We start from the raw sequence: 230,686 nt of genomic DNA, 5'->3' as shown, positions 1-230,686 counted from the left end.
ACGAGACATAGAACTGGCAGAAATAAGATAGATACAAGTCCTACTATACGCTCTGAACTTTGCTCCGGGTATAATACTTTCAAGAAAAAGAATAAATTCCACAAGCCAAATGGAAAAGCTAGAATACCTATAAAGAAAACAAACAAGCCAGCATATCCTCCTGCTACCATGCCAGCAGCAAAAATAAGAACTATATGTAGAATTAAACTAATAATCAAATAGAGGAAAAATTTCCACAAATACACCGGTAAAGAAAATTGTTTCATAATACTGACTCACTAATCTTCAAAATGATCTGATAAATCAAGGGACTCAGCATTTTCCATTTGTTTAGCTATACGTAGCTGCTTACGTGCCTTTTTGATAGAATAGGCTAAGAAATAAAGGAAAGTATTGACTAGAAGACAAATGAATAATATTGGAATCATACTTTTCAAACTATTAAGCCAATTATTTAGGCCATCTTCATGAGAAATATTCAAAAAGAAAACAGAAACTGCAATAAAAAGCGGATGCATGAAAATAGATAGTAGCAAAACACTTTTTTTCAGAGATTGACTAATTGGCGGTGTAAATAGGAAGAAGAAAAAATTCAAAAAGCCATAACCAAAAATCATCATCCCTAGAAAAGACACTGTCAGACTAGTACCATAGTTAAACTTAAAGAGAAAAGCCAGAAGACCAAGTCCTCCAAAACTAACAATATATGACAGAATAATATAAAACAAGAACTTGAGTGCATACCATTTGATTGAAAATTTTTTCATAAAATCATTCTCTCCTCTTCATCTAGTAAAAAATCGGGAGTGCATCCCGAAATTTTCTATTTTATTAAGAATTACCAAAACCAGCCGTCTTTATCGTCTTCGATAGTTTCTGCTTCTTTTCGTTTGCGCGGGCCGGTTCCATACATTTCTTCTTCTATGTCTTCTTTATAGGGCATAACCATAGCCAGCAGGATATAGATGAGAATTCCCAAGCCGAAATTGACCACAGTAAAGATAATAAAGAGGAAGCGCACCAGACTCAGATCAAAATCAAATTTATCACACAGACCGGACAAGACACCGGAAATCAGTCGATTCTTTTTCAACTTATAGAATTTCACGTTCATGATAGAGACCTCAATGATCATATTTACTTTATTCTACCACATTTCACAGAAAAACAATCGGGCCAAAGGCTGATTATACCTTAGAAAATTCATTCTTTTGAAAAAAGAGAGTTCTTCAAGGAACTCTCTTGCTAATCTATCAAGCTTTCTCTGATAAACAGAGCTTGCCCATACAGCGTCCGCAACGGTATTTTTGAAGATTGACTCTGCGTCTGCGACGGATAAGTGCTCCGCAGCTCAGACATTCATAGATGAGAAGGGATTGCGAATCTGACAATGAGGGGGCGTAGCGCAGACCATCAACTAGCTTGAGCAGGTCTTTAAAATCTCGATCCCCATGGCGGTATCCTTTACCCTGATAATATAGGTGATAGTGAGCCAGCTCATGGCGAACAATTTTTCGAAAAGTCTCCAACCCAAAAGTTTCATAGATTTTTGGGTTAAAATCCAGATGTCCGTCTTTAGGAAAGAAGCGTCCCCCTGTAGTGCGGAGACGCTTGTTCCAATAAGCTTGGTGGCGGAATTCCCAGCCAAAATCCTCAGCTGAAACCCGCTTGACATAGTTAGTTAGATTCATTTGGTGCTATCAGAGAGAGGTTGACCTTCTCCCGCTCCACATCCAGTTTATCCACCCAGACTGTGACTAAATCGCCAACAGATAGGACCTGACTAGGATGCTTGATATAGTCAGTGCTCAGCTTGGAGATATGAATGAGACCGTCTTCGTGGATACCGATATCCACAAAGGCTCCGAAATCGACGACATTACGTACGACCCCTTCCAGCTTTTGACCGATACGCAGATCCTTGATATCCAAGACATCCTGCCGCAGAACTGGCGCATCAAAGGAATCACGCAAATCCCGACCAGGCTTGAGCAGATCAGCAATAATATCTTTGAGGGTTTCTTCTCCCAAGCCCAGCTCTGCAGCCAAACTAGCAACCCGAACAGCCTTTAATTTGGCTTGGGCCGCTTCATCCAAACTGCTGATTTCCAGACGCTTAAAGAGCTCCTCCACCGCCTTATAAGACTCTGGGTGAACGCCTGTATTGTCTAGCAGATTATCACTCTCGGGAATACGCAGGAAGCCGGCTGCCTGTTCAAAAGCTTTTGCACCCAGACGCGGCACTTTCTTGATGGCCTCGCGAGACCGAATCAAACCTTCTGTTTCCCGATACTTGACAATATTTTCTGAGATAGTTTTATTAAGACCAGCTACGTGGGCCAGCAGTGCAGGACTGGCGGTGTTGATATTAACTCCGACTTGGTTGACCACGGTATCAACGACAAAGCCCAGGCTTTCAGACAGCTTTTTCTGGCTGACATCATGCTGGTACTGGCCAACCCCGATAGACTTAGGATCTATCTTAACCAACTCTGCTAAAGGATCCTGCAGACGGCGGGCAATGGAAATAGCTGAGCGCTTTTCAATAGTCAAATCTGGAAATTCATGACGAGCTAGTTCACTAGCAGAGTAAACAGATGCTCCGCTTTCATTGACGATGACATAGCTGACAGTTGGATGGGATTTCAAAACTTCTGCTACAAAAGCTTCACTTTCTCGGCTGGCAGTTCCGTTTCCGATGGCAATGATTTCCACGCCAAACTGCTCAATCAGCTCCGATAACTCTTTCTTAGAAGCTTCAATCTGAGCTGGCTTTGCTGGCGCTACTGGATAAATAACATGAGTCGTCAGCATCTTACCTGTCGCATCAACAACAGCCAGCTTGGCTCCTGTCCGAAAGGCTGGGTCAAAGCCCAGTACTACGCGACCTTTGAGAGGAGCAATTAGGAGAAGATGACGGAGATTATCTGAAAAGAGCTGAATCGCTCCATCCTCAGCGGCCTCAGTCAGCTCGGTCCGAATACGGCGCTCCATGGCTGGAATGATTTTCTTTTTGACCGCTTGCTGAACAGCTTCAATAATATAGGCATTTTTCACCTTGAAACGTACTTCAAAGAAGCGCAAGATCTTCTCAAGATTGTGCTCAAAACCAACCTTGAGAATACCTTGCTTCTCACCACGGTTAAGGGCCAGTGTCCGGTAGCCTTGCATGGTCGCTACTTTTTCGGAAAAATCATAATAAATCTGGAAGACCTGCTTTTCATCCAAATCACCGTCTTTGAGACTGGATACGATAAAAGAATTGGTCTGCATCTCATGGTAGGTCCAAGCCCGCAGCTTAGTATCTTCGGAAATTGCTTCAGTCAGAATATCCACTGCTCCAGCAAGAGCAGCTTCTGCTGTCGGAAAGGCTTCACTAGTCAGTTTCTCAGCTTCTTCTTGCAAGTTAGCCGCATCCTGTAGGATGAGGCGGGCCAAAGGAAAGAGACCTGCTTCACGGGCAATAGTAGCCTTGGTACGGCGTTTCTCCTTATAAGGAAGATAAAGTTCTTCCACATCAGCCAGCTTTTCAGCAGCCTCAATCTCAGAGCGCAACGCATCCGTTAGTTTTCCCTGCTCCTCAATTTTAGCTAAGACCGTCGCTTTACGCTCTGCCAAAGCAGTCATGCTCTTATCTAAGTCGATGATCGCCTTAATCTCGACCTCATCCAGATTTCCTGTCATTTCCTTACGGTAACGAGCAATAAAAGGAATCGTATTCCCTTCAGCGGTCAAATCTAGGACCTGTGATACTTGGCTTTCTTTAAGGCCCAATTTCTGGGCAATTTTTTCAATATTTATATTTTCCATAACAATCCTATTATATCACAAGTGCTTTGAAAGATAGGCTATTTTAGAACTATTTAGTACTATTTGTACAAAAAAATTTAGGGTAAATCAGCGACAAGAAGTCCCTTATGTTTCAAAATTTCATTTTTTGATGATTGGTAGTATAATAGAATTATTATTTTAGAAATGAGGTGCCTTTATGGCTGTTAAATTTACTAGATCAGACGATTTGGACAAGATGTTCGAGGAGTTTGCTACCCTACCCAAGATGGAAAAGGTAGAATTCCCTGAGGAAGACAAGAAAAGATCTAAAAACGAGAAGGATAAGAAAGAATGAGCTTCTTCTCTCAGTTGCCGGCCAGTGTCCTGCAAGCCGGTGCCATCTTTCTCTCCATTATCATTGAGGCCCTGCCTTTTGTCTTGATTGGAAGTATCATTTCTGGCTTTATCGAGGTGTATGTCACGCCAGACAAGGTTTATCGTTTCCTACCCAAGAACAAATGGGCTCGGATTTTCTTTGGAAGCTTGGTTGGTTTTGTCTTCCCATCTTGCGAGTGCGGAATTGTTCCCATTATAAATCGGTTTTTGGAAAAGAAAGTTCCCAGTTACACGGCTGTGCCCTTTCTGGTAACGGCTCCGGTCATCAACCCCATTGTGCTCTTTGCGACCTACTCAGCCTTTGGTAATTCCTTCCGAATGGCTCTGCTTCGTGCTTTAGGTTCTATGGTAGTGGCTATTCTTTTAGGGATTTTTCTGGGCTTCTTTGCAGACAGCAATATCCAAAAAGAAAATCGCAAAGCAGTCCATGAGCATGACTTTTCACATCTCAGCAAGGGGCAAAAGTTTTTTCAGGTCTTTGTGCAGGCCATTGACGAATTTTTCGATACTGGTCGCTATCTGGTCTTTGGCTGTCTCTTCGCCAGCCTGGTTCAGGTCTATGTGCCAACCAGAATCTTGACCTCCATCAGCTCAACACCAGCTGTTGCTATTCTCCTGCTCATGCTGCTGTCCTTCCTGCTCTCACTTTGCAGCGAAGCTGATGCTTTCATCGGGAGCTCCTTGATTGCTAGCTTCGGCTTATCGCCAGTCTTAGCTTTCTTGGTCATTGGGCCTATGCTAGATGTCAAGAATCTGCTGATGATGAAAAACTACTTTAAGACACGCTTTATCTGGCAATTTATCAGCTTGGTTACCGTCGTCGTCTTTCTTTACTCTTGGCTCGTGGGGGTGGTGCTATGATTCGATTTCTAATCTTAGTCGGCTACTTTGAGATCACCATGTACCTACAGCTGACAGGCAAGCTCAACCAATATATCAATCTCCACTACTCCTATCTGGCCTACTTGTCTATGATTCTATCTTTTATCTTGGCAGTTGTGCAGCTCATCATCTGGATGAAGAAGATGGATGTCCACAGTCATTTAAATACTCGCTGGGCAAAACTGGGTAGCATACTGCTCCTTATCATCCCACTCTTTGTAGGAATTTTCTTTCCAACTGTTACCTTGGATTCAACAACAGTTTCTGCTAAAGGATTTCATTTTCCACTGGCTGAAGGAACTTCGACAGCTGTTCAGCAGGACGAAGGTACTACCAGTCAATACCTGAAGCCGGACACTAGCACCTACTTTACCAAAGGGGCTTATGAAAAAGAAATGCGAGCAGTTGCCAAGAAATATATCAAGCAAGATACCATTCAGGTCACGACTGAAAATTACATGGAAGTAATGGAAGTTATCTATGATTATCCAGATGAATTTGTTGGTAAAACACTTGAATTTACTGGTTTTGTCTACAATGACCCGAGCGATCAGAAAAGTCAATTTCTCTTTCGCTTTGGTATCATCCACTGTATTGCTGACTCTGGAGTCTATGGCCTCTTGACAACTGGAAATACCCAGCATTTCGAGAATAATACCTGGATTCATGCCAAGGGGAAAATTGCCATGCATTACCATAAAAGTCTGGGACAAAGCCTGCCAACTCTAGAAGTTGAAAGCTTTGATAAGGTAGAAAAACCGGAAAATCCTTACGTTTATCGGGTATTTGAATAAAGAAAACGAGGCTGGCACAATCGTGTCTTAGCCTCATTTTTTATCTTTGAATATGTTTCAAGCAGCGGTCAATTTCTTTCTATTTGTCTCCCTTTTCAGAAACCGAATTTCTGAATACAATCTTTAGAAAAATTGTGATAAAATAGAGACATCATTTAGAAAATAGGTATCAGGATGTCTTCAAAAGTTATTGTAACAATTTTCGGAGCCAGCGGTGACTTGGCCAAAAGAAAACTCTATCCATCCCTCTTCAGGCTCTATAAGTCTGGCAATCTTTCCAAGCATTTTGCAGTCATTGGAACAGCCCGCCGGCCTTGGAGCAAGGAGTATTTTGAGTCTGTCGTTGTCGAAGCAATCGCTGATTTAGCTGACAGTCCAGAGCAAGCCCAAGAGTTTGCCAGTCACTTCTACTATCAAAGTCATGATGTGCAGGATACCGAGCACTACATTGAACTGCGCAAGCTTCAAAACCGACTCAATGAGCAATACCAAGCTGAGCACAATAAACTCTTCTTCCTGTCCATGGCACCCCAATTTTTCGGTACCATTGCCAAACACCTCAAGTCTGAAAATATCGTAGACGGCAAAGGCTTTGAACGTTTGATTGTCGAAAAACCTTTCGGGACAGACTTGGCAACTGCCAGCCAACTTAACGAAGAACTCTTAGCGGCCTTTGATGAGGAGCAGATTTTCCGTATTGACCATTACCTAGGCAAGGAAATGATTCAGAGCATCTTCGCTATCCGCTTTGCCAATCTTCTCTTTGAAAACATCTGGAATCGTGACTACATTGACAATGTCCAGATTACTTTTGCTGAAAAGCTAGGTGTCGAAGAACGTGGCGGTTACTATGACCAGTCCGGTGCTCTACGAGATATGGTGCAGAATCATACTCTGCAACTCCTGTCACTCTTAGCTATGGACAAGCCGAAAAGCTTTAGCAAAGAGGACATTCGGGCAGAGAAAGTCAAAGTTTTTGAACGCTTGGTACAGCCCGATAAAAAAGACTTGAAACGCTTCTTTATCCGCGGTCAATATAAGTCTGGCACAGTCAAAGGCAAGAAATACATCTCCTACCGGAGCGAGCCTAATGTCAATCCTGACTCTATGACCGAAACCTTTGCTTCAGGAGCTTTCTTCGTAAATAGCGAGCGCTTCCGTGATGTTCCATTTTTCTTCCGAACTGGTAAACGCCTCACTGAAAAAGGCACTCTTGTCAATATCGTCTTTAAGCAAATGGAGTCTATCTTTGGTGAGGAATTAGCACCAAATGTTCTGACCATTCATATCCAGCCGACTGAGGGCTTCTCTCTCAGCATGAATGGCAAAGAGGTCGGCGAACGCTTCAGCTTAGCTCCCCTTTCTCTGGACTACCGGACAGACGCAACAGCTAGTGGTGCATCCCCTGATCCTTACGAAAAATTAATCTTTGACGTCCTTAACAATGACTCAACCAACTTCAGCCACTGGGATGAAGTCCGCTCCAGCTGGGAGCTGATCGATCAGATTGAAGAGCTCTGGCGTAGCAATGAAGTGCCTCTCCATGAGTATCCTGTCGGTTCTATGGGACCAGATGCTTCCTTTGAACTCCTTAGAGAATTTGGCGCTGACTGGCAGTGGTCTCCAAATAAGTAAGATTTAAAAATTGTTCATAAAAAACCAGTACTCGTACTGGTTTTTTTGTTTTATACCAAGCCTTCAAGCAGGCCTTTCATAAAGTTCTCTGAGTTAAACTCACCGATATCATCAATCTTTTCTCCAAAGCCAATCAGCTTCACTGGAATATCCAATTCCTGACGAATGGCTAGTACAACCCCGCCTCGAGCTGTTCCATCAATCTTTGTCAGTACAATTCCTGTGACTGGAGTTATTTTAGAAAATTCCTTGGCCTGAACCAGAGCATTCTGACCGGTTGAAGCATCGAGAGCTAAGAAAGTTTCATGTGGTGCTTCTGGATCCACCCGCTTAATAATGCGGCCAATTTTCTCCAGCTCAGCCATGAGGTTGTCCTTATTTTGCAGGCGGCCAGCCGTATCAATCATAAGAACATCAACCTGCTCTGCCTGAGCACGCTCCATTCCGTCATATACGACACTGGCAGGATCGCTCTTCTCAGGCCCCGTTACTACGGGAACATCTACGCGCCGACCCCATTCAGCCAGCTGAGCTACTGCTCCAGCTCGGAATGTATCTGCTGCTACCAACATGACCTTCTTGCCTTGTTGTTTGTACTTATAGGCTAGTTTACCGATAGAGGTAGTCTTGCCGACTCCGTTAACCCCGACAAAGAGCATGACAGTCAAACCGCTTTGGAAATTGATTTTTTCATTAAAGCGGCCATCTTTCTCATATATGTCCACCAATTTTTCAATAATCAGCTGACGCAGAGCAGCTGGTTTTTTAGCATTTTCCAGACGAGCTTCATAGCGTAGTTCCTCAGTCAGACTGGAAGCCACTTGAACCCCTACATCACTAGTGATGAGAAGCTCTTCCAAGTCTTCGAAGAACTCTTCATCTACTGAGCGGAAATTAGCAAAGAAGGCATTAAGCCGTGCTCCAAACCCTGTCCGAGTCTTCTTTAGGCTGCGGTCATATTTTTCCTGAGTGGATTCCTCTTGAGGAAGTTCTGCAGGCTCTTCTGTAGCTCCTGCTTCTGATTCTTCAGCAACATCAGCTGCTTGGTCTACCTGTTCTGATTCTGTTAGTGACTTAGCTTCTGTTTCTGGCTCGAACTCATTATTTGAATCAAATAGTACTTCGCCATTAGAAACAGCTTCATGTTCAACATGAGGTGATGCTTCATCCGATAGGTTTGTTTGTTCAACAAGTTCTTCTATCGTTTCGTCACTGCTTTCAGACTGGTGCTCTTCTAGAGTTTCTTCAGTCTGACTTGCTCCTTGAGCCATTTCTTGATTTTCTGCAATAATTTCTCTTTCATGCTCTGGCTCCTTGCTTTCTTCTTGGATGGCTTGAGATGCTGGCTCTTCAACATCAGCCAAACTATTTTTTGTATCCGAAATTTGGTCATCAAGTTGCTGCTCGCCTTGGTAGGACTGAACAGCTTCCGCTTCAAAATTTTCTCCTGCTTCTGGAACAGGCGCTGTTTCTTCTTCAAGCTCGTCAATGTTTTCCAATGCTTCCTTGACAACTTCTTCAATCGGCGGTTCTTGTTTTTTTCGGCCGAAAAGGCGGTCAAATAATCCCATCGGCTAATCCTCCTTTAGTACATATTCTTCAATAGCCCAAGCCACTGCATCCTCATCATTGGTCATAGGTGTCACCACATTGGCTGCTTCTTTGACGATGGCTACTGCATTCTGCATAGCCACTCCCAGACCAGCCCACTCAATCATAGACAGATCATTGGCTTCATCACCACAGGCCATGACTTGACTTCTCTCAATACCTAAATGGGCAATCAGTTTCTCCAAACCATTAGCCTTATGGACATTTTTAGGGGACCACTCCAGCAGCATTTCTCTAGATTTAAAAATCTCATAGCGCTCAAATAATTCCGGTGAAATTTGCTCAATAGCCGCATCCAGTGGTTCTTGAGCATAAGCAGTGACACATTTATTATAAGTCTGCTGGCTGGACAAATCACTAAAATCAATGGACTCAAAGGTCAGAGCTGGATTAAACTGAGCATAAAGCGAGTCTTGATCGGATTGAATCTGATAGACAAGTCCTTCGCAGATAGCATCAAGAGGGATATGGAGCTTGTCTGTTTCCTCATAAATCCGAACCACATCATCATAAGAAAAGACTGTTTTATCAAGAATTTCTCCAGTGTTGCGCTGAACAAGTCCCCCATTAAAAGTAATGGTGTACTCATCTTCTCGACCGTCTGTTCCCAGCTCATGCAGGAAAAAGTCCATAGCCTTAAGGGGACGGCCAGTAGTCAGAACTACCTTAACTCCCTTGGCCTGAGCTGTTTTTAAAGCTACTAAATTGCGCTCAGAAATCTTCTTGTCTGAAGTCAGAAGAGTTCCATCCAAGTCCAGAGCAATCAGTTTTATATCTGCCATTATAATCCCTCCATGTAAGTGATAACCGACTGAGCATCATGGTGGCCGATGACTTCCTTGGCCACTTCTAAAATCTCAGGGCGAGCATTTTCAGTCGCAATCGGATAGCCAGCCACCTGCATCATGTGCAAATCATTGAGATTATCACCAAAAACCATGACTTGAGAAAGATCTATGTCTAGCTTCTTGGCCAACTCGACAATGGCAACCCCCTTATCCACATGGTCCAGAACGATGTCAATCGACTTGTAGCCAGTTGTCATGGCCTTGACTCCGTCGATATTCTCATTGACCCAAGCTTCGCCAGCTGCGACTTGGTCCTCAGCAAAATTGGTCGTAAACTTGAAAATATCATCGTCGATGTCAGCCAAGCTCGCTACTTTTTGAATGTTTTCATTATAATGAGCACTGAAAGAAAGATAGGTCGGATCCACAGTCTCCAAGACATAGCAGGCACGTTTGCCCGTCAAAAGCAGCTCATTGACATTGACATAGGGTGATTCCTGCAGCTTGTCAAAAACCTTGAGGTAAAAGTCCCGAGGCATAGTTGCTTCATAGAGGTCCTCGCCATGAAATTCCACTAAACTGCCGTTTTCAGCAATAAAAATAATCTCATTGCGCACTTCCTCAAACAGCTTTTCCAGCGACAAGAGGCCGCGTCCGCTAGCCACGGCAAAATACATACCTTTTTCCTTGAAGCGAGTCAAAACTTGCTTGAGACGATCCATATCAAACTGACCTTTACTGTCTAAAAAGGTGCCATCCATATCCGTTGCTACTAATTTTATACTCATGTTACATACTTTCTAAATCTTTTAACTTGACCGAGACAATCTTGGAAACCCCAGACTCCTGCATGGTAACTCCGTAAATAGAGTCTGCAGCTGACATGGTTCCCTTACGGTGAGTGACCACGATGAACTGGCTGTCCTTGTCAAATCGATTGAGATAATCCCCAAAGCGTTTAACATTAGCCTCGTCCAGCGCTGCTTCTACCTCATCCAAGATGACAAAAGGAATGGTCTTAACACGGATGATAGAGAAAAGCAGAGCCAAAGCTGACAAGGCCTTCTCGCCACCGCTCATCAGATTGAGCGACTGGATCTTCTTGCCCGGTGGCTGTACGGAGATTTCTACACCTGCCGTCAGCAAGTCTCCCTCCGTCAATATCAGGTCTGCCGAACCACCGCCAAACATCTGACGGAAAGTCACCTTGAAGCTTTCACGAATGGCTTCAAAGGTTGATTTAAAGCGTTCCTTGACTTCGTCATTCATCTCTTCAATCGTCTCTAAGAGCAGATTTTTGGCTGATAGGACATCGTCTCGCTGTTCGTTGAGGAAGTTCAAACGATTGCTGACTTCTTCAAACTGCTCAACTGCTTCCAGATTGACTGGACCTAAAGCTCGAATGGCTTTTTCCAAATCCTTAACCTGGCTTTCAGCAGCTGGCAAACTTTCTAACGGACGAGCCTGGCTGCTTGCTTCTTCGAAACTCATCTGATAGTCATCTGTCAGATTGCTTGCCAGACGGCGCATGACATCCATGAGCTTATCCTTTTCTGCCTCTGCCTTGGCTTGCCGACGAATCAATTCTTCATTTTGATGGCGGGCTTGCTCCAAACGACTGGCAATATCATCAGACTGACCTTCCAGATCTTCAAGCTCAAATTTCAGACGAATCAGCCTTTGATCTAGCTCAGTCTTTTCTTGCTTGGCGGCCTCTAATTGCTCTTCCAGGATTGTAATATCGACCTTTTGCAGGCTGGACTGCTCCTTTTGCTCCATCAAGAGTTCCAAGGTCGCCTGCTCTTTTACAAGGCTAGCTTTTTCCTCGGACAGACGTTCCAAGTCATTCTTTTCAAAGCGTTGGTTGGAGGTCAGCTCTGTACGCTGGAGCTTGAGTTCAGCTAGACGAGAGGAAAGCTTGTCAAAACGAGCCTGAACTGCATCTTTGTTCGACTTAACCTGCTCTATTTCTGCAGTGATGTCTGCTTTTTCTTGCTCAATTTCGGTCAAGCGGGTCAGCAGTCGGTCTTTCTCTTCTGAAATATCCAAAGCAGATTGACAAGCCAACTCTTGCTCCTGTAGATTTTTCAGACTTGTGAGTTCTTCTACACGCTTGGCTAACTGTTCATAGGCCAGATTAGCCTTTTGCTCAGCCAAGCGGGCCTGCTCACCGTCTGTCTTGATTTGTTCCAATACCTGCTTAGCCTGACTTAGCTGGTTTTGCAGAATTTGCACCGCTTCTTCCTGCTCTTTCAAGCTGACATTTTTCTGCTTAATCTCCTCAAGCAAAGCATCTAGCTCCGGCTTGATAAAGATGGTATTGTTATTGCGGTTGGCACCACCGGCATAGGAACCGCCAGTCCGAAGCTCTGTTCCATCCAAAGTCACCATGCGAACCTGATAGCGCACTTGATGAGCCGCTGCTCGGGCATGCTCCACTGTATCAAAAATAGCGGTCGTTCCCAGCAGATTTTGAAAAATGCTGTCTAACGATGACTCATAGGTGACCAAAGAAGAAGCCAGTCCCAGAAAACCAGCACTTTTTTCAATCGTAGCACGGTTATGGTCAGGCAGCTGACGCGGCTTGATGGTTGTTAAAGGCAGGAAGGTTGCCCGGCCAGCTCGATTTTTCTTCAGAAATTCGATAGCCCGAGTCGCAGCCGCCTCATCTTCTACGATGATATTCTGACTGCTGGCTCCCAACGCAATTTCCAGCGCTGTCTGATAGTGGGGATCGAAGCTGAGTTTTTCGCTGACTGCTCCAACAATGCCACCCAGTCGGCCAGCTTCCTGCAGCACACTCTTGACCCCAGCATAGAAATTGCTGTGATTTTTGAGAATGGCTTCCAAACTATTAGAACGTGCCTGCTTGTTTTTGAGGTCGTCCAAAAGCTCAAACATCTTAGTCTGCTGATGCTTATAATCAGCCTCTAGCTTCTCTACCAACTGAACCTGACTTTGGTAGTCTGCTAGTAGATTCTTGAGGGCTTGGCGAGCAATTTCCAACTCCTCCAAACCAGCCTGCTCCTGAGTCTGACTAGCTTCCAAATCAGCCTGTAGCTTAGCATAGTCTGCTTTCTTGCTCTCAGCCAATTTAAGCTCGCTAGCCAGCTGGCTCTCCAGAGAAGTCAAGTCATTAGAAAGATTTGCCTCTTCCTGCATGAGCTTGACATACTGCTCACGCAGATGCTCAATCAGCTGATCCGGATCATCTGAAAAGTCTGCTAATTCTGCTTCCAAAGCAGCGATAGACTCCTCATTGTCAGTCAGTTGGGCAGCTATTTGGCTCAATTCAGCCTGCTTGTCTTCTATGTTGCTTTCTATCTGAGCCAGTTTTTCTGACAAAGCAGCCAAACGCTCTTCATTTTCCCGGCGGCTCGTCGCTGCCTGACTGGACTCCAACTTAGAAAGATCAATCTGACGCTCCAAATCACTGATTAAGCGGGTCAATTCCAGCAAACTAGCTTGATCATCAGACAAAGTTTGATTGAGCTCATGGCGCTTGGCCTTCAAGGTTTGGTTTTCAACTTCCAGCTCATCTCGCTTGCTGTAGTAGGCTGCCAGCTCCTGCTGGATATTCGTCAAATCTTCTTCAGCCTTGATCAACTTTTCCTTATTAGCTGTCAGCTGAGCGACCAAAACATCCAAGTAAAGCTCTCGGCGCTGGCCATCCAGACTCAAGAAGCGCTTAGCAGTTTCAGCCTGCTTCTCCAAGGGCTTGACCTGGCTCTCCAGCTCGTAGATAATGTCTTCCAGTCGATCCAGATTATCCTGAGTTTGACTAAGCTTGCTTTCCGTTTCCTTACGACGTGTCTTATACTTAAGCACTCCAGCAGCTTCTTCAAAGATTGCCCGACGTTCCTCTGGCTTGCTGTTGAAGATTTCCTCAACCTTCCCTTGGGAAATGATGGAGAAGGAATCTCGTCCCAGTCCAGTATCCATGAAGAGATCATGGACATCGCGCAGACGGACCTTTTTGCCGTCAATCTTATACTCACTATCACCGCTGCGGTAAATGTGACGCTCCACCCGAATCTCATTGGCAGCATCCTTGATAAATTGGTCACTGTTGTCCAGAACCACTACCACGGATGCGTAATTGAGTGGCTTGCGGGTTTCTGTTCCCGCAAAAATCACATCGGGCATCTTGCCGCCCCGCAGACTTTTCACACTGGACTCTCCCAAGGCCCAGCGCAGGCTCTCCGTAATATTGGACTTGCCGGAACCGTTTGGCCCAACAACCGCTGTCACTCCCTGATCAAAGACAACTTTAGTCTTATCAGCAAATGACTTGAAGCCCTGAATTTCAATTTCCTTTAAAAACATGAAGAACTTTCCTTTTCAAATGCGTTTTTAGCAGCTTCCTGCTCGGCCAGCTTTTTAGAACGCCCCTGGCCTTGACCGGACTTGCGGCCATTGATGAGAACAGCCACCTCGAAATTTTTGGCATGAGCCGGTCCTGTCTCGGAGATGACCTGATAGGTAATTTCCACATCACCATTAATCTGCAGCAACTCTTGCAGCTTGGTCTTATAGTCCGTCACCCGCTCAAAATCTCCCGCTTCCACCTTGGGAATCATGACTTGATAGAGAAAGCTTTTGACTGCTTCCACACCCTTATCTAAGAGCAAAGCGCCTAAAAAGGCCTCAAACAAATCTCCTAAAATCGTATCACGATTCCGGCCGCCAGACTTCTCCTCACCGCGTCCCAGCTTGATAAAATGATCAAACCGACAATCACGGGCAAAGCCTGCCAGGCTCTCTTCCCGAACAATCATGGAACGCAGCTTGGACAAGTCGCCCTCTGGTCTCTTAGGATATTTGGTATAAAGATACTCCGAAATAATCAGTTGCAGAACAGCGTCTCCTAAAAATTCCAAGCGTTCATTGTGTGAAATTTTTAAGAGGCGGTGCTCATTGGCATAGCTCGTATGGGTAAAAGCCGTTTCCAACAAGGTCTCATCAGCGAAAACCAAGTCAAACTGCTCCAGCAATGCTTTTTTCAAATTTTCCATTACTATTTTACATCATGCTGACTTCAGTCAGATAAGCAGCACGATACCTTTTCCTTTCCAAAGATATACAGTCTCTATTATAACAAAAAACAGGCGCAAACGCACCTGCTGACAATGATTTCTATTCCTTATCTGGAATTACTTTAAACAAATAATAGGTGATAAAAATGGTCAGACCCAACAGTCCAATCTTGACCCAAATAATAGGCGCTAGAAAAATGGAAATCCCCATCAAGATATAGATGGAAATAATAATCTTTTTCTTTCGCTCCTTGGCAATCGTTCCCGTCTCTCGAAAATCTGCCACATAGGTCTGATACATCTTTGTATGATAGAGCCAATTCTCAAAACGCTTGGAACTGCGTGAAAAGCAGGCAATGGACAAGAGAAGAAATGGTGTCGTCGGCAGGAGAGGAAGAAAAATTCCCAAAACACCTAACCCTAAAGATAATAGACCTATCACAAAGTAAATTGGTCGCATACAAGCTCCTTTGCAAAATAAAACCGTTACTTTTTAAATATATAATGGATATCGCACTAGAGCAATAAAACCAAACCTTTTGCTTTGATTTCTAAATACTCGTCAAAGGCGTTGCGGTATCAGGCGAGGTATCATAGACTTGGAAGTCGTGACCGACTGCCATATCGGCTTGAGCCAGCTGATTGACCATGGTCATGTGGGCCAATTCTTTGATATTATTTTCCTTACTGAGATGTCCTAGATAGATTCGCTTGGTGCGATTGCCCAGAGTCCGAATCATGGTCTCCGCTCCGTCTTCATTAGACAAGTGACCCATATCCGACAGAATTCGCTGCTTGAGACTCCAAGGATAGGCACCGCTGCGAAGAATTTCAATATCATGGTTGCTCTCAATCAAGTACCCGTCAGCATTTTCGATAATCCCAGCCATCCGGTCACTGACATAGCCCGTATCCGTCAGCATGACAAAGCTTTTGTCATCCTTCATGAAGCGGTAAAATTGTGGACAGGCTGCGTCATGACTGACACCAAAGCTCTCCACATCCAAGTCTCCAAAGGTCTTGGTCTTGCCCAATTCAAAGATATGCTTTTGACTAGCATTCAGCTTGCCCAAATCCTTTTCCATAGCCTTCCAAGTGGCCTCATTAGCATAAATATCCAGATGATACTTGCGGGCCAACACTCCAACGCCATGAATGTGGTCCTTGTGCTCATGAGTCACTAAAATGGCATCCAAATCCTCAGGCTTGCGGCCAATTTCGCTCAGCAAGCTCGTAATTTTCTTGCCTGATAAGCCAGCGTCAACCAGAATCCGCTTTTGGTCTGTTTCCAGATAGAAACAATTACCGCTTGATCCTGACGCCAAAATACTGTATTGAAATCCTTTAGTCATGTTTACTTTCTATATATCATCTTCATTATCCCAGTCGTCATCCCGGACGCCATCATTCTCATAAGGCAAGACAATGGTAAAGGTCGAGCCCACACCATACTCACTCTTAGCCCAGATAAAGCCCTGATGCTGCTTGATAATTTCCTTAGCAATGGCCAACCCCAGACCCGTTCCGCCCTGTGCGCGGCTGCGTGCCTTGTCCACTCGATAAAAGCGATCAAAAATCTTAGGCAGGTCCTGCTTGGGAATCCCCAGACCTTCATCCGCAATTGAGAGAATCAACTGCTCATCCGTTGTCTTGATGGAAACAGTAATGGTTCCACCATCTGGTGAATACTTGATGGCATTGTTCATGATATTATCAATGACCTGGGTCAGCTTATCTGTATCAATCTCCACCCAGATCGGTGTTATCGGATAATCACGGATAATCTCATATTTCTTAGTCTCGTCTTGGTTTTTTATCTTGTCAAAGCGATTGAGGATAAAGGTAATAAAAGCCGTGAAATTCGTCAGCTCCACTTCTAGATGACTGGTCTCATTGTCAATGCGTGACAAGCTGAGCAAGTCCGTCACCATCCGCATCATGCGGTTGGTTTCATTGAGCGATACCTTGACAAAGTCCGGTGCTACTGGCTCAGACAAGGCTCCCTCATCCAGGGCTTCCAGATAGGACTTAACACTGGTCAGCGGAGTCCGCAACTCATGGCTGACGTTGGAGACAAAGAGGCGACGCTCCCGCTCTTCCTTGTCCTGCTCGGTCGTATCATGCAAGACAGCTACCAAACCAGAAATGAAGCCCGACTCCCGCCTTACCAAGGCAAAGCGAACCCGCAAGCTCAAGTACTCACCATTTTCATCCTGAGAATCTATCGTCAGCTCAGGAACATTGGTAATCAGGTCCCTCAAATCATACTCGTCTGAAATCGAAAGCAGATCCAAAATACTCATATTTTGGACCTCATCTCTCTTAACTCCCAACTGCTTAGTTGCCATATCGTTGATAGTGATAATCTGTCCCCGGCGGTTGGTCGCAAGCACGCCATCTGTCATATAGGACAGGATACTGGAAAGGCGTTTTGTTTCTTGCTCAAGGTTTTCATGTGTCAGTCGAATGACCTCTGAAAGATCATTGATACTGTTGGTCATATCTGTGATTTCTGGACTTCCCTGCATATCCAGCACTTCAGAATAGTCCCCTGCAATCAAATCTTTAACCTTTTGATTAAGCTGTACAAGCTTTTGGTTATCACGGCGATTTTCCAATAAAAGCAAGGCCACAACTACAATGAAGCCGATAATAATGATTGCAAAGACAAAATCCGCAGAAATCACAAATTGTTTAATTGCTTCAATCATTATTTCTCATATAATAGCCAACTCCGCGGCGAGTCAAGATATACTCAGGTCGGCTTGGCGTATCTTCAATCTTTTCACGCAGGCGGCGAATGGTCACATCCACTGTACGGACATCGCCAAAATAGTCATAGCCCCATACTGTTTCCAGCAAGTGCTCACGTGTCATCACTTGACCGATATGTGTCGCCAAATGGTGAAGCAGTTCAAACTCACGGTGGGTCAGCTCCAGCTCCTTGCCATGCTTCTTAGCAACAAAAGCATCTGGCAAAATCTGCAGTTCTCCAATGGTCAACTCGTTCGGGCCACTTTCTTCTACTTGATTTTCCACAACAAGGTCTGCCCGACGAAGAAGTGCCTTGACACGCGCCTGCAGCTCACGATTTGAGAAAGGCTTGGTCACATAGTCATCTGCACCTATTTCAAGGCCGATAACCTTGTCAAACTCACTGTCCTTAGCGGACAATACAATAATCGGCACATTGCTGGTCTTGCGAATAGTCCTAGCAACTTCCAGTCCATCCACTTCTGGCAGCATCAAGTCCAGAATCAAGATATCTGGCTGTTCTGCTTCAAACATTTCCAAAGCTTCCTTACCATCAAAGGCAGTCAAAACCTCATAGCCTTCTTTAGCCATATTAAACTTAATAATATCTGAGATTGGTTTCTCATCATCTACAACTAATATTTTCTTCATATGTTCACCTTAACATAAGATTGGGATTGAATCAACTCCATGATAGAAAAGTTGTGACATAGTCAGCTAAGTCGTCCTGCATCAAAACGTGCAAAAGGCAATCTAGTTTGCCTAGCTAGACTCCCAATCCAATTTTATTTATTTATATAGTCTTATTATACCAAAGTTTTCTTAAAAAACACTAATTCAAGCCATTTTTATTCCACATTTGTAGAAAATGGACGATTCTCATCCAAAAAAATTTTTCTCAGAATAAAAATAGTCATTTTTATTCAATTTGACAGTTTATTTATTCTATGGTAAAATCTATGTCATATTATCTAACACAAAGGAGAAAGATATGGCTTTAGTTGAATTTAAAAATGTCGAAAAGTATTACGGAGACTACCATGCTCTGCGCAATATCAATCTCAGTTTTGAAAAAGGGCAAGTAGTTGTACTGCTGGGACCATCCGGCTCAGGAAAATCTACTCTTATCCGTACAATCAACGCTTTAGAAGGTATTGACCAGGGAAGTTTGATTGTCAATGGCCACGAGGTCGTGAACGCTGCTGCCAAAGATCTGGTCAACTTACGCAAAGAAGTCGGAATGGTCTTTCAACATTTTAATCTTTACCCCCACAAAACGGTGTTAGAAAATGTCACTTTGGCGCCTATTAAAGTTCTAGGAATGGATAAACAAGAGGCTAAAAAAATCGCTCAAAAATATCTAGAATTTGTCAACATGTGGGATAAGAAAGACTCTTACCCAGGCATGCTGTCCGGTGGACAAAAGCAAAGGATTGCCATTGCCCGTGGTTTAGCTATGCATCCTGAGCTCCTGCTCTTTGATGAACCAACTTCTGCCCTGGACCCTGAAACAATCGGGGATGTTCTGGCTGTTATGCAAAAATTAGCCAAAGACGGCATGAACATGATTGTGGTCACACACGAAATGGGATTTGCCCGTGAGGTAGCTGACCGCATTATCTTCATAGCAGATGGTGAAGTGTTAGTGGATACTACTGATGTTGATGCTTTCTTTGACAATCCTACCGAACCACGCGCTAAGCAGTTTCTCAGTAAAATTATCAACCATGAGAGTGATAACGTGCTTTCTTAAAAAGGAGAAGACCTATGAAATTACAAAAAATACTCATCAGCCTACTCTTACTCCTTCTGACTCTAGGCTTTATTAATGCTGTTCCTGCACAAGCCGATTCCAGTACCAGCCAACAGGTCAAGGCCATCCAAAAACGCGGTGTCCTCAATGTCGGTGTCAAGCAGGATGTACCTAACTTTGGTTACCTCAATCCTGATAGCAATACTTACAGCGGCTTAGAAATCGATATTGCAAAGAAAATTGCTAAGGAACTAGGCGTCAAAATCAACTACGTCCCAGTTACTGCACAAACACGCGGACCACTTCTGGACAATGGACAAGTTGACATGGTCATTGCGACCTTTACCATCACAGACGAGCGTAAGGAAATCTATAATTTCACAACCCCTTACTACACAGATGCTTCTGGTTTTTTGGTTAATAAATCCAGCAAAATTACAGACGTCAAGGACTTGAATAACAAGACTATCGGCGTCGTTCAAGGCTCTATCACTCAGACCTTGCTGGAAGAAATCGCCCAAGAGAAAAAACTCAACTTCAAATATGTGGAGTTAGGTTCTTATCCGGAACTTGCTGTTTCCTTGCGGGCTCACCGTATTGATGCCATTTCTGTTGACAAGTCCATCCTGACCGGCTATGTAAGCTCCAAGTCAAACATTTTGGATTACAGCTTCAAAAAAGCCGATTATGGTGTGGTAACAAAAAAATCCAATACTCAATTGAATGACTATGTAGATGGCCTAATCTCTAAATGGAAGGAAAACGGCAGTCTACAGAAACTTTATGACAAATATGATTTAAAACCATCTGCTTCAACAGATGATTAGAAAGGAGACCCCATGAGTTTTAGTATTTCTTCTTGGCAGTCCTACTTTGCGGACTTTGGCAAGTTTTTCCAAGGATTCCTCTTTACCTTGGCTATTTCTATTGGTGCCCTGATCTTGGCTCTTTTACTAGGGATTTTCTTTGGAGCTATCAGCACAGGTAAGCATAAAGTTCTACGTGGCCTAGCTCGTGTTTTTGTTGAGTTTTACCAGAATACACCACTCTTAGTGCAATTTGTAATTGTCTTTTACGGTCTTCCGCTAGTCAGCAATTACACCATCATGCCCTCAATCTATTGGACTGCGGTCCTTTGTGTAGGACTGTATCACGGTGCTTATATCGCTGAAGTCATCCGCTCAGGTATCCAGTCCATTCCTCGCGGACAGACCGAAGCTGCACTATCTCAGGGCTTTACCTATGTAGAAACCATGCGATACATCATCCTGCCCCAAGCTTTTCGGATTATCCTGCCACCGCTAATCAATCAGATCGTCAATCTGATAAAAAATACATCTACCGTCGCTATTATCTCTGGTATGGATCTGATGTTCGTGACCAAGTCCTGGTCTGCTCTGAACTCCAACTACATCCCAGCCTTTGCTGGAGCAGCTTTGCTCTACTTCCTCCTTTGCTTCCCAATCGCCAGCTGGGGACGTAGGGTAGAGGAAGCCAATAAACAAGCTTACAGCATCTAAGGAGGTCTCTATGGAAAATATTTTAAAAGTCTTAACCACAAACAACCTCCTCTTTATCCTTAAGGGGCTCTGGCTGACACTGCAAATTTCTTTCATTTCCATTGTCCTATCCACGATTTTTGGAACTATTCTAGCCGTCATGCGAAACGGAAAAAATAAACTGCTCAAGCTGATTGCCAGCATTTACATCGAATTTGTCCGTAACGTACCCAATCTGCTCTGGATCTTCACTATCTTTTTAGTCTTTCAGATTAAGTCAACGCCAGCCGGTATCATCAGCTTCACTGTCTTTACTTCTGCTGCTTTGGCAGAAATTATCCGGGGCGGTCTCAATGCCATTGACCCAGGTCAGACTGAAGCTGGCTTATCTCAAGGATTTACTCAGTTTCAAATTCTGCGTTATATCATCCTACCTCAGGCTATTCGGAAAATGCTGCCAGCCATCATTTCTCAGTTTGTCACAGTGATTAAGGATACCAGCCTTCTCTATTCTGTTATTGCGCTCCAAGAACTCTTTGGTTCTGCTCAAATTCTAATGGGACGCTATTTTGAAGCTGAACAGGTCTTCGCACTCTACCTACTAGTAGCAGCCATCTATTTCCTGATTAACTTCGCTATTTCCAGCTTCTCGCGCAAGCTATCCCAACGCTGGGCCCAAGCTGCAGAATAAGTAGCTCAGATACAGACCTACTGTGCAAAAGTTGAGTTTACCAACTCAGCTTTTTTATTTTTAATATTTGTGGTAGAATAATATCAAAGGATAGACAAGGAGAACGATATGAAAAAACTAACATGGCTTTTCATCACTTTCTTAACACTAATCTTTCTCAGTGCCTGCAGTCAGTACGCTAGCTTTCAGGGAAAATGGAAGGCTCAGAAAGCAAACGGCGAGGACATTGACATTGTCTTCAATGACAAGACCGGCAAGCTAGGTGATAAAGAATTTCACTATAAGATAGATAAGTCAGGCTATCAAGATAACACCAAATATTACAGTATCACTGTCAGCGATACCTATCACTACACCATCCTTTTCCCAGATGATGATATGAAAATAGCTACTCTTCTAGAACCTGATGACCCGTCTAGCGACCCTCTCTATGGGGAAATGCTCTATGCCATGAACTGAAATGAGTATCCTGATTTTGATGATTATGTGGATAAATACTTGAATTAAAATTAGAAAGACCACTGATGTAGTCAGCGGCCTTTTTATTATTCTTTTTTAAATAGTTTGTCAGCTAGAAAAACAGCATTTAGTACTCTAGGAAATCCAACGTAAGGGATGCACTGCAAAAAGCATTCTATAATCTTTTCGGGGGTTAAGCCAACATTTAAAGCCGCTTGAATATGTACTTCCAGCTGTGCTTCACAACCTCCCTGTGTCAAAAGGCTAGCAAGAGTGACGATTTCTCGCTCCTGTAGATTCAGTCCCTCACGACTATAGATATCACCAAAAGCAAATTCTACAATGTAGTCTCCTAGATCGGGAGCTATTTCTTTCAGAGAGGAAATGACCTTCTCACCGCCCTCACCATCAATCTGATTGAGTCTTTCTAATCCACGTTCAAATCGCTTATTTTTCATTTGCATTTACCTCCTTAAACGATTACAATGTCATTATAAATCTTAGACCATACTCTAAGTCAAGAAATCAAAGGAGGTTTTTTATGAAAATCGGTCTATTTGCCCAAAAAGTGAATTTATCAACGCATACGCTCCGATATTATGAGAAACGAGGATTGATTAAAGTTGATAGAGATCAAAGTGGTCAGCGTTTCTATGATGAGAACGATCTTGCTTGGGTTCAGTTTATCCAGCGTTTAAAAGATACGGGTATGCATTTGAAAGATATTCAGAGATATGCTGACTTGCGCTACCAGGGTGATGGCAGTCTGAAAGAACGCTTAGAAATGCTGCAGAAGCACCGCAGTTTTGTTCAAGAACAAATTAAAAATTGGCAAATGTCACTAAAAAAATTAGATAATAAAATTGAATGGTATCAAGCAGAAACCAGAAATCTTCCCAAATAGTCTATAAACGAAACCCGAGCCAATTACTCGGGTTTAATTGTTATCTAATAAATGCTACTTTTCAACGCGTGATTTGCTGGCAATGTCTGCTAAGATTTGCTCTACAAATTCATTTACTGGTATTGTATGTGTTTCTTTTTGACCGTAGCGGCGGACATTAACAGTACCGTCTTCTACTTCCTTGTCACCAACGATGAGCTGATAAGGAATCTTGCTAGTTTGTGAGGCACGAATCTTATACTGCATCTTTTCATTGCGCTCATCCACATCAGCACGGACACCCTTGTCACGCAGCTTCTTAGCTACTTGCCAAGCATAGTCAATATGTGCTTCGTTAGAAACAGGAATCAAAGTCACTTGATGCGGAGCCAGCCAGGTCGGGAAGGCACCCTTGTAATTTTCAATCAAAATGGCTGTGAAGCGCTCCATGGTTGAGATAACCCCACGGTGAATCATAACTGGGCGATGCTCTTCACCGTCTGCTCCGATATACTTGAGGTCAAAGCGCTCTGGCAAGAGAAAGTCCAGCTGGATAGTTGACAGGGTTTCTTCATTTCCTAGGGCTGTTTTGACCTGGATATCGAGTTTGGGACCGTAGAAGGCTGCTTCTCCTTCTGCCTCAAAGTAGTCCACACCCATTTCGTCCAAGGCTGCTCGCAGCATGGTTTGGGCATTTTCCCACATCTCATCGTTATCAAAATACTTATGCGTATCCTGAGGGTCACGAAGAGACAGACGGAAACGATATTCTGTCAAGTTGAAGTCAGCGTAAACGTCGATAATCAACTGCAGCGCCCGCTGGAATTCTTCCTGAATCTGCTCTGGCGTTACAAAGAGGTGACCATCGTTCAAGGACATTTCACGTACACGTTGAAGACCAGTCAGGGCACCAGATTTTTCGTAGCGGTGCATCATGCCAATCTCAGCAATACGGATTGGCAACTCACGGTAAGAGTGAACATGGTGTTTGTAGACTTGGATGTGGTGAGGGCAGTTCATCGGACGCAAAACAAACTCTTCCCCATCACCCATATCCATGGTTGGGAACATATCTTCTTGGTAGTGCTCCCAGTGACCAGAAGTCTTATAAAGCTCCACAGAAGCCAAAGGCGGAGTGTAGACGTGTTGGTAGCCTGAAGCCAACTCTTTATCAACGATGTAGCGCTCCAACTCGCGACGGACAGTCGCACCATTTGGCAGCCAGAATGGCAAACCTTGACCCACTTCTTGAGAAATCATGAAGAGATCCAGCTCTTTACCTAACTTACGATGGTCACGTTCTTTAGCTTCTTCCCGCATTTGCAGATATTTTTTCAGGTCTTTCTTATCAAACCAAGCAGTACCATAGACCCGCTGCATCATAGCATTGTCGCTGTTCCCGCGCCAGTATGCTCCAGCCACGTTCAAGAGGTGGAAGATTTGGATGCGACCTGTAGATGGAACGTGAGGACCACGGCAGAGATCCACATATTCACCCTGACGGTAGATGGTCAAACCGCCCTCATCTTCTGAGTGCTCTTCAATCAATTCCAACTTGTAAGGATCGTTTTTGAAAATTTCACGCGCCTCATCCTTGGTCACTTCCTCACGGATGGATGGGAAGTTTTCTTTGACGATTTTCTTCATTTCCTCTTCGATACGAGGCAGATCTTCATTTGAAATTTGCCCAGCTTCATTATCTGTATCGTAGTAGAAACCATCCTGAATGGCAGGACCAACACCCAAGTGAATATCTGGGAAAAGACGGCGAGCCGCTTGCGCAAACAAGTGAGCAGCAGAGTGACGCAAGATATCCAAAGCATCTTCGTGGTCAGGTGTCACAATTTCAATGGCACCATCTTCAGTGATGGCACGAGTTGTATCAATCAATTTACCGTTGAATTTACCAGCCAAAGCTTTTTTAGCTAGGGAATTGCTGATAGATTGAGCAATTTCAAAAGTTGTAACGCCAGATTCGAATTCACGAACAGCGCCATCTGGGAAAGTAATCTTAATCATGTATTTTCTCCTTTAATATTATATTGTTTCTGTTAAGCAATTTAAAGATTCGAGCAATCTCTTCCGCAGTCTGCTTTTCTGACTGACTACCATCTGTTATGAGACTAGAATAACCTAATTTCATCGCTTCCTTACGAACTATTTGGGTAAAAAGAATGTCTCGCTGCATCCAGTTTTCAAAAGCTTGCTCAGGATTGGTTGTTCCCTCTAAGACATAAGGAACCCATTCTCTCAGTCTATAATACTTTTTCTGAAAATCAGCTGTCGGAGTCAAGCATAGATAGGAAGACGCTGACCATTCAAGCTCCTTTACCAAGTGTGGCAAAAGTCCTGCCCCCTCAACCAAGAGTGGTCTATCTTGATTTTTTATCAAGTAAGATTTTACATAAGGAAAAATCTCTTCATAAAAACGCCATTCTTCATCTGCCATCTCTTCTGGATTTCTCATCCAGATTTGTTCCGGATTTCTGTCCTGTCTAAGAAGGCAAATCGGCTGTGAATCTGCACTTGCTTGATTCATCATCTCTTCTACCAAATCATCCAGCTTGATATGAAGTAGTTGATACTGTCTAGCAAGAAGTGAAGCAATTGTTGACTTCCCACTACAAGGCGATCCGCCAATCATATAAAGCACCATTCTTCCTCCTTCTGACAAAAGAAAAACGACATCCATAAAAGGACGTCGCAACGTGGTTCCACCTTCATTTATGCAAGTCAAAAGACTCACACCTCGAATCGGCTTTAACGTAGCCACCGTTTTATGTTTGCATAAAAGCTGATAGAGTAGTCCCAACTGCATCCTCTACGCGATTTCCAGCTCCACGCGCTCTCTAAAAGATTTCCTGCAGGTGATATGTCTCTAGAAAACATTATAGCACGATTGGAAAAATTTGCAAGAGCTATTAACCATCAAAACCAGAAAAACGATTTAGAGTCTCTTGACTCAAAGTGGCAGCTTGACGTTTTTTACGGTATTGCTCTGCCAACAGCATTCCTCCCAAAGAAAGGAATAACAAGACATGAATATCCCTAGCATTATAAAGCGTGGAAGTGATTGGATTATAAATCTTGTCTCCTGAGTAAAAAAGTCCGTCAAAAAAGTTTTTGAATAGATAATAATACTGAACCCCTGGAATCAAAAGAAGAAAGGGCAGTGAAAAACCTTGCATCCGAGTATTTATATAAACAATCACTGCACCAATCAAAGGAAGCAGCACAGCATAATAAAATAAATTAAGATTAGAAAGCCAGTTCAAATCGCTTCCCATACTTTCTGTATTATTTATAAAATATTGCCAAATTTGTTCCCAAATCAAGCCCGAACCAACGACAATGCCATAGAACAAAAGCAACAAAGGCAGCTGTTTGAGATATTTTTTCATAATATTTCTCCTCTATTTCTAAACAAAACCTTGCATAAATAGCTATTGCCGCAATGATGCAAGGCATGTTTCTATTCTAATAATTTAGTAATATTCCTGATTTTTTTCACTTGCTTAGTCGAAGCTTTGAGGATACGAACGGAGCCATTGATTGGTAGAGAAATGACTTTTCCAGGCAGATAGGCCACTGTCTTGGCCAGACGCTTGGCAGCACTTTCCTCTGGGCTAAGCTCGTTATGGAATTCCTTGGAAATGGTTAAATCTAGATAAAACTCATAGACTCTGCGGCCAAAATTCTCCGCTGAAATCTCGTAGAGCTTGTCTGCTAACTTCTGCTCATCCATATCAGGCGTCGCAATTATTGCCTCTAAAATAGCGCCTGATAAATCCCGCTCTTGATAATAAAGGGTTCCAAAAATCTTGTCACTGATAACATTATCCAAATAAGGATTGCCATGGGCAATAATCGGTGTACCGCTGGCTAAGCTTTCCAGATAAGTCAGACCTTGAGTCTCACTGGTTGAGGCAGAGATAAAGAAATCCGCAGCTTTATAGTAAAGGGCCGTATCACTAGGAGCAATCATCCCCGTAAAGATGACAGCTTCTTCAATCTGAAGCTTGGCAACCAGTTCTTTCAAGTCTTCCGCATAGGGACCGTCGCCGACAATGACCAACTTGACTTTGTCATTTTCTTCAAGGACGGCAGGCATCGCCTCAACGATAGCCTGGATATTCTTTTCATAAGAAATACGGGACAGACTGAGCAGCATAATCTCATCTTCAGCCAGTCCTAGCTTGAAACGGAGCTTCTTGATATCCTCACGCGAAATTTCCGGCCGCTCAAACTTCGCCAGCTCAATCCCTGTCGGAATCACCCGTTTTTCTGCTTCGATTTTATAATCAACCAAAAGGTCATAAACAATCTCGCTAGGGCAGATAACCCCATCCAAGTCACTCATGAAGCCACGGACGATGTACTTGACCATACTAGGACGGATGACCATCCCCTTGGCAATATAGTGCACATAATCCTCATACTGGGTATGATAGGTATGTACTACCGGAATCCGCAGCTCTTTGGCAATCCAAATCCCCAGCAGCCCTAGTGAAAACTCAGTCTGGGTATGGATAATATCCAGCCGGTACTGACGAGCAATTTCTAGCGCATGAGAAAAGCCTCGATAAGCCACTCTTCGGTCCTTAAAGGCAAAGAAAGGTACGCTGGGAATCCGAATAATCTGCCAATCCTCATAACGATTGACATCCTTGTCCGTCGTCGTAAAAATAAATACCGCGTGACCTAATTTTTCCAGCTCCGTCTTCAAAGTTCGAATACTGGTAGCAACCCCAGAGACCTGAGGAAAATAGGTATCTGTAAAAAGACCAATACGCATCTTACATCTCCAAAACTGTTTGATAAGCCTTAACTAACTGATCTGCAACATCGTCAATAGACCGGCTTTTAGCCACCTGATAGCCTGCTTCGCGCTTGTCCACCTTTTTATCTAAGACATTTCTCAGAGACTGGACAAACTCGTCTACGTTATGACAGAGCTCGGCTGAACGCTCATCCACCCAGCCCTGATAAACTGGAATATCGCGCAACACAACATTCTGCTCACTGGCCAAGGCTTCCAGGACAACAATTCCTTCAGTTTCCTCATAGGACGGGAAAAAGAAGGCATCTGCTCCAGACATTGCTCCCTGGAAAACAGCTCCCTTAAAATAGCCGGGAAATTCAACATTATCAGGATGGTCAAAGAGGACCAAACGGCGAATCTTACGCGGAATCAACCAGAGATTGATAGAGCCCAGCCAGATAAAGCGCACATCTGGCATCCTGCGGGCAACCTCTACAAAATCCTCAATCCCCTTGCGGCGGAAATAAAGTCCAGCACAGACGACCACCTTCTGTCCTTCTTCAATCTTAAAATACTTTTTAAAAACTTCTTCCTTGCGAGCATCTTTCTTATACTTAGGCAGGTCAATACCGTTTGACACAGCCACCATAGGCGTAGTGACCCCATAAGACTGGATCAGCTGCTTGGAATACTCCGATGGCGTGATAATGAAATCCGCCTTTTTATACATGTGAGTCAGATATTTACCAAAAAGCGGAGCAAAGAGATTGGATCCAATAAAGGAATTTTCAAAGTCCTCCTTGGTCGAATGCCCATGCATAATCACTTTTTTATTGCCCCTCTTGGCAGCATGCAGAAGAAGCAAGCTACGGGGACCATAGGTATTGATGTGGACCACATCATAATCTCCTAAAACGTCCGTCGTATAAGGAATCCCAGCCAAATCCAAGGCGTGCATCTGGTGCTGGAGGGCTCGGCCGATTCCTGATTTCTCCAAAACGGACTTTCCTTCAAGGTACAGTAATACTTTCATACTTCCTATTATACCGAAAATCAAATAAAAAGGAAAACCACAAGGGCAAATGAGGTAAAAAATCCATCCAAAGCCTGATAGCATATAGAAAACGCTCTAGCTGAACGGAAACACAAAAAAGCTGAGGTACTACACCTCAGCCTCGCTTCATAATCATGAAACTCTCTTAAAGCAGTCATTGACTTAGTCTCTTCAGACGCTTTTCAAGTTCAGAGAAGTTCCTAAGCAGACTGGCGGACACGGCTTATTTCCGAGTTGATTTACGCTCGCTAATGCTGTGAGCTAGGAGAACTTCGCGTTCTTCCAATTCTTCCTTATGCATAATCTTAGTCAGCATGCGCATACTGATAGCGCCGATGTCATAGAGGGGCTGACCGATTGTGGAGAGGTTAGGACGAGTGAAACGAGCGACTTGCGAATCATCACTGGTAATGATTTCAAAATCTTCTGGAACTTTGATACCTTGATCAGACAGACCATTTAAGAGGCCTGCCGCCAGTTCATCTCCTGTGACAAAAGCTGCAGTTGCTTTGGAAGCAATGACACGCTCCGCGAGGTGGTAGCCATCATCATAAGAATATTTAGATTCAAAAACCAAGCCTTCGCTGTATGAAAGTTTCTTGTTCTTCAAGCCATCTTTATAGCCTGATAGACGGATTTTCCCGTTGATATCATCTACAAGCGGTCCGCTGACAAAGGCAATTTTCTTATTGCGCTTAGCCAGTAATTCTACAGCATCAACCGTTGCTTGCTTGTAGTCAATATTAACGCTTGGAAGCTGATGCTCCACATCGACAGTACCCGCCAAAACGACCGGTGTGCGCGAACGTGAAAACTCTGAGCGAATTTTCTCCGTCAGATGATAGCCCATGAAAATAATGCCATCCACCTGTTTAGAAAAGAGAGTATTGACAACGGATACTTCCTTATCATCATCCTCATCACTGTTAGCCAAGACAATGTTGTATTTATACATTTCGGCAATATCATCAATCCCTTTTGCCAAGGTTGAGAAATAGCTATTGGTAATATTTGGAATGACAACGCCGACGGTTGTAGTCTTCTTGCTGGCTAATCCACGTGCCACTGCATTTGGACGATAGTCAAGACGATCAATGACCTCTAAAACTTTTTTACGTGTGTTTTCTTTGACGTTCTTGTTTCCATTCACTACTCGACTGACTGTCGCCATCGAAACTCCCGCTTCACGGGCGACATCATAAATCGTTACTGTGTCGTCTGTGTTCATATAGTTTCCTTTCTTCTATTGAAAATATCGTTTTCACTTTCCTACATTCACCATTTTATCACTTCTTGTAAACACTTTCAAGTATTTTGATAAGTTTTTGAAAAGTCTTGCTTTTTTTGACATTTTTTGCCAAAATAGAGGCATAGAAAGAAGGTTGTGACCATGACAAAAATCCAACAAATCACCCACTATCTCGAGAATGAGAAGCTAGATGCCGCTGTTCTGTCTGATCCAGTCACTATCAATTATCTGACTGGTTTTTACAGCGACCCGCATGAGCGGCAGATGTTTTTGTTTGTCTATCCTGACCATGAGCCCCTGCTCTTCGTGCCAGCTCTAGAGGTTGAGCGTGCTTCAGGAGCTGTTCCCTTTTCAGTCCTTGGCTATATGGACTCGGAAAATCCTTGGCAGAAGATTAAAGCTGCATTGCCGGCTCACTCCTTCAAGACTGTCGCTCTTGAGTTTGATAACTTGATTTTGACCAAATATCATGGATTGAAAACTGTCTTTGATAGTGCAGAATTTACCAACCTGACTCCTTACGTCAACCGCTTGCGCCTGATTAAGTCTGCCGATGAAATTCAGAAAATGCTGGTAGCTGGGCAATATGCTGATAAGGCTGTTAATATCGGTTTTGACAATATTTCACTGGACAATACCGAAACGGATATCATCGCTCAGATTGACTTTGCTATCAAGCGCGAAGGCTATGAGATGAGCTTTGAAACCATGGTCCTGACGGGAAATAATGCAGCTAATCCGCATGGCATTCCCGGAGCAAATAAAGTCGAAAATAACGCCCTCCTGCTCTTTGACCTTGGCTGCATGGTCAATGGCTATGCCAGTGATATGACACGGACCGTTGCTGTTGGCCAACCTGATCAGTTCAAAAAGGATATCTACCATCTGACATTGGAAGCCCAGCAAGCTGCTCTTGACTTTATCAAGCCAGGGGTCACAGCTCATGAAGTAGACCGCGCAGCACGACAGGTCATCGAAAAAGCTGGCTATGGTGAGTATTTCAATCACCGCCTCGGCCATGGTATCGGTATGGATGTTCACGAATTTCCATCCATCATGGAGGGCAACGACATGGTCATCGAAGAAGGCATGTGCTTCTCTGTTGAGCCTGGTATCTACATCCCTGGCAAGGTCGGTGTCCGCATCGAAGACTGCGGCTATGTCACTAAGAATGGTTTTGAACTCTTCACCGAGACTAGCAAGGACTTACTGTATTTTGAATAGAATTTTATCAGCATATATTATGTCTTGAATGATTATTGGACTTGGCAAAGGACTTCTGGTTATTTGAGCTATCATTGTTGTACATCGTTATAGCTGTCTTAGTCCTTAAGCATTTATAATTTCAAAAAACGATAGAAAATTTTCTGTCGTTTTTTCTTGTTTTCTAGTAATTATACCAAGTCATTTAGGTTCATCTGCTTTTCCTCCAATGAAGTCGTCTGTCAGAGACTTTCCGAAGAACTCTTTTGCTCCGCACTAAACAGTTTTTACACTAGCAAGATGATTTCATCATTGAGAAGAGAAAGAATCACAAATCCTTATCATATCAGAGGTTTTTATCCCTTCTTGCCCTTCTGATTTAAAAATGTTATAATTTTTTATGAAAAATTGTCTAAAAATTCTAATCTTTGCTGTTAAGGAGGTCTGGATGCTCTTTAAAAAGTCAGAAAATCACGGATTTTCTCGCTATATCTGCCTGCTCTTGCTTCTCGTCATTTTTCTGGCTTGTTCTCTCTTTTTAGCTGTCTCCTTGGGATCGGTCACTATTGATATACAAGACACTTACCAGATTATTTTCAGCAAACTCGGATTTCCCCTTGGCACAGGCAAACTATCTCCGTCCACAATCGCGATTGTTTGGAACATGCGGGTTCCAAGAGTGCTCTTGGGAATCCTAGCTGGTGCTGGCCTTTCTGTCTGTGGCAGCGTCATGCAATCTACTGTCAATAATCCCATCGCAGAGCCTTATATCCTGGGAATTTCAGCGGGTGCAACCTTCGGAGCCACACTGAGCATTATCTTAGGCCTCAAATCCATTACTGGCGCAGGCGCCTTTATAGGAGCCATTCTGGCATCGGCAGTGGTCCTTTTTATCGCATCCATGCAGGGAAAAATGACGACAAGCAGTCTGATTCTGTCAGGAACAGTTGTAAATGCCCTCTTTATCGCTTTTTCCAACTTTATCATTTCCGTCGGTGCCAATGCTGACAGCCTTATGACGATTAAGTTCTGGACTATGGGCTCACTGGCTGGAACTTCTTGGTCAGATTTAGCCTTGCCGGCTCTTGTTGTTGGTCTCTCCTTTTTGTTTTTCTGTTCCCAGTATCGTATTTTCAATACTATGATGATGGGGGACGAAGCTGCTTTGACACTGGGAGTCCCTCTGCGTTTTTACTGGTTCCTCTATATCACAGTTGTCGCAGTCATGACTGCGGTGCTAGTTGCCTGCTGCGGTATTATCGGCTTCATCGGACTAATCACTCCGCATATTGCTCGTAGATTAGTCGGTACCAATTACAAAAGGCTCTTTCCTATCGCTACCCTGCTCGGCTCTATCTTTCTTGTCTGGGCAGATGTTTTAGCTCGAATTTTGGTCAAAAATGCCGAGCTGCCGATTGGGATCTTCACCGCTTTAGTCGGCGCCCCCTTCTTCATCTACATTGTTGCCAAAAGCAGAAAGGAGGTAAGTAGCTGAAATGGATCTAACTTGCCAAAATATCCACTATGCTGTCGGCCAAAAAGAGATCTTAAAAGGAATTTCGCTCAAGGTCGAGGGAAATCAGTTTCACACCATTTTAGGGCCCAACGGAAGCGGCAAAACTAGTCTGCTCAAAACCATCTACCGCCAAATCAAACCTGACAGCGGGAACATTTATCTAGACGGAAGGCCACTTGAACAGATCCGCATAAAAAAAGCTGCCCAGAAAATAGCCGTTGTAACTCAGTTTAACCATCTCCAGTTTGACTGCACCGTCCAAGAAATCGTCATGCTGGGCAGGACGCCGCATCTGTCCCTTTTTCAAAAAGAGAGCGAAAAAGACTACGCCCTTGTCCGTCATGCCTTGAGTCAGGTAGACATGCTGTCCAAGAGAGATCGCACCTATTTATCCCTGTCTGGCGGTGAGAAGCAAAGAGTCCTGCTGGCACGCGCTTTGGCTCAACAGCCAAGCCTACTGCTCCTAGACGAGCCGACCAATCATCTGGATATCAAATACCAGCTGGATATGCTGCGTATCGTCAAAGACCTGAACATCAATGTTTTGGCTGTTTTACATGATATCCAACTGGCTTGTCGGTATTCAGACTATTTGTACCTCATGAAGGGAGGTGAGATTGCATACCAAGGCGCTCCAAAGGAGACCATCACTCATGATTCACTGCAAGCTGTTTACGGTATTCAGAGCAAAGTGATCTGGACCAAGGATCGACAGGCTATGATTCAATATCTATAAGAGTCTGTTTTCAGCTTTATCTATACAAGCTCCAAGCCCAAGAAAGGAAGGCAATATGAAAAAAACACTCAGTATCTTACTCGTCGCAACTGCTGCACTGACAATGGCAGCCTGCAATTCTTCATCTAAGGAAAGTACGAAAGAAAGCTCAACTTCGCAATCTTCCTCCAAAACAGAGAGCGCGAAAAAGAGCACAGCAGAGACAAAATATCCAGTGACAATCAAAACTTACGATGCCGAAGGCAAGGAGATTGATCAGATCTTTGAAAAGGCACCGGAAAAGGTCATCACCAATAACCTTTCGACGACCGAAATCTTGATTGAACTAGGATTGAAAGACAAGATCGCTGGTATGCTCAATCCAGACAACGATGTCACAGATAAATACAAGGCTGATATTGCCACCATTCCGCAAGTCGGCGACAAGAAAACCGTATCACAGGAAACTGTGCTATCTTATGAGCCAGACGCTCTTCTTGGCCGAAACATGATGTTTTCCGAGAAGTCTCTGGGAACAGTCAGTGCCTGGAATGAAAACAAAATCCCTGTCTACACACAGAAGGCTTCCCTGTCTAATACCAAGCAAGACCTAGGAAATATCGTTGAAGATGTCAAGAATATAGGAACCATCTTTAACGTTCAAGACAAGGCCAATCAGTATGCTGACCAGCTGCAGACAAGAATTGACACTGTCAAGAAGACCAATAAGGCTAGCCAAGGCGAAAAGAAAAAAGCACTCATCATGTGTGCCTACAACGATGAGACTTTCGGTGCTTATAAATCTGCCCTGCAGGAGAGCTTGCTTAACCAGCTCGGCTATACCAATGTAGCGACCGGAACCTCTGACTTGACCTTGGAAAATCTGGTCTCTATGGATCCAGAAGTCATCATCTACGTAACCAGCGACCGGAACAAGGCCATGGATGAACAAGCAGTTGATCTAATGAAAGCCAATCCCGTTCTGGAGGATGTCCCAGCGGTCAAAAATCAGAAAATCATGACCATCTCCTATGATGAGTTCATGGATTATGGTCCTACTGTAATCGACTCACTCGAGAAAATCAATGACTTTGTCAATAAATAAGACCTTTGTCTGGGATGGGATCACTGTCAATATTGCCCTGCCTCAGGATTATGACAAATCACGACCTTATCCAGCAATCTTACTAAATGATGGAAAGATAAACTACCTGAGCAGGCTTTCTTCATCGGTAATCTTGATTGGACTGATATCAAACAACAGGCTGGACGATTATACACCCTGGAAAGCCAATGCTCTAAAGCCTGGCAATCCTAATTTTGGCGGCGAAGCGAATAGCTATCATCAGAAACTATTCAACGATATATTAGCAGAAATCAGACAGCACTACCTACTGGATGACAAGAGAATTGCCTATGGTGGCTACTCTCTCGGTGGACTAGCAGCTGTTTACAGTCTCTATAGCGGCTGCGAGGTCCCCTGTGTTTTTTCTATCTGCGGTTCCTTTTGGTACCCAGGTTTTACCGACTATTGCCGAACACAGGACTTGAAAAATAAGGACTGTCTGGTTTATTTGCAGAATGGAAAGACTGAAGGCGCGAATCACTCAAACCGACTTTCCAAAGCTCCTTTTTATGCTGCAGAAATTCATCGCTTGATTCAGAAAGAAATCCTTGCCACATACTCCGTCTTTGATTCTTATGGGCATCATGAAGCCCTCAAAGAGCGCTATGCTGCCTTTGCCGACTGGCTGGCCACACAATGGCATATCGACTAATGGAAAACCCCCTTGTCAGCTGCTGTAAGTGACAAAGGGGATTTTTAGTTTATTAATGCAAGCAAAAAACTCTCACCAGTAAAATGATAAAAGTCTTGAGTAGAAAGATTTATTCAGTCTTCTCCCCCGCCTCCAACTTCAGTAGAAAGGATTTTTTATCAAGACCGCCTGCATAGCCGGTCAGCTTGCCGTCGCTTCCGACAATCCGGTGACAGGGAATCAGTAGTGAAATAGGATTATGGCCGATGGCACCACCGACTGCTCTAGCCGAGCCAATCTTACCGTACTCAGCTTGTAATTCTCGTAGAATGTCTGAATAGGTAGACGTTTGTCCATAAGGAATCTTCTGCAGCACTGTCAGAACCTTGCTTCTGAACTCAGTTACTTGAGGTGCCAATGGAATCTCATCTGTCGCAGGATTTTCTCCCTTAAAATAAGCATCCAACCAAGCAAAGACGCGTCGGCTGACTTCTGTCTCTCCCTGTTGCGCTTGCTCCAGATCATAGCCTGCTCCAAAATATTTCTGGCCCTCCAGCCAAAGCCCCAACAAGGCATTTCCGTCTGTCAAGATAAGAATCCGGCCAATCGGCGATGTATAATAAGTCTTGTACATATTTTTTCTTTCTTCTAGCTTCTTGATACGCCTTATTATACCACTCTTGTCTTAATTTTTGCCACAATCCCATCTGGGTCTGTGACTTCCAGCTCTTGGGAGCTAATCCATCGGACTGGTGCCTGCAAGTCCAGAGCATTTTCATAAATAGCTACTAGGTCTTCTTTTCCTTCTACTTGCGCCTCAAAATAGGCTAGTCCCAGTTGCTTCGGTTGGCGATGATTCAAGTGAGAACCTCCCCATTCATTGACGGCTAAATGATGATGGTAGTTCCCTGATGCCAGCCAGCTAGCAGAAGGTACAGAAAATTTGTCATCCAAGTCTAGAAGTTTTTGGTAAAAATGACTGGCTGCTCTGCTATTTTTCACAGACAGGTGGACATGGCCCATACGAGTGCCTTCAGCAATACTAAACGGCTGGATTTCCTGACCGAGTTCATAGATTTCTTGAGCCGCAAGTGCTTCCGTCACTCCGATAATGCGGCCATCTTCTCGAATATCCCAATCAGCCTGAGGTTTGTCCCGATAAAGCTCAATGCCATTGCCTTCTGGATCCTCCAGATAAATGGCTTCACTATAACCGTGGTCGGCTCCTCCGACCATAGGAACTTTATTTTCGGATAAATGCTTCAGGATATCCGCTAAGGCTTGACGGCTTGGAAGCAAAAGTGCCAGATGATAAAGGCCGTAAGCCGACTTTACGGACTGCTGGTCATTGGTCGCTAAGAGTCTCACCAGCACTTGTCCGTCCCTGCCCAAAGCCACCTGTCCGTCCTGCTCTTCCAAAAGTTCCAGCCCTAAAACTCGCTGATAAAAGTCCTTTTGTCTTGCTAAATCGGCCACATAAAGTGCCACCTCTCCTAGATAAATCTTGCTTTCATATTCAAAAGTCATGTACTTTCTCCTCTCTTAAATTTAAAATTTCAGCAGTTTTCCTGCTCAATCTTTTTTTTATTTCCTCAAAGCAGAGATAGATTCCCTGATATGGCTTTCCACATCTCCATTTGCTCCGAAGTCTTATTTTTATATTGTAATTATTTATATTACATCTATTAGTATAGCAGGTTTTAATGTAATGTCAATAATTACATCTCGTAAAATTCTTAACAAAAAACAATCTGCTCACTAGGAAACAGATTGTTCTTTAATTTCTTTTTCGGTCGCTGCGACAACTTCGTCAAGGCTGGTCTGAGCCAACTCCGCTTCCATGGCTGCCTGAATAGCCGCCAATCGGTCATCTAAGACATTGTGAATGTTCTTGCCGATAGGACAGTCTGGATTGGGCTTATCATGAAAACTAAAGAGCTGGCCGCTCTTGCCCAGACATTCAACCGCACTATAGACATCCAACAGGCTAATGTCTTTCAAATCTTTGGCAATCTCTGCTCCTCCGGTCCCACGAGCAACGGTAATCATCCCGGCATTCTTGAGCTGGGACAGGGTCTTGCGAATAATAACTGGATTGACGCCAACACTGCCAGCAAGGATATCACTTGTCAGTTTTTGTTTTTTTCCCTCCAAAGCCAGGACAATCAGCATATGGGTGGCAATGGTAAAACGACTAGAAATCTGCATTTTTCTCCTCCCTCATCATTTTCTCTCACTATTATATCCCAAAAAGGGTGTAACTTCAAGAGTTACGACTGGACTTTAAGAAAGCTGCGATCTCATCTGCGTAGCCTTCCCTCTCACTGATTTCCCGCAGCAGGTCGTGATTGTGAGTATGGTGGATACCATTGACCAAGCTCTCCCGATAAATCTCATAGTAAGGCAAGTGGAGCTCCCGCGCCAATCTCAGCTCCTGCTCCACATCGTAGGCCACGCGCCTCAGGTCGACATCAGCCAGACCCATCTCATCTATCTCTAAAATGGCATACTGGGCTCGCAAGTCCTGACGCAAAGCCGAATCTAGAAAGAATGGCTGACCAATAGAGCCGGGATTGATAATCAGCTGACCCTTAGTCCCATAACGAAGAAACTGCTGGTGAATATGACCATAAACAGCGATAGCGCAGTCATTCGCCTCAAAAAGGCGGTCGAAATCGCTCTGCTCGCCAATATGAATCAGCTCCCGCCCCCAATTCTTATCTGGCAGATGGTGGCTGACCGCAATCTTCAATCCCTCTACTTCTGTCAAGATCTGCAGAGGAAGTTCTTGCATGCGGTCAATCTCTTCAGGATGGATTTCCTCCAGGACAAAATGACAGAGCCGGGTCAGGTAGAGATGGCTGGGACGATCCAAATCCAGCTTTTGATGCAAAGCATGCCAGAGACTGTCTTCCCAATTCCCTCTGACCTGGAGGCTGATGTGCAGCTGCTCCATCCTATCTAAGATATTTCTGCGACCAGTTCCTGGCAGGAGCAAGTCCCCCAAAAACCAATAGTCTGTCACTTGCTGGCTTTCCGCATCCGCCAGCACTGCTTCCAAGGCTGAGCTATTCCCATGCACATCGGATAATAAGGCAATTTTTCGTGTCATCGTATGTCTTTCTCTTTCTTTACAAGGAATATTATATCAAAGTTCAAAAAAACTTCCACCTCACAAGCGAGGGAAAGCTTTGAAATGTTTTTTAAAATTAATCAACAGACTTGAGCGCTTCCAGCATATCCACCCTTCTGAGGCGGTAGTTTACAAAGAAGCCAAGCAAGGTCAGAATAAGAGTCACTGCTGTTAGAGGAAACAGATAGACTGAGGGACTTACTTGAGGGGTTAAGCTGATAATGCTAGGCGCAACCTTCTCAATCAAAAAACGATGCAGGAAGAAACCGCCTAGAAGCCCAACTGCCATCCCAATCACTGAAAGAATAATGGTCTCTCGATAGATATAGAGGGTCACTTCCTTATTATGGAAGCCCAAAACCTTGATAGTGGACAGCTCTCGAATCCGCTCGGCCACATTGATATTGGTCAGATTGTAGAGAATGACGACTGCTAAAAGAATAGAAATCAGCACTAAAATCATCATCGTATTATTAAGAGAATCAGCTAGGACGTTGAACTGCTTCACCATGCTTGCATTTTGGGAGACACTCTTGACAGATTTGAGGCTCATAAATTCATTGGCCTTATCAACAATATTTTTACTAGAAGAGTCCTTGAGCCGCACTAGATAAGCATTTTTCTCAGGCTTTTTCCCGTAAATCTTCTGGTAGTCAGTCGCCTTCATAAAAGCAAAATGGCCAAAATGATTCTCATTGACTGCTGCGAGCTTGACAGGCTTGCCACCCAGCTCTATACTGCCACCGGGGCTAACTCCAGCTATACGGGCCAATTTATCCGAAACAACTGCACCATCCTTCAGGGACAGCTTCTGTCGGCTGTCAGGACTTTCCATGGAAATAAAAGGTTCAAAATTTTCCTTGTCCGTAACCATTAAAGTGACTGATTCTGTCTCTTTTTTCCCTTTGTATTTCTCTGTTAGGGTTTCACTGTAGATCTCCTGATAATCAGCAATCGAGTCATCTGCCAGCAGCTTTTTCAGCTTGTCTTGTTCGGCTTGATTTTCCCCAGGATTGACAGCGACAATCAGGTCGTATCGCAGAATCTCCTCAAACTGGCGTTTGGGAATACCACCAATAGAAGATTGGAGTCCTAGTCCGGCAAAGAGCAAGGCAACAGAACCCGCCACACCAAAGATGGTCATAAACATCCGCTGCTTATAGCGAAAGATATTGCGTGCTGTGACCTTCTGAGTAAAGCTAAGACGTCGCCAGATAAGGGTCAGTCTTTCCAAGAAAATCTTGGAGCCCTTGACCGGTGGCTTGGGCAAAAGCAAGTGAGCTGCTTCCTCTGTCAGCTCCCGTCTTGCCACCAAATAGGCAGGGAGAACGCTGGAAAGAAGGGAAAGTCCAAGGGCCAGTAAACTATAGGAAACATAAAAATATGCATACGGGGCAGAGAGCACCATCCCTCTGGTAATAATAGAAGAAATCACTCCCGACAAGAAATAATGTCCCAGCAGAATCCCTATGAAAGTACCTAGACTCCCTGCCACCAAACCGTAAAGAGCAAACTTGCGAATGATATCTCGGCTATGATAGCCTAGAGCCTTAAAGACACCTGCATTTGTTCGCTCCTCATCAACAAAGCGCGTCATGGTGGTAAAGGTCACCATAGCTGCCACCAGATAGAGCACCACTGGGAAGATATTACCAATCGACGCAATACTATTCATGGAGTTTTTATACATATGATAGCCATTCCCACCTGGCAGAGACTTGCGGTCATAGCTATGATAGGCCGGCTCTTTCAAACGACTCAGATTTGCCTTAGCATCAGCTAGCTTGTCCTTGCTAGCTGATAAGTCTTTCTCTGCCTGAGCTAGCTCTGCTTTTTTCTGATTGAGCTGAGACTCAGCTTCCTGAATCTGCTGCTGACTCTGGCTGAGCTGTGCAGGAGCTAGGATAGAAGCGGATTGAGTTGCTGCTAGCTGGTTTTTTTGCTGGTCCAGCTGACTCTGAGCTTGCTCTAATTGCTTTTTACCTTGGGTCAGTTCGCTCTCAGCCTGACTAATCTTATCTTGACCCTTCTGAATGGTGCTTTTGGCATCTGCCTCTAATCGCTTAAAGCGAGCTGCTCCGTTATCTTCCAGGCTCTTGTCCAAAGCTGCCTGGTGTTGCTCCAAACGCTCCTGATAGCTTGCTGAAAAAGGAGCCAGCTTTTCTAAATCATGATAGCGCAGGCGGGCAATACTGTAAACATCTGTATCAAAGGCCTTAGGGCTGACTACAGCATAGGCTGATAAAGCCCCGCTGCCACTAGTCGCATTGCCTAGATTTCTATCAGACCAGAGCTCTGCCGAGTTGACAAATCCCACAATCTTATAGGTCTTGTTTTTCAGAACTGACCGGCTGCCGGCTTTTTCGGTCAGATCAATCTCCTGACCAAGCTTATATTTCTTGGACCAAAAGCTAGCCAGGGCAATTTCTTGCTCATTCTGAGGAAGACGACCGGAGGTCACTTGAAAGTTTGAAATATCCTTGGTATCCGAGAATACTCGGAGAGCCTCCTCGTCTACGGTGACATCTGTCAGATAGCCAAACTCGACATCAGCTCCCTTAATAGCTTCCAGCTCTTTCTGATCCTCCGCATCCAAACCATAGTCCGCCATAACAGACAAGTCCATGGTTCGCTGCTCTTTCAAGTAATCTGTTGCTGTTCTGCGCATATTGGGTGGAGCGACCTTGAGCCCCACGAGAGCTAGAGAACCCAGCATCATGAGGATTAAAATAGATAGGAAACGTCCTTTAGAGCTAGTGAAGGAGCGCAGAATATCTTTCCAATAAATCTTTCTCTTCATATCAATACTCCAATGTACTTATATCCTGAGGCTCTTCATTGACTGTAACACTCTTGACTCTCGCGTCGTGCATACGGATGACCCGGTCAGCAATGGGAGCCAAGGCAGCATTGTGGGTCACGATAATCACCGTCGCCCCTTGATTGCGGGACATATCCTGTAAGATTTGCAGCACTTGCTTACCGGTATTGTAGTCCAAAGCTCCTGTCGGCTCATCACAGAGCAAAATCTTGGGTTTCTTGGCCACAGCCCGAGCGATGGACACCCGCTGCTGCTCCCCACCTGATAGCTGCGCCGGAAAATTATTGAGGCGATTTTCCATACCAACCGCAGTTAGAACGGCCACTGGATCTTGAGCATCCTTGACAATCTCAGAAGCCAATTCGACATTTTCCTTGGCTGTCAGATTGGGCACCAAATTGTAAAACTGAAAGACAAAGCCCACATCATTTCGGCGATAGTCCGTCAGCTGGTGGGAATTGTAGTCAGCAATATTCTGGCCGTCTATCAGGATCTCTCCTTCATCATTGGTATCCATACCGCCGAGAATATTAAGCACTGTTGACTTACCAGCACCAGAAGCACCTAAGATAATGACCAGTTCCCCCTTTTCAATCTCAAAAGAAATATCATGATTGGCGACAATCTCCGTGTCACCTACCTGATAACGTTTAAAACTATGTTTCATTTCAATATAAGCCATGTCATCATCTCTCCTTTTCAAAACTCGTTTCCTTAAATCAACAAGGTGTTGATTCTAAATCACAGATATTATATAATGAGCTTAGACAAAAATCAATAACCAAAAATCAACAAAGTGTTGATTTAAGCAAAAAGGAAGAAAAATGGTCCAGAAACGAAAAACTAGCACTAAGGAAGACATCAAGGAAGCCTTGATTCAACTACTATCAGAGGAAAGGTTTGATAATATCTCCATCAGCAAACTCTGCAAACGGGCAGGGATTAATCGCGGCACCTTCTACCTCCACTACCAAGATAAATATCAGATGGTTGATAGTCTCAAAAACGACATTATTTCCCAACTTTCTAGTTATAGCATGTTTGAAGCGGAGAACGAATATCCCAAAAAGTTAATGATAGCAAAATTTCATATACTCCGTGCTAATGAACGTCTTATCAATGCCTTGACCAAGAGCCATTATATTGACTTTCGGGAGGCTATTCGGGAGTACATAACCAGTATCATTCTGAGTGATAAGCAAAAGGCTGCTACCCAGCGTTTTTTAGAGGAGAACTTTCACATCCCTCAGAAATACGCCTTGGAAATCTTCCTATCCAGTGTTGAGGGGATTATTTCTCTTTGGATAGCCGGCGGAGCTCAAGAAGAACCTGAAGAACTCACTGACATAATTTTGACGACTTATAACTATGATTATTTAAGATAAAGGCTCTAGCTTGAAGGCTAGCCTGGACAAAAGTCATTTTTTTCACCAAGAAAGGCCGAACATATTGCTCGGCCTTCTTTTTATTTTAGATTAGTTTTTCTTTGTTTTCTTCAAAAGGAAGAAGACTCCTGCTAGGATAATCAAACCTGCAAGGCTCATGATTGTGACTTGCTCCCCTGTTGATGGCAGGTCTTTTTTCTTGGCCTTGACGGACTGCTCATTTCGATACTGCACTTGGTAAACAGAGAAATGATTGGTCGTGAAGCTGATAGTCTGGTTTTGATTAACTGTTACATCAAATTTCTCAACCTGTTTGCCATTTTCATCCAGAGCATAGACAGCATCTACTGGCAGATCTTTGCGAACTGGAATCGTCACAAGAGTTGGACTGACCTGATGCACCGGCTGACCATTCGGATCGGTCAAGCTAATGTCATAGGTATCTGTCGGCTGAATCTTGCTTTCTAGTTTTTTCACTGACAGCTGATGACCGGCCTTGACCAAGTCAGCATTTTTCAAGCGAATGCCAGTTGCGACATCTACCAAGCTGTCATCTTCTACATTGACTTCCGTCCGTGTATCCGAACTGCTAGAAGTTGCTGAAGAGGAAGAACTTGACGAGTTTTGAGTTGATGAAGAGCTGCTAGAATCTTTGCTGGAGCTAGATGGAGTTGTTTTTGTTGCTTCCTTGATTTTAGCTTCCATTTCAGCTTCTAGCTCTTTCATTTCCTTAAAGACTTGCGCTGCTCGAGCTTGTGTTTCCTCTGTGACTTTTGCTGAAGAGTCTGGCAGAGCAGCATTGGCTGCATCCAGAGCATTTTGTTCCTCAATAAAGCGGGCTTCCAAGGCCTTCCATTTGTCTTGGACAGAAGTACCAAAGAGATCCTGATGCTTGGCCGCCATATCATAGATATGAGATGCTACCCAGTACCAAGAGTCTGGACTGTAGCTAGTTGTGTTGACCTGATAAGCATCGTAAGTATCTGTGATATTACCATTATAAGGCAGGTAAGGTGAGAAGCGAGGACTGCCTACCGCTAGCCACATAGTGCCTCCGCCCATATTGGCTGGAACGCCGTCTTTGAGCTGGAAGATATGAGCTTCCATGACATTTGGGTTGCCCAATGGATATTTGTAAACAGGGTCTGTCGTACCACGTTGTGGCAGCCCCTTACCATCTAGCTCCATTTGGTCCAGCGGTTTGAATTGAGTGCCCTCAAAGCGATTGCGCTGCATAGCCATAACATCTGCTACACTGATCTTTCTGTCTGTGGAGTGCATGAGATCAAAGTAAGAGTCGTTATAAGACACGGCCGCATTTGGATCTAGACTGGTGATACCTGCCCAGGCACGTGAACGATCTGCCTCTGCCATCGGCGGATTGTAGGACTGAGAAATGTGGAATTTGCCATCAATTTCTTTATAAGAATTAGCTTGTTTGGCAACATCCTGAACACCCTTTGAGGCGATAACATTTTCTGTATCATCAAAATCAACGCTGCCTAAGAAGAAAGTATTAGGAAAGACAGCATACTTGTCATCTGGGAATTTAATTGCAACATATTGGTGGCCAGATAGGATTTCCATATACCAGACACCAGTCTTGTCAGCAATAGTGATAATATTCCCCTCTGCTGCTCCCTGCTCTCTGACAATCTGCGCCATCAGCTCCACACCCTGACGGGCTGTCTGAACATGGGGCAGAACGACGGTTGTCAGGATAGACTCAGCCAAGCCATTTGCTACATAAGGATCCACCTTTTGGATGGCATCATTAGCCTTGGCAGAAACAGTCGCAGAAATAGAGACTCCGTACTCATTGAAGCCAACCTCGTCAAAAATACCTTGGGATGGGGTCACATCTGATACCGAAGTATACTTGTAGCTTTCTGCCGGCAGGGTCCATTCAAAGCCGTTGGTTTCATCGACCAGCTTGGCACCACTCGCATTGGTCTTTCTCGGATGAACCAGAAAGACCTTATTGTGATTAGGCTCTAAGTCCTCCGTCCGACCATAAAGCGTCGTGCCGTCTGCCGTCAGGTCTTTCCCGACAATAAATCCTGTGCAGGCTTCGACCACTTGGAAAGGAAAGAGGAAAATGGCCGAAAGAGCTAACAAGGAACGAAACAATATTTTTTTCATAAAAATATCTCCTTTGTTTTTTTGTAAAAAATTACAAAATTAAATACTATATTCAGTATAGCCTTTTACCTCAGGTTTTGCAAGCGATTTCAAGCTCTTGTTTGATATATCCCCTGAAAATTATTTAAATTTCTAAATCTATCTTTTTCTCCTTCAAAACCAGTCGGTAGACTTCTATAAAGGTAGCAACGAGAAAGGCAAATAAGAAACCGACAACGATGTTAATTCGATGCTCTGTTTCGAAGAAAGGAGAGTTCCAAATAAAGTGATTGGCAACGGTTGACACGACGCACCAGAGACCAAAGAGACGATATTTCTTGTAAGCCGTGGAGAACAGAAGATAAACCCCAACGGTCACCACTGCTGTATAGAGAGTATGTGAAGCCAATCCGCCAGCAATTCGGCCAACTGCTTCTAAGGAACCACTATATTGTTCTCCGAAAGTCACTCTGGATACATAGGCAATATCCTCTATGACTTGAAAGCCAAAGCCCGAACTCAGTCCAGCGATTAAGACAGACTGAATATCCTTGCGCCCCAAAATGTAGAGAGCGGCAAAGGCTGTCAGAGACTTGAAAAATTCCTCTGCAAAAGGAGCTGTCAGTGCATTGGTCCAATCATTGAAAACAACGGGATCCTTGATGAAGTTAGAGTTAATAATATCAATCAAGCTATTGCCCGCAAAACTGAGCCAGCCAGAGATAAAGGCACCTCCAAAGAGCGCTGTTCCTAGAACAATCGTCTCAACTGATAACTTTTTGGCGAGTTTTTTAATCAAGAAATAGAAAGGCAGGAAAAAGGCAGCTAAAACAGCTAAGTTCAGAACCAAGTCGCGGCCAGCTTCTAAGGTGACATCCTTCTCCGCCATGTCCCCAAGCTCAAACTGCAAGCCGATACCAGCTAGAACTAAGTAGATATAGAGAGCAATTCTTCTTGTTTTATTCATGACTGTCTGCTCCTTTTCTATTTTTTCCTTTGACAAGATAAATCGCTATTCCAATGACTGTCAGCACAAAGATACCTCCTGCAATAGCAATATCGTAGTCAAAATCTTCCAGACGAATTGTCTCCTCTGTGTCAGAGTCCTCTAACTCCTCAATCTCTTCTAAAGCACTTGTACCATATTCGGCCACGACCTTATCTTCAGCAATCTTCTGGATTTCCTTAAGGCGCTTAAAGACTGAATCCGCTCGCTCCATAGAATCTTTTGTTGCTTTCAGACTGGCTTGTTCTGGCTGTTCAGACAGACTAATCTGCTCGCTGTCATGAGCAGGCTGTTCCTCTATCCATTGACTTTCCATACGCTCAATTTCACTGCGAATAGAGCCATCTTCAAATAGTTCTGGGTATTTTGCAACCAAATCATTGATGCGGCTAACAGTCCAATACCAGGAATTTTCATTGTAGGCTGTACTCATTTCCTGATAAGGCTGAGAGGTATTGCTGATATTGCCATAGTAAGGGAGATATGGAGCATTGCGCGGACTTCCCATGGCTAGCCAGAGAATTCCTCCTCCAGTAGAGGCAGGTAAATTCTCCTTGAGCTGGAAAATATGGGCCTCCATGACATTTGGATTAGAAATAGGATATTTATAAACTGGGTCAGCTTTGGTTTTATCTGGAATCCCTTTTCCGTCTAGCTCCATCTGATCTTGCGGTTTGAAGTCTGTTCCTTCCAAGCGATTGCGCTGCAAGTTCATCGCATCACGCAGACTAAGCTTGTCGCTCGTTGAGTGCATGAGTTCAAAGTATTCATCGTCATATTGCACATCTGCATTGGGATCCAGCGCCTTGATACCAGACCAAACCCGAGAGCGGTCAGCTTCTGCCAGTGGCGGATTATAGGATTGGGCTACATGGAAGCTACCATTGATTTCCTTATAGGTGCCAGCATCCTGCGCTATCTTTTCAAGATCAGCTGATAAGATGGTATTTTCAGTATCATTCTTATCTACACTGCCTAGGAAAAATGTATTTGGAAAAACAGCGTATTTGTCATCTGGAAACTTGATGGCAGCGTATTGGTGGCCAGAAAGGATTTCCATATACCATACACCCGTCTTGTCGGCAATCGTCACGATATTGCCTTCGGCTGCACCTTTTTCTCTGACAATTTTGGCTAGTAGTTCTACTCCCTCTTTGGCTGTTTTCACATGAGGCAGGACTACAGAAGTTAAAGCTGATTCAGCAATACCGTCCTTGACATAAGGGTCTACTTTTTGAATATCATCATTAGCACTGGCCGAGACCGTCGCAGAGATAGAAACGCCTTCCTCATTAAAACCGGCCTCATCAAAAACGCCTTGCTCTGGTGTCACATCCGGTACCGCCGTATACTTGTAGCTAACAGCCGGCAAATCAAAGCTAAAGCCGTTGGTTTCATCTACAAATTTATCACCAGCCTTATTATACTTGCGCTCCCGCACCACAAAATTCTTGTTGTGGTTGGGTTCCAGGTCCTCTGTTCGACCATAGAGAGTCGAACCATCCGTCGTCAAATCCTTGCCGATAATAAAGCCGGTACAGGCTGAGACAGCCTGAAAAGGGAAGAGTGTAAGAAGCATCAAGGCTGGAATAGCCCAACTGAAAAATTTCTTTTTCATCAGTTTCTCCTTTGTATATTAATTGATAAAATATTTATCGCATATTTAGTATACTATTCCCTTGCTATGGTTGCAAGCGTTTCCAAAACCCCTTCTGCTAGCTAAAATGAATAAATTCCCCTAGGAAAAAATTACTCTAGCTGTATACCTAGCAGCCCCTCCAAACCTCTTGTATAAATTTCCATAGATTTATATCAAGCTGTATAAAAATTTTTTTGTAAAAGAAAAAAGCCAGATAAAATCTGACTTTAAAGACACGTGGCTGCAGAGGCACAACCCGCAGCCGCGCAAGTGTCGCAGGAAAGAGTGGATAGGAGAAAAGAACAAACTTTTCTCCTATTACCAAACTGGTTGTGCTTCATAGCTTAGATTATTTTACCGGCTTCTCTAGACAAGCAATCTTACCATACGCTGACCCGCTTATCTGGAGCCAGATACATGGCATCTCCTTCTTTGATTTCTGGATAGGTTTCATAGAAGGCCTCAACATTTTTGAGTTGCTGGTTGACCCGAAGCTCGGACGGAGCATGGACATCTACCTTCAGGAGAAGTTGGTTAAATTGCAGACTGGCCTTACTTCTCCAGATATTGGCATAGTTTTCAAAGTAATTCTTCAAGTCTGCATCTGGATATTTCTTTTTCACAACTTCGAGAGTGGCTGAAAGTCCACCCGCATCGGCTACATTTTCTGTTACCGTAAGCTTGCCATTGACCTTGCCACCGTAGATTTCAATACCATCCCACTGCTTGGTAACAGCTTCAATTTTCTTGTCAAAAGCTTTCTTATCTGCTTCAGTCCACCAATTGTTCAAATTTCCCTCTTCATCAAAGTTTGCACCGTTTGAGTCGAAGGCGTGAGTAATCTCGTGACCGATAACCATACCGATACCGCCATAGTTCTTTTCCATTTCTTGCTTAACATCAAAGAATGGATTCTGCAGGATTGCGGCTGGGAAGTTGATACTGTTATTTTCCTGTGAGTAGTAAGCGTTGATATCATAGGAAGGCATGACCCACTCGTCCTTGTCTACTGGCTCAGAGAAGTGCTCAACATCATATTGATGTTTTGCTTGACTCAAAGCAATTGCATTTTCAAAGAAGGATTTTTTATCGTCTACCTTCAAGGCCTTAGTCACTTCGCGAACTTTTTCAGGATAGCCGATATAGAGTTTCATAGTATCCAGCTTCTTGACTGCCTTCTGCTTGGTTTCTTCTGATAGCCATTCGTTTTTCAGCATACGTTCCCGATAGACTTCCTTGATATCCTTGACCATTTGGGTCACTTCTTGCTTGGCTTCTTCACCGAAATATTTGCGTCCATAGTAAAGACTGAAGACATCTGAAAAAGTTCCTGTTGTCAGATTGTAGGCTGCATCTTCTTTTGAAGTTGCTTCCTTAGTACCTTGCAAGGATTTTTGGTACTCTGCAAAAATCAGCCGATAGTCATCGGTTAGAAAACTAGATGCTGATGCGGCTTGCTTCACAAGCATCCAAGATTTGAGCTTGGCAAAGTTCTTGTCGTTGACTACCTTGGCAAAATTTTCATAATACTTAGGGTTAGGTACATTGACATCACCAGATTCCTGGCCTAGATAGTCATTGATAATATCGTGAAACTTAAAGGTATCAGAGTAGGCATTGATGTCTTCTGCCGTCTTAGGGTGGTGAAGATTTTTAATTTCCGAAGTTTCTTCATTACTTTGGGCATACTTGGCCAATTCTCCATCAAATTCTAAGGCTTCTTTGACAATCTTTTCGCTCTCTTTTTCACTGTAGCCCAGCTTTTGCATGGCTTCTTTGAATGCTTTTTCCAGCGGATCCATCATCCTTTTCTTAGCACCTTCATCTTCATAATAGCTCTTATCCGGCAGCATAAGACTTGGACTGGACAGATTCACTTGTTTCTGATTGGTATTTTCTAGGTTAGAACTAATTTCAAAGGTAAACGGCAGTGCTAGACCACGCTTTTCCCAGTCAACAGCCTTGACAGCTAGGTCCTTTAGATCGGACAAGTCTTCAATTTCCTTGAGATAGGACTTGAGAGGATCTAAGCCATCCTTTTCCCGCTGCTTGAAGTCAGTAGCTTGCTGGTAGTATTTGATAAACTCAGGCATGCCTTCAATCGTAGACTCTTCCTTACCAGAGACTAGATTTTTAACATCCGCCTTCATCTTGTCCTTGACCTGCTCGTTCAGTTCATAAAACACACCGTTAGACGGCTGATCGCTAGGAATCTCTGCCTTTTCCAGCCATTTTTTATTGATGGCCTGATAGTAATTGGTCCTCACTGTGGCATTCTTATCGATCGGTGTCTCCTGAGGGACAAAGGTCTTATAAGCCCAATAGCCACCGGCAGCCAAGATTAGGCCGGTCACAGTCAACGTAGAAGTTAGAATGATTTTGGTTCTTTTCTTCATGAGTTCCTCCTTGTATATTAAGTAAAATATAATTGACTTTTTTATTTTACTCATTTACTTTAACATATTCTTTTTTCCTCGTCAACAGAAAACTGAAAGTCTGGAAAAATTTGCCGCAAGAGGAGAAAATAAGGTCTTTCAGTCTGCTTTTAAAAGTGATCTGATCTAGAGTCACACTTAAAGAAAAACTAAAGTTTCTATCAGCTGTCCTGTTGCTTCCAGCTCTTTTCTCTCCCCCTTGCACTTTCTAGTATAGCCTCCAAACTTCAGATATTTCTCAAGAAATTCTAAAATATTTCTAAAGTTTTTTACTAAAATAAAGCTAGACTGAGACAAAAATGTCTCAGTCTAGCTTTATTATGTTCAAAAAATATTGTGGCTGAGACAATTTGAATTGTCTCCCAGACCTTTTAAACCAGAACCTCAAAATAAGTGGGCCAAGCTAAATTTTCAAAAATCAACTTCTGTCTTAGCATTTTCTACTGAACCTTTTTAGCCAGCATAGTCGCAAAGCGCAGCTGAATTCGATTGCCGTTTTCATCACGTCGATGGAGGTGACCAGGATTTTCATTGTACTTAACCAGCTCCCAGTCCTTGTAATACTTGGCAAGCTCGCCTTCCTTAAAAGTAAAAGGAAAGGGAACAGAGCATGGAAAGTCTTTTGTATCCATGGCACAGACGATGAGATTGTAGCCACCAAGCGCTGTGTGCTCTTGCATATTTCGGATAATATCCGGAATCCGCTCTGCCTGCAGGAACATAAGGACAACAGTGGAAACGATTAAATCATAAGTTTGGATCAGACTAGCTGAGTTGATATCGTAGGTACCCACTGGAAGATCTAAATCCTCCTGCTCCACAATGCTACGTAAGATCTCCAGTGCCAGCTCATTCTGATCTACAGCCGTCACTTCAAAGCCCTGCTTAGCCAGAAAAAGAGCATTGCGACCTTGACCACATCCTAGATCTAAAGCCCGTCCTGGCCGGACTGTTTGCATGGCTTCCAAAACCTCTGAATGCACTGGATTGCTGCCGTATTTCTTAGGGAAATAATCCTCAGGCCGACAGTAAAACTCCAAATACCACTCCAAATCATCTGTCAGGGCTTCGACCCGATGCCAAGCTTGGGGCTGGGCAAAAGGATTGTCCTGACCAGCCTCAAAGATGTGCTCATCCAGCTCCTCACCTTCCTCAGACATCTCGACAAACTTAAGGCGTCCCTTGAGAACAGTGATTTTTCCCCAAGTTCCCTCTTTGGTATTGTGCTTTCTCTTCACTGCCTCTGGCATGGTCTCAGCCGTCCACAGCGGCATACGTTTATAGGCTAGCAATTCTTCTGTCATAAAAAATCCTTTCTCTGAAAGCCAAGCTCCGAATAATTTAACTGTCTTTATCATACTCGAAAAGCACAGACTTGACAAGTGGAAAAGTGCTCAGAACTTTTCTGTTTAGTAAATTTGACAATAAACAATTTAAGATAGCTACTGTAGATGAAAATCACTAATATAAAACTAAAAAAGACCGGTCGCCCAGTCTTTCATCTTGTATTAAAGTTCTTCATCTGTCTTGCGATGTCGCGATTTTGCTCGCGGCGTTTGATGGACTCGCGCTTGTCGTAGTCGTGCTTCCCTTTAGCTAGGCCCAGGAGCAGCTTTGCATAGCCATCCTTGAGATAGACCTTGAGCGGCACCAACGTCATACCAGTTCCCTTGGTCTCCTGCTCCAGCTTTTGGATCTGCTTCTTATGCAGCAGCAGCTTTCTGCGGCGCTCAGGCTCTTGGTTCCAGATATTGCCCTCTTCATAAGGGGCGATATGGACATTGCTAAGCCAGGCCTCACCGTTCTTGATCTGGGCAAAGCCGTCTTTTAGATTGATACGGGCAGCGCGGACACTCTTGATTTCCGTCCCTGTCAGCACCATGCCAGCCTCGATGGTGTCTACGATGGTGTAGTCGTGTCTGGCCTTTTTATTTTGCGCGACGACCTTTCCTTCTCCCTTTGCCATGCTTGGCTCCTTTCTTGACTAGTTCCTTGTAAAATGCCTTCTGGCTCTTGCCTTTCTTGGACTTCTTATCTTTCTTATCTCTGTAGCCTTTTTCTTTGGAAGAATGGCTGCGCTTGTCATCCTCACGGCGTCTCTTTCTACCTGAATTGCCTCTGCCACTCTTGCTAGTCTTTTCTACCAGGTCAAATTCACTAGGCAGGTATTCAAAGTCAATCTCGCCCGTAGCCTTATCCGCTCGAACCAGCTTGATGCGAATCTGCTGACCGACCTTGAAGACCACGCCGGACTTTTCTCCTTGCAGGGTCATCGTCCGCTCATTGTAGCTGTAAAACTCTGGCAGGTTGGTAACATGAATCAAGCCTTCGACCGTATTGGGCAGTTCAACGAAGAGTCCAAACTTGACCACGCTTGAAACCACGCCGTCAAATTCTTCTCCAACAAATTCTTCCATGTACTCAGCCTTCTTCATGGCTTCGACTTCGCGCTCGGCCTCGATAGCCCGACGCTCCCGGCTGGAAGACTGACTGGCAATTTCTGGAATCACTTGCTCAAAATGCTCTGCTATTTCCTTAGACTTGCCATAATCCCGCACCATCCGGTGAACCAGAAGGTCCGGATAGCGGCGAATCGGACTGGTGAAATGCGTATAAAACTCCGCTGCCAGACCATAGTGGCCGTGACTGTGCTCAGAGTAGCGTGCCTGCTGCATGGAGCGCAGAAGCATCATAGACAGGACATCCTCATAAGGCTGGTCTTGGACCGCCTCCATAATATCCTGCAGAGCCTGCTGACTCATAGAGTTAGCAGTCCCGTATATCCGAATCCCAAAGCTAGAGGCGTAGTCGATAAACTTCTGCACCTTCTCCGCCTTAGGCTCCTCGTGAATCCGATAGATAAAGGGCATATTTAACCTAGCAAAATGCTCAGCCACCGTCTCATTAGCCGCTAGCATAAAGGACTCAATCATGCGCTCAGCAATTCCCCGCTGACGCAGGACAATATCCACTGGCCGTCCTTCTTTGTTGACCATGATTTTGGCTTCATTGGTGTCAAAGTTGAGCGCACCGCGTTTAAAGCGCATGCTTTCCAGAATCTCATGCAGCTGGACCATACTGTCAATACTAGGCACAATTTCCTTGAACTGCTCAGCTTTTTCCTGATTTCCAGCAATGATGTCGTTGACATCACTGTAGGTCATGCGGAAGGTCGTCTTGATGACAGTCTGAGTAATGGTATGCTTGACCACGCGCCCCTTGGCATCAATCTCCATGATAGCCGACTGGGTCAGCCGGTCCACATTGGGATTGAGAGAGCAGATTCCGTTTGACAAGCGCTCCGGCAGCATAGGCACCACGCGGTCAGTCACATAGACTGAAGTCGCCCGATTGAGGGCTTCCTTGTCCAGCTCAGAGCCTTCTTTGACATAGTAGGACACATCTGCGATATGGACGCCTAGCTCAAAGTTGCCATTTTTCAGGCGCTTGATATGGACAGCATCGTCCAAGTCCTTGGCATCCGCCCCATCGATGGTGAAGGTAATCTCTTCACGCAGGTCCAAACGTCCTTCCAAATCACTCTCTGTCGGTACATCCGGAACTCGCTCGGCCTCTTCCAAGACCTTTTCTGGAAATTCAGAGACAATGTCCATCGACTCCAGTACTTCCAGTACATCAATACCTGGATCGTTGACATGACCGACTACATCGACCAGGCTCGCCACGAAGAAATCGTGTTTCTTGGTCGGATATTTGTCAATAGCAACCTTGAGTACTTCTGTACCGTCCAGAACTAAGGCCGGTTTTTTGACATAAATAGGCTGGCTGATTTTCTGATTTTTCGAGCGGATGTAGCCCGCGTACTTGGGCTTTTCTTCATCCAGAACCAGCTGACCAACTGCTGACGTCAGGCTGTGCTCCAAAATATCGATAATCTTAGCCTCGGCTGACGTTCCCTTGATACGGTCTGCCACCTTGGTGATGACTACTTCCACCGTATCGCCATCAATGGCATGATTGACATCATTGCGGCCGACAAAGAGGTCATCCTCTTCCTCATTCAGGGTGACAAAGCCAAAGCCATTCTTGTGAGCATGAAAAACACCCTTGAGCGTCAGACGCTCCTGCTTTTTCTTCTCATAAAGCTCAATCCGCCCCTCGTTATCAAAGCGAATCTGATGCTTTCTTTCCATCTGGGAGATGGTCTTAACCAAGCTACTAAAATCCTTGGAAGACTCTTTCCCCAAAGCAGCCGCCAGCTCATCTACGCTAGCCTGCTGCCTGTCTTTTAAATATTCAATGATTTCTGATTTCATATTCCTCTTCTCTTAATGAGCGTTTTCTTCATCCTTGCTAAATCTCTTTAAAACTTAAAAAATAGGCCAAGACGAAGTCAGAGCCCATTTTATTTACTAGATAATACTGCTAATACCAATGCAATCAGTAGCCAGAAGAAAATCATGATTCCCGTCATACGCTGCATCACAGCTTCAAAACCTCGTGCCTTAGGACGTTCAAACAAGTCGTTGGCACTGGCATCAAAGACGTTGCTAGACTGATTTTTGGTTGGCTGCATGAAAATTGCAATGACAATAATAGCTGATAAAATGACTAAAATGGTTAATAATAGGTTGTACATAAATAAAAACTCCTTAAAATCCTATCTATTTTATCATAAAATCTACTTGGATTCAAGATGTAAAGTAACTTTTCTTTCCTTAGGACAATACTTTAAGACCTCAATTTTTTCCGGATGCGTTTTAGTATTTTTGCTGGTCAGATAGTTCTGACTGCCGCAGCTGGAACATTTTAAATTTATTTTAACGCGCACTAGATATCCTTCTTTTTAAATAAATTTCGAAAACTAAAGAGATTGGCCAACATACTGACGGCAACTAACCCTGCTGTTGCATAAAAGACTGAATGATAGCCATAGGCTGCCGCAATGACCGATCCAGACATAGGGCCGACCACCCCGCCCAGATAAAAGAAAATCTGATTATAGCTGAAAATCCTAGAGATTCCAAACTTGGGTGTTATCTTACTTAGCAAAGCATTGACACCTGGTATCAGCGCCCCTGTTCCTAGGCCAAATAAAAAGCGATAAAAGCCCAGCTGCATAGGGGAGCCAGCATTGGCACAGAGCAGATAAATCAGGATTGAATAGAACTGAGCCAGCACTAGAAGCCGGTGATTGCCGATACGGTCTCCTAAACGCCCCAGAATGCTGGAGCTCATCATGCTGGAAAGTCCCATGCTAGAAACGATGAGACCCGAAACAAAGATTAGATTGTCCTTTTGCCCCAACTCTCTGACATAGAGGGCAAGGATGGGGCTGATAGATTGAGCTGCAAACTGGATGACAAAGCTGGTCAGAAAGAGATTAATCAGCATCTTAGGATACCTGAGTTGGCGCAGCAATTCCTTAAAGCCTACCTCTTCTTGTCGGGTCACTGGCACAAAATCCTCCCGAATCAAGTAAAAGGTCATCAAGGCTGCCACTAGAAAGAAGCCGCCAATCAGGAGAAAGACATTGCGAATACCGAACATCTCCGCAATCAGACCTCCAATAAAGGGCCCCATAAGATTACCCGCAACAACACCGGTCGAGAGAGTTCCCAGAGCATAACCCGTTTTTTCCTTAGGAGCCTGACTGGCAATCAGAGCTGTGCTGTTGGGAACATAACCAGCGAAGACACCGTTTAGAAAGCGTAGGAGCAAGAGCCAGAAAATATTGGGTACAAAGGCAATGCCGCCCATTGTGAAAACCATGGCAGTAGCTGCACGTATCATCATAGGCTTACGGCCATATCGGTCGGCCAGACTTCCCCAGACAGGAGAGAGTAGCGCCGCTGAGATTGCAGATAGTGAAATCCCTAGCCCAGCGTAATACTCCACCTCATGACCTCTGGCACCCAACTGCTCCACGAAAAGTGGCATAAAAGGCGTCACCAGAGAAATGCTGGCACCTGTCAGGAAGTTCCCAAACCAAGCGACTTTCAGGTTATGTTTCCAGTTTACTTGTGTCGTGATAAATCATCTTCTTTCTAATTTCTGCAAAGCATCGCGAATCTGCTGTCGAGTTTCCTCAAGCGAGCCATTATTATCTATCAGCACATCCGCCCTCTTTCGTTTTTCTCGAAGAGATAGCTGAGCTGCTATGCGTTTTTCTGCCTCTTCCTGACTGAGAGCATTTCGAGTCATAAGACGACTGAGCTGAGTTTCCACCGTCACGTCCACCAGCCAGATCTGGTCAAACCAATCTTCATATTGTAACTCAAACAGCAAGGGAAGATCCATAAAAAAGATATCTTCCATCTCTGCCAGCAAATCTCGCCTGCCAGCCAATTCTTCGCGGATAATCTGGTTTTGTATTTGACTGGACTGGGCCAAGAGTTCGGGATTCCCAAAAATCATAGCTCCCAGCTTGGGCCGATCCAAGCGACCATCTTCCTGTAAGATAGCTGGACTAAAAGCGGATAAAAGAGCTTGATAAAGCCGTCCCCCCGGCTCTTGCAGCTCATGCACTTCCTGATCCGCATCAATGACCTGATAGCCCTGCTGCCTCAAAAACTCTGTCACTGTTGACTTACCCGAGGCAATGCCGCCAGTGATACCGATAATTCTTACCATGACAGCTACCTCGCTTTCTGGCAATGAGGACAGAGATGGGTACCGCGTCCGCCCAGCTTAATTTTCTCAATCGGGCTGCCGCATCTAGCACAAGGTTGACCGGTCTTTCCATAGACTTGCAGAAAATCCTGCATCGTGCCATCTTCACCCAGAGCATTGCGATAGGTCCGAATGGTCGATCCTCTCTTTTCAATCCCAAGCTGCAAAACTTCTATAATCTGCTCACGCAGTCGCTTCACTTCAGCAGGCTTCAGACTAGTTGCTGGCCTTGCCGGATGAATCCGCGCCCGCCAAAGGGCCTCATCTACATAGATATTGCCCAGACCAACGACCAAGGTCTGCTCTAGCAAATAGGGTTTGATGGGCTTCTTGGAACGACTCAAAGCTGCTGCAAAAGGCGACAAAAGAAAGTTCGCCTCTGTCGGCTCAGGACCAAGCTTTCTGGAAGCAAAATAAGCCTCCAGCTGATCCTTTCTCAACAGTTCCATGGTCCCAAACTTGCGGACATCCTCATAAACAAGCGTCCCACCATCTGTCATCTCAAAAAAGACATGGGCATGCTTGCGCTCAGGCACCGCATCAGGATAAAAAAGATACTTACCTTCCATTCGCAGATGGGAAACTAGCACTCCGCCTGTCAGGTAAAAGAGCAAATACTTGCCCCGACGGCCAATCCTTTCAATGGTCTGACCTGGCAAGTCGTGGACAAAGCTATCTACTCCCGTTCCAATCATCTTGGCATAGCGGACCCGCACCTGCCCAATCGTCTTGCCAACAACTAGACGCTCCAAACCTCGCCGAACCGTTTCCACTTCAGGTAATTCAGGCATAAAGCTCCTTTCTTAGTATTCTCAATATCAAAGCCCCATAGCAAAGCTGTCCGAAAAATACTCATCCAGCATCAGGCGGTGTTTATCCGATACATTTTCCAACTCTGCTATTTCTTCTTTAGAAAAAAAGCCTAAACGCAGTGTTTCCTCGTTGTGAAAATTGGAAATATCAAAATTCTCCAGTGCCTGCAATTCATACAGAAAGACAACCGTCTGAACTTTGTCACCATTAGGATAAGATTCGTCAAAATTAGTGTAAACATTCAGCAAGCGCTTGGCTTCAACAGCAATGCCTGTCTCTTCGTAAAATTCACGCACGGCTGATTGCAGAGAAGTCTCCCCGAGCTCCATAGCTCCACCAGGAATCGCCCATGTTTTCTTATCACCTCGCAACTGCAGAAGCACACGACCGTCCTCGTCTGCTACAATTCCACCAGCAAAATTCAGAATAACCTTATCATGCCCCACCTTGGAGCGAATATAGGAAATATAGTCCATATCAAAATCCCTTCAATTTCTCTGGAAAGGCAGCGTTTTGAAAGAAATAGCGCAGCAGCTGAATATGCGTATCCACATCACTAAAAAGCCAAGCATGCCCTTTGCCAGAATAATAGGCGCATTCAGACCTAGCATTTTTATGTGCCAACCTGCGGTGCCAGTCATGAATGGTTTCGGCTTCTTTCCCACCTGAGATAAAGAAAGCAGGATTATCAAACTGTAAGTCAAGTCTCAACAGATTTGCCTGTGACATCGCACGTCGAAACGAGCGCCGTTCAGCTCTTTGGAAATCTGCAACAAAGCGCTGAACGTCTTGGACAGGTGCTCCGTCCTCTTGCATCATCTTTGTCAGGAAATTGGCTACAAATTTAGTATTTTTCAAGAAAGAGATTAGATAGACAATGGCAATAATCTTGCGATAGCCCTTAATTGGCTGAGAGCTTGCCCCATCCACAATGACTCTATCTATAAGGCTAGAATGTTTTTCCAACAACTTAAGAATGAGAGAACCGCCTAATGAAAGCCCAACCAAGTGCGGCTTGCCATATGCTTTGCTTTTAATGATAACCACAATCATTTCCACGACATCATTAAAGTTTGTCCACTCAATATTATGACTGGCTCCGTGAACAGGTAAATCCACAAGAATGCAATGAAAATCTTGCTCAAGCGCAGCAACATGGTGTCGCCACATCTGACTGCTAGAGCCCGAAGCATGCAAAAAGATAATACTTTTTGGATTTTGCTGCCCTCTTTCATCAATGAATAATGACGGCATTTCCATCACCTCACTTACTAGCTTAGAAAACCTCAATACTCCTTCTTATTATAGCCAAAGTCCGCCAAGTCCAGCTTCTTGTCCCGCCAGTTTTTCTTGACCTTGACCCAGGTTTCTAGGAAGACCTTGTCCCCCAGCATGAGCTCAATATCGCGCCGAGCCATGGATCCGATTTTCTTCAGCATGGATCCGCCTTTACCAATGATAATGCCTTTTTGACTGTCACGTTCCACCATGATAGTCGCTCGGATATGGACCTTGTCCGTCTCCTCGTCTCGCTTCATGCTATCAACGACCACTGCGACTGAATGGGGGATTTCCTCCCGCGTCAGCATCAAAACCTTCTCCCGAATCATTTCTGACACCAGAAAGCGCTCCGGATGATCAGTAATCTGATCTTCTGGGAAATACTGGAAGCCTTCTTCCAGATTCTCACTGAGGATGTCAACCAGACGGGAAACATTATTACCCTGCAGGGCTGAAATCGGCACGATTTCTTTGAAGTCCATCTGCTGACGAAAATCATCAATTTGCGCTAAAAGCTGATCCGGATGGACTTTATCAATCTTATTAACTACCAAAATAACTGGTACTTTAGCCGCTTTCAGGCGTTCGATAATCATGTCATCGCCCTTGCCACGCGGCTCATCAGCCGGCACCATGAAGAGGACGGTATCCACCTCACGCAGGGTGCTGTAAGCTGCTTCCACCATAAAATCGCCTAGAGCCGTCTTAGGCTTATGGATTCCCGGCGTGTCGATAAAGACAATCTGCTCCTTATCCGTCGTGTAAATTCCCATAATTTTATTGCGTGTGGTCTGAGCCTTATCGCTCATGATGGCAATTTTTTGCCCCATAACATGATTTAAAAAAGTTGATTTCCCAACATTAGGACGTCCTAAAATAGCTACAAAACCTGATTTAAAAGTCATTATTCTACCTCTATTATATTTCCATAAAAACAGCAGAAAATCGGCAGTCTCCCCCGATTTTCAAGTCTTTAAAAAATCCAATCCCAAATCTTGGGAACAAAAATAATCAGTCCCGTCACAACAGCAAAGCCAGACACGACCAGAACAGCTCCCGCCGCCATGTCCTTGGCATTCTTTGCCCGCATAGAAAAGTGGTAATCGCTGGCCAGATCTACGACATTTTCAATGGCAGAATTGACAATCTCAAAGGCAATGACCAGAAAAATGCTCAAAAAGAGAAAGAGCCATTCTATAGCGGACAAGTCAAAAATCAGTCCCGCAACTATCACTGCCAGAGCCGAAAGAACATGCTTACGCAGATTGCGTTCCTCTTTAAAGGCTGTAAAAATACCGGTTAAAGCAAATTCCAGACTCGAGACGACATCTCGGTTTTTCCATTTGCGTTTGTTATTTCCTTGTGAGTCCATAAGCAGTTAAAATTTCTTCCTGTAAACCAAACATTTCTGCTTCTTCTTCCGGCGTATAGTGATCATAGCCGTTGATATGCAGAAAACCATGCACTGCCAAAAAGCCCATCTCCCGCTCAAAGCTGTGGCCGTATTCTTCAGCCTGCTCACGCGCCTTGTCCACTGAAATGAACAGCTCGCCGATATAGGCATCAAAATCCTCCAGCATCTCAGCTAGCTCAGGATGGTCCAGCAAATCCTCCTCGTCAACAGCGATGTCCAGCTCAGGCTTATACTCCAAGCTGATCACATCCGTCGGCCGATCCGTATCTCTATATTCCAAGTTGAGTTCATGACTGCGCTCATTGATGACAAAAGTCACAGCCATTTCCTTATTTTCCTTGCCCGTTTTCTGGGCCGCAAACTCCAAAATTTCCTGGGTCTGTTTAAGAATCTCTTCCGAAACCTGACCCGTTTCGTCTACCATTTCGATATACATATCTTACCCGCTTTGCTAGTATTACCTTATTATATCATATTTTAACTCACTTTAGGGAGCCGAGGGCAGGGTTTTGGAAAATAGCAGAGCAGATTTGTCAACCTCTCACCGCAAAGACAAAAGCAGCTATTTTTATTTTGTCCCTCCCCGAAACTTTGCTTTTCACTATTTGCTATCATTGACAAAAAGAAAAGGCTGGGAAAACCCAACCTTGTCCTACAATATGCTAATTGCCGGGATCGAACCGGCGACCTCATCCTTACCATGGATGCGCTCTGCCAACTGAGCTAAATCAGCGTACCTATCTAATATATCATGTAGATAGGTGCTTGTCAATATCCTTTCTCATTTTTTTGCAAAATAATCTTCCCTAGTCAGATAGTAATGCAACCGCGTTACAATGCGGCCTTTCTCATGCTTATCTAGTGACGCATAAGGCTCTTCATGGGAATATTTCATACCAGACTTGACCATAACTCGGCCAGATGCTGGATTATCCACATCGTGCAGCGCTACAAGTTTGTTCATCCCGATCTGCTCAAAAGCCAGCTTGATGACTGCGCGATTGGCCTCTGTCGTATAACCCAGATTCCAGTATTTTTTATTGATTACATAGCCGATAGCCGCTGTTTTCAAGTCCAGTCTGATCTTATGCAGGTCAATAGTCCCGATGAATTTGCCACTCTCCTTCACTTCTATTCCCCAGCGCCCCAGAGGATTAGCCAGATAAAAGAGAGCGATATTATTACGTGTTTCTTCAAGGCTTTTGTTTGTCTCAAAGGTATAGCGAGTATTTTCCTCATCCGAAGCGTACTCAAACATCGCCGGGGCATCTTCCAAGGTCACCGGGCGCAGAATCAACCGCTCAGTTTCCAGTCTGGTATGACGAGCCAGTTTGACATAGATATTTTCCATTAGGACCTCCTAGATTTTCTTAACAGAATAGCACAATTCACTAATGAAAGCAAACCACTCTGATTTTTTCTTGATTTTTAAAGCGTTTTCATATACAATAAAAACATCTTAAAAAAGGAGCATATTTTTTATGTTAATCGGTATTCCAAAAGAAATCAAAAACAATGAAAATCGTGTCGCTCTGACACCAGCTGGTGTTCATAGCCTCGTTGGTAAAGGCCATGAAGTTCTGATTGAGACAAATGCTGGGCTGGGATCTGGTTTTACAGATGCAGACTACCAAAAGCAAGGTGCAAAAATCGTCCCTACTGCTGCAGAAGCTTGGGCAGCTGAGCTAGTGGTCAAGGTCAAAGAACCTCTGGCAGCTGAATATGGATTCCTCCGTGATGACCTCTTGCTCTTTACCTACCTGCACATGGCTGCCGCTCCTGAGCTAGCAGATGCTATGACTAGTGCTAAGACAACCGGTCTGGCTTACGAAACTGTCCGCGATCAAGATGGACAACTGCCACTCTTGGTACCTATGAGTGAGGTGGCTGGTCGGATGGCGGTCCAAATCGGAGCCCACTTCCTGACTAAGCGTGAAGGCGGATCTGGCGTACTTCTCGGCGGTGTACCGGGCGTTCCAAAAGGAAAAGTTACCATAATTGGTGGCGGTGTCGTGGGAACTCATGCCGCTCGTATCGCTCTAGGACTGGGTGCTCAAGTGACTATTCTGGATATCAGCGCTAAGCGTCTGTCTGTCCTAGAAGACGTCTTTGGCCACCAAATCCAGACCCTTATGTCTAATCCGTTCAATATCGAAGCTAGCGTTCGAGAGGCAGATGTCGTGATTGGCGCTGTCCTCATTCCAGGTGCAAAGGCTCCGAAACTGGTAACAGACGATATGGTTAAGCAAATGCGTCCAGGCTCTGTCATTGTAGACGTAGCTGTTGACCAAGGAGGTGTCATTGAAACAGCTGACCGCGTAACGACTCACACTGAGCCTGTTTACGAAAAACATGGTGTTCTCCACTATGCAGTTGCAAATATCCCTGGCGCTGTAGCCCGCACTTCTACCATTGCCTTGACCAATGTTACCCTTCCTTATGTAGAGGCTTTGGCAGAAAAAGGCTTCAAACAAGCTATTGCAGATGACCAAGGACTGCGCCAAGGTGTCACAACTTACCAAGGTCACATCACTAGCCAGCCAGTTGCAGAAGGCCTCAACAAGAACTACACATCTATTGACGAACTCGTTTAGTTGAAAATTTCGACTTTAAAATCAATCTCACAAAAAAGAGCAGAAATAAATCTGCTCTTTTCGTATGTTATTCCATTTCTTCTGGCTCAGTTGCAGCCTCTTTAACAGGAGCTGGTTCATAAGCCCTGATAATCTGCGCCACCACTGGATGACGAACGACATCCTTAGCTGAGAAATGCACAAAATCGATCTGGGAGATGTTCTTCAATTTCTCCTGAGCATCAATGAGTCCTGATTTAACATTGCGAGGCAGGTCAATCTGGCTGATGTCTCCATTGACAATCATCTTGGACTGGAAACCGAGGCGTGTCAGAAACATCTTCATCTGCATGATGGTGGTATTTTGAGCCTCATCCAGAATCACAAAGGCATCATCCAGCGTCCGCCCCCGCATATAGGCTAAAGGTGCAATCTCAATGATTTCTCGCTCCATAAGGCGTGTCGTCTGGTCCTTGCCCAAAATCTGATACAAGGCATCATAGACCGGGCGCAGATATGGATCAACCTTTTCCTTAAGATCACCAGGCAAAAAGCCCAAACTCTCACCAGCTTCCACTGCTGGCCGTGTTAAGATGATTCGCTTGACCTGCCCACGTTTGAGAGCTGTCACGGCCAAGGTCACCGCCAAAAAGGTCTTCCCTGTTCCAGCCGGCCCGATCCCAAAGACAATATCATGATTTTTAACGCTGTCCACATAGATTTTTTGACCAAGTGTCTTGACCCGAATTGGCTTGCCATAGCTATCCTTGATAATCTCTTCTTCGTAAAGAGCTACAAACTTATCAATTTCATCATTTTTGACCATGGTAATGGCTGTCACAACATCGGGTGTGCCGATGGTCATGCCACGATTGACCAAGACCAACAGAGCCTGAATGACCTGTCGAGTCTCCTCACAGGCAGCCTCCGTACCCAAAATCTGCACAATCTCGGTTCGGGCATGAATGGTTACCTTCAATTCCTGCTCCATCAGGCGCAGATGGCGTTCATTAGAGCCAAAGAGATGAAAGGCATCATCTGGATGGCCCAGTTTCAATTCTACTGAATGTTCCTGCAAACAAAGAACCTCTCTATTTTATTTTTTTGAATAAATTACCTTTATTATATCAAAGCAAGCAGAAAATGACTATCCCTAGCCACTATCCACTTAATGGGCTTGATATTCTTCCCAAATAGCATCGAATTCCCCCAAGTTAAAGGAAAAATTTGCGTGCTCCTCCAGAAAACGACTGACCTCATCAAAATCATCCGTATGCTTGGGAAAGGCAGTATCCTGAAAAGCCAAATCCGCCAAAATAGCCTTAGGCTCCTTGCTCTTAGGATTGCGCTCTGTCATCAGCCAGCTGTAAAAAGATTTTCTCATGGGTTCCTTTCATTTCTTTAAGATCATATCCTTCCAAGCATCAGCTCTAGATATGAGACTCTCTATCCTCACACCAACTCCGTTCCAGTCGGGTCCTGCTTGATTTTACCAGCTTTCATCAGCCCACCTAGAGCTTTTTTAAACTGGCCTTTGGAAATTCCAAAGGTAGCCTTGATGTCGTCTGGTGAAGATTTATCGTTCAAAGTCATAAAACCGCCATTGCTCTCCAGATAGGTCAGAATCATCTGGGCATCGTTTTCCAACATTTCAAAGGAACGAGGCTTGAGGGAGAGATTAAGCGTGCGGTCTACTTCACGGAAGCCAATCACCCGTGCGTCCAAGACCTGCCCCAAACGTGGCTCTGCATAGCGCTCACTCGGATGGATAAAGCCCAGCATATTATTCTCCGGCAGGTAGACAAAGGTGCCAGAAAGCTTGAGCCGATAAACGATGGCTGGCCAGTTTTGGTTCTGCATGTTATTGTAGGCAGGACGAGCCAGACGCTGGAAATCCTCTTGATAAGCCAGTTGACCCCAGATGCGGTCTTTTTTGTCCACCTCCAGACGGATATAAAGGCGGTCGCCCTTCTTAGGCCAGAGTTCCTTGATCTCTGGCAAGATGTCTAGTGACACGACGATTTGCTTATCCGGCAGACCGGTATCGACAAAGACGCCTAGATCCTTTCGGACCTCCGTTACCGTTCCCCAGCCAAACTGGTCTTGGGTCGCTGTAACTTCGAGAGTTGTCAAACGAAGCTTCTGCTTCATATCGCTATAGGCAAAGCCTTTGACAGACTGACCCAGCTCATGCGTTCCCTCTTCCTTAGAAAGAGCGTAAACCTGACCGTCCTTTTGAACAAAGTAAAAGCGATCATTTTCATCCGTGATGATACCCACGATGAAGCTGGCAAGATTTGTATTCATATAGACCTATTTTCTACCTTGCTTCTTCAAACCGGGCAAGGATTTTTGATGTTAAAACAACTCAGTCAGCCAAAGCCAACTGAGTTTTGATTCTGATAAAAATGTTAAACTTCTAAAAGTTCTTTTTCTTTGTTTGCTGTCATTTCATCGATATGTTTGACAGCATCGTCCGTTACTTTTTGAATATCCTTTTCCAGGGTCTTCAATTCGTCTTCAGTGATTTCTTTGGCTTTTTCCTGCTTCTTAGCTTCATCCATAGCATCGCGACGGATGTTGCGGATAGCAACTTTAGCATTTTCACCGACCTTTTTCACTTCTTTAGCCAAGTCCCGGCGAGTTTCCTCTGTCAGAGCTGGAATGACCAGACGAATCACAGAGCCATCGCTGGCTGGAGTAATTCCAAGGTCAGAAGCATTAAGCGCACGCTCAATATCCTTGATAGAAGACTTGTCAAAAGGTGTTACCAAAAGAACACGTGCTTCCGGAATCGTAATCGAAGCGATTTGGTTGAGCGGAGTTTCTACTCCATAGTACTCCACATGGATGCGATCCAAAAGGCTGGCATTGGCGCGGCCTGCACGGATGCTGCCAAATTCACGAGCCAGACTTTGGTGCGAGTGGATCATTCTTTCTTTTGCTTTTTCTACAATTGCATTTGCCATGAGTTTCTAATCTCCGTTCTTATAAATTATTTGATACTGTTGTTCCGATTTGCTCACCGATAACAACACGTTTGATATTGCCTGGCTCATTCATGTTAAAGACAACCAAGTCAATATCATTGTCCATAGACAAGGTCGAAGCCGTTGAGTCCATAATCCGCAGTCCCTTACTGATGACATCCCGGTGGGTCAGTTCATCAAACTTAACTGCAGTCTTGTCCTTCTTAGGATCGGCATTATAGACACCGTCCACGCCATTTTTAGCCATGAGAATCGCATCCGCTTCAATCTCTGCTGATCGCAAGGCAGCGGTTGTATCGGTTGAAAAATAAGGAGAACCAATACCTGCACCGAAAATGACGATACGGCCTTTTTCCAGATGACGAAGGGCCCGACCACGGATGTAAGGTTCAGCAACCTGCTGCATAGCAATCGCTGTCTGCACGCGCGTATCTACACCTACCTGCTGCAGCGAATCCGCCATTACCAGCGCATTCATGACAGTGCCCAACATACCAGTATAATCGGCCTGCACACGATCCATACCCGCTTCTGCTGCCGGCTCACCCCGCCAAAGGTTTCCGCCTCCGATAACCAGAGCAATTTGAACTCCCAAATCATGAACTTCTTTGATTTCTTCCGCCATCTTCTGAACAGTTTGAATATCAATACCAACGCCTTTTTCACCGGCAAGAGCTTCACCTGACAACTTAATCAAAATACGCTTATACTTAGGTTCTACCATTTTTTTACTCCTTATTTTATCTGTACTATTTTACCACATTTTATGATTTTTATATAGTTAAATCACTGAATTTTTTCTTTTTTCCTTTTTGTAAAATAGCAGAGCAGACTAACTCATTTCACAGAAAAACCAGCCCCATCATCAGATAGGACTGGGAATGAATACTTTAATCATCTTTTGCTAGGTCTACTCACTGCTTGAGAGACTGTTTCTTTTCCCGCTTAGCTAAGAGTGGCAGGATGACACCCAGACTGATCAAGACGATTGGTGTCAGGATATTTGTCAAGAGAGAGAATTGCCATCCAGCTGGATCTTTGGCAAAGTCCACTTTCGGAACCATCCCTAAAATGCAGGCAAAGGCTGTAAAGAGGAAGCACCAAGCTCCGATGGCAAAGCCAACTTTGGGATTTTTGGTAAACTTGTACTCAGCATCCTTGTACTTCTTCCAGGCCTTGTTCAACATCATATAGGCCAGGAATACCCAGAGATAACGCATGGGCATAACGATGGAGTTGAGATTGGTCATCCATTTGACCAGGCCGTCAATTTCTTTGATTCCAAAGATAGGCAGAATAATCAAGAAGCTAACCAAAATCCCCGTCAGAATGTAACCGTTAATGAGGACCCCTTTTGATGTTCTCTTGCGCAACCAACTTGGAACAAACTCTTCATCTGCATTATTGAGCATGATTTGCAGAGGTGCGTCAATAGAGAAAGCCAGTGCAGCAATCTGTCCAACCATATTGGTCAGGGCATAGATGACTACTAGTACATTGCCCACTCCCCAGTAGTTGCCCAGCTTTTGGAAGGCTTGGTAAGCTCCATTTCGCATCAGGTCTTCAGGAATATTACTGCCATCAAAAAGCATGCCCATAGCCAGAGAGCCTAGGATAGCAGATGCACCAACCATGACAGCCATGACAATCATCCCCTTTGGAAATTCCTTGGCTGGATTGCGTGTTTGGTTAACGTAAGGCGAGATTTTCTCAGCCCCGCCGACCGCAAAGACCAAGAGGGAGATAGTCGTGAAATAAGAAAAATCAAAATTGGGAATGTAAGTGCTGAGCTTATCCATATTGGCCGTCGCAAACTGCATATCAGGTTTGATAAAAGGAGCCCCGACCGCTAAGAGGACGAAGAGGAAAGACATAATCAGCATAGCACTTCCTGCCAAGCCCCCAATCACCTTGAGTGTAGACAGCCCCTTGGTTGACAAGTAGAGAAAGGCACCAAAAATCAGCAAGCCAAGAATAACAATCCAATGAATATCAAGGCTACTCAAAAAGTCGCCATTCCCCTGAATAGCCCAGCCCAGCGGAATCAAAACTCCCTGCGGCTTCTGAGCCAGATAGGGAATGTGCACCACCCAGTAAGTCCAGGCCGCAAAATAAGCCAGCCGCTTGGTAGAGGTTTTCTCCACCCAGTCGCTGACACCGCCTCCGCTCTCCTTAAAAGTAGAGCCTAACTGTCCCACGATGAGGGCATAGGGAATAAAGTAAATAGCCAGGATAAGAATCCAAGAAACAATTACCGAAATGCCCTGCTGGGAGTAGTTATTAACTACATTTCCCAGACCCCAGACCATATTAAAAGCAATCAGAGATACCATCAGCCAAGTTAGCTGGTTCTGATCTTTTTTCATGACACCGTCTCCTTTTGTTATAAAATAAATTGATTCGATATTATTATAACATGTTTCTATGAGTTTTTAATCGCTATCAGCATTTTTATTTCAAAAAAAGAACTACCTAAAGGCAGTTCAATATAAATTCTTAAAGTGAGTTTACGTCAACCTTGATACCAACACCTTGTGTAGTAGTGATAGTCAGGTTGGTTACGTAAGTACCTTTAGCAGTAGCTGGTTTCGCTTTTTGGATTGTGTCGTTGAAAGCTTTGAAGTTTTCAACCAACTTGTCAGCTTCAAATGAAACTTTACCAATGATAGCTTGTACGTTACCTGCACGGTCTGCACGGTAAGTAATCTTACCACCTTTAGACTCTTCAACTGCTTTTGCAACGTCCATTGTTACAGTACCAGTCTTAGGGTTTGGCATCAAGTTACGAGGTCCAAGGACACGTCCAAGGCGACCTACAAGTGCCATCATATCAGGTGTAGCGATTACTACATCAAAGTCCAACCAACCGTCGTTGATTTTTGCAACGAGGTCATCTTCACCAACGAAGTCTGCACCAGCAGCTTTCGCTTCTTCTGCTTTAGCACCACGTGCGAAAACAAGAACGCGTGAAGTTTTACCAGTTCCGTTTGGCAATACCATTGCGCCACGGATTTGTTGGTCAGCTTTTTTAACGTCGATGTTCAAGTTATAAGCAACTTCTACAGTTGCGTCGAATTTTGCAAAGTTAGTTTCTTTTGCAAGTGCTACAGCTTCTTCTACGCTGTATGCTTTTGTGCTGTCGATTTTTTCAAGAGCAGCACGAAGTTGTTTGCTTTTTTTAGCCATTTTATCTTTCTCCTTGTAAGTGGTTCAATCGATTTTCATCTCCCACGTCACTCATCAATCTGATCAAGTGTAGTGCGGGCAAATGGGACGAGCGTTATTGATTAGTCAACAACAGTGAATCCCATAGAACGAGCAGTACCTTCAATCATACGCATTGCAGACTCGATGTTTGCAGCGTTCAAATCTGGCATCTTAGTTTCAGCAATTTCTTGTACTTGCGCACGAGTAACTGTTGCAACTTTCGTTTTGTTTGGCTCACCAGAACCTTTTTCAACACCTGCAGCTTTCTTCAGAAGAACAGCAGCTGGCGGAGTCTTAGTCACGAAAGTGAATGATTTGTCTTCGTATACTGAGATAACAACTGGAATAATCATACCAGCTTGATCAGCTGTACGAGCGTTGAACTCCTTAGTGAATCCCATGATGTTGATACCGGCTTGACCAAGCGCAGGACCAACTGGTGGAGCTGGAGTAGCTTTACCAGCAGGGATTTGCAATTTTACAAGTTTTTCGACTTTTTTAGCCATTTTTAAATCCTCCTTTGTGGTTTTGGCGGTAAATAAAGATTTTTACCTCCCACAAGTATGCTTTTTGCATACCTTTCTATTATACACTAAACTTTGTTAAATGCAAGGAATTTTATCTTCTTTTTTGAATTTTTTGTGGTAAAATAATCTTATGACACTATTAAAGATTGCTTCGATTTTATTTATCTTTTTAACATTGATTTTAACCACTATTACAGTGCGAGTTTTTCAATTAAGAAAATACGGTTTAAACTTTGCGGACTTGGCTTTTCCGCTTTTTGTTGTGGAATTTTATATTATTTCAGACAAGGCCTACTATCATAGCTTGCTGCCCCAGCTGACTCTGGCTCTCTCAGTTCTTGCTATCGCCATCACCATCTATTTTCTCAAGAAAAAACGGAGCTTCTACTACCCTAAGTTCTTTAAGTTCTTCTGGCGGGCCGGTTTTCTTCTGACCTTCTTCATGTACCTAGCCATGGTCATCGGACTCTTTTTGTAATAATGTAAAACAAAACCCATCGGTTATGAGATAGCTGATGGGTTTTTCATATGTGAGATTTACAAGTCCTTCTTTTGCCGTGAAAGAAGAACCTTACGATGCTCCTAGTCTTATTCATGAATCTCCAGAGGCAGGCCATCTGGATCAAAGAAGAAAGCCATCTTACGGCCGTCAAAGTCGTCATAGCGCAGCTCGGTATGAGGAATCTCCAAACGGTCAAATTCCTCTAGCGTTTCTTCGACATTTGTCACTCGGAAGGCCAGATGCCGCAGACCCGTATGCTCTGGAGCAGGCAAGGCTGGCCGCTTGGGAGCTTCTTCCTTGATAAAAATTTCCAGAATTAGATTTCCCTTGCGAACGTTAAAGAGAATGTCCTGCTTGTCTGGCCGATGGTGCTCATCCAGCTGCTCAAAGCCCAGCTTGTCCACATAAAACTCCCTAGTCTTGGCATAATCATGGCCAATGATGGCTATATGGTGAATAGTGTCTAGTTTCATACCTTCTTTTCCTTTCCTTGGCAATGTGTAAGTAGAGAAAATCTGCCGGCTGACTGCTGGCAGATTTATTTTTATCAAATGATTATCTTGCTGGCAGACTAGTGAAATTAGAATTAATTAGTCTGCAAAACTTTTCTCGGCTTGGTTCCTTCTGCTGGTCCGATAACGCCTGCCGCTTCAAGTTCTTCCATAAGACGAGTGGCTCGATTAAAGCCGACCGAGAGTCTCCGCTGGATCATTGAAGCGCTAGCTTTCTGAGTCTCGATGACCAAGGCCTTGGCTTCTTCAAAGAGAGGATCGCCTTCATCGTCGCCCCCGCCAGTATCCAAATCACTTTCAGATACTTCACCAGGATCAAAGCTATCATCATAGTCAGCTTCAGCTTGATTCTTGACGAAGGCTACGATTCGCTCTACATCTTCATCTGAGATAAAGGAGCCCTGCAGACGAACCGGATGGTTTTCATCAATTGGCTTAAAGAGCATATCCCCTCGACCCAAGAGCTTTTCTGCCCCATTTTCATCCAGAATGGTCCGACTGTCTGTCCCGCTGGAGACTGCAAAGGCAATCCGAGAAGGCACATTAGCCTTAATCAGACCGGAGATAACATCTACAGATGGCCGCTGGGTAGCCAGAATCATGTGAATCCCAGCCGCACGCGCTTTCTGCCCTAAACGGATAATGGCGTCTTCCACTTCCTTGCTGGCCACCATCATAAGGTCAGCCAGCTCGTCCACGATGACGACGATTAAAGGCAGGGGAACCTGCTTGTATTCTGACTGAGCATTGTACTCGGCTACTTTAGCATTGTAGCCAGCAATGTTACGGGCACCGACCTTGGAGAAGAGTTCATAGCGGTTTTCCATCTCATCTACAACCTTCTGGAGTGCACGGCTAGCCTTGCGAGGATTGGTCACGACTGGGATAAGCAAGTGGGGAATGTCATTATAAACGGACAGCTCCACCATCTTAGGATCCACCATCATAAACTTGACTTCATCAGGTCTGGCTTTCATGAGAATGCTGGCAATAATACCGTTGACGGCCACAGATTTTCCAGAACCAGTAGAGCCCGCTACCAAGAGATGGGGCATCTTAGCCAAGTCAAAGGAGCGGACAGAGCCGTTGACAGCCTTCCCAAGTGGGATTTCTAGGAGCTTGCTGGCATCCGTCTTCGACTGTTCCCAAAGTTCTCGGAAAGTCACGGTCGCAACTTCAGAGTTGGGCACTTCAATCCCTACTAGGGATTTCCCAGGAATCGGTGCCTCAATCCGTACATCCTTGGCAGCTAGGGCAAGAGCCAAGTCATCAGCCAGATTGGAAATCCGATTGACCCGAACACCAACAGCTGGCTTGACCTCGTACTTAGTGACGGAAGGTCCGATTTCAGCCCGCTCAACAGCAGCCTTGATCCCAAAACTAGCAAAGGTCTCTTCCAAAATCTTAATATTGTCTCGGACAATGCGTTTTTCCTTGGACTGGTTTTTAGGCTTGTCGGGCGCAAAGAGGTTGATGGTCGGCAGCTTATAGTCCAGACTTTCCTTGGCGGTAAAGTCCACTTCTACCTCTACATCCGCATCTGCCTCCTCCGTCTCTTCTTCACGACCAAAGTCCAGAGGCTCATGGGGGTCATACTCCCCCACTTCCTCATAGTCTGCCTCGTCAAAGTCCACAGCTGTATCTGACAAGTCCTCGTCATCTAAAATCTCTCCTGTTTCAGGATCGACTTCAGCTTCTTCTTGCTCTACTTCAATGGCTTGCATCGCTGCCTGTGCAGCTTTCTCTTCCTGCTCCAAGAAACGGAGCTGCCGCTTTTCTTCCTGCTTCTCTCTCCAATTTTGAAAGGCTGCCATAGCCTTTTCTGAAATGTCATAGATAGACCAAGGGCTCATGAGCAGACCGCCCAAAAGAATGAGGAGCAAGCCGAAGAAATAGGAGCCAATATTTGAAAAAAGGAAAGAGATAGGTGCGTACAGGAGAGAGCCCAGCAGGCCGCCACCCGCGAAGGAGCTGACCTTAAAAGCTGTCAAATCAGTCAAGACCCTGCCTAGAGTTGTGGATAAGACAGCTGCCCCTTCTAGCTTCAACACACTGACAAAATAAGCTTGGAAGATCAACTCCAACCCTAAAAAGAGGCTGATAAATCCTGAAACCGTCCCCTCGTGCTTGTGCAGCCACTTGAAAAAAAAGAGATAGCCAAAGCTGGCCAGAATAGCCAGATAAGCCAAGCTTCCCACCAAGAGGCGAATCATATTATAAATGGTAACCCCAAAGGCGCCCAGCTTTATAGCTGCAAACAAAAGAATAAGAGCCAGCACAAAGGTGGCAATCATTCTCTTTATTGCTTTTTGTCTTTCTAATTCTGCTTTTGTCGGCCGGCGAGTTGTCCGGCCTTTTTTCGTGTTTTTCTTAGTTGCCATAACCCTTATTATACCATATTTGAGCCATAGATGAGAAATCTTTTATCTAGATCAGAAACAAAAAACTTATTTATCCACGCAAAAAGAACTGGACTAACCAGTTCTCATTTCACTATCACAAAATTCTTATTAAGCCTCTGGCATAACCGCCCAGGCAATCAAGTAAGCCAAGACACCTGTACCTGCTGCACAGCAAAAAACAATACAAAGAATACGGACCAAGGTTGGATCTAAATCAAAGTAGTTTGCGATACCAGCACATACACCAGCGATTTTCTTGTTTTTGACATCTCTTGTCAGTCTTTTCTCCATGGAAAACACTCCTTATTATTTTTACTTTGTTTATTTTACCATAACATCTCTCAATGCACAAGTTCGCCTGCTATTAAGCTCTCTCTTTAGATAAAATTTAATTACATCAAGATGATTTGTTCACTCTACCATACTTTTAACAAGTCCAAGCAAAACTCTTGTTCTTATGTTAGAATATAGAGAAATTCTAATTAACAGTAAAAATATTTCAGAAGGAAAATAATGCGAGCCGGAGTCATTCTTTTCAATCCCGAAACCAAGCAAATACTACTCATCCACCGCTGGAAAAATGGAGAAGAGTATTTTGTGATACCGGGCGGCGGAGCCGAGTCAGGTGAGACTGCAGTCAAAGCAGCTCAGCGAGAAATTCAGGAAGAGCTGGGTTGGAGCTTGTCTGAAAAGCAGCTGCAGCCAGCCTTTACTTTCAGAAATGGCCAACGCTTAGAAATCTATTTTCATGCCGCTATCAGCCATACATCAGCCCCAGTGATTCAGGGCGAGGAAGCCCTTCGCAGTCATGCCCAGAATCTCTATCAGCCTGAATGGCTAGATATAGAAGCAATTCGCGACCTGAACTTACGGCTAGCAGGACTTAAAAATCTGCTCCTGGATTGTCTGACACAGGAGGGTTTGAAAAACTAGCCTAATTGTAGTAAAATATCAGTAGTTTACAATCTAATGTGAGAAAGGTTTTATATGAAAAAAATTCTTCTTATCAGCCTCTTATCAGGACTTGTCTTGGCTGGCTGCTCTGGTAAAGGTAAGAAAGAGGAGACTACTAGCTCCTCCAACTCATCCAGCAGTTCTTCGCTAGTGAGCTCTAGCTCTGACCCAGAGGAAACCAGCAAACTCCGTGAGCAATTCAAGGATGCCATGACCAACGAAAATGCCAACTTCCCGCAGCTGTCTACAGAAGTTGCTGAAGATGAAGCGGAAGTCAAATTGGTAACGACTGAAGGGGATATCCGCATCAAGCTCTTTCCAAAACAAGCCCCACTGGCGGTCGAAAACTTCCTGACCCATGCTAAGGAAGGCTATTATGACGGTATTATATTCCACCGTGTTATCAATGAATTTATGATTCAGACCGGAGATCCTAAAGGCAACGGCACTGGAGGCGAGTCTATCTGGAAGGGAAAAGACAAGTCTAAAGACTCTGGAAACGGCTTTAAAAATGAGTATTCTCCATATCTTTATAATATTCGTGGCGCTCTATCCATGGCCAATGCAGGCCCTGATACCAATGGCAGTCAGTTCTTCATTAACCAAAGCAAGAAAGACCTGTCCAGCCAAATGTCTACGGATTCTTTCCCAGCTAAAATCATCGAAGCCTATAAAAACGGTGGAAATCCTACTTTAGATGGCGGAGCTTATACCGTATTTGGCCAAGTGCTGGAAGGGATGGATGTGGTGGACAAAATCGCTGCCGCAGAAACAGACGACAACGACAAGCCTAAAAAAGATATCAAGATTGAAAAAATCGAGATTATCAAGGACTATGACTTCAGCAAATAAGCTTGCTGCCCAACCAATAAAGGAGGGAAATCAATATGATTATCTGGGGATATAAAGGTTATCAGAAAAACGTAGGACAGACCCAAAGCAATATCGAATGTGCCAACTGCCACAATGTCGCACCTTGGGACATTATTGAAACCGGCCGAAAGTTTACACTCTATTGGATTCCAACCTTTCCTTACGGTAGAAAACATTACCTCACCTGCCCTGTATGCCAGCACGGTAAACAGATTGAGAAGCAGGAAATCGAGCAGTTTTTGAATTATTAGTAATAGAAAGAGACGATTCTCAATGAACCATCTCTTTTCTTTTATTAAATTTTATCAAGTCAACTGGTTAAAATTCCAAATCTGATCCATCCAGCCTTCATAGAAATCAGGCTCGTGGCAGACCATGAGGATACTGCCCTTGTATTCTTTCAGCGCCCGTTTGAGCTCTTCCTTGGCATCGACATCCAGGTGGTTGGTCGGCTCGTCCAGCACAAGAACATTATTTTCTCGGTTCATAAGGAGGCAAAGGCGGACCTTGGCCTGCTCTCCACCTGAAAGGACCTGAATTTGGCTCTCGATGTGCTTGGAGGTCAGACCACATCTAGCTAAAGCAGCTCGGACTTCTGCTTGGTTAAGAGCCGGAAAGGCGTTCCAGACTGCTTCCAGCGGTGTCTGACGATTGCCGCCTTCGACTTCCTGCTCGAAATAACCCAGCTCCAGATAGTCCCCGCGCTCGACTTGACCTTCGATAGGCGGGATAATCCCTAGCAAACTCTTGAGCAGGGTCGTTTTCCCAATCCCATTTGCCCCGATGATAGCCACCTTCTGATTGCGCTCAAAGGTCAGGTTAAGGGGCTGGGTCAGCGGTCGGTCGTAACCAATCTGCAAATCTTTGGCTTGGAAGATAAAACGGCCAGGTGTGCGGGCAGGCTTGAAGTCAAAGGTAGGCTTTGGCTTCTCACTCTGCAGCTCAATAATATCCATCTTATCCAGCTTTTTCTGGCGGGACATGGCCATATTACGGGTCGCCACACGGGCTTTATTGCGAGCCACAAAGTCCTTAAGGTCCGCAATTTCTTTCTGCTGGCGCTCATAGGCTGCTTCCAGCTGAGATTTTTTCATCTCATAGACTTCCTGGAACTGATAGTAGTCGCCAGAATAACGGGTCAAGTGCTGATTTTCCACATGGTAGACGATATTAATCACGTCATTCAGGAAAGGAATATCATGCGAGATCAGAACAAAGGCATTTTCATAGTTCTGTAGGTAACGCTTGAGCCAGTCAATGTGCTCCGCATCCAGATAGTTGGTCGGCTCGTCCAAGAGCAGGATATCCGGTTTTTCCAGAAGCAACTTAGCCAAGAGAACCTTGGTCCGCTGTCCGCCAGATAGCTCCGTCACATCACTCTCCATACCGTAATCCATAACACCTAGTGCCCGTGCGACCTCGTCAATCTTGGCATCTAGAGTATAGAAATCTCGGCTCTCCAAGCGGTCCTGCAGCTCGCCCACTTCTTCCATAAGGGCATCAACGTCTGCTCCATCCTCAGCCATGCTCATATAGATTTCATTGATGCGGGCCTCTGTCTTGAAAAGATCGTCAAAGGCTATACGCAAGACATCACGGACAGACTGACCTTGCTCCAGCACTGCATGCTGGTCCAGATAGCCAGCCGTCACATACTTGGACCACTCAACCTTACCTTCGTCCGGCAGCATTTTACCTGTCACAATGCTCATAAAGGTTGACTTTCCCTCACCATTGGCACCGACTAGGCCGATATGCTCACCTTTAAGGAGGCGGAAGGATACATCCTCAAAAATAGCCCGGTCTCCGAAACCGTGGCTGAGATTTTTTACTTCTAAAATACTCATTTTTTCTCCTCTATCATTGATTGCAGTTCCTTGATTATACCATCAAAAGGGATTTTTTGGCAAGACTGAAGAAAGGGAAAAGCGAGCCACTTAAGTCTCGCTTGCTTGGTCTCAATTCACATGATGCGTATGCTTGGTAATCCACTGGGTCAGTTTGATTTTCAGCCAAAAGCCATAAATACCAAAGGTAACAATGGTCAGGAGCCACCACTTGATCCAATTCCCAAAAAGCTGCATGGCAGTACCATCAAAGTAAAGACGGTGCCCGTCAATAACTGTATGTTTTATCTTCCAATTATACAGAATACACATGCCCCAAGGTGCACAAATTCCCAGCGTAAATACTGTAATCAAGGTAGCTAAAATCACATGACCGATGTAAGAAAAGAGACCACCATCAAAATAAGACTCTTTGTACATACTATCTCCCCCTTTAAACCAACTCTTTCAGAAATTGAATCAGGGTCTCTGCAGAGCGTTTACCAGCTTCAAGAATGAATTCATCAAAAGTAACATTAGCATCATGGCTAGCTGTGTCGCTCATGGCGCGAATAACCATAAAGGGCAGGCCAATCGAATGTGTAGCTTGAGCAATAGCTGCCCCTTCCATCTCGACAGCAAGGACATCTGGGAAATGCTCCTTGATGCGGTCAATCTTGTCTTGACCTGCAACAAAGCTGTCACCTGTCGCAATCAACCCTACTCTGGCCTTCTGATGAGTCTTGTCTAAAATTTTCTTCATTTCAGCAACCAGATAGCGACTCGCTTCAAAATAGAGTGGCTGTCGTGCCATCTGACCGTAGTCATAGCCAAAGGCCGTCACATCCACATCATGGTAGACCAGACGATCTGCGACCACCACATCGCCGATAGCCAAACCTTCTGCCACTGCTCCAGCTGAGCCTGTGTTAATCACGGCTGTGACCTTGAAGTCATTGACCAAAACAGCCACGCTCATAGCAGACATAACCTTGCCAATCCCGCTTTCGACCAACACCACTTCATGATAGCCGATGGAGCCCGTATGATAGACATGGCCCAAACGCAGGTGCTTCTGCGGGTTTTCTAAATGCTCCAACAGAATCTTCAACTCCTCGGGCATGGCAGCGATAATTCCAATTTTCATATAATACCTCAAATCATCTGATGAAAAAGAAGCTTAGACAGGCTAGGCTTCCTTTTAAGTGCAATAGAGCAGTTTTTTAAGGCCACCAAATAATAGCAGCAATCAAACCAATCAGTAGGATAACTACCCAAAGGAGAATCTTATTGAGTTTGGCTTGAAAGAGGCTTCGCTTCTGATTTTCAATCCGACGGCTCTTAGTCACGGTCGGATCTACCTCAATGTGCAGAGTCTCATCCGTAAACTCCTCTTGGTTTTGAGCAGTCTGATAACCAAAACGACTCTGATTCTGCTGAGACCGAGCTTCTTCATAACCAAAGCGGTTTTGAGGGCTTTGATAACCAAACTGAGTATCCTGTCGGCTAGACTGCTGCGAGCTAAAGGAGCTTCTGCCAGTTGAAAGAATTTTGGTTTCCTCGTCATCCATGAGAGGCGGCCCCGAAATATCCTCACCGCGGTTGGCCCGCTCAATGATTTCATCTGTTAATAAAGCTTTTCCCATTGATCTACGTTCCTATTTATTCAGATTTTTTTGTTGCCAGTACTGAAGGGCCATGATGGTCTTGGCATCGCAGATGTCACCGTTTTGCAGCAACTGATGCGCCTCCTCCAGACTGACTTCAAAAAGTTCCAATGTTTCATCCTCGTCTTGGGGACGAGGGTTTTCGACCTTTGTTAAATGGCTGGCGCTGTAGAGCTTGATTTTTTCATTACAAAAACCGATGGCAGAGTAGAAATCATAGACCAACTCCAACTGTCCTGTGTAGCCGGTCTCTTCTTCTAATTCTCGGAGGGCCGCCGCTTGAGGATCTGCATTCTCTCCTACCTCCAGCTTGCCAGCTGGAATCTCGTAAGAAGTCGCTTCAATTGCCTTGCGGTACTGCTTGACTAAAATCATCTTATTTTCCGGAGTGATAGCAATCACAGCCACCGCACCATTATGAAAAATCAAATCCCGTTGGGCTTGACCCTTGCCCTCTGGCAGCTCTACCTGGTCCTGAACCACTTTAAAAATCGATCCCTGATAAATCTCCGTCCGTTGGACGGTTTTTTCTTCAAATTCCATGATTAAACCTACTTATTTTGAGGGTGATGAGGAAGTCGCTTAGCATAATCTTCCTTGTTAATCTGACGGCCACGTCCCAGAGCAATGGCATCTGCTGGTACATCCTTCGTGATAGTAGAACCCGCACCGACCAGTGAGTTATCACCCAGCTCAACTGGGGCAATAATGGTCGAGTTGGAACCAACAAAGACATTGTCGCCAATGACAGTCTTGTACTTCTTCTGACCATCATAATTGACTGTAATCGTACCTGCACCAAAATTGACATTGGCGCCAACTTCAGAGTTTCCAATGTAGGTCAAATGACCAGCCTTGGTATTTTCGCCAATTGACGATCCTTTAACTTCAACAAAGTTGCCGACATGGACATCCTTAGCCAGACTAGAACCTGGACGGATATGAGCGTAAGGCCCGACCGTCACTCCATCTGCAACACTTGATTCTTCAATCATGGAGTTGGTGATAACAGTCCGTTCTCCAATGACAGAGTCCACGATGTAGGTACCATTAGTCAGGATAGTCTCTGCCCCAATCTTGGTCTGACCTTTCAGGGTCACATTTGCTTCAACTTGAACTTCAGGCGCAATTTCTACATCCACATCAATATAGGTCGCATGAGGATTGACAAAGCTGACACCATTGACCATATGCTGCTGGTTAATCCGACGGCGCATAACACTTTCAGCTGTAGCCAAAGCTACACGGTCATTAACCCCCAGACTTTCATCAAAGTCTTTGAGCGTATAAGCACCGACTTTCTCACCATTCTCGCGGAAAATACCAATCACATCTGTGATATAGTATTCACCTTGAGCATTATTGGTATTGATATTTTTGAGGGCTTCAAAGAGGCGAGCATTGTCAAAGACGTAAGTTCCCGTATTGATTTCCTTGATTTGCTGCTCAAAGTCAGAAGCGTCCTTCTGCTCGACAATTTTCAAAACTTCGTCGTGCTGGTTACGAACGATACGGCCATAGCCGAAAGGATTATCTGCTTCAGCTGTTAGGATAGTCGCAACATTCTTGTGGTTGATATGGAAGTCAATCAGATTTTTCAGGCTTTCTCCTGTAATCAAAGGAGTGTCGCCAGCAATGACCAGCGTCTGACCTGTCAGATTTTCCAAAACAGGCTCGGCCATCATAACGGCATGACCAGTTCCCAACTGCTCGGTCTGACGGACAAAGTCTGTCTGACCTGCCAAGACTTGCTCAACTAGCTCCGCCTTGTGGCCAACAACTGTCACGGTCTTTTCTGGATTAATAGCATTGACGCTGCGGAAAACATGTTCCAACATGGAAATCCCTGCAACCTTGTGCAGTACCTTTGGCAAATCTGACTTCATGCGAGTACCCTTACCCGCAGCCAAAATAATCGCGTAATTTGTCATCAATTATCTCTTTTCTGTAGGATATCACCTTTATTATATCACTAAAAGGTAATTTTTAAAAATTTAAAATCAAGTCATCCCCATAAAAATCTGCAACAAAAAAACTTTTGCACAAAAAAATCAGCCTTTAAACAGCTGATTTTGCTTCTTTTTCTTTGATTTTCTTTGGAAGATGGACTTTTGCCTTGCCATAGTCCTTGAAGACTGCCCTCTGCTTGAAGTAAATCAATTCTCCATCTAAGGCTGTATCTTCGTCCAAATCCATGGTCATATCAATAGAGCGAATGGTCCGAGTCTTAGGGTCAACCACAAAGGCAACCTGACACTTCTCAATATCAATGGTCGTATCATAATGTTCATCATTATAAGCATAGTAGAAGGCATCGATAAGGTCATAGGCCAAATCACCTTCTGCTGTCACCGAAAACTCATAGCCCCCGTCCACTTTTTTCTTAGTCAGTTCTGACTCATTATCTACCATGACCTGCAGCAAAGCCTTAAAGGAGGACATGCCCGAATAGCCATCAATATGTTTCCGGGAGTCGGTGTCATCAATGGTCTCAAATCCATCCTTTTCTTCCAAGTACATCCGATCTTCGCTGAAATAATGGGTCAGTTCTTGATCATCATAGGTTTCGTAAAGCTTAGCTAAATAAGGTGAATCTGAAACAGTCAGCTGTTTAACTGTCTTGGCTTTTCTTTTTTTGTAGCCTTCTAGATAGGTCGACTCAGACAGCCGATCCATGTAGAAACTGTCATGTTCGAATTTTTTCAAGGATGCATTCACTACAGCAGACAGCTTAAAGCGGGACTCGATTGCTTCCGCTATGCCTCCAGGTTTAAAGTAGGTATAAAGAAAGGTTCCGCCAATCAGTACAAAACAGACACAGCCGTAAATGATAAAAAAATGAACCTTCTTCAAAATCAATCCTCCTAGAAGCCTTCTGTCATTTTATAGCTTATATTATAAGCTTTTTTAGAGCTATTTTCAATCTTTTTCAGAAACGGTCTTTGAAGACTGTAGCGGAAGAAATGCTAGTTAGTTTTTCAAACTCTCAAGGTCATTGCCAAATGTATCTACAAGGCAAGTAGCTGTCCTGAAAATTCAGTTCTCCATCGTTCTTGTCATACAAACATAAATCATCATCTAGCACTTCCGATTTTACAGCCTCCATGATGTCTTTTAAGAAATAGCTTTGGTTTTTCTTCATTGGTCAAAAGTCCCTTTCCATTCATAGGCCGGATAAGCTCCTAGACACTGATAGCCCAAGCTTTCTGCGACCTTCTTGGAAGCTTCATTGTGCGCATCCCATAGTGGAAAGAGTGAGCGTTTTTGAGCTTCTAGAATCATCTGGGCACCCAAGATTTTGGCCAAGCCTTGTCTTTGGTAGGTCGGCTTGGTAGCAATTTCAATATCAAGGGCTCCATGATAGACCAATCCTGTCGATACAGCAGCGATGATTTCCTTCCCTGAATAGAGTAAAAAGCCAAAGCCACCCGTCGCTTGTAAATGGTCAAAATCGGAAAAGTCACCCTGCAAATCCTGAGACCAGACTTCCTCAGCCAAACGCTCATAACTCTCCTTATCAATCGGACAAAGGTAGTAGTTTGCAGGTAGACTGCTCCGCCATTTCTCCAAAGCCTCTGTATCAAAGTCGGCCCTGTCCGTAAAAGCATAGCGAGTGAACTGCTGCAGCTCACTCTGACTATCCAGAAACTCTTGCCAACTGCGCTCCTCGGAGATAATGACCTTGTCAGCTAAACTATATTTTTTGCTAAAATCCTGCCAAAAATAACAATCCACCTGACCAGCAGGAAAGATGAAATTTCCTAGTTGGTAAAGGCAGGATGTCTCAGGCGCATTCATGAAGAACTGCCCTAGGCCAGCATCCAAACCGTAAAGTACCATATTTTTGGTCCAGGATTGGAAAAAAGTATCCTTTGCCTTCATTCTTTACCTTCTTTCAGATGCAGTTCATTGATTTTATTCGTCCAGATATAGCCGTCAAAGCCCTCTGGGATATCTTTTAGACTATGGATATGATCGAAACCTTCTGATAAATCGCTGCCGCCAGCTGTTAGCTCAACCCATGTATTGACAGCTTCCATTCTTTCCATAAATTTGTTTGGCCAACCCCATAAGAATTTGGCATATTTCAAAGGAATGCGCAGCTCTGCATTTTTCATTTCCTCAGGGATATAGCCCGTAAAGCCCAATAATTCATATTGGATAAGAGCATTAAGCATGCGATTTTTGGACAAGAGCTTGAGACTGCTGCTCTGACTGCGCAACCAATGAACGCCTTCCTCGCTTGCCCCACAAACACTGAGTTTGTTTAACCTTTTGGGCGAGAGCGTTTTTAGCTTTTCCCACAAGACTTTATAGGTTTCTAATTTCCCGTCTTTGACCTCAATCACAAACTCCTTGTCTGGAAAGGCCTCAAAAACCTCATCTATTGTGGGCATCTGGCCGACTCCTTTTCCTCTAAAAGGATAGGTTTTTCCGCCATCAGCCGTATAACCGTAACCGATATCCATCTTTTTGAGCTCAGCCATCGTATAGTCCTGAATTTCTCCCTCAATGCCAGTTTTGAATTCCAGAGTTGCATCATGAAAGACTGCTAGTTGCTGGTCTTTGGACAATTTCACATCAAACTCCACTGCATCCGCTCCTAGGTCAAAGGCCGCCTGCATCGAAGAAAGGGTGTTCTCAAGATAGGGATGCGTAGGCGGGTCAATCATGGCTGCCGTATTGCTATCCCAGTCTGCTTTAGATTCATCAAAGGTCTGCGCAAGTCCTCGATGAGCTAGGATTTTATATTCCTGTCCATCTTTATTAGAAAAGATGCTTGTATTGTTTAACCAGATAAGAAATAGCAGAGCTAAACAAACTAGATAAATCTTCTTGCATTTTTCCCATTTAAACATTTTATTTCCTTACTTCAAACTCCAGCCGCCGTCAATTTTGATAATCTCGCCCTGCATAGCAGCTGCCTTGCCACTGGCTAGAAAGAGGCTGACATCTGCCACTTCCTGAGGATCCAGCCAACGCTTGATCGGCGTTTCCTCAGCAACCCAGTCTGCCAGTCCGCCTGGCTCAAAATCTGCGGCAGTCATAGCTGTCTTAACAGCGCCTGGCGCTAGACCAAAGACTTGGATATTTTTATCCGCATAGTCTAAGGCTATCTGCTTGGTCAGGCCGGCTAGAGCATGCTTAGAAGCTGTATAGGCAGCACCACCGCCACCAGCCAAAAAGCTAGCAATCGAGCACATGTTAATGATGATACCGGACTTTTTCTCCAACATTTTCTGCAGGTAAAAGCGAGTGATTTTTATGGTAGCGGTCAGATTGATAGCAAAAATCTGCTCCCAGTCCTCGTCACTTATCTCGTGTAGGGGACGATAATCGTCCAAGATACCTGCTGTATTGCAGAGAATATCCACCTCAGGTAAGTTAGTGAAGAGCGGTGTCAAATCACCCGTCAAATCCAGCTTGACAAAACGTAGCTCATTTAGAAAGCCTGGATTTTCATCCTTGTCCACCCCATAAACCCGGTAGCCATTTTCCAAAAAGGTCAGAGCCTGAGCTCGGCCGATGCCAGAGCTAGCTCCCGTCACCAGTACCGTCTTAGTCATCTACTTCCACCCAATCTGTCGCGAGGACATCACAAGGAGTCGGACTCCACATGGAGAAGCCCTCCCCCTCACCAGAAACATTGATGAGGAAATAAGGTGTCACCTCGAGAGCCACCCCATTCTGCTCAATCGTGTCAAAGAGCTGGACGTAGTTCTCTGCTCCACCCCAACCTGTACGCACATATTTTTTCTTGGCCTTAAGGCCTGGTAAAATTTCTTCAAATGTCATGGTTTTCTCCTTTTGTTTATTGGTAATCATTGACAAAATCCCTACTAGCCGCCAGTAGTCATAAGTATATTGAACGACTTTTTCTTGACTGTCAATAATTTTATCTGACGCTTTGCAACAAAGTCTAAAATTAGACCTTCTTCACCATCTCCACAAAGAGATGAATATCGCCATTGCTTTCCTGCGGGATGCGCCTCACCACTTCAAAGCCCATGTTGAGATAAAGCTGCTGGGCTCGGTGATTGAAGTCAACCACGTATAGCCTTATGACTTGGGGCGCCAAATTTGCCATGATAAATTCCAGAATTTCCTGCAGAAATCCCGCGCCCTGACCTTTTCCGCAATGCTCTGGCTTCATCCCCAAACCAAGCTCCAAAGTTCGCTCTCCTTTCTGCTCCAAGCAGAAAAATCCATAGAGTTCTCCTTCTCTCAGGACTTGATAATAACGGTCTCTACGCGCTTCTTGGGAGACTATTTCTTCATAATCTTCCAAATCATTTTTCATATCATAAAAGTCATAAGGCGCCTCGTAATGCCAATCATTGGCAATTTCTAAAGCATGCTGTTGAGTTAGCCGTTCAATTTTATTACTCATATTTTTTCACCTCCTCTGGGTGGGCTTCTCGCCATGCTAAATAGTCATCAAATGACTTGATTTGTGTTTTCTCACCTGTTGCAGAATCTGTCGCATACACCTCCATCACATCCTGTTCCTTAGGTGCAAACCAATGCAAAAGGTTGTCAAACCATTCTTTCTGATTATACTACTCAGGCCGGAAATAAAGTTGAGTCATATCCTTCATATTTTTGGCTACTTCTGGATAAAGCTGAGCAAAGTTGGTGTTAGAAATATCAATTTTATTATCAGAATCTAAGTCTGGAATAATAGCCCCTCGCAATTGCAATAAATGGTATTCTCTCAACTGAGCACTTAAGCTGTCCCCTAGTCCACCAGGAGTCAAACTCACTTTGTTTCGATATGGATCTTTCGTCGCCATCTCATTTCTTCTTTGAGCAACATCTTTAAAAAAGAGCTCCTCATTATCAATATCCAGTAAAAAACTTTGCTCAAAATATTCTCCATTAACATATTGGTAAAGATTGTCTCGTGCCATATAGTCTTTCCCATTACCATAATAACTGCTTAAGACTTCATTGAGTCTAAACTTTTGTGTCTGAATTCTAGGCAATTCATACAGGTCTAGTTCTTTCCTTGATAGATTAGGGCTATTTAAATCGTAGCTGATTATCTTATAGTATTCTTCTTTCCCAATTGGTGGAGAGTTTTTAACTTCTCCAATTCGCCAAGAATGAACAGCAATAGTTGAAACATAATTTTGGCCATAGTAAATATCAGCTCGATTATTTTTCTCATCCACAGCGACCAACACGAATTTATTGTTATCAAAAAGCTGAATGCTCTTAAATTTTGTTTCTCGTATATCAGTATAAACTTTAGTATTTATTTTAATAACCCATAAGGAGAGTAGACCTAAAGCTCCCAATAAAAGAATACTCAATAAAACATACACTATCTTCTTTTTTCTCATGACCGTCTATTTTTTTCTCCTTAAATTCTCTAAAACTCCCAATAAAATCGTTTCTGGTCTGCTTTTTCGCTGCAGCCGAGGCTGCGATAGAATTCGTGGGCAGCTGTGCGGGAAATGCCTGAATTAATTCGAATTCCTGTGTAGCCAGCCTCTTTCCCCTTTTCACGCAAAGCTTGCATCAGCGCTCTGCCATGTCCCTGCCCCTGAAAATCCTGAGCGACGGCCAAAGCCAAGAGATTGAGCAAGGACGGGAAATAGAGACAGTCGTAGCTAGCCGCATGAGCGTAACCTATGACCTGTCCGCCTTCTTCAGCTACCAAAATCAAATGCTGGTCATTCTCTAGTAGCCTCTTCAGTTGAGCCTCCGTCGCTTCCCTATCAAAGTCATAGCCCAGACACTCAGCATTAAGCCACTGAATGGCTGCAGCATCTCTTAGTTTTATCTTACGAATCATTTGTCACCTCGTTCTTCTCTTTATTATAGCAGAAAAGCAGTCTCTTTGACTGCTTTCAATGAACTATTCTCCTATCTGTCCCTTCAACCAAGATTCCGCCTCTTCTAAAGGCTGGTCTGTTAGGACATCGGGCTGAATTGCCTCATTCTCATAAAGCTTGCCCGTGCGATCTAAGATACTCGAGGTAGTCAAGAGCAAAACCGCTCCATCATATAGTTGATAATAATTATTTCCCGTAGTATAGCTTGCCGTTGGCTGACCAAAAATTTTAACATTTTCAAGTCCCTTAAAAGCTAAAACAGTTATCTCTCCTGAGCTACCTGTTTTCCCATTGGTAAGTACAGCTATCGGAACTTTCTTTGCTTTCTCATCAGTCTGCTCCAGACCAAGCTGCTTAAGGACATCTGATCGCGAAACCGCGCTCTTGCTTCCGTTTTTATACACGAATTGGAAGAGGTCTTCATTAGGCAGAAGAGAGGATAGTCCCGCAATCATCGGATACATATTCCCGCCAGTATTGTCTCTCAAATCCACAAGAACTGCCTGATAATCATCCTTTTTAAGAGCTGCTGACAGTTTGTTGGTATAAGTCTTCGCCGCTTGTGCATCACCGGTAAAAGCAGGAACTTTTAAATAGAGAATACCCTCTCTATTCTGCACTTCAGGCTGATTTTTGCTTTCTGGACTATTTTCGGGATTATCCTGTGGACTTAAAAAATAAGAATGTTTCCCGCCAGCCTCTTTGGTTAATTTTTCCAAGACAGGATAGGTGTCTTGATAAGTCTTGGCTGATTCAAGCTTCTCTAAAGCTTTCTTTTTCTCATTTTCCCAGTCTTTGCCCGTATAAAGACCGAAATCAAGCTTTTTCACGACCGAGCGAGCGTAGTCCTGCGGACTAGGTGGAAAAAGAAAAATGCCATAGTCTGGACCAAAGTAGGCTAGAAAACCTATTGAAAGAGCAAGCAAAATCAGCACCGTTCCCAAGCAACCTAAAAGGACTTTTTTCATAATCGCGCAACCTTTCTTGTTAAGATTCCTGAGCTGATTATAGCAAAATAGAGACACGTTTTCCATGTCTCTACCTTACATTTATTATCGTTAATCTTACATTTTTGTAAGATGATTTCATTTAAATCTACAGAAGCCTATTTCCATCTCTCACTCTTGGAACATGCAATCATCAAACCAGACCCAGCTAGAACTGCCAGAATAACAAGACAGATATTTTTCAGTGGATAGAGCCAGTCTTTATTTTCCTCATGCCACCTTGACTTCCAAAGCCGAACATAATCAGCATGCATATCTTCAGGCTGGTTCAGCTGAATATTAATCACAATCGCCAATAAGATCAGGGCGATAAAAGCAAGGGCAAAGAGCCAGATTTTCTTCTTTTGGGTTAGGTTAAGTTTTTTCATTCTTTTCTATTTCTTCTTTCTCTTTAATATCAATACTTTATCCCTACTCCTCTTTTACAGCGATTTCTGAGTTTCTATAGCCATAGAAGGCATAGATGAGACTTCCCAACGCTAGGGCAATTCCAAAGGCTTGCCAGGTTTCCTTGGTATACTGGGTCATGAAGGACAGGCAGATGATAATGGATAAAATCGGTGTCAGAGGTACCAGAGGCGTTTTGAATTCTCCTGCTTTCGGCATTCCTTGATCTTTCCGCAATTTCAAGACAGCAAGTGCCAATAAAATCAGATAGGCCAAGGTACAGATATTAAGGAAAGAGGCGATGCTAGCCAAGGGGAAAATACCTGCACAAACAGCTGAGGCAATCCCTACTAAAATCGTGGCATTCTTTGGCACCCGACTGATCTCTGTCAATTTCTTGAAAGAGCCAGGCAAGAGCCCATCACGCGCAATACTGTAAATCATCCGCGACAAGGCGTAGGTCATGGAGATGCAGACCGTAATCAGTGTCAAAATAGCGACGACAGAGATATAGTTAGCTGCCCAACCAAGTCCGACGCTGCGCAGGGCAAAGGCCACCGCATCTGAGACATCCAGCTTGCTATAGTGGACAATCCCAGTCAAGACCAAGGTCACCAAAATATAGAGAATGGTCACAATGCTCAAGGACAAAACAATCCCGCGCGGAACATTCTTTTGGGGCTCCTTAATTTCATCGACCGCCATGGAAATGGACTCAAAGCCAAGAAAGGCAAAGAACATGAGTGAAGCCCCAGCCATAATGCCGACCTTGCCGCCATAAATTTCTCCAAAGCCAAAAGGTGCAAAGTTAGACCAATTTTCTGGTTTGATGAAGAAAAATCCTGCAATGATAAAGAGCGCCAAGGCTGAGAATTTCAAGACTACCAAGGCTGAGTTGAAGCGCAGGGCTGCCTTGGAGTTCAAAAGGACAACTCCCGTAACAAAGGCCAAGACCAGAATGGGCAGCAAGTCCACATAAGTACCTGCTTTGGGATTGAAAGTGCCATTCAGGGCTGCCGGCAGCTGGATACCAAAGCCGCTGAGCAATCCTTTCAGATAAGAGCCCCAGCCAGAGGCAACACCTGAGATAGCGGTCATGAACTCCATGATGGTCAGCCAGCCAGCCAGCCAAGCAGGAAATTCTCCCAGAACAGCATAAATATAACTGTAAGCTCCGCCATTGGCCGGAATCCGTGAGGCAAACTCAGCGTAAAAAAGGGCCGAAATACTCACACAAAGCGCTGAAATGACAATCGAAACAGTCAGAGCAGGCCCAGCATATTTGGCCGCCCCGGTCCCTGTGATGGTGAAAATCCCAGTTCCTACCATGGCTCCAATACCAAGCAAAATCAGATCTGGAATTTTCAAGTGACGGCGCATGCCCGTTCTGTCCTTGCTAGCATCTTTTTTTCTAAATATATTCATCTATTCTTATTCTCCTAATTGCATTAACGCCCTATTTTATCATATTTCCTCCCTTTTAGGAATCCTTCTCAGAAATTTACCGAAAAGAAAGGCTGAGAAAAATCTCAGCCTAAGTCTTTAAAATAGATGAAAGGTATATGAAGCCTGTCTCTACTATCACATGGCCACAATTTTGCGATAGCTGCGAGAAGTAATGAGAAAGACACCGACATATACTGCAATAAACAGAGCGCAAACCCTCAGAGTCACCACTAACATAAGACTTGCGTTGAGCACGCCCAACATCTGTAAAATGAGACTGAGCATATGATAGGCAAAAGCCAAATGAAGGAAAGCAAAGATTAGGGGCAGGAAGAAGACAGTCTGTACTTGTTTACGAATGGTCTTTCTAGTCTGTTGCTCGTCTAAGCCGACTTTCTGCAGGATGATGAAGCGATCACGGTCTTCGTAACCTTCGGAAATCTGCTTGTAGTAGATAACCAGCACTGTTCCCATCATGAAGACAATAGAGAGGAAAATCCCTATAAAGAAGACACCACCTAGCATACCCTTAATTTCAAGTATGCCAATCACACCAGTTTGACCGTGGACACCTCCGGCACCTTCTGGCAGGGACTGGTTATAGTCCGTCATTTTCTTTTGATAGATTGTATCCAGCTTAGCCTTTTCATCTTCTGATGCTTCAATATCCAGACTACCATAGAGAACAGGATTAATAGCTTGCTGCTCCATCTGATGAGCTAAGAGTTGACTAGGATCCTTGGCTACTAGATACAGGCCTTTAGGAATGATGATATTATACTCATCTGGAATCTTGTGAAAAATAAAATCTTCAGACAGGACTGTCTTGATCGTCAAGTTTTGGCCAGCCAGCTGCAGAGGTTGCTTATAATCCAGATCCACCCCCTTGTTAAAGACGGCAATCTCATTTTCCTGCAAAGATAGATCCTTTCCTGTCAGCTTTTCGTAATCCTCGCTGGAAAACATCAAGATATAGGTATTAGGTGACACAGTCCATTGTCCCTTAGGATAAATATCTAGACTGTTACCCTCTTTCTTCTTGACACCCATTGAATAAAACTGATAGGTCTCCTGTTGCTTGACCTTCAGCTGATTCTCTGCTACAAACTCTGTCAAGACCTGATCCAGCTGTTCTTTTTTTGCATTCACACCGCCATTGATAGAGAAATCATGCGGAAACATAAGTTTCTGCATAAATTCCGCGCCAGAATAGATGTTCATACCGGCAGAGAAGGTCACTAGAACCATTGTTGATAGGATGGAAATAGTAGCCAGCCCCACTGCATTTTTCTTCATACGGTAAATAAGATTTGAGACGGAAATCATATTATTGGGCTGGTAGTAATACTTTTTGTTCTTTTGCAGAAGCTGCAGAAAGACTGTAATACCAGCATTAAAGAGCAGGTATGTTCCTAAAATGACCAAGAGGACTGCTCCAAAAAAGATGAAGATTGCCTCCATAGGATTACGCACAGTCTGAGCCAGATAGTAGCCGTAGAGCAGAGCCGCCAGGCCAATAAAGGTCTGTGGCAGTAAAAACCGGCTCTTCTTCTCTCCGCTGGCCTTTTCCTTAGCCATCTTCAGAGAATCAAAACGCAGAATTCGCCAACCATTAACAAAGACCAAGCCTGCAAAAATAAAGCCATAGAAAATAAAAACAAGAATCAAGACCGGTAGCTGGAAAGTTGAAACCAAAACCACCTTGGTACCCATGAGCTTGAGCAAAAAGGCATAAATCAGCTGGTCAAAGAGAACACCAATAGTCAGCCCCAAGATTACAGCCATTAGCCCGAAAATCAGAAGCTCAATAAAAGTCATAACAAAGAGATGACGTTTATTGAGACCTAGCATGCCATAAAGTCCCAGCTCCTTGGAGCGATTCTTCATAACAAATTGATTGGCATAAAAGACAATAATTCCGGCTGTGATGTTTACAATAACAACCCCTAGGACCAAAACGAGGATAACAGAGCTGGCACCTGTCATTTTGGATAGATTGGGATTAAAAGCCAAGGAGTTGAAAATATAAGAAATGGCTACAGCCACACAGGTAGCCAGTGCAAAAGGATAATAGAGACGGCGGTTCTTAATCAGATTGGATACCGCCAATTTTGCTGCTAATCGAAACACTAGTCCTTCACCTCACTTGCCATAACTGTCAGAGTATCGGAAATCTCTTGGAACATCTGCCGCTCGGTCTTGTCACCACGGAAGATTTGGTTGTAGAGAATCCCATCCTTGATAAAGAGCACCCGCTTGGCCCGGCTAGCCGCTGCCGTTGAGTGGGTCACCATGAGAATGGTTTGACCGCGGGCATTGATGTCGTCAAAGACATCCAACAGGGCTGCTGAAGATTTGGAATCCAAGGCTCCCGTCGGCTCATCCGCCAGCAGAATCTCAGGATCTGTGATGATGGCTCGAGCTACTGCAACCCGTTGCTTCTGGCCACCGGAAATCTCATAAGGAAACTTCTCTTGCAGCTTGTTAATCCCCAGCTCGTTGCAGGTCGTGACCAGCTTTTGCATCATCTCGGTAATGGGACGGCGAGAGAGGACTAGCGGCAGAAGAATATTATCCTTGACCGACAGGGTATCTAGCAGGTTGAAATCCTGAAAGACAAAGCCTAGCTTTTCTCGGCGGAAGCTGGAAGCCTGGCTGTTTTTGATGGTTGCTGTGTCAATTCCATTGAGAAAGACGCGGCCCTCAGTCGGCTTGTCCAACATGGCTAGGATGTTGAGCAGGGTGGATTTCCCGGAGCCCGACTCCCCCATGATGGCGACATATTCGCCTTTTTCTACCGTAAAGTGAATGTCTTTCAATGCCTCTACTTGACTGCCCTGAAAGCGGGTTTTATAAATCTTTTTCACGTGCTGTACGTCTAATAATGTCATACTCGAACCTCTTCTTTATTTAACTTGATACTACTATCATACCGGAAAGACAGACAAGTTTCCATAACCTAATCTTTCATTTTGCCTGCCAATCTTACATTTTTGTCATCTTGTGCTCCAAGTCGGATAAAGAGAAAAGTCAACCGACCTTTCTCTTATCCTTGAATACTGGAAACTCTCAGTGACTGTACTGCAGCCAGAAATAATATTGACTGGAAGCACAGCCTAGACGAGTCTTCTCGATTTCTTCCTTGGAAATCTTTTGAGCTTTAGGTTTACTTTGGCGATGGTTAAAAAGATTGATTTTCATAGCGGGCCTCCTTCTTGAAATCTGATTATTAGTTTGGAAGATAGTTATCTTCTTTTTCTTTACACTTATAGGATACCGGATTCCCAGGCTAGCTGCCATAAGATAACCTTTCATTTTAGCCTTTAAACTTACATTTTTGTCACTTAGAAAAATAGTTTTCGATTGCCCTTAAACTGCATCAATAGGCCTAAATTCAACGATAACTATCGGCTTCTTTCATCAAGCACATAAAAAACAAGCGTCAACGTTCATTGACACTTGTTTTCTGTTTTATTTTTTGAAACGAATCCCGAAATAAACCCCACAACCAACTATCAGAATCAGACCGAAAGCAAGTAGCGTAAAGCTGATTTCTGTACCTGTGAAAGGCAGAACTTTCTTCGTCTTCCCCTTATCTCCAGGTTTATCTTGGTCTTTTTCTATTGGTTTATCTTGATTTGATTTTTTCGGATCTGGTTCATCTGTTTTTTTAGACGGATCCTTGTCTGGGCCAGTCGGTTTCGTTTGGTCAGTTACGACTAACGTCCCATCCTTGTATTCTACTGTATTTCCGTCAGCATTTACAACTGTTACTGTGCCATCGAGATTCACTTGGAACACAATGTCGGTAACAGCTAGGTAACCGGTTGGGGCTGCAGCTTCATGGAAGGTATATACTCCAGGAGCTAATCCAAGCTCATGCGATGTATTTGCTTCTGAAGTCCATTTTGCTACAGGATTGCCAGTTGCCTCTTTGCCTTGGAAAATTTGAATCTCTGCACCAGCAATTTCTGTACCACCGAGGTTGACCTTACTGAAGGTTACCTTACGTGGAAGATTATCGTCCTTATCCGTTACTGTAACAGTTGAGCCGTTTGTTACGACCTTGTTCTCTTCACCCTTGGAGTCTTTCTCGCCAACGTTTGTCACTTCCACTGTGCCGTCTTGTTTGACTTGGAAAGTGATGTCGGTTACTTTGAGGTAACCCGTTGGGGCTGCTTCCTCATGGAAAGTATAAGTACCTGGAGTCAAGTTCAATTCTTTAGACTTACCAGCTTCGGATGTCCAGCTTTCGACTGCGTTTCCTTCAGCTTTCTCGCCCTTGTAAATCTTGATTTCAGCACCAGCAATCTCAGTACCGCCTAAGTTGACCTTACTGAAGGTTACCTTACGTGGAAGGTCGTCATCCTTATCGGTAATAGTCACTTTAGAACCATCGGTTACAACCTTGTTTTCTTCACCCTTAGAGTCTTTCTCTCCGACATTGGTCACTTTCACTGTACCATCATGGTTCACTTGGAAAGTAATGTCTGTTACTTTGAGGTAACCCGTTGGAGCCGCTTCCTCATGGAAGGTGTAAGTACCTGGTGCCAAGTTTATATCTTTAGACTTACCAGCTTCGGATGTCCAGCTTTCTACTGTTTGGCCTTCTGCCTTGTCGCCCTTGTAGATCTTGATCTTTGCACCTGCGATTTCAGTACCGCCGAGATTAACTTTACTGAAAGTAATAGTCTTGGGACTGTCATCGTCTTTATCCGTTACAGTAACTTTAGAACCATTAGCTATGACCTTGTTTTCTTCACCCTTAGAATCTTTTTCTCCTACGCTAGTCACTTCCACTGTACCGTCTGTTTTGACTTGGAAGGTGATGTCGGTTACTTTGAGGTAGCCGGTTGGTGCGGCTTCCTCATGGAAAGTATAAGTACCAGGAGTCAAGTTCAATTCTTTAGACTTACCAGCTTCAGATGTCCAGCTTTCTACTGGATTGCCTTCTGCCTTGTCGCCCTTGTAGATCTTGATTTGAGCTCCTGCGATTTCAGTTCCACCAAGGTTAACTTTACTGAAAGTAATAGCTTTTGGACTATCATCGTCTTTATCCGTTACTGTAACAGTTGAGCCGTTGGTTACGACCTTGTTGTCTTCACCCTTAGCGTCTTTCTCGCCGACATTGGTCACTTTCACTTTGCCATCATGCTTGACTTGGAAGGTGATGTCGGTCACTTTGAGGTAGCCGGTTGGGGCTGCTTCCTCATGGAAGGTGTAAGTGCCAGGTGCCAAGTTGATGTCCTTAGACTGATTAGCTTCAGATGTCCAGCTTTCAACGGCTGTACCTTCAGCTTTCTCGCCCTTGTAAATCTTGATTTCAGCACCGGCAATTTCAGTACCGCCGAGGTTGACCTTGCTGAAGGTAATCTTACGTGGGAGATCATCATCCTTGTCAGTCACTGTAACAGTTGAACCGTTTGTTACGACCTTGTTCTCTTCACCCTTAGCGTCTTTCTCGCCGACATTGGTCACTTCCACTGTACCGTCATGTTTAACTTGGAAGGTGATGTCCGTTACTTTGAGGTAGCCGGTTGGGGCTGCTTCTTCATGGAAAGTATAAGTACCAGGAGTCAAGTTCAATTCTTTAGACTTACCAGCTTCAGATGTCCAGCTTTCTACTGGATTGCCTTCTGCCTTGTCGCCCTTGTAGATTTTGATCTGAGCACCAGCGATTTCAGTACCGCCGAGGTTGACCTTACTGAAGGTCACCTTACGTGGAAGATCGTCGTCCTTGTCAGTCACCGTAACAGTTGAACCATTTGTTGCTACGGTGTTAGATTCACCCTTAGCGTCCTTCTCACCAACATTGGTCACTTCTACTGTGCCGTCATGCTTGACTTGGAAGGTGATGTCCGTTACTTTGAGGTAGCCGGTTGGGGCTGCTTCCTCATGGAAGGTGTAAGTGCCAGGTGCCAAGTTAAGGTCTTTAGACTTACCAGCTTCTGAAGTCCAGCTTTCTACGGCTGTACCTTCAGCTTTATCGCCCTTGTAAATCTTGATTTGAGCTTCTGCGATTTCAGTTCCACCAAGGTTGACCTTACTGAAGGTAATCTTACGCGGTAGGTCATCATCTTTATCCGTTACTGTAACAGTTGAGCCGTTGGTTACGACCTTGTTGTCTTCACCCTTAGCGTCCTTCTCGCCGACATTGGTCACTTCCACTGTACCGTCTGTTTTGACTTGGAAAGTGATGTCAGTCACTTTGAGGTAACCCGTTGGGGCCGCTTCCTCATGGAAGGTATAAGTACCTGGTGCCAAGTTAAGGTCTTTGGACTTGCCAGCTTCTGAAGTCCAGCTTTCTACAGCTTGGCCTTCAGCTTTATCGCCTTTGTAGATCTTAATCTCTGCACCTGCGATTTCAGTACCGCCAAGACTGACCTTACTGAAGGTTACCTTACGCGGTAGGTCATCATCTTTATCCGTTACTGTCAGTGTTGCTCCATGGGTCGCAACGGTGTTAGATTCACCCTTAGCGTCTTTCTCACCAACGTTTGTCACTTCCACTGTTCCGTCTGTTTTGACTTGGAAAGTGATGTCGGTTACTTTGAGGTAACCTGTTGGTGCGGCTTCCTCATGGAAAGTGTAAGTGCCAGGTGCTAAGTTGATGTCCTTAGACTGATTAGCCTCGGAAGTCCAGCTTTCAACGGCTGCACCTTCAGCTTTGTCTCCCTTGTAGATCTTAATCTCTGCGCCAGCAATCTCAGTACCGCCGAGGTTGACCTTACTGAAAGTAATGGCTTTCAGACTATTGTCCTCTTTATCGGTTACAGTAAGAACCAAGCCATTTGCTTCAACAGAATCTGTTGCACCTTTAGCATCAACTGTAATGGTACCATCAAAATGAACTGTGAACTTAATATCTTCTACAGCTACAAATCCAGCAGGAGCAAGGCTTTCTTTCAGAGAATAGGTCCCTGGAGCTAACTTAACCACCTTAGATGCGTTGGCTTCGGAAGTCCACTCTGCAAGAGGTTTAGCTTCAGGACGAATCCGACTGCCTTTGTAGAGTTTCAATTTCGCCCCTGGGATTTCCTTCCCGTTTGGATCTACTTTCTTGATCGTCACATCACGTTCTGAGTCGTCATCCTTGTCTGTTACCTTCAAAGTTGCTCCGTCAGTCACAACCTTGTTGTTTTCACCTTTAGAGTCTTTCTCGCCGACATTGGTCACTTCCACTGTGCCGTCATGTTTGACTTGGAAAGTGATGTCGGTTACTTTCAGGTAACCAGTTGGAGCTGCTTCCTCATGGAAGGTGTAAATACCAGGCTCCAAATTGATTTCTTTAGACTGATTAGCTTCGGAAGTCCAGCTTTCTACTGCTTGACCCTGCGCTTTGTTGCCCTTGAAAATCTTAATTTGAGCGCCAGCAATTTCTGTACCGCCTAGGTTGACCTTACTAAAGGTAATGGCTTTAGGACTATTATCCTCCTTGTCGGTAATCGTCAGAATTGAGCCCGCTGCTTGAACAGTATCTTCTGCTCCTTTTTTCACAAGAGCAACAGTACCATTATCGCCTACTGTAAATGTGATATCTTCTACATATTGATAACCAGCAGGAGCGTTAGCTTCAGTCAGTGTATAGGTTCCTGGAGACAATTTTATGACTTTAGAAGTGTCAGCCTCAGAAGTCCAGTCTGCAACAGGAGCTTCTTCCTGATCAACATGATCACCTTTATAGATTTTCAGTTGCGCACCAGGAATTTCTTTCCCGTTTGGATCTACTTTTTTGAAAGTTACATCCTGCTCGGTTACCGTCTTCTTATTGACGATCTCGCGCGATACAGATTTGTCTGTTCCAAAATCCTGGGAACCAATCTTAATTTCCTCAGTTAATTTATCATATCCTGTAGGAGGAGTCACTTCACGGATGGTATAATCATCGCGCAACAAGTCACCCAAGTTGGCATTCCCGTTAGAATCTGTAGTTAATTTTCCGACAACTGCTCCGCTCCGATCACGAACAACTTCAAATTCTGCACCTTGCAGGTCCTCACCATTTTCATTAACCTTATGGAGCTTAATGGTGAAAACATAGCCTTCTCCAACACCGCCTGCAATCTGATAAGAACGATTTTCAGATGATGTCGTTGTTTGACCACCATTATAGGTCATGGTAGCACTGTTGGAAACGCGCTCACCATCAACTAGATCGTAATCTGCTTTTGTCTTATAGTCCAGCAAATACCCGAAACCATCCATGTCGCCAAGGTCAATCGTGAATCCATCACCAGCAGCATTCTCTGTGATTTTTGATTGGAAATTAGCTGTCACGTCTTCTGTTGAATCCCGCACCCAATCTCCATTATTCCAGCGCCAAGCAATTTTATAGACCCGAATTGAGTCTCTCATGATTTTAAAATTAGGCGAGGTAATTTTGTCAGTTATCGTTACTCCGGTATAATGCTCCATATTGCGGTTAATCGCAATATTGTAATGAACCTCGTTCTTACCGTCTTCTGCTGCCTGATAAGAGCTCTTCTCAATTTTTGAGTCATATCTTTTGGGTGGTCCATTATAATGGACGATTCCCGGATACAACATCCGACCTCCTACGGTAAATCCACCATTCAAGTCACCTTCTTGTCTCACAACATCATGGTCAACTCGTGCATAGAAGAAGAATTCTCCTTGAACACCAGACTTTTGCTCAACATAATTTGTATAGGTCAAAGTAATGGTCTTGTTGGTTGAATCCAAAAATCCATTTGCCACTACGTTATCTGAGCTGTCCTTAAGTTCAATAGCTGAAGAGTTCCCAAAAGCATACTCAGAGGGCAAGGTGATTTTTGTCGTATCTCCTTGATGTACTTGGTTATCCGGCAAGACAAACTTTGCGTAAACTCGAAAAGTTTCCCAAATATCAATTCCCTGCGTCAAATCACCACCTGAAGAGTTCTTCAGGCTCATCTCAGTGATAACATCACCAAACTCAGCTGCTTGCACCTGAGTAAGAGGAGCTACTGATGGCAAAATGACTCCTAAACAAAGAATAATAAGGTGGAGCAATGCTCTAATCCTTTTGTTCATGCAATTTTCCTTTCTCACAATATTCAGTTTTAAATGTACAATGTAATTGTATACTAACTGAGCTTCCCCATCTTGTCAGTGCCCGCTTTCTAGAAAGCGAACATTTATAGATACATTACATCTACATTTTATCATACTATAAGAAAAATGGCTATACACAAAAGAAAATTTTTTTAACATTTGTTTACCTTTTTGTCATTTAGAAGAGGTGGACGATTTATATGGTTCATTCGCAAATCAAACCACTATTGTTAGGGTCAATTACGTCTGACAATCAATGTCCTCAATAACATAGAAAAACCGGAAACAAAGTCCGGTTCTTCTGATTTATTTCCTAAACGTCAGGACATAAAATTTCCCATCCCAGAGGAGTTTCAACTCCTTCTCCTTAACCCCTGCCGGTATAACGGCCTCAATTTCTCCTAAATCAACAGTAGCGTCCTTAAAATAGTTCTTGCTGAAGTGGTTCTTCTTATATTGCTGGTCGACATAGTCTGCCGTCTCGTCTGAAATCATAATCTTAGTTCCTGGCTTAGCCACCCGCAGCATTTCCTGCATGGCCTTGGCCTTATCACTAAAGAAATTAATTCCGCCGATATGATAGACGATGTCAAAGCTGTTATCCGCAAAGGGAAGGTCCTCCGCACAAGCATGAAAGAGCTGCAGATTTGTCTTCTTGGCGCAGGATTTCTGGCATTTTTTCAGCATGCCTATGGAAATATCTGCCCCGAAAAAGTCTAGGCTTTTCAGGTCAATATTCTCAGGGATGTAGCGTAGGTCGTGACCTGTTCCGATAGAGACATAAAGAACTGACAAATAATCCTTCCATTCTATTTCTGCCATCTGGTCCTTTCTCAGCTTGTCAATAGCCTTGCCATGGAGAAGTGGCCCCATCCATTTCTCACCAAAATCATACCAGCGAGCCAAGCGATTGTACATGGTCATATACTTGGCATTGTCCCCTGAGACATAGTCCGGATTCAGCGCCAGATAGATGTCTCCATCTTTTTGAAAATCCGCTAACTTCAAACCTGGCTTCAGCTTCTCTTGTATTTTTGTATCTGTCATATCTTCTGTCTCCTTTTTCTATTTGCCATTTATTATAGAGGATTCTGAGACAAAAACAAGAGTTTTTCCGTAAGTGGCTGCCCAGCATGAGTAACTGGAAGAAATTGCTCAGTAAGCTGCAAAAAACTAGACAAAAAATGTGCAAACAAAAGAAGATAAAGCATTCTGCCCTATCCTCTCTTTATTTATTTGCTCAGTCGAGTCTTATGGTAAAGTCCTAAAAGAGTCAGAACTACCAGACCAGCAAGAACTAGTCCAAGACTTTCAGCAGAGCCAGTCGCAGGAAGCACTTTTTTAGGTTTTCCTTGACCATCTGCTGCTTTATCAGAATCAGATGATTGATTTGGCTTAATACCACCTTGAACTGCTTTATCAGGCGTACCAGGTTCAGCTGGTGCCGCTTGGTCAGTAATGAACAACTTACCATCTGTATATTCTACAGCATTGCTATTAGCGTCTAGAACTGTTACAGTGCCATCTTCATTGACTTGGAAGACAATATCAGTCACAGCCAGATAACCTGTCGGAGCCGCTTCCTCATGGAAGGTGTAAACACCTGGCTCTAGGTTAATTTCTTTAGATTTGTCAGCTTCTGAAGTCCAAGATGCGACAGGACTGCCCTTGCTTTCCCGTCCCTTGAAAATCTGAATCTGTGCACCAGCAATTTCCTCACCAGCTAGATTGACCTTGCTGAAAGTTACCTGTTTGTCCGCTGGAGTTTGAGTTTGCTTATTGACCACATTGACTGCAACCAATCTGCTGTCTCCAGAATCTCCAGATGCCGGACTTCCTACGTTCAAAGTCTTACCAAAATCCGTCGGACTGATAGTAATATCCTCTGTCAGGCGATCGTAACCAGCTGGAGCAGTCGTTTCACGCAGAATATAAGTGTCACGCAGAAGGTTACCAACTTCCGCATTACCATCCGCATCTGTCGTGATTGTACCAACTACCTTATTGGTCGCTTTCCGCACCACTTCAAAGACTGCACCGCTCAGAGAAGCATTAGACTCATCAGTCTTGTGAACCTTAACCTTGAAGTTATAGCCTTCGGACTTTCCGCCAGCAATCTGATAAGAGTATTCATTGGTGACAGACACAGTCTCGGTATTGTTGTAGTTCATGGTAGCCTTATTTCCTACAACCTCTCCATCAGCCAAATCATAGTCGGCCAATGTCTTGTACTCAACTAGGTAGCCGAATCCTTCTACATCACCGAAGTTGATTGTCAAGCTATCGCCTTCAGCGCCAAAGGTCATTTTAGACTGGAAGTCTGCTGTTACGTCTTCAGTCGAATCACGCGCCCAATCTCCATTATTCCAGCGCCAAGAAACCTTATAAACTCGTACAGAGTCTTGAACAATCTTAGCGTTTGTATCACCCAGCTTGTCCGTCACAGAGACATTTTTGTAGTTCCCCATGTTGCGGTTAATGGCCACATTGTAGCGGATTTCATTCTTAGCATCAGCATCCCACTGAAAAGCACTTTTTTCTAGCAGGGACTCATACTTTTTCGGCGGTCCATTATAGTGAATGCTGCCGGCTGGAATCCTATTATTGCCTACAGTGAAAGTAGCTGGAATATCTCTTTCCTCTGTGACGACCTCGTGGTCAATCCGCGAATAGAAGAAAAACTCGCCTCTGACACTGGACTTCTGCTCCACATAGTCTGTATATGTCAGTGTGATGGTCTTGGCATCGCTATCCAGGACTCCATTAGCCACCAGGGCTCCGTTTTCATCCTTGAGCTCAATAGCTGAAGAATTCCCAAAGGTAAACTCATTCGGTAAATGAATCACCGTTGTATCACCTGCATGGGCTTGGTTATCTGGCAGGGCAAACTTAGCATAGACGCGGAAGGTCTGCCAGATATCCACACCATCGGTCAGCTGCTCACCAGAGTTAGTGGTGAGGTGCATCTCAGTGATGACATCATTAAGTTCAGCCGCCTGAGCCTTAAGGGTTCCGGCTAGGAAAGGCAGGAACACGCCTAGACAGAGAATGATTAGCTGAAACCATACTCTCAGTTTTTTATTCATGCAATCTTCCTTTCTCACAAGTAAAATTTGTTTAAAAGTACAGCGTATTGGCCAGCCAGTTAAACACACTCTTTTCATGTTTTTCTGCCTTTTTGACAAACACTGGAAAGACAATACTAATTCATTGTACCATATTGACTATTAAAAAACTATAGGAATGCTCACAGGGTTTTATCATAAAAAGGAGAAAGAAGATGCTAAGCCTTCTCTCTCCTATTGATACACAAAACAGGTCAAAAGATGACCTAAAAATCATTGAACAAATTAAGATCTTCTATTTTGACAAAAAAGTCAATCTTTCTGTGACGCACTGGAAGTTGCGTCTACCTGATTCTGATCTACTTCTTCTTGTTTGGAAGAATTTCTTTCCGTCTTATCTGAAGTGTCAGGATCTTTCTGTACATGCCCGCAGGCCGTTAGGATAAAGACAGAAATCAGAGCCAGAAACAAGCTCCCAATTTTCTTGAACCCAGACATACGAGTCCTCCATTTATACGAAACTTGATGAGACTAGTACTCCGCCAAAAATGCCTGCACAGTCTTGACATCTTCTGAACTACCGCCTTGGTCAATATCGCAGATATGCTGTAGCCCATACTTTTCAATAATCAAGGCAGTCGCTCCGCAGAAGGTCCGACCGTGTTTAACAGAGTCACCATTGTTAACAAAACCTTTAATCAGCCCAGGATGTTTCTTGATGAAGCGTTTGGTGGACCACGGAATTTTCCCAGCACCAGCATTTCGAGTAATGAGAATGCAAGGCTCTTCCAGTTTCTCCTTGATGCTCTGGGTCGGATAGCCCAGTGATTCTGCAAATCGTTTTCCAATACCAGTATTTGAATCATAAACTACAATCATCTTCATCACCTACTTTCTTAAAAAAAGGATAGCAAACCAAGCCGCAAAGCCTAAAACTACAACATCTGAGATGAGCATAAGCATGAACTCCAAATCTGGCATCATGTGAATGTAAATCAAAAATGCCACAGTTGCCAAAGCCAGTGCCGCCAGCTTAGCAACTGCCGGCAAGCCCGGAATCAAAGCTGCTCCGATTAGAACAATGATGAGACCTCCGACTAAAAATGACTGAAAATCCACACTTAAACTAAAACCAACTGTCACACCGCCGTAGCCAATGGTCAAAAGACCAATCGCGACCAGACAGATACCCAAAATAGCCATTCCACTCATGGCAAATCCTCCTTGCTTATTCATTTTTTCCTCACTTTCTATTTTTGAATGAACGCTTCCAAATATTCATTCAAAGCTTTCTAAAAAATAATTCACTTTATACTTATGCAATCACATTTCTTCCCATTCCTATTCGCACTACATAAGACATCACCTCCTTTGTTTGTGAATGAATGATTTTTTAAATTCATTCATGTCTACTTCTAAGAAAAGGAATTTCCTCTATTTGGAAAAAATCCCCTTAACAAAATATTTCACTAAAGTCTCAAGACTATCGAAGTAGCCTGAAAATTCCTGCTCTGTGATATGCATGTCTATGTAGTAAATCAAGTCATAAACCTTCATGATCTCAGCTATTTTCTCCTTCGAAAACCCCTCTTCCTGCAAGCGCTGGCTGAAGGTCTGAATCAGAAACTGATGAAAGGCATTGGACGCTCGTCCGGAATCCTGATTATAGTAATCGTGCAGAATCTGAGAAATGCCTGGCTTGTTCCACTCAGCCAGAATTTTATTGGGTGAAATCAACTCAAAAGTTACCGCAAAAAGCTGTTCAACGATTGCCTCGGGCTCGCCCTGCCAGTCTACTCGTTGCATGATTTCCTCACGTATACGGCTATTTTCAGCTATATAAACCTCCAAGAAGATGGCTTCCTTGGACTCATAATACTTGTAAAAGGATCCGACAGCCATCTGGCTTTTCTTGGCAATATCAGAAATTCCAGCTGCCTTATAGCCTTTTTCCGCAAAGACTTCTCTAGCCGCAGCCAGGAGCTCATTTTTTTTATCCATTTCCATGCCTCTTTTATGAATGAATTATATTTTGTGTTCATTCATATTTTAACACAATCTTGCCATTTGTCAAGCATTTATGTTATACTATACAAAAAAGATAGTTTGTTAATCAAATTATTTTTTTATATTATATTTTGGAGGTTGAGCTATGCTCAAGGAAAGACGTAATCAGGGTACCATCGCCCTATTGGTAATTTCTCTTATTTTTCTAGTTGTTGCTGCAGTGATGGGCTTTATCCAATACCAAAAAGTCAACACCAAGACTGCCTATGACCGAAATAGCGAGTCTGGAGCAGATTCAGCAGTCTATGCTGAAGTGTCATATATTTTTCCAGAGGCTCTGATTGAAGTTGAAGATAATACTCAAGTTTGGCTGGTTGCCTACCAAGACGGATATGTTGGTCTGCAGGCTAAAAAAGGGGACAAGCAGATTGCCCAGCTCTTGGAAAAAGAGAAAAAGGGCGAGCTGGAAAAAAATCCTGTCCGAATCGTTGGCTCTTATGTTAATGCTAACTCCCCTAAAAAAAATCAGGGATATATCTCTAATTATGGCAGCCTCGTTCGCGGTCTCCTAGCAGACAATCCCGAAGTCATCACAGTAATGTCAAGCAGCTCCTATATCTCTATCACTGAATTTGAGTCTGACAATCTTGCATTCATGTTCTACATTCTGTTTTTGATTGGACTCAGTGTTTTCTTTGTCGTTATGGGAATTATCGGCCGCAAGAAAAATATCGCTGCCTACGAAGAAATCTATGCAGCCTATCCAGAGGCCAAGAACAATCTCAATATCCTGCTTGAGCAAGCTTCTTTCCACGACGATGTGCTAAAAATTGCTGTCTATAAAGACCATCTCATTACCTACTATAGAGGTTTCAAGGCGATTGATCTCAAACAGGTCGTCCATCTCTACCACCACATTCTCACCATGCAGCGCGGCTTCGTTGCTTCAAACAGAAACTCAACCTTAGTTGCTATTCGAAACAATCAAAAGAAATACCAAATGCCCATTAAGAACATTGGTAAAACAACAGATACCAAACTCCAGTCAACCTTTGACTATCTCTACAACCACTTCCCTCATATCAGATTGGGAGTGTAATATCACATAAAACTCAAGCTAGAAAATTTAGCTTGAGTTTTTTAGATACAAAAAACAGGAGCAGGATACAGTCCCAGCTCCATTTGTTTTTATGATATGCTTGTCAGAATGTTTTTCAGCAAGTCACTTGCCTTCTTTTTCCTTTCTACGCTTGGCCAAGGCGCTGTTAATCTTCTTGGTCTTAAGATTTGTATCCAAGTAACGAAAGAGCCATACAAAGAGATAAATCAGAATAAAATTAAACCAGAAATGCCAGCTGGCAATTAAAAATCCCCAGTTATTATAGACCATGAAACAGCATACTAAGACTGCGACAGCGGCGAAATGCAGTAAAATCGAGACTGAAAAAGAGAATCGGTCTTCAAGAGTTTTTAACATTGAACTGATAATTCCAATCAAACCGCTCATCACCATGACACTGACGATATTACTTGTTGTGGGCGGATTTTTTTGAATAGAGAGAGCAAGGACAATCAGATAGACTGCACTCCCTGTTTGGATGCCCATTAATATAGCGTGTAGACATTTTTTTATACTCATCACTTACCTCCTAGATTCCCAGATATTCCATCAAGAGCTTGACATAACGACGGCTGACTTCGGTCTTGATTTGATTGGTCAGCTTGGCCGTCATATTGCCAGAAAAGCTGTCAGACAAAGACTCCAGATGGTCAATATTGATGACAGCATGCCGGGAAACCTGGATAAAGTTCGAGCTGCTAATCCGCTGCTGAAAGCGAGTCAAGGTCTCTGTCGTCTGGTAAATGCCATCTCTACTGTAAATCATCAGAGTTGTCTGGTTGATGTCTGCTAGGATAATATCTTCTGTCCTCAACATGACCAGTTTATCGTCCGACTTGATAGGCAGGACGCCACTTGGCCCTGCCTTGTACTGCTCTAAATAATCTAAGATGGCCTTGGCTTCTGCCCCTAGCTGGTCTGCCTTGACCACAACCAGCGGATCCTTGGATGAAATGGTTGGATCTGTTTCAAATTTTGCTTGCAAGAGAAAGCTCCCTATTCACATTCTATTGTAGTTTCAGCCGGCGGATGGCAATTATATTTTGCACCATCCAAATAAGCGCTATTGCAACTAAAACTATTCCAACTATATAGAAAGTTTCTGTCCTTGTCAAGAGCTCCTGCCATTCAATGCGAATTCCCATTGTTTTTTCAAAAGCTGCTTGTGACTGGCTGCTATTAGCAAAAGTATCTGCTAGACTTTCTTTCATGAGAACCTGTCTGAAAAGAGATGCCATGTAGTTAGAAGGCGTAAGCTTCATCAGGTTTTGCGCCATATTCGGCAAGGTTCCAATGGGGATATAGGTACCCACTAGAAAACCAGAAGTTGCTCCAACTACTGTCGCCAATTTCCCTAAACTATCCACTGATTTGAAGCATTGAACAATCAGAGCATTTATCAGTGTGGCCAAGAGGCTATTTAAGAGCATCAGAAGAACCAGGTAAGGAAGGATTCCCCACTCAAAGGAAATGTTATCCGCTAGCGTAAAATAGCTGAGCATAAAGGCAAACATAATGACCTGCATCAAAAAGCCGATAATAACAGAGCTGACAAGATAACTAAGCTGCAAGCCCCATGGTCCCAAGTCTGTGATAAAGAGGTCGTCTGTCACCTTCCGCTCCCAGTCTTCGACCTGCCGGGAGAAAGCTGCCAATGTGGTCGTTAATCCTGTAACTGCCAACACGCCGCCAATCAGCCACAAGTCCATCAGCTGGCTGGAATGGTCTTTGTAATTATTTTTCAAAAAAACGATATAAAGCACAAAGGGAATAATGGCTCCGAAGAGGGACAAAATTACCCCACTGCGGTTGCGGAAATAAAGTAAAAAATTACGTTTTATCAAAGCGAGCATATTAGCGTACCTCTCTTCCTGTCAGTGCCATAAAGGCATCGTCCATAGTTCCGGGTTGGAATTCAAATTGTTCGATATAGGGACCAGCCTGAGCCAGTAAGGTCAGAGCTTCTTGAGTCGTTTTAGGGTGGAGGATAAATTCCCCTTCCTTGACTTGCTCCCAAGCGCAGCCTCTTGGCAAGCTTTTCTCTAAACTTGCTGCATCTTGACTTAAAATCCGTAAGACATTGCGGGCATAGTTTCCCTTAATCTGGTCTGCAGAGCCTTGGGCAATGACCTGACCATGATCTACGATATAGATCTTATCTGCATCATCAGCTTCATTGAGATAGTGGGTTGTCAAGACAATGGTCATCTGCTCTTCTTTCTGAATCTGCTTGAGCAGGCTCCAGATACTCTCCCGAGTCTGAATGTCCAGTCCTGTCGTAGGCTCATCTAAAAAAAGCAGGTCGGGACTATTGAGCAGGGCTCGAGCAATGTCCACCCGACGCTTTTGGCCGCCAGAAAGTGTCCCATAAGGCTGCTTGGCAAAGGCTGACAAGCCCAGCTGAGAGACCAAGCGCTCGATTCTACCTGTCGGCATCTCCTTGTACTGCTTGGCTCTGATAGTCAGATTTTCCAAAACTGTCAGCCGGGCGTCCAACACACTGTTTTGGAAAACCACACCCAACTTAAGCTTTTCAGCATAGCAAATCTGCCCGGATGTCGGCCGCAAGAGACCTATCAGCATCTGGATAGTCGTAGACTTACCTGCGCCATTAGGGCCTAGAATAGCTGTAAAACTACCTCTCTCAATCTGAATATTCAGATCATTAACTGCCACCTTATCGCCATAAACCTTGCTAAGATTTTTCGTTTCTACTAACATGATCTTTTCTCCTTTTCTTTACTTCTGAGACTATGATAGCAAGTCTTTTTTGAAAAATCTCGGCTTTTTGGACAAGCGGTAAAACGAGGGAGATGAGAGGTGAAAATCCAGACATCAAAAAATCCCCGACCTCTGGTCGGGGATTTGCTCTTAGCGGGCGACAATCTTGCGGTAACTGCGTGAAGTCAGTAAGAAAACTAAAATATAGGTCAGGAGGAAGACTCCGCAAGTTGCAAGTGTTGTCTGAATCAAAAGAGGAAGATTGGTCACACCTAGTAGGGCAACTATCAAGCGCAACATGTGAAAGACCGCTGCTACATGTAGAAAAGCAAAGATGAGAGGTAGGAAGAAAACAGTCAAAATCTGCTTGCGAATGGTACTTCTAGTCTGCTTTTCATCTAAACCAACTTTTTGCAAGATGATAAAGCCATCTCGGTCTTCATAGCCTTCAGAGATTTGCTTATAGTAAATCACGAGAACGGCTCCTAGAAGGAAGATAACGGAGAGGAAGACACCAATGAAGAGCAAAGTTCCAGTAAGTTCTTGATAGCTCTTTTCTGCACTATAACGGTCACTAGCCATTGCGAAGCTACCATCTTGAGCTTGTTCCTGATCCAAAGTGTCCCTCAACCCCAGTTGGACTTGCTCGACAAACTTTTTACTGCCCTTAGTCTCTGAAGCAACTCCAATGTAGTAGAAATGATCCACATCGAGATTAACCTCTTTGCTATCATTGACCACCATATAGAGCCCCTGTTCCATGGTTACATCGTTTGGATTAGGGATTTCCCCATGCGTGAAATTTGACGATAAAAGCTGCTTAATCTTCCAGTCCTTGCCATTCACTCGGAGTGGCTTGTCCTTGTTTAAGGAAATATTTTTCCCGTAAACTAGGGTTTCATCGTCTGCCAAGTCTATCTTTTCCCCTGTCATTTTTTCATAATCCTGACGATTGATAACTGTAATCGTGCCGGCAGACTTGGTCAAGATACTTGTATCCGACTCCAGCTCTCTTTGCATTGGAACTGTCACATCATTACCAGCCAGTTTCGTAATGAAGGCTGATTGGTAGAGATAGGTAGTATAGCTTGGCTTCTTCAGACCTGAGTCCTGAGCCACTTGCTGAACCTTGTCCAACAAAGCCTCCTTCTGATCGGTCGATTTCGGCAAGACGATACTGACATTATAATCCTTCGGATGCAAGGTAGTAATATAATCCTGACCTCCAACATAGATATTGATTGTACCTACCAGAGTCACAAGGAGCATGGTAGATAGAATGGAGATAGTTGCCAATCCTGCTGCATTTTTACGCATCCGCGAGATGAGATTGGAAACAGAAATGAAATTCTGCGTTTTATAGTAGTAGCCTTTGCGCTTTTTGAGAAATTTCAATAGTGTAATTGACCCTGCATTAAAAAGCAGATAGGTTGCTAGGATAACCATGATCACAGCTATAAAGAAATTGCCGATAGCAGCGACAGGCTTGGTAACGGTCAAAGCCATATAATAAGCCACACCCATGAGCAGGAGACCCAGCAAGGTTTGCAGAAAAAGGAATCGTCCCTTCTTCTCGCCTGCTTTCTTTTCTTTCATTAGGTTAAGAGAGCTATAGCGTAGAAGGCGCGTAGAGTTGAGCAACAAAATCACCGCAAAAGCAACACCCAGACTAGCTAGAGTCATCCAGACATTCTGCCATTGGAAGGTTGAGGCAAGAACTGCCGGCATTCCCATCAATTTCAAAAGAACTACGTAGAGCATCTTATCTAAAGCTAGGCCAGACAAGATACCCAGACCAACTGTAGCTAGATAAAAAACACAGAGTTCAAAGAAGGTCATGACTAGCAGATGCTTTTTCTCCATGCCCAACAGACTATAGACTCCCAACTCTCGGGAGCGGTTTTTCATGACGAAGCTATTAGCATAGGTAATGAGGATAAGGACGGCAATCTGAATGACATGAATGCCAAACTGCAAGGTCATGCGAGCTGCCGAACCGCCATAAGAGGTCTCCATATTGGGGCTATAAGCTAGTGAGACAAAACTATACAAAATTGCTGTTGCAAGTACCGTCGCCAAAGCAAATGGATAATACAAACTGCGATTTTTAACCAGATTGGACAAAGCTAGTTTACTCGTTAGTTTGAACATAATTGCCCACCTCACTTGCCATAACTGTCAGAGTATCAGAAATCTCTTGGAACATCTGCCGCTCGGTCTTGTCACCACGGAAGATTTGGTTGTAGAGAATCCCATCCTTGATAAAGAGCACCCGCTTGGCCCGGCTAGCCGCTGCAGTTGAGTGGGTCACCATGAGAATGGTTTGACCGCGGGCATTGATGTCGTCAAAGACATCCAACAGGGCTGCTGAAGATTTGGAATCCAAGGCTCCCGTCGGCTCATCCGCCAGCAGAATCTCAGGATCTGTGATGATGGCTCGAGCTACTGCAACCCGTTGCTTCTGGCCACCGGAAATCTCATAAGGAAACTTCTCTTGCAGCTTGTTAATCCCCAGCTCGTTGCAGGTTGTGACCAGCTTTTGCATCATCTCGGTAATGGGACGGCGAGAGAGCACCAGTGGCAGGAGAATATTATCCTTGACCGACAGGGTATCCAGCAGATTGAAATCCTGAAAGACAAAACCTAATTTCTCCCTACGGAAGCTGGAAGCCTGACTGTTTTTGATGGTTGCCGTGTCAGTTCCGTTGAGAAAGACGCGGCCCTCAGTTGGCTTGTCCAGCATGGCTAGGATGTTGAGCAGGGTGGATTTCCCAGAGCCTGACTCACCCATGATGGCGACATATTCGCCTTTTTCTACTGTAAAGTGAATGTCCTTCAGTGCCTCTACTTGGCTGCCCTGAAAGCGGGTTTTATAAATCTTTTTCACGTGCTGTACGTCTAATAATGTCATCTTGCTTCCTTTCTGTCTAGCAGGCACCTATCAAAGCCCTGCTTTTAGCAGTATTTATGAACTGCCTCCTAATTGATAAGTCTATTTTATCTCAATACCAACCACCCTGCCATAACCTAAGCTTACATTTTAAAGTGCAATCTTACACTTTTGTAAGATGAGATGGGCTTTATTTTACACAAAAGGCAATCAAAGCAATTAGCCAAAGGTGGGCTGGATAGAAAATATAGAAGAAATATTTGCTCCACTTGCTGCTGGATCCTCGCTCACCATTATAGAAGTGCAAGAGAGGAAGAGCACTGATAAAGAGCCAGTCTGAATTATAGAGCAGCATTGATAGCGTGTCCTGCAAGGTTGGATAAATTTGAATACTCATGGCAAAGAGAACTCCCGCCCAAACTACATAAAACAAGTTTCTGAAAAAGACTTGATTTCTAAAAAGGTAGGTCAAGAGCATGAAAGGAAGCAGAGCCATGCCGCCTTCGCTAAAGAGAAGCCCGGCCAGCAAGACTAATACTCCTGCCGCTATCCGCAAACCAGACTTCCTATCCTTAGCAGCTCCGCCATTGTCAGAAAAGCCAAAGAAAAGACTCAGCATGAGGACCCCGCAGGCCAAGGTCAGGAAGATGTTGTGAGTGAGGTAAATGCCCTTCTCCTGAAAGAGAAGCGTCAGGATACAGTTTCCTGTCTGCATCAGGGCTGCCCAAAAGAAGAGCCGCATATTGTAAGCCAGACGGTTGCGAGTGTGGAGAAAGCCTTCCACTGCCATGAAGGCAAATGCTGCTCCGACACAGCGAGTTAGGGCATGCAAGATGCCATCCCAGCCATCCGGCACCAGCCCCGGTATCTGGCTGATGTGGTCAAAAACCATAAGAAATGCCATGAAGAGCTTCAACTGAAAAGCATTTATACCTTTTGATTTCATTTTTCTGTCTCCTTCTTATTTCTTGCCTCTATGATAATAAAAAAGAAAGGCCGGTACCATAACCTAACCTTTCATTTGCTAGTTTTATTCTTACAATTTTGTCACTTTTAAAAATCATGCAAAGCATCTACCTAAAATAGCTCAAAACCTAGTGACTTTTATGAGAATTTTCATCTGTCTGCAACTGTTCTAAAAAGCCTTTGACCGCTTGTCGGTCTGCTTCCGTTCCAGAGCCCTCTATGTTACGAATATGGCGGAGGCCGTATTGCTCCACTATCTTATCCGTTGCCCCACAAAAGGTCCGCGGATAACGCTTCTGATTGCCATTGATGACAAAGCCTTTGATTAGATGCTTATACTTTCTGATGAAGCGCTTGGTCGTCCACGGAATCTGCCCTGCTCCGCTATTTCTGCTGACTAAAATACAGGGTCCCTCCAGCTTTTTCCAGACTGACTGGCTAGGCAACCCCAGACTTTTAGCAAACTTCTTGCCCAAACCAGTCAGACTATCATAAACCACTACTAGCAACTTTCTTCCTCCTACTCAAAGATCAATTTCTTCTCAGGAAAGGCGATGGAAACCGTCGTTCCCTGACCAACTTGAGAGTCTATAGCAATCTTGTGTCCCAGCTGGTCAGCAATTTTCTTGGACAGATAAAGACCTAAGCCTGAGGACTGCTGGGTCAAACGACCGTTGTAACCTGAGAAACCGCGCTCAAAAACCCGCAGCAAATCAGCATTTTGAATGCCCAGACCCGTGTCCTTGATGTAGAGTCTGTCCTCATGAAAATAAATCTCTATGCTGCCTTCTTTGGTGTATTTAAGACTATTGGACAGGACCTGCTCCAAAATCACTAGAAACCACTTTTTATCAGTGACAATCGTGTGGTCTAGATCATGAAGATTGAGGCTGAGTCCTTGCTGAATAAAGAAAAGGGCATATTTCTTAACTACTTCCCTGACCAAATCAGCCAGATTTTCCTGCTTCAGAACTAGATCATCATGGAAGCTTTCCAGACGGAGGTACTGAAGCACCAGATGAACGTAGGACTCGATCTTAAAGAGCTCCTGCTCTAGCTGAGACTTGGCTTCCTTATCCTTCAAATCTCCAATTAAGAGTGAGCTGGCAGCAATGGGTGTCTTGACTTGATGAACCCACAGAGTATAGTAGTCCAGCAAATCATTGTATTTCTCCTGCTCAACCAAGAGCTGATTCTTCTGTTCGTACTCCAGCTCCTCCACCCTTTCCTGCAAGAGCTTTTCTAGAGGAGTCTGAGCCTGAGCAGAGACCTGCAGCTTCTGGCTGCGATAAGCCTTATAGGACGTCCAAGCATCTGCTCCGATAAACAAGAAAGACAGAAAAGACAGCAAGAGCGCGACATATTCTAGCAGACTGCGGTAAGCATCAAAGACAAAGGCAAAGATCAGAATAAAGCCTAGCAGCAGAATCAACAGAGCTAGAAAAAATCGACGCGAATAAAGGTAAGACTTAAGAAAGAAAAATTTATCCTGTGTGTCCATTGATGAGACCGTATCCTATTCCTTTTTTGGTTTCGATGAAGTTTTTCAGTCCGTGCTCTTCAAGCTTCTTACGCAGGCGAGCGACATTGACCGATAGGGTATTGTCATCAATGAAAAAGTCACTGTTCCAGAGTTCCTTCATCAGGTCATCACGCGCCACGATACCATCAGAATGCTCGAAGAGAACCCGTAAAATCTGAAATTCGTTCTTTGTCAAGGTCACCACTTTCCCATCAAAGACCAGATCTGTTGACTTGAGATTGAGAATGACACCTTGGTGCTCCAAGAGACTTTGGTCATTTCCAAATTCATAGGAACGGCGCAGCAAGCCCTGAACTTTAGCCAGAAAGACATTGTTGTCAAAAGGCTTGGTCACATAGTCATCTGCCCCCATATTGATAGCCATGACAATGTCCATGGACTGATCACGGGAAGACAGAAACATGATAGGCACCGTTGAAATCTTGCGGATTTCCTGACACCAGTGATAGCCGTTAAACAAGGGCAGGCCGATATCCATCAGTACCAAATGCGGCTCCTCTCGGACAAAGACAGTCAGCACATCCATAAAGTCCTCGACTGCCACTACCTGAAAGCCCCACTGTTCCAGCATTTTCTTAATCATCTGACGAATGACTGGATCATCTTCTACTAGTAAAATCTTGTGCATCTTTCCCTCCCGATTGCTTGCTAGTAACATTATACCAAAAAATGCGCTTGCTTGTTTATCATCCTCAGTCTAAGGTAGGATTTTTCTGGAAAAGAGAAATTCTATCAGAAAAATATGCTATACTAACTAGTAGAAATTGGAGATAAAACATGAGCAATATTCTTACTTACCTTGAAGAAGTCCAGCATGACAGCATTTATGATAAACCTTTCAATGAACTGGATCTGCTAATCCTGACAGAGCTAACCTACTTGCCTTTTGACCAGCTGGTGCACAAGGACATGTCCCCCTACTGCGACTGCCGGCTGCTGGATTTGGCCGATCAAGTACCGCGCGACCTCTCCATGATGGTCAGCAAAAACCGACTGAAACTGCTAGATTTGGCCGCATCCTCTACACGCTTTAAAAATCTAAAACTGATGGGCTATGTCAATGACGTTGACCAAGATATCCAGAAGCAATTCGCTGCCTTGATTTTCAAAATCAAGCCTGATACCTATGTTCTGGTCTTTCGCGGTACGGACGACTCCATTGTCGGCTGGAAGGAAGACTTCCACATGACCTATATGGATCAGATCCCTGCTCAGAAAATGGCCGCCCGCTACCTGCAGAAGGCCTTAGAAAATCTGCCCGGTAACTTTATCCTAACCGGCCATTCCAAAGGGGGAAATCTAGCTTCTTATGCAGCCAGTCAGATGGAAGCATCGCTTCAAGACCGCATTAAAGCCATCTACAGTTATGACTCTCCCGGTCTCAATCACTCTGTCACCGAAAGCGATGGCTATCAGGCCATGGTTGAAAGGATGAAACGCTACCTGCCTCAGAACTCTATCGTCGGCATGATGCTGGAAACACCTAAGGAAGCAAGGATTGTCAAAAGCAGTGCTATCGGCGGCTTTGCCCAGCACGATACCTTTTCATGGAAAATCAAGGGAGACTCTTTCCTATTGCTGGATACACTAGATGCAGAGAGCCTGCAGATAGACAAAACGTTTAAAAATTGGGTGAGCACCGTTTCAGATGAAGAACTTAAAGATTTTTTCGACCTCTTTTTCGGACTGATTTTGGATGCTGGTATTCAGTCTGTCGACGAACTGTCCAATGTTGAAAACTTTAACAAAGTCCTTGATATCCTGAAAAATGCTCAATCTCTTACAGACCAAGAACGTGACATGCTGCTGCGCTTGTCCAAGCTCCTACTGGATATGCGTGTCCAAAGCTGGAAAGACTCCATTAGCTTGCCTAAGCCTTCTGCTATTGGCAAGGATATCCGAGAAAACCTATCACGCTGGAGTAAGCAGTTGCCTTTCGGCCAGTCTGAGACTGACAAAGAGGAAGACACTGCCTCAGAGGTTCAAGAGTAAAATCACAACTCTCTTCTATAGCTTGGCTAACGGAAGACTTGACCTATCCATACCAAAAACGAAACAAGCTCTTATCTTGACAGCTTGTTTTTTCTTTGTTAGAATGTAACAAATCCATTTACAACTAAGTAGTGATAAAAACCAGAAAGGAAACCATCATGAAATCTATCAAAGGAATCGCCCTTATCGCTATCAGCATAATCCTGACCATCTATGCTTGGGCTTCAGCTGGGATGACCAACTTTATCGTACCTGGTCTGGCCTTGACTACCCTTTCGCTGACCTTTTTACTTGCGACTCGGAACGTCCTATTGGAAAAATGGTTCAATGGCATCGAAAAGATGTATGCTTATCATAAGTTTACAGCTATCTTTTCCGTCGTCCTGCTTGCTCTCCACAATGTTGCCATGGGTGGCAGTCTCTGGGGCTCTCATTTAGCAGCCCAGCTTGGAAATGTTGGCATCTATCTCTTTGTCAGTATTGTTCTAGTGGCCTATCTTGGCAAGCACATCAAATATGAGGCTTGGCGCTGGATTCACCGCTTTGTTTATTTGGCCTATATCTTTGGTCTCTTCCACGCCTATATGCTGATGGGCGGTCGACTCCTAACACCGACCTTACTAGGTTTCGTAGTCGGATTCTACGCTATCATAGGTTTAGCTTCTGGCTTTTACATCATCTTCCTCTATCAAAGTTTGGCCTTTCGCCATCTGGGGAAAATCCTGCAGGTCAAACGACTGAACCACGATACCGTGGAGTTGAAAATCCAACTCAGTCAAAAGCTAGACTATCAGTACGGTCAGTTTGCCTTCGTCAAGATTTTCCAAGAAGGATTTGAAAAAGCGCCACATCCTTTCTCTATCTCTGGCGGCCATGACAATATCGTCTACTTTACTATCAAGAACTCTGGCGATCACACTAAGAAACTTTATGACAAGATCCAAGAGGGAACCAAGGTCTCCATTGACCGAGCTTATGGTCACATGATTCTGGACCAAGGGCAGGAAAAACAAATCTGGATTGCTGGTGGGATTGGCATTACGCCCTTCATCTCCTATATCCGAGAAAATCCTAATCTGAATCGTCCAGTCAGCTTCTACTATGCTTATACCGGAGCAGAAAATGCTGTTTACCTAGACCTACTCAAGGACTATGCAGCCAAGAATCCGTTGTTTGATCTTCATTTGGTCGATAGCAAGGTCTCCGGCTATTTAGACTTCAAGAATTATCCTCTGGATAACCAAACCACCGTCTTCATGTGCGGCCCTGTCAAGATGATGGAGAAGCTAGCCAACGAATTTAAAAAGACCAATCCTAAAGCAGATCTGGTCTATGAAGGCTTTAAATTTAAATAAAGAAAGCAAAAAGAGGAGTTCAATCCTCTTTTTTAGTCTATTTGGATTCAACAGATTTTGAAAAAGATCAATGTTATATCCCTCAATATCCAAAAACAGACTTTTCAAACTACAAAAATATACGGAAAAGATTAATTCCAATCAGAATGAGAAAGAAAATAGAAAATCCGATAAACAAATATTTAAAATACTTTTCATTGCTGATGCAGCGCTCAACATATGCCTCTTCTGGATTCTTAGGATTATAATAGACAGTCATACCTGAGCCGACGGGAAATATTTTTTTCAAGTCTAGACTCCTATCCGATCCGTAAACATAATCACTTGAAAAGACATCTTTTTGGATTTTTCCTGAAGAGGCAGGGATAAACTGTTTATACTTAAGACTTTTTCGATATTGTTTTCCACAGAGAGTATATTCTACAAGAGGCAAGGCTACCTGAGGTGGCTTACTACGGCGACTATAGATAGTACTGTTATATCCTACTACTTTGCCTGATATTAAAGATGTAGATTTACTTCTAATAGAAATTTCTTTTCGATAGTGAAGATAGAGTGGAAAAACAATAATTAGCCAGAGAAGCCCAAGCACCACAATCGTAATCATAGGATTCATTACTATCTCCTTCGTTACTTTAATATTCAATACATATTGTATCAAAATTTTCATCGATACCAAAGTCTCTATAGGATATCTTTTTGCCTTTATAAAAATTATCGTTTTTCGATATATTTTTCTTGAAATACAATAAAAAATAGATTATAATAAGAATAAAAGGAAAAGAAAATCTACTGCCGGCTGATTTTCGATAGAGGTAAGCATCATGAAAAAGATTGAATTAAAAAATAACTCTTTGCTCAAAGATATTGTTACTCTATTAAACCTTATCATAGTGGGTTATGCTGCTATTCTGGTGTTTCTTACTATCCTAAGTGTGATTTCTTACACCGGTCTTTCCGACAGGTTGGGAATAAAGCTCAATGTTCAATTTCTGCCCTCAGTTGATTTTTCAAATTTGTGGAGTATTCTAACCTTTGTTATAAATCTTCTCACAGCTTCTTTGACTATTTATCTCATCTATCTTGCTCGTAATTTCATCAAAAATTTGATTGGTGGAAAGATTTTTGATTCATCAAACACGCAACTAGCTGATAGGGCATGGAAAGTCTTTCTGGCTCTGACCTTTCTTTCCGTTAAGGTTGCTGCATCAGGCAATCCCATCGCCCTCCCCTTCTCTTTTAACGCCAGTATGAGCTTTTCACCTCTCTTGGGTGCTCTGATTATTTGGCTGATGATGAAAATTCTGGAAAAGGGGATTGATATAGCTGAAGAAAATGAATTTACCATCTAGGAGGCTGCTATCATGATTATCGTTAATCTTGATGTCCAGCTGGCCAAGAAAAAGATGAAACTAGGTGAACTGGCCGATATCATCGGTATTACCAACGCCAACCTTTCCATCCTCAAAACGGGCAAGGCTAAGGCTATCCGCTTTAGCACCCTCAATGCTATCTGTCAGGCCCTTGATTGCCAGCCCGGAGACATCCTAGAATTTACAGATGATGAAGAATAAAAAAACTCCCGTCCTAGCCGATTCCATTCAGCTAAGGAGGGAGTTTTGCTTTTCTATTCAATCATTTGTGTTTCAGCTAGTTTCTTATACCAGTGAGCGGATTTCTTCGGATAGCGTTCCTGCGTTTCGAAGTCTACGTAGAATAAGCCGTAGCGTTTTTCATAACCGTTAGACCAAGAAAAGACATCCATCAGAGACCAGATAAAGTAGCCCTTGACATTAGCCCCGTCCGCAATCGCATCGGATAAAACTTCCAGATGCTGCTTGACGTAGTCAATCCGAGCATCGTCGTAAACCGTATTGTCCACAAATTCATCTTTATAACCCAGACCATTTTCTGTGATATAAATCTTCTTGTAGTTTGGATAATCTTTCTTAATCCGCATGATCTGGTCATAGAGACCTTGCGGATAGATAATCCAATCCCAATCAGTTTTTGGTATATAGGTTGGAGATTCTCTGCGCCCTACACCCTTAATCTGGTACTTGGAGCTTCCCTTTTCGCCTTTTCCGTTATGGATAATTTCTGTTTCACCGTCAAAGTCGCGCATCCAGTCACTCATATAGTAGTTGATACCGAGGAAGTCATTGAGGTCTTTAGCTGCTTCTAAAGCCGCAAAGTCTTCATCTCGTAGATCCAGCTGACCACCATTGACCTTAAGGATGTGATTCACTCCTGCCAGAGTTACATCTGAATAATGTCCCAGATAAGTCGCATCTAGGATAAATTTGTTATGAATAATATCTTCCAACTCTGCTGCTCTGACATCTGCTGGATTTTCTGGATCGTAAGGATATTTTGTCGGAAGTGCATGAACAACACCAATTTCACCCTTGTAGGCCTTATCCTTATATAGCTTAACGGCACGGGCATGAGAGACCATCATGTTATGATGGGATTGGAAAACCTTGGCCAAGTCATACTGGATACCTGGAGGGAATTTTCCTACTAAGTACTGACCATCACCAATTGGGCCAATTTCATTGAAAGTTGTCCAATAGCGAACTTCTGGAAATTCTTCAAAACAGAAAGCCGCATAGTCCACAAAGTACTCAATATTTTCCCGATTGAGGAAATCGCCATTTGAATGAAGAGCCTCTGGTGTATCAAAGTGGTGAAGGGTCACAAAGGGTTCTACATGATGTTTGTGGCATTCTGCGAAAAGATTATGGTAAAATTCCACACCTTTTGGATTGACCTCGCCATAGCCTGTCGGGAAAATCCGTGACCAAGCAATGGAGATCCGAATACCATTGACACCATACTCTTCAGCCAATTTCAAATCCACAGGGTATTTGTGGTAAAAGTCGCTGGCAGGTTCTGCCGTGTACCAGTAGTTGTCCTCTAGGTACTTATCCCAGGCAACAGATCCTTTGCCATCTGTGTGGGTTGCTCCCTCAGCTTGATAGGCTGCTGTTGCACCACCGAAAATAAAATCTTTAGGTAAGCTTTTTATCATCTTATTTTCCTTTCAATAGTATTTGAAGTGAAACAAGTAAGTAAATAGGTAAATAACAGGGGAATTGAACTTTGCTTCACCTCAAATGAACTAACAAATTAGTTGTTGAATTGCTCCTGAACGAAGGCTAGTGCTCCTTTACCATCACGGGTTAGTTTGATGTATTGGGCACCTTCAGTCTTAGCCAGTTTGATACCCAATTTATCAGTTTCGGCCTTCATATCTTCAAAGTTGGAGGCAACTTGAGGAGCCAGGATAACTAGGTCAAACTCAGGCAGCATTTCACGGTGAGCACCGTATCCACCCGCTGCTGCTTTGACAGGAACATTGTATTCAGCTGCTGCTTTATTCAAAGCGTTGGCCAGCAATCCGCTAGTACCACCGCCTGCACAGAGCACCAGAACATTGGTTTCTTCGCTAATATTGTTTTGCGCTGGAGCTTCTTCATCCACACCTGCTTTTTCAAGGATAGCGTCCGCTTTAGCAGTATTAAAGTTAGCTGCTACTTTTTCTTTAAGAGCATCATTAGATTTGCCAGAACGTTCTTCTTCTAAGATTTGTTCATCATAAACCTTGACAAATGGATAGTAAATAATCACATCCACTACGACAAGAAGAGCTGCAAGAACAAAGGACAGAAGCTGGAAGTTGGTACCCAGCACAATTCCCAGAGGTCCAGGTGTCACCCAAGGAAGGTTGGCTGAGAAGGAGTTCATGTTCAAAGTATCAACAAAGAATTTGAAAATCCATACGTTTGCGATAGGTGCAAAGATAAATGGAATGAAGAAAATTGGATTCAGTACGATTGGAGCACCAAAGAGAATGGGCTCATTAACACCAAAGAAAGTTGGGACAACAGATGCCCGTCCAATTGCACGGTTACGCTCGGACTTACAGATCCACATGAAAAGGAATGGAACAATCAAGGTCGCACCAGTACCACCCATGGTAACGATGAACATTTGAGTACCAGAAGTGATGACCTTATCCGCATGCTGACCAGCTTGTACCAGAGCCAAGTTGGCATCGATATTGGCATAAGTAATGGCAGCAATGGCAGGCTCAACGATGGACGGACCGTGAATTCCCACGAACCAGAAGAAAGCATAAGCACCAAAGATAAGCGTGATTCCCAGATAGCCATCTGCCGCTGAGAAGAGTGGAGCAAGAAGTGTTCCGATGGATTCAGCAACGGTTACTCCTAGACTTGCTTTAACAAGCAGTTCCAAACCGTAGAGTAGAACGACTGAAACAGTGAATGGAATCAAGTCTTTAAATACTTGCGAAATATTTGGTGGAACTTCTTCTGGCATGCGAATGGTGACATTATTTTTTACACAAACCTTGTAGACATTAACCGTAACAAAGGCTGCGATGAAAGCTGTCAAAAGACCTTTGGTTCCCATGAAGGCAGTTAGGAAGCCACCTTCCTTGGCAGGTTCAGCCGCCATGAGGAGGAAGCCGACCATAGAAGCCAGCATAGTAGACAAGAAGTTAATCTGGTTTGTCGCAGGCAGGTCGCGGTTGACAGAGTCTGTCAAAGCCTTGGCAGTGGTCCCACCCACAAAGAAAGCCAGAATCCCCATCGAATAGCTATAAGGGGTCATTAGGAAAGTTTCAATGTCCTTAGACCAATGGAAGCCCCAAGCATTTGGAACATAGGCAATCAAGATAAAGATAGATGAGAAGAGGATGACTGGCATACCAGCGATAAAGCCATCCCGAATAGCACGGAGATAGATATTCCGAGAAATCTTCTCAAAGAAAGGCTTCCCTTTCTCAATAAGTCCGATGAGTTTGTTCATTATTTTACTCCTCTTTTGTATAGTTCAATCAAATGGTGCATCATGTCTTTTAGCAAGATAGTAGTCATTAAGTGATCCTGGCCGTGCATCATGGTCACACTGTAAGCCAAGTCCTCGCCAGCCGCTTCTTTTGTCAAGAGACTTGTCTGAGCATGATGAGCTTCAGCGATGCAGCTATTGGCTTCTTCCACCAAGGCATCTGCCTTAGCAAAATCCCCAGCTTCTGCTGCTTTCAAAGCTTCTAAGAGCTTGGAGCGAGCGTCACCAGCGTAGGCCACAATTTCAAAACCGAGCAATGTTACTTCTTCTCTATTCATGAGAGATCCTCCTTGTATTCTTATGTAAAATTTTATTATTATTTGCTATTATAAAAGGCGTTGAATATGCAGCACCAGGTAGACCCGTTCGCTGCGGTAGAGATCAATTCCCGTCTTCTGGGCAATGATGTGGTAAATATCACTTCCGACCTGATAGGCTTGAGGATAGGTCATCTGGATCTGACTTTCCATTTCCAGCAGGGAAACATTGTCATCACGACTTCGGTCCAGATAGTCCAAAAAGTAGTTCAGGTGAATCATAAAACGGTCATAAAAGTTGCTGTTTTCTGCACTTCTTTTAATACCATTTTTCTTCAGCTCTGCCTCAACAGCAGCCAAAATATCTTTTCGCCTGCCCAAGTGACTCTGACTTTCAGGATCCGTTTCCCCTTCAGCATTGATAAAGTGATAGGCAATGCGATTGACCTCGTCGCTAGGGAAATGATCCAACAACCGCTCACGGTATATGGCTACTGCTTCCTGGGCAATCTGATAAGGGACAGGGTATTTGTCCGAAGCATCCGGCAGATCACTTTCCTTGTATCGCCCCTGCTGCAGAGCCTGATATGAACAGTAGATGTGATCCGTCAGCGTGACATAGATATACTCCTGGACAGGGTAATCATACTTCTTAGAAAGGGTGTCAATCACATCATAAGTCACTGTGATAAAGTCCAGTGGAACATCTTTGAGCAAGGCCACAAAGTTTTCTTTAGACTCTTCCGTTCTTAGGCGAAAGATTTTCTCAATCTTACTTTCCAGAACGATATCACCCTTCTTTTTATTAAAAGCTATGCCACTGCCAATCAGAACAACCTCTTCACCATTTTCATGTTTGGCTAGAGCAACATTGTTGTTCATAGGATGTATGATTCGATACATATCTCCTCCTCTTCATTTTCTAGGGTTCTGGCAAAACAAAAAGACCACAAACAAACCGAGGCTATATCTTCCCTCAATTTATTTGCGGTCACGCCTAATCCAACTTAGTAACGCTCACCCTATTCAATTTCTGATTTCATTATAGCATATCAGCATCAGAATGTAAACCCTTACTTTATTTATTTTTTAACAAATTTTAGGCTCTTTCTTTCCAAGAGGTAGCTGTTTTTTGAAGAACCTTGTTGAGCTCATCAATATTTTCAAATCCTGTTGTACGAAGCCACTTGCGAGCTGCTTCTTCGCCTTGCTCAATGTAGTCTTTGACACTGCCAGCCCAAGTCGCACGTCCGCAAAGAACGCCGTTGAAGTTAGCACCTGACTCATGAGCAAACACAAGTGTTTCTTGGAAGAGTTTAGCAGATACACCAGCACTCAAGTAGATGTATGGCAGGTTAGTTGCTTCATCCTGTTCCTTGAAGAAGGCAGCAGCTTGTTCTTTAGTATGAACTACTTCACCATCGCCAAAGCCTTCAACGTATTTAACATTGACTGGTACTTCCACTTTCAAGACATCAATATTGAAACGTGGATCTGAGAAGACCTTCATGGCACCGATAACCTTGTGAGGTTTCACTTTTGCGTACTCAGCGCTGGAAGCATCCGCAATCTTTTCATCGTAAGCCAAGATTTCAAGGAAGAAAGGAATGTCTTCAGCCACACACTCAGAACCCACACGCTCGATATAAGCCTGCTTTTGCTGGTTGAGTTCTTCTGAGCTGTCTACGTCATAGTAAAGGAGGAATTTAACCGCATCCGCACCTTGTTCTTTGATGCGTTTTGCAGACCAAACATCCAGACAGTCTGGCAGGCGCTTGGTGCTAGAAGTATCGTAGCCTGTCTTTTCATAGGCCAATAGCAAGCCAGCATTCTTGTCCAAAGCCTTAGTAGCAGGCAGTCCATACTCAGGATCCAGCAACATAGATGAAGCATAAGGAGTTAACTCTTCTGCGACCAAAACTTTCAGTTCTTCCATTTGAGCTACTGTTGGTTCTGCTTCCTGGTGTTGAGCCATGAGGCGTTTCAAAGCACCGCGTTGGTCAAATGCCAAGGCAGAAATGATGCCATTCTCATCAGAGAGTTTTTCCATGTACTTGCGTTTTTGTTCTGTTAATACCATTCTTTATACCTCTTTTACTGTGATTTGATTGTATAGGCCGTCGTAGTTTTCAACATTGACATGACCGGTCATTTTTTCTTGGGCATTGAGCATGCCGAGAACGTTAGCTTTTTTGAGCAGAGAAACATCATCCGCTTGATGACTCAAGGCTGAAGAAATTCCTGCAACAGTTGAGTCGCCAGAGCCAACTGGATTGACTACTTGGATTTTAGGAATATCTACTTTATAGAAAGTGTCCCAGTGTTTGGCAAAAGCTCCGTCTGCACCAAGAGATACGATGATCCACTCGATTCCTTCAAATAGCGGTTCTGAAAGAACAGCTTTTAACTCACCCAAATCTTTTGAAACATCGCGGCCCAATAACTGAGAAAGTTCCTCATTATTAGGTTTGATGGCAGTTGGCTTCACATCTGATTTGAGTACAGCTTCCAGAGCTGCTCCAGAGCAATCCAACACCACCTTATTGCCAGCTTGATTAGCAATTTCAACCAATTGAATATAATATTCAACAGGTAAACCAGTTGGTAGACTTCCCGAGATACTAACTACCTCAGCTGATTCCATTAATGATTTAAAATGATGTAAAAAACCATTTGCCTCATCCGCTGTAATAGTCGGACCGGCTTCTAGGATTTCTGTTTGCTTACCTTCGTGTAAGATAGCAATACAGTTTCTCGTATCTCCCGAAATGTTATAAAAGCATTGTCTAACATTAGGATGAAGGTTTTGTAATAAGAACTCTCCATTAGTCCCACCAATCAGGCCCGTCGCAGCAACATTATCTCCAATTTCTGCCAAGACCCTGGTTACGTTGAGACCCTTTCCGCCTGCTGTTTTACTGACTTCCGAAACACGATTAACAGTATCTATTTTCAATTCTTCTAAGGGATAGGAAATATCGATAGAAGGATTCATGGTCACTGTAAGAATCATCTAGCTACCTCACTAATCGTGGTACTCTCCACGATCCCATTTTTCAAGAAATTCTGTAAAGAAGTTGGCATCTGTTTGATGATCGTTGTGAGTCTCAACGTGCTCAATCTTAGCAATCAATTTTTTGTTTTCTTCAGATGGTTTGTACTCCGCATGAATGAAAGCTTCTATGATGTCACACATAAGGAGCTCACCAGTGATTTTACCACCAAAACCAATAACATTTGCGTTGAGTTCTTCTTTAGCATAGAGAGCTGAAGTCATGTCGCGTACCAAAGCTGAACGAACACCAGGCACCTTATTAACCGCGTTGTTAATGCCGACACCTGTACCGCAAATACAAACACCAAGATCAGCTTGTCCACTAACGACTGCCTCCCCTACTTTTTTACCAAAGATTGGATAATGTGTCCGTGTATGGTCATAAGTACCAAAATCAAGAACTTCATAGCCTTTTGATTTTAGAAAATCTGAGACTGCCATTTTTTCATTGGTAACGATATGGTCACATCCAATTGCAATTTTCATTTGATTTCTCCTTTTCTTAGCACATCTTGTTGAGCATGTCGACCCGGATTTGGTGACGGCCGCCGTCGTATTTCCCATTGACAAAGCCTTTGGCAATGTTCTTAGCTAGCCCTTCACCAACGATTTCAGCTCCCATCGTAATCATGCGAGAGTTGTTATGGCCGCGAGTCATGTAGGCAGAGCGTTCATCTGAGACTTCCGCCGCTACCATACCTTTGATTTTGGTCGCTACCATAAATGGACCAGCACCATAAGCGTCAATGACAATACCAAGATTTTCCTCTTGTTTATTCACCTCAGCCGCAACTGCAAGGGTCACATCAACAAAATCCTGACCTTCTTTCGTCACATCCACCACTTCAAAGTTTTCTCCGACGAGAAAATCCTTGACTACATCTTTCAGCTTGCTTCCAGCAGCATCTGCTCCAATAATAATTGCCATGAGCATTCTCCTTTGTTTGATTTTTTGCACAGAATATTGTTTATAAAAAACACTTTCTGTTTCCTATAAGCATACTATACTCCTTTAAAAGTTATTTGTCAACAGATTTTTGTTTATTTTAATCAAAATATTTTTAAATATGATTAAAATAAACAAAAAAAGCCCTAAAAAGAGCTTTCTGATAATTTTTTCATCTATTTAAAATAAACTAGGAAATAATCTTGGTATAAACCTCAAGTTCTTCTTGAGCATTTTCAGACATCTGGTCTGTGATAACAGCTGTAATATCAGCCAAAGGACAGATAGAGGTAAAATCTTCCTTGCCAATCTTAGAAGAATCAATCAATAGGTAAGTCTCTGTCGAGCGCTCCAAAGCTAGCTTCTGGGTGTAGGCTTCTTCAAAAGAAGAAGTCATAATCTGACCATTTTTGATACCATTGCCGCTGAAAAACATCTTGGTAAAATACATCTTATCCATGATGGCATTGGTCATCTCACCAACAAAGGCTTGAGTCGCTTCCCGCATCTCCCCACCAAGTAGAAAGACTTTGAAGGTATCCGACTTCTTCTTCAGAAGATCATGAAAGATCGGAAGGCAGTTGGTAATCACGCGCAGATGCTGATTGCTGATTTCCTCAGCCAGCACTTCCACAGAAGTCCCCGGCCCAAGAAAAATAGTATCGCCATCTTCAATCAGCTCCACAGCCTTCTTGGCCACAGTCCGCTTGGCCTCGATATTCTGATAAAGCTTCTCTTCATGAGGGATTTCCCTGTACTTGAGGTGCTGATTACTTTTAGCCCCACCGTGAACACGAGTCAGCAGCCCTTTACTTTCCAGCTCAATCAAGTCCCGCCGAACCGTCATGTCTGAAACCTTCATACTCTCTACAATCTCAGCAACCGTAACTGTCCCAGCTCGATCCACCAGCTTAACTATTTCGTCCTGTCTCTGATTTTTTCCCATACTTTAGCCTCTCTACACATTGGTTTTGTTTATTATAACTCATTTTTCTGTTTTTTTCCATATTATTTGTTTGTTTTAAACAAAATTGAGGGTTTGCGATATGGTATAGGATGTTAGAAAAACCTCAAGATGAACATCATGAGGCTTATTTCTATTCTGAATAATCACTATGCAGTTTACTAAGGCTGATTTTGGAAAGAAAGTTTATATTGCCTAAGCAGCCAATTAAAATTGAAAGCAAGAGAGAAAACTTGATTAAATTTTACTTATCCTTGTCATTCGTCTTTAATATCCAATTAAACATTCCAATCATTTTTGGAAAGGTAAATGAATAGAACAGAGCCTTTCCAACAGACATTTCCTTAGGTTTATTCAAATCTTTAGATATTTTATTCATACCTTTAGCCCATACTTGTAGACCAAAGACTTTCATAATAAATTTTAACAATTGAATTATTCCTCAACTTCAATTACTTCAGCTTCTTTACGGATTGATTTAACATCTTTTTCATATTGTTCTTCATTGTAATCAATCATTTTAGAAAGTTCTTTTTGCAAGTTTTCCCCCATTGGTTTCATAGTAGCAAAAGTGATACCTCCTGAAATAACCCCTGAAACAACAGGAAGAACCTTGGAAACTCCTTTAGCAAATGTTCCCTTTGTAAGACTGATACCGAAAACCTTTAATACTTTTTTCAAAATTGGATAATACAAGGTTTTCGTTAAAGTTTTTTGCGGAATTGACTTGAGTGCCTGTTTTCCAATCGCCACGCCTCCAGCTCTCAGTAACGCACCTGTTCCAGAGACGCCTAACATAACACCCAGATACAATAGCAATGTATTTTGGGCTTCTTCTGTTAATTTATCCTTTTCAGACCACAGATATTGGAAGCCGTAGATATAACCTAGTTCTTGAGCTAATTTTAAAGCCATGGCATAATATTGAGCAACATCTGCTGGTATGGTCACAGCCATAGCAATTCCTCCTGGTAAACCAGCAAGAACAGAAGCTCCACTTGATAATAGGACATTATCCATAATACAAGCCTTTGCAGCTTTGTCCAATTTATCCTTGGAAACAATATTTACAGGACCATCAGCTAATAATTTCCCTACTTCTTCTTGACTTAAACCTTTGCCAAATTTATCCATTAAAAATTGATTTCTATCAACTTTAACTACTGGTAGCTTGGAGACTTGCTCTAAGACTTGCATGGCCACTTCTTCTGGCTTCGCATCAAATTTACCCTTAGCCCCATTAACCACCTTATCAAACTCTTTACCAGCGCTCCCTGCAACATCTCCGACAACTTTAGTAGTAGCATTAAAACCATTGCCTACTGCTTTAACAGTCCCATTGGCTAAGTCACCAGCTCCTTTAACAACATCATCCCAAAAAGCCATAAATAATTCTCCTAAAATAATTTAATAGATAAAAGTAAATCTACAAGCCAATTATCCTACAACTTGTCAATTTTGTCAATGTACTGACAGTTATTTAAATGTTTTTGACTAACAAATTTTTTCTGAATCACAAACCTTACCTTTTTTATTTCCAAATTCAAAAATCCCCCAGCAGACTCCTGCTGGGGGATTGTCATTAGATCAAAGATTGCTATCCAATCAAACTTCCATTTGGAACTTTTTCATCCACGGTAAGGAGTGTCAGTTGGTCGCCGTGCTCGGCTGATAGAATCATACCTTGGCTAACATATTTTTTCATCATCTTACGTGGTTTGAGATTAGCTACGATTTGGACTTTCTTACCGACCAGTTCTTGCTCGTTTGGATAGTATTTAGCAATACCAGAGAGGATTTGGCGGTCCTCACCGTCTCCTGCATCTAAGCGGAACTGAAGCAGCTTATCAGAACCTTCAACTTTAGAAACCTCTTTGACTTCAGCAACTCGGATTTCCACCTTATCAAAGTCGTCAAACTTGATTTCCTTTCGGTTAAGTTTGAGCTCGATTTCCTCTGGCTTCCATTCTTTTTCAACCGCAGGTTTGTTTCCTTCCATTTGTTCTTTGATATAGGCAATTTCTTCTTCCATATCCAGACGCGGGAAGATTGGTGTCCCTTTCTCTACAACTGTCAAGCCTCCTGGGAGCTGGTCAATTGCTAGATTTTCCAGTGAAACCGCTTGAGGCAAGCCAAGTTGGCTGAGGACAGCCTTGCTGGTTTCCATCATGAATGGCTCAATCATATGGGCTACAACACGGAGGCTAGCTGCCAAGTGACTCATAACTGCTGCCAGTTCTTTGACCTTAGCTTCATCCTTAGCCAGAACCCAAGGAGCTGTTTCATCGATATATTTATTAGTGCGGGAGATGAGCGTCCAGACTGCTTCCAGAGCACGTGGGTAGTCAACTGCATCCATGTGTTTGTAGTAGTCAGTGATGGATTGGGCTGCCACCTGAGCCAGAGCTCCGTCAAAATCCGTCACATTTTCTTCATAGGCTGGCACTTGACCGTCAAAGTACTTGTTAATCATAGAAACCGTACGGTTGAGGAGGTTTCCAAGGTCATTAGCTAACTCATAGTTGATACGACCCACATAGTCCTCAGGTGTGAATGTTCCATCAGATCCCACCGGAAGACTGCGCATGAGGTAATAACGCAGAGCATCCAAACCATAACGCTCTACCAGCATTTCCGGATAGACCACATTGCCCTTAGACTTGGACATCTTGCCATCCTTCATGACAAACCAGCCATGAGCAATCAAGCGGTCGGGCAGCTTAATATCCAGCATCATGAGCAGGATTGGCCAGTAGATAGAGTGGAAACGCAGAATATCCTTAGCTACCATATGATAAACTGTTCCATTATTCCAAAATTTATCGTAGTTAGCATGATCATCCTGACCATATCCAAGGGCTGTCACATAGTTGAGCAGGGCATCAATCCAGACATAGATAACGTGTTTAGGATTAGATGGCACCGGCACGCCCCAAGTAAAGGTCGTCCGAGATACAGCCAAGTCTTCCAGACCTGGCTCAATGAAGTTTTTCAACATTTCATTGAGACGTCCATTCGGTGTGATAAAGTCTGGATGAGATTTGAAAAATTCTACCAAGCGGTCTTGGTACTTGCTGAGGCGAAGGAAGTAAGACTCTTCCGATACCCACTCAACTTCGTGTCCAGATGGTGCGATTCCGCCGGTTACCTTTCCATTTTCATCACGGAAGACTTCAGCTAGCTGGCTTTCTGTGAAGAATTCCTCATCTGATACAGAATACCAGCCTGAATATTCACCCAAGTAGATATCATCTTGGGCCAAGAGACGTTCAAAGACATCGGCTACAACCTTTTCATGGTAGTCATCGGTCGTCCGGATAAATTTATCATAAGAAATATCCAGCAGTTTCCAGAGTTCCTTGACTCCAACTGCCATACCATCGACATAAGCTTGAGGACTGATACCAGCTTCTTCTGCCTTAGCCTGAATCTTCTGTCCATGCTCGTCAAGACCAGTCAGATAGAAAACATCGTAGCCCATGAGACGCTTGTAGCGAGCCAAAACGTCGCAGGCAATAGTTGTAGTAGCATTACCGATATGGAGCTTGCCGCTCGGATAATAGATAGGGGTTGTAATATAAAAGTTCTTTTCAGACATGATTTCTCCTTACAAGGCAAATGAGACCTCTTTTTATTCGGAAATTGCCATTTATCACGCAGATAAACCGCAAACTTCAACACTTTATTTTATCACCATTTGAAAAATAAAACAATGGATTGCTAACCTGGATGTATCTGCCAAGCAAAGGTGAAAATGGATGTACTTCTAAAAACAAAAATTAAATTGCAATATTTAGTGATTTATAATATAATAAGATAAATAAAATTATTTAGGAGATTATTATGATTTATGCATATCTTGATTTTTGGCGGAGAGCTTTTGACTTCGCCGGGCGGTCAGATCGCCCAGATTATTGGTGGGCTGTATTTGCCAATATGTTAATAGCTTTCTTATCTTTAATTTTCTTACTTATGGTTGGAGAGGAAGCTGCTCCTCTTCTATCGCTAATTCAGATTTATGGTTTCTTTACTATCATTCCAAATCTATCTCTGTCCATTCGCCGTCTGAGAGATGCGGGTTACCATTGGGCTTTTATCTTCGTATCTTTTATTCCAGTTATTGGTAATTTCATTCTACTCTTCCTCCACTGTCAACCTTCAGAATACTAAAAAATTAACATTAATCACTTTCTGATAATTAGACCAACCTGTTTGCACTGCCCCCAAAAGTTAGATTTTTTGTGTCTAACTTTTTGGGGGCAGTGCAAACAGGTTGGTTTTTATGTTACACTATTTCACTGAAACACTCTGCATTTTCTGAAAACTTGCAAATATAAGCCAAATATAGTACACTAAATAAAAAATAATAAAAGGATTTTTAATATGATTGATGCATATAAAAAGTTTTGGAAGGGCTATGTAGACTTTACTGGTCGCTCAACTCGCTCAGAATATTGGTGGCCTGTTCTGTGCCATATCTTGGCGATGCTAGTACTTCTTGGTTCTGCTCTTATGATTGAAACAGCCTTAAACTCTGAGACTGGGGCAACATTATCTATCACTTTAATAACTCTGTTAGCATTGTATTTCTTTGCAATTATTCTTCCCTATCTCGCCATTCAGATCCGTCGCTTGCGAGACGCTGGCTTTCACTGGGCACTTATCTTTTTATCGATTGTTCCATTTGGCCGCTTGGTTTTGACTATTCTTTATTGCCAACCTACAAAATATGAACCCGTTATAAATAATTACTATAATAATCAGAATTACCAAGAACAACAATTTGGCCAAAATTCTTATCAAAATCAGCAAAATTACCAAGGGCAGCAATTTGATCAGAACTCCTATCAAAATCAGCCCAATCCTCAACAAAATTTTGCATCAGCTGAAAACGAGCAAACTCCATTTGAATAAAACAAAAGCCATTCCGCTTCTGGGATGGCTTTCTCTTTGCAAGATTTTCTCAATAGGTCACAACATTCAAATTGCCGCTTTCGTATTCTGCGATGAAGATGTTAGAAATATCAGTATAACCATCTTTAGCTAGTCTCTCCACCAGCCACTCTTCTGTTTTATCAATAGACTCCAGAATATCAATTTGGACAACACCATCTGTGATAAGGGGATATTTAGGATTCTCTTCACCAGCCTGTACGATGATGAGTTGGCCGTTTTGCTCTATAACCGCCCGTTTGACCTGCTTGAGCTGGAAAATACCTTGGCTGCGCAACTTCAAAGCTACATCTGCTGCTGAAAGACCAACAGAACGGCAGGCTTCAGGACTCAGTTTCCCATGCTGAATCAATGTTGTCGGCTTGCCATCAATCAAATGCTTAACTGCACGGACATTGTTATTGAGCCACTTTAGGGTCAAGACCAAGATGGTCCACATAATAAGAATGACTGCATACTGAAGAATGTTAATGGAGCTATTATAAATCACCCCACCGATAATGCCACCAAGAACATAGTTTTGAATCTGGTCGATTGCTGAATTGGGCGCCAGATTGCCTTTTCCGGTCACGTTGATGACAAAAACCAGTGAGAAAAGCCCTAGTGCTAGCTTAATTAGGATTTCAAGAAAATTCAATGTCATTTTTCAACCTCCACTATTTCGATATCTGTCGTCTTATGTAAGTCAATTTTTTCAAGGAGATATTTATCCGGCTCACTGCCACTCATAGCCCGATAAAAATTCTTTCCGACCTTCAAAATCGCTCCATCAGTTGCGGCTGAAGTATTGACATAGACCTCCGACTTATCGACGCCCAAGTCTTTTGAAATAACCTCAATAAAATGCAGAGAAGTTTGAAACTGGTTATTAGAGTCTTGGTCAGTCTGAAAATTGCTAATGCCAATCAAGACCATAGCCACCAAGGCCAAAACAGAGATGATGGCTAGTTCCCGGAATTTTGAATCACGCTTATTGCGATAGGCCTTAAAAGCAAAAAATCCTGTCACAAGCAGCAGCAAGACAGAAAGTGCAACTGTCACCCAGTTTTGCTGGCCGATTTGACTCAAAACATAATCATAAGAATAGAATTTCATGGCTTCCCCCTATTTTTTCTCGCTATATTATAGAAAAATTTTCATTATTTTTCAAGCTTTCTTACAATCACTTTGCTATAAATCAGCCCTAAATTTTGTTATAATAAACTCAGTAAATTTTACTAGAAAAGGAAATTTTATGAAACTCATCTCTTGGAACATTGATTCTCTCAACGCTGCATTAACCAGTGATTCTGCCCGAGCTCAGCTCTCTCAGGCTGTTCTTCAGACCTTGCAATCGGAAAATGCAGATATTATCGCCATTCAGGAAACAAAACTGTCTGCGACAGGTCCGACAAAAAAACACTTGGAGATTTTGACAAATCTTTTCCCAGACTATGAAAACACCTGGCGCTCCTCCCAAGAGCCAGCACGTAAGGGCTATGCAGGAACCATGTTCCTCTACAAAAAAGAACTGACGCCAACCGTAACCTTCCCAGAAATCGGCGCTCCGTCAACCATGGATGTTGAAGGCCGCATCATTACGCTGGAATTTGACGGTTTCTTTGTCACACAGGTCTATACGCCTAATGCTGGCGATGGCCTCAAACGTTTGGATGACCGTCAAGTCTGGGATGCCAAATACGCTGAATACTTGGCAACACTAGATGAACAAAAACCAGTACTTGCAACTGGTGACTATAATGTGGCCCACAAGGAAATCGACTTGGCCAATCCAGCCAGCAACCGTCGTTCACCAGGCTTTACCGACGAAGAACGTGTTGGCTTCACCAACCTGCTGGCTAAAGGCTTCACCGACACCTTCCGCCACTTACACGGCGATATCCCCAACCAATACACTTGGTGGGCGCAGCGCAGCAAGACTTCTAAAATCAACAATACAGGCTGGAGAATCGACTACTGGCTGACAAGCAACCGCGTGGCTGACAAGGTGACCAAGTCTGATATGATTGACTCCGGTGCGCGCCAAGACCACACACCCATTGTCATGGAGATTGAACTCTAAGGAGAAAACGAATGGACTATCAAGCTGTCATTCCTGAATTTGTAGTATCTGACATCGAAAAATCACGCCACTTCTACTGCGACCTGCTAGGATTCTCTGTCGAATACGAGCGTCCAGAGGACAAATTTCTCTTCCTCTCGCTTGAAGACTGCCAACTTATGCTAGAAGAAGGTAGCGCAGAAGAATTAGCTCAGCTGACCTATCCTTTCGGGCGCGGTGTCAATATTTCCTTTGGCATTGAAGATGTCCCTCAGCTCCACCAAAAACTGCTGGAAGCTGACTATCCCATCCATCGTCCGCTGACGAAAAGAGAATTTCGAGTGGGAGATAGCTTTATTTATCCCCATGAATTTGCGATTTTGGATCCAGATGGTTATTTTTTAAGATTTAGTGAATAAGAAAAGGAGGCTGCTAGCCTCTTTTTCAGTAGGTAAACATGAATTGACAGACCTGTAAATCCAGTGGCAAAAACATTTGCTAAATCCCACAAAATCAACATGTCAAAGAACTTTGATAGTCATTTTTTGTATAATTAAGTAGAATGAAATCAGAAAGCGAGGAAATCTTATGCAAGTCGGAAAGCAAATCCAGTACTATCGTAAAGAGAAAAATTTATCTCAAGACGATTTAGCTGAAATAATCTTCGTCAGCCGTCAATCCATTTCCAACTGGGAACACGGCGCAACCTATCCTGATATTCAAAACCTGCTCTTACTGAGCAAGGTCTTTGAAGTGTTATTGGACAAACTAGTCAAAGGAGATTTGGAAACCATGAAACAAATTATTCACGACCAAGAATTTATGCGCTATCAAAAAGATGGAGCGGTTTTTACCATTTTACTAATTGGTAGTCCTATAATAATGATTCCACTAATTCTTTATCTGGATTGGTTTGGTATCGCCATTAGTTGCTTGATTTTTGCTATCACTATGTTCTATGCCCTACGCATTGAGAAATTCAAGAAACAGCATAATCTTCGTACCTTTCGCCAGATTGTCGCCTATGATCAAGGACGCAGCCTGAGCGAGATTGAAGAAGCTGAGGAAAGGGGCAAGGCTCCTTACCAAAACATTATCCTTCCTGTTCTATTTAGCCTTGGAATTGGCGCTATTGCTCTGTTGTTTTCTTGGCTCTTACTTACTTTCTTCCCTATCAAGTAAAAGCGAAGTCATTAGACCTCGCTTTTTAAATGTCTTTAAAGTTATAGAGTTGCGGATAGTGATCGCACTCGGGATTTTTAGGATGGCAGATGGCACGTCCAAAGTAAATCATGGCCTGATGTGCTGGTAACCAACGTTCCGGTGGAAGGACATCCATAACTCGCTTTTCTACTTCCAGTGGCGTTGCCGACTTTTTAACGATATCATGGTGCTTGCAAATGCGCTCCACATGAGTATCAACAGCAAAAGCTGGAATACCAAAGCCCACACTCATGACTACATTGGCCGTTTTGCGACCAACACCAGCTAGACTTTCCAATTCCGCCCGCGTTTGTGGTACTTGGCCATCAAAGTCGTCCAAAAGCTGCTGGGCGCATTTCTTCAAAAACTTGGCCTTGTTGCGGTAGAGGCCTAGGCGGGAGATATATTTAGCAATGTCTGCTTCACCAGCCGCAGCCATGTCTTGAGGACTTGGATAGGCTTCAAACAGAGCCGGCGTTGCCTTATTGACCGCAGCATCTGTCGTCTGAGCCGACAGCATGACCGCTACCAAGAGCTCAAAGTGATTGCGAAAATCCAGACTGGGCTTGGCATCAGGAAAAAGAGCAATAATCTCTTCGATGACATGACGAGCCCGTTTTTTTGATAAAACCATGATTCTTCTTTCTAAGATTGAGATAGATTTATTATATCATGAAAAGCTTTTTAATGTCATTAGGAGCTTCTACTGACACGCTTTCTAACCCAGATTCGATCATACAATCTACTTGAACCACATTCTCTAAAAGAAAAATCATGACATCTTGTATATTCTTTCCTTAATTCCAAATTCAGATTTCCTATTGAAGAGACTGAAACTTATTCTTTCCTTCCCACTTAGTACTCCTTATACCTAATTCCAATAGGAAGGAGTTCCTCACCATTTAAAGGTTTACTATTCTTCCTCATCATCAATCAAAAAGAAATCATAGTCTTTAAAAATAAAAGTATAACTATCTGCCTCTATCCTTGACAAAGCTGTCAACCAATTCGTAATAGAGGGCCAAATATTCGTCACAGCGAAATACGTACCTTGTTCAAAAAAGCGAAATAGCGCTACTTTATTAGGGATTTGTTTCCCGTCAAAAATGGCTACAAAACCATCAAAATCCATCTTGCCCAAATCAGATTTTGATATATAATGATTAATTATCTTAATAAAAATAATTTATACTTTCTCAACTTTTACATCGTTTTCGGATACAACGTCCACTAAAAAATTCGTCGACATTATGAAATAGTGATGAAGCTTTTTATTAGCTACATTTGCAGAAGCGACCAAGTCGCCAAACTCTGTATTCTCGACTTCATAGATATAATTGGTCAGATAAAGTGGTCTGTTCTCTGCCAATCCTTGCTCCCAGTATCTATCTCTTAATTGTAAACTTTCCTGGACTGAGCGAAAAGCCCAGACCTTTGTAAAGGTAAATTTAAACTTTTCTGAATCTTCCAAGTATGCAATTAGAGTATCTCCATCTATATTTATCTCAATACCATAATCTCCAAAAGGAATGAAGCCCGGTTTAATTTTCGTCCATTTTTCCATATCATTTCTCCAAGTTCTATTTTCCGATAATTGTAACTAAAGTCATGTACATATTTGATTAGCAAATTTTCTAGTATTGACTGATACTTAAATCAGAATTTGCGGACACAAGAATCTCCACTACACTATCTTGAGTTATGATTATATAATGTTGTGAATGCAGAGTTCCTGGATCATAATATGATGTGTATTCTAGTTTTCTCACTAATTGACTATTTTTGACTTCGTAAATGACATTTTGGAAATTATCTTTTTCAAATTTTTTAAACATCTCTTTATCTAGAATTGCAGATAAATACAATTCCCTGCTAAAAAATCGTGCTTCATCATAACAAAAACATGAAAATTTAAAACGGTTCTTTTCTCCAATAAGCCTAATTTCTTGCTCATCTGCTAAATTCGTCAATAAAACTTTTATCTTATAGTTATCTCTGGGGATCATATCTTTAAAGATTTCTACCCATTCTTCATTTTTAGTCTCCATATCTAATTTCATATGAAACTCCTCCTTTTGGTTTCCTTAATTGAAATTCCAATGTTGCTCCTAGTTCACTTGTACTTCCAGGTCTAACAACAACCTTTGTTCCATTTTTAGCAACATCTACTTTATCTGCTAATTTTGTTGTATATGTCACCTCATCCACAGCTTCAAAAAAATGGGAAGAAATTCTATCTTAGAAAAAAGAGGCTTTCAATCCATTCGCCTCTTTGCCCGTGACTAAATCTTTCCTATCTTCTTGATTTCAGTCTGTTTTTTTATTCTCTAACACAATTGGCTTATCCCTATTTCGTTTTGTCGTTTTATTCGACTACAGATGAATATAAAGCCTTTTTATCAAGCCTTATCTTCTCAAAGCCCCAACTCTTCATATGTCTTCCGGTAGCCAATCTGCAAGATTTGGTTATCTCGAACCAAGAGCGGCCGTTTAATCAGCATGCCGTCTGTCGATAATAAATCAGCAGCTTCCTGGGATGTCAAATGCGGAACTTTTTCTTTGAGACCTAGCTCACGGTATTTGAGGCCGCTGGTATTGAAAAAGGCCTTGATCTCAAAATCAGAATTCTGAATCCAGTCTAGGAGCTGATCCCGGCTAGGTGTATTTTGGACAATATCCACCGCTTCAAAATCCACTCCTAATTGATTGAGCTCAGCCTTAGCCTTGCGGCAGGTAGAGCATTTTGGGTATTCGATAAATTGTAACATTGTTTTTCCTCCGTCCCTATGATAGCCCAGCTAGCTCCTTCTTGTCAAGCCGAGACTCATTAGAAAAAGCCGACAAGCGAAAGGCTCATCGGCTGGTAAAGACGCATTCCATAAAGAAACAATGTCTATTTCTCGGTTATTTCTTAATCAAACGCACGCGCACAATATTGTCGCTATTCTCAAATTTATCAACCAGCTCCTGAATCTTGCTTTCATCCGACTCATCCAAATCCAGCAAAGTATAAGCATAATCACCCTTGGAACGATTGATGATATTGTCGATATTGATATTCAAATCACTGACAGCTGTTGAAATCCGAGCCACAATATTCGGTACATTTTTGTTAATCAGAGTAATCCGATAAGGTGCTGAGAGAGCCTGACGGACATTAGGGAAATTCACTGAGTTGATAATCTCCCCCGTTTCCATGAAGCGGCGAATGGTTTTCCCAGCCATAATGGCACAGTTGAGCTCGGCTTCCTCTGTCGAGCCACCCAAATGCGGAAAGACTGTAATCTGTGGATGACGGAGCAGTTCTTCTACACCAAAGTCTGTGATATAGCGCTTGACTACACCAGCTTCTATGGCTTCAAAGAGGGCAGCATTGTCCACCAGCTCGCCACGGGCAAAGTTGATAAGGGTTGTTCCCTTTTGCATGAGACCAAAAGCCTCCTGATCAAAAGTAGCACGTGTATCCTCAGTCAGGGGCACATGAATAGTGATATAATCACTCTTCTCAAAGATTTCCTTAATGTCTGCTACCCGCTTGACATGACTAGAGATATTCCAAGCTGTTTCAATGGATACATAAGGGTCATAGCCCAGGACATTCATTCCCAGACGATAGGCATCGTTAGCAATACGGCCGCCGATAGCTCCTAACCCAATGACTCCTAAAGTCTTCTCTGCAATCTCTGTCCCAGCAAACTGCTTCTTACCAGCTTCCACTTGCTTGGGAACATCATCTCCAGAAAGGCCGTTAGCCCAACTGTTAGCTGCGATATAGTCACGCGCAGACAGGAGAATGGAAGCCAAGACTGCTTCTTTTACCGCATTGGCATTAGCTCCTGGTGTGTTGAAGACCACAATTCCCTGAGCCGTTGCCTGGTCGACAGGAATATTATTGGTTCCAGCGCCTGCCCGCGCAATAGCTTTGAGCTTACTTGGAAATTCCTGTCCATGCAGGTTTTGACTACGCAGGATATAAGCATCTGGATTGTCAGACTTATCTCCGTCAATCTGAAAAGCATTGCCCAGCTCCTTAAGACCGATTTGATTGATATTGTTAAAGGTTTTGACACTAAAGACCATAGTTTCCCTCTCTTAAGAATTTTCTTCTTCAAATTTCTGCATAAAGGTAATCAAGTCCTTGACACCTTGAAGCGGAAAGGCATTGTAGAGACTAGCTCTCATGCCGCCTACGCTGCGGTGCCCCTTGATATTCTTGAATCCCGCTGCAGCAGCCTCTTTGTTAAATTTGGCGTCCAGCTCTTGGCTAGGAGACACAAAGGGAATATTGGCTACTGAGCGCTGCTCCTTGTAACGGACTGGACTGCGATAAAAGTCAGACTGCTCAATGAAGTCGTACAAAAGGCCAGATTTTTCACGATTGCGCTTTTCCATTTCTGCTACGCCACCTAGTTCCTTGACCCACTCAAAGACCAGTTTAGCCATATAGATGGCAAAAGTCGGTGGTGTATTGTAAAGAGAGCCATTGTCCGCCTGAATGCGGTAATCCAACATGCTAGATAGAACTGGTTCGTCATCCAGCAAGTCTTCTCGGATGATGACAACTGTCACGCCGGCAGGACCGATATTTTTCTGAGCCCCAGCATAAATCAAACCAAAATCCTCTACTCGGTACTGAGCAGCCAGGATATTAGAAGACATGTCCGCCACAATCGGCACGCCATTGGTCGCAGGCAGATCATAAATAGACGTTCCTTCGATAGTATTATTGGTTGTCAGATGCACATAAGCCGCCTGCGGATCAATCTCCTTTTCATCAAAAGAAGGAATTTCCGTGTAATTTAAATCCTCTGATGAAGCCAAGAGAATGGGCTCAAAAGGAATGAACTTAGACAGCTTGACTGCTTCGGTGTAAGCTTTCTTTCCCCAAGAGCCAGCTACTAGGTAGTAGGCCTTACCGCCTTGTGCTAGATTAAGGGGAATCATGCTAAACTGAGTAGAAGCCCCACCCTGCAGGAAGAGCACGCGGTAATTGTCCGGAATATCCATGAGCTCACGCAGCAAGCTCTCAGCTTCTTTGATAATATCGTCAAATTCCTTGGATCGGTGGGACAGCTCCATCACACTCATGCCACTTTGGGCATAGTCTAAAAACTCAGCCTGAGCTTTTTTCAAGACTTCCTTGGGCAATACTGCCGGTCCAGCAGAAAAATTGTAAATCGTCATATCCTACCTCCAAAATTTATTTTGTATATCATATCACAAAGTTTAGAAAATATCTATTTTATTTCAGAAATCTAGCACTTTTTTAGCCAATTCCCGAACATTGTTGAAATATAGATAAGCAAAACCAACTATCTAATCCAGATAACAAAAAAAATCCTGAGTTTAGGTCAGGATTAAATAGTCTTACTAAAAAGCTGAGTTACGCTTTTTCCAATTCTAAAAGAGACAACTGGTTGTATTGAGAGATTTCTGAGTTGCTATCAATCCTTATTTTCATGATAAACCGCATAGAGCTCGCTCTTGTTCCTGCCGTATTTCTTGGCCACTTCCTTGATGGCCTGATTTTTTTTGCTACCGGCTTCAACTAAAAGATCAATTTCAGCTAGGATCTGCTCTTGAGATATTTCTTGTTGAGCATCTTCTGCCACCCCAGCTACAATCAAGAGACACTCTCCTTTAGGCGGATGTTCAGCCGTATAGGCCAGCAACTCTGAAATCAGCCCTCGCTGATACTCTTCATGAATCTTAGTCAGCTCGCGCACCAAGACGACTTGGCGGTCACCATAAACTGCCAACATATTTTCCAGCGTAGCCCAAACCCGATGAGGGGATTCGTAGAAAATCTGGGTCTCAGGATAGGATTTTTTGCTAGTGAAAAATTCCTTCTGCTGGCCAGCCTTTCTAGGTAGAAAACCATAGAAAATATGCGGTTGGGGAGCCAATCCGCTGGCAATCAAGGCTGTTATTCCAGCACTAGGACCAGGAATTGGCACTACAGTAATTCCAGCTTCTAGCGCTGCCTGAACCAAATCATGTCCAGGATCAGAAATGCTGGGCATACCAGCATCTGAAACCTGGGCTATATCATTTCCGCTTTGAAGCATGTCCAAGAGAACTGGGATTTTCTCCTTGGCATTGTGCTCGTGAAAACTGATCTGTTTAGTCTCAATCCCAAAATGCTTAAGCAGCAGGCCTGTATTTCTCGTATCTTCAGCCGCAATCCTATCAACCTCTTTCAAGGTATTGACCATACGGATACTCATATCATCCAGATTGCCGATAGGAGTTGCGACCAGATAAAGCTTGCCATAGGCAGTTTCGCCCTTAAAACTTTTTTGAACCTGCATCGCTACTCCCTAAATAACAATTCATCACAGAACATGCACTCTGCGTCATTCTCCCGGCGCTGACCATAGAAATCAGTACAGACATGAAAGCCGTCATAGTAAAGCTTACGCAGATTATCCCGGTTTTTCTTGGTCTTGGTCGGAGCTTCCTTCTCCACCTCTCCCAAGCGCTCCCTCAGCTTATCATTTTCCAGATGCAGAGCAATATTTTCCTCTACCACACTCTTGAGATTTTTCTTGACAGCCTCCACCTCAGCAAGGGTCACTAAAAGCGTCTGTGAAAAATCATCTAAGGCGTCAAATAAGTCTTTTTTATCCATTTTATACTCCTGTGCTGCCTCTTTTTACTTTCCCTTCAAAGTCATATATTCTAAAGCATTTTGAAAAGATACATTGGCCCGCCACATCTTCCGAGCTAGCAGAAGCTGCTCCAAGGCCTGTCGGCCGCTTTCTGTTGCTATCTCTTTATAAAATAACACTTCCAAGAGCTTGAAGGCCTGTTCCTGCTTCTCCTTATCATCAGCCATCTTTGCCAGACGCGAAACCTGCAGAAAAGCGTGACTGGAGCGAGTCTGAAAATCCTTGACAAAGCGCTCGCATTCACCGACTAATTCAAAAAAGGCATTATTATGAGCCAAGCTTTCCGCTTCTGACTGAGTCTGACTATAAGCAGCTAGTAGCTCCGCTCGACTTTTAATCAAGCCATCCTGCTCCAAGCTGTGCTGCAAAGCAGCTGTATTTTTCAAAAAATGATAAACCTGAGTCCGACTTCGAATCGTCGGCAGAATCAGCTGTTCATCAGCAGTCAGGAGAAAGATATAAATCTCGCTCTGCGGCTCCTCAATGACTTTGAGCAAGGAATTGGCTGCATTCACGTGCATCCGATCGGCATTGCAGATAATGAAAACCTGCCGACTGCCTTCCAGACCACTCTGAGAGAAGTTTCGGACCAGCTCCCGAACTCGATCAGTTTTGATAATGTTATTAACCGGTCGCACCACCGTTACATCAGAAAAGTCTTCTTCTGCAATCAAACGACAAGAACGACAGGACTGACAAGGCCAGACGCCTTGCTTATTCTCGCAAAAGAGACTCTGAGACAGGATTTGGGCCATTTCAAAACTGCCAAAAGCTCCGGTAAACAAGTAGGCGTGGCTAAGCCGTCCCTGTTCCAGAATATGCTGAAACTGCTCAAACAAGCTAGGCTGGCTTTGCTGTAAATCTTTTATCTTCATGACGGATTCCCAAATCGTTCCTGAATGATGGCCAAACTATCAGCCACTACTTTATCCAGAGGTTGACTGGCATCTACCTTGACAAAGCGCTCAGGCTCCTTGTCAAGAATCGCCAAATAGCCCTGCCGAACCCGCTGGTGCAGGTCTAACCCCTCCAGATCAAGCCGATTCACCTCTCGGCTTTCACTCTTAGCAATCCGCGCCAGCCCTTCTTCCACATCAATATCAAAATAGAGGGTCAAATCAGGCTTGAGTCCATCTGTCGCGAACTGATTGAGCCATTCAATGTCTGCTACATCCAGCCCCCGTCCGTAGCCCTGATAGGCCACTGAACTATCAATAAAACGGTCCATCAAGACGATTTTCCCTTGTGCTAAAGCTGGTAAAACCCGCTCAGCCAAGTGCTGGCGGCGGCTGGCAATGTACAGCAAGAGCTCTGTCTTAGCGTCCATAGCTGTATGACTAGGATCCAAAATCACTTCGCGAATAGCCTCTGCAATCTGGACGCCACCCGGCTCCCGCGTCGTAATCAGACCAGTACCATAATTTTTCAAAAAAGGAAGCAAGGCTTCCAACACACTCGACTTTCCAGCCCCTTCTGGACCTTCCAGCGAAATCAAAATACCATTTTTCATCTTTACCTTGAATCTCTAACTTCTATTTTTTTGTTCTTTATAAGAAAATGCAGATGAGACTTGCTTTAAAGCTTGATATAAGCTACTTTTCAGAGTCCGTCCACATTGCTGAGCAGCCTGATAAGAGCTGACTCCGTCAACTCATTATTTTCATCCCACTCTTTTTTATCTATTGTTTATTTTACCAAAAAAAAAGCTAAAAGCCCATCATAAGAAAAGACTTTAAAAATTTTTTCAAAGTGTTTCATAAAGGCTAAATTTTTGGTAAAATATATTCAGAAGAAATTTCTGGAAACAGATTTAGGAGGATCTTATGTTTAAATTAAAAAACGTACTGGCCATCATTTTGGGGGCTGGAATTTTTTCTTTTGGGATTCATTATTTGGTCATTCCCTTTCATTTATATGAAGGTGGCGCGACAGGTCTGACCTTGATTGCCTACTATCTATTTAAAATCCCTGTCTCGACGACCAACCTAGTGATTAACATTCCTCTCTTTATTATTGCATGGAAGCTACTGGGTTCGAGAACCCTCTACCTCAGCATTCTAGGGACTTTCTCTGTGTCTGCTTGGCTCAAGATTTTTGAAATCTTACCTGCTTCTAAACACCTGCAAAACTATTTTATCTCAGCTCTGGACGGTGATGTCTTACTAGCCTGTCTTGGAACGGGGATTGTTATGGGGATTGGACTAGGCATCATCTTCAATGCTGGCGGAACGACGGGCGGTACTGACATTGTAGCCCGCATCTTTAATAAATATACGAGCATTTCCATGGGCAAACTCATGCTGACTGTTGATTTTGTGGTCATTACCTTGGTTCTCCTTGTTTTCAAAGACCTACGCATGGTGTCTTATACCCTAATGTTTGTCTTTATCACCTCGCGAGTCATTGACCTGATTGCAGAAGGAGGCTTTGCCGGCAAGGGATTCCTTATCGTTACCAGCAAACCGGCAGAACTGGCTGAAGCTATCAATAACAAGCTAGATCGTGGAGTGACCTACCTCAAGGGGCAAGGCTTCTATAGCAAGCAGGATCTCCAGATTGTCTACTGTGTTGTTTCCCGTAACGAAATGCAGCAAATGAAGAAACTCATTAACCAAGTCGATCCATTTGCCTTTACTACTATTACCGAAGCCCATGAGATCTTGGGCGAAGGCTTCACTTTAGATGCCAACAAACAACCTATTGTACGTTAAAAACCTCATCTAACGATGAGGCTTTTTTATGTTATTTATAAAGCTTTTGCAGCAGTATGTGTAATCTCAGCCAGCTCAATCGCATGCTCTTCAAATTTTTTCTTGAGAAGCGCCGTATCTATATTACCAGCTAATTGTACTTCAATGACAACTTTTCCATCCTTGCGTGGGATATTGACGGTATTGGAGATGTTGAGATTTTCTTCCACCAGAAGACGGATAATCTGCTCAAGAACCCCCACCTTATTCTCAGTGACAAAGCGTAGACGAACTCCCTCTTCACCATAGCCAGATACTTCTAAGAAGGCTGTGAAAATATCACGGTCAGTAATAACCCCGTAAAGTTGCTCATTGTCCACGACAGGCAGGATGCCAATCTTATTTTTCAGCATCAGATAGGTCGCATCTTCCAGACTGGCAAACTGAGAAATCGTGACCACATCACGAATCATAACATCACCAACTTTTGTTTTGTTGAGAAGATAGTTCATCTCATAAATGGACAGACTCGTTGCCTTAGATGGACTAGCTTCTGCAATCGTTCCTTCTGTTACCAATCCCACTAGTTGGTCATTCTCAATCACCGGCAGACGGTGGAGCTTCTGCTCACGCATCATATCTGCCGCATGAGCAATTGTTGTATCTGGGCTGATATAAACCACCTTACGCGTCATAAAATCTTTAACTGCCATAAGAGTTCCCTCTTCTTCCTATCCGTATTTCTTATACTTATTATACTTTATTTTACAGCTGATTTCAAACGCTTCCAAGTTCTTTGCCTAAGTTTTCAAAATTTAGAAAAATCCTACGATTGGAAAAATTGAAGATAGGAAATAGTCAACTATACTAGCTTAACATCCAAGAGAAGAAAAAAGGTCCAATGGACCTTTTCAAAACGTTACGTTACTATCGTAACTTTCTATCCACAACCTAAAAATGTCTCCCAGACCTTTTGAAGAAAACTCGCTACTGCGAGTTCCCATCTGCAACCTGAAACAATCCCCCGGATTGTTTCAGCCACCTAGATATGCTTTGCGGACTTCGTCAGAAGCGAGGAGCTCTTGGCCAGTTCCGGACAGAACGATTTTGCCTGTTTCAAGGACATAACCACGGTCAGCGATAGAGAGAGCCTTATTTGCATTTTGCTCAATCAAAAGAACTGTAGTTCCTTGTCGCTGGATATCTTGGATAATATCGAAGATTTCCTGGATAAAGATTGGCGCCAAGCCCATAGAAGGCTCATCCAAGAGCAACAGCTTAGGCGTAGACATCAAAGCACGTCCCATAGCCAGCATCTGCTGCTCACCACCTGAAAGGGTAGCAGCATCTTGGTTTTTACGCTCTTCCAAGCGTGGAAAACGAGAGAAGACCTTTTTGAGATTGGCTTGATTTTCTTCTCGATTTGTTTTGAGAAAGGCGCCCATTTCCAAATTTTCCAAAACGGTCAGACCCGGAAAGACATGACGGCCTTCTGGTACTTGCGAAAGTCCAGCTGCTACGATTTTTTGAGCAGGAACTTTTTGAATTTCATTACCTACAAATTCAATTTTACCAGCACTTGGACGAACCAAGCCTGAAATAGTCCGGAGAATAGTCGTTTTTCCTGCACCGTTGGCGCCAATCAGGGAAACGACTTCTCCTTCGTTTACTTCAAAGCTGACATCACGGACAGCCTGAATCATGCCATAATGGACAGAGAGATTCTCAACTTTAAGCATGGACATTAGGCTTCACCTCCTAGATAAGCTTCAATAACGCGTTTGTCATTCTTGATTTCATCAGGTGTTCCGTGCGCAATCAAGCGGCCGTACTCCAACACATAGATTCGCTCAGTAACTTCCATTACCAGACTCATATCATGCTCAATTAGCATGATGGTAATGTTAAATTCGTTTTTAATCCGTCGAATCAATGCAGTCAGCTCAGCTGTCTCCTGAGGGTTCATTCCCGCAGCCGGTTCATCCAAGAAAAGAATCTTAGGCTCCGTTGCCAAGGCCCGAACAATTTCCAAGCGGCGCTGCTGACCATAAGCTAAGTTCTTAGCCAAGGTTTCTGCTTCCTTGTCCAAGTCAAAAATTTTCAGCAACTCCAAAGCCTTAGCTTTGAGTTCTTCTTCGTTTTTGTAGTAGGCTGGCAGGCGGAGAAAAGAAGCCAACACATGAGCCTTATGATGATTACCAAAGGCAATCAGAACATTATCCAAAACACTAAGGTCCTTAAAGAGCCGGATGTTCTGGAAGGTCCGCCCTAGCCCTAAAGCAGCAATCTTGTAAGGAACCTTACCATTTAGCAAATGACCATCTAGTGTCACTGTTCCTTCACTAGGCTCATAAACACCCGTTAAGAGATTGAAAAGAGTTGTTTTTCCTGCACCATTAGGGCCAATCAGACCAACCAGCTCGCCCTCGTTGAGTTCCAAGGTCACATCGCTAACAGCAGTCAAGCCACTAAAGTTTTTAGTTAGATTTTTCACATCAAGAAGTGCCATTATTCTTTGACCTCCTTATTCTTTTTGAAGAGCTTAGACAAGCTGAGCTCCCAAGTTCCTAAAAGTCCGCCAGGACGGAAAATCATGACCAAGATCAAGGCCAAAGAATAGACAATCATCCGAATGCTGGATACATCCTGTAGCAACATATTGAGAACTCCCAATACTACTGCAGCCACAATGGTTCCAGTCATCGATCCTAGACCACCAAAAACGACAATAATCAAGATATTGATAGTGTTGGTAAAGGAATAGTCCTTAGGAACAACTGATCCAACAAAGCCAGCTTGAAGAGAACCAGCAATAGAAGCCGTGATAGCTCCCAAGACAAAGGCTGTCACTTTGATTCTAGTAGTATTAACACCAACAGACTCGGCAGCAATCTCATCCTCACGGACAGACAGAGTACTGCGTCCAATAGGACTGCGCAGGAAATTCAAGGTCAAAATAGTTGTGATAACAACAAAGACATAGACCATCTGCCAAGAAGTAAAGGGCGGAATGGATAGGATACCAGCTGCGCCATTAGTCAAAGTACCGCCATTAATAATCAGAATACGGATAATCTCTGAGACACCAAGAGTTGCAATCGCGAGATAGTCCCCTTTAAGTCGCAGGGTCGGCAAACCAACTACTAAAGCCACAATACCAGCAATGATAGCTCCAGCCAGCATAGCAATGAAGAAAGCTCCATATGTTGGCGATTTAGAGCCAATAATCGCTACAGCGTAGGCACCGATAGCCATAAAGCCAGCATGGCCAAGAGAGAATTGGCCTGAGAATCCGACGATGAGATTAAGCCCCACAGCCAGAATAATATTAATCCCAATCTGCTCTAAGATTTGAATGTAAAAAGCGTTGAGAACACCGGCACTAACCAATACTGTCATCAGCAAGTAGCCGATTAAGACAAGGCCAAGCCAGAAAATATTTATCTTTAAATTCTTTTTCATACCTTACACCTTCTCTTTCACATTTTTGCCAAGGATACCAGCTGGACGAATCAGAAGAATAACAATCAAAATCGCATAGACAATGGCATCGCGGAAATCAGATAGTCCAAGCGCTGTCGCAAAAGTTTCCAAAAGACCGATAACAAAGCCACCAAGCGCGGCACCAGGAATGATTCCAATACCACCGAGAACGGCCGCTACAAAGGACTTAATACCTGGAGTCATCCCCATTAAAGGCTCCAATGAATTATAATAAAGGGCAATTAGAACACCAGCAGCTCCTGCAAGAGCTGACCCCAACGCAAAGGTGAAGCTGATTGTCCGATTGACATTGATTCCCATGAGCTGAGCAGCATCACTATCTACAGATACAGCTCGCATAGCCTTACCCATCTTTGTCTTCTGCACGATAAACTGCAGAGCCACCATGAGGAAAATAGAAATTCCCAAAATCAGCAACTGAATATTTGAGATAGAAATCGGTCCTAAGTTAAAGCGTACTGTTTTAATAACCTGTGGGAAGGAACGGGTATTGGCACCGACAAAGAAAATCATGCCATACTCGAGGAGAAAAGAGACCCCAATGGCTGTAATCAAAGCCGCAATCCGAGTCGAATTTCGCAGAGGACGATAGGCTAAAAACTCAATAACCACACCAAGAATCGCTGTCCCAATCATCGCTAAAATGAGAGAAAGGAAAAAATTAAACTTCAGGATATTAATTAAGTAATAACCCATAAAGGCACCAATCATATAGATATCGCCGTGGGCAAAGTTAATCAGCTTAATAATCCCATAAACCATGGTATAACCCAAAGCCAGAAGCGCATAAACACTACCCAGGATTAGACCGTTGACTAATTGTTGGAGCATTAGACACCACTCTTTCTATAATAAAATAAGGAATGGGACAAAAATCAGCAGACTAGGTCGTGATTTTATCATCCCACTCCCAAAATACGAATAATAGTTGATTGAGAAACGAAGAAGAATAGATTATAAAACAATACTCTTTCAAATCCGTAGATTTATAAAGAAAGAAATCATCTACTAACTTGCTCAAGCAACTAGAAATAGAAAACAAGTCAAAGACTGGGATAGCCCCAGCCTCGTAACTATTATTCCGCTTTGACTGTTTCTACAGTATCTACTTGACCGTCTTTCAAGCCAATCATCAGAGCTGTTTTAACTGGATTGTGATCTTTATCAATAGTGATTGAACCGGTCACTCCATCGAAATCTTTAAGCTTAGCCAAGTTGTCTTTGATATCTACAGAAGTTTTAGCACCTTTGGCTGCTTCTGCTGCCATATAAACAGAGTCATATGCCAGAGCTGCAAACATAGATGGCTCTTCTTTGTACTTAGCTTTATATGCTTCAATAAACTTCTTAGCTTTTTCTGACATTTCACCAGAAGTTGTAAAGCCAGATACATAGTAAACATTTGTAGCTGCCGCAGGAGTTGCTTGCTCAACGAACTTAGCATCACCAAAGCCATCAGGACCAACGATTGTTTGGTCAATACCCAAACCACGCGCTTGATTGACAATTTTACCAGCTTCCGTGTAGTAACCTGGAACAACCAGAGCATCAAATTCTTTGCCCTTAATCTTTGTCAAAGCAGCTTGGAAGTCTGTATCCTTAGATTGGAACGTTTCTGTTGCTACAATCTCACCTTTGAATTCCTTCTTGAAAGCATCCGCCATTCCTTTAGCGTAGTCACTAGATTGGTCGTAGTAAAGAACGACTTTCTTAGCTTTCAAGTTGTCAGTGACATACTTAGAAATGATTTTACCTTGGTAGCTATCAATAAAGGTAGCACGGAAAAGATAATCTTGCTTGTTGGTCAGGTCATCCTGTGTCGCACTTGGTGTAATGATTGGTACACCCGCTTTAGCAGCATTTGCAGTAGCTGAAGCTGTAGCTCCAGAAGTCGCAGGGCCAATGATTACATTTACCTTGCTTTGGGTAACTAAGCTAGTAGTGATGGTAGATGCTTCAGCAGTTTCTGATTTGTTATCCTTATCAGTAACTTCAATCTTCTTGCCATCTACGCCACCAGCAGCGTTGATTTCATCAACTGCCAACTGAGCACCATGTTGTTCAGCTGTACCGTAGGCTGCTACTTCACCTGATTCTTCAAAGTTAAAACCAAATTTAATCGTATCGCCAATTTCTGTACCAGTTGCTGTTGAGTTGTTGTTAGATACCTCTCCACAAGCTGCGAGAAGGGCCGCACTAGCAAAAGCTACTAAGGATAGTGCAAATTTTTTCTTCATTAGGAAATCTCCTTAAGTGATTTATTTGATGATATAGTAAGAATATATCGAATTATCTGACAATTGTCAACCCCTTATAGAAATTTTATCAAATGATAACGTTTTCTTGCTCTCTATACAGGCTTCCAACAAAGTTTTGATCTAGTTCTTTTATGTGAGAAATCCGAACTTGCTTAACATAGCGCTCCTTGGGCAGATTCTCCTGTAAGTTCTGGGCTTCCTCTTGCTTGACATAGAGATGCAGATAGCGATGCTTCTTAGAATGATAAATAATATCCCCAAAGTTTGCCAGCTTTTTGGCATCTCGATTATAGTAAAGATAGACAATCAAGCCCACTCTTTCTTCTCTTTCTATCATAAAACTCCTTTCCGGTCCATGTAGTTCTTAGATGATTATAGCAAAGATATATCAAAAAAACTAGCCCTCAAAAGCTTTATGATTAGCTTAAAACACCTAAACTTGCTAGCTTGTCAGATTCAAAACAGCAAAAAAAGGAGCCGGTTTTGGCTCCTCCTATGTTAGTTCAAGTTGCTATTTTCCATGATTTCGTCAATAAAGCCGTATTCCAAGGTTTCTTGAGCGCTCATCCAGTAATCGCGTTCTGCATCTTTGTGGATTTGCTCAACGGACTTGCCAGAGTTTTCAGCTAAGATTTTTTCCAAGGTATTACGAGTTCTAAGCAAGTGTTCAGCTACAATGGCCATATCCGTTTGCTGAGTGCCGCTTCCAGCTCCGCCCATCGGCTGGTGAATCAGATATTCTGCATTTGGAAGCATGAAGCGTTTGCCCTTAGCACCACTGGAAGCAATGATTGTTCCCATGCTGGCAGCTACACCCATAACAATGGTCTGAACATCAGACTTGATGAAGTTCATAGTATCCACAATAGCCAGACCTGCTGAAACGGATCCCCCCGGCGTATTTACATAGAGATAAATATCTTTAGAATTGTCCTGTGCATCCAAGAAAAGGAGCTGGGCAATGACTGAATTAGCCATATTATCCTCTACTGGGCCAGTCAGCATGATAATGCGGTCTTTTAATAGCCGGGAGTAAATATCATAGGAGCGTTCTCCTCGGCTGGTTTGTTCAATAACTACAGGAATCATAGTTTTCTCTCTTTCTCTTTTTAAATTTTTCTATCAAACTAGGGGAATAGAATTTCAAATTACGAGACTATTATATCCTTTTGGTCAAAAAAGGTCAAATATAAACTTTTACTTGGTTCCGAAAAGACGATCTCCTGCATCTCCCAGTCCTGGTACGATATAACCATGGTCATTGAGATGGTCATCCAGCGCAGCTGTGAAAATATCAACATCTGGATGAGCTTCCTGCAAGGCTTTTACTCCTTCAGGCGCAGAAACCAAGCAGACAAATGTAATGTGGCTAGCACCACGTTTCTTCAGAGAATCCACAGCCAAGATAGCAGAACCACCCGTAGCCAACATTGGATCAACAACGAAAATTTGACGTTGGTCAATATCTTCTGGCAGCTTAACCAAATATTCAACCGGCTTCAGGGTTTCTTCATCACGGTACATTCCGATATGCCCAACTTTAGCTGCTGGAACCAAGCTCAGAAGTCCATCCACCATGCCAATACCAGCCCGCAGAATTGGTACAATAGCTAATTTTTTCCCTGCAATCTGCTTTTGAACTGTTTTCGTAATCGGTGTTTCAATTTCTACATCTTCAAGTGGTAAATCGCGCAAAACCTCATATCCCATGAGCATTGCGATTTCATCAACTAATTCACGAAAAGCCTTGGTAGAGGTATCTGTACGACGCAAGATAGACAATTTATGCTGAATAAGTGGATGAGCGATAACTTCAAGTTTTCCCATGATTGGATTTCCTTCTTTCAATTTATTCTTCTTATTATATCAAAAAAAGTGTGAAAAGGCTTGCCATAAGCAAGCCTTTTCAAAGATTTTCTTCACCTTACAGCCATTCTCTATAGCGCTTGATATAAAGGTGTTTAACAAGGGTTACACAAACCATATAAAGCGCAATAATCAAGAGGAGGAAAAGGAAATAAGTGCCATTTAGCGGAGCTGTCTTCAGAACTGACGCAAAGAGGCTGTATGGCAGGGAAGTAACAAAGAGGGCTGCTGCAATGGTCGTCACAATGACAGACAAAGCAGGACGGCTTTGCACAAATGGCAGCTTAGGTGAGCGCAGCATGTAGATAACCATGGTCTGGGTCCATATGGACTCAACGAACCAGCCTGTTTGAAAAAGAGTGATAAAGGTCGCCGCCTGTTCAGTGCCAGCTTGATAGTTGCCACCTGTTATCATAGGTACGATAATAAAGTAGAGCAACAAATAGGTCAAAACATCAAAAACGGATGAGATAGGACCAATCCAAGCCATAAAGCGGGTAATAGAGTTAGCAGACCAAATCCGTGGTTTCTTGAGAAATTCACTGTCAACGTTATCGAAGGGCAGAGCTATACAAGACAAGTCATAAACTAGATTGAGGACAATCAGATGAACTGGTGCCATAGGAAGAAATGGCAAAAAGATACTGGCAAAGAGGAGAGAAAAGATATTCCCAAAATTGGAACTGACCGTCATCTTAATGTACTTGGTCATGTTGGCATAGACCTTGCGCCCTTCTACCAGCCCTTTCTCCAGAACCATAAGGTCCTTGTCCAGCAGAATGACATCTGCTGTTTCCTTGGCAATATCGACAGCTGTATCAACAGAAATACCCACATCTGCTACCTTCATAGAAGGTGCATCATTGATACCATCACCCATGTAGCCAACCTTGTGGCCATTAGCCTTGAGTTGGAGAATGATCCGAGCTTTTTGGTCAGGTGAGAGCTTGGCAAAAACCGTTGTATGCTCCACTGCCTGACTCAATTCTTCATCAGATAAGGCATCCACCTCTACACCTAGTAAGATATTATCTACATCTAACCCAACCTTTTCACAAACTGTCTGGGTCACCTTATCATTATCACCGGTCAAAATCTTAGTAGCAACGCCGTACTCAGCCAAGGTTTCAATAGCTGGAGCCGCAGATGACTTAGGTGGATCTAGAAAGGCCAGATAGCCCGTCAAAATCATGTTAGATTCATCCTTGACTTCATAGTCGTAATCTTCTTCTAAGTCTGACTTGTAGCTAACACCAAGCACTCGCAGCCCTTGCTCATTGAGTTGAGCCACTTCCGCAAGGATTTCCTGACGAATCTCCTCAGTCAATTCCGTAATGCGGTTCTTGTATTCTACATGGCTAGAGATAGCCAGCATTTCCTCCAAGGCCCCCTTGGTCACCATGCTGATAACATCCTCATCATCCTTAACGATAACGCTCATACGACGACGCTCGAAATCAAAGGGCAGTTCATCAATTTTCTTAAAGGTTTGGTCTAGATTACGGACAATCTCATGCTTTTCTGCTTCTTTCTCCGTCCGGTTGATAATAGCTCGATCCATGAGGTTTTTGAGACCAGTTTGATAGTAGGAATTGAGAAAGGCACGACGGAGCACTGCTAAGTCCAAATCACCATGAATATCCAGCGGGTATTCTAACACAATCTCGTCTTGAGTCAGTGTGCCTGTCTTATCCGTACAAAGGATATCAATAGCTCCTAGATCCTGAATAGCGTTCAGCTTCTTAATCACGACCTTTTCCTGAGCCATAATAATGGAACCTTTAGCCAGGCTCGCTGTGATAATCATAGGCAGCATTTCTGGAGTCAGGCCGACCCCAACGCTGAGGGCAAAGACACCTGCTTCCAGCCAGTCGCCATCTGTCAAACCGTTGATGAAGAACACGACCGGCACCATGACGAGCATCAGACGAATCAAGAGCCAGGAAATGCTATTCATCTCGCGCTCAAAAGAGGTTAGCTCATCGTAGGTGTTCAGTGTCTGCTCAATGGCTCCCATCATGGTCTCATCACCAACCACCAGCACTAGAGCCGTAGCTCTTCCGGAAATAACATTGGTTCCCATAAAGGCTAGCGACTCTGTTTCTAAAAGGCTATCGAGATTTTGTTCATCTGACTTGGCCAAACAGACCTTTTCTACTGCATCACTTTCCCCTGTCAGGCCGGACTGCTGAACAAAGAAATCACGCGAATCCAGTAGCAGCACATCTGCAGGAATCATGTCTCCGGCACTAAGCTTGATGATATCTCCTACAACAAGCTCATCAATCGGCAGTTCCTGCTCTGCTCCTTCACGGATAACCGTAGCAGTGTTGACAATCAACCGAGACAGATTGCTAGCAGCGCGGTCACTCCGCAATTCCTGAACAAAACGAATGCCTCCAGAAATCAGCACCAGAACAACAATGATGATGGAAGTTGTCGGATCTTCCTCACCAGGCTTAGCCAGCCAAACATTGGTCACTAAAGACACTAGGGCAATCACCAATAGGATGACTGTAAAGGGGTTAATGATAGACTCGTAAATTTTCTTTAGAATAGAGTCTTCCTGACCCTTTGTGATGATATTTTCACCATAGAGGTCACGATTTTCTTCGACCTGCTCTTCTGTCAGGCCGCGAAAGGAACTCTTGTAAAATGCCAGAGTTTCTTTTACAGGAAGCTGCAGAGCAGCAACTAATCTTTCTTTTACTGTTTTCATTGGTTTCTCCTTGATGTATGATTGATAATTTTCATACACAGGGACCAATCACTTTATGAGGACAGAACGACACAAATCAGCGATTGGCTGTGTATGTGCGGTTCCGGATAATCGTCAATTTGCATCGCGTGTCTCCTTTCTTAATTTATAAAAAAAAATTAAAAGTCCCATGAAGCCCGCAAGACATCAAAAGTGGCATTCATCTTCTGTGTCCAATCTTGCAATTCTGGAAAATTTTCTTTCAAAGAAAATCCAATAACTTCTTCACGTAGATTCCACCAATCTACAAGAGCAACTACTTGGATTGTTGCAATATTTAAAGAGAGCCCCTGCTCAGTAGCCAGTTTCTCTAACAAAGACAAACTCCGTATATTTCTCTCTTCAATTTGCTGATGTCTGTCTTTCCACCAATGTTCTTTTTCATGGAAAAATTTTTCCGCAACAATCGGCATTGTATTTTCCAAAATTCCTTCAGCAATGGACAGTATATTTAAAACATGCCATTTATCCATTCCATTGGGGAAAAGTGAGACTTCCTGACCTAGTTCGTCTAAATATTGAGAAATTAAATCACTACCATATAGCCATTCTCCACTGGAAGCTTGAAAAGCAGGAATTCTACCTAAAGGATTATCTTGATTGTGCGGTGAATTTCTATCAAAAGCCACCTGAACTTTCTGAATATCCACTTGCTCCTCTAAATGATGGTGTAAAATTGTAACATATACTTTACGCGCAAAAGGACTGGTACTAGAATACCAAAATTTCATTATTCCTCCTCCTTCTTTTTTCTTAAGAGGCAGGCCAATCAACTATTTACTCTCTTGAAATATTTTCAGCAAAAAAGAATACCCTGCCAATTTCTCAGCAGGGTTGTTTGCATGTCAGGTTATTTGCTTCATTGTTTTAAGCACAGATAAAGCAAGCATTCACCGTTCAAGCTTTAACTCCATAAGGCGATGAAATGAGCTTAGTCTTGACCTTGGCGATCAGGACTGTTAACCAACGAGTAGTGTCTCCACTGCTTTGCGGTAGTCATCCGTATCCTTATGGTAGCCTCACCTACCGATTTTCCACTATTACTATACTCCTCTTTCAAAGGATTGTCAATCATTTTTCTCGCTTGAAACAAATTTCAAAAAATTTTTGATTTATTTTGGCAATACCTCTGCAATACGGGAGCAGATTTCTTCAACCATGGTCTCTGGAGCAGCAACATTTAGGCGAGCATGACCTTTACCTTCTTGACCAAAATCACTTCCTCGATTCAGGACGACCTTTGCCTCTTCTCGCAGCAGCTGGAAGAGCTGGTCATCTGTCAGGCCATAATCTGAAAAGTCCAGCCAAATCAGATAGGTCCCTTGAGGCTTCATGACCCGTACGCGAGGTGCTTCCTTGGCAAAATAATCAACCACAAAATTCACATTCTTCTCAAGAACTTCCTTGAGCTCCATCAACCAAGACCAACCGTATCGATAGGCTGCTTCTGTCGCTAAAAATCCAAGACCAGGAATTTCATGCTGGTTATTGGCCAGCTGGCGTTTTTTAAACTGATGCCGCAAGCTAGGATTCTCAATCACAGCATAGGAATTTTTGGTTCCAGCAATATTAAAGGTCTTAGTCGCACTGGCTAAAATCAGGCTAAAGTCCTTAAAGTCAGGCGAAACAGTATTAAAAGACTGATGTTCATGACCAAACAGCGTCAAATCTTGATGGATTTCGTCTGAGACCAAGAGGACGCCATACTTTTGGCAGAGGCGGCCAATTTTCTCTAACACTTCCCGTTCCCAAACTCGACCTCCGGGATTGTGCGGATTGCAAAGAACATAAATCTTGACTTCATTGTCTGCAATGTCCCGCTCCAACTGCTCAAAGTCAATCTGAAAGAGACCATCCTGCTCTATCAAAGAATTGGTAATAAGCTGACGATTATTGAGCTTGACACTGCGGGCAAAAGGTGGGTAAACAGGAGTGTTGATTAGAACGGCATCACCTTCCTTGGTAAAGGCTTGGATAGCTGTCGAAATAGCAGGAACAACTCCTTCTATAAATACCAAGGCTTCCCTATCAAACGTATAGTCGTGCTCATCCCGCTCCCAATCTAGCACGGCATTAATCAGCTCTTCACTGGCATAGGTATAGCCATAAACTAGCTGATTAGCATAGTCATGAACAGCTTGCTGGATTTCAGGCAGGACTTCAAAATCCATATCTGCAATCCAGGCTGGCAGAACTTCTTTGTCCTTCTCCACTTCTTTCCATTTATAAGTATGATGCCCTACACGACAGGGGGCTTTTTCAAAATTATATCTTCCCATATTATTCATTCTCCAAGGCTGCACGTAAATCGTCTACCAAATCTCGGCTATCCTCAATTCCAATCGACAGGCGCAGCAAATCATCAGTTAAGCCATAAGAATGACGCACTTCAACTGGAATGTCAGCGTGAGTCTGGGTAGTCGGATAGGTAATCAAGCTCTCTACTCCACCCAAACTTTCCGCAAAGGTAAAGACTTTCAGGCTATTTAGGAGATGAGGAATCTTCCCTTCGTCCACAACTTTAAAGGAAATCATACCACCCTTTCCTGGATAGAGAACTTCCTTTACCGCAGAAGATTTTTTCAGAAAAGCGACTACTTCTTGTGCATTCTGAGTAGAGCGCTCCATACGGAGAGCCAGTGTCTTGAGACCGCGCAAAAGCAGATAGCTGTCAAAAGGAGACAGGACTGGCCCAGTTGTATTGAGGTTATAGAATAGCTTGTCATAAATAGCAGCATCATTAGTCATGATGGCTCCAGCCAAGACATCATTGTGCCCGCCCAGATACTTGGTTGCAGAGTGCAGAACAATATCAGCTCCATCCTCCAGCGGTCTTTGATAAATGGGACTGTAGAAGGTATTGTCCACAATGACAGCTGCTCCTCGCTCATGAGCCGCTTGGGAAATGCGGGCAATGTCAAACTCTACCATAAGAGGATTGGTCGGTGTCTCGATATAGACAATATCTATATCCTCTGTTAGACTATTCAGAAGTTCTTCTTCTGTATTGGCATAGCTAAAGGCAAAACGCCCTTCTGCTTCAGCTTGGGCAAACCAACGGAAAGATCCGCCATAGAGATCCCGAACAGCCAAAACCTTGCTGCCGACCGGAAAGGCACTAAAGGCCAGCACAATAGCCGACATACCAGAACTAGTCGCTAGAGCATAATTTGCACTTTCGATAGCAGCCAGAGTCTCTTCCAAGCTAACCCGCGTTGGATTCTTGGTTCGAGTATAGTCATAACCTGTTGACTGGCCAAACTCAGGGTGCTGGTAGGTCGTTGAAAAATGCAGGGGTGTTGTTAAAGCACCAGTTGTTTCATCTTTTTTAACCCCAGCCTGAGCCAGTAGTGTATTTAATTTTACGTCCTTACTCATATTAACCTTCCAATCCTTCGCTAATATTTCACCCTCTATTGTAACATCTTTTGAAAACATTTTTCTTTTTTCTTTTCAAGAGCTAGCTATAGTTTGAAACTATAATGTTAAAGTTTTAGAAAAACAAATCTAAAAATTAAAAAGCCCTGCGGCTTTTTAATAGATATGAAAGCGTCGGCGCAGACTAGCCGCTTTTGAACCGATAAAGCGATCCATAAGGCGAACTTTGAGCGCCAGACCGCCATAGACAGCAAGACCGATACCGCCAATCAGAGCTATATAGACAAAGCTGGAAACTCGGCCGCTAGGATGAAGGAAGAGACCGATAAGAAGCTCTGCTACCAAGACAAAGATAGTCATCAGAACCGTCAGAATCACTGACAGGAGACTCCGTTTAAAGAGGTTCTTAGGATTCAGACCAGTTACCTGACGGATTTCCCGATACATGAGCAGGATTGGGATAATCAGACCAATCGTCGTCGCAAGAAGAGGTCCATAAGCTTTGAAAATATAAATCAAGGGTACTTGCAGCACCAGCTTGACTCCTACTCCATACAGGAAGTAAATAATCGCCTTTCTATTCTGGAAGAGGGCCTGAATCATCGGAGCCAACACCGTATATAGACTGAGGATAATGGTCTGCAGCATAGCAAAGATGAAAAGTCCCAGTGCTAAGCCGTCTGGCTTACCATAGAAAACGGTATATAGAGGTTCCGCTACCAAAACAGCACCAATGGTTGCTGGCAAGATAAAGAAAATCAGCATGCTGAGATTGTCCTGCACCAAGCGTGCAGCCGATCGGAAATCACCTTTGACATAGTTCTCGGTCAAGAGAGGAATCCCAACACCACCGATAGAAGTAGCCACTGCAATTAAAATCATGGTAATTTTATTAGGATTTGCTGAGAAGTAGGCAAACTGAACCAGCAGCTCGGATTTGCTGTACTTGCTAATCCAGCCCATGACATGGATAAAGGTAGCTTGGTCAATAATCTGAAAAAGCTGAATGGCAGATCCTGTGATAATGAAAGGAATGGCTTCTCGGATGGTATCCCAAAGGAGGGCGCGGCCATTGATTTCCCCAGCATTGGCAGGCTTATGAAGGATGGAGGTCAGCATCCCTGTCTTCCAGAGATAGAAGGCTAAGACAGCCATGCTAGCCAGCATACCGATAAATGCTGCAAATGTTGACTGGGTAACCGCTTCTACATAGTTGCCAGAACCGATTTTCATGATGAAAAAGGCTGTCAGCAGCATCCAGATAACCCGAATGACCTGCTCCGCAATCTGACTGATGGCATAAGGCTTAAGATTGTTAAAACCTTGGAAAAAACCTCGGATAACACTCATCGATGGGAATATCAAAACGGCCAGAGACAGACTCTGCATGACTGGAACCAAGTCTGAACCACCGCCTGACATAGAAGCGAAAACTGGTGAGAGCAGGTACATAATCACTGCAAAGACAGCTCCCAAAAGCAGCATAAACTTGAGAAACTCTCGAATGAGAGTAAAGCTATGCTCTTCCTTGTCAATGGTATTGTACTTAGCTACCTGCTTGGCCACTGCCACTGGCACGCCGGCTGTCGAAATCAGCAAAAACCAGGCATAGATATTGTAGCCCATAGTAAAAAGGCCATTGGCCTCGGCGCCGTGCTTACCCATCCAAATATACCAAGGAATGATATAGATGGCCCCCAGAAGACGGCTGATAAAATTGCTGGCAGTTAGCCAGGCAGTTCCCCGCAGCATCTGCTGCTGCTGGCTTGTTGTTTCTTGGCTCATAGAAAACCTCTTCTATTTATTCTTCTTTTATTATAAACTTTTCCTTGCCTCTTGTAAAACCCAGCCATAAGGTTTACAATAGATTTATGATTAAAATTGAAACCGTATTAGCTATTTTAAAAGAAGACCATAATTTTCGTGATATTGTCAAAGACGGAGAATACTTTTTCTCCTATAGCGGCTTGACTTTCGATAGTATCAGTTATGACAGCAGGGAAGCAGATGCCTCTACCCTCTTTTTTGTCAAGGGTGAGGCTTTTAAGAAAGAATTTCTAGAAAAAGCAGTCTCAGCTGGCCTGCGCTTTTATATCAGCGAGACAGACTTTCAAGTGGGCATTCCAGTCCTCTTGGTCAACGACGTCAAGCAAGCCATGAGTCTCTTAGCCATGGAATTTTACGGCCATCCTGAGAAAAAGCTCAAACTGCTGGCCTTTACTGGCACCAAGGGCAAGACAACTACAGCTTATTTTGCCTATCAGATCCTTTCTCAAAGCCATCGGCCTGCCCTGCTCTCGACTATGAACACTACTTTGGATGGCGAGACCTTCTTCAAGTCAACTCTGACTACACCAGAGAGTTTGGATCTTATCAAAATGATGGCCCAAGCCCTAGCCAACTGTCGGACTCATCTCATCATGGAAGTTTCCAGTCAGGCTTATCTCAAGAAACGGGTCTATGGCCTAACCTTTGATGTCGGTGTCTTTCTCAATATCAGCCCCGACCATATCGGCCCTATTGAGCATCCAACCTTTGAGGATTATTTCTATAATAAGCGGCTCTTGATGGACAATAGCCGAGCAGTTATTGTGAATAGCGGCATGAACCATTTCCAAATCGTGAAAGAGCAAGTCTCTTCTATGGAACATGATTTCTATGGAGCAGGCTCAAGCAATACCATCATAGATTCTCAGGCTTTCAGCTTTGAAGCTGCTGGTAAATTAGCTGGCCGCTACGATATCCAGCTCATCGGCCGCTTCAATCAGGAAAATGCAGTAGCGGCTGGTCTTGCCTGTCTGCGTCTGGGTGCTAGCCTCGAAGACATCAAAAAAGGAATTGCTGCAACCCGAGTCCCAGGCCGTATGGAAGTTCTGACTCAGAAAAACGGCGCCAAGGTCTTCGTTGACTATGCTCACAATGGTGTTAGCCTGAGCAACCTGCTGTCTGTGGTAGAGAAACACCAAAAGGGCAAGATTATTCTCCTTTTGGGTGCTACCGGCAACAAGGGTGAAAGCCGCCGCAAAGACTTCGGTCTCCTACTTAATCAGCATCCTGAGCTGACCGTTATCTTAACCGCAGACGACCCTAACTATGAAGATCCTCTAGCCATTGCGGAGGAAATCGCATCCTACATCTCCTATCCAGTGGACAAAATAGCCGACCGAGAAGAAGCCATCAAAAAAGCTCTCAGTCTGACTGAGCGAGAGGGAGATGCCGTCATTCTGGCTGGTAAAGGAGCAGATGCTTACCAAATCGTAGAAGGAGAAAAAGTAGCCTATCCAGGAGACTATGCTCTTGCTGAAAAGTATTTATAAGAAAAAAGGCGAGCATATCGCCTTTTTATTCTTGTTTAGTAGAGATTAACGCCATTTAATCAGAACGTACATCAAGCTGGAGCCAAACATATCCGCCAAGGCGTGCATGAGAAAGAAAGGCAAGAGGTTCTTGACCTTGTACTTGTAAAGGAAATAGTAAAAGAGACCGTACACCACTCCGATAACCAAGGCCCACAGCATGCCCTGATAGGTGTGGAAAGAAATCCGAATGATAGTAGAGTAGGCCAGAGCCCACCACTTATACTTATCCCTAACAGAGGTCATAAGCCCCAGAAAGAAGAATTCCTCATAGAAACCATTGAGAAGTCCGTAGAGGATGGCCATAGGTGTCAGTTCAGCAAATTTCCGGAAGATTTCCAGAACATCTACATAAGACCAGAGAGTTGGATCAAAGTAATTATACTCGCCGCTCAGTGTCGTCACAATGTCACCAAAGAACCCTACTGCTACAAAAATAAGTGGAGTCCAGAGGAGAACCGACCAGCTCATACGGATGGGAAGCTGCTTAAAGTCAAAGCGCCGAAGCAATAGATAAAGAATGGTCAAGACCAGCATCAGTAGCTGAAAATTGAAATTGCTAGAAAAAGCTGCTCCCTCGCTGGCTGTATTGGTCACCGTTTCAGTCGCTCCTGAGCTGGAAGCTGGCGCAAAGCTAGCTAAATAAAGCTCCGTTGAGCGGTAAATAAACTGCCCAAACATGAGCAGAGTAATCACAGCAATATCAAACCACCTCAGCTCTTTCAAAGGCTTAGAGGGGCGTAGGTTTGTCAATAATTTCATCATTTTTCCTTTCACCACCTGTAAATTCATATCATCATTGCAGGTCCTTTTTAATATTTCTATCTTAGCATGAAAAGCTTAAATTTTTATTATTTACAATTTTATAAAACTTTTTTATTTTATTTTTATTAAATTGTCAGAAAACTCTTTTTTTAGAAAAATTTTTATGGTATAATAAAAGGCGTAATTCTGATAGAAGAATCAGCCAGAAAGGAAGTCTATGTCCACTATCTCTGCAGCAAGTATCCAGGTCGCCTACGATCAAAAGGTTATTATTGACGGACTGGACTGCCAACTCGCCGAGGGAAAGATTACAACTATTATCGGTAGCAATGGCTGCGGTAAATCCACTCTTCTCAAGGCTTTTACTCGTATTTTGCCGACAAAAGCCGGCAGTATAACCCTGGATGGACAGTCCATCGCCCTACTGCCGACCAAGGAGGTGGCGCAAAAGATTGCCTTGCTGCCCCAAACCATGGAGGCGACCGATGGCATCACTGTCTATGATCTGGTTTCTTATGGCCGCTTTCCGCATCAAACTGGCTTGGGCAGGCTCAGTACAGAAGACCGGGAAAAAATCTGCTGGGCTATGGAAGCAACTCAGGTCAGCGAATTTTCGGACTGGCAGGTGGATGATTTGTCTGGAGGTCAGCGCCAGCGCGTCTGGATTGCTATGGCTTTAGCTCAAGATACAGAGACTATTTTTCTGGACGAGCCGACCACCTATCTGGATATGAATCATCAGCTGGAAATCTTGGAGTTGCTGAATGACCTCAACCAACTCAGCGGAAAAACCATTATCATGGTTCTGCATGACATCAACCTAGCTGCCCGCTTTTCCCATCAGTTGATTGCTATGAAAAATGGGCATATCCGGTATCAAGGAAGTGTTGAGCAGATCATGACTTCGGATATTCTGAGAGACATTTTTCAGATTGAAGCCCAGATTATTCGAGATCCTATTCAGGATAAGCCGCTCTGCCTCAGCTATCAGCTCGTTAAATAAGTTATGTATTCATAGATAAGTTTCCCATATCTTCTTCATGGATACAGCTTCTAAACTTTTTATAGAATTGGAGGAAAAAATGAAAAAGTTTTTATCATTTGCCACCCTTACTGTCACCATCTTCCTTTTAGTTGCCTGCGGCAGCTCATCTAAATCTGAAAACTCTGCCTCTTCAGACAAGGTCGAGCTATCCAGCAAGCCAAAAATTGACGGATTCCACTACTACGGCGATATCCCCAAAAATCCAAAACGCATCGCCAGCCTCTCCTCTACCTACACAGGCTATTTGCTGCAACTAGGCTTCGACCCTGTCACTGTAACATCCTATGATGCTAAAAACCCTGTCCTCAAAGAAAAAGTCAAAAACGCCAAGGTCCTGATGCCAGAAGATTTGGAGTCTATCGCCAAGCAAAAGCCAGACCTTATCGTGGTAGATGCCAGTGACAAAAATATCAATGAACTAAAGAAAATCGCTCCAACTATTGCCATTGATTATGGAAAAAATGACTATTTAGAAATCCTGAATCGCTTTGGCCAAATCTTTGGCAAGGAAAAAGAAGCTGATCAATGGATTGCTGATTGGAAGAGCAAAACAGCTGATATTGGCAAACAGTTAAAAGAAAAGCTGGGACAAAATGTCACTTTCACTGTTGTTGGGCTATATGAAAAGGAAATCTACCTCTTCGGTAACAACTGGGGACGAGGCGGAGAAGTTATCTACAAATCTCTGGGATTTGATGCCCCGCAAAAAGTGAAGGATGAAGTATTCCCAAGTGGCTACTTGCAAGTCAGCCAAGAAACGGTGAGTGAGTACATTGGCGATTATGTCCTGGTTGCAGCTGAAGATGATAAAACAGGCAGTGCTCTTTACGAAAGCGATGTTTGGAAATCTATTCCCGCTGTCCAACAGAACCACATCTTAAAAGTGGATGCCAACGCCTTTTATTTCAACGATCCATTGACACTTGAATACGAACTCAAAACTATTCAAGATGGCCTTGAAAAAATGAACTAGGGCATTCCTTGCAGGAACTCAGACTAGTGAAAAAACACTGCTAGTAAGCGATATATCTCATGACAGCTATTTTATTTTCGACAATATAAAGGATACCAGATGACGCTTCATTCACTCTTCACTCAAAAAAATAGGCCAAATATTTTTTGGCTTGTTTTTTTCGCCCTCATTCTCCTGCTGATTGGCGGACTCTATCTCTACCTGCGCTTTGGCATTCCCAGCTACTCCCATCGGCAACTGATAGAAACGCTGAGCCATCCTTTCAAGGAAAGTCCAGCCCAGAACATCATCATAGATCTGCGCTTACCTAGAGGAATTGCAGCTCTGCTAGTCGGAGCTAGCTTGGCCGTTTCAGGAGCCATCATGCAGGGAATTACCCGCAATGCCATTGCTGACCCAGGACTTTTGGGGATCAACTCTGGAGCTGGCCTAGCGCTCATCTGCGGTTATGCCTTTTCTAAGAGTATACACTACAGTAGCATCCTCCTGCTCTCACTTGCAGGAGCCTGTCTAGCCAGTATTCTGGTTTTTAGCCTCTCCTACCATCCTAGAAAAGGTTTTGAGCAACTACGTCTTGTCTTATCCGGTGCCATGGTAACAACACTCCTGACCGCTATCGGACAAGGCTTGACCATTTATCTCAACCTGACCAATGCTGTCATCGGTTGGCAGGCTGGAGGACTTCTAGGAACCAATTGGAAAATGCTGCAAATCATTGCTCCCTTTATCTTATTAGGCCTCTTACTAGCTCAACTATTTTCTCACCAACTAACCATTCTCAGCCTCAATGAAACAGTAGCCAAGGGCTTAGGCCAGCGAACAACTCAGATAACCCTGTTCTTTCTGAGTATTGTTCTACTGTTATCAGCGGCAGCCGTTGCCTTAGTAGGAAGCCTAGCTCTCGTCGGACTGATTATTCCGCACTTTGTCAAAACCATCAGCGGAAAGAACTACCAAAAAATCCTGCCTCTAACGATGCTAACAGGTGCGCTCTTTCTACTGATCTGTGATTTTGCTGCAAGTCATATGGTCGGTCTGCCTCTTAGCTCTATTATCAGTCTCGTTACGCTGCCAGTCTTCCTGTGGCTGATGAGAAAGGGGGCCTTCTATGAGAGATAAAAAACGGATTCTTTTGGTTCTAGTAAGCCTCAGCCTCCTGACTTTCCTAATTTTCCTACTGTCTCTATCATCAGGCGATCAGGAATTTAACGTCGGTGAAGCTTTTCGATATCTGCTGGGGCAAGGAGATGATGGCAGCACCTTTATCATGGAGCAGATCCGCCTGCCTCGAATTCTGGTCTGCCTTCTAGCAGGAGCTTCGCTAGGGATGAGCGGTGTACTGCTGCAGACCTTTACCCGAAACCCACTTGCCGATTCGGGAACCTTGGGAATCAATGCCGGAGCTGGTGTTATCATTACTCTTGCTATCAGCAAGCTAGAAGTGACTGATCCTTTCTATATTCGCTATCTTCCCTTTATCGCAACCTTTGGCGGTATGCTGACTGTAGCCCTTATTTACCTGATCTCACATCAAAAAGGCCAAGCAATCAGCCCTGTCAAGCACATTATCGCTGGTGTGACCTTGTCAACCATCCTGTCTTCCAGTATGATTGCAATCACTGGCCGTGTTAATCAGAATAAACTGACTTATGTAGTTAGCTGGCTAGCTGGTAAGATTACGGGTAATAACTGGGAAAGTCTAGCTATTGCTGGCCCCTTCTTGCTTTTATTCTGGCTGCTGACCTATCTGCGCTCCCACAAGCTCAATATCCTCAGTCTAAATGAAGAAACAGCTCTAGGCCTGGGGCTTCATCTAAAAAGAGAGCGGCAAATAACCCTGTTATTAGCCAGTGCTCTCGTCGCCTTTAGCCTATCTCTAGCTGGAAATATAGTCTTCATCGGTATGTTGGCTAGCCATATCAGCAAACGATTCCTACCCAGCGATCATCGCTTACTCTTTCCAGCCGCCATGCTGCTAGGTGCCTTTATCATGACAGGGGCAGATACGATCACAAGAACCTTCCTCATCGGAAGCTCAGTCCCGACAGGCATTTTGATTTCCATTATTGGAGCCCCCTATTTCCTCTACCTTATGTATCAGCAAAAAAAATAATCAGCCGAATAATCGACTGATTGTTTTTTATTTATCCAAGCTGTTTTTGATTCCTTCTACAGCACCTTCTACAGCTTCTTTAGCATCTTCAGCAACTTCTTTTGCTTTAGCAACTGTTTTTTCAACAACGCCTTCTGCTTTTGTCTTATTATCTCCTGTAACTTTGCCCACGCCTTCTTTAACAGCGCCTTTAGCTTGATCGAATTTATTTTCTAGTGACATATGATTGCCTCCGTTCTTTTTTACAGTATTTGATACCGTTTACAGTAGTATAAGTTTTTTCTTTTCAAAGGTCAAATATTCTGCTCATTCTACAGGAACATCAGTCCAGCTGGAAAGTCAATCTCTCCTTATCAAAGCTGGCCTTCAACTCATACTTACCTGCTTCGTTTTGCCGAATATAGCCCAAAATCACTAGGCTATCGACAAAAATGTCCCGTCTCTTCTGCATGAGCTCATCCTTGCGGACATACTTGAGAAGAAAGGTCGTCATATACTTGAGTGCATACTCTGGATTGACATCGCCTAAGATAGCATAGAGAGGCTTTTGTGCCTCAGACAGGGGATACTGGCGTTGCATCTTGTAAAAATAATTAGCCAAAGTCAGCTTTTCCCGCTGAAAATCTGTCTCTTCCAGCAAAACAGCCGCATTGGTCTGATTGGAAAGCTGGGTCTCAAAGCGCAGCTCTAACAGTTCCTGATAGAGCGGACTATCATCACGGATAAAGATTTCCTGATCCAAACGCACAGCCTCCAAACTTTCCAAAAGTGGCAGGGTCAGGTAATATCGCTTGTTCTCTCGCTTGATGTAGCCAGCCTTGATAAACTCCTCTATCGAGCGGTCAATGTTGGCCACGCCCTCAAACTCTCGCTTAATCTCCCGCAGAATCACTGCCTCATGCTGATCCAAATAATCAATCAGCTCCTGAAAAAAAGGCTGGCGCGTCAAACGACTGGGATTGATGATTTTAATCATGGAGTTCTCCTTTGTAGATGAGTTTTCTTGACTGAGCCAACTGGCTAGGATTCGTTCCAGGCTGATTTAAGGGTACAGCCAAGCCCAAGTCCCGATAATACTCCTGCCAAAAATCAGAAATCAGATTTTTCTCATCGCCAAACTGCATGGGAATCGTATCAAAAATCGGCAAAATTTCCGCAATATACTCCGAACAGTAAAAACCATCGGACTGCGGATAGAAGCCGAAATTGTATGGCTTTCCTAGATGCAATTTGGCCCTTTTAAAGACAGCTTCTGCTTCAATAGCTGGATAGCGATACACGTCATAAACATCCTCATCCTGCAAAAAATCAGACAAATCTTGATTGACAACCCCCTTCTCATGGGTTGCATGATAAATCTCACCATTAAAAAAGATAGCCACATGACTATATGAACCAGTTGCTGACCGAATGGCTGCTGCAATTTCTGAAGATCCGACTGTAAAAATCAAATCTCCGTCTTGTAAATCTTGAATCTTCATTTCTCTCGCCTATCAAAAAAGGAGCCGAGACTCCTTTTTAAGTATGAGGGGAATAGCCCTCATCTAGTAACTTATTTCGTCATTTGAGCTCTTTAAGCATTAAAACTTTCTGTCAGTTGAGGCACCACTTGCTTCTTACGAGAAACAGCGCCTGCTAGGAAAGCATGGTTGTTTTCAAGAACAAAGTTGAAGGCTGCTTCGACCTTGTCCATATTGCTTCCGATAGCCAAAATTTCTGAGTTTGAGTTGATAATATCTGTAATCATCAAGACAAAGTCAGAGTAGCCATTATCAGCGATTGCTTTTTCAATAGCCGCTTCGATTTCTGCTTGACGCTCCAAAACTTCAGCGATATCAACTGTGTTGACCTGTGCCACACGAACATTGTTTCCGTTTAGCTCAAAGGTTTTAGCATCAATGTCAATCAACTCTTCTGCAGACTTGCTAGCCAAGTTTGTACCTGCCTTAAGCATTGCCAAACCATACTCTTCCAAGTTGACACCAGCCAGCTCAGCCAATTCTGGTGCAATGGCCTTGTCAGTCGGATGAGTTGTTGGTGACTTAAGCAAGAGAGTATCAGAGATCAAACCAGACAGCATCAATCCTGCAATTTCTTTTGGAACTGCTACGCCATGCTCCTTGAACATACGGTAAACAATAGATGAAGCAGATCCCACTGGCTCCAAGCGCATGTAAAGTGGACTAGCTGTTTCAAAGTTAGCAACACGGTGGTGGTCCACTACGCCATAAACTTCAACTTCAGCGATATCTGCCACAGACTGTTGGAATTCATTGTGGTCTGTCAGGATGACTTGCTCAGCTCCCTCAGCCTTAGCAGATGTAATCACGCGCGGTGCCGCCACGCCAAAGTAATCCAAAACAAAGGCTGTTTCTTCATTAGGCTCACCCAGTGCAACCACTTCTGTATCTAAGCCATAAGCTTCGCGAGCCAAGTAAGCAAAAGCGTAAGATGAACCAATGGCATCTGAGTCAGGATTTTGGTGACCGAAAACTAAAATTTTAGACATGATAAACCTCTTCTTTTATATAATGTTTATTGCATTTATTTTACCACAATTACAGGCATTTCACAAAAGCAGAAGGGCATTTTCTTAAGAAAAATGGACTGGTAGCCTACCAGCCCATTAATTCATACTCAAAGTAGATTAGCTATTATGCACCCGATTCATATACTCTGTATAGGACTCAGTCTGCATGAGTTCCTTGGCATTCTTGACCCGATCAGCCGTTGGAGGCTTAACTCCTTCCAGCTTGTAAGGAATGCCCAACTCCCGCCATTTGAATTCTCCCATGGTATGGTAAGGTAGAATTTCAAACTTATCAACATTCTTCAGTGTCTTAACAAACTTACCCAGCTCAATCAAGTCATCATCGCGGTCGGTCAATCCCGGCACCAAGACATGGCGTATCCAGACTGGCTTTCCAATGTCAGACAGGTACTTGGCACAAGCCAAGATATTCTTGTTGGTCTGGCTGGTCACAATTTTGTGCTGTTCTTCGTTAATCTCCTTGATATCAAGCAGGACTAGGTCGGTGACTGCCATAAGCTTATCAAATTTTTTCAGATAGCGAGGCGTATTTCTGAAGGGTAGGGCACAGGTATCCAATGTACAGTGGATGCCCAGCTCCTTAGCCTTGGTAAAGAAGGCAATCAAAAAATCAATCTGCAGCAAGGCTTCTCCACCACTGACGGTGATACCGCCTTTATTGCCCCAGAAGCCCTTATAACGGAGGGCTTCTTGCAAGACATCATCCACTGTCCGCAGCTGAGATTTGTTGGTCTCCATCTCCCATGTGTCCGGATTATGGCAGTACTGGCAGCGCATGTGGCATCCCTGCAAAAAGACAATAAAACGGATACCCGGTCCATCAACAGCTCCAAAACTTTCAGTGGAGTGGACCATGCCCGTTACCTTTCCATAATCAACTGCTTCTTCAATTTTCTCTTCAACCATCGCGCAACCTCTTAACTCTGAAAACGTTTTATAACTAACTACATTATAACATGATTAAAGCAAAAATAGACTTAATTTGCCTATTTTTTAGAAAACAAACTGTTTTTCAGTTTCATTTTCAGTGTTTTACAACAGATAAAACTTTAGGTCGAAAGCAGTAGGCAAGCAAAAAATCAGGGCAGAATCTTTATTCCACCCTGATTTCGCTTTTTAAAATGATTTTAGTTAATTTCTGCTTCTCTTTTTGAGAGTAAAAGCAAACATTAGCAGGGTCAATCCCAAGACTGCCCAGCCACTGTTATTTTGGCCGGTCTGCGGGAGTCCCTTCTTCTTGCTGCCAGCTGTCTGACCTTGTCCAGTTTGATTGGACGATGGAGAATTGGTCTGAGACGGAGCTCCTTGTTCTACTGCTGCAGAAGATTGTCCAGTTGATTGAGACGGTTGGGAGCTGTCAGGTGTTGAAGCTGCAATATCCTTAGAAAAGTCCAGCTGCACCACTACTGGATCATGGTCTGAAGCTCTGCCATGTTCCTCCATGAAAGAGGCATTGATATGGACAGGCGCAAAGACTGCCTTGCCAGCTAGGTTCTTAGAAATGAAAATGTTGTCCAAGCTTTGGTTGCTGCCACGGTAGAAGTAGGAATAACGGTCAGCCGCATCATGCTCCTGCATAAGATTAATCAGTTCATTACCTGCCAGTGCTTTAGCTGTTTCGGAAAATTCAAAATCATTGAAATCACCAGTCAGCACAAACTTAAGGTTAGGATTTTGTCTCAGTCCTTCCTGAACAAAGCTATTTAAAATTTTAGCCTGCTCTATCCGAGCAGCCTGCGTATGCTGAACTGCTGGCTGAGCGGAGCCATAAACGGCGTCATCCCCAATCTTGGACTTCAAATGATTGGCGATAACGACGATATGCTGTCCCTTGAATTCAAACTCAGCTGCCAAAGATTTACGAACCTTGGTAAAGGCTGGATTTGTTGGAGCAATCCGGGCAGGATTCTTAACCAAATGGCCACCAGAGAAGCTAGCTGCTTCGTCACTCGTACCAGCTTCTTTTTCGACTAACTTCACCCGATTTGGATCGTAGAGAAAGGCCACGCGGATATTAGAGCCAGGCTTGCCTCCATCTTGACCGTCAAGTGGTGCAACTTCAGTGTACTTGTAAGTTTTACCTCCCAGTTCTTTGATACGAGCCGCTAGTTTTTCGCCGCTTTTGACACCGCTGGTCGTTCCGTCATTGACACTGCCATTCTCATCTTGAACCTCGATGAGCGTGATGATATCTGGACTATGGATTTCATTAATAAAGGAATTAGCGATTCTAGTCACTTTTTCCTCAGGTGTTTCACCTTTTTTAGCATTAGCAGAAAAATTCTCGATATTGTAGGAAGCAACAGTCAGCTTGTCCTCACTTGGATAGATAGGAGAGACCTGTCTCTGCAAGCCCCCGTCCACCAAATCAGGCAGCTGAGTTGGCTCCAACTTATAAATCTTCCCACGATAGGTCACGACTCCGACCACATCACCATTGAAATAATCCTTGGCCTTGGCAATGAATTTATTGCCAACATAGACTGGAATGGTTGCGGTATTTTGAGCGTTTGGACGAAGATTTAGGCCACCGATATTGTTTAATGGTTGGGCTTGGTAGCCTTCAGGTAAGAGATAAATGTCTCCACGGTACTGCGGGCCTAAAACGCGGGGCCTCTTCACCGTCGTCAACATTCCTTCCAAACTTTCCCAGTAGTCCAACGCTTCACTTTGAGGCTGATAATTATTAATATCGTTATCGACCGTATCCTGAGGCATATTAGCCACGATGTCAACTGGAGCAGGTAAGTCAGCTTTCCCTTCCTTGGTCACCTTCGAAGCGACAAGCATGGTGACTGTCAAACTACCACTGGGCTTATTAAAGGTTTGCCCCTGACGAACGCTGAGCTCTTCCATATAGCCTTCTTTAATGCGACCTTCAAGACTAAGTTTGTCTCCGACATCGACTTTTTCTTTAGAAACAACATAAAGAGCATCAGAAGTCCTGCTATTTCCATCAGGAGTCACGTCTTGAACATAAAAACCATAGCGGTCTGTTTTCGTCACAACTACATTGGAAACTTGGACTTCCTTGTCCTCATAGGGAGAGGCTTGTGATTCTCCCTGAATTGTTCCCACATTGGGAACAACTTCTGGTCCACTAGCCGCAGCCTGGGCTGCAGCAGGGGCTTGGTCTTCCTTTTCCACTGTCTCTGTAGAAGCTGGCCTTGACTCTCCCGATTCTGCAGATGGACTCTCCGTTTGACTGGCAACCGACGCATCGCTTACAGCCGGATTCTCTGTAAGAGCAGCCGCATCAGAAGTCGACGAACTTACTGCTTCTTCTGCTCCGACCGATTGGACAGAAAAAAGCAGGGACAGAAAAGCAGCTAGCAAGACCGCTATGGGAAAGAGCTGCCTGTAAAGAACTTGTTTTTTCATGAACTTCTCCTTTTCTGTATAAATGTATATTATCCTATTTAATTTTTATTATAAAGAAAAGAATCAAATTTTGCAAAGGCTTTCTTAAAATTCTGTATTAGTTTCTCTCACTTCAGAAAAATACTTGTCTAGGCTTGCCCAACACAGAAAAAAAGAATCTGGAAACATTTCCAGATTCTTTCGAGACTTTAGTTTTCTCCCACTAAGATAGCCAAGGTTTCGTATGGCTGCAGGGTCATCACATGGTCAATCTGAGTCTTGCCGTAATTGGATAGGAGAACCTGACCATTTTGATAATCCGGCAGGATGTCCACCGTAATCGGGTCAGCATAGAAGTTGTTAAGTACTAAAAGTTTTTGTCCTTGCCACTCCCTCTCAAAGGCATAGACCTGGGGACTGTCTTCATAGGCTGGCTGATAGCTGCCTTCTGCGATGATAGGCAGTTCCTTACGCAGGGCAATCAATTTCTGATAAAAGGTAAAGATTGGTCCCTTGATTTCATTTTCCACATTGATAAGAGGATAGGATTTGCCCGCCTTCAGCCATGGAGTTCCTGTTGTAAAACCTGCATTGACTGAATCATCCCACTGCATAGGCGTCCGAGAATTATCACGAGATTTAGCCTTGATAATCCTGAAGGCTGCCTCTGGCGATTGCCCTTCAGCAAGCAGACTCTGGTAAGCATTGAGAGACTCGACATCCACATAATCTTCCATGGAGTCATAGTCAGGGTCCACCATGCCAATCTCCTCACCCATGTAGATATAAGGCGTCCCGCGCGACAGATGAATACTGGCTGCCAACATGGTTGCCCCTTCATTGCGGAAATTCTCTACATCGACAAAGCGGTTGAGAGCTCGCGGCTGATCATGGTTGTTCCAAAAGAGAGCCGACCAGCCATCATGATCACTCATTTCCTTGCCCCAAGTATGGAAGAGGCGTTTTAACTCTTCAAAGTCAAAGGACTTAAGGGTCCACTTCTGTCCAGCTTCATAGTCCACCTTAAGATGATGGAAATTAAAAGCCATGGACAGTTCCTGACGATCTGGTGCGGTGTAAAGGATGCAATTTTCAATCGTCGTAGCACTCATTTCGCCAACCGTCATAAAGGAATCATCCTGACCAAAAGTTGCTTCGTTCATCATACGCAGATAGTCATGCACGATTGGCTTATCAGTATAGGCTGGCTTGCCGTCATTTTCTGGGCAGTCCTCCAATACCTCGTCCTTACCAATCAAGTTAATCACATCAAAGCGGAAGCCTTTGACGCCCTTGTCCCGCCAGAAATTCACCACCTTGAAAAGCTCTTGACGAACATTGGGATTGCGCCAATTGAGATCTGCCTGGGTGACATCAAAAAGGTGCAGATAGTATTTGCCCGTATCGCCAAATGGCGCCCAGGCACTTCCACCAAACTTGGACAGCCAGTCCGTCGGCTCATCCCGCAGGATAAAGAAATCCTGATAGTAGGAAGCCCCAGCCAGTGCCTTTTGGAACCACTCATGTTCAATCGAGCAGTGGTTAAGAACCATGTCTAGCATAAAGTCAATACCATGCTGCTGGCCGACCTTGACCATCTCTTCGAAACCTGCCATATCACCAAAGATAGGGTCTACCGCAGTGTAATCAGAAGTATCGTAACCGTTGTCCCTCTGTGGACTCGGATAGAAAGGATTGAGCCAGATCATGTCCACTCCCAGCTCTTTCAAGTAGGGAAGTTTTTCAATAATCCCGCGAAAATCTCCCAAACCGTTGCCAGTCGTGTCTTTAAAAGATTTTGGATAAATTTGGTAGACAACCTTTGTTTTATCAAGTGTCATATTTTCTCCTTTTTTGAGAAAAGGGACAGATTTTAAAGCACCGTCCCTTTCTATAAATCATTTCATTTTTCTTTAAAGTGGCTTAACGTTCATCAACTGGCTGCCTCGCTCAACTACCCGAGGAAGTTGTTCAAGCACCTCCACCTGATACTTGTCTGAGTTCGTAATGATGACTGGTGTTTCTGTTACATAGCCTGCTTTCTTTATCATGTCTATATCAAAGGAAATGAGTTTGTCGCCAACCTTGACCTTATCTCCTTGAGATACATAACCTTCAAAGCCTTTGCCTTCCAGATTGACAGTGTCCATTCCGATATGTATCAGGATTTCAACACCTTCATCTGACAAGATACCGATGGCATGCTTGGTTGGGAAGAAGACTGTTACTCTACCATTAACTGGTGAAACCAACTCACCTTGGCTAGGTACAATGACAACTCCACGCCCCATCAAACCTTGTGCAAAGACTGGATCCGTTGCCTGACTCAATTCTTTGACTTCTCCTGCCAGCGGACTGGTGATTGTTACAGGGGTCAATGAATCAGCTGCTTGCACCTCTGGAGATGACTCGGCTTTGGATGGCCCGGCAAATTCTGCCTCCTCCTGAGCTGCAAACTCTGCCTGCAATTCTGGATCTTCCTCTGTCTTCGTCAAGAAGCCTATCTTGTGGAAGAAGAAAGTCAGGAACATTGGTACAAGGATTGCTACAAGCATAACTCCTGCAAATGGAATCATATATTTTGCTTGGATAGAAAGGATACCTGGTAAACCACCAATACCAATAGCATTTGCCGTTATATTAAAGGTTACAGAAAGCAGACCCGCAATAGACGAACCAATCATTCCCGCAACAAATGGATAAACGTATTTAACATTGACCCCGAAGAGAGCAGGCTCAGTAACACCAAGGTAAGCTGAAATGGTTGCAGGCAGGGAAATTTGCGCTTCCCGCTCATCATGGCGTTTCATAAGGTAATAAGCAAATACTGCTGAGCCTTGAGCGATATTGGACAGAGCAATCATTGGCCAAAGACCAGTACCACCGGCATCAGCTACCAACTGAGTATCAATCGCATTGGTCATATGGTGAAGACCTGTGATAACAAATGGTGCATAAAGAGCACCAAATACTGCGCCAAAGAGCCATTTAACTGGACCGGTTAAACCTGCAAGAACAACTGATGAAAGCCCCTGACCGATTGTCCAACCGATAGGACCCAAGACAGTATGAGCCAAAATTAGAGCTGGAATCAATGATAAGAATGGCACAAAAATCATAGACACTACTTCGGGAATATGTTTACGCCAAAAGATTTCCAGATAAGATAGAGATAAACCTGCTAAAAGGGCTGGAATAACCTGAGCTTGGTAACCAACACGATTGACAGTGAAGAAACCGAAATCCCAAACCCAGTCCTTAGCGATTTCAGCTGCTGGTGTCGATGCTACTGAATAAGCATTGAGCAATTGTGGTGACACCAAACAGATTCCCAAGACAATCCCAAGAATTTGGCTAGTTCCCATTTTACGAGAAACAGACCAAGTGATTCCAACTGGCAGGAATTGGAAAATTGCTTCACCAGGAAGCCACAAAAAATGGTTAATTCCAGACCAGAATTTGGATACCTCTGTGATTGTTTTCCCATCCAACATAGACCAATGAACGCCTTCAAGGACATTGCGGAAGCCAAGGATTAACCCTCCGACAATCAAAGCTGGAATGATAGGGGTGAAAATTTCTGCCAGAGTGGCCATAACCCGCTGAAGGGGATTTTGCTTGCTCTTAGCAGCAGACTTGGCTGCTTCTTTTGATACTCCCTCAATACCTGATACAGCAGTGAAGTCATTGTAAAAGATTGGCACATCATTTCCAATGATGACTTGGAATTGCCCAGCATTTGTAAAAGTTCCCTTGACCACTGGGATTGTCTCAATGGCCTTGACATTGGCCTTTTTATCGTCGCCAAGTACAAAGCGCATCCGCGTTGCACAATGGCTAACTGCTGTGACATTCTCTTTGCCGCCGATTGCATCTAGCAGATCTTTAGCTTCCTTCTCAAATTTTCCCATTTGACTAATGGCTGAATGAGAATCCAGCACTCTCCTTATATTTTTTACGAGTCGGTTTTTCAACACATCTCTACAAATTATTGTAATCGATTTCAAAGATGTATGCAAGTTGTTTGTTGAAAAAAGCCCTCGTTTTTGATAAAATTTTCTGGGTTGTATGTAAAAAAGAAAACAAGTGGAGTTTATGATGAAGAAATATAAACAATTATTCAAACAAATTGAGAAAGATATTTTAGAGGAACGTTATGCAGTCGGAGACTTCTTGCCCAGCGAACACCAGCTGACAGAAGACTACCAGGTCAGCCGCGACACTGTTCGCAAGGCTCTGGCGCTGCTGCAAGAAGAAGGATTGATTGAAAAAGTCCGCGGACAGGGTTCCAAAGTCATCAAGCATGAACAGTTTGACTTTCCTGTGTCTAAGCTGACCAGCTATCAAGAAGTAGTCAAGCAGAATAATATGCAGTCCAAAACCAATGTTGTCAGCTTGGAAAAGATTACCGTAGATCAGAAACTGTCCGACATCACTGGTTTCCCTCCCTACCGACTGGTTTGGCGAATCGTCCGTCAGCGCGTTGTAGACCAAGTCGCCTCTGTCTTAGATATTGACTATTTAGACAAGGGAATCGTCCCTGACTTGACAAGGGAAATCGCTGAGCAGTCCATTTATGCCTATTTGGAAAATGACTTAAAACTTAACATTGCCTATGCCAAAAAGGAATTTACCATTGACCACGCCAATGACCAAGACAAGATTCTCATGGACCTAGGCAAGGACCAGCAAGTCGTCTCTGTCAAGTCTCAGGTCTATCTGGCAGACGGCCGCCAGTTTCAATATACTGAGAGCCGGCACAAGCTAGACAAATTTCGCTTTGTGGATTTTGCTAAGCGTCAGAAAGAATAACCTTGATTTCCATCCAGACCACAAAACCACCTCTGCCTTCCAGCTGGCAGAGGTGATTTCTTTTATGAGTAGTCTAAGGCTGCTTTGTTTTGGAGCGACAAAGAGCCTCAAAATTTCTTTTTACTTGTTTTAGGAGATTTATATGAAAAAATTAGTTAAGGGCTTCTGCTGCTTTTTAAACGTTACTGATTCTTATTACTTCCTTTCTTACTTTTGCGCCTGAGAGAATGTCAATACTTGCTTATCATATAGGCTAACTTTAGATTTCATTGGACTGTCCTCATTTCTATTTTGATGGTATTAGTATAATCCCAGAAACTTAAGACAGACTTATAAAAAACTTGAAGGAAACTTAAAAGGCTGACATTAAATATCACTTTTTCATACTGCATTGATATATGATATTTTTACAGTCTATACTTGAGAATTCTCAGCTTTCCTTCTTTTATAATATTCATCCTCCAATCGGTCTAAGTCTTTCCGATATTTAGCGGTTATTTCTTCCCTCTCTTCACTAAGTGCATCAAAAAATTTTCTGAAAGACAAATCAAATTGTTCCATATTGTCATTCATCTTACTAACTGCTCGATATATCTCATCAGTTGAATGATTTCTAGAATAGTAAAGCAATTGTTCACTTAATAAATCCGTCTTTCTCCGAGCGTCTAATCTCATAGAATCCAGTGCTTCTTCAACTTGCTCTATTTTCTTTAATTCTTGCTTATATTTCTCTTCTAGTCTGAATATCTGTTCCATAGCAGACCTCATTTAATAGGGGTTTGCAGATTTGGTTGTGGAATATTTGTTAGATAATTTGTCGCAGCTGTCGCAGCATTACCAGAAAATCCACCCTTTAGACTGTTATTGAGAGTAGCAGTAGCAAAATCAGACATCTGTAGCTTTTGCTCAGCCAACCAAGCAGCTAAAAGACTAGACTGCGCTGTAACCTTAGATTTCTCCGATTGAATCAGAGCATCGATCATCTCCCGTTCTTGAGCCTTCATTAGTTCAACAAGATTATTATTCGCTGTTAATTCTATTCTTCTGAGATTTACCATAGTTCCTCCTACTTGCTACTAAACTGTATACTTCCTTGACGATCCACTTCTTCGAGTCTATCAGCTGCTTGGCGTATATTAGAACCAAAAATATCCAATTTCTGTTTGTAAGAAGCCGCCTCACTTAGCGTTGCTTCTTCAACCCCACTATCCCAACAAGTCTCCAATGTAAATTGGGACAAGAGCGATTCCAACTCATCATCCGATAAATAGATTCTGCTACCATAAGCTATCAATCGGAGTGATGTCACCATGTTTTCAATATTTTGCTTATATTCGCTCAATTTTTGCTTGATTAGCTCTTCAAACTCTGCTCCTTGCTGTTCAGCTAAATCCGCAACTGCCGTCACAAGATCTTTTCGTAGATAAATCAGCTGGCTCCCACTAGCGCTTGAAAAACCAGACTGAGCCAAAGAAATTGTCTCAATCGCACGATTAATAGTCAATAAGCGCTTATATCTAGCCTCAGGTATAAATTCACCATATATCTTTTTATACTCTTTAACATAGTATTCTTCATCATGCTTATCCCAGAATGGTGACTGTTCCGCTTTAATTTTAGCGGCTTTGCGTACCTGCTTCTCCGTCATACCAACAAAAAACTCTCCCTTTTTGGCATACCAGTCCAAATCTAGCATATTGCCAATCTTGGGCGGAAACTTTTCATAGTATTCGCGAATGAAGTAAGCTTCATCGTGTTTGTCCCAGATAGGTGTTCGCTCAGCTTTGATTTTAGCAGCTGCACGCACCTGCTCTGGGGTCATCCCTGATACAAACTCTCCTTCCTTAGCATACTTTTCTGTATCCAGTTTATTGCCAATAATATAGAATTTTGCTGGGTTATGATCTTCTGCAGGCGAATGCAGTCCTTGCGTTCCTTCACGGGAAATAATATTAGCATATGGAATCCGCCCACCATTGCTATCCATTATGGTCGTATCTTTCGTATTAGCATCATAGGTGGTGACATGTCGATTGATATATGCTAAATCACTGGCAGTAAAATTCCCCTTATCAAGAGCAGCTTGAGCTCCCCAGTCTGTAAAATTGACAACCATAGGGACGTTATGTTCCGCTGCTATCTTGACAACTGGAGTCGCTGACTGACTAAAACCACTCATGGCATAAATTCTGACCGGCTGGGTTAGCTTCTTGTCACCTACTTCTGTAATCTTCTGGACACGCTGATAAAAAGCTTCAATATCCTCATATTGAGCTGTCATCCCATCTCCGTAGGCACCTCCTCCAAAGGCATTGTAAGTTGAAGCCCAATGGTCTGAACTGAGAATATTGACATGAACTGGCTGGGTTCCAGCTACTGTGACAATAGTCTGTGAAACAATGGGCTCTCCATTAGCATCCAAGGGGGCTACTGCAATAGCCTGAGTGACTCCCTCCATTCGGTCAATGATTTGAAATGTTTGACCTGTATCCGTATTTACTATTTTTTTTTGAGATGAATCTGTTGAAAAATCTTTAGTATTTTTCTGTAAGTACTGAATGTCTTGGTGTGTTACTGCCATTCGAAAGCCTCTCTTCCCTGCACTCGTCTAATTTCCAAATTATAGATAATCTCAGCTTGGGGACTGCCTTGGCTATTTTTTTCTACACCTTTTAGATGTCCCTCACGAGAAAAAGCAGTCATCACTTCATCCGTAAATTCCTCTTTTTGTAATTTTAACTGCTCTGGAAGGTGTTGATATACTTCTGAGCTAACAGACTCGCGTTCATTATTTCGCAGATAGACAATCTCTGACCCGTCATTGACGTTAAAGCTTAAGTCAAGACCGGCAAGAGTTCCATAATCTGGCACTGCCATATCTAGCACTCCATCATTTCGTAGATAGACTTTATTTCCATAACTATCATAAACAACTGGGACTATACGAGCGTTTACAAAACTTTCTCCTCCCCCCCCACTGATAAAAATCGGAGAAAATTCGATTTTACTGACACCGCTGTAATGCTCTTTTAGGTAGGTGGCGATTTGTTCCTCATAAAGTTGAAAACCATGCCGGTAGAGATTATCCACTTTCATTCGATCCATATAAAATTTACCTCCTATTACTAGTACAAAAAAACAAAGCAAAGATAAAAGAATAGATTTTGTTCGTTTAGACATACAAACCTCCTTTTCTTTATATATTAATTTTACCATAAAAAGAGAAGAACAAATAACAAGAACTCAATTAATCATATGGAAAATTCTTCGTATGTATCTTTTCCTAAATAAATTAGTGTTTTATTGCCATTTATCCAACTCTCTTTCATCAATTCGTCTAATTTCCAAATTATAAACGATCTCAGCCTTGGGACTTCCTTGACTATTTTTTTCTACTCCTTTTAGCGTTCCTTTTTGTGAATAGGCAGTAATTATAGCATCAGTACTCTTATACGTCTTCAATTTTAAGTGTTCCGGGAGATGTTGATATTGTCCTACTTCAATAGATTCATTTTTTTCATTATACAAATATATAATTTCTGAACCATCATTGACATTAAAATCCAATTCAATTCCAGAAGTCAAAACATAATTAGGAACTAAAGTATCAATAGTTCCATCATTTCGAAGATATACTTTATTACCATGTGTATCATAAACTACTGGAATGATACGAGCATGGGCAAAACCTTCCCCCCTTCCTCCACTTTTAAAAATCGGTGAAAATTCGATTTTACTGATGCCGCTGTAATGCTCTTTTAGGTAGGTCGCGATTTGTTCTTCATAAAGCTGAAAACCATGCCGGTAGAGGTTGTCCACTTTCATTCTGTCTATATAAAATTTACCTCCTATTACAAGTACAAAAACGCAAAACAGAGATAAAAGAATAGATTTTACTCGTATAGTCATACAAACCTCCTTTTCTTTCTAGTCCAACTTACCAAATTGGTGGGTTACTTCCATTCATAAAACTCCCTCCCCTGTACACGTCTAATTTCTAAATTATAGACAATCTCAGCTTTGGGACTACCTAAGCTATTTTTTTCTACACCTTTTAGATACCCTTCACGAGAAAAAGCATCCATCTTTTCATCAGTAATTTCATCCTTATTCAATTTTAATCCATCTGGCAAATGTTGGTAACCTTCCACACTAACAGATTCATTCTTCTTATTATGTAAATAAATTATTTCTGAACCATCATTGACATTAAAATCCAAATCAATTCCAGCTGTCATTTCATAATCTGCCACACCCATCTTTAAAACGCCATCATTGCGCAAATATACTTTATTACCATAATTATCATAAACTACTGGAACTATACGAGCATTTACAAAACCTTCTCCTCCTCCACCACTTTTAAAAATAGGAGAAAATTTGATTTTACTGATACCGCTGTAATGTTCTTTTAGTTAGGTCGCGATTTGTTCTTCATAGAGCTGAAAACCATGCCGGTAGAGATTATCTACTTTCATTCGATCCATATAAAATTTACCTCCTATTACAAGCACAGAAAGGCAAATCAGTGATAAAAGAATAGATTTCACGCGTTTCATCATACAAAATACCATGTCTTTCTATATGTAGTTTACCATAAAACTAGAACCTTTTCCGCAATTTTACTATTGAATCATCTCTAACTCAATGAAACAAACTGCCTTATTACGGCAACCAAAAACAGACCTTCTTTATAAGAAAGCCTGTTTGTTTTACAAGGAGTCAACTATTTATTAGCTTCCTCATCGATTTCCACTTGTTCTGAAATTTCAACCTTAACCTTCGTAACACGGCCATTTTTTACCTTGTCATTGGTTAAAATGAGTTGCTTATTCTGACTTTCGACTTCGTAGCTAATGCGTTCTTTCGGATCTGGAATAGTCCCTACACAAGTCAAGTAATAACCAGCTATCGTATCCACATCGTCGCTTTCAATTTCAACTTCAAAATATTCATTAAAGTCATTGAGGGTCATGGTTCCTAATACGATGTAGGTATTCTCGCCGATTTCATGGACTTCGATTTCAGCCTTGTCAGTTTCATCGTCGATCTCACCGACAATCTCCTCCAAGAGGTCTTCAAGTGTGACCAGACCAGCCATACCACCATACTCATCCAAGAGAATCGCCATTTGATTTTGCGTATTGCGCAGCTCCTTGAGCAAATCATCGACAAACATGGTTTCCGGGACAAAGAGCGGCTCCTGCAGGATCTTGCGCAGAACGATATTATCAAAACCATTGATGAACCCTTCATTGAGCAGCCGCTTGGTATGAATCAGTCCAATGACATTGTCCTTGTCTCCATCATAGACAGGAATCCGCGAGAAGCTCTGTTTGAGAATGCTCTCGATGATTTCCTTGGTGTCATCCTGAATGTCCACCATAAAGGCATCCGTCCGCGGCACCATCAGTTCACGCGCCATCAGCTCATCCAGAGAGAAAATCCCCTGCAGCATCTCAATTTCATCTGCATCCAAGGTCTCCTCACTATTGGTCAGCATATATTCAATCTCATCCCGAGTCATCTTTTCGTCTGCATCATCAAACTTCATCGGGGTTATCCGACTCAGCAGATTAGTCGACGCTGACAGCAACCAAACGAAGGGACTGACAATCTTGCCAAGAAAAATAATAACCGGTGCAGCCCGCACAGCTAGATTGTCTTTCAGGTTCATGGCAATGCGCTTCGGATAAAGCTCACCCAAAACAATAGAAATATATGTCAATAGAACCAAAGCCAAGAAAGTTCCGATAGCACGTGCAGTCTCGGAATTTCCCATCCAAGAAGAGAAAAGTTTCCCCAGATTATCCGCAAAGCTTGCCCCAGACAGGATATTGATAACTGTAATCCCAACCTGAATGGTTGATAAGAAATTATTAGGGCTTTCTAAGACAGCTAAGAGCCGGATATATTTGAGGTCGCCCTCTTCAGCCTTTTGCTCCACACGCGCCCGATTGAGCGATACCATTGCCATCTCAGCTGCTGAGAAAAAGGCATTTAACAAAGTCAATATAAACAGTAGTAAGGCTTGCCATAACATATTCTGACTGCCAGGGTCTTCCATTGATTCTTTCTCCTCGAAATGTATAAGTAAATCTGATTATATCATATTTTTAAATTTAGTGCACAGGAAATGAAAATAAGACGGAAGGCCTTCCTTCCGTCTTATTTCTGGTCTTGAGATTCTGGAATCAATCAATTACCAAACTCATCCTTATTTATTAATAATCCCAAACTCTTCGTTCTTCTTTTGCTGCTGGGCTTCCTTGTGATTGTCATAGAGGTTAGCCAAGAACTTGGCGATTTCTTTGAGGATAGAATAGGTCGGGATTGCCACAATCATCCCCAGCACGCCATAGATATTGCTGGATAAGAGCAAGAGCACCATGATGGTAATAGGATGGACCTTCATCACACCACCAACGATACGGGGATAGAGGATATTGCCATCAACCTGCTGGATAATCAGCATGTAAATCAAGGCCGCAACCATCTTCTGAGGATCGGTAAAGGCATACGTAATGACCATGGGAATCAAGCCGATACTTGGTCCTACATAAGGAATCAGATTAGCCAGACTGGAGAAAATAGCAAAGACCAAAGCGTACTTGAGCCCAATCACGCTATAGCCAATGTAGGCCAGAGCACCGATAATCAGGGCATCGATTGAGATTCCGCTGATATAGCGGGCAACAGTAGCATTAAGATTGGTCAGCAAGCTGGAGATATTGAGCTTATCGCGCTTGAGGACTGTCCGCTCCAGCATGGGCAAAAGCTTATGGCCATCCATGAGGAAGTAAACCAAGAAAATCGGCGTCATAATCAAAATCATTAGCGTATTGACGACTGCTGATAAAACGCTGCCCGGACTGTTGGTTACACTGTTAAGGATATTTTGCAGAATGTCCACATAAGACAGGTTGAGCTGCTGGATGGTGGACTGGATATTCAGATTTCGAAAGAGCGGATTTTTTGATAATTGATTGACAAAACTTTGAATTTCCCAATAAAGGCCTTGTGTGGAATTAATCAAGCTGCTCAGCTGATTAATCAAAATCGGCAAGAGGTAAATAACACCCAAAGCAATCAAGCCAAACAAAAGGCTGAGCGTAATCAGAATCCCAATCATTCGGTTGATTTTGAGCTTATCCTGGAGAAATTTTACCAGTGGATTCGTAATATAGTAAAGAAATCCTCCCACAAGAAAGGGAATCAAGATGGTATTCACAACGCTAACAATCGGGGTTATCATATCCCCCATCTGGCGCCAGATAAAGAAAATAATCGTTAGCAAAAGGACCTCACTGGTCCAAAACATCAGCTTACTTTTATGAAACATTTGACTCCTCCTATCAGTTATTTTACCATAAATTTTGTTATAATAAAGGAGATTTAACGAAAGAAAGAGTAAAAATGGAAAAGATTATCAAACTGGACAATGTAAGCTTGGCTAAACAAGGCCGAACTATCTTAAAAGATCTCAACTGGCAGGTGAAAAAGGGGGAGCATTGGGCTATTCTCGGCCTAAACGGCTCAGGAAAGTCGACTCTCCTTCGCTTGCTCATGGCTGAGCATTGGAAGACCCAGGGCAAGGTGACGGTTCTGGGTACGGAATTTGGTGCCGGCGATATTCCTCAGCTGAGAACTAGGATTGGAGTAGTCGGATCCTTCATTGCTGAACGCCTGCCAAGCCGCCTCACATCTGAAGAAATCGTCCTGACAGGCAGGTATAAAAGCAGTATTCTCTACGCTCCTTACGGGCAAACTGAGCTGGATCAAGCTAGGGAAATGCTGGCTTCCATTGGCGGGCAAGAATTGATTGGCAGAAGCTACGCCAGTCTGTCTCAAGGAGAAAAACAGCTCTTGCTAATTGCACGCAGTCTCATGGAAAAGCCAGAACTGCTTATCTTAGACGAAGCGACCAGCGGTCTGGATCTCTTTGCCCGCGAGCGCCTGCTGGATCAGATTGGTAAGATTACACAGATGGATCAGGCTCCAACCATCCTCTATGTCACCCACCATGTAGAAGAAATTACTGAAGCTATGGATCATGTCCTGCTCCTGAAAGAAGGTGAAATCATAGCCCAAGGTCCCAAAGAAGACATTTTTCAAAAAGAGGTCATGGATCGATTTTATCCCCAGCCAGTCGAGCTGATTGAGCTGGGAGAAGACCGTTATTTCATCAAGGTGGAGGACAGGTCCTCATGAAGCAATTTTCTAATACCATCTTCAATCTGGGCTACTTCCTGATTCTGACCATGACTGCGATTGCCTTACTTTTCCTGTCTGGGCAGATTCTGCTGTCCCATACTTACATCCCTTTGAGGATTGCAGAAGGAGTCCAATTCGTCAGTAATCCTTGGTATTTTTACCCTATCCTCCTGCTCTTTCTCCTCAGCCTATTTTTAATCCGGCCCCTGCTGGAAAAGGTTCAGACCAAACATCTTTTTTGGTTTCTGTCCCTCACCTTTATAGCAGCAGCGATTTTTCTGATAACGGCCTACGATGGCCGCATCCGAGCTGACGCCAAGCATGTTTTCAATGCAGCGTTGGCCTTTAACCGAGGAGATTACAGCTCGCTGACAACCGTCGGAAGCTACATGTATCGTAATCCCCATCAGCTAGGACTGATGACTCTGGAGCGACTTTATGCTTTTATTTCTCCGACGACTCAATTTGCCTTTAGCATGAATGTCGGCTGGACTTTACTCAGTCATTTCTTGATTTACAAGATTACTGCCCTGCTCAATGCCAGAGAAATGATTCAGAAATACACGATTCTGCTGACCTTTCTCTTTCTACCACAACTCTTTTTCATCCTCTTTGTCTACGGTACCATTCCTGGCCTCTTCTTCTGTCTGCTCAGTCTCTATGCTTTTATCAAGCTGGATCAGAAAGGAAACCTGTTCTATGCCTTACTGGGAGCTGCCAGCATCAGTCTGGCCTGCCTCCTGCGCAACAACTACATCATCTTTGCTATCATGCTGATTGGAGTCTGCTTCCTGTCCATCTTTTACAAATGGTCTTGGAAGAAACCCTTAGCCATCATCCTGATTGTGGCCGGCATTGTCCTTTCAAACAAGGGTCTGACTGCCTACTATGAGCAGCTGATTGGGGGCAAGATCGGTGTCGGCACCCCAAAAATCGCCTACATCACTATGGGCCTGCGGGATGATCCTAATCGGCAGACCTTGGGAGGCTGGTACGATGCCTACAATACCAAGATTCTCAAGCGCAACAAATACGATGAAAATTTGGCTACAGAAATGGCCACTCGGGATTTGAAGGATATTTTGATTCACTTCAGTAAGCATCCTGCTTATGCGCTCAAATTCTTCTACGAAAAGGTCAAGTCGACTTGGACTGAGCCGACTTTTCAATCTATTTGGACTGGGCCTCAGATTGAGCGCCAGCAATATATGAAGCCAGCTGTCCTGCGCAGCATTTATGAGGAAAGAAAAGGTTATCAGATTGTTAATTTCCTGCTCTTAACGCTGCTAGCCAGCATCTATCTGCTCTCCTGTTTCTTTATCCTGCATAAATTTTTCGTCGCCGAGGAAAAACTGACGCCTTTTGACCTCTATCCCTTCATCTTTCTATTAGGGGGCGGCCTCTTCCACTTCTTCTGGGAAACCAAGAGCCAGTATGTCTATATCTATGTCCTTCTCCTCATCCCCTCCGCCGCTCAATCCTTAGTCGATCTGAGCGATTGGTGGAAGAACAAAAGAAAAGGTGAGCCAACAGACCAGCTTGATAAAAACCTATAAAACTTGAACACTTGATAAGAATTTCTTATAATTTTATAGGAACGTTAAGTGACACAAAGTTGAATTTGTAACTGAAACTTTTTATATTTTACGAAGGGAGAATAGTGATTTATGTTTTCAATATTAGGTGCAGTATTATTTGGAGTTATAGCAATTATGACAGTTCTTGTTGCTTGCGGTCTGCCTTTGGGCGAATTTACAATGGGGGGACAACATAAAATCTTACCTAAGAAATTTAGACTTGCAGCAGTCATTTCGGTGGCTATCCAAATTTTTGCCATGATCATTATTTTGCAAGCCGGAGGTTTTATTCCCTTGTGGCTGTCTTTTAAGGTTACTAAATATATTTGTTTTTTCTTTGCCGCTTACCTGTCTTTGAATACGATTATGAATATGATTTCAAAAAGTAAGAAAGAAAAATATGTTATGACTCCGATTTCACTTATAGCCGGAATATGTTTTTGGATAACAGCATTTCAGATGTAGCATGTAAAATGAGGAGCATCTACAGTGCGTCAAATTGGAATTTAGCAATAACATCTCTATACATGATTGCTAGTGAGATTATTGTGGTATCATGAATAGTGGAGACGCAAAGACGATAAAACATAAAAGTTTGTCTAATTGAATAGAAGAATTTTTAAAACAGTAAATCACAAGGGTTTACTGTTTTTTTGCTCATTTTGAGAAATCATAACCACCCGTGAAAACAAGTGACTTGTACACCGGCTATAAGCAATTTCCCTCCAGCGACGTCTAAAGACGTTCGCTAAACTTCTTTTAGGTTAATGCTATGATTACTTGACTAATGCCCGTAACAACGGGATTATGCCTTGTTCTAAAACTGCCATCTGAGAACGGTTTGACACTTAACTTATCAAAGACAAGGTCATTTTTCCCAATCACGTATATTTAGAAACTACCTTTTCATTTAGAGCAACGGCACTTACATAATATTTTCTCACCTAAAACTTTCGATTGCCATAATATAACCCCTCTTGTTTTTCAATCTGAACAGGAGGGGTTGTTTTGAATGAAAATGAATAAGACTTAGTTTTGTGTTATTAGCATTTTCATCACTTCATTTTAATCGTAATCAGCATACCTCCACCAAGCTATTATTGCGATAAGACCTAGAATACTTACCCCAAATAAACTGACAATGCTCCCAAAATTCAATAGTGCTTTTCCTGCAATACCACTTGCAAGTGCAGGAATCGCCCATGGAATGTATTTTCCAAAGTTAAGAGCAGAACCAAGTTGAGAAAAAATAATTGTAAAAATAATAAATGCCAATGGTGACAAATATCCCCGGCCTAAACAAGCAAAAAAAGCCACTGGAGTAGAGAGTACGATCGTAAGAGTAGTACAATAACCAAAAGTAAGTATACCTTTGAGAATCACTGTTAAGCTCCCGCCCTCAAGTCCAATCAGATTGCCAGCTAATAATCCCAATAAAAGTGCAAAAATTGATAGAATATAACTCCATAGAGCGATAACGATAAACTTGGATAATACGATTGTATCTCTTCTTATCGGGAGTGCTAATAGGTCAATCATAGTTTTATCAGAATATTCTCTACCAAAAACCCAAGATGCTGTAAATCCAAAAATGAGCAATCCCCCAACAGAAATGACTTGTGATACGGTCATTAAGTACGACGACCAGTCTGTTATCCTCATCATTTCCATTTTTGCAGAAATCAAACCAAGATTTTTGAAATTCTCTGGATATTTCATCATAATTGCAAACAAGCCAACAATAAAAGGAACTAAACAGATAGAACAAGCAGTTACGATGGAAAGTTTTGATTTTATTAACTTTCTCCATTCAATTAAAATACAGGAACTAAGCTTTTTCATTCGAGATTCCTCCATTATAGTCATTCAGTATTCTTAAGAAATAATGCTCTAAATCTTCTTTTTCAACAATCAGTGTTTTAGGTGGATAACCTGCATGGACTAGCAATGTAGCAACATCTTCCGGGCATTCCACAGATTTTTTATCAATTAGTTCTAAGAAATCGATATTATTTTCTGTGTCTGATTGAATGTTCACCTGATAGCCATGGTTAGATAACACTTCTTTCATGGCCTTATTATTAGATCCAGTTACTAGTAACTTCTTTTCTAAGTACTGTTCTAATTCATTGCTTTCAACTTCTCTTATAAGTCTGCCCTCATGTATAATGACTATTCTAGTAGCAATTTTAGATATTTCTTCCAGATTATGACTTGAAATAAGAACAGTTGTGCCTAGATTATTCGCCAATTCCTTTAACAGCTCTCTCACTTCAATAACTCCAAAAGGATCTAATCCATTTGTTGGCTCATCAAGAATTAGAATTTTAGGTTTATGAATAATCGCTTTTGCAATTCCTAAACACGCAACATTTCCTAAAGAAAGATGCTTCTCCTGTTTATGTTCATATTGCTTTAGTTTTAATTTCTCAACTACCCAGTCAATATTATCTTTATTAACCCCTCTTAATTTACTAACGATTTCTAAATTTTCTCTCACAGTTAAGTCTGGATAAGAATAAGGTGTCTCAATAATATAACCTATTTCGTTTCGAAGTTCTAAATTATTCAGATCTAACTTTTTTCCTTGAATATAACATGCTCCTGATGTAGATTTTATCAATCCTAACATCATTCTCATCGTTGTTGTTTTCCCTGCACCATTCAGTCCTAAAAAACCTACTATTTCAACACTTTTTATTGATAGATTCAAGTTGTTGACAACATTTTTTGTTCCATATCTTTTAGAAAGATTTGCGGTTCTAATTGCTTCTTTCACCATTACCTATCCTCCTTAGTAATTTGTTCCACAACTCCTTGTATGACTAACTTCAATGTAGTATCAAATTGTTCTTCACCGATTTCCTCGATGTGTAGAATAGTCATAGCAATCGTTCTAAATAAAGCAGAGACGATTTCTACCGATACATTTTCTCTAATATTGATTCGGGATACAATTTTTTTAACCATCCTATCATCTATCAGATGATGATTTGTTATCGCCTCTTTTGGCAATTTTCTTACGAGTAATTCCATTTCATGATTTTTGAATATGGTATACATAAATGAATAGCGAAAATCTTGATAAAAATCATAAAGTAACTGTACCAGACGATTTGTATCTATCTTGGCTTCCATATCTAATTGTTCTGTCAGGCGATCCATAACATCTATTTGATATTCTTCTAAGACCGCAAAAAATAACATTTCTTTTGAGGAATAAAAATTATAAAAAGAACCTTTGGAAATATCTACCATTACTGCCATCTGGTCAACTGTGGTTTTTTTAAGCCCATATCTTTGAAGGCATTCCTTTGCAACTTTATGTAATTTCTTTCTAATTACTTCTTTCTCTTCAGCAGTAAAAGCAGTAGCCATAACTTCCTCCTAAAAACTCTGTGACGTTTTTATTTTTACAGTCATAGATTATCATATAAACTGAAAAATGTCAAAAGTCTTATATCTTCTATGTAAGAAAATATAAGACTTTAAATTTACACACACCTTAATTCTTTTCTTTTAGACCTAATTATTCGATTTTCACGATAAAAAACAAGGATACAGTACTGAAAGCTCCTATTGTCTGGCTTTTCTCTCTGTATCCTTATTGTATCTCAAGTTCCTTCTCTCAATTTCTCAATCATGACTAAGAAAGGCGGGTTGTTAATCTGATTGATAGTCTTATAGAGGGCAACAGTAAAGTCCTGCTGAGGCAGCTGACTGACGAAGTCTAGCACCGCATCTTTTTCAACTTCGCCACCTTCATGCCCGTAGTAAATCATGATCGCTGCACGGCCGCCTTTTTCTAAGCCTTGACAGACTTTTCCCAGAGCTTCCAACGTCGTAGCGGGTCGGGTAATGACAGACTTGTCCGCCGAAGGCAAGTAGCCAAGATTAAAAATAGCTGCCTTGAAATGGTCTGTGTATTGGTCCAGAGTCTCATGGCCAGCCAAGATTAGCTGAGCATTGTCCAAGCCAGCTTTTGCCAAGCGCTGGCGGGTCTTTTCCACAGCCTGCTCCTGAATGTCAAAAGCATAGACCTGCTTGGCCAACTTAGCCAGAAAGAGGGTGTCATGTCCGTTGCCCATAGTAGCATCCACCACGATATCTTCCTTGGTCACGACTTCTGCCAAAAAGGCATGGGCCATCTGTAAGGGTCTTAACATACGAATCTCTGCTCCTTTGCTTTACAGCCTTGCTTGCTGCCACGACGACGCATTTCTGCCTCAATGGCATTGAGAACTTCCCATTTATTGAGGCTCCACATGGGGCCAATCAACATATCTCGCGGAGCATCGCCTGTGATACGATGGATGACGATATGCTCAGGGATAATCTCCAGCTGGTCGCAGATGATGGAGACATACTCATCCTGACTGAGCAGCTGCAGTCGCCCCTCATGATAATCCCGCTGCATGCGGGTATTGGTCATCAAGTGAAGCAAGTGAAGCTTGATTCCCTGAATGTCATTGTCCGTCACACAGCGGCGGACATTCTCCAGTATCATCTCATGGGTTTCGCCCGGCAGGCCGTTAATCAAGTGAGAGACAATCTCCGCCTTGGGAGCCAGCTTTCGGACTCGCTGGACCGTCTCCACATAGAGCTCATAAGAATGGGCACGATTGATGAGGTCTGAGGTCTCCTCGTAGGTAGTCTGAAGCCCCAGCTCCACAGTCACATGCATACGCTCGGACAAGTCAGCCAAGTAGGCGATGGTCTCATCAGGCAAACAGTCCGGCCGAGTTCCGATATTAAGTCCAACGACGCCTGGCTCGTTAATGGCTTGCTCATAACGCTCACGAATCACTTCAAGCTTCTCATGTGTATTGGTGAAGTTCTGGAAATAGACCAGATACTTGCGAACATCTGGCCACTTGCGGTGCATGAAGTCAATTTCCTTGTAAAACTGCTCGCGAATGGGCGCATCCGGCGCCACAATGGCATCACCTGAACCCGAAACGGTACAGAACGTACATCCTCCATGCGCTACCGTACCATCCCGATTGGGACAGTCAAAGCCCGCATCAATGGGCACCTTAAAAGTCTTTTCTCCAAAAAGTTTGCGATAATAATCATTCAAAGAATTGTAAGATTTCATACCTTTCATTCTACCACAAAAAGGGGCATAGAAACAAAAATTCCCTCTTTCACAAGGAAAGAAGGAAGTCATAGCTCCCACTGATAACGCTTGAGATCTATACAGCCATTGGCCTTCAAGTCCACTCCCTCCGCCCAGAGCAAGTGTCTCTGGTCCTCCCAGCCAGGTGCGAGGCGCCCTACTGCATTGACCACCCGATGGCAAGGATGTTTGCCACCATAAAGTTCCGACTGACTGAGAATCTTTCCCACCAAGCGGGCATTTTTTGGCCGCCCAATCAAACGAGCAATCTGACCATAGGTCGCCACGCGCCCAGAGGGAATACTATCAACAAGAGCTAAAACTGACTGTATGATTTCTTGATTCAAATTGGACATTCTGACCTCCAAATCTTGTTTGCTCCTATCTTAAAGAAAGAGATTTTCTTTGTCAAGACAAAAAGGCCAGCAAAACCAACCTTTCTCATCTATATTTATTTCTGCTTTCCCTTGAAACGCCACTGAAAGCGCAGCTTGTCATAAAAGGGAAATTCGATATTGAGAATGGCAAAGCCCATCAAGGCTCCTCCGATTACATCTGTCGGGTAGTGCACTCCCAGATAGACTCTGGAAGCCATAATCATGAAGATAAAGAGCAAGAGCAAACCTTGTACCAATCGCTTGATTTTTTGGTTTTGAATTCGTTGCTGGGCAATGATAATCAAGGTCCCAACAACAACGGCTGTCGCCATGGCATGCCCGCTCGGAAAAGAGTAACCACCCTCTTTGACCAAATGCGAAAGACTGGGCCGGCTTCTTTGGTAGACGAGTTTAATCAGCTTAATCAAAATCCCATGTAAGACCAGATTTCCCGCTAGCAAGGCAGCTTCCAGCTTCCATTTTTTATAAAGGAAAAACAGGACAAGAGCCGAAACCCAGATGATAATCCCCATCGGATCAATCACACTGGTCACTAGTTTGAAAAATGTCGTCAAAGCTGCAGGCAAGTCTCCCCGCAACCAGGTCTGAATCGGGGTATCAAAGCTGGTCAGCTGCTCAGGATAAAACTTGACCATATAGCCTAGCATGACGAAAAGTAAAAGGGCAAAAGAGCCCTTTGTTAGATAAGATTGTTTATTTTTCATAGCGTTTTAGGACGGGCTGTAAGAGTTTGTAAATTAGCCAAAAGACGACAGCCCAAATCACTCCTTCTAATAGGTTAAAAGGTACAATCATGGTCAGCAGATACTTGGAAAGACCGTATGTTTTATAAATATCAAAACCAGCAAATCTTGCAAAGAGAGGAACTGCATAAATAACATTTAGAACAATCATTGTAACAGTTAGACCAAGCGTTGCTACCAAAGAAGCCTTCACATAGTCAAACAAGCTCTTCCTTTTTTTCCACAAGAGGGAAAAAGCATAAACAAAGACTGCTACCGCTAGTATATTCATGGGTAGACCGATTAGAGTGCCTACGCCATTATTATTCAAAGCTAGCTTTAAGACAGAGCGAATCATGAGCACTGCCAGAGAGCTTTTTAAATCCAAGACTACCAAAGCCAGTAAAATCGGAATAATTGAAAAATCCAACTTTAGAAACTCAGTTATCAAGGGAATCTCATAAAGCATGAGTAGAAATGATAGAGCAGATAAAACTGCTACAATCGCCAACTTACGAGTATTTGTCATCACAGGTTCCTCCAATTTATAAAAATTAGAGAAGCCGGAAAGGCCACTGAAAAAAGCTTGTCAGCTAATGATTATTTAGTATAAGGCTCAGCCCTTAAATAAAGATTAAACGGCAAGAATGCTTCACTGCCTCTCGTCTTCTCCCATCCAGACTATACTGTCGGTTGTGGAATCTCACCACATCAGCTTGCGCTCGCGGACTTGATTTGACATTGAGAAAAAAACTCCAATCCAAAAATTACCGCCGGTCGGGAATCTCACCCTGCCCTGAAGACATCATTATCATAACAAAAAAAGCCTGCCAGAGCAAGCAATTTGATTGATGTAATTAAAGATGTTTCAACAACAGTATTCTATCTATTAGGAAAATTTACTGCTTAGATACATTCATTCCGCTACTTCAGCTTGTCCGCTTCATACTCATGTACCAAATCTAAGCCAGCAAAATTCTGCTGGCGCAGGGCTTCATAAACAATCATGCAGACTGTATTTGAAACATTGAGACTGCGGACATGCTGGTCATTCATAGGAATACGCAAAGCCTTCTCTGGATGGCAACGCATAAATTCCTCTGGTAGTCCCTTGTCCTCTCGACCAAACATAAAGTAGTGCGAGCCTTCTACAGCAAAATTCTCCTCAGAATAGACCTTCTCCGCAAACTTAGAAATCAGATAAAGGTGGCCATCCATCTGCTCCATAAAATCTTCTAAACTCTCATAATAGGTGATGTCCAGCTTATCCCAATAGTCCAGCCCAGCCCGCTTCATCTTGCGATCATCAATGGGAAAGCCCATGGGCTTGATGATGTGAAGCGGTGAATTAGTCGCGGCGCAAGTACGGGCAATATTTCCGGTATTCTGCGGAATCTGAGGTTCAAAAAGAACAATATGATTTTTCATAATAAAAATATTTTTCCTAGTATTTTTCTTTAGATAAAAAAATAGCCACACTGCCCGGAGTCAAGCTCAGCAAACAGCGTGGTTAAGGCTTCATTAACTTACATCACAACAGGTTTGAGGTAAACCAATGAAGGTACTCATTTAGTATAACACTTTCAGCCTACAAGTCAATAAAAAATGCTCAAAAAATTGTACTTTTTTTAAAAATATCACAGGAAGATACCATTTTGGTAAAAAAATATTCGGAATTCTATAAATAAGCAAGCTATTCTATATTTTATAGATGAAATTTAAATGAAAAAAGAGTATGATAGATACATACTTTGGAGGAATCTAAACTTATGAAAATTATCGTTGTTGGTGGCGGGAAGGTCGGAACGGCCCTCTGTCGCTCCCTAGTGGCTGAAAATCATGATGTTATCCTGATTGAGCAGGATGAGGCTGTTCTCAACCAGATTACCAAGCGCTATGATATTATCGGTATTGCTGGCAATGGAGCTAATTTCAAAATCCTAGAACAAGCGGATGTTAGTCACTGTGACATCTTCATCTCTATGACTGAGCATGATGAGGTCAACATGGTTTCAGCTGTTCTGGCCAAACGGATGGGGGCTAAGGAAACCGTCGTTCGGGTGCGTAATCCTGAGTATTCCAACCCTTACTTTAAGGAGAAGAACATCCTAGGCTTCTCGCTGGTGGTCAATCCTGAGCTCCTAACTGCTCGCTATATCGCTAATATCATTGACTTCCCTAATGCCCTGTCAGTAGAACACTTTGCCAATGGCCGGGTGGCACTGATGGAGTTCAAACTCAAGGAAGACAGTAATCTCTGCCATATGAGTATTTCCCAGTTCCGCAAGAAATTTGGAAATATCATTGTCTGTGCCATTGAGAGAAAAGGGCACTTGGAAATTCCTGACGGCGACTTCACTTTGGAGGCCGGCGACAAGATTTATGTCACAGGTAACCGCTTGGACATTGTCCAATTCCACAATATGGTACGTCCTAGAGTGGTTAAGAGCCTGATGATTATCGGGGCAGGCAAGATTGCCTACTACCTGCTCAATATTCTCAAGAATAGTAAAATCGAGCTCAAAGTCATTGAATCTAACCATGAACGGGCAAACTTTTTCAGTCAGGAATTTCCTGATCTCTATGTCGTCCATGGAGACGGTACTGCCAAGGATATCTTACTGGAGGAACGCGCCAATAACTTTGATGCCATTGCTACCCTGACTGGTGTAGATGAAGAAAATATCATTACTTCCATGTTTCTTAATAATCTGGGTGTGCAGAAAAACATCACCAAGGTCAACCGGACTAGTTTGTTGGAAATCATTGATAACCAAGACTTTGCTAGCATCGTGACACCTAAAGGCATTGCTGTTGATACGGTTATGCACTTTATCCGAGGTCGCTACAATGCTCAGTTCTCTAACCTAGAAGCTCTGCACTATGTAGCCAACGGCCAAATCGAGACCCTGCAGTTCCAAATCAAGGAAGAAAACAAGATGACTGGTATCCCTCTGTCTCAGCTTCATCTAAAGAAAGATGTCCTGATTGCGGCCATTATCCGCCAAGGTAAAGCTATCTTCCCTACAGGCGATGACAATCTGCAAGTTGGAGATAAAATTGTCGTGACCACTCTGCTGCAAAATATCACGCAGATTTACGATCTGATAGCGAGGTAGACCCATGAATAGATCTATGATTCGCTACCTGCTGGCAAAATTACTGCTGATTGAGGCGGCTCTGCTAATCGTGCCCATCATCGTCGCTCTAATCTACGGTGAACCTTTAAAGGTCTTTCTCTCTATCGGGGCGACCATGGCTATCCTGCTAGTTTTAGGTGGCATAGGCTCTTATTTAAAGCCCAAGGACCTACATATCTACGCCAAGGAAGGGGTACTGATTGTAGCCCTTTGCTGGATTCTCTGGTCCTTCTTCGGAGCCCTGCCCTTTGTCTTCTCTGGTCAGATACCGGACATCATCGATGCTTTCTTTGAGGTCAGCTCTGGCTTTACAACCACGGGAGCGACTATTCTCAACGATGTCGGCGTTCTCTCTCATTCGCTGCTCTTCTGGCGCAGTTTTACTCACTTAATCGGAGGGATGGGAGTGCTGGTCTTTGCCCTAGCTATTATGGACAATGCTAAAAATGGCCACTTGGAGGTCATGAAAGCAGAAGTTCCGGGCCCAGTCTTTGGCAAGGTTGTGTCTAAGCTCAAGAGTACGGCCCAAATCCTCTATATCATCTATCTGGCTCTCTTTGCTATCTTTGCGCTGCTTTATTTCCTAGCGGGTATGCCGCTCTTTGACAGCCTTGTGATTGCCATGGGAACTGCTGGTACAGGAGGATTCACCGTATACAATGACGGTATTGCTCACTACAACAGCTCACTGATTACTTATCTGGTCAGCTTTGGGGTCTTGGCTTTCGGGGTCAACTTTAATCTCTACTATTACTTGCTGATTCGCAAGTTTAAGGCCTGCTTTGGCGATGAGGAACTTAGAGGCTATCTCTGGATTGTCTTTCTTTCCACTGCCTTGATTGCCTTTAATGTCTTCCACCTCTATCAAGGCTTTGCCAAGAGCGTGGAGATTTCCTTCTTCCAGGTTTCCAATATCATCACAACGACTGGATTCGGCTATGGTGATACGGTCAAGTGGCCTCTCTTTTCTCAGGTCATCCTGCTCCTGCTCATGTGTATCGGGGGGTCGGCTGGGTCAACCGCTGGGGGATTCAAGGTCATTCGGGGGATTATCATTTCCCGCATTGCCAAAAATCAAATCCTCTCTACCCTATCACCCAATCGGGTCCTAACCATGCATGTCAATGGTGCCGTCCTAGATAAGGATACCCAGCACAAGGTCCTCAAATATTTAGCAACCTATGTTTTGATCGTTCTGACGCTGATTTTCATCGTCAGCCTGGATAATAACAATCTCATGACAGTTGTCAGTGGTGTTCTATCCTGCTTCAACAATATCGGTCCTATGATTGGGACGACGGATACTTTTTCTATCTTCAGTCCTTTTTCTAAGCTATTGCTGTCCTTTGCCATGATTGGCGGACGTTTGGAAATCTACCCAATTCTCCTGCTCTTCTTGCCTAAGACTTGGTCTAGAAGATAGGAAACACTCTGAGATTATAGATAAAAAAAGTCACACTAGCTAAATAGCTAGTGTGACTTTTTGCTTGTAGCGTTTCTTTTCAGACTGAAATGGTCTGGTACAGGATCATCTCCTGACTGAGACCAAGGATGACAGCGGAGAATTCGCGCCAAACCCATCAAAACTCCCTTGGCACCATGCTTCTGGATAGCCTCTATCATATAGTTAGAGCAGGTGGGCCGAAAGCGGCAAGATGGAGGAAAAGCAGGTGAGATGAAACGTTGATAAAAGCGGACAGGAGCAATAAGCAGTTTCTTTATCATTTCTTGGTCTTGGTTACAGCCAGTGTGTGCAGCTGGCTGACTTCTTTTTTACTGAGCTTACGATACTCACCAGGCTTAAGGCCCGTCAGGTCCAAATGACCAAAGCGAGTCCGTGACAGCTTATCCACCTGCAGTCCGACAGCTTGGAACATCTTCTTGACCTGATGGTTACGGCCTTCGTGGATGGTCAGCTGAACGACCGAGCGATTTTTCGCCGGATCAACCTTGATAATCTCATAAACTGCTGGCTTGGTTTTGCGCCCCTCTATCTCAATACCGCGAGTCAGAGGACGAAGAACTTCTTTATTGGCCAAACCTTTGACACGCGCCACATAGACCTTATCAATCTCATTGCGGGGATGAATCATCTCGTCGGTAAAATCCCCGTCATTGGTCAGAATGAGGATGCCAGAAGTATCCCAGTCCAAACGACCAACCGGATAAATTCGCTCCTTGACCTGAGGCAAGAGCTCCACGACCGTCTTACGTCCCTTGTCATCACTGACAGAAGAAATGACCCCGCGCGGCTTATTGAGGAGGTAATAAACCTTCTCTTCATTGTAGATAGGTTGGCCTTCTACTTCCACACGGTCGCCAGACTTGACGTTCGTCGCCAGCTCACGTACCACTTGGCCGTTTATACTGACCTTCCCCTGCCTGATTAGCTCTTCTGCCTTACGGCGACTGGCTATCCCAGCATGAGCGATGTATTTATTGATTCTCATTGATATCTGTCCTTTCAATAAAGAGCTGGCTTTCTTCAGCAACTAGCTCTGTTTCTTCGACAATCGGCAGCTCATCTAGGTGATTGATCCCCATATAGTCTAAGAAATAATCCGTTGTCACATAGAGATTTGGCCGACCAATGACTTCCTTTTTGCCATCTTCTCGAACCAGTTCAAAAGCCAAGAGCTTAGCCAAAGCACCGCTGGAATTAACCCCGCGGATGTCGTCTATTTCTACCCTTGTAATCGGCTGCTTATAGGCAATGATAGACAAGGTCTCAAGGGCCGCCCGCGATAGACTTTGATTAATCGGCGCCCGTGAATAGGCCCGCAGAATCTCAGCAAACTCTGACTTTGTGACCAGCTTATAAGTCTTTGAAGTTTCCAGCAGGGTCAGGCTGGAGTCCGGATTGGCCTCATATTGCTCAGCCAACTTCTCCAAACTCTGAATAACCCCAGTCGGCGGCAAAGAAAGGATTTCTGCCAATTGATGAACCTTGAGTCCATCTTCTCCCGCCACAAAAAGCAGGGCTTCAATCTCTGCTAACTTACTCATTTCCTCTTCCTACTAAATAAATATTTCCAAAATTTTCTTCCTGAATGACTTGCACTTCCTGCACCTTGACCAATTCCAAGGTCGCTAGAAAGAGAGTGATAACTTCATTCATGTCCTTGGTCTCTGCGAAAATTTCCTGCAGAGCCAGACGGCTCTTACCAGCACAGCGCTGACGCACCACATCCATCATGTCCTCAATCTTGTACTCGTCTCGCACAATGGTTGTATGGCTCTTAGAAAACTCCTCTTGCTTCTTGGCGATAACCTTGGAAAAAGCCAAGAAAAGATCAATCGTTGACTTGTCATGCAAGAGCTCAGCATCCTCGTAAACCAACTCCAGCTTGGGTTTAGAATAATAAAGCGCCCGGTCATCATGCTGGAGCGACATTTTCTCACCTAAGAGCTTGAACCTGCGGTATTCCTCAATCTGGCTCAAAAGGTCTTGCTCCAAATCATCTTCCAGCTCAGCATTATCCGCCACCTTAGGCAGAAGCTTGCGGCTCTTAATCAGCATGAGCTGGCTTGCCATGACCATATACTCGCCCGTCACTTCCAGCTTCATGGCCTGCAAAGTAGCCACATAAGCCAGATACTGCTCGATGACCTCCGTAATGGGCACATCATAAATATCCACCTGGTACTTAGATACAAGGTGGAGCAGCAGGTCCAACGGGCCTTCAAAATCTTTTAGTTTGATATCCATTTTTATCTGTATTTTTCTAGTGTAATCATGGTTTTCAAGCCCAAATCTTGGGCAATATCATAGAGGCCAATCCCCTTCTCCCGCTGACGCAAAATAAACTGCTCACGCAGGCTTTGGGCAGATAGACTGGCTTGTCCCTGCTCAATCAAGAAGGCCTCTAGCTGACGGAAGCCCCATTGACGAGAATAGGATTTGCCGTTTTTCTCAAATAAATATGTACCTGTCAGATAGTCTTCTAACTCACCCGTCAGGCTCTCAGGAATCTTGATAACCCGCTTCTGACCGGCCTTTTCAATCTTCAAAACCTGAAAGTCAAGATTGACATCAGCCACTCTGACCTGCAAAATCTCGCTAGGCAGCAAGCCCATTTCCAAGATAAGAAGAGCCATCAGCCGCCCCCTGGGAACTCTTGATTCCTGCCAAAAAGCAGACAGATCCAGCAGTTCATTTTCCTGCTCCTTCGATACGGAAACCTTGGGCAGGACCAAACGGTGGAACTCCTCAATAAGCTGCTGCTGATAAAGGAAGTAGAGAAATTGATTGACTGCTGAGAGCTTCCGCTTCTGAACAGCTGCCTTAAAATCCTTGATAGAGGCCTGATAAATCCGCAGATTGGTCTCGGTAATCCGGTCATGTACTTCCTCGATAAACTGCTCCAAATCATAAGAATAGGCAATTTTAGAATTTTCTGAGATATTTTTTTGATTTAAAAACGGTCTAATGTATTCTTTCATTTTTTGCGAATTTCGTACTTTTTGCTAAAGCCGTGCAACAAAGAATTGACAGCTTTCAAAATGGACTTTCTAGTAATAATTCCGTAAAAATGCTGATCCTCGCCCACAACCGGCAGAAAGGACTCGTCGACCAGCTTATGAAGCACATCTGATACAGTATAATCTGGCCCAACTGTCAAGTCGTCCATTTTGGTCATGTGGACGATGTCTGTCATCATGAATTCCTCTTCTGGCAAATCATGGCGCATGCGATAGGACATGATGTCTGTCAGGGAAATCGTGCCAACAAACTTTTTATCTGCTGTCACGACTGGTACACGTGAGTATGTCATCTGGCTCAATAGTAGGATAGCATGATCCACATTGTGGGTGTCAATCATAACCGCCAGATTTTCCCCAGGCGTCAAAAAAGTTTCTTCATGTTGCAGCAGATAGTCTTCAAATTCCTTAGCAATCATCGGCTAAACTCCTTGGACAAGCTTGGATAGAGTTCATGATTTCGCGTATAGTAATCAACTTTAAAGCGGTCATCATCAATCTCTACCTTAGCGTAGAGACGTTCGTTGATCAGACCGCGTGGCTGGCTGATGGAGCCCGGATTCAGAAAGAGCGTTTTGCCCTCCATTCGAGAATCTGGGATATGCAGGTGACCGTAGAGGCAGATGTCTGCATTAACCTCTTGCGCCCACAAATCCAGCTTTTGAAAAGAAAAGTTGATATGGAAGAGATGGCCATGAGTCTGGGCAATAATGGTCCCCGCCAAATCCGTCACCAATCGTTCTGGATAGCCGTCGTAAAAGTCCATATTCCCTGCAACAACCTGAATCCCTTGCCATACCTCATCATCAGAAGGAAGCTCAGAGTCTCCGTTATGGAAAATCGCATCTACCTTTCCAATATAATGATTCCTAATTTCTTCTACAATAGCACGGTCGCCATGAGAATCACTCATGACTATAATGGTTTGCTTTGCCATGCTGGAAATACCTCCACTAATTTCTTAACTGCCTGAGCCCGATGGGATTGCGCATTTTTTTCTTCTATCGTTAGTTCGGCAGACGTTTTTCCTGTTTCTCCCACTAAGAACAAGGGATCATAGCCAAAACCATTTTCCCCTTTTGGCTCATGGGCAATGTAGCCTGGCCAATCCGCTTCAACTACCAGAGACTCCCTATCAGGACTAGCCACCACTAGGGTCGTATGAAAATGAGCCGAGCGGTCCTTGATATCAAACACCATAGCTAATTCATGCAGGAGCTTGATGTTGTTTTCATCATCTGTCGCGCCTACTCCAGCGAAGCGAGCCGACCATACTCCAGGCAAGCCACCTAAAACATCGACCTGCAGACCTGAGTCGTCAGCTAGCACCATTTTACCGGTCAGCTTACTGATTGTCTCTGCCTTGAGCCGCGCATTTTCCTCAAAGGTGGTTCCAGTCTCTTGCACTTCTGGCAAATCAGGATAATCATTGAGATTTTCAACCTTATAGCCCAGCTTCTCAAAGAGTTTGCGAAACTCTGCTGTCTTTCCTTCGTTGCGCGTCGCAATCAAGATCGTATCTCCGACAGCCATCTCCGACTCCTGCCCCTGACCAAAAAAGTCAGTCATCTTAACTCCATCTTTAGACAGGAAGAAAACCTTGCGCAGCAAGTCCTTTTCTGTAATCAGAATAGCCCCCTTATGACTGGTCGCCTTAAAATCCCGCTTCTGGCGGTCGTTAATCATACTGAGGACAAACTGGATATAAGACATGGGCGATCCGTATTTGACCACAACTGTGGTAAAGGCATTGTATTCTTCTTCCAAATCCCGCTCAATCAGCTCGCTCAACTCCGCATCAATATGCTCCAAGAGCCTGTATGGGATGTCGTTGAAATGATAGCCAGCCTTACGAAAGCGAGTCCATTCTCCGATATACCAATTGTTCTCGTCAATGTATTCATAAATTTTATTTGTCATAAGCTTACATGCTCCACATTCACTTTCAGGCCCAGCCAGCTTTCTGCAATCTCCGAAAAGCTCTTGGCATTGGCAGTTGTGTAAAATTGGTGATTGAACTCCTGTTTTTCCCGACTGCGGTTGATTTCAAAGTAATTGAGCAGGACAGAAATATCCCGTACGCACTCTGCCCCGCTATCAATCAGCTTCACATTTGGTCCCATCCTATTTTGAATAATAGGCCGGAGCAAGGGATAGTGGGTACAGCCCAAGACAAGGGTGTCTACTCGGCCAGCCAGAGGTTGCAGGGTTTCATAGACCACTTTTTTGGTAAGACTGGAATGAAGTTCATTGGACTCTACCAAAGGCACAAACTTAGGGCAGGCCAAACTTTCCACCTGCATCTCCGGCGAGAGCGCTTCAATTTTCTGGCGATAGATATCAGAAGAAACTGTCATTGGCGTTCCAATAACACCGATGCGGCCGCTGGCAGTTGACTTAATAGCCGCGCTAGCCCCCGGCAGAATCACGCCTAGTACTGGAATATCCAGCTTTTCCTTCACTTCTTCCCAGACAACAGCAGTCGCTGTATTGCAGGCAATGACTATCATCTTAACATCCTTGGTCAGGAGAAAGTTGACCAATTGCCAGGTATAAGCGCGAATCTGCTCGGCAGGCCTAGGACCGTAAGGAGCCCGCGCTGAATCTCCGATATAAATGACCTCTTCGTGGGGGAGCTGCCGCATGAGCTCACGGACTACAGTCAAACCGCCCACTCCTGAGTCTAAAAAACCGATTGGTCGATTATCCATAAGGTCTTCTTTCTAAAACAAGGGACTGGAAGCCGATTCCAAATCCCCATTTTTTTATAGATTTTCTCTGCTGGTATTAAAAGCCAGCCTCTAGAAAATTATTTTTTCTTTTTGCTCTTAGCAAGCGCAGCTTTCTGCTGGCTGATAATTTGACGATAGACTTGCTGCACTTTCGCTTCATTTGGCCGTTGACCGCTAGCGCTAAGCAAGGTCCGAACTGCTTCTACATTTAAACGCGGATTTTCTGCAAATTCTTTCTCCACTTGCCGACGAAGCAGATACATACCCAAAATCACGCCTCCAGCAAATGCTGCCATAATCAAGAAAATTGCTAAAACTAAATTCATATCGAGAACTCCTCTATTTCCATTTTTACATTGCTCTTCATTATATCAAATTTTCTCTATTTTTCAAAATCAAAGCCATACAGTGTCGCAAAATAATCTTCTGGTTTTTCTGCCCGACGAATCATGCGAACGTTGCCATCTTGTTCCAAGAGAATTTCACTGGAGCGGAGCTTGGCATTGTACTGATAGCCCATGGAGAAACCATGCGCACCAGTATCGTGTATCACCAGTGTATCGCCAATTTGACTGACGGGCAGCGGGCGATTAATGGCGAATTTGTCGTTATTCTCACAGAGACTGCCGACAACATCCACAATCTCTGTCTCACCCTCAGGTCGATCCATATTGGTAATGTGGTGATAAGAGCCATACATAGCAGGACGAAGTAGATTGACTGCAGAAGCATCCACTCCCAGATAGGTTCGGTAGGTCTGCTTCTTATGGGTGACCTTGGTAACAAGTAGACCATAAGGTGCCAACATAAAGCGGCCCAGCTCCGTATAAATCTTTACCTGTCCTAGGCCAGCAGGTGTCAGAATAGCTTCATAGGCCTGACGAACTCCTTGACCGATGACCGCAATGTCATTTTCCTCACCTTCAGGCTGATAATTAATGCCGACTCCACCAGAGAGATTGATAAAATCCAACTCAACTCCTGTCTCAGCCACTACTTCCACAGCCAGCTCAAAAAGCTGACGGGCCAGTTCGGGATAGTAGTCATTACTGACAGTATTAGAGGCCAAGAGGGCATGAATCCCAAACTTCTCAGCTCCCAAGTCCTTGAGCTCTTTGAAAGCCTGAATCAGCTGGTCCTTGGTCATACCAAACTTAGCTTCTTCTGGATTATCCATAATGCTGGTTCCCAGCTCAAAGACACCGCCAGGGTTGTAACGGCAGGAAATGACCTTGGGAATACCAGCGGCTTCCTTTAGAAAAGCTACATCTTCATAGGCATCCAGATTGATAGTCGCTCCAAGGTCACGCGCAAACTGAAAGTCCTCAGCTGGTGTGTTATTGGATGAAAACATGATATCCTGTCCAGCAAAGCCCAGCTTTTGGCTCATGAGCAGCTCAACATAGCTAGCACAGTCCACCCCGCAGCCTTCTTCTTTGAGGATTTTTAAAATAGCAGGATTGGGAGTGGCCTTGACAGCAAAATACTCTTTAAAGCCTGGATTCCAAGAGAAGGCCTTATGCAGGGCACGCGCTCTTTCCCGAACCCCCTTCTCATCATAAAGATGGAAAGGGGTTGGAAATTGAGCCGTAATCTCAGCTAGCTTTTCACGACTGACAAAAGGAGTTTTCATACTATTCTCGCTTTCTATTTGCTGGGTTTATTATACCATAAATCCATAGGAGAAACAAAAAGCACTGGAGCAAACGTCCAATGCTTGAGCCTTATTTAACCTAGTTATTTATTTCTTCCAAAAATACGCAACAAGCTGAGGAAGAGATTAATGAAGTCCAGATACAGATGCAGAGCAAGAGAAATTGCCCAGCCATTTCCTGGATTGCCATTGGTCTGCTCATAGACATAGCGGATTTTCTGATTGTCCCAAGCGATAAGTCCTGAGAAAATAAGGACACCAACGATACTGATGATAAAGTCCAAGCCACTGCTTCTCAAGAAGATATTAAGGAAGCTAGCAGCGATAATACCAATCAAACCGGCCATACAAGCTCTCCCCATTCCAGAAAGATCCTTTTTAGTCACCTTGCCGATGAACCCCATGGCAAAGAACATAACGGTCGTTGTCAGAAAGGCTAAGAGAACAGTTGACTGAAGATACAGCGCCATGATAATACTTAAGGTAAAACCATTGATGGCTGAATAAGCTAAAAACATAGGCAACGCCGCTGGGCTATTGCTCCGAGCAGTTCCAGATGCTACCAACACAAGGATAAACTCAACTGCAATAGCTGCATAGAAAATCCAAGTGGAGCCTGTCAGAACAGAGATAATAATGTCCTGAAAGAAATTCAGCATCAAGAGAGAGACGATTGCTGAGATTCCAATACCGACTCCAACGATAGAATAAATCTTGGCATAGAAAGAATTAATATCTGATTGATCTTGAATAATAGAATGATTCATAGTTACTCCTTTTATAATTAAACATTTACGGTTTCAGCATCTTTCGATGAAAGAGCTTGCGATTACCGCCCTTGCGTCTCCAAGGTGCCGTCGCTTCTTTGACGGCCCAATACTTGTCCACCATTGTCACAACGAATGATTCTTTGTAACGAGGCGGTGCCAAAGTCAGGCCCCACATATGCTTGACGATAATGTCCTCTTCGACCTTATTGAGTTTGGTAATCTTACGAGCATTGCGAACTGCCAACCTCGGATGAACCCAAGCATGACTCTTCTTAAACTTAGTCACACGCCAATCATAGTAGAATAAGTCATGAAGCAGGGCACCGCGTGCCGTGCTGCGAGCATTCCAGCCAAATTTTTTGGCAATTCTGTAACTAGTATAACTTACATTGATGGAATGTTCAAGTCTATTGGAATGAATATGATGGGGAATTTCTTTCAGGCGCTGCACACTGGGCTTTTCAATCAGGTGCCCAACATAGGCCATAAATTCCTCGTCCTTTTTGTAAGGCATAGAATCACCTCCCTTGCCAACTATTATATCTCTTTTTCTGATTTTTAGCTTAAATGAAAGATTAAAATACCAGCAGCGACAGCAACATTGAGACTTTCTGCCTGCCCCTTCATGGAAATATGGACCAGAATATCAGCTGCTGCCGTCATTTCTGGACTAATCCCCTGCCCTTCATTGCCCATAACTAGGGCAAAGCTCTCTTTGCTGTCTACCTCTCTGTAATCGATAGATGTTGACGACAAGGTCGATGCCAAAATCGGCAGACGGGAAGACTGAGTCAGCCTAATAAAATCTGCTGTATCCATCCGATAAACAGGCAGATGAAAATGGCTCCCCTGCATAGAGCGCAGCGTTTTTAGGTTATAGATGTCTGCCGACAGACGAGAGATAAAAACCCCGTCAAAACCAGCTGCATCTGCTGTCCGAATGATGGTACCGACATTACCTGGATCCTGAACGTCCTCCAAGAAAAGATAGCGCCCATTTAACCCCGATGGTATTTCTTCCCTTTCAAAAGCCACTTCCGCGACAATCCCCTGTGGCGTCTTACTATCAGCCAAATCTGCTAAAATCTCTGGACTGACAAAGATTACCTGAGAAAAATCAGCTAATCGCTCTGCGTATTCTGCTAAAGCAAAAATCCTAATCAGCTCTGCCCCACTGCTGACAGCTTCCTCAAATAAATGCCAGCCCTCGATCAAATAAGAATCCTTGCGGTATTTTTTGTGATGAAGTTTTTTAGCTTTTTTTACCACATTATTGGCTTTTGAGGTTATAATATTCATAAGAACATTATACCACAATTTAGCAGACTTGCACTCATACTGAGGGCTTAAATCCCCTCGGTCCGCTCACTAAAGGAGGATGCCATGCAGAAAGTAAAAATGATAGCCCAAGGACGAGTACAAGGGGTCGGATTCCGCTGGGGAGTTTATTCTCTAGCGCTGGAAATCGGAGGTATTACCGGCCGGGTCTGGAACAATGATGACGGTACTGTTGGCATTCTGGCTCAGGCTGATGACCCAGCTCTGATGGCCAAATTTATCCAAGAAATCCGCAAGGGACCGACACCTTTTTCTAAGGTCAGCTATTTGGATGTCACCATGGCTAATTTCGACTCCTATCCTGACTTCAAAATTTCAAATTAGGTCTGCAGAACTATTGTATATTTTGCAAAAAAACAGTAGAATAGATAGGTATTATTTTTTAGAAACAAAGGATATGAACTCGTGAAACATTTCAAACGCTTTTTATTCTCCGGTATGGGACTGGCTGCGCTTCTTTTCCTGTCCGGCTGTGTGGGCCGCGACAAGGCCGGTAATCCTTCTGGTCTGATTTGGGACGTGATTGGTCAGCCTATGGCGGATGGTATCCAATTCTTTGCCAAGAATTCAGGTCTGGGTTATGGTCTGGCGATTATCATCGTTACGCTCATCGTGCGGATTATCATTCTGCCGCTGGGAATCTATCAGTCTTGGAAGGCAACGCTTCAGTCTGAAAAGATGAACTACTTCAAGCCGATTTTTGCCCCAATCCAAGAGCGAATCAAAAATGCCGAAACTCAGGAAGAGAAAATACAGGCTCAGCAAGAACTGATGGCTGCTCAAAAAGAGAATGGACTCAGCATGTTTGGCGGTATAGGCTGTCTGCCTCTGCTCATCCAAATGCCTTTCTTCTCAGCCCTCTTCTTTGCCGCTCAGTATACTCAAGGAGTTGCAGGCAGTTCCTTCCTCTGGATTAAAGACCTGGCCAAAAGCGACTTGGCTTTGACTGCCATTGTCGGTATCCTCTACTATATCCAGTCGGTGCTCTCTCTGCATGGTATTGAAGATGAAACTCAAAGAAACAGCATGAAACAGGCTTCTTATATGAGTCCTATCATGATTGTTGGTTTCTCATTCCTCTCTCCTGCCGCAGTCACTCTCTACTGGGTAGTTGGTGGATTTATCCAAATTATCCAGCAATTTATCATCAACTATATCATCCGACCTCGCTTGAGAAAACAGGTAGCAGAGGAATTTGAAAAAAATCCTCCTAAAGGCTTGAAAAAAGCGAGTCGGGCTAAAGATGTCACTCCAAAAGCTCAGCCGGCTATTGAGCAAAAGAACAAAAAGAAAAAGAACCGTAATGCTGGTAAGCAACGGTCAAGATAAAGAAAAATTCTTCTAGTATTAGCTAGAAGAATTTTTTTAATCTCAAGTTAAAATCAGCATCGCCGATACAAAAAGCTCAGCAAACAAAGCAATAACTGATGAACGAGGTGACTCTATCACAGTAGAACAGTAAAGCCAATCAATCCTTTCTTATATGAAACCCAAATCCTGCCCTTGAAAATCCGCACCAGACTTTCTGCCATGGATAGGCCAATCCCGTAGCCAGGCTGCTTCTGATTGTGCGATTCGTCTTCACGATAGAAACGGTCAAAGAAACGACTGTAATCAACATTCTTACCGTCAGCATAACTATTGGCTACCGTCAAACGGGCTCGTTTCCCGCGCTTGGCCTTGGTCAAGGTGACAAAAATTTGCCCATCTTCGTCACAATACTTGCAGGCATTGTCAATCAGGATACTAACCAATTCATAAAGTTCATCTTCAGTTGCCTTGACATGGATGTCTTCCTGCAGCTTGATCTCGTACTTCTTGCCTGCCTTCTCGATGACAGACTTGAAGTTTCCAGCCACTTTTTTGACAACTTCTGAGAAATTCACATCTACCAAGGTAACATCTGGCTGCTCTTCCAGACGGGCCAGAACGACCATTTGATTGATTAGGTTGCTGAGCCGCTTGACCTGGTCCTTGGTGCTTTCTGTCCATTCATTTTCGCCAGTCATCAGCTCTTGCAGCTCCGTATTGGCTGAAATGATTGCCAATGGCGTCTTCAGTTCATGTCCAGCATTAGTGATAAAACGCTTCTGATTTTCATAGTTTTTGATATAGGGGCGGATGGCAAAGTTGGAAAATCCAGACACGACCAAGACAAAGAAAATAAAGCTATAGAAGCACAACTGGATAGACAGCCAGAAAAAGTCATTGCGGCTTTCGAGATAATTGGTCGAATCTAAGACCACCAGTAAATAGCGCTTGGTCTTGGAATCCTGCGTTATCTGGTAGGAATAAAATTGACTACCTACCTTAAAAACTCCACTGCTACGACTGTCCTTAATCACTTTGTTAGCGTAGCTAAGCGCCTGCTCCTTAGATAGATTGGAAAGATGGTCTAAGTTGGTGGAGTAAAGTGTTTTGTCTTCCTTATAGACCACACTGAAATAGCGGTATTGGTAGATGGTATCAATGGTGATACGGTCGTTTTGCAAGCTCTCTGCTGTTTCTTCTACGCTGGGAAAATCTCCATTATTGGCAGATAGAATATTGAGAACGGCTTGGATTTCTCCGTTGGTCTGCAGAAAGCGAACGGAGTTTAAGACAGCAATCATGGTCAGCAAAATACAGACAATAGCCGCCGAAGCCAGCAGGATGAACCGAATTTTAAGCTTCCGAAACATGGCTATCTCCTTCCAGCGGCACCAGAGTGAAACTGCCACCTTCCTCACCCAAGATAGCAAGGTCAGCATGAATAGCCTTCAGCTTCTGACGCAAATAGGATATATAAATCCAGACGAAGCCCTCATCTAAATCCTCATCCTCGTCATTAGCCCAAACATGACGAAAGATTTCCTGAGTAGAAAGACTCTTCTGGGCATTAAGCATAAGAAATTCCATCATTTTAGATTCCTTGCCGGCTAAGCGAATAGAATTGGAGCTAATGAGCTCATGCTCTCCGACATTGAGGCTCGTTTGGCCAATCTGCAGCAAATTGGGAGTGAACGTCGCTACCCGTCTGGACATGGACCGCAGGCGAGCCAGAAGCTCTTTCAGAGAGAAGGGCTTGGTCAGATAATCATCTGCACCGGCATCCAGCCCTGTGACCTTGTCATCCACCTCCGACATAGCTGTCAGCATGATGACGTGGGTCGTATTGCCGGTTTGGCGGATTTCTTTCAGCGCTTCAATGCCTGTCTTGACCGGCATCATGATATCCAGAATCATCAAATCATAGGCATTTTCCTTGGCCAAGTCTACAGCCTCTTGCCCATCAAAGGCTGTATCAACTTGATAGCCTTCATGGGTCATCGCCGTTTCCAAGACACGGGACAGCTGCTGCTCATCTTCAGCTAATAAAATCTTCATCATCTCACTCACTTTCTCGAATCAAATTGCGGATGGTCTGCATGGTCACATCACAAGAAGCCAGCTCATCTGCACATCGTTTCAGCTCGCGGACAATCCGCTTGCTGTCTTTAATCTCATGCTTGTACTTCATCTGATGCTCTAAGCTGGCCCAAGAGTCCATAGCAATGGTCCGAAGCTGGATTTCTACAAAATAGCGGCCGGGATTTTGACCATGGCAGTCCTCATAAGGAGTCTCCACTTCTAATATCAAGTGGTAGGAGCGATATCCATTAGGCTTGGCAGCTCGGATATAGTCCTTTTCCAGAACAATCTCACAGCCCTCCAGCTGACGAAGCACCTCAATAGTCTGATAGATGTCCTCAATAAAACCGCAAACAATCCGAATCCCAATCGCATCACGAATTTCTTTCAGGGCTGACTCTGGCGCCCTAGGCAAATTCTTGCGTTGACATTTCTCTTCCATACTGACTGCCTGCTTGACCCGTGCATTAAAATGCTCAAAAAGCTTCTGCCCCGTTTCCTGCTTGACTCGATCATTTGCCTCTTGAATACGCTGACTAAGATCCTCTAAAATCTTGGGCAGGTAGGCCCCATATTTCCCATAAATATCTTGCTCTTGCATACAGTTCTCCTACTTTTCTAGCTTATTCTCATTATAGCATAAGCATCTGTCTTTTCTCTATTTTTCCCCTGCTCTTCTTATCTATCCTATACTCTCTGTCTTAAAAGAAACGAAAAAAGAACCAGTCTTCTAGCCAGTTCCTTTTGGTATTTATTAAACGGTTTTTTCAACCTTGAGAATTTTAACGTCGTAGCTGCCAACCGGTGTTTCGACTGTTGCAGTATCGCCCGTCTTTTTGCCAATCAGAGCTTGACCAATCGGGCTTTCATTGGATACCTTGCCTGCGAAAGCATCTGCACCAGCAGAACCAACGATAATGTAAACTTCCTCTTCGCTTTCGCCTACTTCTTGGATGGTAACTGTTTTGCCGATAGCTACCTCGTCCTTGGCTACAGCGTCACTGTTTACAATCTCAGCGTAGCGAATCTTGGTTTCCAGACTAGAAATCTGTCCTTCCACAAAAGCCTGTTCGTCCTTTGCAGCTTCGTATTCACTGTTTTCTGACAAATCTCCGTATGAGCGGGCAATCTTGATACGTTCTACCACTTCTGGACGACGCACCAATTTCAATTCTTCTAATTCTTTTTCTAGTTTTTCCTTTTCCTCTAGGGTCATAGGATAAGTTTTTTCAGCCATTTTTTCTCTTTTCTTTTATTTTCTTTTATTTTAAAACTAAAACAAGAGGCTGAGACAAGTCTGTATCAGTCCCTTTTTTATATAGCAGGACTGAGAAAGCTAGAACTAGCTGCACTAGTTTCCTCGTCTGCAATAACAGCAATTAATCAGTGCTGCTGGATTGAGTGAGCTTGCTGTTGACATGCTCCTCAACATTTTTGGCGTGTTCCTCATAAGTATTGGCGAAGTAAACAGCGCCTGTTTCAACATTTGCCACAAAGTAGAGGTAGTCCGTCTTACTTGGATTAATGGTAGCTTCCAGAGCTGACATGCTTGGACTATCGACTGGCCCAGGCATAAGCCCTTCTTTTTTATAGACATTGAAAGGCGAGTCGATATTGGTATCAATTTCAGCATCCTCTTTCAGAGTCGTTTTCTTTCCTAGCTTGCCTTGAGCATAAAGGATAGCGATATTACTCTGAAGTGGCATCGCTTGATTGAGACGATTGTAAAATACGCTGGCAATATCTTTGCGATCCTGATCTGTCGAACCTTCTTTTTCCACTAGAGAAGCAAGTGTTAAGACTTCATTAACCGTCAAGTTCTTTGATTCAATAGTAGAGTAGTAAGAAGACAGATTGGTATTCATTGCGCCCAACATCTGGTCAATCAAGCTTTCCAAATCCGCATCCTCACCATAGTTATAAGTGGCAGGGAAGAGATAACCTTCTAAGCGGTACTTGACTCCGCTGTCCTTGCTTGGCAATGTGCCCAGCAGCTGTGGATATTTAGCAGCCATCTTGGAAATGAAAGCTTCATCCTGCACCTTAGCTAGGAAATCGTCCTTGCTAAAAGGTGTCTTGCTAGTCTTCTTAGAAGTTGCAGCTGCATTAACCGTCACAGCCTCTGCAATCTGCTCCAGTGTATAGCCTTCAGGAATAGTAACCTTACCAACAACTGGTGGTTGCGGTGTATCTGTTCCACCTTCCTGAAGCTGTCGAGCAATGGTATCTAGGTCCATACTCTTCTGGAGATTGTAATAGCCAGACTGGTAATTGTTAAAGCTTTTAATTTTGGAATAGAGACTAAAAACTTGAGCATTTTTAATCAGCCCCTTTTTCTCGAGGATTTCCCCAATCTGTTTAGAGCTAGAGCCTTCTGGTACTTCAACCGTCACATACTCTGTTGCATTTGCATCAACAGGTTTAAGAGCTGAAGATACATAAGTATAGCCGACAACTCCTGTGACTACAAGTCCCAGCAGGACAATCAGCAAAACCGTTGTCATAATCCTGCGGGCTAAGGTGTTTTGACGTTTTTTCTTGACCGTATTGTTGGCCCGATTAGCCCGAGATAGAACCTCATTGGGCTTCTTATCTTCCTCATCCACTCGGCCATAGACCTGAGGGTGAGCCTTTTCATTCTCTGCAACCTTGTAGGAAACATCTACCGAAGCCGGTCTAGCTTCAAAGTCGTCCGCAGCTGCTGTTTCTTTTGCAGAAGCAGAGTCCGCTTCTGACTGGCTAGTTGAAGAGGGAGTTTGTTCTTCCTTTTCTCCAGCTAAGTCTTTCAAAATCTGCTCTTTAAAGCTCAGATTCTTCTCTTTGTCTTGTGATTTTTCAGTCAAAAATTTGACCTCCTTCATCATAATCCCTAACATTATATCTTAAAAGTCAGATAAATGCAATAAGAGTAGGATTTTCTAGCTTATTATTGGTTTTTTTGCAGTTTGAGACTAGGGTTTTCCCAGACCATATCAAACCAAGTAGCACCTGCGTAAGTTGATTTTGACAAACCTTCATTTACAAAAGCATGTTTTTCGTAGTAAGCGGTGAGGTAGTCGTGGCAGGTCAGATTGATACCGTGCCGTTCTTCTGCTATAGCAATCTCTTTCATAGCTTCCAAAAGCTTGCGACCAACCCCCATCCCCTGAGCATCTTTCGAGATAGAAAGGCTAGTCAATGAGATAAAGCCACCGTCCAGATGACCATAATCTTCAATCTCCTCTGTAAAGGAAATATCCTTTAAATAACGTTCTGGACGGACAGGTCCTTCCAGATAGCCCAGAATCTTACCATCCCTTTCTGCCACCAAAAAAGTTGAAGATAGGGTTTGGATATGTGCTGCTAGACTTTCGCGGCTAACAGCCTCTTCTGGACTGAAATTTTCCAATTCGATAGCATAAATGGCATCTAAGTCAGCCATTTGAGCTTGACGGATAATCATCACTTCTCCTTAAAATTGGGATTTTCCCACACCATATCAGACCAAACAGCCCCACCATGAGTTGAGTCAGAAATCCCTTCGTGGACGAAACCATTCATCTCATAATAAGGTATCAGCTCATCATGACAGGTTAGGCTAATGCCCTTTCGATTTTGCTGAACAGCTGTCTCCTTGAGAGCTGCAAGCAACAAGGTTCCGACCCCCTGCCTCTGAAAATCAGGATGGACGGACAGACTTTGGACAGCAATGAAGCCACCTTCTGGAGGAATAGCACCCACCTTGCTAAAGAGGTCATATGTCAAATATCGCACCTGAACAGCTGGTCCAACAATATAGCCCGCCAGCTGACCATGCAGCTCTGCTAGCAAAAAAGTATCTGGAATCTGCTCAATCCGCTCTTTGAGAACTTCTGAACTGGCTGCTTCTACTGCTGGAAAATTCAGCTGTTCAATTGCAAGAATTTCCTCCCAGTCGCTCAAGTCAGCCTGTCTGATTCGAATCGGTGCTTCCATCAAGTCTCCTCCTACTGAACGTTGCTGGTCAGATTGGACAAGAGACGTTCAAAGGAATATTCATAGGTCTGGATGTCACCAGCTCCCATAAAGACATAAACTGCATTATCGTGGTCAAGAAGCGGAGAAACATTATCCACGTCAATGACCTTTGCCCGCTTCACAATCTTTTCAGCCAGATCTTCGACCTTGACATCACCATTGTCCACTTCACGCGCAGATCCGTAAATCTGAGCTAGATAGACTGAGTCAGCCTGATTGAGAGCTTCCGCGAATTCGTCCAAGAGAGCAATGGTCCGAGTGAAGGTATGCGGTTGGAAAATTGCCACGATTTCCTTGCTTGGATACTTCTGACGTGCTGCATCCAGAGTCGCAATAATTTCCGTCGGATGGTGAGCAAAGTCATCAATAATAACTGTTTCGTTAACAATCTTTTCAGTAAAGCGGCGCTTAACTCCACCAAAGGTCTTGAGGTGCTCCCGAACTAGATTCAAATCAAGACCTGCAGTATACAAGAGACCGATTACTGCTGTTGCATTCATAATGTTGTGGCGGCCAAAGCTTGGAATTTGGAACTCACCCAGCTCTTGCCCACGGAAAGAAACTTTAAAGCCTGAACCGCTGGTGGAACGCAAGAGATCGTGAGCGACAAAGTCATTGCCCTCTTCCTTGAAGCCATAGTAGTAAATCGGAGCCTTGGACGTAATCCGGCGCAGCTGCTCATCTTCTCCATAAATGAAAAGCCCTTTGGTAATCTGCTTGGCATAGTCATTGAAAGCATTAAAGACATCTTCCAGACTCGTGAAATAATCCGGATGGTCAAAGTCGATATTGGTAATAATCGAATATTCCGGATGATAGGGCATGAAATGACGCTCGTACTCGTCTGACTCAAAGACAAAATACTTGGCATTGGCAGAACCACGGCCTGTACCGTCACCAATTAGATAGCTAGTATCCGTGATATTGGAGAGAACATGGGAGAGAATACCCGTTGTAGAGGTCTTCCCGTGGGCACCAGCCACTCCCAAGCTGACAAAGTCACGCATAAAGCCACCTAAAAACTCATGGTAGCGTTTATAGCTGATGCCGTTTGCGTCTGCATAGGCAATTTCTACATTGTTATCTGGACGAAAGGCATTGCCGGCAATGATTTCATAGTCCGGCTGGATATTCTTTTCATCAAAAGGCAGAATGGAAATGCCAGCCTGCTCCAGACCACGCTGAGTGAAATAATATTTATCAACGTCACTGCCCTGAACCTTATGGCCCATCTGGTGCAGCATCAAAGCCAAAGCGCTCATACCAGAGCCCTTAATCCCGATAAAATGATAGGTTTTCGTCATGATTACTCCTTAAAATACAAGGCCATAAAAGCAAGTCCCAAGAGGAAAATCTCCGCAGATCCTCATCAGCCCGCAAGGATTTCCTTTAATTACAAACTTTTAGGCACCACCAAAACACCAAAGAAGCCGGACCAATCAGTAAGTCCCAGCTTCTAGCATCGGTCTTCTTCAACCGATGATGGATGTTATATGCAGATAGATTTTACATTTACATAATCAAACAGCAATTTCCTTTATACACCAGAAAATTGCAGGCAGAAAAGGATCAAGCAAGCCAGCTTTATTCGCTGTCCAAGCCTGTCAAATTCAGCTCTTGAGCCTTGGAATGCTTCAACTGCTCCTCCTTAGCCCTATCCTGATTATAGATCTGACTGGTTTTTAAAAAATCATAATTGTTCTTCTTAGGCTTTTCTTCCGGCTCCTGCGGCTGAGGGCTATACTCAGGATGAATATCCGCCAAAATATAGTTTTCCTGCTGAAGCCTGTCGCCAAACTTCGTAAATTCGCCCGATGTATTCTTTTGAAAAGGGGCTGTTGGCTTAGGTCTTTCCGCATTAGAAGCTATCGGAAGCTTTCTGTTGCGGACCTTAGTCGGAAGGTCGCTGGTCAGATAAGGTGCTGAACGCTTCTTTTTCAAATCTGCCCGAGCTTCCTCGCGTGCCTGCTCAGCATAACGAATGGCTGGATCTTTCTTATCAATCGGCTTTTTAAAATCCTTGAAAGCAGACTGCTTTTGCAGCGGTCTTCTGATAGCCTGACTGGCAGCGATGGGAGCATGCCTGCTGGAGTCCACAATCGGCATCCATTCCAAATAATTACGGTCTGTATAGTCTCCGGTAATGTTGCTAATGAGATCCAGTTCATCATAAAGATTCATATGCGGCATTTCCGTCAGCATGATTTCATCATCTGACACCAGAGGAAATTGTTTATCAGTCATATCTTTTTCCTTTCAACCCTTCATTATTATAAACTATTCAGGCTATTTTTCAAGCTATTCTGCCGAAATTCCCAGAATTTCTCGAATTTCCTCCACAGAAAGACTAGATTTGGCTTCTGCTCCGTCCAGAATAGTCGAAACCAGATTGCGCTTGCTCTCCTGCAACTCCTGTATCTTCTCCTCAATCGTTCCCCGTGTAATCATCCGATAGACTTCGACATTGCGCTCCTGACCGATACGGTGGGCACGGCCGATGGCCTGGGCCTCAACCGCTGGATTCCACCAGAGATCGACCAAGATGACTGTGTCTGCACCGGTCAGATTGAGACCGACACCTCCAGCCTTGAGGGAGATTAGAAAGGCTGATCGCTGGCCGTCATTGAAGGCTGTTGTCATGTCCTGACGCTCCTTGGCTGGAGTAGAGCCTGTAATCTTAAAGGACTCCATGCCTAGCTTATCCAGCTCACTCTCAATAATATCCAGCATACCACGAAATTGTGAAAATATGAGGACACGACGATTACCATCTTGTATCTGTTCAAGTAATTCCCGCAAACTTTCTAGCTTACCGCTCTCGCCCTCGTAATCTTCCATAAACAGCTTCGGAGTATCACAGATCTGGCGGAGACGCATAAGACCTGACAGAATCTCTATCTTGCTGCGGTTGATTTCATCTTCTGTCGCATGGATAATTCTGTCCTGCATTTGTTTGAGCAGAGCCAGATAAATGGTCTTCTGACTATCTGCCAATTCATTGCGATAAGCTACTTCAATCAAATCAGGCAATTCCTGCAGCACATCTTCTTTCTTGCGCCGCATAACAAATGGTTTGATATAGCGGGCGACTTTCTCAGCCGGCAGTTTTAAAAATTCCTTTTTGCTTGGCAAAAGTCCTGGCATGACAATCTGGAAAATAGACCAAAGTTCTCCCAGATTATTCTCAATCGGCGTCCCAGAAAGGGCATAAGTATGCTCCACTTCAAAATCCCGCAAATACTGGGCAATCTTGGTCTGGTCATTCTTCATGACCTGAGCCTCATCCAAAATCAGATACTGGAAGTGGTTGTCCTTGTATTCTTCCACATCCTGCCTGAAGGAAGCATAGCTGGTAATGGTAATCTGATGCTTCTCCGCAATCAGCTCATCACGAACATTTTTCAGACCATACACCACCGCCACATCCAAATGCGGAGCAAATTTAGCAAACTCATCGCTCCAGTTGTAAATCAGGCTGGATGGCGCCAAGATTAAGACTTTCTTAGAGTCATCTATACGCGAACTCAGAAAAGAAATTGTCTGCAGGGTTTTCCCTAGTCCCATATCGTCAGCCAAGATGCCACCGAAGCCATACTTATCCAGCATGGATAACCACTTGACACCCGTCTCTTGGTAATCCCGAAGGTCAGCCTTGACTTGCAGCTGGGGAAGAGGAAATTCCTCAGGGTGAGTCAGGTCAAAGGCCAGCTGCTGTACATCTTTTGAAAACTGTACCCTATCCTTGCCCTTAAAAAACTCTGCCAGTTGATAAGCTGCCAGACTGCTGGTCTGAATGAAGCCATTTTTAGTCCGCTTACTCCGCAGCTGCTGCAAAGTCCGACTCATCTCCTTGGTCTCTTCATCGAAAATCAAGACTTGCCCGGACTTACTGATAAAGAAGTCCTGCTCCTTAAAGAGCGAATCAAGAACTGCGTCAATCTCTGACTGCGCAATGCCAGCAAAATCGAAACCAATATCTAAAAGACCACCATTAAGTTGAACTGAAACATCTAGTTTTGCAGAAGCTCCTAGCTCCTGCAATTGATCAGATAACCAAACCTTACCCAATTTTCTAAATGACGGAATAACCTCAGAAAAGAAATGATAAATCTCCTCCGATTTCAAAGGTAACCGTTGACTGACAAAATTGTCAGAAAAACCATTAGATAGCATCGTTTTAAAAATGTCTTGCTCATGATTAAAATCACTAGCATAAGGTAATTTCTCTAGTTCTTCTCTACACCTTATCTTTCTATCCTCAAATTCAAAAAGGAGTGTTAAAACGATTTCCCGATTTTCCGCTATGTCAAAACTAAAGTGAGGCGTAAATTCGTGTATTATTAGTGATTTCGGTGCTACAACTCGACCTACTTCACTAAACATGGACAAACTGCTTGCCAGTTTAGCTTTTTCAGCCCCATCAAACTGCAAATGCTTTTCCCCGTCTTGAGCTATTGGTAAATCTCTTAATGCTTTTATTAAAATGATTTGTTTATGATTTAATTGGTAAAGGGTATTGCCAGATAAAATATACTGACCATCATACAACATTTTATAGTTCTTTTCTGAAACCGTTAATTCAAAGTAATCGGCATTTTCTTCAACCTTAAAGTGATAAATCCCAGCATCCTCATGAAAATCCTGAAACATAACTTCTCTATAACTATAGAAGCCACATTCCAACTGGAATGATGTGAGATTCATTAATAGATCGACGCCTTCTTCAAATAGACTTGCAGGAAAAAATAAATTGCGTCCTGTATTTGGAAAAATTAAATTGGTTTCTTTTCCTTGGCTATCCTTTACTAGCCCCTGTAAAAAAATGAGGAGTTCCTGACTAGCCTCATCAAATTCTTCAAAGCTAATTGATTCATAATAGCTTTTTCCAATTTGATAATATCCTTTTTTTACCACGGTCCTCAAAAAAGATAAAATATCTCGAATGACATAAGAACGTTCATCTGGCAAACGCGAAATTCTCAGAGTCCAAAGAATATGTCCAAGGTAATCATCTTCTTGACCAAAAGCAGATAATTCATATCGAATATCCTCTTTAGATTTTTCAGAAAAGATTTTATCTAGAAATAAACTTCCGAAAGATACTAATTTTTGTGTTTCCTGCTGTGAAGTTTCTTTTTTCTCCATATTTTCCAAAAAAGTCTTACCATCTATATCGTTTTTTAGAAAATATTCTAAACCAGCTAAATGAGCACAGTATTTTTTCTTTTTAAAAAAATCGCAGGAACAAAAAATAGCATCATCATTTAAACTATACCGTAAATTTTGTTCATCAATCCGAGTGTATAAAAAAGAATCCTTGGCTTCTATAATTTCAATTTTTCCAGCTTCGGCTAAGTTTATTCCTTCTGTCCGAATCTTACCAGGAATTAATTTTGCCATAATTACCACCTTACATTTATCTCACCATTATACCATACTTTCGACATAAAAAAGAAAAGCAAGCTCTTATGCTTACTTTCATTTTTACATAGAAACGTATGTTTGTCAAATTGCTGTTTTACAACTCTACTTCCGCTTCCTTGCAATCAAGTGGATTGGGGTTCCTTCAAAGACAAAGGCCTTGCGGATTTGATTTTCTAAGAAACGCAAGTAAGAGAAGTGCATAAGCTCTTCTTCGTTGACAAAGATGACAAAGGTCGGAGGTTTGGTCGCTACCTGAGTCGCATAAAAAATCTTGAGGCGTTTGCCCTTGTCAGTCGGTGTCGGATTAATCGCGATGGCATCCATGATAACATCATTGAGCACCGCTGACGGAATGCGGGTATTCTGACTCTGACTGATCTGCTTAATCATGTCCGGCAGCTTATGGAGACGCTGCTTGGTTAAGGCAGAAACAAAGATAATCGGTGCATAAGACAGATACTGGAACTGGTCACGTATATCTTCTTCCCAGTCTTTCATAGTATGGTTGTCTTTTTCCAGCGTATCCCACTTATTGACAACAATAACAATACCTTTTCCAGCTTCATGGGCAAAGCCAGCGATTCGCTTGTCGTACTCACGAATTCCTTCTTCGGCATTAAGCACCATCAGAACGACATCTGAGCGATCGATCGCCCGCATAGCCCGCATGACAGAGTATTTCTCTGTATTTTCATAGACCTTGCCTGACTTGCGCATACCAGCTGTGTCAATCATGGTAAATTCCTGACCTTCACTGTCGGTAAAGACCGTATCAATAGCGTCACGCGTAGTACCAGCCACTGGACTAGCAATGACTCGGTCTTCACCCAAGATGGCATTGATCAAGCTAGACTTGCCGACATTAGGACGGCCAATCAAGCTAAACTTAATCATATCAGGATTTTCAGCCATTTCCTCATTTGGCAGATTTTCAACGATTGCGTCAAGAACATCCCCTGTACCAATCCCGTGGACTGAGGAAACCGGGAATGGATCACCCAAGCCCAGCGCATAGAAATCAAAAATTTCATTGCGCATTTCAGGATTGTCGACCTTATTGACAGCTAAAACAATCGGCTTATGAGTCTTATAGAGCATGCGAGCCACATACTCGTCGGCATCCGTGATACCTTCCTTGCCGGACACGACAAAAACAATAACATCTGCTTCGTCCATGGCGATCTCAGCCTGGTGTTTGATTTGCTCCATAAAAGGCGCATCAACATCGTCAATTCCGCCCGTATCAATAATACTAAACTTACGGTTGAGCCAGTTTGCGGTCGCATAAATTCGGTCGCGGGTCACCCCTTCAACATCTTCCACAATGGAAATCCGCTCACCGGCAATCCGATTGAAGAGCGTTGACTTGCCGACATTGGGCCGGCCGACAATGGCAATAGTTGGTAAGGCCATGTTTTTCCTCTTTCATTCTTTAGGACAGAGCCAAACTCCGCCCTATTTTTCTAATTTCTTTTCTTTGAATAGTTGGTCAATAGCCTGATTTGGCTCCTGACCAAATTGGGCAGCTAGGCGCTGACTCCAGGTTTCTTTAGCTCGCTCGCCGGCATATTCAGTCTGTACGCGGTCATAGGCTTGGATAGTTGAACGATCCTGTTCACGATATTCTTCCTCAAAGACCACTGCTTCATAAGGCAGGCGTGGCTTGACTGCATGGTTCTGGTTGGGAGTTCCCAGAGCAATCCCAAAGACCGGATAAGTGTAGTCCGGCAACTTGAAAAGCTCTGCTATTTGACTAGCAGCATAACGAACCAGTCCAATGATTACCCCACCATAACCCAAACTTTCAGCTGCCAACAGAGTATTTTGACCTGCTAAAGCAGCATCTACTGAGCTAATCAGGAGATTCTCCGCCCCCTCAGGATAAAAGTCTTCCGTATGCAATTGAACGCCCTTTTGAGCACGATTGAGGTCGCCAACAAAAAGCAGGAAGGCCGAAGACTGCCGAATGGCTTCTTGGGGCACTAGGTCAAAGAGAGCTTCTTTTTTCTCTTTGCTTCGCACCACAATGATCGAATAGGACTGGAAATTCTTCCAGCTGGACGCAGCCCGCCCAGCATCAATGATGGCACGTAATTCCTTATCCGAAATCTGCTCCTCCGTAAAGCGGCGAACAGACGTGTGAGCATTCATCAAGTTAATTGTTTCATTCATCGGCGGTTCTCTCCTTCTAGGCGTACCTCCTGAGCCAAAAACTTAATTCGCTCCATAACCCGCTTGGCCTGCCAAGTCTCATCGCCATTCTTAGAGCTGGCAAAGTGACGCTCTAAATCCGCAAAACTAAAGTTAGAAGTAAAGAAAGTTGGCAGATTTTCCTGCATGCGGTGCTGGAGAATGACCTGCAAAATCTCATCCCGTATCCAAGGACTGGACTGCTCTGCACCGATATCGTCCAAAATCAGCACTTGAGCTGTCTTGACTTGGTCAATCTTCTCCTTAACCAAGCCGGAACTTATCGCATTCTTAACATCCAAAACAAAGCTTGGATAGTGAAGGAGTGTCGTTGAAACACTGCGTTTTTCTGACAAATCATGCGCCAGAGCAGCCATCATGTAGCTTTTTCCGACACCAAAATCGCCGTAGAGATAAACAGCCTTCTGATAATTCGGAAACTCAGCAACGAAGTTGGTCAACAGTTCAAAAGCCTTGTAGCGACCAACATCATCCAGATCCACCTGAGCCAGACTGGCCTCCTTGAGACTGGCTGGTAGGCTGATAAGATTGAGACGGCTTCTAATGGCCTCCTGTCTCTCCTGCTCAATCAACTCAGGCGTCTCTTCATAGGCAACATCCGCATAGCCTTCATTTTTCACCAAGATTGGCTTATAGCCCTTAGCAATATAGGTCTCGTCCCCCAGCAAAAAACGGTTGCGCTCCGTAATATACTGGTTAAACTTGGAGACACTGCGCTGAATCTCAGCTTGGGTCAGCTTTTCCTGCTGGATAAAGGCTGCCACATCTGGATCCGCCATGATTTGCTTGACCAGCTCCTGATAGTCAAACTGCCGCACCCTATTCATATGAGGCATATTCTGTCCTATTTTCTCCATCTATTCGCCTCCTCCTTCAAGTTTGGCTAAGAGCCGACGTTTCTGTTCTTCTAGCTCGGCCTGCTTCTCTGCACTCGTTTCGTTTTTATAATCTGGCTGACTCCAGTCAGGTACGTTGCTCTTGGTAGAGCCTTGTCCAGATTTAGCTGGACGGTTCTGGAGCTGCTGGTTGCGCTCACGGATTTTCAGGACCGCTTCCTCAGCTGTCGTCACCTTTTGATAAGAAAAATCATTGGCTACCTTGAGGGCATACTTTTCATTGAGATTGGCTGAATCCACCTTATTAAAGGTCAAGAGCAAGATTACGTTGATAACTTCGTCCAAAAGGCCTAATTCAGCTAAATCCAGCAAAAGCTTTCTCTCCGTCCGCGTAATAGCAGCCTGACGGGTTTTTTTGATTTCTGCCAGAAAGACCATTGGCGATGTTCGTTTCGCCTCTTGAATGATAGACTGCTCCTGCTTAGAAAATTGGCATTCTACTGGGTTCTGAGCTAGCTTTTGCTTCATCCGCTTGGTAGAAATGACCTGAGAAACAGCAGTTTCTCTCGCCAAGACATAGGTCTCATACCAAGTCCACTTCATCTGCTCAGCAATTGCAAACAATTCTAATAAATCTTCTTTTTCATTGGCAAAACGAAGATTGTCCTGAGCCATCCGTTGTTTGAAATACTCTAAATCAAAATCATTGGCCTTTCGCACTGCCCTTGGTTGCTCAGCTTCCATACCAAACACCTGCATAAAAGGCTTAACCAATTTCTCTCCACTAGGTTTTTCTGACCGCAGGGCATCTGCAGCAGCTTCGCCGATTTTCTTTTCCAAGAGCCGGCTGTACACATTATGGCTGAAAAATTCCTCCGCTGTTAAGGTTGGGTGGAGTTGAACCAGATAATGGTCATCTGTTTGATAAAGGTCCACTAGCTTAATCGCCGCCAAACGCTCAAAACTTTCTTCTAAAATATTAAGTCCAAAATCTAAATGATTGAGAATCTGACTGAAGAGGTGCTGTTTTTGCCAATTATCCCCAAAAGACAGCAGATAAAGATAAAGTGTTACCGCTTCTCTCCCCAGAATCGGCAGATAGAGCTTGGTCAAGATAGCAATATCTGGGCTGACTGCATTATTACGCAAGAAAGAAAACTGATGGTTTGGTTTCATTTATTTGTCCTTTTTCTTCTTGGACCCCTTGGTAATCTGCTTGAGCAGGCTTTCTAGCTCGCCCACATCCTTGAAACTCCGGTAAACACTGGCAAAACGAACATAGGTGATTTCATCAAGCTCTGCCAGCTCATCCATGACTAAGGATCCAATATATTCACTATTGATTTCATTGTCGCTCTGACTGCGGACCTTTTGCTCGATTCGGTTGACAATTTCCTCTATTTCGTCACTAGATACTGGCCGCTTTTGCGCCGAGCGAATAATACCGTTAAAAATCTTATCCCGAGAAAATTGCTCACGTGTCCCGTCCTTTTTGACAACTACTAGGGTTCTCTCTTCGACACGCTCGTAGGTCGTGAAACGGTGCTGACATTCTTCGCACTCCCGGCGGCGGCGGATCGTATTCCCATCTTCTGCCTGTCTGCTATCAACTACACTTGATTTATTCCCACCACATTTCGGACAACGCATACCATTTCCTCCTAGAATCCTAATACTTCATTATAACACGTTTTCAAGAATAACAAAAGACAGCCGTTTGGGTTAATAACAGTTGATAAAATCTTTTTTGTTAATTTTTTTTGACAGAAATTAGACAATAAACGCCAATCTGTTATTCTTTTTCTATATAAATTTTTATACAATATATTTGAAAACGCTATCATTTTACTTAAAGGAGATTATTATGATATTAACAAATAAGAAAATAATCGCTTACTCTTGCATCTTGCTAGCTTGCACATCTCTTGCTGCTTGCTCTTCAGACACAGATAATACAGAAGCTCTTCCTAGTCTCTCGTCATCTTCCTCAAGTATTAGCTCATCAAGTAGTAGTTCATCTACACAAAATGATTCAGCCAAAATAGAGAATACAGAAAAAGCCAAGACTGAAAAAGAAGAAAAGGAAGCTGCTGCAAAAGCGGAACAGGAAAGAATAGCGCAAGAGGAAGCTAAAAAGGCTGCGGAACTCCAAAGGCAACAAGAAGAAGCTGCTGCTGAGGCTCAAAAGCAACAAGAGAAAGCAGATTCTCAGGTAGCTCAAGAACAGCCTCAAGCTAATGTTTATTACAAAAATTGCTCCGAAGCAAGAGCAGCTGGTGCTGCACCCGTTTACCAAGGACAACCTGGATATGGTCGTCACCTTGATAGAGATGGTGATGGTATCGGATGTGAGAAATAATTAAAAGCAGTTCAGATTGAACTGCTTTTAATTATACTAACATGTCACTTGTACTTCTAAACCAAAGTGGTCACTGACAACAGGTGTTGCTTTCCCGTCAAAAACGACAGCGGAGCGCTCAATGTCCATCCCTTGACTAGTGAAAACATAGTCTATCTTCAGAGCATGCTTATTATCATCCCAGCCTGCAATAGTCCCTTCTACTGTCGCCTCTCCGATAGCTTCTTTTGCAGCAGTATGACTATCCTGCAGCTTCAGTGGACTGGCTAAGATGGTCTGGTAACCTTGCTGGCCGACTGGATTGTTGAAATCGCCCATGAGGACCAGAGGAGTTTTAACCTTGAGAAGCTCTGCTTCAAGCTTAGCCCATTCCCCCTGAAAACCTTTGTCCCACCAAGACAGATGGCAGGAGGCGATTGTCAGCAATTGACCTTCTACCTCAGTCTCGGCTAGCAAGACCTTGCGGGTATGGTAATCCTTAGGATCATTGGCTTCTGATACTAGAACTTCTCTAGGAGCCATAGGATTTCTAGATAGGATTGCCACTCCTTCGTTGTAAATATCAAACCCAATATGATTATAGGCCCAGGACCAATGATAGTCCAATCCTGCCTCAGCCAACTTTTCTACCAGACATAGAGCAAAGTTGTCTTGATGAATCGCAATCGCTCCTTCAACCGCCTGATAGAAAGGAGCCTGAACAACCTGTTCAGACTCCGTTAATTGATTGACTTCCTGCAGGCAAATGACATCATATTTTTCTTGAAGAATGCGCTCTACCAACTGATTAAGCTTGATTTCTTGCCCTTCTTCCATCCAACTATGAGTATTTAACGTCAGGAATTTTGCCATGATTTCTCTTTTCTATTTTACAATTCAACCTTAGCAACAACTGTCTTAGCAGATGCTTGACCAAGTTTTTCTACTGTCACAGACTTGATAGCTGCTGCATTTGTGAAGACTACGATTGTTGAAGTTTCACGTCCTGCTTCCTTGATTGCTTCCAAGTCAGCTGTGACTAGAAGATCTCCAGCTGCAACTTTTTGACCTTCAGAAACATGAACTTCAAATGGTTTACCTTCAAGGCTAACAGTTTCCAAACCAATATGTACTAAGACTTCCAAGCCGTTATCTGTCACAAGACCGATAGCATGCTTGCTAGGGAAGACGCTAGTTACTGTACCAGCAACTGGTGAATAAATTTTACCATTTTCTGGCTCAACTGCAAATCCATCACCCATCATTTTTTGTGAGAATACTGGATCTTTAACATCTGCCAAGTCAATGACTTGACCGTCCGCAACAGTTTCAACCTCCTCAGTCACACCTTTGTAAGTAACTTTGGCAGCCGCTGATTCTGCTTTTTGGCTAGGAAGTGTTTCAGGAATCACTTCACCAGAATCCAACAAGTCTTGAATATCAGATTTGAGAACGTCAGCTTTTGGTCCGTAGATAGCTTGAACGCCTTGGCCTTTCATAACCAAGCCCATAGCGCCTTCAGCTTTCCACTGTTCTTCTGTTCCAACTTTTTCAGCATCCTTGACAGTCACACGCAGACGAGTCATACATGCATCTACATCAACGATGTTAGCGCGGCCGCCAAGAAGATTGATAACATTTACTGCTTGAGAAGCTGCAGCAACTTTACCACCAGTTGACTCTGATGAAGAAGCTTCATCTGAACCTTCTGCTGTCTCATAGTTACCGTTACGTCCTGGAGTCGCATAGTTGAACTTCTTGATCATGAAGTTAGAAATGAAGTACATCACAACACCAAAGAGAATCGTTACCCAGATAAAGTTGATGATATCTCCACCAAGACCAGCCTTAACAGTCATAGGGGTACGAGTTAAGAACTCAATTGAGCCAAAAGAGTGAACACGCAAATCAACAATATCAGCCATAGCAAAAGCTGCCCCTTGTACAAAAGCATAAATGATGTATAGCGGTGTCGCTACAAACATGAACATGTACTCGATTGGCTCAGTAACCCCTGTCAAGAAGGTTGCCAGAGCAGTCGCAATCATCATACCTTTGTATTTGTGTTTCTTGTCAGCATCCACATTGTGATAGATAGCTGCTACTACCCCCATAAGAATACCGAAAGATCCAATCATCTGACCAACTTTGAAGCGAGCTGGAGTATATGCGGCAAGAAGGTCTTGATATTTAGATGGATTACTTCCTTTCAGACTAATTAAGTCCTGAACCCAAGCCAACCAAAGTGGATCTTGACCAGCAATTTCTTTACCAATGTCTGTTCCTGTTTGGATTATGTAGGTACCACCTAGCTCAGTATAGTTCATTGGAATAGTCAACATGTGGTGCAAACCAAATGGAAGCAAGAGACGTTCTAGTGTACCATAGATAAATGGTGCCAAAATTGGCGGTGCATTTGTAATCCAAATACCAAAGGCATTAATTCCCGCCTGAATAAACGGCCAAAATACACCAAGAATTAAAGCAATAATAGTTGAGTTTAAGATGACAACAAAAGGAACAAATCTTTTCCCATTAAAGAAAGATAAGGCGTCTGGAAGTTTTCGGAAATTATAATATTTATTGTAAGCAGTTGCTCCGACAAAACCAGCAATAATTCCGACAAAAACTCCCATTTTAAGAGCAGGGGCTCCTAGAATTAATTCAAAATAATCAGACACTTTCAGAGAAAGATCCAATGATTTAATACCGAAACTCATAGTGTGCACCGTAGCATTTGGTTTAGATAACAATTCGCCAGTTACCCCAAATAGAACACCAGTAATTCGATTAATTAAAATGAAGGACAAACCAGCCGCAAAGGCACCGCCAGCTCGTTCTTTAGCCCAGTTTCCACCAATAGCTAGAGCAAATAAAATATGAAGATTACCGATAACACCCCAACCAATTTGTTCCATTACGCCACCAATAGTGACTAAGATTCCCCAATCTTGGTTAATCATTGGAACTGTCTTACCGATACTAATCATCAGTCCTGCTGCCGGCATAACAGCAACGACCACCATCAAAGCTTTACCGAATTTTTGCCAAAATTCAAAGCTAAAAATGTTCTTGAATGAATCTTTCATCATTCAGACCTCCTTATTTTTTTTGCAAACAAGTCCGTTTTTGTGAAATCGTTTGCATGTCGATACATCTATTATAGCACGATTTTTTATTTTGTAAAGGCTTTTATAAAAATATTTTCTCTTTTTTTGCATCCCAAAGGCTAAAATTTCTTTTTACCAGCCATATTCTTGCTATATTTTAACGAAAACGATTGCATAGAAAAACCAAAAAGTCTGCATTATTTCTCCTATCAATACTGTAACAAGCGCAAAAAAACTCCGTCTCCTAAGGGGAACAGAGTCTTTAATTTTCTATTCTTGCATGGCATAACCAACACCGCGAACGGTTTTGATATAGCTTGGCTGCCCTTCCACATCAATTTTACTGCGCAGATAACGAATATAAACATCTACAACGTTGGTCTCCGTTGCGCTCTCGTACTTCCAGACACGCTCCAGCAGCTGCTCACGGCTCATGACCTTATTGCTGCCCATCAGGGTCACCAGCAGATCGTACTCCCGCCGCGTCAGTGCAATAACTTCCTCACCACGGTAAACCGTATGATTTTTAATATCCACTCGCAGATTGCGATAAGAGGTCGGAATTTTCAAGAGGCTGCAGTGCTGGTCAATAAAGTCACGCCCGCGGAAAATAATAGAGACACGCTCCACTAAATCACTGATAATGAAGGGCTTGACTACATAGGAAACAGCAAAATGCTGGATTGCTTCCTGTTGCTCCGCAATCTCTTCGCGACTAGCCAAAACGATAATGACCGAAGCTGGCTTAATCAAGCTCAGCTGCTTAGCAAAATCGCTGGCAGTCATATCTTGAAGATCATAGTTGAGCAGGAGCAAGTCATAATCCACATCTTTTGCCAGAGCCAGTCCCTCATGACCAGTCTCAGCCAAATCTACAAGAAAGCTTTCTTTTTGCAGTTCCAAACTCACAAATCGGGCAAGATTTTTTTCATTTTCTACTAGTAAAATTCGCTTTGCCATAGGCCTATCCTATTTTTCGTCGTACCAAGAATAGTGGTAGGTACCTTCTTTGTCTTTACGGTTGTACGTATGAGCACCAAAGTAATCACGCTGCGCCTGAATCAGATTAGCTGGCAGATTTTCTGCACGGTAGCTATCAAAGTAAGCAATGGCACTGGAGAAGGTTGGTACTGGTACACCTGCTTGCACAGCCAAGCTGACAACATCACGAACTGCCTGCTGATACTTAGCCGTAATATCCATGAAGTATTCATCTAAGAGCAGGTTTGCAAGGTCAGCATCACGACCGTATGCGTCTGTAATCTTTTGCAGGAAGCGAGCACGGATGATACAGCCAGCACGCCAGATAGAAGCAATCTCACCAAACGGCAGATTCCAGTTGTTTTCCTTAGAAGCTACACGCAATTGAGCAAATCCTTGAGCATAAGACATGATTTTTGAGAAGTAAAGAGCCTGGCGGATCTTTTCAATCAACTCTGCCTTGTCTCCCTCAAAGGTGAAAGTAGCTGGTTTTGGCAATACCTTGCTGGCTGCCACACGCTCATCCTTGTAGGTGGAAATGTAACGCGCAAAGACTGACTCTGTAATCAATGGCAGCGGCACACCTAAATCCAGAGAAGATTGACTGGTCCACTTACCAGTTCCTTTATTACCAGCCGCATCCAGAATGTAATCAACAATTGGGCCATCTTGACCTTCATCGTCCTTGCGTGTCAAGATATCCGCTGTAATCTCAATCAGATAGCTGTCTAGCTCGCCTTTGTTCCACTCTGTGAAGATGTCAGCCATTTCACTAGCTGAAAGCCCCAGCAAGTGCTGCATCAGGTCATAACTTTCAGCGATAAGCTGCATATCACCGTACTCAATCCCGTTATGGACCATTTTTACATAGTGACCAGCGCCATCAGGACCGATATAGGTCACACATGGTGCGCCGTCTTCAGGAGCTTTAGCAGAGATTTCTTCCAAGACATCGGCTACCAACTCATAAGCTTCTTTTTGACCACCCGGCATAATAGATGGTCCTTCCAATGCACCCTTTTCACCACCGGAAACACCTGTACCGATGAAGTTGATGCCAGAGTTAGCCAACTCTTCATTGCGGCGAATAGTATCTTTGTAGAATGTATTCCCACCGTCAATCAGGATATCGCCCTTATCCAAGTGAGGGAGCAAGGCCTGAATAGTCGCATCTGTACCAGGACCAGCTTGAACCATCAGCATAATCCGACGTGGCTTTTCGATAGAGTTTACAAAAGACTCCACATCATAGCTTGGCACAAAGTTTTTCTCAGGATGAGAGGCAATGACGTCCTCTGTCTTATTTGCTGAGCGGTTATAAATGGCAACTGTATAGCCACGAGATTCGATATTTAGGGCAAGGTTACGGCCCATAACAGCCATACCAACAACACCAAAATTTGCTTTAGTCATTATGTTCTCCTATAGTTTGTTTGTCTTATTTTATCATTTTTAAGGCTTAAAAGAAAGTATTAAGTCGGTGAGGGATTGTGAGGGTTGATGGAAAGAAAAACCAAGCTCAGATGAAACTGAACTTGGTTGAGGAGTTTAAGGTAAAGTAGAGGCTTTCATAGTAGTCTCCAAATGCCTAGCTGGGATATCCTCTGGCTGAACCCCGTGAATATCACAATAATCCAGCTGAGTGTATGGATGATCTAATTGATATATCTAGCGTACATACTAATAAAAACTAATTAGCCTACATCAGTCGGAACTCGGTGGTCTATTCAAATATCAGCTCAATTCCCCCAACACCAGAGAAGAAAGCTGCAATATTGTTTTCGCGCGAGTTTGAATTGAAAGAATTTGTCGCGTGGTAAGCGGCTTTCTGAGAAATATATTCATAGATATATTTATAAGAGAATTAACCTTCGTAATATCAAATTTTTAAAATTAATTAATCTTTAAATATTTTCTCAAAAGTATTTCTCCATTTTTCTGAAATTTTATCATAATCATACCTATCTTCTGTTATCCAATTATCTTGAATATATTTAAAGGCATTGTATGGTTTGTCTGCACTAGGTGCTTCATAGCCTAAAACTTCTTCAATGCACTCCTCTAAAACAAATAGTTTTGAATCACATTCTAAAGCTTCTCGAATAGGTTGATTAAATTTCACTGCTCCAGTTGTTCCACTATCTTTATCATGCATAACATAAGGTATAATTCCCATAGCTCTCATATACTTGATTACAGAAATAATTACTGGTTTCCCTCTTGCACGTATTATCTGCCAATCGTTTTTAATCTTTTTCTTCAATTCATCAGGTGTAGCTAATATTGTCTCTCTAAGAACAATCTCTTCTGTGTCGCCTTCAATAATTAGTACATTCTTAGCAAAAAAGATTCTGGATAGGTAATCATCCATTTTTAATAATAATTTCACATATACTTTATCTTCCTCATGTAATTTTTTGAATGCTTCCTTATGATTAAATGGATTATTTTTAATAATAGGCAAATCATCTTCACTACTATCAAATGAGAGATAGTTCAATACTTGCCCAGCTTTCCGACTAAGATCTATCATATATGGAG

General features: G+C 43.4%; 236 protein-coding genes, 1 tRNA gene, 2 pseudogenes and 2 riboswitches (2 of these 241 running past the window's edge). Of the genes and pseudogenes, 46 read left to right on the top strand and 193 right to left on the bottom strand.

The features are described 5' to 3' along the window. From DQM55_RS04235 to DQM55_RS04215, 5 genes are all read right to left on the bottom strand, one after another. Positions 1-266, bottom strand: the 5' portion of a protein-coding gene (locus tag DQM55_RS04235) for a preprotein translocase (RefSeq protein ID WP_111675574.1). The gene continues 169 nt to the left of window position 1, outside the view; the window shows 266 of its 435 coding nt (coding positions 1-266); it begins with the start codon at positions 264-266; its stop codon lies off the left edge, out of view. Positions 267-278: 12 nt separating this feature from the next. Further along, the gene (locus tag DQM55_RS04230; RefSeq protein ID WP_111675573.1) at positions 279-767 is read right to left on the bottom strand and encodes a histidine kinase; all 489 of its coding nucleotides are present in this window, start codon (positions 765-767) and stop codon (positions 279-281) included. A 71-nt stretch (positions 768-838) separates the two neighbouring features. After that, positions 839-1,114, bottom strand: coding sequence for a PspC domain-containing protein (locus DQM55_RS04225; protein WP_317627992.1), 276 nt, complete (start codon positions 1,112-1,114; stop codon positions 839-841). Positions 1,115-1,253: 139 nt separating this feature from the next. Continuing rightward, the gene (locus DQM55_RS04220; protein ID WP_004192856.1) at positions 1,254-1,691 is read right to left on the bottom strand and encodes a SprT family protein; all 438 of its coding nucleotides are present in this window, start codon (positions 1,689-1,691) and stop codon (positions 1,254-1,256) included. Then, positions 1,678-3,810, bottom strand: a complete 2,133-nt coding sequence (locus DQM55_RS04215; protein WP_111675571.1) for a Tex family protein — start codon at positions 3,808-3,810, stop codon at positions 1,678-1,680. The genes DQM55_RS04220 and DQM55_RS04215 overlap by 14 nt, the downstream gene beginning before the upstream one ends. 178 nt (positions 3,811-3,988) lie before the next feature. Between DQM55_RS04215 and DQM55_RS04210 the strand changes: the two genes are divergently transcribed. The 4 genes from DQM55_RS04210 (at position 3,989) to zwf (ending at position 7,478) form a co-directional block, all read left to right on the top strand. Next, positions 3,989-4,126, top strand: coding sequence for an SPJ_0845 family protein (locus tag DQM55_RS04210; RefSeq protein WP_004192860.1), 138 nt, complete (start codon positions 3,989-3,991; stop codon positions 4,124-4,126). After that, the gene (locus DQM55_RS04205; protein WP_004192862.1) at positions 4,123-5,028 is read left to right on the top strand and encodes a permease; all 906 of its coding nucleotides are present in this window, start codon (positions 4,123-4,125) and stop codon (positions 5,026-5,028) included. Before DQM55_RS04210 ends, DQM55_RS04205 begins: the two co-directional genes overlap by 4 nt. Further along, positions 5,025-5,843, top strand: a complete 819-nt coding sequence (locus tag DQM55_RS04200; protein WP_111675570.1) for a TIGR03943 family putative permease subunit — start codon at positions 5,025-5,027, stop codon at positions 5,841-5,843. The genes DQM55_RS04205 and DQM55_RS04200 overlap by 4 nt, the downstream gene beginning before the upstream one ends. Before the next feature lie 174 nt (positions 5,844-6,017). Continuing rightward, positions 6,018-7,478: a glucose-6-phosphate dehydrogenase gene (gene zwf / locus DQM55_RS04195; protein WP_111675569.1), complete on the top strand. Its 1,461-nt coding sequence runs from the start codon at positions 6,018-6,020 to the stop codon at positions 7,476-7,478. Between the two features lie 50 nt (positions 7,479-7,528). Here the strand turns inward: zwf and ftsY are convergent, their stop codons facing one another. From ftsY to yycF, 9 genes are all read right to left on the bottom strand, one after another. Continuing rightward, positions 7,529-9,049, bottom strand: a complete 1,521-nt coding sequence (ftsY, locus tag DQM55_RS04190; RefSeq protein ID WP_111675568.1) for a signal recognition particle-docking protein FtsY — start codon at positions 9,047-9,049, stop codon at positions 7,529-7,531. Positions 9,050-9,052: 3 nt separating this feature from the next. Next, positions 9,053-9,871 (bottom strand): Cof-type HAD-IIB family hydrolase, encoded by an 819-nt coding sequence (locus DQM55_RS04185; protein ID WP_111675567.1) that lies wholly within the window; start codon positions 9,869-9,871, stop codon positions 9,053-9,055. Next, positions 9,871-10,665 carry a Cof-type HAD-IIB family hydrolase gene (locus tag DQM55_RS04180; RefSeq protein ID WP_002899943.1) on the bottom strand — a complete coding sequence of 265 codons (795 nt, stop codon included), beginning with the start codon at positions 10,663-10,665 and terminating at the stop codon, positions 9,871-9,873. Before DQM55_RS04180 ends, DQM55_RS04185 begins: the two co-directional genes overlap by 1 nt. A gap of 1 nt (position 10,666) precedes the next feature. Then, a complete protein-coding gene (gene smc, locus DQM55_RS04175; protein ID WP_111675566.1) occupies positions 10,667-14,203 on the bottom strand; it encodes a chromosome segregation protein SMC in 3,537 nt (1,178 codons plus the stop codon). Continuing rightward, positions 14,194-14,892: a ribonuclease III gene (rnc, locus tag DQM55_RS04170; protein ID WP_111675565.1), complete on the bottom strand. Its 699-nt coding sequence runs from the start codon at positions 14,890-14,892 to the stop codon at positions 14,194-14,196. The genes smc and rnc overlap by 10 nt, the downstream gene beginning before the upstream one ends. Before the next feature lie 121 nt (positions 14,893-15,013). After that, positions 15,014-15,373, bottom strand: coding sequence for a DUF454 family protein (locus DQM55_RS04165; RefSeq protein ID WP_002894940.1), 360 nt, complete (start codon positions 15,371-15,373; stop codon positions 15,014-15,016). Between the two features lie 91 nt (positions 15,374-15,464). Beyond that, entirely contained in the window at positions 15,465-16,265 is an 801-nt protein-coding gene (locus DQM55_RS04160; protein WP_111675564.1) for an MBL fold metallo-hydrolase, read from the bottom strand. A 9-nt stretch (positions 16,266-16,274) separates the two neighbouring features. Continuing rightward, positions 16,275-17,624: a cell wall metabolism sensor histidine kinase VicK gene (gene vicK, locus DQM55_RS04155; RefSeq protein ID WP_002899938.1), complete on the bottom strand. Its 1,350-nt coding sequence runs from the start codon at positions 17,622-17,624 to the stop codon at positions 16,275-16,277. Further along, positions 17,617-18,318 (bottom strand): response regulator YycF, encoded by a 702-nt coding sequence (yycF, locus tag DQM55_RS04150; RefSeq protein WP_002894937.1) that lies wholly within the window; start codon positions 18,316-18,318, stop codon positions 17,617-17,619. The genes vicK and yycF overlap by 8 nt, the downstream gene beginning before the upstream one ends. A 340-nt stretch (positions 18,319-18,658) precedes the next feature. On the opposite strand from yycF, the gene DQM55_RS04145 reads away from it, so the two are divergent. The 5 genes from DQM55_RS04145 to DQM55_RS04125 all read left to right on the top strand — a co-directional run bounded on the left by DQM55_RS04145 (position 18,659) and on the right by DQM55_RS04125 (position 22,069). Next, a complete protein-coding gene (locus DQM55_RS04145; RefSeq protein WP_111675563.1) occupies positions 18,659-19,420 on the top strand; it encodes an amino acid ABC transporter ATP-binding protein in 762 nt (253 codons plus the stop codon). A 14-nt stretch (positions 19,421-19,434) separates the two neighbouring features. After that, positions 19,435-20,247: a transporter substrate-binding domain-containing protein gene (locus tag DQM55_RS04140; RefSeq protein ID WP_111675562.1), complete on the top strand. Its 813-nt coding sequence runs from the start codon at positions 19,435-19,437 to the stop codon at positions 20,245-20,247. A 12-nt stretch (positions 20,248-20,259) separates the two neighbouring features. After that, positions 20,260-20,940: an amino acid ABC transporter permease gene (locus tag DQM55_RS04135; RefSeq protein WP_111675561.1), complete on the top strand. Its 681-nt coding sequence runs from the start codon at positions 20,260-20,262 to the stop codon at positions 20,938-20,940. A gap of 10 nt (positions 20,941-20,950) precedes the next feature. Then, the gene (locus DQM55_RS04130; RefSeq protein ID WP_049547961.1) at positions 20,951-21,610 is read left to right on the top strand and encodes an amino acid ABC transporter permease; all 660 of its coding nucleotides are present in this window, start codon (positions 20,951-20,953) and stop codon (positions 21,608-21,610) included. A gap of 108 nt (positions 21,611-21,718) precedes the next feature. Then, positions 21,719-22,069: a hypothetical protein gene (locus DQM55_RS04125; protein ID WP_111675560.1), complete on the top strand. Its 351-nt coding sequence runs from the start codon at positions 21,719-21,721 to the stop codon at positions 22,067-22,069. An 86-nt stretch (positions 22,070-22,155) separates the two neighbouring features. On the opposite strand, the gene DQM55_RS04120 is transcribed toward DQM55_RS04125, so the two are convergent. Beyond that, the gene (locus DQM55_RS04120; RefSeq protein ID WP_002899930.1) at positions 22,156-22,533 is read right to left on the bottom strand and encodes a carboxymuconolactone decarboxylase family protein; all 378 of its coding nucleotides are present in this window, start codon (positions 22,531-22,533) and stop codon (positions 22,156-22,158) included. A 77-nt stretch (positions 22,534-22,610) separates the two neighbouring features. On the opposite strand from DQM55_RS04120, the gene DQM55_RS04115 reads away from it, so the two are divergent. Further along, positions 22,611-22,973 (top strand): MerR family transcriptional regulator, encoded by a 363-nt coding sequence (locus DQM55_RS04115; protein WP_111675559.1) that lies wholly within the window; start codon positions 22,611-22,613, stop codon positions 22,971-22,973. Positions 22,974-23,027: 54 nt separating this feature from the next. On the opposite strand, the gene thrS is transcribed toward DQM55_RS04115, so the two are convergent. The 6 genes from thrS to ccpA form a co-directional block, all read right to left on the bottom strand. Next, positions 23,028-24,971 (bottom strand): threonine--tRNA ligase, encoded by a 1,944-nt coding sequence (gene thrS / locus DQM55_RS04110; RefSeq protein ID WP_111675558.1) that lies wholly within the window; start codon positions 24,969-24,971, stop codon positions 23,028-23,030. Beyond that, entirely contained in the window at positions 24,964-25,608 is a 645-nt protein-coding gene (locus tag DQM55_RS04105; RefSeq protein WP_172454712.1) for an AAA family ATPase, read from the bottom strand. The genes thrS and DQM55_RS04105 overlap by 8 nt, the downstream gene beginning before the upstream one ends. A 265-nt stretch (positions 25,609-25,873) precedes the next feature. After that, complete coding sequence (locus DQM55_RS04100) at positions 25,874-26,353, bottom strand: hypothetical protein (protein WP_111675557.1); 480 nt, start codon at positions 26,351-26,353, stop codon at positions 25,874-25,876. A 71-nt stretch (positions 26,354-26,424) separates the two neighbouring features. Beyond that, positions 26,425-27,747, bottom strand: a complete 1,323-nt coding sequence (locus DQM55_RS04095; protein ID WP_111675556.1) for a glycosyltransferase family 4 protein — start codon at positions 27,745-27,747, stop codon at positions 26,425-26,427. Position 27,748: 1 nt separating this feature from the next. Further along, positions 27,749-28,747 (bottom strand): LTA glycolipid anchor biosynthesis glycosyltransferase, IagA/BgsA family, encoded by a 999-nt coding sequence (locus DQM55_RS04090; protein ID WP_032912409.1) that lies wholly within the window; start codon positions 28,745-28,747, stop codon positions 27,749-27,751. A gap of 244 nt (positions 28,748-28,991) precedes the next feature. Then, on the bottom strand, positions 28,992-29,996 hold the full coding sequence (ccpA, locus tag DQM55_RS04085) for a catabolite control protein A (RefSeq protein ID WP_002894913.1): 1,005 nt from the start codon (positions 29,994-29,996) through the stop codon (positions 28,992-28,994). Between the two features lie 162 nt (positions 29,997-30,158). On the opposite strand from ccpA, the gene DQM55_RS04080 reads away from it, so the two are divergent. From DQM55_RS04080 to DQM55_RS04060, 5 genes are all read left to right on the top strand, one after another. Further along, positions 30,159-31,241: a M24 family metallopeptidase gene (locus DQM55_RS04080; protein WP_111675555.1), complete on the top strand. Its 1,083-nt coding sequence runs from the start codon at positions 30,159-30,161 to the stop codon at positions 31,239-31,241. A gap of 427 nt (positions 31,242-31,668) precedes the next feature. Next, positions 31,669-32,715: a FecCD family ABC transporter permease gene (locus tag DQM55_RS04075; protein WP_061595103.1), complete on the top strand. Its 1,047-nt coding sequence runs from the start codon at positions 31,669-31,671 to the stop codon at positions 32,713-32,715. A gap of 1 nt (position 32,716) precedes the next feature. Continuing rightward, positions 32,717-33,472 carry an ABC transporter ATP-binding protein gene (locus DQM55_RS04070; RefSeq protein ID WP_111675554.1) on the top strand — a complete coding sequence of 252 codons (756 nt, stop codon included), beginning with the start codon at positions 32,717-32,719 and terminating at the stop codon, positions 33,470-33,472. 55 nt (positions 33,473-33,527) lie between these two features. Next, positions 33,528-34,556 (top strand): ABC transporter substrate-binding protein, encoded by a 1,029-nt coding sequence (locus DQM55_RS04065; protein ID WP_111675553.1) that lies wholly within the window; start codon positions 33,528-33,530, stop codon positions 34,554-34,556. Next, positions 34,537-35,229, top strand: a complete 693-nt coding sequence (locus DQM55_RS04060) for an alpha/beta hydrolase-fold protein (RefSeq protein ID WP_111675552.1) — start codon at positions 34,537-34,539, stop codon at positions 35,227-35,229. Before DQM55_RS04065 ends, DQM55_RS04060 begins: the two co-directional genes overlap by 20 nt. Positions 35,230-35,338: 109 nt before the next feature. Here the strand turns inward: DQM55_RS04060 and DQM55_RS04055 are convergent, their stop codons facing one another. The 6 genes from DQM55_RS04055 to DQM55_RS04030 form a co-directional block, all read right to left on the bottom strand. Further along, on the bottom strand, positions 35,339-35,842 hold the full coding sequence (locus DQM55_RS04055; RefSeq protein ID WP_111675551.1) for a methylated-DNA--[protein]-cysteine S-methyltransferase: 504 nt from the start codon (positions 35,840-35,842) through the stop codon (positions 35,339-35,341). 35 nt (positions 35,843-35,877) lie between these two features. Beyond that, complete coding sequence (locus tag DQM55_RS04050; RefSeq protein WP_111675550.1) at positions 35,878-36,735, bottom strand: VOC family protein; 858 nt, start codon at positions 36,733-36,735, stop codon at positions 35,878-35,880. 231 nt (positions 36,736-36,966) lie between these two features. Beyond that, positions 36,967-37,416 carry an Rrf2 family transcriptional regulator gene (locus DQM55_RS04045; protein WP_002912933.1) on the bottom strand — a complete coding sequence of 150 codons (450 nt, stop codon included), beginning with the start codon at positions 37,414-37,416 and terminating at the stop codon, positions 36,967-36,969. Between the two features lie 55 nt (positions 37,417-37,471). Beyond that, complete coding sequence (locus DQM55_RS04040; RefSeq protein WP_111675549.1) at positions 37,472-38,320, bottom strand: metallophosphoesterase family protein; 849 nt, start codon at positions 38,318-38,320, stop codon at positions 37,472-37,474. 97 nt (positions 38,321-38,417) lie between these two features. Beyond that, the gene (locus DQM55_RS04035) at positions 38,418-41,141 is read right to left on the bottom strand and encodes an FtsX-like permease family protein (protein ID WP_111675548.1); all 2,724 of its coding nucleotides are present in this window, start codon (positions 41,139-41,141) and stop codon (positions 38,418-38,420) included. Between the two features lies 1 nt (position 41,142). Further along, positions 41,143-41,844 carry an ABC transporter ATP-binding protein gene (locus tag DQM55_RS04030; protein ID WP_111675547.1) on the bottom strand — a complete coding sequence of 234 codons (702 nt, stop codon included), beginning with the start codon at positions 41,842-41,844 and terminating at the stop codon, positions 41,143-41,145. A gap of 142 nt (positions 41,845-41,986) precedes the next feature. Here DQM55_RS04030 and DQM55_RS04025 point away from each other — a divergent pair, with 142 nt between their 5' ends. After that, on the top strand, positions 41,987-42,547 hold the full coding sequence (locus DQM55_RS04025; protein WP_004186046.1) for a TetR/AcrR family transcriptional regulator: 561 nt from the start codon (positions 41,987-41,989) through the stop codon (positions 42,545-42,547). Positions 42,548-42,637: 90 nt separating this feature from the next. Here DQM55_RS04025 and DQM55_RS04020 read toward each other — a convergent pair whose 3' ends face one another. The 19 genes from DQM55_RS04020 to DQM55_RS03920 all read right to left on the bottom strand — a co-directional run bounded on the left by DQM55_RS04020 (position 42,638) and on the right by DQM55_RS03920 (position 61,240). Beyond that, the gene (locus DQM55_RS04020; RefSeq protein ID WP_111675546.1) at positions 42,638-44,689 is read right to left on the bottom strand and encodes a C69 family dipeptidase; all 2,052 of its coding nucleotides are present in this window, start codon (positions 44,687-44,689) and stop codon (positions 42,638-42,640) included. 124 nt (positions 44,690-44,813) lie between these two features. Next, complete coding sequence (locus DQM55_RS04015; protein WP_111675545.1) at positions 44,814-45,635, bottom strand: PrsW family glutamic-type intramembrane protease; 822 nt, start codon at positions 45,633-45,635, stop codon at positions 44,814-44,816. After that, positions 45,628-47,292, bottom strand: a complete 1,665-nt coding sequence (locus DQM55_RS04010; RefSeq protein WP_048774260.1) for a C69 family dipeptidase — start codon at positions 47,290-47,292, stop codon at positions 45,628-45,630. Before DQM55_RS04010 ends, DQM55_RS04015 begins: the two co-directional genes overlap by 8 nt. Positions 47,293-47,693: 401 nt before the next feature. Beyond that, on the bottom strand, positions 47,694-49,763 hold the full coding sequence (locus DQM55_RS04000; RefSeq protein ID WP_111675544.1) for a M13-type metalloendopeptidase: 2,070 nt from the start codon (positions 49,761-49,763) through the stop codon (positions 47,694-47,696). A gap of 425 nt (positions 49,764-50,188) precedes the next feature. Continuing rightward, positions 50,189-51,052 carry an SAM-dependent methyltransferase TehB gene (gene tehB / locus DQM55_RS03990; RefSeq protein WP_111675543.1) on the bottom strand — a complete coding sequence of 288 codons (864 nt, stop codon included), beginning with the start codon at positions 51,050-51,052 and terminating at the stop codon, positions 50,189-50,191. A gap of 194 nt (positions 51,053-51,246) precedes the next feature. Then, positions 51,247-51,714 (bottom strand): SsrA-binding protein SmpB, encoded by a 468-nt coding sequence (smpB, locus tag DQM55_RS03985; RefSeq protein WP_002894882.1) that lies wholly within the window; start codon positions 51,712-51,714, stop codon positions 51,247-51,249. Next, entirely contained in the window at positions 51,677-54,025 is a 2,349-nt protein-coding gene (gene rnr, locus DQM55_RS03980) for a ribonuclease R (protein WP_111675542.1), read from the bottom strand. The genes smpB and rnr overlap by 38 nt, the downstream gene beginning before the upstream one ends. An 89-nt stretch (positions 54,026-54,114) precedes the next feature. Then, the gene (gene secG, locus DQM55_RS03975) at positions 54,115-54,348 is read right to left on the bottom strand and encodes a preprotein translocase subunit SecG (RefSeq protein ID WP_002894878.1); all 234 of its coding nucleotides are present in this window, start codon (positions 54,346-54,348) and stop codon (positions 54,115-54,117) included. Positions 54,349-54,390: 42 nt separating this feature from the next. Then, complete coding sequence (rpmG, locus tag DQM55_RS03970; RefSeq protein ID WP_072074309.1) at positions 54,391-54,540, bottom strand: 50S ribosomal protein L33; 150 nt, start codon at positions 54,538-54,540, stop codon at positions 54,391-54,393. Further along, positions 54,540-55,742 (bottom strand): multidrug efflux MFS transporter, encoded by a 1,203-nt coding sequence (locus DQM55_RS03965; protein ID WP_312022649.1) that lies wholly within the window; start codon positions 55,740-55,742, stop codon positions 54,540-54,542. Before DQM55_RS03965 ends, rpmG begins: the two co-directional genes overlap by 1 nt. Before the next feature lie 3 nt (positions 55,743-55,745). Beyond that, complete coding sequence (coaE, locus tag DQM55_RS03960) at positions 55,746-56,342, bottom strand: dephospho-CoA kinase (protein ID WP_111675540.1); 597 nt, start codon at positions 56,340-56,342, stop codon at positions 55,746-55,748. A 5-nt stretch (positions 56,343-56,347) separates the two neighbouring features. Further along, positions 56,348-57,172, bottom strand: a complete 825-nt coding sequence (gene mutM / locus DQM55_RS03955) for a DNA-formamidopyrimidine glycosylase (protein WP_111675539.1) — start codon at positions 57,170-57,172, stop codon at positions 56,348-56,350. Positions 57,173-57,199: 27 nt separating this feature from the next. Next, positions 57,200-57,670, bottom strand: a complete 471-nt coding sequence (locus tag DQM55_RS03950) for an NUDIX hydrolase (RefSeq protein ID WP_111675538.1) — start codon at positions 57,668-57,670, stop codon at positions 57,200-57,202. A gap of 1 nt (position 57,671) precedes the next feature. After that, positions 57,672-58,454: an alpha/beta fold hydrolase gene (locus DQM55_RS03945; protein ID WP_111675537.1), complete on the bottom strand. Its 783-nt coding sequence runs from the start codon at positions 58,452-58,454 to the stop codon at positions 57,672-57,674. A gap of 26 nt (positions 58,455-58,480) precedes the next feature. Further along, on the bottom strand, positions 58,481-59,380 hold the full coding sequence (gene era, locus DQM55_RS03940; RefSeq protein ID WP_002931140.1) for a GTPase Era: 900 nt from the start codon (positions 59,378-59,380) through the stop codon (positions 58,481-58,483). Positions 59,381-59,448: 68 nt separating this feature from the next. Then, positions 59,449-59,847 (bottom strand): diacylglycerol kinase family protein, encoded by a 399-nt coding sequence (locus DQM55_RS03935; protein ID WP_002894866.1) that lies wholly within the window; start codon positions 59,845-59,847, stop codon positions 59,449-59,451. Beyond that, positions 59,828-60,325 carry an rRNA maturation RNase YbeY gene (gene ybeY / locus DQM55_RS03930; protein WP_111675536.1) on the bottom strand — a complete coding sequence of 166 codons (498 nt, stop codon included), beginning with the start codon at positions 60,323-60,325 and terminating at the stop codon, positions 59,828-59,830. The genes DQM55_RS03935 and ybeY overlap by 20 nt, the downstream gene beginning before the upstream one ends. A 224-nt stretch (positions 60,326-60,549) precedes the next feature. Then, positions 60,550-60,622: transfer RNA gene (locus DQM55_RS03925), tRNA-Thr, on the bottom strand. 48 nt (positions 60,623-60,670) lie between these two features. Beyond that, positions 60,671-61,240 (bottom strand): GNAT family N-acetyltransferase, encoded by a 570-nt coding sequence (locus tag DQM55_RS03920; protein ID WP_111675535.1) that lies wholly within the window; start codon positions 61,238-61,240, stop codon positions 60,671-60,673. 130 nt (positions 61,241-61,370) lie between these two features. On the opposite strand from DQM55_RS03920, the gene ald reads away from it, so the two are divergent. Beyond that, the gene (gene ald, locus DQM55_RS03915) at positions 61,371-62,483 is read left to right on the top strand and encodes an alanine dehydrogenase (RefSeq protein WP_111675534.1); all 1,113 of its coding nucleotides are present in this window, start codon (positions 61,371-61,373) and stop codon (positions 62,481-62,483) included. 67 nt (positions 62,484-62,550) lie between these two features. Here ald and DQM55_RS03910 read toward each other — a convergent pair whose 3' ends face one another. From DQM55_RS03910 to rplK, 8 genes are all read right to left on the bottom strand, one after another. Next, entirely contained in the window at positions 62,551-63,540 is a 990-nt protein-coding gene (locus DQM55_RS03910) for a PhoH family protein (protein WP_145980188.1), read from the bottom strand. A gap of 90 nt (positions 63,541-63,630) precedes the next feature. Continuing rightward, entirely contained in the window at positions 63,631-63,846 is a 216-nt protein-coding gene (locus tag DQM55_RS03905) for a YozE family protein (RefSeq protein WP_002894860.1), read from the bottom strand. A gap of 68 nt (positions 63,847-63,914) precedes the next feature. Then, entirely contained in the window at positions 63,915-64,769 is an 855-nt protein-coding gene (cvfB, locus tag DQM55_RS03900; RefSeq protein ID WP_111675533.1) for an RNA-binding virulence regulatory protein CvfB, read from the bottom strand. Positions 64,770-64,873: 104 nt separating this feature from the next. Further along, positions 64,874-65,431, bottom strand: coding sequence for a ribosome recycling factor (frr, locus tag DQM55_RS03895; protein WP_111675532.1), 558 nt, complete (start codon positions 65,429-65,431; stop codon positions 64,874-64,876). 19 nt (positions 65,432-65,450) lie between these two features. Next, positions 65,451-66,176, bottom strand: coding sequence for a UMP kinase (pyrH, locus tag DQM55_RS03890; RefSeq protein WP_002894857.1), 726 nt, complete (start codon positions 66,174-66,176; stop codon positions 65,451-65,453). A 190-nt stretch (positions 66,177-66,366) separates the two neighbouring features. Next, positions 66,367-67,818, bottom strand: coding sequence for an APC family permease (locus DQM55_RS03885; protein WP_111675531.1), 1,452 nt, complete (start codon positions 67,816-67,818; stop codon positions 66,367-66,369). A gap of 130 nt (positions 67,819-67,948) precedes the next feature. Beyond that, positions 67,949-68,638: a 50S ribosomal protein L1 gene (gene rplA / locus DQM55_RS03880; RefSeq protein ID WP_002894855.1), complete on the bottom strand. Its 690-nt coding sequence runs from the start codon at positions 68,636-68,638 to the stop codon at positions 67,949-67,951. A 101-nt stretch (positions 68,639-68,739) separates the two neighbouring features. Continuing rightward, positions 68,740-69,165, bottom strand: a complete 426-nt coding sequence (gene rplK / locus DQM55_RS03875; protein ID WP_002894851.1) for a 50S ribosomal protein L11 — start codon at positions 69,163-69,165, stop codon at positions 68,740-68,742. A 151-nt stretch (positions 69,166-69,316) separates the two neighbouring features. On the opposite strand from rplK, the gene DQM55_RS03870 reads away from it, so the two are divergent. Continuing rightward, positions 69,317-69,664 carry a DUF3397 domain-containing protein gene (locus DQM55_RS03870; protein ID WP_002897148.1) on the top strand — a complete coding sequence of 116 codons (348 nt, stop codon included), beginning with the start codon at positions 69,317-69,319 and terminating at the stop codon, positions 69,662-69,664. Positions 69,665-69,774: 110 nt separating this feature from the next. Here the strand turns inward: DQM55_RS03870 and gloA2 are convergent, their stop codons facing one another. From gloA2 to DQM55_RS03855, 3 genes are all read right to left on the bottom strand, one after another. After that, the gene (gene gloA2 / locus DQM55_RS03865; protein ID WP_111675530.1) at positions 69,775-70,161 is read right to left on the bottom strand and encodes an SMU1112c/YaeR family gloxylase I-like metalloprotein; all 387 of its coding nucleotides are present in this window, start codon (positions 70,159-70,161) and stop codon (positions 69,775-69,777) included. A 113-nt stretch (positions 70,162-70,274) separates the two neighbouring features. Beyond that, positions 70,275-72,581, bottom strand: a complete 2,307-nt coding sequence (locus DQM55_RS03860; RefSeq protein ID WP_111675529.1) for a DNA translocase FtsK — start codon at positions 72,579-72,581, stop codon at positions 70,275-70,277. Between the two features lie 129 nt (positions 72,582-72,710). Beyond that, positions 72,711-72,893: a PspC domain-containing protein gene (locus DQM55_RS03855; RefSeq protein ID WP_111675528.1), complete on the bottom strand. Its 183-nt coding sequence runs from the start codon at positions 72,891-72,893 to the stop codon at positions 72,711-72,713. A 222-nt stretch (positions 72,894-73,115) separates the two neighbouring features. Here DQM55_RS03855 and DQM55_RS03850 point away from each other — a divergent pair, with 222 nt between their 5' ends. From DQM55_RS03850 to DQM55_RS03840, 3 genes are read left to right on the top strand one after another with little or no spacing between them, the layout of a single operon-like run. Then, a complete protein-coding gene (locus tag DQM55_RS03850) occupies positions 73,116-73,535 on the top strand; it encodes an NUDIX domain-containing protein (protein WP_111675527.1) in 420 nt (139 codons plus the stop codon). Positions 73,536-73,589: 54 nt separating this feature from the next. Further along, entirely contained in the window at positions 73,590-74,408 is an 819-nt protein-coding gene (locus DQM55_RS03845; protein ID WP_111675526.1) for a peptidylprolyl isomerase, read from the top strand. Positions 74,409-74,443: 35 nt separating this feature from the next. Beyond that, the gene (locus tag DQM55_RS03840; RefSeq protein ID WP_002897142.1) at positions 74,444-74,680 is read left to right on the top strand and encodes a zinc-ribbon domain-containing protein; all 237 of its coding nucleotides are present in this window, start codon (positions 74,444-74,446) and stop codon (positions 74,678-74,680) included. 54 nt (positions 74,681-74,734) lie between these two features. Here the strand turns inward: DQM55_RS03840 and DQM55_RS03835 are convergent, their stop codons facing one another. The 27 genes and pseudogenes from DQM55_RS03835 to DQM55_RS03700 form a co-directional block, all read right to left on the bottom strand. Beyond that, entirely contained in the window at positions 74,735-76,276 is a 1,542-nt protein-coding gene (locus tag DQM55_RS03835; protein ID WP_111675525.1) for an ABC-F family ATP-binding cassette domain-containing protein, read from the bottom strand. Between the two features lie 111 nt (positions 76,277-76,387). Continuing rightward, complete coding sequence (locus DQM55_RS03830; RefSeq protein WP_002894826.1) at positions 76,388-76,696, bottom strand: DUF898 family protein; 309 nt, start codon at positions 76,694-76,696, stop codon at positions 76,388-76,390. A gap of 13 nt (positions 76,697-76,709) precedes the next feature. Then, entirely contained in the window at positions 76,710-77,402 is a 693-nt protein-coding gene (locus tag DQM55_RS03825) for a 5'-methylthioadenosine/adenosylhomocysteine nucleosidase (RefSeq protein ID WP_002920681.1), read from the bottom strand. A gap of 76 nt (positions 77,403-77,478) precedes the next feature. Next, the gene (gene macP, locus DQM55_RS03820; RefSeq protein ID WP_002905026.1) at positions 77,479-77,901 is read right to left on the bottom strand and encodes a cell wall synthase accessory phosphoprotein MacP; all 423 of its coding nucleotides are present in this window, start codon (positions 77,899-77,901) and stop codon (positions 77,479-77,481) included. A gap of 12 nt (positions 77,902-77,913) precedes the next feature. Beyond that, positions 77,914-78,465, bottom strand: a complete 552-nt coding sequence (locus DQM55_RS03815; protein WP_111675524.1) for an NUDIX hydrolase — start codon at positions 78,463-78,465, stop codon at positions 77,914-77,916. 8 nt (positions 78,466-78,473) lie between these two features. Next, positions 78,474-79,853 carry a bifunctional UDP-N-acetylglucosamine diphosphorylase/glucosamine-1-phosphate N-acetyltransferase GlmU gene (glmU, locus tag DQM55_RS03810; protein ID WP_002897132.1) on the bottom strand — a complete coding sequence of 460 codons (1,380 nt, stop codon included), beginning with the start codon at positions 79,851-79,853 and terminating at the stop codon, positions 78,474-78,476. Positions 79,854-79,980: 127 nt separating this feature from the next. Beyond that, a complete protein-coding gene (locus tag DQM55_RS03805) occupies positions 79,981-80,775 on the bottom strand; it encodes a hypothetical protein (RefSeq protein ID WP_111675523.1) in 795 nt (264 codons plus the stop codon). Positions 80,776-81,060: 285 nt separating this feature from the next. Further along, complete coding sequence (locus tag DQM55_RS03800) at positions 81,061-81,804, bottom strand: GNAT family N-acetyltransferase (protein ID WP_111675522.1); 744 nt, start codon at positions 81,802-81,804, stop codon at positions 81,061-81,063. Then, a complete protein-coding gene (locus DQM55_RS03795) occupies positions 81,801-82,781 on the bottom strand; it encodes a glycerophosphodiester phosphodiesterase family protein (protein WP_111675521.1) in 981 nt (326 codons plus the stop codon). The genes DQM55_RS03800 and DQM55_RS03795 overlap by 4 nt, the downstream gene beginning before the upstream one ends. 9 nt (positions 82,782-82,790) lie before the next feature. Further along, positions 82,791-83,489 (bottom strand): 3-oxoacyl-ACP reductase, encoded by a 699-nt coding sequence (locus DQM55_RS03790; RefSeq protein ID WP_111675520.1) that lies wholly within the window; start codon positions 83,487-83,489, stop codon positions 82,791-82,793. Further along, complete coding sequence (locus tag DQM55_RS03785; protein WP_002899859.1) at positions 83,482-83,718, bottom strand: DUF2829 domain-containing protein; 237 nt, start codon at positions 83,716-83,718, stop codon at positions 83,482-83,484. The genes DQM55_RS03790 and DQM55_RS03785 overlap by 8 nt, the downstream gene beginning before the upstream one ends. 130 nt (positions 83,719-83,848) lie before the next feature. Further along, positions 83,849-84,313, bottom strand: a complete 465-nt coding sequence (locus DQM55_RS03780; protein ID WP_111675519.1) for a GNAT family N-acetyltransferase — start codon at positions 84,311-84,313, stop codon at positions 83,849-83,851. Then, a pseudogene (locus DQM55_RS03775) lies at positions 84,306-85,268 on the bottom strand (hypothetical protein). The gene DQM55_RS03780 and the pseudogene DQM55_RS03775 overlap by 8 nt, the downstream one beginning before the upstream one ends. 29 nt (positions 85,269-85,297) lie before the next feature. Further along, the gene (locus tag DQM55_RS03770; RefSeq protein ID WP_111675518.1) at positions 85,298-85,723 is read right to left on the bottom strand and encodes a GNAT family N-acetyltransferase; all 426 of its coding nucleotides are present in this window, start codon (positions 85,721-85,723) and stop codon (positions 85,298-85,300) included. Positions 85,724-85,786: 63 nt separating this feature from the next. Then, positions 85,787-86,797, bottom strand: coding sequence for a S41 family peptidase (locus DQM55_RS03765; protein WP_111675517.1), 1,011 nt, complete (start codon positions 86,795-86,797; stop codon positions 85,787-85,789). Positions 86,798-86,868: 71 nt separating this feature from the next. Further along, positions 86,869-87,138 carry a hypothetical protein gene (locus tag DQM55_RS03760; protein WP_111675516.1) on the bottom strand — a complete coding sequence of 90 codons (270 nt, stop codon included), beginning with the start codon at positions 87,136-87,138 and terminating at the stop codon, positions 86,869-86,871. A 43-nt stretch (positions 87,139-87,181) separates the two neighbouring features. Further along, positions 87,182-88,582 (bottom strand): amino acid permease, encoded by a 1,401-nt coding sequence (locus tag DQM55_RS03755; protein ID WP_111675515.1) that lies wholly within the window; start codon positions 88,580-88,582, stop codon positions 87,182-87,184. Positions 88,583-88,738: 156 nt separating this feature from the next. Next, entirely contained in the window at positions 88,739-90,733 is a 1,995-nt protein-coding gene (locus DQM55_RS03750; protein ID WP_111675514.1) for an FtsX-like permease family protein, read from the bottom strand. Further along, positions 90,733-91,494: an ABC transporter ATP-binding protein gene (locus DQM55_RS03745; protein WP_111675513.1), complete on the bottom strand. Its 762-nt coding sequence runs from the start codon at positions 91,492-91,494 to the stop codon at positions 90,733-90,735. The genes DQM55_RS03750 and DQM55_RS03745 overlap by 1 nt, the downstream gene beginning before the upstream one ends. A gap of 178 nt (positions 91,495-91,672) precedes the next feature. Continuing rightward, entirely contained in the window at positions 91,673-91,804 is a 132-nt protein-coding gene (locus DQM55_RS11865; RefSeq protein WP_009659231.1) for a hypothetical protein, read from the bottom strand. Positions 91,805-92,074: 270 nt separating this feature from the next. Next, a complete protein-coding gene (locus tag DQM55_RS03735) occupies positions 92,075-97,636 on the bottom strand; it encodes a SpaA isopeptide-forming pilin-related protein (protein ID WP_111675511.1) in 5,562 nt (1,853 codons plus the stop codon). A gap of 327 nt (positions 97,637-97,963) precedes the next feature. Then, complete coding sequence (locus DQM55_RS03730) at positions 97,964-98,704, bottom strand: class I SAM-dependent methyltransferase (RefSeq protein ID WP_111675510.1); 741 nt, start codon at positions 98,702-98,704, stop codon at positions 97,964-97,966. Positions 98,705-98,889: 185 nt separating this feature from the next. Beyond that, positions 98,890-100,743, bottom strand: coding sequence for a SpaA isopeptide-forming pilin-related protein (locus DQM55_RS03720; RefSeq protein WP_172454711.1), 1,854 nt, complete (start codon positions 100,741-100,743; stop codon positions 98,890-98,892). 291 nt (positions 100,744-101,034) lie between these two features. Then, positions 101,035-101,220 carry a hypothetical protein gene (locus DQM55_RS03715; RefSeq protein WP_111675507.1) on the bottom strand — a complete coding sequence of 62 codons (186 nt, stop codon included), beginning with the start codon at positions 101,218-101,220 and terminating at the stop codon, positions 101,035-101,037. A 33-nt stretch (positions 101,221-101,253) separates the two neighbouring features. Further along, the gene (locus DQM55_RS03710; RefSeq protein WP_172454710.1) at positions 101,254-101,610 is read right to left on the bottom strand and encodes a class Ib ribonucleoside-diphosphate reductase assembly flavoprotein NrdI; all 357 of its coding nucleotides are present in this window, start codon (positions 101,608-101,610) and stop codon (positions 101,254-101,256) included. Continuing rightward, entirely contained in the window at positions 101,611-101,958 is a 348-nt protein-coding gene (locus DQM55_RS03705) for a hypothetical protein (RefSeq protein ID WP_111675505.1), read from the bottom strand. A 198-nt stretch (positions 101,959-102,156) separates the two neighbouring features. Then, positions 102,157-102,723 carry a TetR/AcrR family transcriptional regulator gene (locus DQM55_RS03700; protein ID WP_111675504.1) on the bottom strand — a complete coding sequence of 189 codons (567 nt, stop codon included), beginning with the start codon at positions 102,721-102,723 and terminating at the stop codon, positions 102,157-102,159. A gap of 151 nt (positions 102,724-102,874) precedes the next feature. Here DQM55_RS03700 and DQM55_RS03695 point away from each other — a divergent pair, with 151 nt between their 5' ends. Then, on the top strand, positions 102,875-103,828 hold the full coding sequence (locus DQM55_RS03695) for a hypothetical protein (RefSeq protein WP_111675503.1): 954 nt from the start codon (positions 102,875-102,877) through the stop codon (positions 103,826-103,828). 123 nt (positions 103,829-103,951) lie between these two features. Here the strand turns inward: DQM55_RS03695 and DQM55_RS03690 are convergent, their stop codons facing one another. The 10 genes from DQM55_RS03690 to DQM55_RS03645 all read right to left on the bottom strand — a co-directional run bounded on the left by DQM55_RS03690 (position 103,952) and on the right by DQM55_RS03645 (position 112,597). Further along, positions 103,952-104,368: a DUF3021 domain-containing protein gene (locus DQM55_RS03690; protein ID WP_002905055.1), complete on the bottom strand. Its 417-nt coding sequence runs from the start codon at positions 104,366-104,368 to the stop codon at positions 103,952-103,954. Positions 104,369-104,378: 10 nt separating this feature from the next. Beyond that, a complete protein-coding gene (locus tag DQM55_RS03685) occupies positions 104,379-104,834 on the bottom strand; it encodes a LytTR family DNA-binding domain-containing protein (RefSeq protein ID WP_002905974.1) in 456 nt (151 codons plus the stop codon). Between the two features lie 22 nt (positions 104,835-104,856). Continuing rightward, a complete protein-coding gene (locus DQM55_RS03680) occupies positions 104,857-105,702 on the bottom strand; it encodes an ABC transporter permease (protein WP_111675502.1) in 846 nt (281 codons plus the stop codon). 1 nt (position 105,703) lies between these two features. Beyond that, positions 105,704-106,570 carry an ABC transporter ATP-binding protein gene (locus tag DQM55_RS03675; protein ID WP_111675501.1) on the bottom strand — a complete coding sequence of 289 codons (867 nt, stop codon included), beginning with the start codon at positions 106,568-106,570 and terminating at the stop codon, positions 105,704-105,706. A gap of 150 nt (positions 106,571-106,720) precedes the next feature. Further along, a complete protein-coding gene (locus DQM55_RS03670; protein ID WP_111675500.1) occupies positions 106,721-108,721 on the bottom strand; it encodes an ABC transporter permease in 2,001 nt (666 codons plus the stop codon). Then, entirely contained in the window at positions 108,702-109,481 is a 780-nt protein-coding gene (locus tag DQM55_RS03665; RefSeq protein WP_002899832.1) for an ABC transporter ATP-binding protein, read from the bottom strand. Before DQM55_RS03665 ends, DQM55_RS03670 begins: the two co-directional genes overlap by 20 nt. A 169-nt stretch (positions 109,482-109,650) precedes the next feature. After that, complete coding sequence (locus DQM55_RS03660; protein ID WP_111675499.1) at positions 109,651-110,406, bottom strand: TraX family protein; 756 nt, start codon at positions 110,404-110,406, stop codon at positions 109,651-109,653. 148 nt (positions 110,407-110,554) lie between these two features. Then, entirely contained in the window at positions 110,555-110,935 is a 381-nt protein-coding gene (locus DQM55_RS03655) for a class Ib ribonucleoside-diphosphate reductase assembly flavoprotein NrdI (RefSeq protein ID WP_172454709.1), read from the bottom strand. Between the two features lie 11 nt (positions 110,936-110,946). Next, positions 110,947-111,927, bottom strand: coding sequence for a sensor histidine kinase (locus tag DQM55_RS03650; RefSeq protein ID WP_111675498.1), 981 nt, complete (start codon positions 111,925-111,927; stop codon positions 110,947-110,949). Continuing rightward, the gene (locus DQM55_RS03645; RefSeq protein WP_009659088.1) at positions 111,911-112,597 is read right to left on the bottom strand and encodes a response regulator transcription factor; all 687 of its coding nucleotides are present in this window, start codon (positions 112,595-112,597) and stop codon (positions 111,911-111,913) included. The genes DQM55_RS03650 and DQM55_RS03645 overlap by 17 nt, the downstream gene beginning before the upstream one ends. A 149-nt stretch (positions 112,598-112,746) precedes the next feature. Here DQM55_RS03645 and DQM55_RS03640 point away from each other — a divergent pair, with 149 nt between their 5' ends. Together DQM55_RS03640 and DQM55_RS03635 are read left to right on the top strand one after the other, a co-directional pair. Further along, positions 112,747-113,961 (top strand): DUF2974 domain-containing protein, encoded by a 1,215-nt coding sequence (locus DQM55_RS03640; protein ID WP_111675497.1) that lies wholly within the window; start codon positions 112,747-112,749, stop codon positions 113,959-113,961. A gap of 158 nt (positions 113,962-114,119) precedes the next feature. After that, positions 114,120-115,316: a ferredoxin reductase family protein gene (locus tag DQM55_RS03635; RefSeq protein ID WP_111675496.1), complete on the top strand. Its 1,197-nt coding sequence runs from the start codon at positions 114,120-114,122 to the stop codon at positions 115,314-115,316. Positions 115,317-115,425: 109 nt separating this feature from the next. On the opposite strand, the gene DQM55_RS11740 is transcribed toward DQM55_RS03635, so the two are convergent. Next, positions 115,426-115,923: a DUF3592 domain-containing protein gene (locus DQM55_RS11740; protein ID WP_231909448.1), complete on the bottom strand. Its 498-nt coding sequence runs from the start codon at positions 115,921-115,923 to the stop codon at positions 115,426-115,428. A 217-nt stretch (positions 115,924-116,140) separates the two neighbouring features. On the opposite strand from DQM55_RS11740, the gene DQM55_RS03625 reads away from it, so the two are divergent. Continuing rightward, positions 116,141-116,668, top strand: a complete 528-nt coding sequence (locus tag DQM55_RS03625; RefSeq protein ID WP_009659099.1) for a DUF2975 domain-containing protein — start codon at positions 116,141-116,143, stop codon at positions 116,666-116,668. Between the two features lie 12 nt (positions 116,669-116,680). Beyond that, on the top strand, positions 116,681-116,890 hold the full coding sequence (locus DQM55_RS03620) for a helix-turn-helix domain-containing protein (RefSeq protein WP_002894739.1): 210 nt from the start codon (positions 116,681-116,683) through the stop codon (positions 116,888-116,890). A 53-nt stretch (positions 116,891-116,943) separates the two neighbouring features. Here DQM55_RS03620 and lacG read toward each other — a convergent pair whose 3' ends face one another. The 11 genes from lacG to metG all read right to left on the bottom strand — a co-directional run bounded on the left by lacG (position 116,944) and on the right by metG (position 129,014). Then, the gene (gene lacG, locus DQM55_RS03615; protein ID WP_111675495.1) at positions 116,944-118,350 is read right to left on the bottom strand and encodes a 6-phospho-beta-galactosidase; all 1,407 of its coding nucleotides are present in this window, start codon (positions 118,348-118,350) and stop codon (positions 116,944-116,946) included. Between the two features lie 98 nt (positions 118,351-118,448). Then, positions 118,449-120,155, bottom strand: a complete 1,707-nt coding sequence (locus DQM55_RS03610) for a lactose-specific PTS transporter subunit EIIC (RefSeq protein ID WP_111675494.1) — start codon at positions 120,153-120,155, stop codon at positions 118,449-118,451. Continuing rightward, positions 120,155-120,472, bottom strand: a complete 318-nt coding sequence (locus DQM55_RS03605) for a PTS lactose/cellobiose transporter subunit IIA (protein WP_009754858.1) — start codon at positions 120,470-120,472, stop codon at positions 120,155-120,157. The genes DQM55_RS03610 and DQM55_RS03605 overlap by 1 nt, the downstream gene beginning before the upstream one ends. A 48-nt stretch (positions 120,473-120,520) precedes the next feature. Next, on the bottom strand, positions 120,521-121,354 hold the full coding sequence (locus tag DQM55_RS03600; RefSeq protein WP_111675493.1) for a PRD domain-containing protein: 834 nt from the start codon (positions 121,352-121,354) through the stop codon (positions 120,521-120,523). A gap of 196 nt (positions 121,355-121,550) precedes the next feature. Continuing rightward, complete coding sequence (lacD, locus tag DQM55_RS03595; RefSeq protein ID WP_002894728.1) at positions 121,551-122,531, bottom strand: tagatose-bisphosphate aldolase; 981 nt, start codon at positions 122,529-122,531, stop codon at positions 121,551-121,553. Between the two features lie 3 nt (positions 122,532-122,534). Next, positions 122,535-123,464 carry a tagatose-6-phosphate kinase gene (locus DQM55_RS03590; protein WP_111675492.1) on the bottom strand — a complete coding sequence of 310 codons (930 nt, stop codon included), beginning with the start codon at positions 123,462-123,464 and terminating at the stop codon, positions 122,535-122,537. Positions 123,465-123,476: 12 nt separating this feature from the next. After that, positions 123,477-123,992, bottom strand: a complete 516-nt coding sequence (gene lacB / locus DQM55_RS03585; protein WP_111675491.1) for a galactose-6-phosphate isomerase subunit LacB — start codon at positions 123,990-123,992, stop codon at positions 123,477-123,479. A 16-nt stretch (positions 123,993-124,008) separates the two neighbouring features. Continuing rightward, a complete protein-coding gene (gene lacA / locus DQM55_RS03580) occupies positions 124,009-124,434 on the bottom strand; it encodes a galactose-6-phosphate isomerase subunit LacA (protein WP_009659075.1) in 426 nt (141 codons plus the stop codon). A 208-nt stretch (positions 124,435-124,642) separates the two neighbouring features. Beyond that, positions 124,643-125,398, bottom strand: coding sequence for a DeoR/GlpR family DNA-binding transcription regulator (locus tag DQM55_RS03570; RefSeq protein ID WP_002899819.1), 756 nt, complete (start codon positions 125,396-125,398; stop codon positions 124,643-124,645). A 453-nt stretch (positions 125,399-125,851) separates the two neighbouring features. Beyond that, entirely contained in the window at positions 125,852-126,802 is a 951-nt protein-coding gene (locus DQM55_RS03560) for a hypothetical protein (protein WP_111675489.1), read from the bottom strand. Positions 126,803-127,013: 211 nt separating this feature from the next. After that, positions 127,014-129,014 carry a methionine--tRNA ligase gene (gene metG, locus DQM55_RS03555; protein ID WP_111675488.1) on the bottom strand — a complete coding sequence of 667 codons (2,001 nt, stop codon included), beginning with the start codon at positions 129,012-129,014 and terminating at the stop codon, positions 127,014-127,016. Between the two features lie 245 nt (positions 129,015-129,259). Here metG and DQM55_RS03550 point away from each other — a divergent pair, with 245 nt between their 5' ends. Continuing rightward, the gene (locus tag DQM55_RS03550) at positions 129,260-129,586 is read left to right on the top strand and encodes a DUF805 domain-containing protein (protein ID WP_111675487.1); all 327 of its coding nucleotides are present in this window, start codon (positions 129,260-129,262) and stop codon (positions 129,584-129,586) included. 213 nt (positions 129,587-129,799) lie between these two features. Next, positions 129,800-130,330, top strand: coding sequence for a DUF805 domain-containing protein (locus tag DQM55_RS03545; protein WP_111675486.1), 531 nt, complete (start codon positions 129,800-129,802; stop codon positions 130,328-130,330). A gap of 49 nt (positions 130,331-130,379) precedes the next feature. On the opposite strand, the gene DQM55_RS03540 is transcribed toward DQM55_RS03545, so the two are convergent. Continuing rightward, positions 130,380-131,012 (bottom strand): DUF421 domain-containing protein, encoded by a 633-nt coding sequence (locus tag DQM55_RS03540; RefSeq protein ID WP_002909170.1) that lies wholly within the window; start codon positions 131,010-131,012, stop codon positions 130,380-130,382. Next, the gene (locus DQM55_RS03535; protein ID WP_111675485.1) at positions 131,009-131,464 is read right to left on the bottom strand and encodes a DUF3290 family protein; all 456 of its coding nucleotides are present in this window, start codon (positions 131,462-131,464) and stop codon (positions 131,009-131,011) included. The genes DQM55_RS03540 and DQM55_RS03535 overlap by 4 nt, the downstream gene beginning before the upstream one ends. A gap of 139 nt (positions 131,465-131,603) precedes the next feature. Here DQM55_RS03535 and DQM55_RS03530 point away from each other — a divergent pair, with 139 nt between their 5' ends. The 3 genes from DQM55_RS03530 to DQM55_RS03510 all read left to right on the top strand — a co-directional run bounded on the left by DQM55_RS03530 (position 131,604) and on the right by DQM55_RS03510 (position 133,592). Beyond that, the gene (locus DQM55_RS03530) at positions 131,604-132,431 is read left to right on the top strand and encodes an exodeoxyribonuclease III (protein WP_111675484.1); all 828 of its coding nucleotides are present in this window, start codon (positions 131,604-131,606) and stop codon (positions 132,429-132,431) included. 11 nt (positions 132,432-132,442) lie between these two features. Next, positions 132,443-132,829, top strand: coding sequence for a bleomycin resistance protein (locus DQM55_RS03525; protein ID WP_111675483.1), 387 nt, complete (start codon positions 132,443-132,445; stop codon positions 132,827-132,829). 169 nt (positions 132,830-132,998) lie between these two features. Next, positions 132,999-133,592 carry a helix-turn-helix domain-containing protein gene (locus tag DQM55_RS03510; RefSeq protein WP_111675480.1) on the top strand — a complete coding sequence of 198 codons (594 nt, stop codon included), beginning with the start codon at positions 132,999-133,001 and terminating at the stop codon, positions 133,590-133,592. 25 nt (positions 133,593-133,617) lie between these two features. Here the strand turns inward: DQM55_RS03510 and nth are convergent, their stop codons facing one another. From nth to tmk, 11 genes are all read right to left on the bottom strand, one after another. Next, positions 133,618-134,247: an endonuclease III gene (nth, locus tag DQM55_RS03505; protein ID WP_002905943.1), complete on the bottom strand. Its 630-nt coding sequence runs from the start codon at positions 134,245-134,247 to the stop codon at positions 133,618-133,620. Between the two features lie 279 nt (positions 134,248-134,526). Then, on the bottom strand, positions 134,527-134,745 hold the full coding sequence (locus tag DQM55_RS03500; protein ID WP_145980187.1) for a hypothetical protein: 219 nt from the start codon (positions 134,743-134,745) through the stop codon (positions 134,527-134,529). A gap of 54 nt (positions 134,746-134,799) precedes the next feature. Next, entirely contained in the window at positions 134,800-135,177 is a 378-nt protein-coding gene (locus tag DQM55_RS03495) for a hypothetical protein (RefSeq protein WP_111675478.1), read from the bottom strand. 70 nt (positions 135,178-135,247) lie between these two features. Next, positions 135,248-135,673, bottom strand: a complete 426-nt coding sequence (locus DQM55_RS03490) for a hypothetical protein (RefSeq protein ID WP_111675477.1) — start codon at positions 135,671-135,673, stop codon at positions 135,248-135,250. A gap of 354 nt (positions 135,674-136,027) precedes the next feature. Beyond that, the gene (locus DQM55_RS03485; RefSeq protein ID WP_111675476.1) at positions 136,028-136,381 is read right to left on the bottom strand and encodes an arsenate reductase family protein; all 354 of its coding nucleotides are present in this window, start codon (positions 136,379-136,381) and stop codon (positions 136,028-136,030) included. Between the two features lie 136 nt (positions 136,382-136,517). Next, the gene (locus DQM55_RS03480; RefSeq protein WP_111675475.1) at positions 136,518-137,693 is read right to left on the bottom strand and encodes a 3-phosphoglycerate dehydrogenase family protein; all 1,176 of its coding nucleotides are present in this window, start codon (positions 137,691-137,693) and stop codon (positions 136,518-136,520) included. Between the two features lie 12 nt (positions 137,694-137,705). Then, positions 137,706-138,797: a 3-phosphoserine/phosphohydroxythreonine transaminase gene (gene serC / locus DQM55_RS03475; RefSeq protein ID WP_111675474.1), complete on the bottom strand. Its 1,092-nt coding sequence runs from the start codon at positions 138,795-138,797 to the stop codon at positions 137,706-137,708. Between the two features lie 260 nt (positions 138,798-139,057). Continuing rightward, positions 139,058-139,924 (bottom strand): 16S rRNA (cytidine(1402)-2'-O)-methyltransferase, encoded by an 867-nt coding sequence (gene rsmI / locus DQM55_RS03470; protein ID WP_111675473.1) that lies wholly within the window; start codon positions 139,922-139,924, stop codon positions 139,058-139,060. 2 nt (positions 139,925-139,926) lie between these two features. Then, positions 139,927-140,244, bottom strand: coding sequence for a DNA replication initiation control protein YabA (gene yabA, locus DQM55_RS03465; protein WP_002894690.1), 318 nt, complete (start codon positions 140,242-140,244; stop codon positions 139,927-139,929). A 24-nt stretch (positions 140,245-140,268) separates the two neighbouring features. Then, complete coding sequence (locus DQM55_RS03460; protein WP_111675472.1) at positions 140,269-141,159, bottom strand: DNA polymerase III subunit delta'; 891 nt, start codon at positions 141,157-141,159, stop codon at positions 140,269-140,271. Then, complete coding sequence (gene tmk / locus DQM55_RS03455; RefSeq protein ID WP_111675471.1) at positions 141,156-141,794, bottom strand: dTMP kinase; 639 nt, start codon at positions 141,792-141,794, stop codon at positions 141,156-141,158. Before tmk ends, DQM55_RS03460 begins: the two co-directional genes overlap by 4 nt. Before the next feature lie 313 nt (positions 141,795-142,107). Here tmk and DQM55_RS03445 point away from each other — a divergent pair, with 313 nt between their 5' ends. Then, the gene (locus DQM55_RS03445) at positions 142,108-142,995 is read left to right on the top strand and encodes a YitT family protein (protein WP_111675470.1); all 888 of its coding nucleotides are present in this window, start codon (positions 142,108-142,110) and stop codon (positions 142,993-142,995) included. 35 nt (positions 142,996-143,030) lie between these two features. Here DQM55_RS03445 and DQM55_RS03440 read toward each other — a convergent pair whose 3' ends face one another. The 14 genes and pseudogenes from DQM55_RS03440 to DQM55_RS03370 form a co-directional block, all read right to left on the bottom strand. Continuing rightward, positions 143,031-143,687, bottom strand: a complete 657-nt coding sequence (locus tag DQM55_RS03440; RefSeq protein WP_111675469.1) for a CBS domain-containing protein — start codon at positions 143,685-143,687, stop codon at positions 143,031-143,033. A gap of 321 nt (positions 143,688-144,008) precedes the next feature. Beyond that, positions 144,009-144,719, bottom strand: coding sequence for an ABC transporter ATP-binding protein (locus DQM55_RS03435; protein WP_002894681.1), 711 nt, complete (start codon positions 144,717-144,719; stop codon positions 144,009-144,011). Next, a complete protein-coding gene (locus DQM55_RS03430; RefSeq protein WP_111675468.1) occupies positions 144,719-145,483 on the bottom strand; it encodes an ABC transporter ATP-binding protein in 765 nt (254 codons plus the stop codon). Before DQM55_RS03430 ends, DQM55_RS03435 begins: the two co-directional genes overlap by 1 nt. Beyond that, positions 145,483-146,436 carry a branched-chain amino acid ABC transporter permease gene (locus DQM55_RS03425; protein ID WP_002914606.1) on the bottom strand — a complete coding sequence of 318 codons (954 nt, stop codon included), beginning with the start codon at positions 146,434-146,436 and terminating at the stop codon, positions 145,483-145,485. The genes DQM55_RS03430 and DQM55_RS03425 overlap by 1 nt, the downstream gene beginning before the upstream one ends. Positions 146,437-146,439: 3 nt before the next feature. Then, positions 146,440-147,309, bottom strand: coding sequence for a branched-chain amino acid ABC transporter permease (locus DQM55_RS03420; RefSeq protein WP_002897070.1), 870 nt, complete (start codon positions 147,307-147,309; stop codon positions 146,440-146,442). A 245-nt stretch (positions 147,310-147,554) separates the two neighbouring features. Next, a complete protein-coding gene (locus DQM55_RS03415) occupies positions 147,555-148,715 on the bottom strand; it encodes an ABC transporter substrate-binding protein (RefSeq protein ID WP_111675467.1) in 1,161 nt (386 codons plus the stop codon). An 88-nt stretch (positions 148,716-148,803) separates the two neighbouring features. Further along, positions 148,804-149,073 (bottom strand): YlbG family protein, encoded by a 270-nt coding sequence (locus DQM55_RS03410; protein WP_002920616.1) that lies wholly within the window; start codon positions 149,071-149,073, stop codon positions 148,804-148,806. A 161-nt stretch (positions 149,074-149,234) separates the two neighbouring features. Beyond that, positions 149,235-149,834 (bottom strand): annotated as a pseudogene (locus DQM55_RS03405) (ATP-dependent Clp protease proteolytic subunit); the annotation flags it as partial. A gap of 99 nt (positions 149,835-149,933) precedes the next feature. Continuing rightward, on the bottom strand, positions 149,934-150,563 hold the full coding sequence (gene upp, locus DQM55_RS03400) for a uracil phosphoribosyltransferase (RefSeq protein WP_002894672.1): 630 nt from the start codon (positions 150,561-150,563) through the stop codon (positions 149,934-149,936). Between the two features lie 97 nt (positions 150,564-150,660). Then, positions 150,661-153,321, bottom strand: a complete 2,661-nt coding sequence (gene mgtA / locus DQM55_RS03390) for a magnesium-translocating P-type ATPase (protein WP_111675465.1) — start codon at positions 153,319-153,321, stop codon at positions 150,661-150,663. Between the two features lie 158 nt (positions 153,322-153,479). Beyond that, positions 153,480-154,091 (bottom strand): glutathione S-transferase family protein, encoded by a 612-nt coding sequence (locus tag DQM55_RS03385; RefSeq protein WP_111675464.1) that lies wholly within the window; start codon positions 154,089-154,091, stop codon positions 153,480-153,482. Between the two features lie 150 nt (positions 154,092-154,241). Then, positions 154,242-154,398, bottom strand: a riboswitch (M-box (ykoK) riboswitch). Positions 154,399-154,472: 74 nt separating this feature from the next. Then, positions 154,473-155,639: a MalY/PatB family protein gene (locus DQM55_RS03380; protein WP_049548018.1), complete on the bottom strand. Its 1,167-nt coding sequence runs from the start codon at positions 155,637-155,639 to the stop codon at positions 154,473-154,475. A 1-nt stretch (position 155,640) separates the two neighbouring features. After that, a complete protein-coding gene (locus DQM55_RS03375; RefSeq protein ID WP_111675463.1) occupies positions 155,641-156,798 on the bottom strand; it encodes a cystathionine gamma-synthase in 1,158 nt (385 codons plus the stop codon). 96 nt (positions 156,799-156,894) lie between these two features. Continuing rightward, complete coding sequence (locus tag DQM55_RS03370; RefSeq protein ID WP_111675462.1) at positions 156,895-158,523, bottom strand: putative polysaccharide biosynthesis protein; 1,629 nt, start codon at positions 158,521-158,523, stop codon at positions 156,895-156,897. Between the two features lie 86 nt (positions 158,524-158,609). On the opposite strand from DQM55_RS03370, the gene DQM55_RS03365 reads away from it, so the two are divergent. Then, positions 158,610-160,055 (top strand): UDP-N-acetylmuramoyl-L-alanyl-D-glutamate--L-lysine ligase, encoded by a 1,446-nt coding sequence (locus tag DQM55_RS03365; protein ID WP_111675461.1) that lies wholly within the window; start codon positions 158,610-158,612, stop codon positions 160,053-160,055. Positions 160,056-160,100: 45 nt separating this feature from the next. Here the strand turns inward: DQM55_RS03365 and DQM55_RS03360 are convergent, their stop codons facing one another. Continuing rightward, complete coding sequence (locus DQM55_RS03360; protein ID WP_231909459.1) at positions 160,101-160,856, bottom strand: CPBP family intramembrane glutamic endopeptidase; 756 nt, start codon at positions 160,854-160,856, stop codon at positions 160,101-160,103. 220 nt (positions 160,857-161,076) lie between these two features. On the opposite strand from DQM55_RS03360, the gene DQM55_RS03355 reads away from it, so the two are divergent. From DQM55_RS03355 to DQM55_RS03340, 4 genes are all read left to right on the top strand, one after another. After that, positions 161,077-161,862, top strand: a complete 786-nt coding sequence (locus DQM55_RS03355; RefSeq protein WP_111675459.1) for an ABC transporter ATP-binding protein — start codon at positions 161,077-161,079, stop codon at positions 161,860-161,862. A 79-nt stretch (positions 161,863-161,941) separates the two neighbouring features. Beyond that, positions 161,942-162,877, top strand: coding sequence for an iron-hydroxamate ABC transporter substrate-binding protein (locus DQM55_RS03350; RefSeq protein WP_111675458.1), 936 nt, complete (start codon positions 161,942-161,944; stop codon positions 162,875-162,877). A 99-nt stretch (positions 162,878-162,976) separates the two neighbouring features. Then, complete coding sequence (locus DQM55_RS03345; protein WP_111675457.1) at positions 162,977-163,996, top strand: FecCD family ABC transporter permease; 1,020 nt, start codon at positions 162,977-162,979, stop codon at positions 163,994-163,996. Next, a complete protein-coding gene (locus DQM55_RS03340) occupies positions 163,986-164,990 on the top strand; it encodes a FecCD family ABC transporter permease (RefSeq protein ID WP_111675456.1) in 1,005 nt (334 codons plus the stop codon). Before DQM55_RS03345 ends, DQM55_RS03340 begins: the two co-directional genes overlap by 11 nt. Positions 164,991-165,017: 27 nt before the next feature. Here the strand turns inward: DQM55_RS03340 and DQM55_RS03335 are convergent, their stop codons facing one another. The 8 genes from DQM55_RS03335 to treP all read right to left on the bottom strand — a co-directional run bounded on the left by DQM55_RS03335 (position 165,018) and on the right by treP (position 174,812). Continuing rightward, the gene (locus DQM55_RS03335; protein ID WP_111675455.1) at positions 165,018-165,212 is read right to left on the bottom strand and encodes a CsbD family protein; all 195 of its coding nucleotides are present in this window, start codon (positions 165,210-165,212) and stop codon (positions 165,018-165,020) included. 100 nt (positions 165,213-165,312) lie between these two features. Further along, a complete protein-coding gene (locus DQM55_RS03330; RefSeq protein WP_111675454.1) occupies positions 165,313-165,966 on the bottom strand; it encodes a DUF1803 domain-containing protein in 654 nt (217 codons plus the stop codon). Next, a complete protein-coding gene (locus DQM55_RS03325; protein ID WP_111675453.1) occupies positions 165,959-166,471 on the bottom strand; it encodes a YiiX/YebB-like N1pC/P60 family cysteine hydrolase in 513 nt (170 codons plus the stop codon). Before DQM55_RS03325 ends, DQM55_RS03330 begins: the two co-directional genes overlap by 8 nt. A 92-nt stretch (positions 166,472-166,563) precedes the next feature. Further along, positions 166,564-167,499, bottom strand: coding sequence for a manganese-dependent inorganic pyrophosphatase (locus DQM55_RS03320; RefSeq protein ID WP_111675452.1), 936 nt, complete (start codon positions 167,497-167,499; stop codon positions 166,564-166,566). Positions 167,500-167,637: 138 nt separating this feature from the next. Beyond that, a complete protein-coding gene (pflA, locus tag DQM55_RS03315; RefSeq protein WP_002894645.1) occupies positions 167,638-168,447 on the bottom strand; it encodes a pyruvate formate-lyase-activating protein in 810 nt (269 codons plus the stop codon). Between the two features lie 225 nt (positions 168,448-168,672). Beyond that, positions 168,673-170,922 carry an endonuclease/exonuclease/phosphatase family protein gene (locus tag DQM55_RS03310; protein ID WP_111675451.1) on the bottom strand — a complete coding sequence of 750 codons (2,250 nt, stop codon included), beginning with the start codon at positions 170,920-170,922 and terminating at the stop codon, positions 168,673-168,675. A 188-nt stretch (positions 170,923-171,110) separates the two neighbouring features. Further along, a complete protein-coding gene (gene treC, locus DQM55_RS03305) occupies positions 171,111-172,742 on the bottom strand; it encodes an alpha,alpha-phosphotrehalase (RefSeq protein ID WP_111675450.1) in 1,632 nt (543 codons plus the stop codon). Positions 172,743-172,814: 72 nt separating this feature from the next. Next, complete coding sequence (gene treP / locus DQM55_RS03300; RefSeq protein WP_172454779.1) at positions 172,815-174,812, bottom strand: PTS system trehalose-specific EIIBC component; 1,998 nt, start codon at positions 174,810-174,812, stop codon at positions 172,815-172,817. A gap of 187 nt (positions 174,813-174,999) precedes the next feature. On the opposite strand from treP, the gene treR reads away from it, so the two are divergent. After that, positions 175,000-175,713: a trehalose operon repressor gene (gene treR / locus DQM55_RS03295; RefSeq protein WP_172454778.1), complete on the top strand. Its 714-nt coding sequence runs from the start codon at positions 175,000-175,002 to the stop codon at positions 175,711-175,713. 414 nt (positions 175,714-176,127) lie between these two features. Here treR and DQM55_RS03290 read toward each other — a convergent pair whose 3' ends face one another. The 8 genes from DQM55_RS03290 to DQM55_RS03250 form a co-directional block, all read right to left on the bottom strand. Beyond that, positions 176,128-176,469, bottom strand: coding sequence for a hypothetical protein (locus DQM55_RS03290; protein WP_223311173.1), 342 nt, complete (start codon positions 176,467-176,469; stop codon positions 176,128-176,130). An 8-nt stretch (positions 176,470-176,477) separates the two neighbouring features. Continuing rightward, positions 176,478-176,771, bottom strand: a complete 294-nt coding sequence (locus DQM55_RS03285) for a hypothetical protein (protein WP_011837335.1) — start codon at positions 176,769-176,771, stop codon at positions 176,478-176,480. 8 nt (positions 176,772-176,779) lie between these two features. Continuing rightward, the gene (locus DQM55_RS03280) at positions 176,780-178,294 is read right to left on the bottom strand and encodes a hypothetical protein (RefSeq protein ID WP_011837336.1); all 1,515 of its coding nucleotides are present in this window, start codon (positions 178,292-178,294) and stop codon (positions 176,780-176,782) included. Beyond that, complete coding sequence (locus DQM55_RS03275; RefSeq protein ID WP_011837337.1) at positions 178,285-178,893, bottom strand: hypothetical protein; 609 nt, start codon at positions 178,891-178,893, stop codon at positions 178,285-178,287. Before DQM55_RS03275 ends, DQM55_RS03280 begins: the two co-directional genes overlap by 10 nt. A 120-nt stretch (positions 178,894-179,013) precedes the next feature. After that, on the bottom strand, positions 179,014-179,622 hold the full coding sequence (locus DQM55_RS03270; protein WP_011837338.1) for a hypothetical protein: 609 nt from the start codon (positions 179,620-179,622) through the stop codon (positions 179,014-179,016). Positions 179,623-179,666: 44 nt separating this feature from the next. Then, positions 179,667-179,972: a hypothetical protein gene (locus tag DQM55_RS11805; RefSeq protein ID WP_011837339.1), complete on the bottom strand. Its 306-nt coding sequence runs from the start codon at positions 179,970-179,972 to the stop codon at positions 179,667-179,669. A gap of 467 nt (positions 179,973-180,439) precedes the next feature. Next, positions 180,440-181,780, bottom strand: a complete 1,341-nt coding sequence (locus tag DQM55_RS03255; RefSeq protein WP_011837341.1) for a hemolysin family protein — start codon at positions 181,778-181,780, stop codon at positions 180,440-180,442. 150 nt (positions 181,781-181,930) lie between these two features. Further along, positions 181,931-183,055, bottom strand: coding sequence for an AI-2E family transporter (locus DQM55_RS03250; protein ID WP_111675447.1), 1,125 nt, complete (start codon positions 183,053-183,055; stop codon positions 181,931-181,933). Positions 183,056-183,129: 74 nt separating this feature from the next. On the opposite strand from DQM55_RS03250, the gene DQM55_RS03245 reads away from it, so the two are divergent. The 3 genes from DQM55_RS03245 (at position 183,130) to DQM55_RS03235 (ending at position 185,969) form a co-directional block, all read left to right on the top strand. Next, positions 183,130-183,924 carry an ABC transporter ATP-binding protein gene (locus tag DQM55_RS03245; RefSeq protein WP_011837342.1) on the top strand — a complete coding sequence of 265 codons (795 nt, stop codon included), beginning with the start codon at positions 183,130-183,132 and terminating at the stop codon, positions 183,922-183,924. Further along, positions 183,921-185,483, top strand: coding sequence for a beta-carotene 15,15'-monooxygenase (locus DQM55_RS03240; protein WP_111675446.1), 1,563 nt, complete (start codon positions 183,921-183,923; stop codon positions 185,481-185,483). Before DQM55_RS03245 ends, DQM55_RS03240 begins: the two co-directional genes overlap by 4 nt. A gap of 111 nt (positions 185,484-185,594) precedes the next feature. Further along, complete coding sequence (locus DQM55_RS03235; protein WP_111675445.1) at positions 185,595-185,969, top strand: hypothetical protein; 375 nt, start codon at positions 185,595-185,597, stop codon at positions 185,967-185,969. Positions 185,970-186,569: 600 nt separating this feature from the next. Here DQM55_RS03235 and DQM55_RS03230 read toward each other — a convergent pair. From DQM55_RS03230 to DQM55_RS03190, 9 genes are all read right to left on the bottom strand, one after another. Then, a complete protein-coding gene (locus DQM55_RS03230; protein WP_111675444.1) occupies positions 186,570-187,346 on the bottom strand; it encodes an ABC transporter permease in 777 nt (258 codons plus the stop codon). Then, the gene (locus DQM55_RS03225) at positions 187,333-188,286 is read right to left on the bottom strand and encodes an ABC transporter ATP-binding protein (protein ID WP_111675443.1); all 954 of its coding nucleotides are present in this window, start codon (positions 188,284-188,286) and stop codon (positions 187,333-187,335) included. The genes DQM55_RS03230 and DQM55_RS03225 overlap by 14 nt, the downstream gene beginning before the upstream one ends. Further along, positions 188,286-188,882, bottom strand: a complete 597-nt coding sequence (locus DQM55_RS03220) for a TetR/AcrR family transcriptional regulator (RefSeq protein WP_002905122.1) — start codon at positions 188,880-188,882, stop codon at positions 188,286-188,288. Before DQM55_RS03220 ends, DQM55_RS03225 begins: the two co-directional genes overlap by 1 nt. A gap of 236 nt (positions 188,883-189,118) precedes the next feature. Beyond that, positions 189,119-189,670 carry a tRNA 5-(aminomethyl)-2-thiouridylate-methyltransferase MnmM gene (mnmM, locus tag DQM55_RS03215; protein WP_002918486.1) on the bottom strand — a complete coding sequence of 184 codons (552 nt, stop codon included), beginning with the start codon at positions 189,668-189,670 and terminating at the stop codon, positions 189,119-189,121. After that, positions 189,664-190,611, bottom strand: a complete 948-nt coding sequence (gene mnmL, locus DQM55_RS03210) for a tRNA modification radical SAM protein MnmL/YtqA (protein WP_002918484.1) — start codon at positions 190,609-190,611, stop codon at positions 189,664-189,666. The genes mnmM and mnmL overlap by 7 nt, the downstream gene beginning before the upstream one ends. Before the next feature lie 59 nt (positions 190,612-190,670). Then, complete coding sequence (locus DQM55_RS03205; RefSeq protein ID WP_111675442.1) at positions 190,671-190,979, bottom strand: MGMT family protein; 309 nt, start codon at positions 190,977-190,979, stop codon at positions 190,671-190,673. Between the two features lie 95 nt (positions 190,980-191,074). Beyond that, a complete protein-coding gene (locus tag DQM55_RS03200; RefSeq protein WP_002914556.1) occupies positions 191,075-191,725 on the bottom strand; it encodes a phosphatase PAP2 family protein in 651 nt (216 codons plus the stop codon). Further along, positions 191,715-192,272: an ECF transporter S component gene (locus tag DQM55_RS03195; protein ID WP_111675441.1), complete on the bottom strand. Its 558-nt coding sequence runs from the start codon at positions 192,270-192,272 to the stop codon at positions 191,715-191,717. The genes DQM55_RS03200 and DQM55_RS03195 overlap by 11 nt, the downstream gene beginning before the upstream one ends. A gap of 131 nt (positions 192,273-192,403) precedes the next feature. Continuing rightward, a riboswitch (FMN riboswitch) is annotated at positions 192,404-192,551 on the bottom strand. A gap of 116 nt (positions 192,552-192,667) precedes the next feature. Further along, complete coding sequence (locus DQM55_RS03190) at positions 192,668-193,171, bottom strand: tRNA (cytidine(34)-2'-O)-methyltransferase (protein ID WP_172454708.1); 504 nt, start codon at positions 193,169-193,171, stop codon at positions 192,668-192,670. A gap of 341 nt (positions 193,172-193,512) precedes the next feature. Between DQM55_RS03190 and trkA the strand changes: the two genes are divergently transcribed. After that, positions 193,513-194,862: a Trk system potassium transporter TrkA gene (gene trkA, locus DQM55_RS03185; RefSeq protein WP_111675439.1), complete on the top strand. Its 1,350-nt coding sequence runs from the start codon at positions 193,513-193,515 to the stop codon at positions 194,860-194,862. 4 nt (positions 194,863-194,866) lie between these two features. After that, on the top strand, positions 194,867-196,306 hold the full coding sequence (locus tag DQM55_RS03180; RefSeq protein ID WP_111675438.1) for a TrkH family potassium uptake protein: 1,440 nt from the start codon (positions 194,867-194,869) through the stop codon (positions 196,304-196,306). Positions 196,307-196,353: 47 nt separating this feature from the next. Here the strand turns inward: DQM55_RS03180 and yidD are convergent, their stop codons facing one another. The 14 genes from yidD to DQM55_RS03110 all read right to left on the bottom strand — a co-directional run bounded on the left by yidD (position 196,354) and on the right by DQM55_RS03110 (position 205,820). Further along, the gene (gene yidD, locus DQM55_RS03175; protein ID WP_080561352.1) at positions 196,354-196,608 is read right to left on the bottom strand and encodes a membrane protein insertion efficiency factor YidD; all 255 of its coding nucleotides are present in this window, start codon (positions 196,606-196,608) and stop codon (positions 196,354-196,356) included. Next, the gene (locus DQM55_RS03170) at positions 196,605-197,333 is read right to left on the bottom strand and encodes a pseudouridine synthase (protein ID WP_002909097.1); all 729 of its coding nucleotides are present in this window, start codon (positions 197,331-197,333) and stop codon (positions 196,605-196,607) included. The genes yidD and DQM55_RS03170 overlap by 4 nt, the downstream gene beginning before the upstream one ends. Next, entirely contained in the window at positions 197,320-197,889 is a 570-nt protein-coding gene (gene scpB, locus DQM55_RS03165) for an SMC-Scp complex subunit ScpB (RefSeq protein ID WP_111675437.1), read from the bottom strand. The genes DQM55_RS03170 and scpB overlap by 14 nt, the downstream gene beginning before the upstream one ends. Continuing rightward, positions 197,882-198,592, bottom strand: a complete 711-nt coding sequence (locus DQM55_RS03160) for a segregation/condensation protein A (RefSeq protein WP_002905143.1) — start codon at positions 198,590-198,592, stop codon at positions 197,882-197,884. Before DQM55_RS03160 ends, scpB begins: the two co-directional genes overlap by 8 nt. A gap of 2 nt (positions 198,593-198,594) precedes the next feature. Then, entirely contained in the window at positions 198,595-199,326 is a 732-nt protein-coding gene (gene xerD / locus DQM55_RS03155; RefSeq protein ID WP_111675436.1) for a site-specific tyrosine recombinase XerD, read from the bottom strand. Further along, complete coding sequence (cbpB, locus tag DQM55_RS03150; protein ID WP_002897025.1) at positions 199,323-199,784, bottom strand: cyclic-di-AMP-binding protein CbpB; 462 nt, start codon at positions 199,782-199,784, stop codon at positions 199,323-199,325. The genes xerD and cbpB overlap by 4 nt, the downstream gene beginning before the upstream one ends. Further along, positions 199,781-200,302: a metallophosphoesterase gene (locus DQM55_RS03145; RefSeq protein ID WP_111675435.1), complete on the bottom strand. Its 522-nt coding sequence runs from the start codon at positions 200,300-200,302 to the stop codon at positions 199,781-199,783. The genes cbpB and DQM55_RS03145 overlap by 4 nt, the downstream gene beginning before the upstream one ends. Continuing rightward, a complete protein-coding gene (locus DQM55_RS03140) occupies positions 200,281-201,285 on the bottom strand; it encodes a nucleoside-triphosphate diphosphatase (protein WP_111675434.1) in 1,005 nt (334 codons plus the stop codon). The genes DQM55_RS03145 and DQM55_RS03140 overlap by 22 nt, the downstream gene beginning before the upstream one ends. Then, positions 201,282-202,076 (bottom strand): glutamate racemase, encoded by a 795-nt coding sequence (gene racE, locus DQM55_RS03135; protein WP_111675433.1) that lies wholly within the window; start codon positions 202,074-202,076, stop codon positions 201,282-201,284. Before racE ends, DQM55_RS03140 begins: the two co-directional genes overlap by 4 nt. Before the next feature lie 98 nt (positions 202,077-202,174). Continuing rightward, the gene (locus DQM55_RS03130; RefSeq protein WP_002894600.1) at positions 202,175-202,423 is read right to left on the bottom strand and encodes a YneF family protein; all 249 of its coding nucleotides are present in this window, start codon (positions 202,421-202,423) and stop codon (positions 202,175-202,177) included. Positions 202,424-202,479: 56 nt separating this feature from the next. After that, the gene (locus DQM55_RS03125; RefSeq protein WP_111675432.1) at positions 202,480-203,730 is read right to left on the bottom strand and encodes a diaminopimelate decarboxylase; all 1,251 of its coding nucleotides are present in this window, start codon (positions 203,728-203,730) and stop codon (positions 202,480-202,482) included. 104 nt (positions 203,731-203,834) lie between these two features. Next, on the bottom strand, positions 203,835-204,518 hold the full coding sequence (locus DQM55_RS03120; RefSeq protein ID WP_002913238.1) for a Bax inhibitor-1/YccA family protein: 684 nt from the start codon (positions 204,516-204,518) through the stop codon (positions 203,835-203,837). A 25-nt stretch (positions 204,519-204,543) separates the two neighbouring features. After that, a complete protein-coding gene (locus DQM55_RS03115) occupies positions 204,544-205,035 on the bottom strand; it encodes an HD domain-containing protein (protein WP_049553184.1) in 492 nt (163 codons plus the stop codon). Between the two features lie 44 nt (positions 205,036-205,079). Then, positions 205,080-205,820, bottom strand: coding sequence for a TrmH family RNA methyltransferase (locus tag DQM55_RS03110; RefSeq protein WP_111675431.1), 741 nt, complete (start codon positions 205,818-205,820; stop codon positions 205,080-205,082). 84 nt (positions 205,821-205,904) lie between these two features. On the opposite strand from DQM55_RS03110, the gene DQM55_RS03105 reads away from it, so the two are divergent. Then, on the top strand, positions 205,905-206,183 hold the full coding sequence (locus tag DQM55_RS03105) for an acylphosphatase (protein WP_002897016.1): 279 nt from the start codon (positions 205,905-205,907) through the stop codon (positions 206,181-206,183). 81 nt (positions 206,184-206,264) lie between these two features. Beyond that, the gene (yidC, locus tag DQM55_RS03100) at positions 206,265-207,188 is read left to right on the top strand and encodes a membrane protein insertase YidC (RefSeq protein ID WP_111675430.1); all 924 of its coding nucleotides are present in this window, start codon (positions 206,265-206,267) and stop codon (positions 207,186-207,188) included. A 116-nt stretch (positions 207,189-207,304) separates the two neighbouring features. Here the strand turns inward: yidC and DQM55_RS03095 are convergent, their stop codons facing one another. From DQM55_RS03095 to nrdR, 15 genes are all read right to left on the bottom strand, one after another. After that, entirely contained in the window at positions 207,305-208,540 is a 1,236-nt protein-coding gene (locus DQM55_RS03095; protein ID WP_002913140.1) for a sensor histidine kinase, read from the bottom strand. Then, positions 208,524-209,225 carry a response regulator transcription factor gene (locus tag DQM55_RS03090; RefSeq protein WP_060976705.1) on the bottom strand — a complete coding sequence of 234 codons (702 nt, stop codon included), beginning with the start codon at positions 209,223-209,225 and terminating at the stop codon, positions 208,524-208,526. Before DQM55_RS03090 ends, DQM55_RS03095 begins: the two co-directional genes overlap by 17 nt. Positions 209,226-209,229: 4 nt before the next feature. Continuing rightward, a complete protein-coding gene (locus tag DQM55_RS03085) occupies positions 209,230-209,850 on the bottom strand; it encodes a GTP pyrophosphokinase (protein ID WP_111675429.1) in 621 nt (206 codons plus the stop codon). Between the two features lie 153 nt (positions 209,851-210,003). Continuing rightward, positions 210,004-210,486: a transcription elongation factor GreA gene (gene greA, locus DQM55_RS03080; RefSeq protein WP_002894584.1), complete on the bottom strand. Its 483-nt coding sequence runs from the start codon at positions 210,484-210,486 to the stop codon at positions 210,004-210,006. Positions 210,487-210,628: 142 nt separating this feature from the next. Continuing rightward, positions 210,629-212,125, bottom strand: coding sequence for an endolytic transglycosylase MltG (gene mltG, locus DQM55_RS03075; RefSeq protein ID WP_111675428.1), 1,497 nt, complete (start codon positions 212,123-212,125; stop codon positions 210,629-210,631). A 50-nt stretch (positions 212,126-212,175) separates the two neighbouring features. Then, positions 212,176-212,691, bottom strand: a complete 516-nt coding sequence (locus DQM55_RS03070) for a GNAT family N-acetyltransferase (protein WP_111675427.1) — start codon at positions 212,689-212,691, stop codon at positions 212,176-212,178. Next, entirely contained in the window at positions 212,691-213,203 is a 513-nt protein-coding gene (locus DQM55_RS03065; RefSeq protein WP_111675426.1) for a GNAT family N-acetyltransferase, read from the bottom strand. The genes DQM55_RS03070 and DQM55_RS03065 overlap by 1 nt, the downstream gene beginning before the upstream one ends. Positions 213,204-213,214: 11 nt before the next feature. Then, a complete protein-coding gene (gene murC / locus DQM55_RS03060; protein ID WP_111675425.1) occupies positions 213,215-214,549 on the bottom strand; it encodes a UDP-N-acetylmuramate--L-alanine ligase in 1,335 nt (444 codons plus the stop codon). A 280-nt stretch (positions 214,550-214,829) separates the two neighbouring features. Next, positions 214,830-215,489, bottom strand: coding sequence for a cystathionine gamma-synthase (locus DQM55_RS03055; RefSeq protein ID WP_111675424.1), 660 nt, complete (start codon positions 215,487-215,489; stop codon positions 214,830-214,832). Between the two features lie 54 nt (positions 215,490-215,543). Beyond that, positions 215,544-218,645: a DEAD/DEAH box helicase gene (locus tag DQM55_RS03050; RefSeq protein ID WP_111675423.1), complete on the bottom strand. Its 3,102-nt coding sequence runs from the start codon at positions 218,643-218,645 to the stop codon at positions 215,544-215,546. Positions 218,646-218,771: 126 nt separating this feature from the next. Next, a complete protein-coding gene (gene der / locus DQM55_RS03045; protein ID WP_111675422.1) occupies positions 218,772-220,082 on the bottom strand; it encodes a ribosome biogenesis GTPase Der in 1,311 nt (436 codons plus the stop codon). Between the two features lie 42 nt (positions 220,083-220,124). Next, the gene (locus DQM55_RS03040; protein WP_111675421.1) at positions 220,125-220,841 is read right to left on the bottom strand and encodes an NADPH-dependent oxidoreductase; all 717 of its coding nucleotides are present in this window, start codon (positions 220,839-220,841) and stop codon (positions 220,125-220,127) included. Then, positions 220,838-221,737, bottom strand: coding sequence for a primosomal protein DnaI (dnaI, locus tag DQM55_RS03035; RefSeq protein ID WP_111675420.1), 900 nt, complete (start codon positions 221,735-221,737; stop codon positions 220,838-220,840). Before dnaI ends, DQM55_RS03040 begins: the two co-directional genes overlap by 4 nt. Further along, the gene (locus DQM55_RS03030) at positions 221,738-222,892 is read right to left on the bottom strand and encodes a replication initiation and membrane attachment family protein (protein ID WP_111675419.1); all 1,155 of its coding nucleotides are present in this window, start codon (positions 222,890-222,892) and stop codon (positions 221,738-221,740) included. Beyond that, positions 222,893-223,366 carry a transcriptional regulator NrdR gene (gene nrdR / locus DQM55_RS03025; protein ID WP_002894570.1) on the bottom strand — a complete coding sequence of 158 codons (474 nt, stop codon included), beginning with the start codon at positions 223,364-223,366 and terminating at the stop codon, positions 222,893-222,895. Positions 223,367-223,580: 214 nt separating this feature from the next. On the opposite strand from nrdR, the gene DQM55_RS03020 reads away from it, so the two are divergent. Next, positions 223,581-224,075, top strand: a complete 495-nt coding sequence (locus DQM55_RS03020; protein ID WP_111675418.1) for an excalibur calcium-binding domain-containing protein — start codon at positions 223,581-223,583, stop codon at positions 224,073-224,075. A gap of 36 nt (positions 224,076-224,111) precedes the next feature. Here the strand turns inward: DQM55_RS03020 and DQM55_RS03015 are convergent, their stop codons facing one another. From DQM55_RS03015 to DQM55_RS02995, 5 genes are all read right to left on the bottom strand, one after another. Next, positions 224,112-224,927 carry an endonuclease/exonuclease/phosphatase family protein gene (locus DQM55_RS03015; protein ID WP_111675417.1) on the bottom strand — a complete coding sequence of 272 codons (816 nt, stop codon included), beginning with the start codon at positions 224,925-224,927 and terminating at the stop codon, positions 224,112-224,114. 17 nt (positions 224,928-224,944) lie between these two features. After that, on the bottom strand, positions 224,945-227,146 hold the full coding sequence (locus tag DQM55_RS03010; RefSeq protein ID WP_111675416.1) for a PTS transporter subunit IIBC: 2,202 nt from the start codon (positions 227,144-227,146) through the stop codon (positions 224,945-224,947). A 288-nt stretch (positions 227,147-227,434) separates the two neighbouring features. After that, a complete protein-coding gene (locus DQM55_RS03005) occupies positions 227,435-228,124 on the bottom strand; it encodes a response regulator transcription factor (RefSeq protein WP_111675415.1) in 690 nt (229 codons plus the stop codon). Between the two features lie 9 nt (positions 228,125-228,133). Then, positions 228,134-229,558 (bottom strand): NADP-dependent phosphogluconate dehydrogenase, encoded by a 1,425-nt coding sequence (gene gndA, locus DQM55_RS03000; protein ID WP_111675414.1) that lies wholly within the window; start codon positions 229,556-229,558, stop codon positions 228,134-228,136. Positions 229,559-230,042: 484 nt separating this feature from the next. After that, on the bottom strand, positions 230,043-230,686 hold the final stretch of the coding sequence (locus DQM55_RS02995) for an ATP-dependent nuclease (RefSeq protein WP_172454707.1). Its footprint extends 1,165 nt past the window's final position; 644 of the gene's 1,809 nt are visible here — the last part of the coding sequence; the start codon falls outside the window, past its right edge; it ends in the stop codon at positions 230,043-230,045.

It is taken from the genome of Streptococcus sanguinis, from assembly GCF_900475275.1.
Taxonomy (GTDB): Bacteria; Bacillota; Bacilli; order Lactobacillales; family Streptococcaceae; genus Streptococcus; species Streptococcus sanguinis_N.
This window is presented reverse-complemented; position numbering and strand designations above follow the sequence as displayed.

Coding starts and splice junctions, on each gene's coding strand:
- DQM55_RS03500 (WP_145980187.1), bottom strand. CDS start 134,745: ATGGATTTTGATGGTTTTGTAGCCATTTTTGACGGGAAACAAATCCCT.
- DQM55_RS03480 (WP_111675475.1), bottom strand. CDS start 137,693: ATGGTCTTTAGTGTCAAAACCTTTAACAATATCAATCAAATCGGTCTT.
- DQM55_RS03640 (WP_111675497.1), top strand. CDS start 112,747: ATGAGCAATATTCTTACTTACCTTGAAGAAGTCCAGCATGACAGCATT.
- DQM55_RS03205 (WP_111675442.1), bottom strand. CDS start 190,979: ATGTCCAATTTGAATCAAGAAATCATACAGTCAGTTTTAGCTCTTGTT.
- DQM55_RS03860 (WP_111675529.1), bottom strand. CDS start 72,581: ATGGCAACTAAGAAAAACACGAAAAAAGGCCGGACAACTCGCCGGCCG.
- DQM55_RS03785 (WP_002899859.1), bottom strand. CDS start 83,718: ATGACATTTGAAGAAATTTTACCAGGCCTTAAGGCCAAGAAAAAATAT.
- DQM55_RS04050 (WP_111675550.1), bottom strand. CDS start 36,735: ATGACTTTTGAATATGAAAGCAAGATTTATCTAGGAGAGGTGGCACTT.
- yabA (WP_002894690.1), bottom strand. CDS start 140,244: ATGGATAAAAAAGACTTATTTGACGCCTTAGATGATTTTTCACAGACG.
- DQM55_RS03105 (WP_002897016.1), top strand. CDS start 205,905: ATGCAGAAAGTAAAAATGATAGCCCAAGGACGAGTACAAGGGGTCGGA.
- DQM55_RS03065 (WP_111675426.1), bottom strand. CDS start 213,203: ATGGAAGCACCGATTCGAATCAGACAGGCTGACTTGAGCGACTGGGAG.
- DQM55_RS03335 (WP_111675455.1), bottom strand. CDS start 165,212: ATGTCACTAGAAAATAAATTCGATCAAGCTAAAGGCGCTGTTAAAGAA.
- secG (WP_002894878.1), bottom strand. CDS start 54,348: ATGTACAACCTATTATTAACCATTTTAGTCATTTTATCAGCTATTATT.
- DQM55_RS04115 (WP_111675559.1), top strand. CDS start 22,611: ATGAAAATCGGTCTATTTGCCCAAAAAGTGAATTTATCAACGCATACG.
- DQM55_RS03070 (WP_111675427.1), bottom strand. CDS start 212,691: ATGATTATCCGTCAAGCTCAAATGGCTGACTTAGATGCCATTTATGCT.
- DQM55_RS03545 (WP_111675486.1), top strand. CDS start 129,800: ATGATTGATGCATATAAAAAGTTTTGGAAGGGCTATGTAGACTTTACT.
- DQM55_RS03675 (WP_111675501.1), bottom strand. CDS start 106,570: ATGTTAGTAGAAACGAAAAATCTTAGCAAGGTTTATGGCGATAAGGTG.
- DQM55_RS04165 (WP_002894940.1), bottom strand. CDS start 15,373: ATGCGACCAATTTACTTTGTGATAGGTCTATTATCTTTAGGGTTAGGT.
- yidD (WP_080561352.1), bottom strand. CDS start 196,608: ATGATAAAGAAACTGCTTATTGCTCCTGTCCGCTTTTATCAACGTTTC.
- DQM55_RS03770 (WP_111675518.1), bottom strand. CDS start 85,723: ATGATTCGTAAGATAAAACTAAGAGATGCTGCAGCCATTCAGTGGCTT.
- lacG (WP_111675495.1), bottom strand. CDS start 118,350: ATGATAAAAAGCTTACCTAAAGATTTTATTTTCGGTGGTGCAACAGCA.
- upp (WP_002894672.1), bottom strand. CDS start 150,563: ATGGGAAAACTTGAAGTTATCGCTCATCCACTTATTCAGCATAAATTG.
- DQM55_RS03415 (WP_111675467.1), bottom strand. CDS start 148,715: ATGAAGAAAAAATTTGCACTATCCTTAGTAGCTTTTGCTAGTGCGGCC.
- DQM55_RS04000 (WP_111675544.1), bottom strand. CDS start 49,763: ATGAGTAAAATAAAAAAGTCAATTATATTTTACTTAATATACAAGGAG.
- ftsY (WP_111675568.1), bottom strand. CDS start 9,049: ATGGGATTATTTGACCGCCTTTTCGGCCGAAAAAAACAAGAACCGCCG.
- DQM55_RS03905 (WP_002894860.1), bottom strand. CDS start 63,846: ATGAGAAAATCTTTTTACAGCTGGCTGATGACAGAGCGCAATCCTAAG.
- DQM55_RS03570 (WP_002899819.1), bottom strand. CDS start 125,398: ATGGGAAAAAATCAGAGACAGGACGAAATAGTTAAGCTGGTGGATCGA.
- DQM55_RS03490 (WP_111675477.1), bottom strand. CDS start 135,673: ATGAAATTAGATATGGAGACTAAAAATGAAGAATGGGTAGAAATCTTT.
- DQM55_RS03095 (WP_002913140.1), bottom strand. CDS start 208,540: ATGTTTCGGAAGCTTAAAATTCGGTTCATCCTGCTGGCTTCGGCGGCT.
- trkA (WP_111675439.1), top strand. CDS start 193,513: ATGAAAATTATCGTTGTTGGTGGCGGGAAGGTCGGAACGGCCCTCTGT.
- DQM55_RS03040 (WP_111675421.1), bottom strand. CDS start 220,841: ATGAATGAAACAATTAACTTGATGAATGCTCACACGTCTGTTCGCCGC.
- DQM55_RS03560 (WP_111675489.1), bottom strand. CDS start 126,802: ATGGCTTTTTGGGATGATGTTGTTAAAGGAGCTGGTGACTTAGCCAAT.
- DQM55_RS03735 (WP_111675511.1), bottom strand. CDS start 97,636: ATGAACAAAAGGATTAGAGCATTGCTCCACCTTATTATTCTTTGTTTA.
- DQM55_RS03950 (WP_111675538.1), bottom strand. CDS start 57,670: ATGGACTATATTTCCTATATTCGCTCCAAGGTGGGGCATGATAAGGTT.
- DQM55_RS04230 (WP_111675573.1), bottom strand. CDS start 767: ATGAAAAAATTTTCAATCAAATGGTATGCACTCAAGTTCTTGTTTTAT.
- DQM55_RS04130 (WP_049547961.1), top strand. CDS start 20,951: ATGGAAAATATTTTAAAAGTCTTAACCACAAACAACCTCCTCTTTATC.
- ybeY (WP_111675536.1), bottom strand. CDS start 60,325: ATGTATATCGAAATGGTAGACGAAACGGGTCAGGTTTCGGAAGAGATT.
- DQM55_RS03200 (WP_002914556.1), bottom strand. CDS start 191,725: ATGAAAAATAAACAATCTTATCTAACAAAGGGCTCTTTTGCCCTTTTA.
- DQM55_RS03815 (WP_111675524.1), bottom strand. CDS start 78,465: ATGGAATTTGAAGAAAAAACCGTCCAACGGACGGAGATTTATCAGGGA.
- DQM55_RS04045 (WP_002912933.1), bottom strand. CDS start 37,416: ATGCAGATTTCTAGTCGTTTTACCATTGCCACCCATATGCTGATTGTC.
- DQM55_RS03325 (WP_111675453.1), bottom strand. CDS start 166,471: ATGAAGATTCAAGATTTACAAGACGGAGATTTGATTTTTACAGTCGGA.
- treC (WP_111675450.1), bottom strand. CDS start 172,742: ATGACACTTGATAAAACAAAGGTTGTCTACCAAATTTATCCAAAATCT.
- DQM55_RS03050 (WP_111675423.1), bottom strand. CDS start 218,645: ATGGCAAAATTAATTCCTGGTAAGATTCGGACAGAAGGAATAAACTTA.
- DQM55_RS03115 (WP_049553184.1), bottom strand. CDS start 205,035: ATGCCTTACAAAAAGGACGAGGAATTTATGGCCTATGTTGGGCACCTG.
- DQM55_RS03420 (WP_002897070.1), bottom strand. CDS start 147,309: ATGCTCCAACAATTAGTCAACGGTCTAATCCTGGGTAGTGTTTATGCG.
- DQM55_RS04225 (WP_317627992.1), bottom strand. CDS start 1,114: ATGAACGTGAAATTCTATAAGTTGAAAAAGAATCGACTGATTTCCGGT.
- DQM55_RS03020 (WP_111675418.1), top strand. CDS start 223,581: ATGATATTAACAAATAAGAAAATAATCGCTTACTCTTGCATCTTGCTA.
- DQM55_RS03130 (WP_002894600.1), bottom strand. CDS start 202,423: ATGAATTTAGTTTTAGCAATTTTCTTGATTATGGCAGCATTTGCTGGA.
- DQM55_RS03620 (WP_002894739.1), top strand. CDS start 116,681: ATGATTATCGTTAATCTTGATGTCCAGCTGGCCAAGAAAAAGATGAAA.
- DQM55_RS03870 (WP_002897148.1), top strand. CDS start 69,317: ATGACACTATTAAAGATTGCTTCGATTTTATTTATCTTTTTAACATTG.
- DQM55_RS03705 (WP_111675505.1), bottom strand. CDS start 101,958: ATGAATAAGCAAGGAGGATTTGCCATGAGTGGAATGGCTATTTTGGGT.
- DQM55_RS03600 (WP_111675493.1), bottom strand. CDS start 121,354: ATGTATCGAATCATACATCCTATGAACAACAATGTTGCTCTAGCCAAA.
- DQM55_RS04055 (WP_111675551.1), bottom strand. CDS start 35,842: ATGTACAAGACTTATTATACATCGCCGATTGGCCGGATTCTTATCTTG.
- DQM55_RS04140 (WP_111675562.1), top strand. CDS start 19,435: ATGAAATTACAAAAAATACTCATCAGCCTACTCTTACTCCTTCTGACT.
- cbpB (WP_002897025.1), bottom strand. CDS start 199,784: ATGATTGCTAAGGAATTTGAAGACTATCTGCTGCAACATGAAGAAACT.
- tehB (WP_111675543.1), bottom strand. CDS start 51,052: ATGACAGAAGAATTGCTAGCCTATAAACGTATGCCGCTGTGGACGGCT.
- DQM55_RS11805 (WP_011837339.1), bottom strand. CDS start 179,972: ATGGGTGTGGCAGATTATGAAATGACAGCTGGAATTGATTTGGATTTT.
- DQM55_RS03005 (WP_111675415.1), bottom strand. CDS start 228,124: ATGGCAAAGCGAATTTTACTAGTAGAAAATGAAAAAAATCTTGCCCGA.
- DQM55_RS03310 (WP_111675451.1), bottom strand. CDS start 170,922: ATGAAAAAACAAGTTCTTTACAGGCAGCTCTTTCCCATAGCGGTCTTG.
- DQM55_RS04205 (WP_004192862.1), top strand. CDS start 4,123: ATGAGCTTCTTCTCTCAGTTGCCGGCCAGTGTCCTGCAAGCCGGTGCC.
- pyrH (WP_002894857.1), bottom strand. CDS start 66,176: ATGGTAGAACCTAAGTATAAGCGTATTTTGATTAAGTTGTCAGGTGAA.
- DQM55_RS03835 (WP_111675525.1), bottom strand. CDS start 76,276: ATGAGTATTTTAGAAGTAAAAAATCTCAGCCACGGTTTCGGAGACCGG.
- DQM55_RS03230 (WP_111675444.1), bottom strand. CDS start 187,346: ATGAAAAAGCTTAGTTCCTGTATTTTAATTGAATGGAGAAAGTTAATA.
- DQM55_RS03670 (WP_111675500.1), bottom strand. CDS start 108,721: ATGTTCAAACTAACGAGTAAACTAGCTTTGTCCAATCTGGTTAAAAAT.
- ald (WP_111675534.1), top strand. CDS start 61,371: ATGTTAATCGGTATTCCAAAAGAAATCAAAAACAATGAAAATCGTGTC.
- rsmI (WP_111675473.1), bottom strand. CDS start 139,924: ATGCAGGTTCAAAAAAGTTTTAAGGGCGAAACTGCCTATGGCAAGCTT.
- DQM55_RS03365 (WP_111675461.1), top strand. CDS start 158,610: ATGATTAAAATTGAAACCGTATTAGCTATTTTAAAAGAAGACCATAAT.
- DQM55_RS03635 (WP_111675496.1), top strand. CDS start 114,120: ATGAAATCTATCAAAGGAATCGCCCTTATCGCTATCAGCATAATCCTG.
- DQM55_RS03510 (WP_111675480.1), top strand. CDS start 132,999: ATGCAAGTCGGAAAGCAAATCCAGTACTATCGTAAAGAGAAAAATTTA.
- gloA2 (WP_111675530.1), bottom strand. CDS start 70,161: ATGAAACTAGACACTATTCACCATATAGCCATCATTGGCCATGATTAT.
- murC (WP_111675425.1), bottom strand. CDS start 214,549: ATGACGAAAACCTATCATTTTATCGGGATTAAGGGCTCTGGTATGAGC.
- DQM55_RS04075 (WP_061595103.1), top strand. CDS start 31,669: ATGCTCTTTAAAAAGTCAGAAAATCACGGATTTTCTCGCTATATCTGC.
- DQM55_RS03850 (WP_111675527.1), top strand. CDS start 73,116: ATGCGAGCCGGAGTCATTCTTTTCAATCCCGAAACCAAGCAAATACTA.
- lacB (WP_111675491.1), bottom strand. CDS start 123,992: ATGAAAATTGCAATTGGATGTGACCATATCGTTACCAATGAAAAAATG.
- DQM55_RS03410 (WP_002920616.1), bottom strand. CDS start 149,073: ATGATAGAAAGAGAAGAAAGAGTGGGCTTGATTGTCTATCTTTACTAT.
- DQM55_RS04105 (WP_172454712.1), bottom strand. CDS start 25,608: ATGGTGCTTTATATGATTGGCGGATCGCCTTGTAGTGGGAAGTCAACA.
- DQM55_RS03715 (WP_111675507.1), bottom strand. CDS start 101,220: ATGTCTGGGTTCAAGAAAATTGGGAGCTTGTTTCTGGCTCTGATTTCT.
- DQM55_RS03120 (WP_002913238.1), bottom strand. CDS start 204,518: ATGAATCATTCTATTATTCAAGATCAATCAGATATTAATTCTTTCTAT.
- DQM55_RS03355 (WP_111675459.1), top strand. CDS start 161,077: ATGTCCACTATCTCTGCAGCAAGTATCCAGGTCGCCTACGATCAAAAG.
- DQM55_RS03855 (WP_111675528.1), bottom strand. CDS start 72,893: ATGGAGAAAAGACTGACAAGAGATGTCAAAAACAAGAAAATCGCTGGT.
- DQM55_RS03350 (WP_111675458.1), top strand. CDS start 161,942: ATGAAAAAGTTTTTATCATTTGCCACCCTTACTGTCACCATCTTCCTT.
- smc (WP_111675566.1), bottom strand. CDS start 14,203: ATGTTTTTAAAGGAAATTGAAATTCAGGGCTTCAAGTCATTTGCTGAT.
- glmU (WP_002897132.1), bottom strand. CDS start 79,853: ATGACAAATTACGCGATTATTTTGGCTGCGGGTAAGGGTACTCGCATG.
- DQM55_RS04065 (WP_111675553.1), top strand. CDS start 33,528: ATGAAAAAAACACTCAGTATCTTACTCGTCGCAACTGCTGCACTGACA.
- nth (WP_002905943.1), bottom strand. CDS start 134,247: ATGGTTTTATCAAAAAAACGGGCTCGTCATGTCATCGAAGAGATTATT.
- DQM55_RS03550 (WP_111675487.1), top strand. CDS start 129,260: ATGATTTATGCATATCTTGATTTTTGGCGGAGAGCTTTTGACTTCGCC.
- DQM55_RS04095 (WP_111675556.1), bottom strand. CDS start 27,747: ATGCGTATTGGTCTTTTTACAGATACCTATTTTCCTCAGGTCTCTGGG.
- greA (WP_002894584.1), bottom strand. CDS start 210,486: ATGGCTGAAAAAACTTATCCTATGACCCTAGAGGAAAAGGAAAAACTA.
- DQM55_RS04040 (WP_111675549.1), bottom strand. CDS start 38,320: ATGACACGAAAAATTGCCTTATTATCCGATGTGCATGGGAATAGCTCA.
- dnaI (WP_111675420.1), bottom strand. CDS start 221,737: ATGGAGAAAATAGGACAGAATATGCCTCATATGAATAGGGTGCGGCAG.
- DQM55_RS03885 (WP_111675531.1), bottom strand. CDS start 67,818: ATGAAAAAAGATCAGAACCAGCTAACTTGGCTGATGGTATCTCTGATT.
- DQM55_RS03330 (WP_111675454.1), bottom strand. CDS start 165,966: ATGATTAAAATCATCAATCCCAGTCGTTTGACGCGCCAGCCTTTTTTT.
- DQM55_RS03440 (WP_111675469.1), bottom strand. CDS start 143,687: ATGGCAGTTAAAGATTTTATGACGCGTAAGGTGGTTTATATCAGCCCA.
- DQM55_RS03920 (WP_111675535.1), bottom strand. CDS start 61,240: ATGGAAAATATCTATGTCAAACTGGCTCGTCATACCAGACTGGAAACT.
- DQM55_RS04200 (WP_111675570.1), top strand. CDS start 5,025: ATGATTCGATTTCTAATCTTAGTCGGCTACTTTGAGATCACCATGTAC.
- DQM55_RS03015 (WP_111675417.1), bottom strand. CDS start 224,927: ATGGCAAAATTCCTGACGTTAAATACTCATAGTTGGATGGAAGAAGGG.
- DQM55_RS03030 (WP_111675419.1), bottom strand. CDS start 222,892: ATGAAACCAAACCATCAGTTTTCTTTCTTGCGTAATAATGCAGTCAGC.
- DQM55_RS03800 (WP_111675522.1), bottom strand. CDS start 81,804: ATGAAGGCAAAGGATACTTTTTTCCAATCCTGGACCAAAAATATGGTA.
- yycF (WP_002894937.1), bottom strand. CDS start 18,318: ATGAAGAAAATATTAGTTGTAGATGATGAGAAACCAATCTCAGATATT.
- mutM (WP_111675539.1), bottom strand. CDS start 57,172: ATGCCTGAATTACCTGAAGTGGAAACGGTTCGGCGAGGTTTGGAGCGT.
- rplK (WP_002894851.1), bottom strand. CDS start 69,165: ATGGCTAAAAAAGTCGAAAAACTTGTAAAATTGCAAATCCCTGCTGGT.
- DQM55_RS03140 (WP_111675434.1), bottom strand. CDS start 201,285: ATGACAAATAAAATTTATGAATACATTGACGAGAACAATTGGTATATC.
- DQM55_RS04100 (WP_111675557.1), bottom strand. CDS start 26,353: ATGAAAAAATATCTCAAACAGCTGCCTTTGTTGCTTTTGTTCTATGGC.
- treR (WP_172454778.1), top strand. CDS start 175,000: ATGAAGAAATATAAACAATTATTCAAACAAATTGAGAAAGATATTTTA.
- DQM55_RS03125 (WP_111675432.1), bottom strand. CDS start 203,730: ATGAAAACTCCTTTTGTCAGTCGTGAAAAGCTAGCTGAGATTACGGCT.
- mnmM (WP_002918486.1), bottom strand. CDS start 189,670: ATGTTAAGACCCTTACAGATGGCCCATGCCTTTTTGGCAGAAGTCGTG.
- DQM55_RS03625 (WP_009659099.1), top strand. CDS start 116,141: ATGAAAAAGATTGAATTAAAAAATAACTCTTTGCTCAAAGATATTGTT.
- DQM55_RS04125 (WP_111675560.1), top strand. CDS start 21,719: ATGAAAAAACTAACATGGCTTTTCATCACTTTCTTAACACTAATCTTT.
- DQM55_RS03700 (WP_111675504.1), bottom strand. CDS start 102,723: ATGGATAAAAAAAATGAGCTCCTGGCTGCGGCTAGAGAAGTCTTTGCG.
- DQM55_RS04210 (WP_004192860.1), top strand. CDS start 3,989: ATGGCTGTTAAATTTACTAGATCAGACGATTTGGACAAGATGTTCGAG.
- cvfB (WP_111675533.1), bottom strand. CDS start 64,769: ATGAATACAAATCTTGCCAGCTTCATCGTGGGTATCATCACGGATGAA.
- smpB (WP_002894882.1), bottom strand. CDS start 51,714: ATGGCAAAGGGAGAAGGAAAGGTCGTCGCGCAAAATAAAAAGGCCAGA.
- DQM55_RS03375 (WP_111675463.1), bottom strand. CDS start 156,798: ATGTTTTCAAAAGATGTTACAATAGAGGGTGAAATATTAGCGAAGGAT.
- DQM55_RS03425 (WP_002914606.1), bottom strand. CDS start 146,436: ATGAAAAAGAATTTAAAGATAAATATTTTCTGGCTTGGCCTTGTCTTA.
- DQM55_RS03540 (WP_002909170.1), bottom strand. CDS start 131,012: ATGACATTGAATTTTCTTGAAATCCTAATTAAGCTAGCACTAGGGCTT.
- DQM55_RS03270 (WP_011837338.1), bottom strand. CDS start 179,622: ATGACTATACGAGTAAAATCTATTCTTTTATCTCTGTTTTGCGTTTTT.
- DQM55_RS03225 (WP_111675443.1), bottom strand. CDS start 188,286: ATGGTGAAAGAAGCAATTAGAACCGCAAATCTTTCTAAAAGATATGGA.
- DQM55_RS03370 (WP_111675462.1), bottom strand. CDS start 158,523: ATGAGCCAAGAAACAACAAGCCAGCAGCAGCAGATGCTGCGGGGAACT.
- DQM55_RS03145 (WP_111675435.1), bottom strand. CDS start 200,302: ATGGCAAAGCAAACCATTATAGTCATGAGTGATTCTCATGGCGACCGT.
- DQM55_RS03255 (WP_011837341.1), bottom strand. CDS start 181,780: ATGGAAGACCCTGGCAGTCAGAATATGTTATGGCAAGCCTTACTACTG.
- DQM55_RS04030 (WP_111675547.1), bottom strand. CDS start 41,844: ATGGCTTATATTGAAATGAAACATAGTTTTAAACGTTATCAGGTAGGT.
- DQM55_RS04145 (WP_111675563.1), top strand. CDS start 18,659: ATGGCTTTAGTTGAATTTAAAAATGTCGAAAAGTATTACGGAGACTAC.
- macP (WP_002905026.1), bottom strand. CDS start 77,901: ATGGGAAAAGCTTTATTAACAGATGAAATCATTGAGCGGGCCAACCGC.
- DQM55_RS03110 (WP_111675431.1), bottom strand. CDS start 205,820: ATGAATATTATAACCTCAAAAGCCAATAATGTGGTAAAAAAAGCTAAA.
- DQM55_RS03610 (WP_111675494.1), bottom strand. CDS start 120,155: ATGAACAAACTCATCGGACTTATTGAGAAAGGGAAGCCTTTCTTTGAG.
- DQM55_RS03280 (WP_011837336.1), bottom strand. CDS start 178,294: ATGGCAGTAACACACCAAGACATTCAGTACTTACAGAAAAATACTAAA.
- metG (WP_111675488.1), bottom strand. CDS start 129,014: ATGTCTGAAAAGAACTTTTATATTACAACCCCTATCTATTATCCGAGC.
- DQM55_RS03195 (WP_111675441.1), bottom strand. CDS start 192,272: ATGACAAATACTCGTAAGTTGGCGATTGTAGCAGTTTTATCTGCTCTA.
- DQM55_RS04035 (WP_111675548.1), bottom strand. CDS start 41,141: ATGAAGAGAAAGATTTATTGGAAAGATATTCTGCGCTCCTTCACTAGC.
- DQM55_RS03275 (WP_011837337.1), bottom strand. CDS start 178,893: ATGTCTAAACGAACAAAATCTATTCTTTTATCTTTGCTTTGTTTTTTT.
- DQM55_RS03845 (WP_111675526.1), top strand. CDS start 73,590: ATGAAAAAAATTCTTCTTATCAGCCTCTTATCAGGACTTGTCTTGGCT.
- DQM55_RS04020 (WP_111675546.1), bottom strand. CDS start 44,689: ATGAAAAAAATATTGTTTCGTTCCTTGTTAGCTCTTTCGGCCATTTTC.
- DQM55_RS03220 (WP_002905122.1), bottom strand. CDS start 188,882: ATGGCTACTGCTTTTACTGCTGAAGAGAAAGAAGTAATTAGAAAGAAA.
- DQM55_RS03285 (WP_011837335.1), bottom strand. CDS start 176,771: ATGGTAAATCTCAGAAGAATAGAATTAACAGCGAATAATAATCTTGTT.
- DQM55_RS03790 (WP_111675520.1), bottom strand. CDS start 83,489: ATGACTAAGACGGTACTGGTGACGGGAGCTAGCTCTGGCATCGGCCGA.
- DQM55_RS04220 (WP_004192856.1), bottom strand. CDS start 1,691: ATGAATCTAACTAACTATGTCAAGCGGGTTTCAGCTGAGGATTTTGGC.
- DQM55_RS03090 (WP_060976705.1), bottom strand. CDS start 209,225: ATGAAGATTTTATTAGCTGAAGATGAGCAGCAGCTGTCCCGTGTCTTG.
- DQM55_RS03645 (WP_009659088.1), bottom strand. CDS start 112,597: ATGCACAAGATTTTACTAGTAGAAGATGATCCAGTCATTCGTCAGATG.
- DQM55_RS03485 (WP_111675476.1), bottom strand. CDS start 136,381: ATGTTACAATTTATCGAATACCCAAAATGCTCTACCTGCCGCAAGGCT.
- DQM55_RS03445 (WP_111675470.1), top strand. CDS start 142,108: ATGTTTAAATTAAAAAACGTACTGGCCATCATTTTGGGGGCTGGAATT.
- xerD (WP_111675436.1), bottom strand. CDS start 199,326: ATGAAAGAATACATTAGACCGTTTTTAAATCAAAAAAATATCTCAGAA.
- gndA (WP_111675414.1), bottom strand. CDS start 229,558: ATGACTAAAGCAAATTTTGGTGTTGTTGGTATGGCTGTTATGGGCCGT.
- DQM55_RS03780 (WP_111675519.1), bottom strand. CDS start 84,313: ATGAGTAATAAAATTGAACGGCTAACTCAACAGCATGCTTTAGAAATT.
- era (WP_002931140.1), bottom strand. CDS start 59,380: ATGACTTTTAAATCAGGTTTTGTAGCTATTTTAGGACGTCCTAATGTT.
- DQM55_RS03660 (WP_111675499.1), bottom strand. CDS start 110,406: ATGAAATCAAAAGGTATAAATGCTTTTCAGTTGAAGCTCTTCATGGCA.
- DQM55_RS03680 (WP_111675502.1), bottom strand. CDS start 105,702: ATGCTCGCTTTGATAAAACGTAATTTTTTACTTTATTTCCGCAACCGC.
- DQM55_RS03840 (WP_002897142.1), top strand. CDS start 74,444: ATGATTATCTGGGGATATAAAGGTTATCAGAAAAACGTAGGACAGACC.
- tmk (WP_111675471.1), bottom strand. CDS start 141,794: ATGAAAAATGGTATTTTGATTTCGCTGGAAGGTCCAGAAGGGGCTGGA.
- rnc (WP_111675565.1), bottom strand. CDS start 14,892: ATGGAAAATTTGAAAAAAGCATTGCTGGAGCAGTTTGACTTGGTTTTC.
- DQM55_RS04015 (WP_111675545.1), bottom strand. CDS start 45,635: ATGAATAAAACAAGAAGAATTGCTCTCTATATCTACTTAGTTCTAGCT.
- DQM55_RS03665 (WP_002899832.1), bottom strand. CDS start 109,481: ATGACATTATTAGACGTACAGCACGTGAAAAAGATTTATAAAACCCGC.
- DQM55_RS03290 (WP_223311173.1), bottom strand. CDS start 176,469: ATGGAACAGATATTCAGACTAGAAGAGAAATATAAGCAAGAATTAAAG.
- DQM55_RS03430 (WP_111675468.1), bottom strand. CDS start 145,483: ATGGCACTTCTTGATGTGAAAAATCTAACTAAAAACTTTAGTGGCTTG.
- DQM55_RS03460 (WP_111675472.1), bottom strand. CDS start 141,159: ATGAAGATAAAAGATTTACAGCAAAGCCAGCCTAGCTTGTTTGAGCAG.
- DQM55_RS03530 (WP_111675484.1), top strand. CDS start 131,604: ATGAAACTCATCTCTTGGAACATTGATTCTCTCAACGCTGCATTAACC.
- DQM55_RS04010 (WP_048774260.1), bottom strand. CDS start 47,292: ATGAAAAAGAAATTTTTCAGTTGGGCTATTCCAGCCTTGATGCTTCTT.
- DQM55_RS03055 (WP_111675424.1), bottom strand. CDS start 215,489: ATGACTGATAAACAATTTCCTCTGGTGTCAGATGATGAAATCATGCTG.
- mltG (WP_111675428.1), bottom strand. CDS start 212,125: ATGTTAGGGATTATGATGAAGGAGGTCAAATTTTTGACTGAAAAATCA.
- scpB (WP_111675437.1), bottom strand. CDS start 197,889: ATGAGTAAGTTAGCAGAGATTGAAGCCCTGCTTTTTGTGGCGGGAGAA.
- DQM55_RS03755 (WP_111675515.1), bottom strand. CDS start 88,582: ATGAATATATTTAGAAAAAAAGATGCTAGCAAGGACAGAACGGGCATG.
- treP (WP_172454779.1), bottom strand. CDS start 174,812: ATGGGAAAATTTGAGAAGGAAGCTAAAGATCTGCTAGATGCAATCGGC.
- DQM55_RS11865 (WP_009659231.1), bottom strand. CDS start 91,804: ATGAAAATCAATCTTTTTAACCATCGCCAAAGTAAACCTAAAGCTCAA.
- DQM55_RS03720 (WP_172454711.1), bottom strand. CDS start 100,743: ATGAATAAAAAACTGAGAGTATGGTTTCAGCTAATCATTCTCTGTCTA.
- DQM55_RS03010 (WP_111675416.1), bottom strand. CDS start 227,146: ATGATGAAAGATTCATTCAAGAACATTTTTAGCTTTGAATTTTGGCAA.
- frr (WP_111675532.1), bottom strand. CDS start 65,431: ATGGCAAATGCAATTGTAGAAAAAGCAAAAGAAAGAATGATCCACTCG.
- DQM55_RS03345 (WP_111675457.1), top strand. CDS start 162,977: ATGACGCTTCATTCACTCTTCACTCAAAAAAATAGGCCAAATATTTTT.
- DQM55_RS03760 (WP_111675516.1), bottom strand. CDS start 87,138: ATGAAAAAACTTAACCTAACCCAAAAGAAGAAAATCTGGCTCTTTGCC.
- DQM55_RS03535 (WP_111675485.1), bottom strand. CDS start 131,464: ATGAAATTCTATTCTTATGATTATGTTTTGAGTCAAATCGGCCAGCAA.
- DQM55_RS03745 (WP_111675513.1), bottom strand. CDS start 91,494: ATGACATTATTAGACGTACAGCACGTGAAAAAGATTTATAAAACCCGC.
- DQM55_RS04185 (WP_111675567.1), bottom strand. CDS start 9,871: ATGGCAGATATAAAACTGATTGCTCTGGACTTGGATGGAACTCTTCTG.
- DQM55_RS03250 (WP_111675447.1), bottom strand. CDS start 183,055: ATGTTTCATAAAAGTAAGCTGATGTTTTGGACCAGTGAGGTCCTTTTG.
- DQM55_RS03690 (WP_002905055.1), bottom strand. CDS start 104,368: ATGAGTATAAAAAAATGTCTACACGCTATATTAATGGGCATCCAAACA.
- rnr (WP_111675542.1), bottom strand. CDS start 54,025: ATGAAATCAGAAATCATTGAATATTTAAAAGACAGGCAGCAGGCTAGC.
- pflA (WP_002894645.1), bottom strand. CDS start 168,447: ATGGTTGAAGAGAAAATTGAAGAAGCAGTTGATTATGGAAAGGTAACG.
- DQM55_RS03605 (WP_009754858.1), bottom strand. CDS start 120,472: ATGAATAGAGAAGAAGTAACATTGCTCGGTTTTGAAATTGTGGCCTAC.
- DQM55_RS03590 (WP_111675492.1), bottom strand. CDS start 123,464: ATGATTCTTACAGTGACCATGAATCCTTCTATCGATATTTCCTATCCC.
- DQM55_RS04025 (WP_004186046.1), top strand. CDS start 41,987: ATGGTCCAGAAACGAAAAACTAGCACTAAGGAAGACATCAAGGAAGCC.
- DQM55_RS03435 (WP_002894681.1), bottom strand. CDS start 144,719: ATGTCCATGCTTAAAGTTGAGAATCTCTCTGTCCATTATGGCATGATT.
- DQM55_RS03235 (WP_111675445.1), top strand. CDS start 185,595: ATGTTTTCAATATTAGGTGCAGTATTATTTGGAGTTATAGCAATTATG.
- DQM55_RS04215 (WP_111675571.1), bottom strand. CDS start 3,810: ATGGAAAATATAAATATTGAAAAAATTGCCCAGAAATTGGGCCTTAAA.
- DQM55_RS04135 (WP_111675561.1), top strand. CDS start 20,260: ATGAGTTTTAGTATTTCTTCTTGGCAGTCCTACTTTGCGGACTTTGGC.
- vicK (WP_002899938.1), bottom strand. CDS start 17,624: ATGATTGAAGCAATTAAACAATTTGTGATTTCTGCGGATTTTGTCTTT.
- DQM55_RS03795 (WP_111675521.1), bottom strand. CDS start 82,781: ATGTTTAAATGGGAAAAATGCAAGAAGATTTATCTAGTTTGTTTAGCT.
- mnmL (WP_002918484.1), bottom strand. CDS start 190,611: ATGAAAGGTATGAAATCTTACAATTCTTTGAATGATTATTATCGCAAA.
- DQM55_RS03825 (WP_002920681.1), bottom strand. CDS start 77,402: ATGAAAATTGGAATTATCGCTGCCATGCCCGAGGAGTTGAAGATTCTG.
- DQM55_RS04080 (WP_111675555.1), top strand. CDS start 30,159: ATGACAAAAATCCAACAAATCACCCACTATCTCGAGAATGAGAAGCTA.
- DQM55_RS03085 (WP_111675429.1), bottom strand. CDS start 209,850: ATGCAAGAGCAAGATATTTATGGGAAATATGGGGCCTACCTGCCCAAG.
- mgtA (WP_111675465.1), bottom strand. CDS start 153,321: ATGAAAACAGTAAAAGAAAGATTAGTTGCTGCTCTGCAGCTTCCTGTA.
- DQM55_RS03180 (WP_111675438.1), top strand. CDS start 194,867: ATGAATAGATCTATGATTCGCTACCTGCTGGCAAAATTACTGCTGATT.
- DQM55_RS03695 (WP_111675503.1), top strand. CDS start 102,875: ATGCTCAAGGAAAGACGTAATCAGGGTACCATCGCCCTATTGGTAATT.
- DQM55_RS03320 (WP_111675452.1), bottom strand. CDS start 167,499: ATGTCTAAAATTTTAGTTTTCGGTCACCAAAATCCTGACTCAGATGCC.
- DQM55_RS03245 (WP_011837342.1), top strand. CDS start 183,130: ATGGAAAAGATTATCAAACTGGACAATGTAAGCTTGGCTAAACAAGGC.
- DQM55_RS04070 (WP_111675554.1), top strand. CDS start 32,717: ATGGATCTAACTTGCCAAAATATCCACTATGCTGTCGGCCAAAAAGAG.
- DQM55_RS04060 (WP_111675552.1), top strand. CDS start 34,537: ATGACTTTGTCAATAAATAAGACCTTTGTCTGGGATGGGATCACTGTC.
- zwf (WP_111675569.1), top strand. CDS start 6,018: ATGTCTTCAAAAGTTATTGTAACAATTTTCGGAGCCAGCGGTGACTTG.
- DQM55_RS03830 (WP_002894826.1), bottom strand. CDS start 76,696: ATGTACAAAGAGTCTTATTTTGATGGTGGTCTCTTTTCTTACATCGGT.
- DQM55_RS03340 (WP_111675456.1), top strand. CDS start 163,986: ATGAGAGATAAAAAACGGATTCTTTTGGTTCTAGTAAGCCTCAGCCTC.
- serC (WP_111675474.1), bottom strand. CDS start 138,797: ATGACGATTTACAATTTTTCTGCTGGACCGGCAGTATTGCCCAAGGAA.
- DQM55_RS04120 (WP_002899930.1), bottom strand. CDS start 22,533: ATGCAAATGAAAAATAAGCGATTTGAACGTGGATTAGAAAGACTCAAT.
- DQM55_RS11740 (WP_231909448.1), bottom strand. CDS start 115,923: ATGATTACGATTGTGGTGCTTGGGCTTCTCTGGCTAATTATTGTTTTT.
- ccpA (WP_002894913.1), bottom strand. CDS start 29,996: ATGAACACAGACGACACAGTAACGATTTATGATGTCGCCCGTGAAGCG.
- DQM55_RS03935 (WP_002894866.1), bottom strand. CDS start 59,847: ATGGACTCACAAGGAAATAACAAACGCAAATGGAAAAACCGAGATGTC.
- DQM55_RS03240 (WP_111675446.1), top strand. CDS start 183,921: ATGAAGCAATTTTCTAATACCATCTTCAATCTGGGCTACTTCCTGATT.
- rplA (WP_002894855.1), bottom strand. CDS start 68,638: ATGGCTAAAAAAAGCAAACAACTTCGTGCTGCTCTTGAAAAAATCGAC.
- DQM55_RS03650 (WP_111675498.1), bottom strand. CDS start 111,927: ATGGACACACAGGATAAATTTTTCTTTCTTAAGTCTTACCTTTATTCG.
- DQM55_RS03765 (WP_111675517.1), bottom strand. CDS start 86,797: ATGGAAAACGTGTCTCTATTTTGCTATAATCAGCTCAGGAATCTTAAC.
- nrdR (WP_002894570.1), bottom strand. CDS start 223,366: ATGCGTTGTCCGAAATGTGGTGGGAATAAATCAAGTGTAGTTGATAGC.
- racE (WP_111675433.1), bottom strand. CDS start 202,076: ATGGATAATCGACCAATCGGTTTTTTAGACTCAGGAGTGGGCGGTTTG.
- DQM55_RS03385 (WP_111675464.1), bottom strand. CDS start 154,091: ATGAAATTTTGGTATTCTAGTACCAGTCCTTTTGCGCGTAAAGTATAT.
- coaE (WP_111675540.1), bottom strand. CDS start 56,342: ATGGTAAGAATTATCGGTATCACTGGCGGCATTGCCTCGGGTAAGTCA.
- DQM55_RS04160 (WP_111675564.1), bottom strand. CDS start 16,265: ATGACTAAAGGATTTCAATACAGTATTTTGGCGTCAGGATCAAGCGGT.
- der (WP_111675422.1), bottom strand. CDS start 220,082: ATGGCCTTACCAACTATTGCCATTGTCGGCCGGCCCAATGTCGGCAAG.
- DQM55_RS03495 (WP_111675478.1), bottom strand. CDS start 135,177: ATGGAAAAATGGACGAAAATTAAACCGGGCTTCATTCCTTTTGGAGAT.
- DQM55_RS03170 (WP_002909097.1), bottom strand. CDS start 197,333: ATGAGAATCAATAAATACATCGCTCATGCTGGGATAGCCAGTCGCCGT.
- DQM55_RS03380 (WP_049548018.1), bottom strand. CDS start 155,639: ATGGGAAGATATAATTTTGAAAAAGCCCCCTGTCGTGTAGGGCATCAT.
- DQM55_RS03190 (WP_172454708.1), bottom strand. CDS start 193,171: ATGAAAAATCATATTGTTCTTTTTGAACCTCAGATTCCGCAGAATACC.
- DQM55_RS03360 (WP_231909459.1), bottom strand. CDS start 160,856: ATGAAATTATTGACAAACCTACGCCCCTCTAAGCCTTTGAAAGAGCTG.
- DQM55_RS03160 (WP_002905143.1), bottom strand. CDS start 198,592: ATGGATATCAAACTAAAAGATTTTGAAGGCCCGTTGGACCTGCTGCTC.
- DQM55_RS03525 (WP_111675483.1), top strand. CDS start 132,443: ATGGACTATCAAGCTGTCATTCCTGAATTTGTAGTATCTGACATCGAA.
- DQM55_RS03730 (WP_111675510.1), bottom strand. CDS start 98,704: ATGACAGATACAAAAATACAAGAGAAGCTGAAGCCAGGTTTGAAGTTA.
- DQM55_RS04180 (WP_002899943.1), bottom strand. CDS start 10,665: ATGAGTATAAAATTAGTAGCAACGGATATGGATGGCACCTTTTTAGAC.
- DQM55_RS03945 (WP_111675537.1), bottom strand. CDS start 58,454: ATGGAAATGCCGTCATTATTCATTGATGAAAGAGGGCAGCAAAATCCA.
- DQM55_RS04090 (WP_032912409.1), bottom strand. CDS start 28,747: ATGAAAGTATTACTGTACCTTGAAGGAAAGTCCGTTTTGGAGAAATCA.
- thrS (WP_111675558.1), bottom strand. CDS start 24,971: ATGATTAAGATTACTTTCCCAGATGGCGCTGTTCGTGAATTCGAATCT.
- lacD (WP_002894728.1), bottom strand. CDS start 122,531: ATGGTATTAACAGAACAAAAACGCAAGTACATGGAAAAACTCTCTGAT.
- lacA (WP_009659075.1), bottom strand. CDS start 124,434: ATGGCAATTATTATTGGAGCAGATGCTGCTGGAAGCAAGCTGAAAGAT.